The organism is Sphingopyxis sp. 550B, from assembly GCF_057401805.1.
Map to the genome: position 1 here is coordinate 1725165 of NZ_CM171610.1, position 225802 is coordinate 1950966.

At 66.8% G+C, this 225802-nt stretch carries 211 protein-coding genes and 2 riboswitches (2 of these 213 only partly in view); of the genes, 117 read left to right on the plus strand and 94 right to left on the minus strand.

Annotated elements, in window-relative coordinates; genetic code table 11:
• A protein-coding gene (locus AC2S9W_RS08005; protein ID WP_486571847.1) for a spinster family MFS transporter crosses the window boundary here: on the plus strand, positions 1-735 show its 3' portion. 579 nt of this gene lie to the left of the window's left edge; the window shows 735 of its 1314 coding nt (coding positions 580-1314); its start codon lies beyond the left edge, outside the window; it ends in the stop codon at positions 733-735.
• Here AC2S9W_RS08005 and AC2S9W_RS08010 read toward each other — a convergent pair.
• The gene (locus tag AC2S9W_RS08010) at positions 732-1322 is read right to left on the minus strand and encodes an NADPH-dependent FMN reductase (RefSeq protein ID WP_067113033.1); all 591 of its coding nucleotides are present in this window, start codon (positions 1320-1322) and stop codon (positions 732-734) included. The genes AC2S9W_RS08005 and AC2S9W_RS08010 overlap by 4 nt on opposite strands.
• A 96-nt stretch (positions 1323-1418) precedes the next feature.
• On the opposite strand from AC2S9W_RS08010, the gene AC2S9W_RS08015 reads away from it, so the two are divergent.
• Positions 1419-2303, plus strand: coding sequence for a haloalkane dehalogenase (locus tag AC2S9W_RS08015; protein ID WP_076074371.1), 885 nt, complete (start codon positions 1419-1421; stop codon positions 2301-2303).
• Here the strand turns inward: AC2S9W_RS08015 and AC2S9W_RS08020 are convergent.
• From AC2S9W_RS08020 to AC2S9W_RS08040, 5 genes are all read right to left on the minus strand, one after another.
• Positions 2300-2902: a ferric reductase-like transmembrane domain-containing protein gene (locus tag AC2S9W_RS08020; protein WP_067113037.1), complete on the minus strand. Its 603-nt coding sequence runs from the start codon at positions 2900-2902 to the stop codon at positions 2300-2302. The two genes, AC2S9W_RS08015 and AC2S9W_RS08020, sit on opposite strands and share 4 nt — an antisense overlap.
• A gap of 46 nt (positions 2903-2948) precedes the next feature.
• Entirely contained in the window at positions 2949-4238 is a 1290-nt protein-coding gene (locus AC2S9W_RS08025; protein WP_067113039.1) for an adenylosuccinate synthase, read from the minus strand.
• A gap of 247 nt (positions 4239-4485) precedes the next feature.
• The gene (locus AC2S9W_RS08030; RefSeq protein WP_076074374.1) at positions 4486-5601 is read right to left on the minus strand and encodes an ATP phosphoribosyltransferase regulatory subunit; all 1116 of its coding nucleotides are present in this window, start codon (positions 5599-5601) and stop codon (positions 4486-4488) included.
• Between the two features lie 147 nt (positions 5602-5748).
• Complete coding sequence (gene serA / locus AC2S9W_RS08035) at positions 5749-7335, minus strand: phosphoglycerate dehydrogenase (protein ID WP_486571848.1); 1587 nt, start codon at positions 7333-7335, stop codon at positions 5749-5751.
• 120 nt (positions 7336-7455) lie between these two features.
• The gene (locus AC2S9W_RS08040) at positions 7456-8583 is read right to left on the minus strand and encodes a phosphoserine transaminase (RefSeq protein ID WP_486571849.1); all 1128 of its coding nucleotides are present in this window, start codon (positions 8581-8583) and stop codon (positions 7456-7458) included.
• A 255-nt stretch (positions 8584-8838) separates the two neighbouring features.
• On the opposite strand from AC2S9W_RS08040, the gene AC2S9W_RS08045 reads away from it, so the two are divergent.
• Both AC2S9W_RS08045 and AC2S9W_RS08050 read left to right on the plus strand, forming a co-directional pair.
• Positions 8839-9510: an extensin family protein gene (locus AC2S9W_RS08045; protein WP_234002577.1), complete on the plus strand. Its 672-nt coding sequence runs from the start codon at positions 8839-8841 to the stop codon at positions 9508-9510.
• A 37-nt stretch (positions 9511-9547) separates the two neighbouring features.
• The gene (locus AC2S9W_RS08050; protein WP_212597543.1) at positions 9548-10420 is read left to right on the plus strand and encodes an LOG family protein; all 873 of its coding nucleotides are present in this window, start codon (positions 9548-9550) and stop codon (positions 10418-10420) included.
• Between the two features lie 69 nt (positions 10421-10489).
• Here AC2S9W_RS08050 and AC2S9W_RS08055 read toward each other — a convergent pair whose 3' ends face one another.
• Positions 10490-10939 carry a c-type cytochrome gene (locus AC2S9W_RS08055; RefSeq protein WP_076074381.1) on the minus strand — a complete coding sequence of 150 codons (450 nt, stop codon included), beginning with the start codon at positions 10937-10939 and terminating at the stop codon, positions 10490-10492.
• Positions 10939-11589: a c-type cytochrome gene (locus AC2S9W_RS08060; RefSeq protein WP_067181810.1), complete on the minus strand. Its 651-nt coding sequence runs from the start codon at positions 11587-11589 to the stop codon at positions 10939-10941. Before AC2S9W_RS08060 ends, AC2S9W_RS08055 begins: the two co-directional genes overlap by 1 nt.
• 168 nt (positions 11590-11757) lie before the next feature.
• Here AC2S9W_RS08060 and AC2S9W_RS08065 point away from each other — a divergent pair, with 168 nt between their 5' ends.
• Positions 11758-12648, plus strand: coding sequence for a prephenate dehydratase (locus tag AC2S9W_RS08065; protein WP_067110357.1), 891 nt, complete (start codon positions 11758-11760; stop codon positions 12646-12648).
• 24 nt (positions 12649-12672) lie between these two features.
• Here AC2S9W_RS08065 and AC2S9W_RS08070 read toward each other — a convergent pair whose 3' ends face one another.
• The 6 genes from AC2S9W_RS08070 to AC2S9W_RS08095 form a co-directional block, all read right to left on the minus strand.
• Positions 12673-13350: a CDP-alcohol phosphatidyltransferase family protein gene (locus AC2S9W_RS08070; protein WP_486571850.1), complete on the minus strand. Its 678-nt coding sequence runs from the start codon at positions 13348-13350 to the stop codon at positions 12673-12675.
• A 123-nt stretch (positions 13351-13473) separates the two neighbouring features.
• Positions 13474-13965, minus strand: a complete 492-nt coding sequence (locus AC2S9W_RS08075; RefSeq protein ID WP_486571851.1) for a hypothetical protein — start codon at positions 13963-13965, stop codon at positions 13474-13476.
• Entirely contained in the window at positions 13962-16769 is a 2808-nt protein-coding gene (gene polA / locus AC2S9W_RS08080; RefSeq protein WP_486571852.1) for a DNA polymerase I, read from the minus strand. The genes AC2S9W_RS08075 and polA overlap by 4 nt, the downstream gene beginning before the upstream one ends.
• Before the next feature lie 66 nt (positions 16770-16835).
• The gene (locus AC2S9W_RS08085; RefSeq protein WP_424538609.1) at positions 16836-17324 is read right to left on the minus strand and encodes a GFA family protein; all 489 of its coding nucleotides are present in this window, start codon (positions 17322-17324) and stop codon (positions 16836-16838) included.
• 142 nt (positions 17325-17466) lie between these two features.
• Positions 17467-17691, minus strand: a complete 225-nt coding sequence (locus tag AC2S9W_RS08090) for a hypothetical protein (protein ID WP_000743213.1) — start codon at positions 17689-17691, stop codon at positions 17467-17469.
• Complete coding sequence (locus AC2S9W_RS08095) at positions 17688-18425, minus strand: recombinase family protein (RefSeq protein WP_486571853.1); 738 nt, start codon at positions 18423-18425, stop codon at positions 17688-17690. The genes AC2S9W_RS08090 and AC2S9W_RS08095 overlap by 4 nt, the downstream gene beginning before the upstream one ends.
• 147 nt (positions 18426-18572) lie before the next feature.
• On the opposite strand from AC2S9W_RS08095, the gene AC2S9W_RS08100 reads away from it, so the two are divergent.
• The 6 genes from AC2S9W_RS08100 (at position 18573) to AC2S9W_RS08125 (ending at position 22938) form a co-directional block, all read left to right on the plus strand.
• Positions 18573-18905, plus strand: coding sequence for an ArsR/SmtB family transcription factor (locus tag AC2S9W_RS08100; RefSeq protein WP_000447876.1), 333 nt, complete (start codon positions 18573-18575; stop codon positions 18903-18905).
• Positions 18902-19669, plus strand: a complete 768-nt coding sequence (arsH, locus tag AC2S9W_RS08105) for an arsenical resistance protein ArsH (protein ID WP_001239389.1) — start codon at positions 18902-18904, stop codon at positions 19667-19669. Before AC2S9W_RS08100 ends, arsH begins: the two co-directional genes overlap by 4 nt.
• Positions 19666-20172, plus strand: coding sequence for an arsenate reductase ArsC (locus tag AC2S9W_RS08110; protein WP_000140066.1), 507 nt, complete (start codon positions 19666-19668; stop codon positions 20170-20172). Before arsH ends, AC2S9W_RS08110 begins: the two co-directional genes overlap by 4 nt.
• Entirely contained in the window at positions 20169-21236 is a 1068-nt protein-coding gene (gene arsB, locus AC2S9W_RS08115; protein WP_001272375.1) for an ACR3 family arsenite efflux transporter, read from the plus strand. Before AC2S9W_RS08110 ends, arsB begins: the two co-directional genes overlap by 4 nt.
• Before the next feature lie 121 nt (positions 21237-21357).
• On the plus strand, positions 21358-22635 hold the full coding sequence (locus tag AC2S9W_RS08120) for an IS256 family transposase (RefSeq protein ID WP_275162860.1): 1278 nt from the start codon (positions 21358-21360) through the stop codon (positions 22633-22635).
• A gap of 99 nt (positions 22636-22734) precedes the next feature.
• Positions 22735-22938: a hypothetical protein gene (locus tag AC2S9W_RS08125; RefSeq protein ID WP_000131871.1), complete on the plus strand. Its 204-nt coding sequence runs from the start codon at positions 22735-22737 to the stop codon at positions 22936-22938.
• A gap of 36 nt (positions 22939-22974) precedes the next feature.
• Here AC2S9W_RS08125 and AC2S9W_RS08130 read toward each other — a convergent pair whose 3' ends face one another.
• The 11 genes from AC2S9W_RS08130 to guaA form a co-directional block, all read right to left on the minus strand.
• Positions 22975-23199: a type I toxin-antitoxin system ptaRNA1 family toxin gene (locus tag AC2S9W_RS08130; protein ID WP_000211355.1), complete on the minus strand. Its 225-nt coding sequence runs from the start codon at positions 23197-23199 to the stop codon at positions 22975-22977.
• 63 nt (positions 23200-23262) lie between these two features.
• The gene (locus tag AC2S9W_RS08135) at positions 23263-23511 is read right to left on the minus strand and encodes a hypothetical protein (RefSeq protein WP_000213809.1); all 249 of its coding nucleotides are present in this window, start codon (positions 23509-23511) and stop codon (positions 23263-23265) included.
• A gap of 4 nt (positions 23512-23515) precedes the next feature.
• On the minus strand, positions 23516-24964 hold the full coding sequence (gene trbL / locus AC2S9W_RS08140; RefSeq protein WP_486571854.1) for a P-type conjugative transfer protein TrbL: 1449 nt from the start codon (positions 24962-24964) through the stop codon (positions 23516-23518).
• Positions 24954-25190: an entry exclusion lipoprotein TrbK gene (gene trbK / locus AC2S9W_RS08145; RefSeq protein ID WP_000718002.1), complete on the minus strand. Its 237-nt coding sequence runs from the start codon at positions 25188-25190 to the stop codon at positions 24954-24956. Before trbK ends, trbL begins: the two co-directional genes overlap by 11 nt.
• Positions 25191-25202: 12 nt before the next feature.
• A complete protein-coding gene (trbJ, locus tag AC2S9W_RS08150; RefSeq protein WP_000836966.1) occupies positions 25203-25982 on the minus strand; it encodes a P-type conjugative transfer protein TrbJ in 780 nt (259 codons plus the stop codon).
• A gap of 140 nt (positions 25983-26122) precedes the next feature.
• Positions 26123-26311: a FitA-like ribbon-helix-helix domain-containing protein gene (locus tag AC2S9W_RS08155; protein WP_000024442.1), complete on the minus strand. Its 189-nt coding sequence runs from the start codon at positions 26309-26311 to the stop codon at positions 26123-26125.
• A gap of 1032 nt (positions 26312-27343) precedes the next feature.
• Positions 27344-28225 (minus strand): replication protein C, IncQ-type, encoded by an 882-nt coding sequence (gene repC / locus AC2S9W_RS08160; protein WP_000743064.1) that lies wholly within the window; start codon positions 28223-28225, stop codon positions 27344-27346.
• The gene (locus AC2S9W_RS08165; protein ID WP_001162384.1) at positions 28212-29039 is read right to left on the minus strand and encodes a helicase RepA family protein; all 828 of its coding nucleotides are present in this window, start codon (positions 29037-29039) and stop codon (positions 28212-28214) included. Before AC2S9W_RS08165 ends, repC begins: the two co-directional genes overlap by 14 nt.
• A 4-nt stretch (positions 29040-29043) precedes the next feature.
• Positions 29044-29265 carry a helix-turn-helix transcriptional regulator gene (locus tag AC2S9W_RS08170; RefSeq protein WP_001179606.1) on the minus strand — a complete coding sequence of 74 codons (222 nt, stop codon included), beginning with the start codon at positions 29263-29265 and terminating at the stop codon, positions 29044-29046.
• Between the two features lie 147 nt (positions 29266-29412).
• Complete coding sequence (locus AC2S9W_RS08175; RefSeq protein WP_000954590.1) at positions 29413-30615, minus strand: tyrosine-type recombinase/integrase; 1203 nt, start codon at positions 30613-30615, stop codon at positions 29413-29415.
• A 304-nt stretch (positions 30616-30919) separates the two neighbouring features.
• A complete protein-coding gene (guaA, locus tag AC2S9W_RS08180) occupies positions 30920-32497 on the minus strand; it encodes a glutamine-hydrolyzing GMP synthase (RefSeq protein WP_076074394.1) in 1578 nt (525 codons plus the stop codon).
• A 225-nt stretch (positions 32498-32722) separates the two neighbouring features.
• Here guaA and AC2S9W_RS08185 point away from each other — a divergent pair, with 225 nt between their 5' ends.
• Positions 32723-34735: a TonB-dependent receptor plug domain-containing protein gene (locus AC2S9W_RS08185; RefSeq protein WP_486571855.1), complete on the plus strand. Its 2013-nt coding sequence runs from the start codon at positions 32723-32725 to the stop codon at positions 34733-34735.
• Positions 34729-35154, plus strand: coding sequence for a hypothetical protein (locus AC2S9W_RS08190; RefSeq protein WP_486571856.1), 426 nt, complete (start codon positions 34729-34731; stop codon positions 35152-35154). Before AC2S9W_RS08185 ends, AC2S9W_RS08190 begins: the two co-directional genes overlap by 7 nt.
• A gap of 20 nt (positions 35155-35174) precedes the next feature.
• Here the strand turns inward: AC2S9W_RS08190 and AC2S9W_RS08195 are convergent, their stop codons facing one another.
• The 5 genes from AC2S9W_RS08195 to AC2S9W_RS08215 all read right to left on the minus strand — a co-directional run bounded on the left by AC2S9W_RS08195 (position 35175) and on the right by AC2S9W_RS08215 (position 40711).
• Positions 35175-36224 (minus strand): glycosyltransferase family 4 protein, encoded by a 1050-nt coding sequence (locus AC2S9W_RS08195; protein WP_486571857.1) that lies wholly within the window; start codon positions 36222-36224, stop codon positions 35175-35177.
• Entirely contained in the window at positions 36221-37102 is an 882-nt protein-coding gene (locus AC2S9W_RS08200) for a UDP-2,3-diacylglucosamine diphosphatase (RefSeq protein ID WP_076074400.1), read from the minus strand. Before AC2S9W_RS08200 ends, AC2S9W_RS08195 begins: the two co-directional genes overlap by 4 nt.
• A 117-nt stretch (positions 37103-37219) precedes the next feature.
• On the minus strand, positions 37220-38659 hold the full coding sequence (locus AC2S9W_RS08205; protein WP_486571858.1) for an aldehyde dehydrogenase family protein: 1440 nt from the start codon (positions 38657-38659) through the stop codon (positions 37220-37222).
• A 68-nt stretch (positions 38660-38727) separates the two neighbouring features.
• Entirely contained in the window at positions 38728-39024 is a 297-nt protein-coding gene (locus AC2S9W_RS08210) for a GIY-YIG nuclease family protein (RefSeq protein ID WP_486571859.1), read from the minus strand.
• Positions 39025-39064: 40 nt separating this feature from the next.
• Positions 39065-40711: an acetolactate synthase large subunit gene (locus AC2S9W_RS08215; RefSeq protein ID WP_486571860.1), complete on the minus strand. Its 1647-nt coding sequence runs from the start codon at positions 40709-40711 to the stop codon at positions 39065-39067.
• A gap of 456 nt (positions 40712-41167) precedes the next feature.
• Between AC2S9W_RS08215 and AC2S9W_RS08220 the strand changes: the two genes are divergently transcribed.
• Positions 41168-42175: a hypothetical protein gene (locus tag AC2S9W_RS08220; RefSeq protein ID WP_486571861.1), complete on the plus strand. Its 1008-nt coding sequence runs from the start codon at positions 41168-41170 to the stop codon at positions 42173-42175.
• 41 nt (positions 42176-42216) lie between these two features.
• On the opposite strand, the gene cobT is transcribed toward AC2S9W_RS08220, so the two are convergent.
• Both cobT and AC2S9W_RS08230 read right to left on the minus strand, forming a co-directional pair.
• Entirely contained in the window at positions 42217-44046 is a 1830-nt protein-coding gene (gene cobT / locus AC2S9W_RS08225) for a cobaltochelatase subunit CobT (RefSeq protein WP_486571862.1), read from the minus strand.
• Positions 44043-45281, minus strand: coding sequence for an alpha/beta hydrolase (locus AC2S9W_RS08230; protein WP_424537885.1), 1239 nt, complete (start codon positions 45279-45281; stop codon positions 44043-44045). Before AC2S9W_RS08230 ends, cobT begins: the two co-directional genes overlap by 4 nt.
• Positions 45282-45400: 119 nt before the next feature.
• Here AC2S9W_RS08230 and AC2S9W_RS08235 point away from each other — a divergent pair, with 119 nt between their 5' ends.
• A complete protein-coding gene (locus tag AC2S9W_RS08235) occupies positions 45401-46465 on the plus strand; it encodes a DUF5694 domain-containing protein (RefSeq protein WP_486571863.1) in 1065 nt (354 codons plus the stop codon).
• Positions 46466-46483: 18 nt separating this feature from the next.
• On the opposite strand, the gene cobS is transcribed toward AC2S9W_RS08235, so the two are convergent.
• The 3 genes from cobS to AC2S9W_RS08250 form a co-directional block, all read right to left on the minus strand.
• Positions 46484-47473, minus strand: a complete 990-nt coding sequence (gene cobS, locus AC2S9W_RS08240; RefSeq protein WP_067111248.1) for a cobaltochelatase subunit CobS — start codon at positions 47471-47473, stop codon at positions 46484-46486.
• Positions 47474-47566: 93 nt separating this feature from the next.
• Entirely contained in the window at positions 47567-48004 is a 438-nt protein-coding gene (locus AC2S9W_RS08245; protein WP_486571864.1) for a nuclear transport factor 2 family protein, read from the minus strand.
• An 11-nt stretch (positions 48005-48015) separates the two neighbouring features.
• Positions 48016-48606 carry a DnaJ domain-containing protein gene (locus AC2S9W_RS08250; protein ID WP_486571865.1) on the minus strand — a complete coding sequence of 197 codons (591 nt, stop codon included), beginning with the start codon at positions 48604-48606 and terminating at the stop codon, positions 48016-48018.
• A 28-nt stretch (positions 48607-48634) separates the two neighbouring features.
• Between AC2S9W_RS08250 and AC2S9W_RS08255 the strand changes: the two genes are divergently transcribed.
• From AC2S9W_RS08255 to AC2S9W_RS08265, 3 genes are all read left to right on the plus strand, one after another.
• The gene (locus AC2S9W_RS08255) at positions 48635-48913 is read left to right on the plus strand and encodes a BolA family protein (RefSeq protein WP_486571866.1); all 279 of its coding nucleotides are present in this window, start codon (positions 48635-48637) and stop codon (positions 48911-48913) included.
• Entirely contained in the window at positions 48910-49797 is an 888-nt protein-coding gene (locus tag AC2S9W_RS08260) for a pirin family protein (protein ID WP_486571867.1), read from the plus strand. Before AC2S9W_RS08255 ends, AC2S9W_RS08260 begins: the two co-directional genes overlap by 4 nt.
• Positions 49798-49870: 73 nt before the next feature.
• Positions 49871-50794, plus strand: a complete 924-nt coding sequence (locus AC2S9W_RS08265) for an alpha/beta fold hydrolase (RefSeq protein ID WP_486571868.1) — start codon at positions 49871-49873, stop codon at positions 50792-50794.
• Here the strand turns inward: AC2S9W_RS08265 and AC2S9W_RS08270 are convergent.
• The gene (locus AC2S9W_RS08270; protein WP_324787705.1) at positions 50791-51228 is read right to left on the minus strand and encodes a hypothetical protein; all 438 of its coding nucleotides are present in this window, start codon (positions 51226-51228) and stop codon (positions 50791-50793) included. The genes AC2S9W_RS08265 and AC2S9W_RS08270 overlap by 4 nt on opposite strands.
• Positions 51229-51254: 26 nt before the next feature.
• On the opposite strand from AC2S9W_RS08270, the gene AC2S9W_RS08275 reads away from it, so the two are divergent.
• A complete protein-coding gene (locus tag AC2S9W_RS08275; RefSeq protein ID WP_486571869.1) occupies positions 51255-52394 on the plus strand; it encodes a serine hydrolase domain-containing protein in 1140 nt (379 codons plus the stop codon).
• Positions 52395-52418: 24 nt separating this feature from the next.
• On the opposite strand, the gene AC2S9W_RS08280 is transcribed toward AC2S9W_RS08275, so the two are convergent.
• Together AC2S9W_RS08280 and pdxH are read right to left on the minus strand one after the other, a co-directional pair.
• Positions 52419-53246 (minus strand): PhzF family phenazine biosynthesis protein, encoded by an 828-nt coding sequence (locus AC2S9W_RS08280; RefSeq protein ID WP_486571870.1) that lies wholly within the window; start codon positions 53244-53246, stop codon positions 52419-52421.
• A complete protein-coding gene (gene pdxH, locus AC2S9W_RS08285) occupies positions 53243-53821 on the minus strand; it encodes a pyridoxamine 5'-phosphate oxidase (RefSeq protein ID WP_486571871.1) in 579 nt (192 codons plus the stop codon). Before pdxH ends, AC2S9W_RS08280 begins: the two co-directional genes overlap by 4 nt.
• Positions 53822-54014: 193 nt before the next feature.
• Here pdxH and AC2S9W_RS08290 point away from each other — a divergent pair, with 193 nt between their 5' ends.
• The 12 genes from AC2S9W_RS08290 (at position 54015) to AC2S9W_RS08345 (ending at position 66837) form a co-directional block, all read left to right on the plus strand.
• A complete protein-coding gene (locus AC2S9W_RS08290) occupies positions 54015-54944 on the plus strand; it encodes a DnaJ C-terminal domain-containing protein (protein WP_067111274.1) in 930 nt (309 codons plus the stop codon).
• A 3-nt stretch (positions 54945-54947) separates the two neighbouring features.
• Entirely contained in the window at positions 54948-56030 is a 1083-nt protein-coding gene (locus AC2S9W_RS08295) for a YihY/virulence factor BrkB family protein (RefSeq protein ID WP_076074434.1), read from the plus strand.
• The gene (locus AC2S9W_RS08300) at positions 56027-56854 is read left to right on the plus strand and encodes an SDR family oxidoreductase (protein WP_067111277.1); all 828 of its coding nucleotides are present in this window, start codon (positions 56027-56029) and stop codon (positions 56852-56854) included. The genes AC2S9W_RS08295 and AC2S9W_RS08300 overlap by 4 nt, the downstream gene beginning before the upstream one ends.
• Positions 56847-57377, plus strand: coding sequence for a GNAT family N-acetyltransferase (locus AC2S9W_RS08305; protein ID WP_486571872.1), 531 nt, complete (start codon positions 56847-56849; stop codon positions 57375-57377). Before AC2S9W_RS08300 ends, AC2S9W_RS08305 begins: the two co-directional genes overlap by 8 nt.
• A gap of 65 nt (positions 57378-57442) precedes the next feature.
• Positions 57443-57871, plus strand: coding sequence for an endonuclease domain-containing protein (locus AC2S9W_RS08310; protein WP_424539209.1), 429 nt, complete (start codon positions 57443-57445; stop codon positions 57869-57871).
• A complete protein-coding gene (aroC, locus tag AC2S9W_RS08315) occupies positions 57868-58944 on the plus strand; it encodes a chorismate synthase (protein ID WP_486571873.1) in 1077 nt (358 codons plus the stop codon). The genes AC2S9W_RS08310 and aroC overlap by 4 nt, the downstream gene beginning before the upstream one ends.
• Before the next feature lie 7 nt (positions 58945-58951).
• Positions 58952-60721 carry an SLC13 family permease gene (locus AC2S9W_RS08320; RefSeq protein WP_486571874.1) on the plus strand — a complete coding sequence of 590 codons (1770 nt, stop codon included), beginning with the start codon at positions 58952-58954 and terminating at the stop codon, positions 60719-60721.
• Positions 60722-60820: 99 nt separating this feature from the next.
• Positions 60821-62167 carry a dicarboxylate/amino acid:cation symporter gene (locus AC2S9W_RS08325; protein ID WP_067181885.1) on the plus strand — a complete coding sequence of 449 codons (1347 nt, stop codon included), beginning with the start codon at positions 60821-60823 and terminating at the stop codon, positions 62165-62167.
• Between the two features lie 53 nt (positions 62168-62220).
• A complete protein-coding gene (locus AC2S9W_RS08330) occupies positions 62221-63546 on the plus strand; it encodes a dicarboxylate/amino acid:cation symporter (RefSeq protein ID WP_424539206.1) in 1326 nt (441 codons plus the stop codon).
• 457 nt (positions 63547-64003) lie between these two features.
• The gene (locus AC2S9W_RS08335; RefSeq protein WP_486571875.1) at positions 64004-64651 is read left to right on the plus strand and encodes a hypothetical protein; all 648 of its coding nucleotides are present in this window, start codon (positions 64004-64006) and stop codon (positions 64649-64651) included.
• Positions 64652-64712: 61 nt separating this feature from the next.
• A complete protein-coding gene (locus AC2S9W_RS08340; protein ID WP_067110507.1) occupies positions 64713-66083 on the plus strand; it encodes a cytochrome P450 in 1371 nt (456 codons plus the stop codon).
• Positions 66084-66120: 37 nt separating this feature from the next.
• Positions 66121-66837, plus strand: coding sequence for an extensin-like domain-containing protein (locus tag AC2S9W_RS08345; RefSeq protein WP_234002585.1), 717 nt, complete (start codon positions 66121-66123; stop codon positions 66835-66837).
• A 278-nt stretch (positions 66838-67115) separates the two neighbouring features.
• Here AC2S9W_RS08345 and AC2S9W_RS08350 read toward each other — a convergent pair whose 3' ends face one another.
• The 9 genes from AC2S9W_RS08350 to AC2S9W_RS08390 all read right to left on the minus strand — a co-directional run bounded on the left by AC2S9W_RS08350 (position 67116) and on the right by AC2S9W_RS08390 (position 76057).
• Complete coding sequence (locus AC2S9W_RS08350) at positions 67116-67478, minus strand: HesB/IscA family protein (RefSeq protein ID WP_486571876.1); 363 nt, start codon at positions 67476-67478, stop codon at positions 67116-67118.
• Positions 67479-67579: 101 nt separating this feature from the next.
• A complete protein-coding gene (locus tag AC2S9W_RS08355) occupies positions 67580-68062 on the minus strand; it encodes an SUF system Fe-S cluster assembly protein (RefSeq protein ID WP_486571877.1) in 483 nt (160 codons plus the stop codon).
• Complete coding sequence (locus AC2S9W_RS08360) at positions 68059-69261, minus strand: aminotransferase class V-fold PLP-dependent enzyme (protein WP_486572068.1); 1203 nt, start codon at positions 69259-69261, stop codon at positions 68059-68061. Before AC2S9W_RS08360 ends, AC2S9W_RS08355 begins: the two co-directional genes overlap by 4 nt.
• Before the next feature lie 38 nt (positions 69262-69299).
• The gene (locus AC2S9W_RS08365; protein ID WP_486571878.1) at positions 69300-70025 is read right to left on the minus strand and encodes a SufD family Fe-S cluster assembly protein; all 726 of its coding nucleotides are present in this window, start codon (positions 70023-70025) and stop codon (positions 69300-69302) included.
• Positions 70026-70137: 112 nt separating this feature from the next.
• Positions 70138-70899: a Fe-S cluster assembly ATPase SufC gene (sufC, locus tag AC2S9W_RS08370; RefSeq protein WP_486571879.1), complete on the minus strand. Its 762-nt coding sequence runs from the start codon at positions 70897-70899 to the stop codon at positions 70138-70140.
• Between the two features lie 81 nt (positions 70900-70980).
• Positions 70981-72468 carry a Fe-S cluster assembly protein SufB gene (gene sufB, locus AC2S9W_RS08375; RefSeq protein WP_486571880.1) on the minus strand — a complete coding sequence of 496 codons (1488 nt, stop codon included), beginning with the start codon at positions 72466-72468 and terminating at the stop codon, positions 70981-70983.
• 4 nt (positions 72469-72472) lie between these two features.
• Positions 72473-72976, minus strand: a complete 504-nt coding sequence (locus AC2S9W_RS08380) for an Rrf2 family transcriptional regulator (protein WP_486571881.1) — start codon at positions 72974-72976, stop codon at positions 72473-72475.
• A gap of 295 nt (positions 72977-73271) precedes the next feature.
• Positions 73272-74153, minus strand: coding sequence for a helix-turn-helix domain-containing protein (locus tag AC2S9W_RS08385; protein WP_486571882.1), 882 nt, complete (start codon positions 74151-74153; stop codon positions 73272-73274).
• A gap of 95 nt (positions 74154-74248) precedes the next feature.
• Entirely contained in the window at positions 74249-76057 is a 1809-nt protein-coding gene (locus tag AC2S9W_RS08390; protein WP_486571883.1) for a DUF885 domain-containing protein, read from the minus strand.
• Positions 76058-76140: 83 nt separating this feature from the next.
• Here AC2S9W_RS08390 and AC2S9W_RS08395 point away from each other — a divergent pair, with 83 nt between their 5' ends.
• The 3 genes from AC2S9W_RS08395 to AC2S9W_RS08405 all read left to right on the plus strand — a co-directional run bounded on the left by AC2S9W_RS08395 (position 76141) and on the right by AC2S9W_RS08405 (position 80864).
• Entirely contained in the window at positions 76141-77211 is a 1071-nt protein-coding gene (locus tag AC2S9W_RS08395) for a quinone-dependent dihydroorotate dehydrogenase (RefSeq protein WP_486571884.1), read from the plus strand.
• Between the two features lie 70 nt (positions 77212-77281).
• On the plus strand, positions 77282-78973 hold the full coding sequence (ggt, locus tag AC2S9W_RS08400; protein WP_486571885.1) for a gamma-glutamyltransferase: 1692 nt from the start codon (positions 77282-77284) through the stop codon (positions 78971-78973).
• 61 nt (positions 78974-79034) lie between these two features.
• Positions 79035-80864: an AMP-dependent synthetase/ligase gene (locus tag AC2S9W_RS08405; protein WP_486571886.1), complete on the plus strand. Its 1830-nt coding sequence runs from the start codon at positions 79035-79037 to the stop codon at positions 80862-80864.
• A gap of 396 nt (positions 80865-81260) precedes the next feature.
• On the opposite strand, the gene AC2S9W_RS08410 is transcribed toward AC2S9W_RS08405, so the two are convergent.
• From AC2S9W_RS08410 to AC2S9W_RS08440, 7 genes are all read right to left on the minus strand, one after another.
• On the minus strand, positions 81261-81707 hold the full coding sequence (locus AC2S9W_RS08410; protein ID WP_234002586.1) for a hypothetical protein: 447 nt from the start codon (positions 81705-81707) through the stop codon (positions 81261-81263).
• Positions 81708-81771: 64 nt separating this feature from the next.
• A complete protein-coding gene (gloB, locus tag AC2S9W_RS08415; RefSeq protein ID WP_067181927.1) occupies positions 81772-82500 on the minus strand; it encodes a hydroxyacylglutathione hydrolase in 729 nt (242 codons plus the stop codon).
• A 67-nt stretch (positions 82501-82567) separates the two neighbouring features.
• Positions 82568-83659, minus strand: a complete 1092-nt coding sequence (locus AC2S9W_RS08420; RefSeq protein ID WP_486571887.1) for an NAD(P)H-dependent flavin oxidoreductase — start codon at positions 83657-83659, stop codon at positions 82568-82570.
• 1 nt (position 83660) lies between these two features.
• Positions 83661-84098, minus strand: a complete 438-nt coding sequence (locus tag AC2S9W_RS08425) for a VOC family protein (protein ID WP_486571888.1) — start codon at positions 84096-84098, stop codon at positions 83661-83663.
• A 23-nt stretch (positions 84099-84121) separates the two neighbouring features.
• Positions 84122-84559: an acyl-CoA thioesterase gene (locus AC2S9W_RS08430; RefSeq protein ID WP_076074478.1), complete on the minus strand. Its 438-nt coding sequence runs from the start codon at positions 84557-84559 to the stop codon at positions 84122-84124.
• A gap of 9 nt (positions 84560-84568) precedes the next feature.
• Positions 84569-85369 carry an alpha/beta fold hydrolase gene (locus AC2S9W_RS08435; protein WP_486571889.1) on the minus strand — a complete coding sequence of 267 codons (801 nt, stop codon included), beginning with the start codon at positions 85367-85369 and terminating at the stop codon, positions 84569-84571.
• A gap of 116 nt (positions 85370-85485) precedes the next feature.
• Positions 85486-85890 carry a MerC family mercury resistance protein gene (locus tag AC2S9W_RS08440; protein ID WP_486571890.1) on the minus strand — a complete coding sequence of 135 codons (405 nt, stop codon included), beginning with the start codon at positions 85888-85890 and terminating at the stop codon, positions 85486-85488.
• Positions 85891-86039: 149 nt separating this feature from the next.
• Here AC2S9W_RS08440 and thrS point away from each other — a divergent pair, with 149 nt between their 5' ends.
• The 4 genes from thrS to AC2S9W_RS08460 all read left to right on the plus strand — a co-directional run bounded on the left by thrS (position 86040) and on the right by AC2S9W_RS08460 (position 89705).
• Positions 86040-88058, plus strand: a complete 2019-nt coding sequence (thrS, locus tag AC2S9W_RS08445) for a threonine--tRNA ligase (protein ID WP_486571891.1) — start codon at positions 86040-86042, stop codon at positions 88056-88058.
• Positions 88055-88816 (plus strand): sulfite exporter TauE/SafE family protein, encoded by a 762-nt coding sequence (locus tag AC2S9W_RS08450; protein ID WP_067110498.1) that lies wholly within the window; start codon positions 88055-88057, stop codon positions 88814-88816. The genes thrS and AC2S9W_RS08450 overlap by 4 nt, the downstream gene beginning before the upstream one ends.
• A gap of 77 nt (positions 88817-88893) precedes the next feature.
• Positions 88894-89343: a DUF7662 domain-containing protein gene (locus AC2S9W_RS08455; protein WP_424539174.1), complete on the plus strand. Its 450-nt coding sequence runs from the start codon at positions 88894-88896 to the stop codon at positions 89341-89343.
• Entirely contained in the window at positions 89340-89705 is a 366-nt protein-coding gene (locus AC2S9W_RS08460; RefSeq protein WP_486571892.1) for a type II toxin-antitoxin system VapC family toxin, read from the plus strand. The genes AC2S9W_RS08455 and AC2S9W_RS08460 overlap by 4 nt, the downstream gene beginning before the upstream one ends.
• A 9-nt stretch (positions 89706-89714) precedes the next feature.
• Here AC2S9W_RS08460 and AC2S9W_RS08465 read toward each other — a convergent pair whose 3' ends face one another.
• Complete coding sequence (locus AC2S9W_RS08465; RefSeq protein ID WP_486571893.1) at positions 89715-92219, minus strand: ABC transporter permease; 2505 nt, start codon at positions 92217-92219, stop codon at positions 89715-89717.
• Positions 92220-92247: 28 nt separating this feature from the next.
• On the minus strand, positions 92248-92949 hold the full coding sequence (locus AC2S9W_RS08470) for an ABC transporter ATP-binding protein (protein WP_486571894.1): 702 nt from the start codon (positions 92947-92949) through the stop codon (positions 92248-92250).
• Positions 92950-92966: 17 nt separating this feature from the next.
• Between AC2S9W_RS08470 and AC2S9W_RS08475 the strand changes: the two genes are divergently transcribed.
• Positions 92967-93683 carry an arylesterase gene (locus AC2S9W_RS08475; protein WP_486571895.1) on the plus strand — a complete coding sequence of 239 codons (717 nt, stop codon included), beginning with the start codon at positions 92967-92969 and terminating at the stop codon, positions 93681-93683.
• A 2-nt stretch (positions 93684-93685) separates the two neighbouring features.
• Here AC2S9W_RS08475 and AC2S9W_RS08480 read toward each other — a convergent pair whose 3' ends face one another.
• Positions 93686-94336, minus strand: a complete 651-nt coding sequence (locus AC2S9W_RS08480; RefSeq protein WP_486571896.1) for an MOSC domain-containing protein — start codon at positions 94334-94336, stop codon at positions 93686-93688.
• Entirely contained in the window at positions 94333-94884 is a 552-nt protein-coding gene (locus AC2S9W_RS08485; protein ID WP_424538384.1) for a MarR family winged helix-turn-helix transcriptional regulator, read from the minus strand. The genes AC2S9W_RS08480 and AC2S9W_RS08485 overlap by 4 nt, the downstream gene beginning before the upstream one ends.
• A 95-nt stretch (positions 94885-94979) precedes the next feature.
• Between AC2S9W_RS08485 and AC2S9W_RS08490 the strand changes: the two genes are divergently transcribed.
• Positions 94980-95219 carry a thioredoxin domain-containing protein gene (locus AC2S9W_RS08490; protein ID WP_067113722.1) on the plus strand — a complete coding sequence of 80 codons (240 nt, stop codon included), beginning with the start codon at positions 94980-94982 and terminating at the stop codon, positions 95217-95219.
• Positions 95220-95297: 78 nt separating this feature from the next.
• On the opposite strand, the gene AC2S9W_RS08495 is transcribed toward AC2S9W_RS08490, so the two are convergent.
• The 3 genes from AC2S9W_RS08495 to AC2S9W_RS08505 form a co-directional block, all read right to left on the minus strand.
• Positions 95298-95756 carry an outer membrane beta-barrel protein gene (locus AC2S9W_RS08495; protein WP_067113725.1) on the minus strand — a complete coding sequence of 153 codons (459 nt, stop codon included), beginning with the start codon at positions 95754-95756 and terminating at the stop codon, positions 95298-95300.
• A 409-nt stretch (positions 95757-96165) separates the two neighbouring features.
• A complete protein-coding gene (gene rlmN, locus AC2S9W_RS08500; protein ID WP_486571897.1) occupies positions 96166-97398 on the minus strand; it encodes a dual-specificity RNA methyltransferase RlmN in 1233 nt (410 codons plus the stop codon).
• A 61-nt stretch (positions 97399-97459) separates the two neighbouring features.
• Entirely contained in the window at positions 97460-97804 is a 345-nt protein-coding gene (locus AC2S9W_RS08505; protein ID WP_486571898.1) for a hypothetical protein, read from the minus strand.
• Between the two features lie 278 nt (positions 97805-98082).
• Here AC2S9W_RS08505 and AC2S9W_RS08510 point away from each other — a divergent pair, with 278 nt between their 5' ends.
• Entirely contained in the window at positions 98083-98766 is a 684-nt protein-coding gene (locus AC2S9W_RS08510; protein ID WP_486571899.1) for a hypothetical protein, read from the plus strand.
• Positions 98767-98785: 19 nt separating this feature from the next.
• Here AC2S9W_RS08510 and AC2S9W_RS08515 read toward each other — a convergent pair whose 3' ends face one another.
• On the minus strand, positions 98786-99280 hold the full coding sequence (locus tag AC2S9W_RS08515; protein ID WP_486571900.1) for a hypothetical protein: 495 nt from the start codon (positions 99278-99280) through the stop codon (positions 98786-98788).
• A 162-nt stretch (positions 99281-99442) separates the two neighbouring features.
• On the opposite strand from AC2S9W_RS08515, the gene dnaN reads away from it, so the two are divergent.
• Entirely contained in the window at positions 99443-100558 is a 1116-nt protein-coding gene (dnaN, locus tag AC2S9W_RS08520; RefSeq protein ID WP_067105679.1) for a DNA polymerase III subunit beta, read from the plus strand.
• A gap of 267 nt (positions 100559-100825) precedes the next feature.
• Here dnaN and AC2S9W_RS08525 read toward each other — a convergent pair whose 3' ends face one another.
• Complete coding sequence (locus tag AC2S9W_RS08525; protein WP_076074511.1) at positions 100826-102166, minus strand: PQQ-dependent sugar dehydrogenase; 1341 nt, start codon at positions 102164-102166, stop codon at positions 100826-100828.
• A 159-nt stretch (positions 102167-102325) separates the two neighbouring features.
• Here AC2S9W_RS08525 and AC2S9W_RS08530 point away from each other — a divergent pair, with 159 nt between their 5' ends.
• On the plus strand, positions 102326-102541 hold the full coding sequence (locus AC2S9W_RS08530) for a hypothetical protein (RefSeq protein WP_082796929.1): 216 nt from the start codon (positions 102326-102328) through the stop codon (positions 102539-102541).
• Positions 102542-102554: 13 nt separating this feature from the next.
• Here AC2S9W_RS08530 and argC read toward each other — a convergent pair whose 3' ends face one another.
• The 3 genes from argC to AC2S9W_RS08545 all read right to left on the minus strand — a co-directional run bounded on the left by argC (position 102555) and on the right by AC2S9W_RS08545 (position 105916).
• Positions 102555-103481, minus strand: a complete 927-nt coding sequence (gene argC / locus AC2S9W_RS08535) for an N-acetyl-gamma-glutamyl-phosphate reductase (RefSeq protein ID WP_486571901.1) — start codon at positions 103479-103481, stop codon at positions 102555-102557.
• The gene (locus AC2S9W_RS08540) at positions 103478-104428 is read right to left on the minus strand and encodes a C40 family peptidase (RefSeq protein ID WP_486571902.1); all 951 of its coding nucleotides are present in this window, start codon (positions 104426-104428) and stop codon (positions 103478-103480) included. Before AC2S9W_RS08540 ends, argC begins: the two co-directional genes overlap by 4 nt.
• An 84-nt stretch (positions 104429-104512) precedes the next feature.
• On the minus strand, positions 104513-105916 hold the full coding sequence (locus AC2S9W_RS08545) for a leucyl aminopeptidase family protein (protein ID WP_486571903.1): 1404 nt from the start codon (positions 105914-105916) through the stop codon (positions 104513-104515).
• Between the two features lie 54 nt (positions 105917-105970).
• On the opposite strand from AC2S9W_RS08545, the gene AC2S9W_RS08550 reads away from it, so the two are divergent.
• Genes AC2S9W_RS08550 through AC2S9W_RS08560 form a run of 3 tightly spaced genes read left to right on the plus strand, consistent with a single transcriptional unit; the run spans position 105971 to position 107977 of the window.
• Positions 105971-106813, plus strand: coding sequence for a DUF4163 domain-containing protein (locus tag AC2S9W_RS08550; protein WP_067105669.1), 843 nt, complete (start codon positions 105971-105973; stop codon positions 106811-106813).
• A gap of 5 nt (positions 106814-106818) precedes the next feature.
• A complete protein-coding gene (locus AC2S9W_RS08555) occupies positions 106819-107754 on the plus strand; it encodes a glucose 1-dehydrogenase (protein WP_082796928.1) in 936 nt (311 codons plus the stop codon).
• A 40-nt stretch (positions 107755-107794) separates the two neighbouring features.
• Positions 107795-107977, plus strand: a complete 183-nt coding sequence (locus AC2S9W_RS08560) for a DUF3008 family protein (RefSeq protein ID WP_067105667.1) — start codon at positions 107795-107797, stop codon at positions 107975-107977.
• A gap of 13 nt (positions 107978-107990) precedes the next feature.
• Here the strand turns inward: AC2S9W_RS08560 and AC2S9W_RS08565 are convergent, their stop codons facing one another.
• Entirely contained in the window at positions 107991-109547 is a 1557-nt protein-coding gene (locus AC2S9W_RS08565; protein WP_486572069.1) for a flavin-containing monooxygenase, read from the minus strand.
• 191 nt (positions 109548-109738) lie between these two features.
• On the opposite strand from AC2S9W_RS08565, the gene AC2S9W_RS08570 reads away from it, so the two are divergent.
• On the plus strand, positions 109739-110863 hold the full coding sequence (locus tag AC2S9W_RS08570) for a DUF47 family protein (RefSeq protein ID WP_169799626.1): 1125 nt from the start codon (positions 109739-109741) through the stop codon (positions 110861-110863).
• A gap of 173 nt (positions 110864-111036) precedes the next feature.
• Positions 111037-112050, plus strand: coding sequence for an inorganic phosphate transporter (locus tag AC2S9W_RS08575; RefSeq protein WP_067181996.1), 1014 nt, complete (start codon positions 111037-111039; stop codon positions 112048-112050).
• Positions 112051-112096: 46 nt separating this feature from the next.
• On the opposite strand, the gene AC2S9W_RS08580 is transcribed toward AC2S9W_RS08575, so the two are convergent.
• Positions 112097-112732, minus strand: coding sequence for a response regulator transcription factor (locus AC2S9W_RS08580; RefSeq protein ID WP_076074526.1), 636 nt, complete (start codon positions 112730-112732; stop codon positions 112097-112099).
• Positions 112733-113053: 321 nt separating this feature from the next.
• On the opposite strand from AC2S9W_RS08580, the gene AC2S9W_RS08585 reads away from it, so the two are divergent.
• From AC2S9W_RS08585 to AC2S9W_RS08610, 6 genes are all read left to right on the plus strand, one after another.
• Complete coding sequence (locus tag AC2S9W_RS08585; RefSeq protein WP_486571904.1) at positions 113054-113515, plus strand: curli assembly protein CsgF; 462 nt, start codon at positions 113054-113056, stop codon at positions 113513-113515.
• The gene (locus AC2S9W_RS08590; RefSeq protein ID WP_486571905.1) at positions 113512-114627 is read left to right on the plus strand and encodes a CsgG/HfaB family protein; all 1116 of its coding nucleotides are present in this window, start codon (positions 113512-113514) and stop codon (positions 114625-114627) included. The genes AC2S9W_RS08585 and AC2S9W_RS08590 overlap by 4 nt, the downstream gene beginning before the upstream one ends.
• Before the next feature lie 312 nt (positions 114628-114939).
• Positions 114940-116355, plus strand: coding sequence for a hypothetical protein (locus AC2S9W_RS08595; RefSeq protein ID WP_486571906.1), 1416 nt, complete (start codon positions 114940-114942; stop codon positions 116353-116355).
• 60 nt (positions 116356-116415) lie between these two features.
• Complete coding sequence (locus AC2S9W_RS08600) at positions 116416-117039, plus strand: hypothetical protein (protein ID WP_486571907.1); 624 nt, start codon at positions 116416-116418, stop codon at positions 117037-117039.
• A 71-nt stretch (positions 117040-117110) separates the two neighbouring features.
• Positions 117111-117506: a hypothetical protein gene (locus AC2S9W_RS08605; protein WP_486571908.1), complete on the plus strand. Its 396-nt coding sequence runs from the start codon at positions 117111-117113 to the stop codon at positions 117504-117506.
• Positions 117503-117868 carry a hypothetical protein gene (locus AC2S9W_RS08610; protein ID WP_486571909.1) on the plus strand — a complete coding sequence of 122 codons (366 nt, stop codon included), beginning with the start codon at positions 117503-117505 and terminating at the stop codon, positions 117866-117868. Before AC2S9W_RS08605 ends, AC2S9W_RS08610 begins: the two co-directional genes overlap by 4 nt.
• On the opposite strand, the gene AC2S9W_RS08615 is transcribed toward AC2S9W_RS08610, so the two are convergent.
• Together AC2S9W_RS08615 and rimO are read right to left on the minus strand one after the other, a co-directional pair.
• Positions 117869-119350, minus strand: a complete 1482-nt coding sequence (locus AC2S9W_RS08615; RefSeq protein ID WP_486571910.1) for a DUF4403 family protein — start codon at positions 119348-119350, stop codon at positions 117869-117871.
• A gap of 74 nt (positions 119351-119424) precedes the next feature.
• Complete coding sequence (rimO, locus tag AC2S9W_RS08620; protein ID WP_486571911.1) at positions 119425-120795, minus strand: 30S ribosomal protein S12 methylthiotransferase RimO; 1371 nt, start codon at positions 120793-120795, stop codon at positions 119425-119427.
• Positions 120796-120878: 83 nt separating this feature from the next.
• Between rimO and AC2S9W_RS08625 the strand changes: the two genes are divergently transcribed.
• From AC2S9W_RS08625 to AC2S9W_RS08635, 3 genes are all read left to right on the plus strand, one after another.
• Positions 120879-121205 (plus strand): DUF423 domain-containing protein, encoded by a 327-nt coding sequence (locus tag AC2S9W_RS08625; protein ID WP_486571912.1) that lies wholly within the window; start codon positions 120879-120881, stop codon positions 121203-121205.
• A gap of 107 nt (positions 121206-121312) precedes the next feature.
• A complete protein-coding gene (locus AC2S9W_RS08630) occupies positions 121313-122464 on the plus strand; it encodes an acyl-CoA dehydrogenase family protein (RefSeq protein ID WP_486571913.1) in 1152 nt (383 codons plus the stop codon).
• On the plus strand, positions 122461-123438 hold the full coding sequence (locus AC2S9W_RS08635; protein ID WP_486571914.1) for an acyl-CoA dehydrogenase family protein: 978 nt from the start codon (positions 122461-122463) through the stop codon (positions 123436-123438). The genes AC2S9W_RS08630 and AC2S9W_RS08635 overlap by 4 nt, the downstream gene beginning before the upstream one ends.
• Here AC2S9W_RS08635 and AC2S9W_RS08640 read toward each other — a convergent pair.
• Positions 123405-124199: an IclR family transcriptional regulator gene (locus tag AC2S9W_RS08640; protein ID WP_486571915.1), complete on the minus strand. Its 795-nt coding sequence runs from the start codon at positions 124197-124199 to the stop codon at positions 123405-123407. The two genes, AC2S9W_RS08635 and AC2S9W_RS08640, sit on opposite strands and share 34 nt — an antisense overlap.
• A gap of 101 nt (positions 124200-124300) precedes the next feature.
• Between AC2S9W_RS08640 and AC2S9W_RS08645 the strand changes: the two genes are divergently transcribed.
• From AC2S9W_RS08645 to dmpG, 3 genes are read left to right on the plus strand one after another with little or no spacing between them, the layout of a single operon-like run.
• Positions 124301-125080 (plus strand): 2-keto-4-pentenoate hydratase, encoded by a 780-nt coding sequence (locus tag AC2S9W_RS08645; RefSeq protein ID WP_486571916.1) that lies wholly within the window; start codon positions 124301-124303, stop codon positions 125078-125080.
• A gap of 4 nt (positions 125081-125084) precedes the next feature.
• Positions 125085-126014: an acetaldehyde dehydrogenase (acetylating) gene (locus tag AC2S9W_RS08650; protein ID WP_486571917.1), complete on the plus strand. Its 930-nt coding sequence runs from the start codon at positions 125085-125087 to the stop codon at positions 126012-126014.
• Entirely contained in the window at positions 126011-127048 is a 1038-nt protein-coding gene (dmpG, locus tag AC2S9W_RS08655) for a 4-hydroxy-2-oxovalerate aldolase (RefSeq protein WP_486571918.1), read from the plus strand. Before AC2S9W_RS08650 ends, dmpG begins: the two co-directional genes overlap by 4 nt.
• 229 nt (positions 127049-127277) lie before the next feature.
• Here dmpG and AC2S9W_RS08660 read toward each other — a convergent pair whose 3' ends face one another.
• A complete protein-coding gene (locus AC2S9W_RS08660; protein ID WP_486571919.1) occupies positions 127278-128051 on the minus strand; it encodes a hypothetical protein in 774 nt (257 codons plus the stop codon).
• An 81-nt stretch (positions 128052-128132) separates the two neighbouring features.
• Here AC2S9W_RS08660 and AC2S9W_RS08665 point away from each other — a divergent pair, with 81 nt between their 5' ends.
• The 6 genes from AC2S9W_RS08665 to AC2S9W_RS08690 all read left to right on the plus strand — a co-directional run bounded on the left by AC2S9W_RS08665 (position 128133) and on the right by AC2S9W_RS08690 (position 135973).
• Entirely contained in the window at positions 128133-129317 is a 1185-nt protein-coding gene (locus tag AC2S9W_RS08665; protein WP_486571920.1) for a CaiB/BaiF CoA transferase family protein, read from the plus strand.
• A 2-nt stretch (positions 129318-129319) separates the two neighbouring features.
• Positions 129320-130186 carry a crotonase/enoyl-CoA hydratase family protein gene (locus AC2S9W_RS08670; RefSeq protein WP_486571921.1) on the plus strand — a complete coding sequence of 289 codons (867 nt, stop codon included), beginning with the start codon at positions 129320-129322 and terminating at the stop codon, positions 130184-130186.
• Positions 130187-130197: 11 nt separating this feature from the next.
• Complete coding sequence (locus AC2S9W_RS08675; protein ID WP_486571922.1) at positions 130198-131820, plus strand: acyl-CoA dehydrogenase family protein; 1623 nt, start codon at positions 130198-130200, stop codon at positions 131818-131820.
• The gene (locus tag AC2S9W_RS08680; RefSeq protein WP_486571923.1) at positions 131817-132575 is read left to right on the plus strand and encodes a crotonase/enoyl-CoA hydratase family protein; all 759 of its coding nucleotides are present in this window, start codon (positions 131817-131819) and stop codon (positions 132573-132575) included. Before AC2S9W_RS08675 ends, AC2S9W_RS08680 begins: the two co-directional genes overlap by 4 nt.
• Before the next feature lie 111 nt (positions 132576-132686).
• Positions 132687-133289, plus strand: coding sequence for a Yip1 family protein (locus tag AC2S9W_RS08685; protein ID WP_067105622.1), 603 nt, complete (start codon positions 132687-132689; stop codon positions 133287-133289).
• A 170-nt stretch (positions 133290-133459) separates the two neighbouring features.
• Positions 133460-135973: a TonB-dependent receptor gene (locus AC2S9W_RS08690; RefSeq protein WP_486571924.1), complete on the plus strand. Its 2514-nt coding sequence runs from the start codon at positions 133460-133462 to the stop codon at positions 135971-135973.
• 101 nt (positions 135974-136074) lie between these two features.
• Here AC2S9W_RS08690 and AC2S9W_RS08695 read toward each other — a convergent pair whose 3' ends face one another.
• Positions 136075-139161, minus strand: a complete 3087-nt coding sequence (locus AC2S9W_RS08695) for a TonB-dependent receptor (RefSeq protein ID WP_104959443.1) — start codon at positions 139159-139161, stop codon at positions 136075-136077.
• Positions 139162-139595: 434 nt separating this feature from the next.
• On the opposite strand from AC2S9W_RS08695, the gene folE reads away from it, so the two are divergent.
• Positions 139596-140192, plus strand: a complete 597-nt coding sequence (gene folE, locus AC2S9W_RS08700; RefSeq protein ID WP_067105618.1) for a GTP cyclohydrolase I FolE — start codon at positions 139596-139598, stop codon at positions 140190-140192.
• A 105-nt stretch (positions 140193-140297) separates the two neighbouring features.
• Here folE and rplI read toward each other — a convergent pair whose 3' ends face one another.
• The 4 genes from rplI to AC2S9W_RS08720 form a co-directional block, all read right to left on the minus strand.
• Positions 140298-140927, minus strand: coding sequence for a 50S ribosomal protein L9 (gene rplI / locus AC2S9W_RS08705; protein ID WP_486571925.1), 630 nt, complete (start codon positions 140925-140927; stop codon positions 140298-140300).
• A gap of 13 nt (positions 140928-140940) precedes the next feature.
• Positions 140941-141165 carry a 30S ribosomal protein S18 gene (gene rpsR, locus AC2S9W_RS08710; RefSeq protein ID WP_033073748.1) on the minus strand — a complete coding sequence of 75 codons (225 nt, stop codon included), beginning with the start codon at positions 141163-141165 and terminating at the stop codon, positions 140941-140943.
• Positions 141166-141176: 11 nt separating this feature from the next.
• Positions 141177-141542, minus strand: a complete 366-nt coding sequence (gene rpsF, locus AC2S9W_RS08715; protein ID WP_067105615.1) for a 30S ribosomal protein S6 — start codon at positions 141540-141542, stop codon at positions 141177-141179.
• Positions 141543-142020: 478 nt separating this feature from the next.
• Entirely contained in the window at positions 142021-143400 is a 1380-nt protein-coding gene (locus tag AC2S9W_RS08720; RefSeq protein WP_486571926.1) for a Mur ligase family protein, read from the minus strand.
• A gap of 157 nt (positions 143401-143557) precedes the next feature.
• On the opposite strand from AC2S9W_RS08720, the gene AC2S9W_RS08725 reads away from it, so the two are divergent.
• From AC2S9W_RS08725 to fabG, 3 genes are all read left to right on the plus strand, one after another.
• Complete coding sequence (locus tag AC2S9W_RS08725) at positions 143558-144385, plus strand: LD-carboxypeptidase (protein WP_486571927.1); 828 nt, start codon at positions 143558-143560, stop codon at positions 144383-144385.
• Positions 144386-144429: 44 nt separating this feature from the next.
• On the plus strand, positions 144430-145380 hold the full coding sequence (fabD, locus tag AC2S9W_RS08730; protein ID WP_486571928.1) for an ACP S-malonyltransferase: 951 nt from the start codon (positions 144430-144432) through the stop codon (positions 145378-145380).
• A gap of 99 nt (positions 145381-145479) precedes the next feature.
• Positions 145480-146223, plus strand: a complete 744-nt coding sequence (gene fabG / locus AC2S9W_RS08735; protein ID WP_067182116.1) for a 3-oxoacyl-[acyl-carrier-protein] reductase — start codon at positions 145480-145482, stop codon at positions 146221-146223.
• A 103-nt stretch (positions 146224-146326) separates the two neighbouring features.
• Here the strand turns inward: fabG and AC2S9W_RS08740 are convergent, their stop codons facing one another.
• Positions 146327-148513, minus strand: a complete 2187-nt coding sequence (locus AC2S9W_RS08740; protein ID WP_486571929.1) for a TonB-dependent receptor — start codon at positions 148511-148513, stop codon at positions 146327-146329.
• Positions 148514-148843: 330 nt separating this feature from the next.
• Between AC2S9W_RS08740 and AC2S9W_RS08745 the strand changes: the two genes are divergently transcribed.
• Both AC2S9W_RS08745 and AC2S9W_RS08750 read left to right on the plus strand, forming a co-directional pair.
• A complete protein-coding gene (locus AC2S9W_RS08745) occupies positions 148844-150271 on the plus strand; it encodes an amidohydrolase (RefSeq protein ID WP_486571930.1) in 1428 nt (475 codons plus the stop codon).
• A gap of 59 nt (positions 150272-150330) precedes the next feature.
• Positions 150331-151140: an HpcH/HpaI aldolase/citrate lyase family protein gene (locus tag AC2S9W_RS08750; RefSeq protein WP_486571931.1), complete on the plus strand. Its 810-nt coding sequence runs from the start codon at positions 150331-150333 to the stop codon at positions 151138-151140.
• Here the strand turns inward: AC2S9W_RS08750 and AC2S9W_RS08755 are convergent.
• On the minus strand, positions 151123-151911 hold the full coding sequence (locus AC2S9W_RS08755) for a GntR family transcriptional regulator (RefSeq protein ID WP_486571932.1): 789 nt from the start codon (positions 151909-151911) through the stop codon (positions 151123-151125). The two genes, AC2S9W_RS08750 and AC2S9W_RS08755, sit on opposite strands and share 18 nt — an antisense overlap.
• Positions 151912-152345: 434 nt before the next feature.
• Here AC2S9W_RS08755 and AC2S9W_RS08760 point away from each other — a divergent pair, with 434 nt between their 5' ends.
• The 3 genes from AC2S9W_RS08760 to AC2S9W_RS08770 are packed head-to-tail and all read left to right on the plus strand — an operon-like array spanning position 152346 to position 154619.
• Positions 152346-153545 (plus strand): CaiB/BaiF CoA transferase family protein, encoded by a 1200-nt coding sequence (locus AC2S9W_RS08760; RefSeq protein WP_486571933.1) that lies wholly within the window; start codon positions 152346-152348, stop codon positions 153543-153545.
• Positions 153545-154087 carry a hotdog family protein gene (locus AC2S9W_RS08765; RefSeq protein ID WP_486571934.1) on the plus strand — a complete coding sequence of 181 codons (543 nt, stop codon included), beginning with the start codon at positions 153545-153547 and terminating at the stop codon, positions 154085-154087. The genes AC2S9W_RS08760 and AC2S9W_RS08765 overlap by 1 nt, the downstream gene beginning before the upstream one ends.
• A 13-nt stretch (positions 154088-154100) precedes the next feature.
• Positions 154101-154619 carry a MaoC family dehydratase gene (locus AC2S9W_RS08770; RefSeq protein ID WP_486571935.1) on the plus strand — a complete coding sequence of 173 codons (519 nt, stop codon included), beginning with the start codon at positions 154101-154103 and terminating at the stop codon, positions 154617-154619.
• A 58-nt stretch (positions 154620-154677) separates the two neighbouring features.
• Here AC2S9W_RS08770 and AC2S9W_RS08775 read toward each other — a convergent pair whose 3' ends face one another.
• On the minus strand, positions 154678-156153 hold the full coding sequence (locus AC2S9W_RS08775) for a M81 family metallopeptidase (RefSeq protein WP_486571936.1): 1476 nt from the start codon (positions 156151-156153) through the stop codon (positions 154678-154680).
• Between the two features lie 285 nt (positions 156154-156438).
• Here AC2S9W_RS08775 and AC2S9W_RS08780 point away from each other — a divergent pair, with 285 nt between their 5' ends.
• Positions 156439-157857: an MFS transporter gene (locus AC2S9W_RS08780; protein WP_067105589.1), complete on the plus strand. Its 1419-nt coding sequence runs from the start codon at positions 156439-156441 to the stop codon at positions 157855-157857.
• A gap of 42 nt (positions 157858-157899) precedes the next feature.
• Here the strand turns inward: AC2S9W_RS08780 and AC2S9W_RS08785 are convergent, their stop codons facing one another.
• Positions 157900-160038 carry a TonB-dependent receptor gene (locus AC2S9W_RS08785; RefSeq protein ID WP_486571937.1) on the minus strand — a complete coding sequence of 713 codons (2139 nt, stop codon included), beginning with the start codon at positions 160036-160038 and terminating at the stop codon, positions 157900-157902.
• A gap of 193 nt (positions 160039-160231) precedes the next feature.
• Between AC2S9W_RS08785 and AC2S9W_RS08790 the strand changes: the two genes are divergently transcribed.
• From AC2S9W_RS08790 to AC2S9W_RS08960, 35 genes are all read left to right on the plus strand, one after another.
• On the plus strand, positions 160232-161212 hold the full coding sequence (locus tag AC2S9W_RS08790; protein ID WP_067105585.1) for a cysteine synthase A: 981 nt from the start codon (positions 160232-160234) through the stop codon (positions 161210-161212).
• Positions 161209-161601 carry a hypothetical protein gene (locus AC2S9W_RS08795; protein ID WP_486571938.1) on the plus strand — a complete coding sequence of 131 codons (393 nt, stop codon included), beginning with the start codon at positions 161209-161211 and terminating at the stop codon, positions 161599-161601. The genes AC2S9W_RS08790 and AC2S9W_RS08795 overlap by 4 nt, the downstream gene beginning before the upstream one ends.
• Positions 161598-162755: a Gldg family protein gene (locus tag AC2S9W_RS08800; RefSeq protein WP_486571939.1), complete on the plus strand. Its 1158-nt coding sequence runs from the start codon at positions 161598-161600 to the stop codon at positions 162753-162755. Before AC2S9W_RS08795 ends, AC2S9W_RS08800 begins: the two co-directional genes overlap by 4 nt.
• Before the next feature lie 381 nt (positions 162756-163136).
• Entirely contained in the window at positions 163137-163637 is a 501-nt protein-coding gene (locus AC2S9W_RS08805; protein ID WP_067105580.1) for a division/cell wall cluster transcriptional repressor MraZ, read from the plus strand.
• Positions 163634-164611: a 16S rRNA (cytosine(1402)-N(4))-methyltransferase RsmH gene (rsmH, locus tag AC2S9W_RS08810; protein WP_486571940.1), complete on the plus strand. Its 978-nt coding sequence runs from the start codon at positions 163634-163636 to the stop codon at positions 164609-164611. Before AC2S9W_RS08805 ends, rsmH begins: the two co-directional genes overlap by 4 nt.
• The gene (locus tag AC2S9W_RS08815) at positions 164605-165198 is read left to right on the plus strand and encodes a hypothetical protein (RefSeq protein WP_067105575.1); all 594 of its coding nucleotides are present in this window, start codon (positions 164605-164607) and stop codon (positions 165196-165198) included. Before rsmH ends, AC2S9W_RS08815 begins: the two co-directional genes overlap by 7 nt.
• Positions 165195-166889, plus strand: a complete 1695-nt coding sequence (locus tag AC2S9W_RS08820) for a peptidoglycan D,D-transpeptidase FtsI family protein (RefSeq protein ID WP_486571941.1) — start codon at positions 165195-165197, stop codon at positions 166887-166889. The genes AC2S9W_RS08815 and AC2S9W_RS08820 overlap by 4 nt, the downstream gene beginning before the upstream one ends.
• Complete coding sequence (locus AC2S9W_RS08825) at positions 166889-168328, plus strand: UDP-N-acetylmuramoyl-L-alanyl-D-glutamate--2,6-diaminopimelate ligase (protein WP_486571942.1); 1440 nt, start codon at positions 166889-166891, stop codon at positions 168326-168328. Before AC2S9W_RS08820 ends, AC2S9W_RS08825 begins: the two co-directional genes overlap by 1 nt.
• Positions 168325-169701, plus strand: a complete 1377-nt coding sequence (locus AC2S9W_RS08830; protein WP_486571943.1) for a UDP-N-acetylmuramoyl-tripeptide--D-alanyl-D-alanine ligase — start codon at positions 168325-168327, stop codon at positions 169699-169701. The genes AC2S9W_RS08825 and AC2S9W_RS08830 overlap by 4 nt, the downstream gene beginning before the upstream one ends.
• A complete protein-coding gene (gene mraY, locus AC2S9W_RS08835; protein ID WP_104959450.1) occupies positions 169701-170771 on the plus strand; it encodes a phospho-N-acetylmuramoyl-pentapeptide-transferase in 1071 nt (356 codons plus the stop codon). Before AC2S9W_RS08830 ends, mraY begins: the two co-directional genes overlap by 1 nt.
• On the plus strand, positions 170768-172084 hold the full coding sequence (murD, locus tag AC2S9W_RS08840) for a UDP-N-acetylmuramoyl-L-alanine--D-glutamate ligase (protein ID WP_486571944.1): 1317 nt from the start codon (positions 170768-170770) through the stop codon (positions 172082-172084). The genes mraY and murD overlap by 4 nt, the downstream gene beginning before the upstream one ends.
• A 148-nt stretch (positions 172085-172232) precedes the next feature.
• Entirely contained in the window at positions 172233-173450 is a 1218-nt protein-coding gene (locus AC2S9W_RS08845) for an FtsW/RodA/SpoVE family cell cycle protein (RefSeq protein ID WP_104959451.1), read from the plus strand.
• A 10-nt stretch (positions 173451-173460) separates the two neighbouring features.
• Positions 173461-174639, plus strand: a complete 1179-nt coding sequence (gene murG / locus AC2S9W_RS08850; protein ID WP_067105564.1) for an undecaprenyldiphospho-muramoylpentapeptide beta-N-acetylglucosaminyltransferase — start codon at positions 173461-173463, stop codon at positions 174637-174639.
• Positions 174639-176072 carry a UDP-N-acetylmuramate--L-alanine ligase gene (gene murC, locus AC2S9W_RS08855; protein ID WP_486571945.1) on the plus strand — a complete coding sequence of 478 codons (1434 nt, stop codon included), beginning with the start codon at positions 174639-174641 and terminating at the stop codon, positions 176070-176072. Before murG ends, murC begins: the two co-directional genes overlap by 1 nt.
• Complete coding sequence (murB, locus tag AC2S9W_RS08860; protein WP_486571946.1) at positions 176069-177061, plus strand: UDP-N-acetylmuramate dehydrogenase; 993 nt, start codon at positions 176069-176071, stop codon at positions 177059-177061. The genes murC and murB overlap by 4 nt, the downstream gene beginning before the upstream one ends.
• Before the next feature lie 154 nt (positions 177062-177215).
• The gene (locus AC2S9W_RS08865) at positions 177216-178139 is read left to right on the plus strand and encodes a D-alanine--D-alanine ligase (protein WP_486571947.1); all 924 of its coding nucleotides are present in this window, start codon (positions 177216-177218) and stop codon (positions 178137-178139) included.
• On the plus strand, positions 178136-179074 hold the full coding sequence (locus AC2S9W_RS08870; RefSeq protein ID WP_486571948.1) for a cell division protein FtsQ/DivIB: 939 nt from the start codon (positions 178136-178138) through the stop codon (positions 179072-179074). Before AC2S9W_RS08865 ends, AC2S9W_RS08870 begins: the two co-directional genes overlap by 4 nt.
• A gap of 4 nt (positions 179075-179078) precedes the next feature.
• Positions 179079-180335, plus strand: coding sequence for a cell division protein FtsA (ftsA, locus tag AC2S9W_RS08875; protein WP_067113103.1), 1257 nt, complete (start codon positions 179079-179081; stop codon positions 180333-180335).
• Between the two features lie 208 nt (positions 180336-180543).
• The gene (gene ftsZ, locus AC2S9W_RS08880; protein ID WP_486571949.1) at positions 180544-182046 is read left to right on the plus strand and encodes a cell division protein FtsZ; all 1503 of its coding nucleotides are present in this window, start codon (positions 180544-180546) and stop codon (positions 182044-182046) included.
• Between the two features lie 79 nt (positions 182047-182125).
• Entirely contained in the window at positions 182126-183943 is a 1818-nt protein-coding gene (locus AC2S9W_RS08885) for an SPOR domain-containing protein (protein WP_486571950.1), read from the plus strand.
• Positions 183940-185112, plus strand: coding sequence for a deoxyguanosinetriphosphate triphosphohydrolase (locus AC2S9W_RS08890; RefSeq protein WP_486571951.1), 1173 nt, complete (start codon positions 183940-183942; stop codon positions 185110-185112). The genes AC2S9W_RS08885 and AC2S9W_RS08890 overlap by 4 nt, the downstream gene beginning before the upstream one ends.
• A gap of 383 nt (positions 185113-185495) precedes the next feature.
• Positions 185496-186143 carry a Rossmann-fold NAD(P)-binding domain-containing protein gene (locus AC2S9W_RS08895; RefSeq protein ID WP_486571952.1) on the plus strand — a complete coding sequence of 216 codons (648 nt, stop codon included), beginning with the start codon at positions 185496-185498 and terminating at the stop codon, positions 186141-186143.
• A 391-nt stretch (positions 186144-186534) separates the two neighbouring features.
• Positions 186535-186630: riboswitch (glycine riboswitch) on the plus strand.
• Positions 186631-186734: riboswitch (glycine riboswitch) on the plus strand.
• A gap of 54 nt (positions 186735-186788) precedes the next feature.
• Entirely contained in the window at positions 186789-187922 is a 1134-nt protein-coding gene (gene gcvT, locus AC2S9W_RS08900; RefSeq protein WP_486571953.1) for a glycine cleavage system aminomethyltransferase GcvT, read from the plus strand.
• A 3-nt stretch (positions 187923-187925) separates the two neighbouring features.
• On the plus strand, positions 187926-188297 hold the full coding sequence (gene gcvH / locus AC2S9W_RS08905; protein WP_067105834.1) for a glycine cleavage system protein GcvH: 372 nt from the start codon (positions 187926-187928) through the stop codon (positions 188295-188297).
• Positions 188298-188449: 152 nt separating this feature from the next.
• Positions 188450-189808 (plus strand): aminomethyl-transferring glycine dehydrogenase subunit GcvPA, encoded by a 1359-nt coding sequence (gene gcvPA, locus AC2S9W_RS08910; protein ID WP_486571954.1) that lies wholly within the window; start codon positions 188450-188452, stop codon positions 189806-189808.
• Positions 189809-189952: 144 nt separating this feature from the next.
• Positions 189953-191458, plus strand: coding sequence for an aminomethyl-transferring glycine dehydrogenase subunit GcvPB (gene gcvPB, locus AC2S9W_RS08915; RefSeq protein WP_486572070.1), 1506 nt, complete (start codon positions 189953-189955; stop codon positions 191456-191458).
• Between the two features lie 25 nt (positions 191459-191483).
• A complete protein-coding gene (locus AC2S9W_RS08920; protein ID WP_486571955.1) occupies positions 191484-191939 on the plus strand; it encodes an ABA4-like family protein in 456 nt (151 codons plus the stop codon).
• On the plus strand, positions 191936-192571 hold the full coding sequence (locus tag AC2S9W_RS08925; RefSeq protein ID WP_486571956.1) for a DUF938 domain-containing protein: 636 nt from the start codon (positions 191936-191938) through the stop codon (positions 192569-192571). The genes AC2S9W_RS08920 and AC2S9W_RS08925 overlap by 4 nt, the downstream gene beginning before the upstream one ends.
• 97 nt (positions 192572-192668) lie before the next feature.
• A complete protein-coding gene (locus AC2S9W_RS08930; protein WP_486571957.1) occupies positions 192669-194225 on the plus strand; it encodes a fatty acid--CoA ligase in 1557 nt (518 codons plus the stop codon).
• 433 nt (positions 194226-194658) lie between these two features.
• Complete coding sequence (locus AC2S9W_RS08935) at positions 194659-196722, plus strand: transglycosylase domain-containing protein (RefSeq protein ID WP_083675044.1); 2064 nt, start codon at positions 194659-194661, stop codon at positions 196720-196722.
• A gap of 100 nt (positions 196723-196822) precedes the next feature.
• A complete protein-coding gene (ybeY, locus tag AC2S9W_RS08940; RefSeq protein ID WP_067105844.1) occupies positions 196823-197329 on the plus strand; it encodes an rRNA maturation RNase YbeY in 507 nt (168 codons plus the stop codon).
• Between the two features lie 17 nt (positions 197330-197346).
• Positions 197347-198288 carry a hemolysin family protein gene (locus AC2S9W_RS08945; protein ID WP_067105846.1) on the plus strand — a complete coding sequence of 314 codons (942 nt, stop codon included), beginning with the start codon at positions 197347-197349 and terminating at the stop codon, positions 198286-198288.
• A 50-nt stretch (positions 198289-198338) separates the two neighbouring features.
• Complete coding sequence (locus AC2S9W_RS08950) at positions 198339-199496, plus strand: glycosyltransferase family 4 protein (RefSeq protein WP_067105848.1); 1158 nt, start codon at positions 198339-198341, stop codon at positions 199494-199496.
• A 7-nt stretch (positions 199497-199503) separates the two neighbouring features.
• A complete protein-coding gene (locus tag AC2S9W_RS08955; protein WP_076074634.1) occupies positions 199504-200823 on the plus strand; it encodes a replication-associated recombination protein A in 1320 nt (439 codons plus the stop codon).
• A gap of 59 nt (positions 200824-200882) precedes the next feature.
• On the plus strand, positions 200883-202250 hold the full coding sequence (locus tag AC2S9W_RS08960; protein ID WP_486571958.1) for a serine hydrolase domain-containing protein: 1368 nt from the start codon (positions 200883-200885) through the stop codon (positions 202248-202250).
• 69 nt (positions 202251-202319) lie between these two features.
• On the opposite strand, the gene AC2S9W_RS08965 is transcribed toward AC2S9W_RS08960, so the two are convergent.
• Positions 202320-202730 carry a GFA family protein gene (locus AC2S9W_RS08965; protein WP_104959457.1) on the minus strand — a complete coding sequence of 137 codons (411 nt, stop codon included), beginning with the start codon at positions 202728-202730 and terminating at the stop codon, positions 202320-202322.
• A gap of 40 nt (positions 202731-202770) precedes the next feature.
• On the opposite strand from AC2S9W_RS08965, the gene AC2S9W_RS08970 reads away from it, so the two are divergent.
• The gene (locus tag AC2S9W_RS08970) at positions 202771-204585 is read left to right on the plus strand and encodes a hypothetical protein (protein WP_212597513.1); all 1815 of its coding nucleotides are present in this window, start codon (positions 202771-202773) and stop codon (positions 204583-204585) included.
• Here the strand turns inward: AC2S9W_RS08970 and AC2S9W_RS08975 are convergent.
• Positions 204553-205758, minus strand: coding sequence for a glycosyltransferase family 4 protein (locus AC2S9W_RS08975; protein WP_104959459.1), 1206 nt, complete (start codon positions 205756-205758; stop codon positions 204553-204555). The two genes, AC2S9W_RS08970 and AC2S9W_RS08975, sit on opposite strands and share 33 nt — an antisense overlap.
• Between AC2S9W_RS08975 and AC2S9W_RS08980 the strand changes: the two genes are divergently transcribed.
• A complete protein-coding gene (locus AC2S9W_RS08980; protein ID WP_234002660.1) occupies positions 205733-206788 on the plus strand; it encodes a lysylphosphatidylglycerol synthase domain-containing protein in 1056 nt (351 codons plus the stop codon). The two genes, AC2S9W_RS08975 and AC2S9W_RS08980, sit on opposite strands and share 26 nt — an antisense overlap.
• 593 nt (positions 206789-207381) lie before the next feature.
• On the opposite strand, the gene AC2S9W_RS08985 is transcribed toward AC2S9W_RS08980, so the two are convergent.
• The 4 genes from AC2S9W_RS08985 to AC2S9W_RS09000 form a co-directional block, all read right to left on the minus strand.
• On the minus strand, positions 207382-208410 hold the full coding sequence (locus AC2S9W_RS08985) for a glycosyltransferase family 2 protein (RefSeq protein WP_486571959.1): 1029 nt from the start codon (positions 208408-208410) through the stop codon (positions 207382-207384).
• Positions 208411-208528: 118 nt separating this feature from the next.
• Positions 208529-210826, minus strand: a complete 2298-nt coding sequence (gene ptsP / locus AC2S9W_RS08990; RefSeq protein ID WP_076074642.1) for a phosphoenolpyruvate--protein phosphotransferase — start codon at positions 210824-210826, stop codon at positions 208529-208531.
• Positions 210827-210895: 69 nt separating this feature from the next.
• Positions 210896-211624, minus strand: a complete 729-nt coding sequence (locus AC2S9W_RS08995) for a hypothetical protein (protein ID WP_076074645.1) — start codon at positions 211622-211624, stop codon at positions 210896-210898.
• A 33-nt stretch (positions 211625-211657) separates the two neighbouring features.
• Positions 211658-212662 carry an NAD(P)H-dependent flavin oxidoreductase gene (locus AC2S9W_RS09000; RefSeq protein ID WP_076074647.1) on the minus strand — a complete coding sequence of 335 codons (1005 nt, stop codon included), beginning with the start codon at positions 212660-212662 and terminating at the stop codon, positions 211658-211660.
• Positions 212663-212715: 53 nt separating this feature from the next.
• Here AC2S9W_RS09000 and AC2S9W_RS09005 point away from each other — a divergent pair, with 53 nt between their 5' ends.
• From AC2S9W_RS09005 to AC2S9W_RS09015, 3 genes are all read left to right on the plus strand, one after another.
• A complete protein-coding gene (locus AC2S9W_RS09005) occupies positions 212716-212952 on the plus strand; it encodes a hypothetical protein (protein WP_486571960.1) in 237 nt (78 codons plus the stop codon).
• A gap of 251 nt (positions 212953-213203) precedes the next feature.
• Positions 213204-213374, plus strand: coding sequence for a YezD family protein (locus tag AC2S9W_RS09010; protein WP_082796943.1), 171 nt, complete (start codon positions 213204-213206; stop codon positions 213372-213374).
• A gap of 88 nt (positions 213375-213462) precedes the next feature.
• Positions 213463-215949 carry a TonB-dependent receptor gene (locus AC2S9W_RS09015; RefSeq protein WP_076074650.1) on the plus strand — a complete coding sequence of 829 codons (2487 nt, stop codon included), beginning with the start codon at positions 213463-213465 and terminating at the stop codon, positions 215947-215949.
• Between the two features lie 58 nt (positions 215950-216007).
• On the opposite strand, the gene AC2S9W_RS09020 is transcribed toward AC2S9W_RS09015, so the two are convergent.
• Positions 216008-216163, minus strand: a complete 156-nt coding sequence (locus AC2S9W_RS09020) for a hypothetical protein (RefSeq protein ID WP_199775064.1) — start codon at positions 216161-216163, stop codon at positions 216008-216010.
• A gap of 131 nt (positions 216164-216294) precedes the next feature.
• Positions 216295-217542 (minus strand): aspartate kinase, encoded by a 1248-nt coding sequence (locus AC2S9W_RS09025; protein ID WP_104959461.1) that lies wholly within the window; start codon positions 217540-217542, stop codon positions 216295-216297.
• A 222-nt stretch (positions 217543-217764) separates the two neighbouring features.
• On the opposite strand from AC2S9W_RS09025, the gene ubiG reads away from it, so the two are divergent.
• On the plus strand, positions 217765-218490 hold the full coding sequence (gene ubiG / locus AC2S9W_RS09030; protein ID WP_104959462.1) for a bifunctional 2-polyprenyl-6-hydroxyphenol methylase/3-demethylubiquinol 3-O-methyltransferase UbiG: 726 nt from the start codon (positions 217765-217767) through the stop codon (positions 218488-218490).
• Positions 218491-218518: 28 nt separating this feature from the next.
• Here ubiG and AC2S9W_RS09035 read toward each other — a convergent pair whose 3' ends face one another.
• The 5 genes from AC2S9W_RS09035 to AC2S9W_RS09055 all read right to left on the minus strand — a co-directional run.
• Positions 218519-219190 (minus strand): glutathione S-transferase family protein, encoded by a 672-nt coding sequence (locus tag AC2S9W_RS09035; RefSeq protein ID WP_067105932.1) that lies wholly within the window; start codon positions 219188-219190, stop codon positions 218519-218521.
• A gap of 44 nt (positions 219191-219234) precedes the next feature.
• On the minus strand, positions 219235-219672 hold the full coding sequence (locus AC2S9W_RS09040; protein WP_067105934.1) for a hypothetical protein: 438 nt from the start codon (positions 219670-219672) through the stop codon (positions 219235-219237).
• 96 nt (positions 219673-219768) lie between these two features.
• Positions 219769-224295: a glutamate synthase large subunit gene (gene gltB, locus AC2S9W_RS09045; protein WP_067105874.1), complete on the minus strand. Its 4527-nt coding sequence runs from the start codon at positions 224293-224295 to the stop codon at positions 219769-219771.
• A gap of 14 nt (positions 224296-224309) precedes the next feature.
• On the minus strand, positions 224310-225431 hold the full coding sequence (locus AC2S9W_RS09050) for a DUF2059 domain-containing protein (RefSeq protein ID WP_067105876.1): 1122 nt from the start codon (positions 225429-225431) through the stop codon (positions 224310-224312).
• A gap of 16 nt (positions 225432-225447) precedes the next feature.
• On the minus strand, positions 225448-225802 hold the 3' end of the coding sequence (locus AC2S9W_RS09055; protein WP_067105878.1) for an NAD(P)-dependent oxidoreductase. 1088 nt of this gene lie beyond the right edge of the window; the window shows 355 of its 1443 coding nt (coding positions 1089-1443); its start codon lies beyond the right edge, outside the window; it ends in the stop codon at positions 225448-225450.

The window sequence follows — 225802 nt, forward strand, 5'->3', positions numbered from 1 at the left end:
ATCCTCGCGCTCGTCGTGCTCTTCGTCATGCGCGAGCCGCGCCATCACCGCGTCGCGGAGGCGACCGCCGCTTCCGCGACCGCGGCGCTTCCCGCAAGCGCGGCGCTCAGGGAGGTCTTCGCCTCGCGCGCCTTCGTCTACATCCTGATCGCGGCGTCGGTGACGGCCTTCCTCGGCTATGGCAAGGCGTTGTGGACGATCAGCTTCTTCATCCGCAGCCACGGCCTGTCGACGACCGAAGCGGGGCTGTCGATGGCCGTGGTGCTGGGACTGGTGGCGGCGTTCGGCACCTGGCTGGGCGGCAAGGTGGCGGACGTCTTCGGCCGGCGCGACAAGCGGCATATCCTGACCTTTCCGGCCTATGGCATGGCGATCGTCGCGCCGCTGCTGTTCCTCGGCTATTATATGGAGGACTGGCGGGTCGCGATGGCGCTGCTGATCGTGCCCAGCATCGTCAATTCGGCCTATTACGGCCCCGCCTACGCCTGTGTGCAGGGACTGGTGCGGCCGCAGGCGCGCGCGGTCGCGGCGTCGATCATGCTGTTCGGGCAGAATCTGATCGGGCTCGGGTTCGGGCCCTTCCTGTTCGGCGTCCTGTCCGATGCATTGGTGCCGAGCGTCGGCGGGGAAAGCGTGCGCTATGTCCTGTACGGCGCCGCGTGGCTGGGGTTGATCCCCGCCTTCTTCTTCTGGCGCGCCAGCCTGCGCCTGACGGCGGAGCTCAAGACGGGTTAGAAGGGCGGACGCTCGGCGGCGCGCTGCGCTTTCGCCGCGTCGATCCACCAGCACAGATCGTCGGCGAAGCGCGGAAAGGCCTTGATCAGCCGGCCGCCGTCCTCGCCCGCGGGCAGGCCCGCGGTATCGAAGGCGCCGCCGATCCGCGCCAGGCTGAGCGGGGTCGAGGTGACGACCATGCCCATCGCGCCCAGCGTGGTGCGCCACGCCGTCGCGGCGCGGATGCCGGCGAAGGGGCCCGCCGAGTAGGACGCGACCGCGGCCGGACGCCACGCGAACTGCGGCAGATAATGATCGACGAGATTCTTGAGCCCCGGCTGCAGGCCGCCGTTATATTCGCCCGCCACGAAGACGAAGCCGTCGGCGGCCGCGATCCGGTCGGCCAGCGCGGCCATCGCCGCGGGCGCTTCGCCCTCGCGATAGTCGCTGTGCCGCCGGTCGAGCATCGGCAGGTCGACGGCCTTCGCATCGACCAGTTCGGCGCGGTCGCCGCGCGCGGCGAGGGCTTCGACGATCCAGCGGGCGAGCTTGATGCCCTGCCGGTCCTGGCGATAGCTGCCGTAGAAGACGAGGATGACGCGGCTCATGCGCCTCTCGTGCCACGTCTGCCGCCCGAACGGAAGCGGGTTGCGCCTGCCGGGCGCGTGTCTAAGCTGGATCGGGGAGAAGTGGGGGAGAAGGATATGCGCGTATACCGCACGCCGGACGACCGGTTCGCCGGGTTGCCGGACTGGCCCTTTGCGCCGCAATATGTCGAGATCGCGGACGGTCTGCGCGTCCATCATGTCGATGAAGGCGACGCCGCGGCGCAGCCGGTGCTGATGCTCCACGGCGAGCCGACCTGGGGGTATCTGTATCGCAAGATGATCGGTCCGGCGGTCGATGCCGGGTTTCGCGTCGTCGTGCCCGACCTGATCGGCTTTGGCCGGTCCGACAAGCCGCTTGAGGCATCGGCCTACAGCTATGCGCAGCAGGTCGCGTGGATGCGGCAGTGGATCGAGGCACTGGATCTGAAGGACATCATCCTCGCCTGTCAGGACTGGGGTTCGCTGATCGGCCTGCGGCTGGTGGCGGAAATGCCCGAGCGGTTCGCCGGCGTCGCGCTGTCGAACGGCGGCCTGCCGGAAGGGCAGCCGGCGCCGCGCGCCTTTGCCATCTGGCGCGCCTTTTCGCGATACAGCCCGGTCTTTCCGATCGGGCGCATCGTCAATGCCGGGGCGAAGCGGTCGCTGACACCAGAGGAAATCGCCGCCTATGACGCGCCCTTTCCGACGCGCGCGTCGAAGGTTGCGGCGCGTATCTTCCCGTCTTTCGTGCCGCTGGGCGACAATGTCGCGGTGCCCGACCAGAAACGGGCGTGGGCGGCGCTGGAGGCATTCGACAAGCCGTTCCTGTGCTGCTTTGCCGACGGCGATCCGATCACGCGCGGCGGCGATGCGCTGTTCGTCGAGCGCATCCCCGGCGCGCGCGGCATGGCGCACCGTACGCTGCACGGCGGGCATTTCATTCAGGAGAACGACCCGGCGGGCTTCGTCGCCGCGATCCGCGACGTGGCGGCGGCGCGCTAGGCAGTCGCCCTCTTTCGCGCCGGAACGAACCGGACCGCGGCGGCGGCGATCAGCAGTAGCGCCGGCGGGATATACATCGGGGCGATCGCCGCGCGGCCCCCATAGCTGACCATGAAGATCAGCCAGATGTACCAGACGCCGGCCTTGTGCAGCCGCTGCCAGTTCTTTGTGCCGAGCGTCCGCACGGCGCCGTCGAACGAGGTCGCCGCGAGCAGGGCGATGAAGACATAGGCGATTCCCCCGCCGACGAGCGTCGAGATCGGGGGCGGAGGTGTCCGGTCGCCATAGGCGCCGAACAGCCACAGGATGGCGAGCAGGTGGATGAGGTGCGAGAAGGCGAAACCGAGCCCGAGCCAGCGCCGGTTGCGGATCGTCCAGCGTGTTGCCGGCGTCGACCGCAGCCGGAAGAGCGCACCGGCGGTGAAGGCGGCGACGAACAGGAGAAGCGAGGAGCGCGCGCTCGCGCGGATCAGCATGCGCGTGCCGTCGATTCCGCTGCCCGCGATGGCGAGGACGATCGCGCTCATCACGAGCAGCATCGCCATCAGCAGGATCAGCAGCCGCCCGCCTTCGCTCCATCCATCGGTTCGCGTCGCCATAGGCCCCCTCCCGATGGCAGGGTTATAGCGCGTTCGCGCGCGCTTCCTAGTCGCTGAACGGATCGCGGATCAGGATAGTGTCCTCGCGCTCGGGACTGGTCGAGACGAGCGCGATCGGGGTTTCGATCAGTTCCTGCACGCGCTGGATATATTTGATCGCCTGCGCCGGCAGATCGGCGTAGCTGCGCGCGCCCGCGGTCGATTCGGCCCAGCCCTCCATCTCCTCGTAGATCGGTTCCACCGCGGCCTGATCGGCGGCGTGGCTCGGGAAATAGTCGAGGATCTTGCCGTGCAGACGGTATCCGGTGCAGATGCGCACCTTCTCGAACCCGTCGAGCACGTCGAGTTTGGTCAGCGCGATGCCGGTGACGCCCGACACCGCGCAGCTCTGCCGCACCAGCACCGCGTCGAACCAGCCGCAGCGGCGCTTGCGGCCGGTGACGGTGCCGAATTCATGCCCGCGCTCGCCGAGCTGCTGGCCGGTCTCGTCCTCCAGTTCGGTCGGAAAGGGGCCGCTGCCGACGCGCGTCGTATAGGCCTTGGCGATGCCGAGCACGAAACCCACCGCCGAGGGGCCGAGGCCCGAGCCCGCCGCCGCGGTGCCGCTGACGGTGTTCGAACTGGTGACGAAGGGGTAGGTGCCGTGGTCGATGTCGAGCAGCACGCCCTGCGCGCCCTCGAACAGGATGCGCGCGCCCGCCTTGCGCACCTTCTTCAGCCGCTTCCACACCGGCTGCGCATATTCGAGCACGAAGTCGGCGATCTCGGCGAGGTCGGCGAGCAGGCGCTCGCGGTCGATCGGCGGCTCACCGAAGCCCGCGCGCAGCGCGTCGTGGTGCGCGGTCAGGCGGTCGATCTGCGGTTCGAGATGGTCGAGGTGCGCAAGGTCGCAGACGCGGATCGCGCGGCGGCCGACCTTGTCTTCATAGGCGGGACCGATGCCGCGCCCGGTGGTGCCGATCTTCCCCGCGCCCGCCGCCGTCTCGCGCAGCGCGTCGAGGTCGCGGTGAAAGGGCAGGATCAGCGCGCAATTGTCGGCGATGGCGAAATTGTCGGGATTGATCTCGACCCCCTGTCCGCGCAGCTTTGCGATTTCGTCGCGCAGCGCCCACGGATCGAGCACGACGCCGTTGCCGATGATCGACAGCGTGCCGGTGACGATGCCCGAGGGCAGCAGCGACAGCTTGTAGGTCTGGTTGCCGACGACGAGCGTATGGCCGGCGTTATGCCCGCCCTGAAAGCGGACGACCGCGTCGGCCCGATTGGCGAGCCAGTCGACGATCTTGCCCTTGCCCTCGTCGCCCCATTGCGACCCGATGACGGTGACATTTGCCATGATGCTGTCCTGCTGAATGCGGCCCGGTCCGGCCCGGCGCGGGCTTAGCGGATTTGGCCGCAGAGGCAAGGGGCGGGGCGTGGAATATGCGGTGGGTCCGTGCCGGATCCCGGTCGTGCAGGGGAACACCCCCAAGGTCGTTTGTGCTGAGCTTGTCGAAGCACCGTCCTTCTTCTGCGGCGCCTGATAGAAAGAACGGCCCTTCGACAAGCTCAGGGCAAACGGTGCATATTTAAGGCATGATGCTCTATACCGCGACCGGCCCGTCGGGCCCCAGGCTCCACCCGCAACCGAGTCGTCCGGCCTCGTCGGCGTCGGTGAGCGCGGCGATCGTCCGCCAGCCATCGGCGCGCAGGCTGGCGGCGAGCGCCGCGTCGTGGCCCAGCGGCAGGAAGATGCGGCGCTCGGCCTCGTTCGCGGCGCCCAGGCCGTCGTCGATCAGCGGGTCGGGATAGAGCGAAAAGCCGACCGCCGGCTCCTCCTGTTCCTCGCCGAGCGGGATCGCATAGCCGCCGCCGCGGCCGATCGCGTCGCCATGGCCGGGAACGAAGATCTGGAAACCGAACCAGCTTTGATAGGCGAAGCCGTGGCGCTCGGTGGGATCGAGGGTCAGCGCGGCGCGCTGGCGGATCGGCGCGGCGATCGCCTCGAGCGCGTCGAGGCGGCTTGCCAGCGTGCCGTCGCGGTCGAAGGCGCGCAGGTCAGCGAGCGCGCGGTCGAACGGCCCGGTCGCGCGGAGCAGCGGCAGATAGGCCTGGGCGCCGAGACGGACGAGCGCGCCCGCATCCTTGGCGTCGAGCGCGTCGCGCAGATTTTCGCGGTCGGCGGCGACGGGCAACGGACCGCTGGCGAGCAGGTCGACGACGTCTGGGAGGGTGAAGTCGATCGTCGCCGATCCGATCCCCGCCGCGTCGAGCGCGTCGATCGCGACCGAGACGATCTCGCGCGCCGCCGCGACGCTGTCGCTGCCGATCAGTTCGGCGCCGACCTGCAGCATCTCGCGCGCCGGGCGAAGCTGACTCGCGCGCAGCTTCACCACCTGCCCCGCGTAGCAGAGGCGCAGGGGGCGCGGCGCGGCGGCGAGCAGGGAGGTGGCGATGCGCCCGACCTGCCGCGTGATGTCGGGGCGCAGCGCCAGCGTGCGCTGCGACACCGGGTCGGTGAAGCGCAGCAGGTCGCGCGCCGCGCGGGCGTCGTCTCCGCTCAGCGTCTCGCGGAACTCGGCGAGCGGCGGCGCGACGCGGCCGTAACCGTGCGCGCGCATCGCATCGACCAGCGCGCGCGTCACGCGCGACGCCGCCTCCGCCTGGCGCGGCAGGCGGTCGCGGAGGCCTTCGGGAAGCAGAGCGGGGGCCTTGGTCATGGGGCTGGCCTTAGGAGGGTGAAGGCAGGGATTCAACCGACCTCGAAATCCGTTCGTGTCGAGCGTAGTCGAGACACCCCGAAGGGAAGCGTTTCATCGATGGGCATCTCGACTTCGCTCGATGCGAACGGGATTTGAAAAGCTGGCTTAAAACGTCAGTCCCTTCACCGTCTTCACGCCGGGAAGCTGGCAGACCTGCCACAGCAGCGGTTCGGGCATCGGCGAATCGAGGCTGAGCAGCAGCACCGCTTCGCCCCCCGCGGCGCGGCGGCCGAGGTGGAAGGTGCCGATGTTGAGCCCCGCCTCGCCGAGCGCGGTGCCGATGCGGCCGATGAAGCCGGGCGCGTCCTCGTTGACGATATAGAGCATATGGCCGTCGAGGTCGGCCTCGACCTTGATCCCGAACATCTCGACGAGGCGCGGTTCGTTGTTGCCGAACAGCGTGCCCGCGACCGACCGATCGCCCGCCTCGGTCGCCACGGTGACGCGGACGAGCGTCTGGTAATCGCCCTCGCGGTCGTGGCGCACCTCGCGCACGTCCAGCCCGCGCTCGCGCGCGAGGTGGGGGGCGTTGACCATGTTCACGCTGTCCGAATAGCGCCGCATCAGGCCGGTGAGCACCGCGGCGGTGATCGGCTTCATGTTGAGCTCGGCCGCCGCGCCCTCGACCTCGACCGAGATCGTGGTCAGATTGTCGTGCGCGAGCTGGCCGACGAGGCTGCCGAGCTTTTCGGCAAGGCTCATATAGGGGCGCAGCTTGGGCGCTTCCTCGGCCGACAGGCTGGGGACGTTGAGCGCGTTGGTGATGCCGCCGGTCAGCAGATAGTCCGAAATCTGCTCGGCGACCTGGATCGCGACATTGACCTGCGCCTCGTCGGTCGAGGCGCCGAGGTGCGGCGTGCAGATGAAGTTCGGCGTACCGAGCAGCGGATTGTCCGCGGCCGGCGGTTCGGTCGCGAAGACGTCGAGCGCGGCGCCCGCGACATGACCCGAATCGAGCGCGTCCTTCAGCGCCGCCTCGTCGATCAGGCCGCCGCGCGCGCAGTTGATGATGCGCACGCCCTGCTTGGTCTTGGCCAAATTCTCCTTCGACAGGATGCCGCGGGTCTGATCGGTCAGCGGCGTGTGCAGCGTGATGAAGTCGGCCTTTGCCAGCAGCGTGTCGAGGTCGACCTTCTCGACGCCCAGTTCGATCGCGCGCTCGGGGGTCAGGAAGGGGTCGAAGGCGACGACCTTCATCCTCAGGCCCAGCGCGCGTTCGGCGACGATGCTGCCGATGTTGCCGCAGCCGATCAGGCCGAGCGTCTTCGACGTGAGTTCGACGCCCATGAAATCATTCTTCGGCCATTTACCCGCCTGTGTCAGCGCATTGGCTTCGGGGATCTGCCGTGCCAGCGCGAACATCATCGCGATCGCATGCTCGGCGGTGGTGATGCTGTTGCCGAAGGGGGTGTTCATCACGACGACGCCCTTCTTCGACGCTTCGGGGATGTCGACATTGTCGACGCCGATCCCGGCGCGGCCGACGACCTTCAGATTGGTCGCGGCGGCGAGGACGTCGGCGGTGACCTTGGTCGCCGAGCGGATCGCGAGGCCGTCGTAATCGCCGATGATCGCGATCAGCTCGTCCCTGGTCTTGCCGGTGATCTCGTCGATCTGGATGCCGCGCTCCTTGAAGATCTGCGCGGCCTTGGGGTCCATCTTATCGCTGATGAGGACTTTGGGTGTGGTCATTTCGGTGACTTTCAAAAATGCCGTTCGTCCTGAGCCTGTCGAAGGACAGTTCTTCTTTTGGACGTCGGAAGAAAAGGGCGGCCCTTCGACAAGCTCAGGGCCAGCGGAAAAGAGGGAGCGTCAGGCCGACAGTTCGGCGTAAGCCCAGTCGAGCCACGGCCCGAGCGCTTCGATGTCGGCGGTGTCGACGGTCGCGCCGCACCAGATGCGCAGGCCCGGCGGCGCATCGCGATAGCCTGCGATGTCATAGGCCGCGCCCTCGGCTTCGAGCAGGCCGGCGAATTTCTTGATGAAATCCGCGTCCGCGCCGGCGACCGACAGGCAGACCGAGGTTTTCGACCGGCTCGCCGGATCGGCTGCGAGGTGGCTCAGCCAGTCGCGGTCCGCGACGATCGCGTCGAGCGCCGCGGCGTTCGCATCGCTGCGCGCCTTCAGGCCGTCGAGCCCGCCGAGCGCCTTTGCCCATTCGAGCGCGAAGATCGCATCCTCGACCGCGAGCATCGACGGGGTGTTGATCGTCTCGCCCTTGAACACGCCCTCGGTCAGCTTGCCGCCCTTCGTCAGGCGGAACACCTTGGGCAGCGGCCATGCGGGGGTGTGGCTTTCGAGCCGTTCGACCGCGCGTGGGCCGAGGATCAGCACGCCGTGCGCGCCTTCGCCGCCCAGCACTTTCTGCCAGCTGAAGGTCGCGACGTCGATCTTGTCCCACGGCAGGTCATAGGCGAACACGGCGCTGGTCGCGTCGGCGAAGCACAGCCCCTGCCGGTCGTCGGCGATCCAGTCGCCGTCCGGCACGCGCACGCCGCTGGTGGTGCCGTTCCAGGTGAACAGCACGTCATTCGACCAGTCGACCTGGTTCAGGTCGGGAAGCTGGCCGTAATCGGCGCGGACGACCGTCGGGTCGAGCTTGAGCTGCTTGGCGGCATCGGTGATCCAACCTTCACCGAAGCTTTCCCAGGCCAGCGCCGTGACCGGCCGCGCGCCCAGCATCGTCCACATCGCCATTTCGAAGGCCCCGGTGTCCGATCCGGGGACGATGCCGATGCGGTGCGTGTCGGGCAGGCGCAGCATCTCGCGCATCAGCTCGATGCAAAGGGCGAGACGCGCCTTGCCGATCTTCGCACGATGCGAACGGCCTAGCGATTCGGTAGCGATCTTCTGGGGGGACCAGCCCGGCGGCTTGGCGCAGGGACCGGAAGAGAAAAAGGGACGCGCAGGCTTGGCCTGCGGTTTACGCACTTCAGTCATGTCAACTCTCCTTACAGAGAGCACGCGCGGCGTTGGGACCGCGTGGCCCGGCGCCGCGTTTAAGGAGGAGGGCGCAACTGTCAAATGATTTGTGCGGGCGGCGGCGATGCGGGGGCTTCCGCTCGCCGATCTCCATCGCCGAGAATAGAGGGGCATCGCATCATTTGCGACGAACCGCGAAGATGGTTTACGGGCTGTTAACCCTTTCGTCGATAATTTGACGGCATGGCGATCCCGACGGTCTTGAAGCCCCGAATGCTCGTTGCGGCCACCGCGGCCTTTGCGCTGTCGGCCTGCTTCGGCGCTCCCGACGTGATGAAGCGGTCCGATGCGAAGCGTCCCGGCGCGACGACGGTCCAGCGCCCGCAGGTCACCGGCGCGCCGTCCTTCACCAGCACCGACGCGCAGCAATGCGCCTTCGACCTCAAGCAGGCGGGGGTGCGCTTCACGCCGCTGCCGAACCAGGATCATGGCGGCGGGTGCAGTTCGATCGATTCGGTGAAACTGCTCGACATCGGCACCCCGGTGACGAACCTCGGGCCGATGACCTGTCCGCTCGCGCGCAATTTCGCGGCTTGGGCGCAATATGCGGTGCGCCCCGCGGCGCGGAAATATTTCGGGACCGAGGTCGTGAAGATCGAGACCTATGGCACCTACAGCTGCCGCAACATCTATGGCGGCCGGTCGGGGCGGCTGTCGCAGCACGCCTATTCGAACGCGATCGACGTCGCTGGCTTCGTGCTCGCCGACGGGCGGCGGATCATGCTCGACGGTGGGTGGAAGGGCGATAGGCCGTCGCAGGACTTCCTGCGCGCGCTGCACAAATCGGCGTGCCGGCGTTTCGGAACGGTGCTCAGCCCCGACTATAACGCCGCCCATTACAATCATTTCCACCTCGACATGAGCGGCAACGGTTTCTGCCGCTGACTTGGCAAGCGCGGCGCGGGCGGCTAGCTGCGGCGGCATGGCAAAAGACAAGCAACCCCATCGCTCGCGTTTCCACAAGGCCAAGGACGACGCGCAATTCGCCCAGCAGGCGACCACCACGCCGCAGACCGCCAGCGCCGCCTATCGGCTGGCCTTTCAGGACACCGATTTCCTGCTGCGCGAGGATCTGCGCCCGGTCCGTTTCCAGCTCGAACTGCTCAAGCCCGAACTGCTGCTCGACGAGGCGGGGATCGAGTCGACCCTCGTCATCTATGGTTCGGCGCGCATTCCCGAGCCCGGTCAGGCCGATGCGCTCGAAACCGCGGCGACCGACGACGTCCAGCGCAACATCGCGCGCCGGCTGAAGGCGAAGGCTAAATATTACGACGAGGCGCGCCAGCTTGCGCGGCTTGCGAGCCAGACGCCGTGCGACGACCGGGGATGCCGGCATTTCGTCGTCTGCTCGGGGGGAGGCCCCTCGATCATGGAGGCGGCGAACCGCGGCGCGGCGGACGAGGGGCGCGAGTCGATCGGGCTCAACATCGTGCTGCCGCACGAGCAGGCCCCCAACCGCTACGTCACCCCGTCGCTGAGCTTCCAGTTCCACTATTTCGCGCTGCGCAAGATGCACTTCCTGCTCCGCGCGCGCGCGGTCGCGGTGTTCCCCGGCGGCTTCGGCACCTTCGACGAGATGTTCGAACTGCTGACGCTGATCCAGACGGGCAAGATCAAGCCGATTCCCGTGCTGTTGTTCGGCAAGAGCTTCTGGAACCGGGTCGTCGATTTCGAGGCGCTGGTGGAGGAAGGCGTGATCAGCGCCCGCGACCTCGACCTCTTCGCCTTCGTCGAGACGGCGGACGAGGCGTGGGGCATCATCCAGAATTTCTACGCGAACGACGATCATCATTGACCGGACCGTCGCTTCGGCGAAAGCCGGAGCTGCGAGCAGCCCGGACAGATGGAAATCGCCCGGCCGGCGCTATTCCGACTGCGCCGCCAGATAGAGGATCAGCGCCTTGCGTTCGGCGGCGTCGGGGATGCCGGCAAAGGCCATGCGGGTGCCGGGGAGATTCTTCATCGGCGCGGCCAGATAGGCGTCGAGCGCGGCTTCGTCCCAGACGCCGCCTCTGGCCTTCATCGCGCCCGAATAGGAGAAGCCGGGGTGCGAGGCGACCGCGCGGCCGACGATGCCGTGCAGGTTCGGACCGACCCCGTTGCGCCCGTCCTTGTCGATCGTGTGGCAGGCGACGCAGCGCTTGAACAGCGGCTCGCCCATCGCCGCGGTCGGTTCCACCGCAGCCGCAGGCTCAGCCGGTTCTGCCGGTGTCGCGGATTCCGACGCCGGATCGTCCGTGGAGGCGGGCTGGTCCGGCTGTCCGCAGCTGGCGAGCGCGAAGGCGACCGCCAGCAAGGCGGGCGCGCGGCGCATCACTTTTTCGCTTCGGCCGGTGCAGGTGCGGCCGCATCGGCGGGCGCGGCAGCCGCGTCACCTGCCGCGGGCGCGGCGCCCTCTGCCGGGGCTTCGCCTTCGGCGGCGGCGTCTTCAGCCGGCGCGGCTTCGGGCGCGGGCAGCGGCAGGTTGGACCCCATGCTGTTCATATAGACGATCAGGTTGGCGCGATCCTCGGGGTTCGACAGGCCGGCGAACGACATCTTCGTGCCCGGGGCATATTTGCGCGGGCTCGTCACCCACTTGTCCATGCCTTCGAAATCCCAGTTGCCCGGGACGCTCTTCAGCGCATCCGAATAGGCGAAGCCGGGAACGTGGCCGTGCGGCTTGCCCAGCGCGCCCCACAGGTTCGGGCCGATGCCGTTGGCGCCGCCCGAGTTGATCGTGTGGCAGGCGGCGCACTTCGCGAACACCGCCTCGCCCTTTGCCGGATCGGCGGCGGCGAGCAGGTTGGCGAGCGGCACGGCCGATTCGGCGGCACCCCCGCCACCTTCGGCGTCCTCGATCGGATAGCCGGGCTTTTCGGGGTTGTGGCTCGCAAACAGCATCCCGGTCCCGATCGACAGGCCGAGAGCGCAAATACCGGCGAACAATACCCAGCCGGCAATAGTGTTGTTGCGATTGTCCATGCTTGCAGCCCCGTTCGCTGGCGCCCTTGATCAACAGGCGCATGATATGATTGGCCGCTCCCTTACTGGTGCGCGCGCGGCGGCGCAAGGGGATGAAATCGGCGACGCCGCCATTGCGCCGCCGCGGACGGCCCGCTATGCGCCGCGGCGCAGCTGGGGAAGGCAGATATGGGCAGCTATTCGGCGTCGGCGCAGCGACTGGTGGACGAGATGAAGGCGGCGGCGCTGGCCGAGCCCGCGCGCGGCCTGGCGTTTCAGGGCGCCCCCGGCGCGAACAGCGACCTTGCTGCGCGCGAATATGACCCCGACGCGCTGCCCTTGCCCTGCTATGCCTTCGAGGACGCGATCGACGCGGTGCGCGAAGGGCGCGTCGACCGTGCGATCATCCCGATCGAGAACAGCCTGCACGGCCGCGTCGCCGACATCCATTTCCTGCTGCCCGAATCCGGCCTGTCGATCGTCGGCGAGCATTTCCTGCGCATCCGCTACGGGCTGATGAGCCGCGACCTCGGCCCGGTGACGCGCGCGATGAGCCACGAGCAGGCGCTGGGTCAGTGCCGCAAATGGCTGCGCGCGAACCGGATCGACCCGGTGGCGCACAGCGACACCGCCGGGGCCGCCGCCTGGGTCGCCGACAGCGACGAGGTCGGGCTCGCCGCGCTCGCACCGCCGCATGCCGCCGACCTGTACGGCCTGACGCTTCACGCGACGGGACTCGAGGACGCCGATCACAATATGACGCGCTTCGTCGTCCTCGCGCGCACGCCGCGCGATACGCAGCCGCAGGGCGTGCCGCTGATGACGACCTTCGTCTTCGAGGTGAAGAATATCCCCGCCGCGCTCTACAAGGCGCTCGGCGGCTTCGCGACCAACGGCGTCAACATGACCAAGCTCGAAAGCTATCAACTCGGCGGCAGCTTCGCGGCGACCAAATTCTATGCCGACATCGTCGGGGCGCCGGGCGAGGAAGCCGTCGACCGCGCGCTGGAGGAACTCGATTTCCAGACCAAGTCGGTGAGCCTGCTCGGCACCTATCCGATGGCGCGCGTGCGCGGATAGCGTGGCACTGGAACCGGCCGGTGCCTAACTGCCGCGATGGCGGAGCATCCGTGCGGTCGTGAAGCTCTGGATGATGAACAGCGTCACCAGGATGCTCGCGACGAACAGGCCGAACAGGTCGAACGCCGAAAAACCGGTGCCCGCCACCATGTCGGGGCCGACGAGCGGCATCGCCGCGGTCATCGCCATCAGCATCAGCCGCAGCTCGGTAGGGCCGCCCGCGAGATAGGAGAGGCGGAATTCGCCGATGATCTTCGCCGCCAGAAAGGTGTGGATCGACAGCATGAAATAGCCGGTGACGGCGAGCAGCGCGACTTCGAAGCGCATGTGCGGACCGAGCCCCAAGGCGCCGATCATCAGGAAGGTCGCCATCGCGTCGACGCTGTGATCGACGAAATAGCCGTAGGCGGGACGCTCGATCCGCCGCCAGCGCGCGAGGCTGCCGTCGAGCGAGTCGCCGAACCAGTTGACGACATAGCCGGCGAGCGACAGGCCGAGCCATTCATTGTCGAGCCAGCTCAGCATGTAACCCGCGGCGACCATCAGCGCGCCGACGAAACCGAGCAGGGTGAGCTGATCGGGCGTTACCCAGGCGGGCAGGCGCGCGCACAGCCAGTTCAGAAGGCGGCGCTCGCTGCGCGCCAGAATATTGTGCTGGATACGCGTCGGGGCCTTCATCTCGGCGCTCGGGATACCGGACATGTCTGCCTTTCGTTTCTGGCTGTCACATCTGCGTCAGCCAGACGTCACCGAACCGCCATAGAGCGAAAGGCCGCGCGGCGAAAGGGCGCTGGAGCCGGCCGCCGCTTCAGTCGCGATGGGCCGTTAATCGCGCCAGGGGCCGATCTCCCCGACCTCGCCGATGGTGCGGAAACGCGCGGCGCCGTCGATCCACGCGACTTCCCACATCGGCGCGGGGCGTGCCCATTCGCCGATCACGAACAGCGGCAATCGGTTCGTCGTGACGAAGGCGAGGTCGTCGGGGGTTGGACCGGGAACGATGGTTTCGGGTCGCTGGTGCAGCCGCACGACCGCGAGCGTGCCCGCGGGCGGGGCGGGGAGCGACTGGCGCACCGAAAAGCCGAAGCTGCCCGCGACGGCGGGAAAGCCCTTGTCGTCGCGCGCGAGCAGCAGAATCTTGTCGCCGGTGCCGAGCGGGCCGCCGACCGTCCGGCCCACCGCCTTGCGGCCGACGACGGCCGCGAACTCGCGCAGGTCGCTTTCGGCGACGGGTGCCGGCGCAGCGGTTTCGGCGGGGGGAGGGGCCGCGAGCGGATCGAGGGCGAAGGCGGCGAGCAGAAGGGCGATGCCGGTCAATGCGCGTCGCCCCAGCTCTTGCCGACTCCGATCTCGACGTCGATCGGGACCGACAGCTTCAGTATCGGCTCGGCAGCGCCCATCATCACGCGGCGGATCACCGCGCCCGCGGCTTCGGCCTTGGCCTCGGGGGCTTCGAAGACCAGTTCGTCGTGGACCTGCAACAGCATCGTCACGTCGGACAGTCCGGCATCGGCGAGCGCCCCGGGCATGCGCGCCATCGCGCGCTTGATCAGGTCGGCGCTGGTGCCCTGGATCGGTGCGTTGATTGCAGCGCGCTCGCTGCCCTGCCGCTCGTTCTGGTTCGCGGCCTTGATGCGCGGGAACCAGGTTTTGCGGCCGAACAGCGTCTCGGTATAGCCATGTTCGCGCGCGCCCTCCAGCGTGGCCTGAATATAGTCGCTGATGCCGGGAAAGCGCTCGAAATAGCGGCTGATCAACGCTTGCGCCTCGTCGGGCGTGATTTCCAGCCGCCCCGCGAGGCCCCAGCGCGAAATGCCGTAGAGGATGGCGAAGTTGATCGTCTTGGCCTTGGCGCGCGTATCGCGGTTGACCTCGCCGAACAGCTCGATCGCGGTCGCGGCGTGAATGTCCTGCCCCTGCGCAAAGGCCTGTTTCAGTTCGGGCACATCGGCCATGTGCGCCGCGAGCCGCAGCTCGATCTGGCTATAGTCCGCCGCCATCAGGACATGGTCCGGCGCAGCGATGAAGGCGTCGCGGATCTGCCGACCGACCTCGGTACGGATCGGGATGTTCTGAAGGTTCGGGTCGGTCGACGACAGCCGCCCGGTCTGCGCGCCGACGAGGCTGTAGCTGGTGTGGACGCGGCCGGTCTTCGCGTTGATCTGTTGCTGCAGCGCGTCGGTATAGGTGGATTTCAGCTTGGCGAGCTGCCGCCACTCGAGGACCTTCCGCGCGATCGGCACGCCGTCGCGCTCGAGCCGTTCCAGTTCGTTCTGGTCGGTCGACCAGTCGCCCGACTTGCCCTTGCGCCCGCCCTTCAGGCCCAGCTTGTCGAACAATATCTCGCCGAGCTGCTTGGGGCTGCCGATCACGAACGGCTGGCCCGCGAGCGCATGAATCTCGCCTTCCGTGCGCAGCATGGCGTTCGCGAACTCGCCCGACAGCCGCGCCAGATAGTCGCGGTCGACCATGATCCCCGCGCGCTCCATCGCCTCGACGGTCGCGACGAGCGGGCGATCGACCATCTCGTAGACGCGCGTCCCGCCTTCGAGCGGCAGGCGCAGCTTGAGCAGCCTCCACAGCCGCCACGCGACCTCGGCATCCTCGGCCGCATATTCGGTCGCCCGCGCCAGCTGCACCTCGGCGAAGCTGATCTGCGACTTGCCGGTTCCGCACATCTCCTTGAAGGTCAGGCAGGTGTGATCGAGGTGAAGCTTGGCCAGTTCGTCGAGCCCGTGGCCGTGCTTGCCCGCGTCGAGCGCGAAGCTCATCACCAGCGTGTCGTCATAGGGCGCGATGCGCACGCCGTGCTGCGCGAGCACGCCGATGTCATATTTGAGGTTGTGGCCGACCTTGAGCACCGCCTCGTCGGTGAACAGCGAATGGAGGCGGCCGAGTGCATCGGCGACCGGCACCTGTTCGGGTTTTTCGGCGAACATGTCGGTGCCGCCGTGGCCGAGCGGGATGTAGCAGGCCTTGCCCGGACCGGTCGACAGGCTGACCCCGACGAGCGTCCCGGTGACGCTGTCGAGGCTCGCGGTCTCGGTATCGACCGCGACGACATGCGCGGCGCGCGCCGCCTCGATCCAGCGGTCGAGCGCCTCGATCGTCGTCACCGTCTCGTAGAGCGAGCGGTCGATCGGCAGCATCGGCGGCAGCGTCGGGGTCGAAGGCGCGGCGGCGGCAGCGCCCGCATCCACCGCGCGCGGCAGCGTCGGCGGACCGCCCGGCGTCGTCCCGGTGTCGAGCTTCGCCGACAGCGAACGGAAGCCATGCTCGTCGAGGAAAAGCTTCAACGGCTCGGGCGGGATGGCACCCAGCCGGAAATCCTCCATCGGCTCGGGCAGCGGGCAGTCGCGCTTGAGGTCGACCAGAATGCGCGACAGCCGCGCCATCTCCGCATGTTCGATCAGATTGTCGCGCAGCTTCGACGGCTTCATCGTCGCGGCGCCCGCCAGCGCCGCCTCCAGGTCGCCATATTCGACGATCAGCTTGGTCGCGGTCTTGGGTCCGACCCCGCGCACGCCGGGGACGTTGTCGACACTGTCGCCCATCAGCGCCAGCACGTCGCCGACCAGTTCGGGACCGACGCCGAATTTTTCCTGCACCGCGTCGAGACCGAGCCGGACGTTCTTCATCGTGTCGAGCATGTCGACCTCCGGCGCGCCATTGCCCTCGCGGACGAGCTGCATCAGGTCCTTGTCGCTGCTGACGATGGTGACGTCCCACCCCTCGCGCACCGCGGCCTCGGTATAGCTGGCGATCAGGTCGTCGGCCTCGAAACCCTCCATCTCGATGCACGGCAGCGAGAAGGCGCGCGTCGCGTCGCGGATCAGCGGGAATTGCGGAACCAGGTCGGCGGGCGGATCGGGCCGGTTCGCCTTGTACTGGTCATAGATTTCGTTGCGGAACGACTGGCTCGAATGGTCGAGGATGACGGCGAGGTGCGTCGGGCCGTCGGCGGCGTGCAGATCCTTCGCGAGCTTCCACAACATGGTGGTGTAGCCATAGACCGCGCCGACCGGCACGCCCCGGGGGTTCGTCAGCGGCGGCAGGCGGTGATAGGCGCGAAAGATGTAGCTGGAGCCATCGACCAGATAGAGGTGATTCTTCTCGGACATGGCGGCGGTGTAGCAGGGCGGACCCGGCCTAGCGATAGGCGATCCGGCTCCGCCACGCCGGCCTTGTCAGGGCCAGCTTTCGGTGTCGTGATCGGGATGCTGGCGGTTGCTCGCGGCGATGGATTCGGCGATACCCGACATCGTCTGCTCGGTGGTGCCTTCCTCGCGCAGCGTGACGAGCGTCTCGAACCAGGGCATCCGCGCCTCGATGCCGAACTGCATTTTTGGCGGAAAGCGCGCGGGCTCGTCGAGCGATCCGGTCGTGACGCTCAGATGCCGGCTTTCCGGATAGTCATAATAGAGCGGCGTCCCGCAGTCGCGGCAATAGCCGCGCTCGACCTGGTCGGAACTGTTGAAGATCGCGGGCGTGCCGCGCGTCCAGCGCAGCGCATCCTTCGGCACGCCGACCAGCGCCGCGAAGAAATGCCCCGTCGCCTTCTGGCACATGCGGCAATGGCAGATGTGCGATGTATCGAGCATCGCCGACGCATGATAGCGCACCGCGCCGCACTGGCAGCCACCGGATGCTTCGGTTTCGATACGGGTCGGGGTCATCCTCTTCGTCTCCTCATGCGGACGGGATGGTCCCCTTTCCGATCACTCCCCACTCGATTGTAAACAAGCACACAAAACCCTTTAGTGACAACAATTTGCAAGAACTATCAGGCTCAGTGCCATGAAAAATACCATGACCAGATCATGAGGTTGAACACGGCTTGCGCCGGCAGCGTTCACGCTCCTGGTCGGCGATCTCGCCCGGCTGCAATGCTAGCTCAGCATCGGTCATGCGCTCCAGCACGTCGCGTAGGCGGATGGTGCAAGGAATGGGCGGCAGCTCGAACTCATAGCCGCCGGCGATCATTTCGGCCGCAATCTCCTCGGTGATGAAAAACGGCTCGTCGTCTTGGTTCGGCTTCTTCATGCCCTTTCCTCCTGGCGCTCATCCTGGCCGACAGCGGCCAGGGCATCGGCTTCCGTCAATGCGTCCTCCACGAACGCGCCGTGCTGCTTCGCTTCGGCCTGGCTGACCTCGGCCCATATCCGTTTCACCTGGGCCGCACTGTACCCGGCCAGCTCGGCGGTCTTGTTGATGCTGTAGCCGGACTTGCGCAGCGCGACAACTTGGGCGCGGCGCTTCGGATCAGCACGGCGGCCCTTGTACCGCCCGGCCTGGCGGGCCAACTCAATGCCTTGGCGCTGGCGTTCGCGCCTGTCCTCGTAGTCGTCGCGGGTCATCTGCAAGGCCAGGCGAAAAAGCATGATCTGCACGGCTTCCAGCACGATCTTGGCGACGCCCTGGGCCTCGGCCGCCAGGTCGGATAGATCGACCACGCCAGGGACGGCCAGGCGTGCGCCTTTGGCCTGTATCGAGGCCACCAGGCGCTCGGCCTCGGGCAAAGGTAGGCGGCTGATGCGGTCGATCTTCTCGGCAATGACCACCTCGCCGGGCTGTAGGTCGCCGATCATGCGCAGCAGCTCAGGCCGGTCGGCGCGTGCGCCGGATGCCTTCTCACGGTAGATGCCGGCGACGTAGTAGCCGGCGGCCTTCGCGGCCGTAGTGATCGCCTCTTGGCGTTCCAAGTCCTGCGCGTCGGTGCTGACGCGCAGATAGACCCGCGCCACCATCGGCGCGGCTACTGGCTTCGTCCTGCGCATACTTGCGGGCTCCTTTGGGCATACTCAAATGCACCCATCTTAAACTGGCAGGCCAATTTATCACATATCGATCTAAATGCGCCTAGCTCATTTTTACAGCTTAAATGAGCTATTGAGCACACTCCATATTTCGACTATTATTGAAACATGGAAACGATAAATGCTGTAGCCGCCCTGGCGGCCATCGCTCAAGAATCGCGCCTCGCGGTGTTCCGGCTTCTCGTCCAGGCCGGCCCCGCCGGCATGGCCGCCGGAAAAATCAGCGAAGCGGCCGGCATCCCGCCGTCTTCGCTATCCTTCCACCTGAAAGAGCTGGCACACGCCGGCATGGTCACGTCGCGGCAAGAAGGCCGATTTGTGATCTACGAGGCGAACTTTTCGACGGCCACTAACCTGGTGGCCTTTCTCACGGAAAACTGCTGCGGCGGCCAGGTGTGCAACCTGTCTTGCACCACGGAAGCCGGGAAGGTGTTGGCATGAGACTTCGCCATCTTTCCGACCCCGATTCTTTGCCCGCTTTGGACAAATCCTTTGCCATCGAGCGCCCGGCGCTCGGGCTGGCACCCGACGCCCCGCCGGTGCGTATCCTGCTGCTGTATGGCTCGCTGCGCGCCCGCTCGTTCTCACGGCTGGCCGTCGAGGAAGCGGCCCGGCTGCTGCAATTCTTTGGCGCAGAAACACGCATCTTCGACCCGTCCGATTTGCCGTTGCCCGATCAAGTGCAAAGCGACGATCACCCGGCCGTCAAGGAGCTGCGCGCCCTGTCCGAGTGGTCAGAGGGACAAGTCTGGTGCAGCCCGGAACGCCACGGTCAGATTACCAGTGTCATGAAGGCGCAGATTGACCATCTGCCGCTTGAAATGGCCGGCATCCGGCCGACCCAAGGCCGCACCCTGGCCGTGATGCAGGTATCCGGCGGCTCGCAGAGCTTCAACGCCGTGAACACCTTGCGTCTGCTCGGCCGCTGGATGCGAATGTTCACCATTCCGAACCAGTCGAGTATCGCCAAAGCGTTCCAAGAGTTCGACGCGGCGGGCCGCATGAAGCCCTCGCCGTACTACGACCGAATAGCCGATGTGATGGAAGAACTGGTGCGCTTCACGGCGCTGGTACGGCCGCACCGTGAAGCACTGACAGACCGCTATTCCGAACGGAAAGCGGCCGGCCACGTCATCGACGAGGCCACCGATCTTTCATCCATCGCCATTGCTCCCCAGCCACTACCAGAAAGCGAAACATCATGACCGAAAGAATCTATAACGTCCTCATCCTCTGCACCGGCAATTCGGCGCGCAGCATCATGGCCGAAGCTCTCATCAACACGATGGGGCAAGGGCGCTTCCGCGCCTACAGCGCCGGCAGTCACCCAACCGGCAAGGTCAATCCCTTCGCCGTCGAAAAGGTGGAGTCGGTGAATTACCCGACCGAGAATCTGCGCAGCAAGAGCTGGGACGAGTACGCCACGCCCGACGCACCGAAGATGGACTTCATCATCACCGTCTGCGACAACGCCGCCGGCGAAATGTGTCCGGTGTGGCCTGGTCAGCCGATCTCGGCGCATTGGGGATTTGAAGACCCGGCCGCCGTCGAAGGCACTGACGCCGAGAAGCGCCGGGCCTTCGAACAAACCTTCCGGCACATGATGAACCGCGTCCGCCTGTTCGTGAATCTGCCTCTCAAAATGCTTGACCAGACGGCCATCAAGCGCGAGCTGGCGAACATCGGCAAGACCGAGCAGGAAGCATGAGCGCCGGCGCACAGGCCATCGCCGCGAAGCCGCGCCAGGCCCCGATGAGCGGCTTCGAGCGTTACCTGACGCTGTGGGTGGCCCTGTGCATCGTCGCCGGTGTTGCGCTCGGCCAGGGCCTTCCTGACGTGTTCCAGGCCATAGGCCGCATGGAAGTGGCCCAGGTCAATTTGCCGGTGGGCCTGCTGATTTGGGTAATGATCGTCCCGATGCTGGTCAAGATCGACTTCGGGGCGCTGCACCAGGTCAAAGAGCATTGGCGCGGCATCGGCGTCACGCTGTTCGTGAATTGGGCCGTCAAGCCATTCTCGATGGCCCTGCTGGGGTGGCTGTTCATCCGACAAGTGTTCGCTCCGTTCCTGCCGGCCGATCAACTGGACAGCTACATCGCGGGCTTGATCTTGCTGGCCGCCGCGCCCTGCACGGCAATGGTGTTCGTGTGGAGCCGCCTTACCAACGGCGACCCGCTTTTCACGCTCTCGCAAGTGGCTCTGAACGACGCCATCATGATCGTGGCCTTCGCGCCCATCGTCGGCCTGCTGCTGGGCATGTCCTCGATCTCGGTGCCTTGGGACACGCTGCTGATTTCGGTCGTGCTCTACATCATCGTGCCGGTGATCCTGGCGCAGCTCTTGCGGCGGCATCTGCTCAAGCAAGGACAGGCCGCCTTTGAACGGGCCATGCAGAAGATCGGGCCGTGGTCGATGGCCGCGCTGCTGCTGACGTTGGTTCTACTGTTCGCCTTCCAGGGCGAGGCCATCATCCGGCAGCCGTTAGTGATCGCCATGCTAGCCGTGCCGATCTTGATTCAAGTGTTCTTCAATTCCGGGTTAGCCTACTGGCTGAACAAGCGGGCGGGGGAAAAGCACTCTGTCGCCTGTCCTTCGGCCCTGATCGGTGCCAGCAACTTCTTCGAGCTGGCCGTGGCGGCCGCCATCAGCTTGTTCGGTCTGCACTCCGGCGCTGCATTGGCAACCGTGGTCGGCGTCCTGGTCGAAGTGCCGGTGATGCTGCTGGTCGTGCGCGTGGTGAATCGCTCGAAGAGCTGGTACGAACGAGGTTGAACATGAGTAGGAAAAAACTGAGGAAATGATTGCAGATTGCCGCGCCGGCCGCTTCCTGGCGCATTGAGAGTGTCCAGAATTTTGTGGGCGAGGCATAACATGAGAGAAAACGATCATGGATATGCCCGTGAAACACAAGAAGCCATCTATTGCGGCCCAGGCGGCCGCCCGTACGGCCCGATTTCCGAAGCTGCCGGAACATTTGCTGGACGGCCTGGTCGAAGGTCCGATGTCGGCCATGGAGGTCGAGGATCTGATTGATGCCTTTGGCAAGGCGGTGATCGAGCGGGCCATGGCTGGCGAGATGAACGCCCACCTTGGCTACCGTGCCGGCGAAGACAAGCCGGCCCAACAAGCCGACGAACGCAACGGCGTGAGCGCCAAGACGCTGTTGACCAAACACGGCTCGATGCGTGTTCAGTTGCCCCGCGACCGGGACGGTACCTTCGAGCCGGTCTTGATCCCCAAGCATGAGCGCCATTTCGCCGGGTTCGATGAACGCATCATCGCCCTGTACGCCCGAGGCATGAGCGTGCGCGAGATCCAGGCATTCCTGGCTGAGACCTATGGCACGGATGTCTCGCCCGAGCTCATCAGCGAGGTCACTGACGAGGTCATGACCGAGACGGTGGCCTGGCAGAATCGGCCCCTGGAGCGCATGTACCCGGTCGTGTTCTTCGATGCCCTGCGCGTGAAGATCCGCACCGACGGGCTGGTGGTCAACAAGGCGGTCTACCTGGCCCTGGGGATCGACGCTAACGGGGAGCGTGACGTGCTGGGGCTGTGGATTGAGCAGACCGAAGGTTCGAAGTTCTGGCTCAAGGTCTTCAACGAGCTCAAGAACCGGGGCTGCCAGGACATTCTGATTGCCGTGGTCGATGGTTTAAAGGGCCTGCCCGAGGCCATCAACGTGGTCTTCCCGAAAACGACGGTGCAGACCTGCATCGTGCATCTGATGCGCAACAGCCTGGATTACGCCGGCTGGAAGGACCGTAAGTTGGTCGCCGCCGCCCTCAAGCCCATCTATGCCGCCGCCAATGAGCAACAGGCCAGAGAGGCGCTGGCCGCCTTCGCGGCTGGCCCTTGGGGCACGAAATATCCGACGATCGTGGCCGCCTGGGAGCGGGCCTGGGAACATGTGGTGCCGTTCTTCATCTTCCCACCCGATATCCGGCGCGTGATCTATACCACGAACGCCATCGAGAACATGAATCGGCAGCTGCGTAAAATCATCAAGAACCGGGGCCAATTCCCCAGCGACGAGGCGGCCGTCAAACTCCTATGGCTGGCGCTGCGAAACGTGCTGGCCAAGCCGTCGCGATCGGTTCATACGTGGAAAGCAGCCATGAATCAGTTCGCCATCCTGTTCGGTGAACGGTTCACCGAGGCGAGGGATTAAACGATGCCAAACCGCCCCGCCCACAAAAAATCTGACACTCCCGGCGCATTCGATCACTGACCTGGAACACCTAGTATCCATGCTTGCTGAGGTCGCCCGATGACAGACCCAAAGAACCTAGAGAACAGGCTGCATGAGAAGGCCGACCCGGCCCGCGCCGTTTCCACTGGTCGGGTGCGCTACACACTGGCCGAACTACTGGCCGACGCGGAAGCATCCGGGGCTTACCCGCTGCCGCCGGAGGAACGCGAATGGATGGATGCGCCGTCTGTGGGTCGGGAATGGCCAAACAGTGAAGATTGAAAAAGGCGGCCAGTTCGAGTGGCCGCCCTTTCGTCATTAGCTGCACGCTTGGCGCAAGGCGTTCATTGCTTCTTGAAAATCAGCCTGTGTCGCCCGGCCCGTTTCAGCTTGGTAGTACACCACCATAAAAGCATTAGCGACGGCTTCGGCCAATGGCCCAAGGCTCCGCGCTTCCGCTTGGTTGATGTACTCCAAAGAAGAAAGAATAGCCGCTGCTTGATGCACTGCTTGCCCTGGTTCGATAATATGTTGTGTTGTCATAATTCACCTCTCCAGTAGGTGTTGATTGAAAGTGCCGGGCTGGTTGTGGCCAGCCCGGTGCGCCTACAGGTACAGCCCCGCCGCCTCCGCGAATGCTGACCGCTCATTCCTGCCGCCATTAACCTCAATACTTATCGGCTTAGTTTCGCTCTCTCTCATAGGGTCTGGCCGTGATACAAAAGCGGCTGTTTCTGTCTCTGCATCGACCTCGGTCGATTGATCACCCAGCGGCGAAATAAATACCTGGCTGACTTCTTCCCTTGGCGCTTCATCCAGGGCCGCCAATGCGGCCATGTATGTTGATGTCGTCATCGTGCTAACTCCTGACTTCGTTACTATCTGGGCCAGAATCGGCGCCCAAGCTATTGCCCTCGAACTGGCCAGATTGGCTTGCTTCTTTCGGCTCCATGCTTTCGCGTATCGAAGCAGCCAGTTTTCCGCCTGTGGTTTCGCTCACTCGCTCCTGGAATCCCTGCTTCACTTGAGAGCCGACACCCTTGGCTAACTCGGAGGCCGTGCCTGTGGCCAGCTTCGCGGCCTTGGCAAAGCCGCCACCGCTTGAGCTACTGCCGCTGTCACCAAAGCCAGCCGCTTGGGCGAATGGGCTACTGCCAGCAGTACCCGCTTCACCACCACCGTTTCCGCCACTGCTGACAACTGACCCCATGCTGGACATGTCACCGCCGGTTTCCATACTCGCTGATGCTTTCTGAAAAGCCGCTTGGAGTGCACTTGCACCTCCGGCTGCACCGGCTGCGGCACCCATAACCGCTTTACCTGCCAGGGCAGCGCCGCCAGTTGCCATACTGGCCGCCGTCACCGCCGCCCCAACTGCCGCACCCGCACCGAAGTTTCCAATTCCACCGGCTGCGCCAATACCACCACCAGACACAAGACCAGAAATCATCGGCGGAACTTTGTTGACCAAGAAAAGCAAGATGACCGATATAACCAACATCACGGCCAGTTCCTTGGATGCCATGTTCTCGCTGATTTGCGTGTAGTAGTGATTGATGAACTCTTTGCCAATCGCAACCAGAAGCACCATTGCCATAAGCTGTGCGGCCAGGCCCAGCACGGTCTTGTAGTAATTGATCGCCATGTCGGAAGTCCAACGACTTCCACCAAAGCCAAGGAAGAACACACCGGCATACAACAGAATCCAGGCTGATGCGAGCAACAGCAACAGGTTGACCGCAATCAACGCCAGGACAAACAAAACAGCCAGGGCCATTAGCTCCATGACCAGAGCAGTTGCCATCTGCCGCCATCCCAGCTCCGAGGTGGCCTGTACTGTGCGGTTGTATAACTCGAAACCAAGATCAAGGATGCTGGAGGGCCCAAGATTGCTATTGGAAAGTCCCCCCGCCTGCGCGCCCAGAGTTTGCAATGACTGAACAATCGTACCGGCGATATTCATGCCCTGGTTCGCATTCGTCAGCAACCACCAGAAAAAGCCGGTGAAGATCGTGAAGCGAACGAACTCCGCGAAGAACTCGCCAATGTCGGCCTTGCGCAAAGCCATCATGCCGAATGTCCAGACCATCGAAATCACAACCAGCGTCCAGAACAAACGCGATGCAGCGGACTCAATAGCTGGCCCCCATGTTGCGGCAGCATCATGAAAACGCTTGAGCACATCATTCATAACACCGCTGCTACTTAGCTCCTGCGCCATTGCAGGTTCAGCCAGCACCATTGTGGCGACCATCATCAAGCCACCTAGAGCAATTTTCTTTCTCATGGCGACCACCTCAATAATCATCTTTAGGGCTGGGCTTGAACTCCCACTGACGCATCTGCTTGGCCTTCTGGAATGCTCTGCATTCCTCGGTAAAGGCCTCTCGGTTCGCTTCGCTGCGCATTTCATTCAGTGCTGCCTGGAACGCATCGGGGGCACACGTCGCCGCATTTGGTTCGGGCATCCTTTCCTGTTCACATCCAGCCAACAACAGCAACGTAGCCGCGGTAGTAAAAAAGATTTTTTTCATCTCACCGCCTCCCTAGTAGTTGTCTGCCGGACTCGGGCGAAACGTCCAGGTACGCATTTGCTCGGCCCTGGCATCACCTCGCGCCTCGGCATCGAGTTCTGCTGCAATCCGGGCTGCCTCCGCGTTGTGTTGGGCGGTCAACATGGTGCGAATCTGCAAGAGCTGATTGGCCTGCTGGCTGGCGAGCTGGTTGGCGTAGCCGATGGCCTGTAGCTGGCCAGTTGCACCCTGGGCCGCGCCTTGCAGCCGCTCCAGGGTACGGGCGTCATCCTTCAAAGCCTTTTGCTGGTCGGCAACGGTCTGGAACAGGGCATCGTTGGCCTTCTTTTGCGACTCTGACGCCAGGCGGCGGTTCTCTTCCATCGCTGCCTTTTCGGCCGGCGTGCATCCGCCGCTGCCGTTGAAGCATGGCGAGCTGCGGTAATAGGCCACGTCCTGAAACTTGGCCAGGTAACGATCCAGGCTGCCTAGCTGGTTCTCGTAATAGGCCAGCGTGTTTTGCGCGGCAATCAGCCGGTTGATCGTAGTCTGCGCCTGATCCCAGATATACGCGGCTGGGGCCATCGTGTTCTGGAGCTGATTTTCGTACTGCTGCAACTGGGTCTGGTACTGCTCAATCTGCTTGAGCGTCTGCGCCACCGACTCGATGGCCGTCATGATGTTCTGGGCCAGGTTGCCGCCGTCGATGACGGGGATACCAGCTTGCACAGGGGCGGTGGTAGTGGTGATAAAGCCGGTTGCGAGTGCAACGGCTAGAGCGGTTTTTTTAGCCGCTAAAATTTTGGACTTCATGGTCGTACTCCGTCGATGAAAAGAAGGCATTGCCTTGACCAAGCGTTGTGCTTGTTCTCGGCAACGTTTCATCGAAGAGCTACGCCACTAGCTGATCGGTATTGCCCTTGGCGCTGAGGCCCGGACTTACAAACGTAAAACTACTCTGTTTTTTTATCGCTTTCGGACAAGCCAACTTCCCGGCCAATCTCTTCAAGCTCTAGCGGCTGTACTGCCGCCGTCAGTATTTCGCGTATTTCCGCGTCGGTGCTCCTATCGTTGAGCGCTGCTCGAACTTTCAACGCACGGTGCACCTCGGCGGGTAAATTCCTGATAAGCACATTTGCCATATCAATACCCTTTTGGTGTACCCGACAACCATGCTATCAAAGATATTAAAAATAGCAAGACCTATACTCTTGCAACCGGCGGTAGCCGATCAGCCCCGCAGGGCAGGATTCCCGTTGAGTGCCCCCGGCGCGAATAAGGGACAGTGAAGATAGATAACCGGCTTGCCGGTTAGCTAACTTCACCCATCCTGCCCGCATTTCACCCACTATTGAAAATCTAGCGCATATCGAACGTAAAGCGTTTTATCGTCAAACAAACACCGATTCTTGGCAACATAACCGTAATCGTCACCAAATCGGCCTGCAATCGACATAGTCGCTTCAAAATCGCTGCTCAATCGGCTTTAAATCGGAACCTAAAATGCCAACAATCGACACAAACCATTCGCCCCGATGGGGCGAGTTGGACGCCAAAAAAGAAGGGCATAACCCGCCCCTCAAGTGTCAATGAACACAAGAAATTTGCCTCCCCTCCCGTCATACCACTAAGGCGACGTATTGATACTTGAGGGGCAACCTTTCCTGATGTTGACACCTTCACGCAGGTTACTGGTTATGGGCGTCCAACACACACGGCTCATTCCTGCTTGGTAATAATAAGAATAATAATCTTCTTATTATTCTTACCGAACGAATGGGCACTGCTTAGCCATTTCACGTTTCGAGCCAAGGTTTCAGTACAGATAACTACAAGTGCACACAGCGGCCCTCCAGCACCGTTAGACGCAGATTCTGCTTCAGCTCATGGAATAAGGGACTCCGGGTTGTTTTCCCCTCTCACAAGGCGTTTCAGCGGCCACTGAAGCCGCCTTCTCTTCTTGGCGTTAAACCATCGGCCTATGGCCGATTGATAAAGCCCGCCAGGGCTTTATTGGCAAGGTCAGAACGCGCCCTCAAGGCGCGAGCTGCACCGCGCATGATGGATTATCTTTAGATAATCTTGGATGGATTTCCCAAACTGCCCGCAAAGCAGCGCACCGTCTGGGTTTTCCAAATTGGGACGGGGAACGTTACGACGGCAGAAGGGGAGCGTTACGACGGTAACAAGGGAACGTTACGACGGTAAACGGGTGCAGTTGCCGTGGGGCCAGGCCTCTTGATCTCCCATTTTCCCTTGGCGTATTCGTTCACTACCCAACCCACGGCGGCAAGTTCGGCCAGTGCCTTCCGGGCAGTCTGACGGCGTTTTTTCATAGCTTCGGCATTGGCTTCATCTGGCCAGACATAGCCGCAAAGCGTGTCCAGTTCCACGCGCCCGGATTTGCCGGGGTCGATCCAGCCGCATAGCCGTTGGTGCATCAGCCGTGCCGGATCAGTCTGTAGCACCCGCACTTCCGCCATGTCGATACGGGCATATGGACGATGCCCCAGGATCGCTTCGGCAATACGCGGATTCAGGGCAACCCATAGCCTGCCGTCCGTCTCGTCAAAAGCATGACTCATCAGGTGGAACGCGGCTTGCCGCCGTCCCTTCGTCACAAGGATGGTGACGTTCGACATGCGCAGCAGGCTGGCTTTGAGCGCCTTGATGTTGTCGCCGCTATCCGTCATGCCCGTTTCTGAGAGCAGTTTGGTCAGGCTCTCACGAACCACCAAGCCGTCTTGCTCAATGGCTTCGAAACGGGGTTCAAGGAATAGCCGTAGCTGTCGCCCCGTCTCACTGGTCGGTTCCGGGGTTAGCAAGATGCCGTTCGGGCCGCCAAGGGCCACGATGCCTTGCAAAAGACGCATATCATCGGCCCCGAGAGGTTCGAATCCGACGAAACGCATGGATTCGTCCTCGCCAAAGGTGTAGGTCACGTCCAGCTTGCAGCGTTTGCGATCGCCACGCTTGAGGCTGCGGAACAGGCCAGGTGCCAAACAGTGCGCGGGATCATGTCGGACGTGGGTCAGGTCATGCTTAGGCTTCTTCACGCTGTCTCCTTTTCACCTTGCACTGCCGCTCCAGTACAGCAGGCTTCAACACGCCGCCGTCGTGCCGTCTAAACCAGAGTTCTTGAAAAGGTGCGCCATAGTTGGCCTTGCTGACGCCAAAGCGGACAAAATACCCACGCTGACAATCATCGACCCCCAGTATCTCGGCCTCGCCTTGCGTCATGCCGGATAGGTACGATTGCCAACGGATGTTATCAACCAGTACGGACGATCCACGACTGGCCTGCTGTTGATCGCCCGACCCCATCATGGCTGCGCTTTTACTCGCGTGGTGCAGAAACACAATGGAGCAGCCTGTATCAGCGGCTATGGCCTCCATGTGCCCAACAACCTGCGCCATCGGCCCGCTAGCGTTCTCCTCCTCAATGTGGAAGCGCCGCAAAGTGTCCAAGATCATCAAGCGACGACCTTCAGCGGCTCGTTTGAGAGCATCGAACCAGCTAGCAGCCATGATGTTTGGGCATTTACCGATCAAGGGTTCAATGAGCAAACCATCAGCCACGGCTTGCCGTTCCGCTGCGCTGAGGTGTGCCCCAAGGGCGTGCAGACGATGGTGAATAGCGGCCGGTGGATCTTCAGCAGGCAGATAGACCACTTGCCCGGTGGGAAACTCGCCTATTTCAAGTAAATCAGGCCCGCCTGCAATCTGTGCAGCCAATTGAAGGGCCAACATGGATTTACCAGCCCCACCAGGCGACACAAGAGCACCAACAGTGCCAGCAACCATATTAGGCAGAACATAATCAATGGGTGGCGGCAATTCCGTGAAAGCCGCCATAAGATCAAGAGCCATATAACTAGCCCTCTATAGGGCCAGGTCGCGCAGCTTGATCACCCGATGATTTACGTGCCTCAATCCACTCTTCGACCTCTGACAAATCCCAGGCGACATTTCTACTGGTTAACGCGATACGGCGTGGAAAATCCCCTCGCTGCTCCAGGTTATAAATTGTTCGTGTCGAAAGCGGGATCATCTCCAGGAGCTTCTTCCTGTTGATGAGGGTCTTTATATTTTGCATGGGTCAATACCTCTCAAATGAATAGTTGCTATTCATCGAGTAGCTGCGCGAAGCAGCTAATCGGTAATTGACCTGCCCGATGCCAATGGCGGCCTTATTTATAAATTCACGGCATCAACTTCAATGCTATCAAAGATAGCAAAAACATCAACCCTTACTGCCTCCCGAAGTCCACTCATCAATCATATCGGCCCAATCCTGCAACATCGCCGCCCGCTGCTCGCGGTACTCAGCCTTGTTGTAGACAGCCCTCACGCCCTTCTGCTCGTGCGCCAGGCACTTCTCGATCCAGTCGGTGTTGTAGCCGGCCTCATGCAACAGCGTGCTGGCTGTGCGCCGCAAATCATGCGGTCCGAACTTGGTAAGTGACTTCCCATCTTTCTGCGCCGCCTTGTAAGTCAGCGTCAGCACCTGGTTAAGTGTGGCAGCGCTCATCGGCGCATCCGAGTCGTACCGTGATGGCAAAACGAAGTCGGAACCACCGGCAAAGGTTTTCATGGCAATGAAAATATCCAGAGCCTGCTGGGACAGAAATACCAGGTGCGGGTTACGGCGTTTCATCCGCTCCTTTGGAATCGTCCACAACGCTTCGCTGAAATTGATCTCGCTCCAGGTCGCATTGGTCAGCTCGCTCTTGCGCACCATCGTCAGCAATAACAGCTTGGCCGCCGCACGGTTTGTTGGGCTTGTGCCCACTCGCTCCATGTACTGGTACATCAGCCCAATTTCTTCTGGCGTCAACGCTCGGTCACGTGGCTCGAATCGAGCGATGCTTGTTGGGCGCACCAGTTCTGCCGGGTTTTCGACCTTCTGCCCACGCTCGATGGCCCAGCGAAATACCTGCAACACGATTTCACGCACATGAACGGCGGTGGCCGGTGCGCCTCGCTCAACAATGGCATCAGCCAGCGCCCGCAAGTCTTCGTGGGTGATCTCCACCAGCTTCTGATTGCTGAATTTCGGCTTCAGCTCACGCTCATAAACCGAGCGGCGCATATCGCGGGTGGAGTCGGCCATCTGGTAGCCACGCAGCCACTTCTCCGCCCAGGCACCGAACGTCTCTGCATCTTTCACCCGCGCCTTGTCTCGGGCTTTCTCCTTGGCCGGCGACTTGCCCGCCGCAACCATCTTCTTGGCGTCACCCAACAGCTCGCGGGCTTCGGCCAGGGTGATGCCACCGACACCATAACGCCCAAAGGTGATGGTCTCCTGCCGACCGTTGATTGAGTAGTTGTAACGGAACGAGATGGAGCCGGCTGGAGTCACTGCCACATAGAGACCTTCCCGGTCATTCACTTTGTAGAGTTTGTCCCTGGGCTTGAGATTGCGCAGCTTGGTATCGGTCAGCATGTACCTTGTCCTTCTTCGTCTCCGATACCATGCTGAAAAAATCTCGAATTTATCGTATTTTTTCTTACGAAACAGTAACTTATAGAATATTAATACCATGAACACACAAAAGAACGCAGCATGGTATCGGCATCAATCATGGCATCGCCAAACCATAATACCAGCTTTAATGCCATGCTCAAACGGTGCTTGGCGCTTCCTCCCGTTGCCAGATCGTGCCAAACACAAACAAAAAAAAGCCCGCAATTACGCGGGCTTAGCGGCATTTCATGCCATCAGGTGCCTGGCTGTGCCAGACGCGGAATCATTCCCACTCGATCGTTCCCGGCGGCTTCGAGGTATAGTCGTACACCACCCGGTTGATCCCCTCCACCTCGTTGATGATCCGCGTCGCGCAGCGCGACAGGAAACTTGCGTCGAAGGGATAGATATCGGCGGTCATGCCGTCGGTCGAGGTCACGGCGCGCAGCGCGCAGACATGGTCGTAGGTGCGCCCGTCGCCCATCACGCCGACCGTCTTGACCGGCAGCAGCACCGCGAACGCCTGCCAGATCGCATCGTAGAGGCCCGCGCCGCGAATCTCTTCCAGATAGACGGCGTCGGCCTTGCGCAGGATGTCGCAGCGCTCCTTCGACACCTCGCCGGGGATGCGGATCGCCAAGCCGGGGCCGGGGAAGGGGTGGCGGCCGACGAAGATGTCGGGCAGGCCGAGTTCCTTGCCGAGCAGGCGGACCTCGTCCTTGAACAGCTCGCGCAGCGGCTCGACCAGTTTCATGTTCATGCGTTCGGGCAGTCCGCCGACATTGTGGTGGCTCTTGATCGTCACGCTCGGCCCGCCGGTGAAGGACACCGATTCGATCACGTCGGGATAGAGCGTGCCCTGCGCCAGGAAGTCGGCACCTCCCAGCTTCTTCGCTTCTTCCTCGAAAACGTTGATGAACTCGCCGCCGATGAACTTGCGCTTCTTTTCGGGATCGGTGACGCCGGCGAGGCCGGCCATGAAGCGGGCCTCGGCATCCACCACCACCAGCGGGATGTTGTAATGGTCGCGGAACAGCGTTTCGACCTGCTCGCGCTCGTTGAGGCGGAGGAGGCCGTGGTCGACGAAGACGCAGGTCAGTTGCTCGCCGATCGCTTCGTGGATCAGCACCGCGGCGACGGCGCTGTCGACGCCGCCCGACAGGCCGCACAGCACGCGCTGGTCGCCGACCTGCGCGCGGATCTCGGCTATCTTGGTCGCGCGGAACTCGGCCATGGTCCAGTCGCCCGAGCAGCCGCAGACGTGGCGCACGAAATTGGCGATCAGCTTCGCGCCGTCGGGGGTGTGAACGACCTCGGGGTGGAACTGCGTGCCGTAATAGCGGCGCGCGTCGTCGGCGATCAGCGCGAAGGGCGCGCCGTCGCTGACAGCGACGATGCGGAAACCCGGCGCGAACTCGGTCACGCGGTCGCCGTGGCTCATCCATACCTGATGGCGCTCGCCGACCTCCCATAGCCCGTCGAACAGCACGCAGGGCTCGGTGACGGTCAGGAAGGCGCGGCCGAACTCGCCGTCGCGCGTCCCATCGCTGCCCCCCGGTTCGACCTGTCCGCCGAGCTGCTGGCTCATCACCTGCTGGCCGTAGCAGATGCCGAGGATCGGCAGGCCGCTGTCGAACACCGCCTGCGGCGCGCGCGGGCTGCCCGCCGCGGGCACCGAAGCGGGCGAGCCCGACAGGATCACGCCCTTCGGCTGCATGCGCTGGAGCGCGGCCTCGGCGCTGCCGAACGGCACGATCTCGCTATAGACGCCGGCCTCGCGGACGCGCCGCGCGATCAACTGCGTCACCTGGCTGCCGAAGTCGACGATCAGGATGGATTCGGAGGGAGCTGGAGTCTGCATGGCTGGCCGATAGAGAGGCGCGCCCTCGCTGTCCAGCCGTCGCCGTGCCATCGTGCCCGGGCCGGCCCACAAGCAAACCGCCCCCTTCGCATGCCCTGCCATATTGTTGCGACAAATTGTGACCAGATGAACGCGCGGTGCCAATCCTCGTCAGGGCGTGTTCAGTCGCCGCTGCTAGGAAAAAACCAAGACAAGATATACGGATAACGGAAAGCGCCTCTCCCGATGAAAAGCCCTTCTCTCTCTCTCCGCTCGGCCCTGCTTGCGGCGACGGCGCTAGCCGCGACGCCCGCGCTGGCGGTCGATGACCAGCCCGTCGATACCGTTTCGGTGCAGTCGGATTCCGATTTCGGCGACGACTATGAGGACGAGATCGTCGTCACCGCGCCGCGGCTGGCGGGGCAGCTCGACACCGATTTCGCGGCCGAGGTCGAACTCGATGAGGCCGATATCGCCAGCTATGGCGCGTCGTCGATCGCGGAACTGCTCGACGCGCTCGAACCGCAGACGCGGTCGGGCCGCGGGCGCGGCGGCGGGCGTCCGGTGATCCTGGTCAACGGGCGGCGCATCTCCGGCTTCGGCGCGGTCCGCAACATCCCGCCGGAGGCCATCGCCAAGGTCGAGGTGTTTCCCGAACAGGTCGCGCTGCAATATGGCTATGCCGCGACCGAGCGCGTCGTCAATTTCGTGCTCAAGTCCGATTTCCGCCAGATTTCGGCGGAAGCGGAGGCGGGTATCCCGACGCAGGGCGGGCAGTTCAAGAGCGAGCTCGAACCCGCCTTCATGGCGATCGGCAACAATGGCCGGCTCAACCTCAACGCGAGTTGGGAGCATCAGACGATGCTGCGCGAAAGCGACCGCGACCTGATCCCGGTCACCGGCAGCGCCGCTGACGCCGAGGCGCGCAGCCTGTCGCCCGCCAGCGACACCTATGTCATCGACGGCACGCTGGTGCGCGGCATCGACAAGGTGACCGAGGCGTCGGTCAGCCTGCGCTTCGACCAGACCGACAGCCTCAGCCTGCTCGGCCCCGGTGCCGGCGGTGCGGGCGATCCGCTGCGCCGCGACAGCCGCACCCAGAACTGGACGAGCTCGGCGAGTGTCAACGGCATGCTCGGCGACTGGCGCTGGTCGGCGACCGGCAATTATTCCGATGCCGACCAGCGCATCTTCACCGATCGCCTCGGCAGCACGAGCGACCGCTTCGACAGCAGCCAGCAGAGCTTCGGCGGCAACGCCAATATCTCGGGCAGCGTGATCGACGGCTGGGCCGGGCCGATCCGCGCCTCGATCACCGGCAGCTACACCGGATCGCGCTTCGACAGCCGTTCCGAACGGGGCGGCACGATCACCGTCACCGATCTGGCGCGCGATACCCCCAGCGTCTTCGGGTCGCTGACCGTGCCGCTGCTCGATCCCGATTACGAGGTCGGCAAGCTCGGCCGCCTGTCGCTGACCCTCAACGCCGAGGTCGAGCGGCCGAGCGACTTTTCCGCGCTCAAGAGCTGGGGCGCGACGCTCAACTGGGGCCTGACCGGCAACCTGTCGCTGCTCGCGAGCTTTGCGAGCGACGAGGCGGCGCCCAGTATGACGCAGCTCGGCGCGGCGCCGCTGGTGACGCCCGCGGTCACCTATTACGACTTCGCGACCGGCCAGACGGTGCAGATCACGACGACCACCGGCGGCAATCCGTTCCTGCTCGCCGAGCAGCGCCGCGACCTGAAGCTCGGGCTCAACTGGAATGTGCCGATGGTCGACGGGCTGCGCTTCTCGATCGACTATAACCGCAACCGCAGCCTCGACACCGCGAACAGTTTCCCGCTGCTGACGCCGGAGATCGAGGCGGCGTTCCCCGGCCGCGTGGTCCGCGACGGCAGCGGCACGCTGATCGCGCTCGACCAGCGGCCGGTCAATTTCGATCGCGCGACCAATTCGCAGATCCGCTGGGGGATCAACTATGGCGCGAGCTTCGGGCAGAAGGAAGCGGCCGCGAGCGAAGGCGGCGGCGGCCGGGCCGGCGGACGCCGCGGTGCGGACGGGGCCGATGCGCCGCCGCCGCCCGACGGCAGCGCGGCGTCCCGGGGCGAAGGCGGTCCGCCGCCGTCCGCGGGCGGGCGCGGCTTCGGCCGGCCCGGCGGCGGCGCGCGCGGACCGGGCGGCATGTTCGGGGGCGGCCGCAGGGCGGGCGCTGGAACATCTCGCTCTATCACACCGTCAAGCTCACCGACAAAGTGCTGATCGGGCCGGGCGTGCCCGAACTCGACCTGCTCGGCGGTTCGGCGACCGGCAACGGCGGCGGCAGCAACCGGCACCTGCTCGAACTCGACGGCGGCGTCTTCTACAAGGGCTTCGGCGCGCGGGTCAGCGCCAAATACGACAGCGGCAGCACCATCGTCGGCGGTGCGAACGGCAACCTCGATTTCCACGATCTGGCGACCTTCAACCTGCGCGTCTTCGCCGATTTCAACCAGATGCCGAAGCTGACCGGGAGTCTGCCTTTCCTCAAGAATTCGCGCGTGCGGTTGTCGGTCGACAATCTGTTCGACGCGCAGCGGCGGATCACCGATGGAAGCGGAGTGGTGCCGCTGAACTATCAGCCGGGCTACATCGACCCGCTCGGCCGCTATATCGAGCTGCAATGGCGCAAGGCATTCTAGGGGCCTGTCCCTAGGTGTTCCTAGGCCGCGAGGCCGGGCGCGGCGAGCGCGCCGGGCTCCGGATCTCGCGGAATGAAGGTCAAGGCTTTCAGGAACTGCGCCGTGCAGCTTGTCCAGCCATAGCGTGCGCCGAGGGCTGCGGCGTCTTCGCGGCGGCAGGTCAGCGCGCGCGAGATGGCGGCATTCAGGTCTTCGTCGAGGGCGCCCGCACCGTCGCGGACGATGTCGCCCGGTCCCGGCACCGGATAGGCCGCGACGGGCGTTCCGCACGCCAGCGCTTCGATAACGACGAGGCCGAACGTGTCCGTCCGGCTGGGGAAGACGAAGACGTCCGCGCCGGCATAGGCCGACGCCAGCGCTTCGCCGCTGAGCTTGCCGAGAAACACCGCTTCGGGGTGGCGCATCCGCAGGTCGGCGAACGCCGGACCGTCGCCGACGACGACCCTGGTCCCCGGCTGCGTGGTGGCGAGGAACGCCGCGATGTTCTTTTCGACCGCGACGCGGCCGACGTAAAGCTGGATCGGACGCGCGATGCCGGCGAAGAGGGGGTGGGGCGCGCGATCGGGGCGGAATAGGCGCGGGTCGACGCCGCGCTCCCACAGCATCGTCCGGTCGAGGCCGTGCGCGGCCAGTTCGCGCTGCAACGAGCGCGTCGCGACCATGATGTGCCGGGCGGGGCGGTGGAACCAGTAGATGAAGCGCCAGACACGGCCGGGCGACACGGGCAGGCGCGCCGCGACATACTCCGGAAAACGCGTGTGATAGGCGGTGGTGAAGGGAAAATCATGGTCGAGGCACCAGCGCCGCGCCGCGAGCCCGAGCGGGCCTTCGGTCGAGATATGGATCGCCTGGGGGGCGAGGGCGCGGATACGCCGCCCGACCGCGCGCTTGCCCGCAAGAGCGAGGCGGATTTCGCCATAGGTGGGGCAGGGAATCGAGCGGAACAGGTCGGGCGAGATCACCTCGACCGTATGCCCCTGCGCGCGCAATTCGGCGATCGTCGCCTGAAGCGTGCGGACGACGCCGTTGACCTGCGGTTCCCAGGCGTCGGTGACGATGACGATCCTCATGCAGCGCGTGCCGATGCGGGCTGTTCGAGCGGCGTCGGGGCTGAGCGCGCCGCAACTTCCTCGGCCCAGCGCACGATCTCCATGCGGCCGTCGGCATGTTCGACCAGCGCGGTGCAGCCTTCGACCCAGTCACCGTCGTTGTAGTAGTCGACGCCGTCGATCGCCCGCATCTCCGCGCTGTGGATATGGCCGCAGACGACGCCGTCGACGCCGCGCGAGCGGGCGGCGTGGGCGACGACTTCCTCGTAGCGGCCGATGAACTGGACGGCGTTCTTGACCTTGTGCTTGGCGACGAGCGACAGCGACCAATAGGGCAGGCCCATGCGGCTGCGGATGGCGTTGACCACCACATTCGCCTTCATCAGCGCGGTGTAGGCGGCATCGCCGACGAAGGCGAGCCAGCGGTGCGCGAGCATCACCGCGTCGAACTCGTCGCCGTGGACGACCAGCAGGCGGCGCCCGTCGGCGGTCTCGTGCACCGCCTCGCGCCGGATTTCGACCCCGCCGAAATCGAAGCCGTCGAAGGGCTTGACCATCTCGTCATGGTTGCCCGGGACATAGACGACGCGCGTGCCGCGCTTGGCGCGCTTGAGCACGCGCCAGACGACGTCGTTATGCTCGGGCGGCCAGAAATGGCGTTTCTTGAGCCGCCAGCCGTCGATGATGTCGCCGACGAGGTAGAGTGTCTCGCAATCGACATGGTCGAAGAAGTCGATCAGCAGCGCCGCATTGCACCCGCGGGTGCCGAGGTGGATGTCGCTGATCCACACGGTGCGGTAGCTGCGCCGTTCGCCGACGACGCATTCGGGCACGTGCGGTTCGGCGGCGAAGGGATCGGCGAAACGCGCCGGGATGGGCAGGGTCGAGATAGAAGCCATGTCGCACTCCGTAAGCAGCCTTGGCTGCCCACGGCCTAGACACGGCTTTTGTTACACCCTGCGAATCGAAGCGAAGACGGTTCGGTGACGGTCTGGCGACGGTCCGGTGACAAGCGCTCACGCGCGCCGGATCACCATGTTCCGGATTTCGGTCATATCTTCCATCGCGAATCTGATGCCTTCGCGGCCCAGCCCCGAATCCTTCACCCCGCCATAGGGCATGTTGTCGACGCGATAGCTCGACACGTCGTTGACGACGATGCCGCCGACATCGAGGTCGTCCCACGCCGCCAGCACCTTGTGCAGGTCGCGCGTGAAGAGGCCCGCCTGAAGGCCGAACTTGCTGTCGTTGACCTCTGCCAGCGCGTCGTCCCAGTCGGTGAATTTCGACAGGATGGCGAGCGGGCCGAACGCCTCCTCGCGATAGGCATCGGCCTTGCGGTCGACATTCTCCAGCAGGGTCGCCTCCAGCATCGCGCCGTCGCGCCGGCCGCCGGTCAGCAGCGTCGCGCCGCCCGCGACCGCATCCTCGATCCAGCCGCCGAGCCGCGCCGCTTCCTTTTCGGAGATCATCGGGCCGATGAACGTGTCGCGGTCCTTGGGGTCGCCGGAGACGAGCGTCTTCGTCTTTTCGACCAGCATCTCGCGGAAGCGGTCGTAGACGTCGGCGTGGATCAATATCCGCTGCACCCCGATGCACGACTGGCCCGACTGGTAGAAGGCGCCGAAGATGATCCGCGCGAGCGCATGGTCGAGGTCGGCGTCCTTGTCGACGATCACCGCGGCGTTGCCGCCGAGTTCGAGGATGACCTTCTTTTTCCCCGCCTTCGCCTTCAGGTCCCAGCCGACGCCGGGCGAGCCGGTGAAGGACAGCAGCTTCAGCCGGTCGTCGCTGGTGAACAGGTCGGCGCCGTCGCGGCTCGCGGGCAGGATGCTGAACGCGCCCTCGGGAAGGATGTCGCATTCGGCGAGCACCTCGCCGATGATGATCGCGCCGAGCGGGGTCATCGACGCGGGCTTCATCACGAAGGGACAGCCGACCGCGATCGCCGGCGCGATCTTGTGCGCGGCGAGGTTGAGCGGGAAGTTGAACGGCGAGATGAAGCTGCACGGGCCGATCGGCACGCGCCTCCACATCCCCATATAGCCCTTCGAGCGCGGCGAGATGTCGAGCGGCTGGATCTCGCCGTAATTGCGCACCGCTTCCTCGGCGGCGATGCGGAAGGTGTCGATCAGGCGGCCGACCTCGCCCTCGGCATCGGCGATCGGCTTGCCCGCCTCGACGCACAGCGCATAGGCGAGTTCGTCGAAGCGCTCGCGGAAGCGCGCCACGCAGTGATTGAGGACGTCCTGCTTCTCGAAACTCGCGAGCTTCGCCATCGGCGCCGCGGCGCGCACCGCACCGGCAATCGCCTCGTCGATCACGTCGGGGGTCGCGAGCGCGGTGCGGAAGGCGACCTCGCCGGTGAACTTGTCGGTAACGGCGAGGTCGGTGTTCGGCTGCGCCGCCTTGTTGTTGAGGTAGAGGGGGTAGACGTCCTTGAGTTTCACAATCATTCTCCAACACTCTCAACCTTCCCCAACGCCGTCATCCCCGCGAAAGCGGGGATCCAGGGGCCGGGCCATCAGCCGTTGAGCCTTTCATATAGGTCGAGCCATTGCGGATTGTCGCGCTCGATCAATTCCAGTTTCCACGCCCGACGCCATTTCTTGATCGCTTTTTCGCGGGCGATGGCTTCGTTTACATCGGCGAAGGCTTCCGCGTATACCAAACGCTCTACACCATATTTCGCCGTAAATTTCGAGCCTTCGCCGTTCCGATGCTGCCAGCATCGTTGGGCCAGATCCCCGGTCACGCCGATGTAAAGCGTGCCGTTCCGTCCGCTGGCAAGGATATAGACGTGATAAATCCGTTCCATCATGCCTCTGGGTCCCCGCTTTCGCGGGGATGACAGAAAGTAGTTACAACTCCTTCGACAGCCGCTTGATGTCGATGTTCAAAATCTGGTCGTTCTCCGAATAGTCGACGGGGCAGTCGATCAGGTGGACGCCCGGCGTATCGCGCGTATGCGCCAGCAGCTCCTTCAGATGCGCAGCACTTTCGACGCGATAGCCGTTCGCGCCATAGCTTTCGGCATATTGGACGAAATCGGGGTTGTTGTAGGTGAGGCCGAAGTCGGCGAACCCCATGTTCGCCTGTTTCCAGCGGATCATGCCATAGGCGCTGTCGTTGAGGATCAGCACGGTCAGGTTGAGGCCCAGCCGCACCGCGGTCTCCATCTCCTGGCTGTTCATCATGAAGCCGCCGTCGCCGCAGATCGCCATCACCTTGCGTTCGGGATAGAGCATCGCCGACATCATCGCGCTCGGCAGCCCCGCGCCCATCGAGGCGAGTGCGTTGTCGAGCAGCACCGTGTTGGGGCGATAGGCGGTATAGCCGCGCGCGAACCATATCTTGTAGACGCCGTTGTCGAGGCAGATGATGCCGTCGTCGGGCATCGCGTCGCGTACCTGCTGCACCAGATGCGGCGGAAAGATCGGGAAGCGCGCATCTGCGGCGAGCGACCGCGTATGCTCCAGATCGGCCTTCCGATAGGCGAGCATGTGGTCGAAGTTCCAGCCGCCGTTGGGGACGATGTCCTCCTTGATCTGCCAGATGGCGTTGGCGATGTCGCCGATCACCTCGATATCGGGGAAATAGACCGGATCGACCTCTGCGGTCCTGGTCGAGACGTGGATGACGCGCGGTCCGCCCTGCTGCATGAAGAAGGGCGGTTTTTCGATGACGTCGTGACCGATGTTGACGATGCAGTCCGACGCCTCGACCGCGCGGTGGACGAAGTCGCCCGCCGACAGCGCCGCGCAGCCCAGGAAACGCGGGTGCCGCTCGTCGATCACCCCCTTGCCGAGCTGCGTGGTCAGGAAGGGGATTCCGGTCTTTTCGACGAATTGCAGCAGCATGCGGCCGGTCATCGTGCGGTTGGCGCCTGCGCCGATCACCAGCACCGGCGCCCGCGCCGCCTCGAGCGCCTTCACCGCCTCGCGCACCGATTTGACGTCGGCGATGGGGCGGCGGACATGGCTGCGCTTCAGCGGCACCGACGCGGTTTCCTCTTCGGCGATATCCTCCGGAAACTCGATATGGGCGGCGCCGGGCTTTTCCTCCTCGGCCAGCCGGAAGGCCTCGCGCACCCGGCTCGGGATATTGTCGGCGCTGGCGAGCTGATGAGTGAATTTGGTGATCGGCTTCATCATCCCGACGACGTCGAGAATCTGGAAGCGACCCTGCTTCGATTTCTTGATCGGCTTCTGCCCCGTCACCATCAGCATCGGCATGCCGCCCAGTTGCGCATAGGCGGCGGCGGTGACGAAATTGGTCGCGCCGGGGCCGAGCGTCGCCATGCAGACGCCGGTCCGGCCGGTGTGGCGGCCATAGGTCGCCGCCATGAAGCCCGCGCCCTGTTCGTGACGGGTCAGGATCAGCCTGATCTGCTTCGATCGCGACAGGCTGTCGAGCATGTCGAGATTCTCCTCGCCCGGAACGCCGAAGATATATTCGACGCCCTCTTCCTCGAGGCACGCGATGAACAGGTCGGATGCTTTGGTCATGGTCGGTCGCCCCCTTATCGGGCCGCATACCGATCGTGCGGCCCCAAGCCTGCGCCGGCGACCTCGGCGCGGATCATGGCCCAGCGGCCCCGTCCTGCGATCGCGAGTCCGTGCTGTGCCGGAGGGGATGTGTAACGAGAGGGGGAAGGGTTGTCACGCGGGGCGCGAGGCAAAGCATCTAGGACAGCGGTTCTGTGTTCCCATCAAGATTAGGCAATCATCCCCTTCGGCAGGTCACCGTTCCCCGGCGAAAGCCGGGGTCCAGATGGCGTGGCGCTGCCCCGCGCGGTCCCCGGCTTTCGCCGGGGAACGGTGACCTTACGTGTCTGATGGATATACGCCTTGAGGTTATACCGGTCTCATAGATTTTTCATTTCCCCGCCTTGCCCTGTCCACGACTATCCGGTGGATGGCGCGATGGCGAAATCGCGTTTGCAAGGCAGTGAGGGGGAGCAGATGATCGATCGGGTTCGCAGGGCATGGGGCGTGCCGATCCGGATGGCCGTCGCGGGCGCCGCCGGCTTCGCGCTGGCCTGGGCCGCCGTCCCGTCCGCTTCGGCTTCGGAAGCTGCCGCGTTCGAGGTCGGCAAGTCCTACGGCCATTATATCGAATATCTGCCGGGCAATGCACCGGTGATCCTCGTCGCTCCGCACGGCGGCACGCTGCTGCCGGAGGATATTCCCGACCGGACGAAGGAGCGCTGTGGCGGCGCGCGCACCGTGGTCGGACCCGACCGGAACACCGCCGAGCTGGTGCAGGCGATGCGCCAGTCCTTTCACGACCGGTTCGGCACCTATCCGCACGTGATCATCAATCGGCTGGCGCGACAGAAGCTCGATGCCAACCGGTCGGCGGCGGAAGCCGCCTGCGGCAATGCCGACGCCGAGCAGGCGTACAAGGAATGGCACGCCTTCATCGATATCGCGAAGAAGGAAGTCCTGCGGACGAGCGAGCGCGGATGGTTCATGGACATCCACGGGCACGGGCACAAGGTGCAGCGGCTCGAACTCGGCTATCTGCTCACCGGGGGGCTGCTCGACCGCTCGGACGAGGCGATCGACGGCGACGCGAGCGCCCTCGAAAGGACGAGCATCCGCAGCCTTGCCAAAGGTGGGGAGACGCCGCTTTCTACCCTGCTTCGCGGACCGGCGAGCCTCGGCACTCTGTTCGCGGACGCGGGCTTTCCCGCGGTTCCGAGCGCGAGCGATCCCAGCCCCGGGGGCCAGTCCTATTTCAACGGCGGCCCCAATACCCGCCGCCACGCCTGCGGTTCGGGGAGCGATTCGCCCGAAGGCCGCATCTGCGGGCTGCAGATCGAGGCGCCTTTCAGGGGCGTTCGCGATACGGCGGAAAGCCGAAAGCGATTCGGCGACGCGGCCGCGAAAGTCCTCGAGCAATTCTTCGCCGCGCACTGGGATGTCGGGCTGGCCGGGAAGGCCAAGGCGGTAGGCGCGCGCGACTGATATGGGGCGACCGAACCCCTCATCGAGGGGAAGGGTGATGCTCAGTCGATGTCGAACAGCCCCGCCAGTTGCTCGACCATCGTGCCGCCGAGCTGTTCGGCGTCCATGATCGTCACCGCGCGGCTGTAATAGCGCGTCACATCGTGGCCGATGCCGATCGCGCAGAGTTCGACCGGCGAGCGGTTCTCGATCCATTCGATCACCTGCCGCAGATGCTGGTCGAGATAGGCGCCGTGGTTGACCGACAGGGTGCTGTCGTCGACCGGCGCGCCGTCGCTGATCACCATCAGGATGCGGCGTTCCTCGGGCCGGGCGACGATGCGGCTGTGCGCCCACATCAGCGCCTCGCCGTCGATATTCTCCTTGAGCAGCCCCTCGCGCATCATCAGGCCCAGCGACTTGCGTGCGCGGCGATAGGGCTCGTCGGCGGGCTTGTAGATGATGTGCCGCAGATCGTTGAGGCGGCCGGGGTGCGGCGGGCGGCCCGCGGCGAGCCAGTCCTCGCGGCTCTGCCCGCCCTTCCACGTTCGCGTGGTGAAGCCGAGGATCTCGGTCTTGACGCCGCAGCGTTCGAGCGTGCGCGCGAGGATGTCGGCGCTGATCGCCGCGATGCTGATCGGCCGTCCGCGCATCGAGCCGCTGTTGTCGATCAGCAGCGTGACGACGGTGTCGCGGAAATCGGTGTCGCGCTCGATCTTGTAGGACAAGGAATGGCCGGGCGAGACGATGACGCGGGCGAGGCGGGCGGCGTCGAGCTGGCCTTCCTCCTGGTCGAAATCCCACGCGCGGTTCTGCTGCGCCATCAGGCGGCGCTGGAGCCGGTTGGCGAGCTTGGTCACCGCACCCTGCAAATGCGTCATCTGCTGGTCGAGATAGGCGCGCAGCCGCGTCAGTTCGTCGGCGTCGCACAGTTCGGTCGCCGCGATGATCTCGTCATGCTTTTCGGTGAAGCGGATATAGTTGAAGTCGGGGACGTCGGTCGGCAGGCGGTTGGGGCGGACGGGCAGCATGCCCTCGTCGCCTTCGCCGCCCATTTCGGGATCGCCGTCGCCCTCCATCTCCTGCGCGTCGGGATCGCTGTCGCCGTCGTCGGCCTGGTCGCCGTCCATCTCGGCGCGCGCGTCGACCTGGCTTTCGCCGCTGCCGCCCTCTTCGCTGTCCTGCTGGTCCGGGCTTTCGTCGGCCTCGGACTCCGCCTCTTCCTGATCGCCGCCGTCCTCGCTGCCGTCCTCCAGCGGGTCGTCGCCGTGGATGAGGTCGAGGTTGCGGAGCGCCACCCGCGCGGTCTCGGCAAAGGCGGCCTGGTCGTCGAGCAGCATCGACAGCGCGGTCAGGTCGGCGCCGGCATCCTTGGCGATCCATTCGCGCACCAGCGACAGCCCGGTCTCGGTGCCGTGCGGGGCCTGCTCGCCGGTCAGCACCTCGCGCAGCATCAGTTCGAGCGCGCTCGACACCGGCACGTCGTCGCGGTTCTGCGCGCGGCTGATCGGATCGGAGCGCATCCGCATCGCGAGGCTGGCCGACAGGTTGGCGCGCATCCCCGCCATGGAGCGCGCGCCGAGCGCCTCGACCCGCGCGCGTTCCATCGCGTCGAAGGCGGCGGCGGCGATCGGCTCGGCCGGACGCGCCGCGGCGTGCGTCCGCTCGTTGTGGTGCTTCATCCGCAGCGCATAGGCGTCGGCGAAACCGCGCGCCTCCGCGACCTGGTCGCGCGGTAGCGTGCGCGACGGGGTCGGGACCTTGATCGCCTTGCCGACCTGTGCCGGCGCGTCGGCGGTGAAGCCGACCTCGACCTCCGGATCGCGCGTCACCGCGCGGGCGACGCTCGACAGCGCGGTCTTGAAATCGTCGAGGGGAGAGGATTGGCTCATGGTGCTTCGGGATCGGGGATTCGGTTGCAGATGCTGTCGTCGCCGTTCTTGGGCGCTGCCGGGTCGGGAAGCAAGCGGAAGACATGCGAAACATGCGTCGCGATGCGCTCCGGGCGCGTCCGCCGGCCCGCGACGACATCGACGAAATCGCGGCAGGCGGCCCCGCTGCGCAGGAAATTGCTGTGCCCGGTCGACCCGCGCGACACGTCGGTGGTGTCGACGACGGTGAGGCCGGGGATCGCGACGGGATAGCAGCGTTCGGGAAGCCCGCGAGCCTTCAGGTCGGCGGCCTCGAACGGATCGAAGCAATAGGGCGAGCCGAGCCGGGGATAGCCGTGCAGCGCGCGCGAGGCGGCGAGCGCCTTGTCGCGCAGCGAGACATAGATAGTGATATGCCGGTCGCGGGCGACCTTGGCTGGCGTGAGCGCGCCGTCGGCGATGTCACGTTCGAAGGTTTCGCGATCGATGTCGGGCGAGGCGAGGATGATGTTCGAGATGTTGCGGCTGTCGGCGCTCGGCGCGGCGCGGTCGACATAGGCGATGGCGGGAACGACCAGCCGCGCGCCGAGCGAGTGCGAGACGATCACGATCTCCTTCACCCATGGTTGCTCGGCGAGCGCCTTCAGAAAATCGCGAAAGTTGCGGACGTCGTGATACATGTTGGTCTCGTCGACCATGTAGCCGAACACGTCGTGCTGCGACGGCCAGCTATAGGCGACCGTCGGGCCGTCGAAGCCGGTCATGCGCGCGATCTGCGCCGCGTCCCTGGCGGTCGTCTCGAAACTTTCGCGGTAACCGTGAACATAGAGCAGCACGCGCCCCTGGCGCCGATCGGTCTCGGCCTGCAGCGCGCGCCACCAGTCGCCTTCCGCCTGCAGCGCGAGCGGAGTGCGGGTTCGCGTCTTGCCGTCGACCTTTTCCTCGCGCGGCGCCGCGAAGCGGCCGTGGCGCACCCGGTCGCCGCGATAAACGAGCAGCGCAAGGTCGCTCGTCCGGCAGTCGGGCAGGCGGCTGGTGACGACGAAGAGCGGCAGCGCCTCGCCATCGACCGGCGCGCCCGCCTTCGGATCGCAGCGCGGGTCGGCGACATAGGCGGCGTGGCGGATCTTGCCGTAATCGACCGGCGTGATGCAGCCGGCGAGCGCCAGCGCGGCGAACGCGGCGGCGGTGCCGGACAGGCGGCGCGCCGGCGCACGGCGGCGATGGAAAACGCGGATCGCACGAAGTCGGCGCATCGCGGGACGCTGGCAGAGGCGGCGCGGCTTGGAAAGCCGAAATCGGTCGGCGCAATGTGTATTGATTGAATAATACACTTCGTCTATCGAGGGGTAGTTCTGATGCAGGAGAGAAGCCGATGTCCGCAATGCTGGCCCTGTTGCTCGCCGCGGGGGCGGAGGTCCCCTATGTTCCGGCTTTCGATCCGGCCGCGCTCAAGAGCCAGGTCGCGGGGCCGCCGAACCTCGTCGTCGTGCTCGGTACGCCGCATCTTTCGGGCTTGCCCGCCGATTTCGATCCCGCGCATCTCGAACCGCTGCTGGCGCGGCTCGCGGCGTGGAAGCCCGATATCATCACCATCGAGGCGGTGTCGGGCCCCGAATGCGAGATGATGCTGCACTACAAGGCGCGCTATCCGGGAACCTACGACTCCTATTGCCGCGATCCGGGCCCGGCGCAGAAGGCGCTGGGGCTCGACATGGCCGCGGCGACGGCCGAGGCCGACCGGCGGCTCGCCGCCTGGCCCGCGCAGCCGCAGCCGGCCGACCGGCGCCATCTGGCGGCGCTGTTCCTCGCGGGCGGCGAGCCGGCGTCGGCGCTGGTCCAGTGGCTGCGCCTGCCGGCCGCCGAGCGGCGGGCCGGCGACGGGCTGGACGAAGCCCTGGCGTCCGAACTCACGGCGCTGACGACGCGGCGCAACGAGGATTATCTGATCGCGGCGGCGCTCGCGGCGCGGCTCGGGCTCGAGCGGGTCCATGCGGCGGACGATCACAGTTCCGACGCGATCAATGCGTCGCTCGACAATGATCCGGGTTTCGAGGCGGCGATGCGCCGCGCCTGGAACAATCCCGTGGCCGAGCGGCGCAAGGCGCGGGACGATGCGCTGACGGCCCGGCTCGACGACGAGGGCGTGCTGGCGCTCTATCGCGACTATAACCGACCGGAAACGGCGCAGGTCGCCTTCGACAGCGATTTCGGCGCCGCGCTCGCCGATCCCTCGCCGGAGGGCTATGGCCGGCGCTATGTCGGCTGGTGGGAGGCGCGCAACCTGCGCATGGTCGCCAACATCCGCGCGGCGATCGCGGCGCAGCCGGGGTCGCGGACGCTGTCGATCGTCGGCGCCTCGCACAAGGGCTATTTCGAGGCTTATCTCCACCGGATGCACGACGTCCGGCTGGTCGATGCCGAAACGGTGCTGCAATAGCGGGAGGTCGCTCCCGCTTTACTTGCCGACCACGCTCTCGGGCAGGTCCTCGCCGAACACGCGCTGATAATATTCGGCGACGATCATCCGCTCCGCCTCGTCGCACTTGTTGAGGAAGGAGAGGCGGAAGGCGAAGCCGAGGCTGTTGAAGATGGCGGTGTTCTGCGCCCAGCTGATCACCGTGCGCGGCGACATGACGGTCGAGATGTCGCCGGCCATGAAGCCCTGGCGCGTCAGGTCGGCGACCTTGACCATGTTGGCGACGGTCGCGTCGTCGGCGGTCGGCACCTTTGCGAGGATGATGGCGCTTTCGGTCGCGGCGGGCAGATAGTTGAGCGTGACGACGATGTTCCAGCGGTCCATCTGCCCCTGGTTGATCTGCTGCGTACCGTGATAGAGCCCGCTGGTGTCGCCGAGTCCGACTGTGTTCGCAGTCGAGAACAGGCGGAAGTGCGGGTTCGGGCGGATCACGCGATTCTGGTCGAGCAGCGTCAGCTTGCCCTCCGTCTCCAGCACGCGCTGGATCACGAACATCACGTCGGGGCGCCCGGCGTCATATTCGTCGAAGACCAGCGCGGTCGGCGTTTGCAGCGCCCAGGGCAGCAGCCCTTCGCGGAACTCGGTGACCTGCTGGCCGTCGCGCAGCACGATCGCGTCGCGGCCGACGAGGTCGATGCGGCTGATGTGCGCGTCGAGGTTGACGCGGATGCACGGCCATTTCAGCCGCGCCGCGATCTGCTCGATATGCGTCGACTTGCCGGTGCCGTGGTAGCCCTGCACCATCACGCGGCGGTTGTATTTGAAGCCCGCGAGAATCGCGAGGGTGGTGTCACCGTCGAAGACATAGGCGGGGTCGAGGTCGGGCACGCGCTCATCGGCCTCGCTGAACGCGGGCACCTTCATGTCGATATCCACGCCGAAGACCTCGCGCGCGTCGATCTCGGTATCGGGCGCCGCGAGAAGCGTCGAACCGTGATGATCGGGGAGGCTGTTCGGAATATCGGTCATGGCAAATGTCCAGCAGGGCAAAGAGGGAGAGTCGCCGCCGGCGGCGCTACGCCGTCGCGGTATCGCCATGGGTTGCGGCTTGCAACGCCTTATTCAGAACAGGTCGAGCGCCTTCATCACCGCGGATTGGTCGTAATAGGGCCGTTCGCAGACGATCCGGTCGCTGCCGGGCGCGAATTCGAAGCTTGCCGCCATGCGGATGCGGAACGCCTTGCCGGTCGGCTCGACGGTGCGCAGGCCGAGGCGCAGCGGGCCGAGATGGGTGTCGGTCAGCCAGAATTCGACGAGCACCGTGTCGGTCGCGGCGTCGGCGGCGATCGCGATGATCTCGTTCGCCTGGTCGGGGAAGGGTTCGCGGGACGAGGCGAAATAGGAGCGCACCGCCGCCTCGCCGTCGAAGACGGTGCCGGGGCCGAGCAGTTCGTAGCGCGGGTGGTCGAAGGTCGCGAGGACGCCGTCCCAATCCTGCGCGATCTCCAGCGCCATGTGGCGCTTCACGGTTTCGATCCGCCGTTCGTCGAGGTCGCTCATCCATCCTCTCCCTATGCGAAGGCCGCGTTCTTTCGCAGCAGCTGGTAGGCCGCGACCACTTCGCTGAGCCGCGTCTCGTGGCTGCGGTCGCCGCCGTTGCGGTCGGGGTGATAGCGGCGGACCAGTTCGCTGTAGCGGCGGCGGAGCGCGGCGCGCCCGGCGTCGGCGGGCAGGCCCATCATCGCCAGCGCGCGATGCTCGTCGCGGGTGAAGCGCGGGTCGGCGGCCTGCCGCCGCGCCTCGTCCATCCGCTGGCGGAAGCGCGCGCCTAACGCGTCGATCGGATCGCGGAAATCGGCCCAGCGCGGCGGCAGGTCGGCGCTGCCGGCGGCGCGGAAGGCGCGGCTCTCGGTCTCCCAGCCCGCGGTCGGCGACTGCGCGGCCAGGATCTGCTCGGCGTTCATTCCGTCGAAGAAATTATAGCCGGCGTTGAATTCGCGCACATGGTCGAGGCACAGCCAGCGCCACGGCGGCGGCCCGTCGGGCGAGCGGTGGCCGGTGACGGGGGCGCGGAACTCGCCGGGCTCGGTGCAGCCGGGCGCTTCGCATTGCGCCTCGCGGGGCACGCGGCCGTGGAATCGGTTGGGGCGGGGGCTTGTCATAGGGAACGTCCGCGCCCAACATGGGGGCATGACGCAAAAAGGTCCAGTCCAACGCGAAATCGAGGAGCGGCTACGCGCCGCTTTCCCCGACGCCGATTTCATCCTCAGCAACGACAGCGCGAAGCATCATGGTCATGTCGGCGACGATGGATCGGGCGAGTCGCATTTCAGCCTGAGCATCGAATGGGCGGGCTTTGCGGGCCAGAACCGCGTCGCGCGCCAGCGGACGGTCAACAAGGCGCTGGGCGACCTGCCGGGGCAGCGCGTCCATGCGCTGGCGATCAGGGCGACCGCGCCGGGAGAATGACGATGCAGGTGATCACGCCCTCGACGCACGACATCGGCGCCTTCGACGTGCGGCGGACCCTGCCCGACAAGGCGCGGACGATGGTCGGCCCTTTCATCTTCGTCGATCAGTTCGGCCCGGCGCATTTCGACATCGGCAAGGGAATGGACGTGCGGCCGCACCCGCACATCAACCTGGCGACCGTCACCTATCTGTTCGAGGGCGCGATCGATCATCGCGACAGCCTGGGCACCTATGCGACGATCCGTCCGGGCGCCTGCAACCTGATGACCGCCGGACGCGGCATCGTCCATTCGGAGCGCACCCCGGCGGCCGAGCGCGCGACCGGATCGGCGATCTCCGGCATGCAGACGTGGCTCGCGCTGCCCGACGGCAAGGAGGAGATCGACCCGGCGTTCGAGCATGCCGCGCAGGAAGATCTGCCGCTGATCGACGACGGGCAGGTATCGGCGCGCGTCATCATGGGCAGCCTGTGGGGCGCAAGCTCGCCGATCACCCAGCATGCCGCGACCATCTATGCCGACATCGCGATGAAGGCGGGGGCGGCGATCCCGATCGAGGCGGAGGCCGACGAGCGCGCGGTGGTCGTCGCGCTGGGCGATGCGAGCCTCGATGGCGAGACGCTCGATCGCTACAGCCTCTATATCCTGAAGCCCGGCGAGGCGATGACGCTGCGCGCGGCGAGCGATGCGCGGGTGATGCTGCTCGGCGGCGAGGCCTTCACGACGCCGCGGCACCTGTGGTGGAATTTCGTCAGCTCGTCGCGCGACCGGATCAACGAGGCCAAGCACGACTGGAAGGATCGCAAATTCCCGCTCGTCCCCGGCGACAACGAGGAATATATCCCGCTGCCCGGGATGCCGAAGACGCCCGCCTATCCCTGATCGAACTGACAGGCTTGTCAGCGGGAAATAATCCCGCCACCTTCGCGCCGACGGAAGATGGAAGGAGCGCGAGATGGTGGGCGATTTCGAACAGAAGCGGGTGGCGCTTTCGACCGGGGTAGACCTCGACGTCGTCGACATGGGGCCACGCGACGCGCCGGCGCTGGTCTTCCTCCACGGATTTCCCGAATCGCACCGCACCTGGCGCCACCAGCTGCCGCATTTCGCCGACCGCTTCCGCTGCATCGCGCCCGACCAGCGCGGCTATCGCGGCTCGTCGAAGCCGCAGGGCGCGGACTCCTATACGCCCGACAAGCTGATCGCCGACGTCTTCGCGCTCGCCGATGCGCTCGGCGTCGAGCGTTTCACCGTCGTCGGCCACGACTGGGGCGGGGCGATCGCGTGGGGCGTCGCGCTCGGCGGCCAGCCCGGCGGGCTGCACCCGCAATGGGCGGGGCGCGTGACGCGCGCGGTGATCGCCAATGCGCCGCACCCGGCCATTTTCCAGCGCCTGCTGCTCACCAATCCGGAGCAGCGCGCGGCGAGCCAGTATATCCGCACCTTCCGCGACCCGGCGAGCGACGCGCTGATCGAGGAGCAGGGCATCGCCGGGCTGCTCGCGCATGCCTTTGCCGGCCGCGTGCCGAGCGGCGGTATCCAGCCGCCCGAGGAGATCGCCCGGCTGATCGTCGATTGGGAGGATCGCGACGCGTGCCGCGCGATGATCAACTGGTATCGCGGCTCGCCGGCCGAGGTGCCGCCGATGGACGCGCCCTATGGCGAACCGCCCGCGACGCCTTTCCCGAAGCTGACGATCCCGACGCTGGTGATCTGGGCGCTCGACGATGTCGCGCTGCCGGCGTGCAATCTCGACGGGCTGGACGAGCTGGTTCCCGACGCGACGATCGTCGAGGTGCCGGGCTGCGGCCATTTCGTGCCGTGGGAAGCCCCCGACCGGGTCAATGCAGCGATGGACGCTTTCCTGGCGGCGGGTTAGCGCACCGGATCGAGCAGGCAGCCGTTGGCGCCCGCGTAGCGCGCGCTGCGCGAGGCGAGGAGGGGGACGCTGCCCGTCACCGTCTTGGTCGCCGGATCCTCGCTCAGCGATACCAGCTCCATTCCCGGCTCGAAATCGCTCTGGCAGCTTTCGAGGCTGCGGCCCTGAACGTAGCGGCACGAGCAGCCGACCCGCGCGGCATAGGCCGAGCCGAGTTCGGCCTGCGCCTTGAACGACGGGAATTTCCAGATCAGGAAGGCGAGCAGCAGGACGCCGACGATCGCCGCCCACGGCAGGCAGCCGCCCCAGCGGCTCGCGCCACGTTTGCGCCCGCGCAGATGCGCCGGCACCTCGGGCCTCGGCGGCGGCGGGGTGGGCGCGGCCGGTGGTGTCGGTTCGCCCGTTGCCGTCTGTGGCGGGTTGGTGTTACTCACGGGGTGCCATGATCACGAAAAAAGCCATGCTGGCAAGTGCCGTGCTCGCGATGCTGGGCGGCTGGTCGCTGACGCAGGCGGCGGGGCAGGGCGCGACCGCGGCGCCGGTGCCGGCTCCGCGGTTCGGCGCCGCGCCCGACCCGGCGATCGCAGCCGAGACGCTGCCGCCGCTTCCCGCGCTCGATCCGGCGGTGAAGGCGCGCGCCGACGCGCTGTTCGCCGACGCCGGTGCGGTCGGCGAGACGCGCGCGCTCTATGTGCTGCGCGACGGCAAGCCGATCTATGAACGCTATGGCGAGGGCTTCGGGCCCGACAGCAAGCTGATCAGCTGGTCGATGGCGAAGAGCATCACCGCCGTGCTCACCGGCTTCCTCGTCGCCGACGGGCAATTGTCGCTCGACGGTCCGGCGCCGGTCGCGGCGTGGCAGCGCAGCGGCGATCCGCGCGCCGCAATCGCGCTGCGCGACCTGCTCCACATGACCTCCGGCATCGAGCATGTCGAGGTGGGCGACCCGGTCTGGAAGGGCGACACGGTCGACATGCTCTTCGGCCCCGGCGCGCAGGACATGGCGGGTTTCGCCGAGGCGAAGCCGGCGGTCGCGCGGCCGGGCGAGCTGTTCAACTACAGCTCGGCGACCAGCGTCATCCTCGCCGATATCCTCGCCGACACGCTGACCCCGTCGCCCAGCCCCGAGGCGCGGCGCGAGGCGGTGCGCGACTTCATCCAGGGGCGGCTGATCGAACCGCTCGGCATGACCAGCCTGACCCCCGAGTTCGACGCGAAGGGAACGATGATCGGCGGATCGATCATGCATGCCACCGCGCGCGACTATGCGAAGTTCGGCGAATTCCTGCGCAATCACGGCGTGGTCGACGGCCAGCGGCTGCTGCCCGAAAGCTGGATGCGTTTCATGCTGTCGCCGTCGCCCGCCGACGCGGGCTATGGCGGGCATATCTGGCTGAACCGTCAGCGGCCGCGCGGCGCCGACATCGCGCTATGGCCCGACCGCGGGCCGAACGATCTATTCGCCTGCATCGGCCACCAGGGGCAATATATCATCGTTTCGCCGTCGCAGCGGGTGACGATCGTGCGGCTGGGAATCACCAGCGACGACCAGTTTCCGGCGCTGCGGCGGCATCTGGCGGATTTGCAGGAGGCGCTGTGACGACGGCGCCGGCAGGGCGTCCGGTCAGAGCAGGAAATCGCCCACCAGCGTCGTCACGCAGCATCCCGTGAGTTCGACCTGATCGCCGTCCATGCGGCAACCGACCGAGCCGCCGCGCCTGCTGGCCTGCCACGCCGAAAGGCGTTCGCGGCCGAGCCGCGCGGACCAGTAAGGCGTCAGCACGCAATGCGCCGATCCCGTCACGGGATCTTCGTCGACGCCCGCGCCGGGGACGAAAACCCGGCTGACGAAATCGGCGGCCGAGGGATCGTCGGCGCCGGGCGCCGTCGCGATCGCCAGCACTTCGCCTTGCGCGCGCAGGGCCGCCATGTCGGGCGCCAGCGCACGCACCTCGGCCGCGCTCGCATAGACCAGCAGGGCATAGCCGCCGCCATGCCACAGCGTCTCGACCGGCCGCCCGCCGACGGCCGCCGCGATGTCGGGCAAAGGCTTCGGTTCGGGACGATAGGCGGGAAGGGTCATGCGATAGACGTCGTCGCCGTCGTCGTCCCCGGCGCGCGCGACCGTCAATATTCCGGCCTTGCGCGTGCGGAAGGTCATCGCGTCGCGCCACGGCGCGGCCGACAGCAGGACATGGCCGCTCGCCAGCGTCGCATGGCCGCACAGCGCGATTTCGACGCCCGGCGTGAACCAGCGGAGCTCATAATCGGCGGCTTCGCTTTCGTCGGGGACCAGAAAGGCGGTTTCGGACAGGTTGTTCTCCGCCGCCATCGCCAGCAGCGTCGCGTCGTCGAGCCATTCGTCGAGCGGCATCACCGCGGCAGGGTTGCCTGTGAAGGCGCGGTCGGCAAAGGCGTCGACGCGCGTGACGGGAAAGCGGCGCCAGCTCATGGGAACAGCAGTCCTTTCGACCATGTATCGCCTTCGCGCACGAACAGCGTGCGCTCGTGCAGGCGGTGCGCGCGGTCCTGCCAGAACTCGATTCGTTCGGGCGTCACGCGCCAGCCCGACCAGCGCGGCGGGCGCGGCACGTCCTGCCCCTCGAAGCGCGCCTGCATCGCGGCGAAGCGCGCCTCGAAGGTCGCATAGCTGTCGAGCGGCCGCGACTGCTCGCTGGCCCAGGCACCGAGCTGCGAATCGCGGCCGCGGGTTGCGAAATAGGCATCGGCGACGCTCGCCTCGACCGGCGCCGCCGCCCCTTCGATGCGAATCTGGCGGCGCAGCGATTTCCAGTGGAACAGCAGCGCGACGTGACGGTTCGCGGCCAGTTCCTCGCCCTTGCGGCTGTCGAGGTTGGTGTAGAAGACGAAGCCGTCGGGGCCATGCTCCTTGAGCAGCACCATCCGCACCGACGGGCGGCCGTCGGGCGTCGCGGTGGCGAGCGCCATCGCATTGCTGTCGTTGGGTTCGCCGGCGCGCGCTTCGGCATACCAGGCATCGAACAGGGCGAAGGGGTCGGTGGTCATGCGGGCGCTTCTAATGCGCTGCCGGCCTGTGGTCGAGCAAAAGCCGTCCCCGACCGTGTCGTCACCCCGGAGCAAGTCGGGGGTGACGGAAGACGGAGCTGTTGTCGGGGAACTTGATCGCCCCGCGCGCCATTCCCACATCGCCGCGCAATGGGCCTTCACGGCCAGTCACTTATCGGGCTACAGAAGATATATGGCAGATCCCTATTCCACCCTCGGCGTGGCGAAAAACGCCAGCGAAGCGGAGATCAAGTCCGCTTATCGCAAGCTCGCCAAGCAGTTGCACCCCGACCGGAACAAGGACAATCCGAAGGCGGCGGAGAAATTCTCCGACGTCACCAAGGCCTATGACCTGCTGTCCGACAAGGAAAAGCGCGGGCAGTTCGACCGCGGCGAGATCGACGCCGACGGCAATCCCGCCATGCCCTTCGGCTATGGCGGCGGCGGCTTTCGCGGCGACCCACGCGGCGGGCCGCAGGGCGACTTCCGGGGGTTCGGCGGCGAGAGCGCCGATTTCGGCGATATCTTCGAGGGTCTGTTCGGCGGGCGCGGCGGCGGCGGGGGGCCGTTCGGCGGCTTCGGCGCGCGCAGCGCCCCGCCGCCGAAGGGCGCCAATGTCGCCTATCGCCTGTCGGTGTCCTTCATCGACGCCGCGACGCAGGCGATGCAGCGCATCACCCTGGCCGACGGCAAGACCATCGACCTCAAGCTGCCCGCGGGGGTCGAGACGGGGACGCAGATGCGGCTCGCCGGAAAGGGGCAGCCGGGACCGGGCGGCAATGGCGACGGCATCGTCACCATCACGGTCAAGGATCATCCCTTCTTCGTGCGCGACGGCAGCAACATCCGCCTCGACCTGCCGGTGACGCTGGCCGAGGCGGTAAAGGGCGCGAAGGTCAAGGTGCCGACGGTCGACGGACCGGTGATGCTGTCGATCCCGGCCGGGTCGACGTCGGGCAAGGTGATGCGGCTCAAGGGCAAGGGATTCAGCCAGAAGAGCGGCGGGCGCGGCGATCAGCTGGTGCGGCTGATGGTCGACCTGCCGAAGGACGACCCCGCGCTCCGCCGGATCGTGGACGAATGGACCGATACGCGCGCCGTCCGGGCCGAACTCGGCGTGTGATGCGTGGCTGATCGCAGCCAGAGGAAATCGTCCGCCGCGCTCGAGCGCGAAATCGCCGACGAGGTCGAGCGGGAGTTCCGCGCCGAGGGGCATTCACCGCACTCGCCCGAAGCGCGCGCCGAACGCGCCAAGCGTCTGCATCTGCGCGCGCGGGCGCAGGGGGTCATCGAACGCGGGCGCGAGACGCTGGGACCCGGAACGCGCGCCTTCGCGATCGTTCGCCGCGTGCTGGTCGGCACCTATACCGACGGCTTCATCCACGCGGGGAACCTTGCCTATCTCGCGCTGATCGCGCTCTTTCCCTTCTTCATCCTGCTCGCCGCCGCGCTGAGCCTGTTCGGCGGCAGCGCGGGCGGCGAGGAAGCGATCGCCGCGGTCTTTTCGCTGATGCCGCCGACGGTCGCCAAGGCGCTGGCCGGGCCGATCCGCGAGGTGATGGGGGCGCGCACCGGCCTGTTCCTGTGGCTCGGCGCGATCGTCGCGCTGTGGACGGTGGGCAGCCTGGTCGAAACGATCCGCGACATATTGCGCCGCGCCTACGGCACCCATTTCTCCAAGGGCTTCTTCCATTACCGGCTGCTGTCGATCGGCATCATCACCGGCGCGGTGGTGCTGATGCTGCTGTCGTTCAGCATGCAGGTGCTGATCGTCGGGATCGAACAGTTCGTCACGCGCGTGCTGCCCGAACAATATCAGGCGTGGGGCGTCGTGCTGATTTCGCGCGGGGTGTCGGGGGCGGGGCTGTTCCTGGCCATCTACATGCTCTTCTATTCGCTGACGCCGTCGAAATACCGCAAGCTCAAATGCCCGAAATGGCCGGGCGCGCTGTTCACGACCTCGTGGTGGATCGCGGTGACGCTGGCGCTGCCGCCGCTGCTCGCCAGCCTGCTCAGCTATGACGCGACCTATGGCAGCCTCGCGGGGGTGATGGTCGCGCTTTTCTTTTTCTACCTCGTCGGATTGGGTATGGTGATGGGTGCCGAGCTCAATGCCGCGCTGGTCGAGGTTGAGGATCTGGGTCACGACGCTATTGGGCGCGTGGACGACATCATAATCGAAGACGACAAGACCGGAGAAACGGAATGACGGGTCTGATGAAGGGCAAGCGCGGGTTGATCATGGGCCTCGCGAACGACAAGTCGCTCGCATGGGGGATCGCGAAAGCGCTGCACGGCGCGGGCGCCGAACTCGCGATCAGCTATCAGGGCGAGGTGATGCTCAAGCGGGTGAAGCCGCTGGCGGACGAACTGGGCTGCGACCTGCTGATCGACTGCGACGTGTCCGACATGGCAAATCTCGACCAGGCTTTCGCCACGCTCGCGGCGCGCTGGCCGACGATCGATTTCGTCGTCCACGCGATCGGCTATACCAACAAGGAGGCGCTACGCGGCCACTATGCCGACATCGGGCTCGAGGATTTCCTGATGACGATGAACATCAGCGTCTACAGCTTCACCGCGGTCGCCAGGCGTGCCGCGGCGATGATGCCGCCGAAGGATCCCGAGACGGGCGAGGGCGGGGGCGCGATGCTGACCTTGTCCTATTACGGCGCCGAAAAGGTGATCCCGCATTACAACGTCATGGGCGTCGCCAAGTCGGCGCTGGAAACCAGCGTCAAATATCTCGCCAACGACTACGGCCCGCAGGGGGTTCGCGTGAACGCCATTTCGGCGGGGCCGATCAAGACGCTGGCGGCGAGCGGCATCGGCGATTTCCGCCTGATTCTGAAATGGAACGAATATAATGCGCCGCTGCGCCGTAACGTCACCATCGACGATGTCGGCGGTTCGGCGCTCTATCTGCTCAGCGACCTTGCCTCGGGCGTCACCGGCGAGACGCATCATGTCGATGCAGGCTATCACACCATCGGCATGAAGCAGGAAGACGCGCCGGACATCGCGCTTGCCTGATGCGCCGGTGATCCGGCCCGCGCGCGCGGAGGATGCCGACGCGATCGACGCCGTCATCCGCGCCGCTTTCGCCGGGTCGGAGCATGGCCATCAGGGCGAGGCGGAACTGGTGCGGATGCTGGAGGCGGACGGCGACGCGCTGGTCTCGCTCGTCGCGGAAGCGGGCGGTGCGGTCGCGGGGCATGTGCTGTTCAGCCGCATGGACGTCGAGGCCGATGGCGCGGCGCTGTCCGCCGCCGGCCTCGCGCCCGTGTCGGTGGCGCCGGACCGGCAGGGGCAGGGCATCGGCGCCGCGCTGATCCGCGCCGGGCTCGACGCGCTGCGCGCGCAGGGTGTGGCAATCAGCTTCGTGCTCGGGAACGAGGCCTATTACCCGCGCTTCGGCTATTCGCCCGATCTCGCCGCGCGCTTCGCTTCGCCCTTCGCGGGGCCGCATTTCATGGCGATGATGCTGGACTCGCACACGCCCTGGCCGTTAGGCGGGCGCGCGGATTATGCGCCGGCGTTTGGCCGGATGGGGTAGGATAACCCCCTCTCCCCTCGGGGGAGAGGGAGGGGCCCGTCGTGAAGCGATGGGAGGGTGAGGGCGTGACGAAAAGCCGCTTCGAAATACGCGATGGCACCATCGATCGCGCCCGTGCGCTTCGGCGCGATTCCACGCCTGCCGAGAAAAAGCTGTGGCCGGTGCTGCGCGGCTCGGCACTTGGCGGCCATAAGTTCCGCCGCCAGCAGCGGCTTGGGCCCTTCATCGCCGACTTTGTCTGTCAATCCGCGCGACTGGTGATAGAGGTCGATGGCGATAGCCATGCGTTTCAGATCGACTATGACGCGCGGCGCACGGCGTTTTTGGCGAAAGAGGGATATCGGGTGCTACGCTTCACCAATCGGGATGTGATGGAGAATCCGGAGGGCGTCTGTCGGGCGATCGAGGCTGCTCTGGCTGGCGGCCCCTCACCCTCCCACGCGGCTGCGCCGCGCGGGCCCCTCCCTCTCCCCCAAGGGGAGAGGGATCGATGAGTTTCAACAGCTTCGGACGCGTGCTGCGCTTCACCACCTGGGGGGAAAGCCATGGACCGGCGCTCGGCGCGGTGGTCGATGGCTGCCCGCCGCGGCTTGCGCTGTCGGAGGGGGATATCCAGCCGTTCCTCGACAAGCGCCGTCCCGGCCAGTCGCGCCACACGACGCAGCGGCAGGAACCCGACCAGGTGCGCATCCTGTCGGGCACGTTCGAGGGCAGGACGACCGGCACGCCGATCAGCCTGATGATCGAGAACGTCGACCAGCGCTCGAAGGATTATGGCGAGATCGCGCAGGCCTACCGTCCCGGCCACGCCGATTATGCCTATGACGCCAAATACGGCATCCGCGACTATCGCGGCGGCGGCCGGTCGAGCGCGCGCGAGACGGCGGCGCGCGTCGCCGCGGGCGCGGTGGCGCGGCTGGTGATCCCCGAGGTGCAGATTCACGCCTGGGTGGCGGAGATCGGCGGCGATGCGATCGATCCCGCCAACTTCGACCTCGACGAAATCGACCGTAATCCCTTTTTCTGTCCCGATCCCGCCGCGGCGCAGCGCTGGGAAGCGCTGATGGACGGCGCGCGCAAGGCGGGCAGTTCGCTGGGCGCGGTGATCGAATGCGCGGCGAGCGGAGTGCCCGCGGGCTGGGGCGCCCCGATCTATGCCAAGCTCGACGCCGACCTCGCCGCCGCGATGATGGGGATCAACGCGGTAAAAGGGGTCGAGATTGGCGCGGGATTCCACGCGGCGCGCCTGCGCGGCGAAGAGAATGCCGATGCGATGCGCCCAGCCAGTGACGGCAGCAACCGTCCCGATTTCCTGTCGAATCATGCGGGCGGCATCGCCGGCGGCATCTCGACCGGGCAGCCGGTGGTCGTGCGGGTCGCCTTCAAGCCGACCAGTTCGATCCTCACGCCCGTCCCGACGATCAACCGCGCCGGCGAGGCGGCCGACATCGTCACCAAGGGACGCCACGATCCCTGCGTCGGCATCCGCGGCGCGCCGGTCGTCGAGGCGATGATGGCGCTCGTCCTCGCCGACCACAAGCTGCTCCACCGGGCGCAGTGCGGATAGGGGGCGGGTGGAGCTTCTCGCCGACTTCATCGCCGCGCACCGCGCCGTCATCGGCCTGGTCCTGCTGGCGGGCATCTTCATCGCCTTCCTGTGGGAACGCTTTCCGCCCTCGGTCGTCGCGGTCGGGGGCGCGGGGGTCATGCTCGCGCTCGGACTGCTCGACGAAAAGGCCGCCTACGGCGTCTTCTCCAACAGCGCGCCGCTGACCGTCGGGGCGATGTTCGTCCTCTCCGGCGCGCTGATCCGCACCGGGGTGATCGACCGCGTCGGCAATTATGTCGTCGACCTTGCCAGGCGGAGTCCGCGGCTCGCGGTGGTCGCGGTGTTCGGCGGCGGGCTGGTCGTGTCGGGCTTCATCAACAGCACGCCCTTCGTCGTCGTGATGATGCCCGTCTGCTTCCGGCTGGCCGAGGCGATGGGCGTGTCGCCGAAGCGGCTGCTGATGCCGCTGTCGATCGTCGCGGTGCTTGGCGGCTGCCTGACGCTGGTCGGCACCTCGACCAATCTCGTCGTCGCGGGCATCGCCGAGCAGGCGGGGCTCGAGCCCTTCGGCCTGTTCAGCATCACCCCCTATGGCCTTGCGATCGCCGGTGCGGGCATCCTCGGCCTGCTGGTCATGGCGCGTTTCCTGCCGTCGGATTCGCCGCGCATCACCGAAAAGGCCGACGGGTCCGAACAGCTTTATCTGACCGAGTTGACGCTGCGTGAGGACGATCCGGCGATCGGCAGCGCGCTGGGCGAGGCGAATCTGGATTTCGCGCCGATCGGCGTGATCAGCGGTGGACGCTTCATCACGGGTCCCGACGCGCGCGCGCATGTGCTGGCGGCGGGCAACCGCATCGTCGCGCGGATCGACGGCGCCAGCCTGATGACGCTGCGCGGCGGCGGCCGCTTCGGCATCGGCATCGGCGACAAGCTCGACAAGGAGGCAATGGTCGCCGAGGTGACGGTATCGCCCAGTCACCGCGAGATCGACCGTCGGCTGGGCGAAATCCCCTTTCTTCAGGGACAGCCCGTCCGCATTCTCGGCGTCTCGCGCTTTCGCCACAATCCCGGGCCGACGCTGTCCGAAAACCGCATCCGCGCCGCCGACCGGCTGCTGGTCGAGGCCGACGAGGCCGACATCAAAAGGCTGCGCGCCAATCCCGGTCTGATCGGCGTTGCGATGACTTCGATCACCGCCTTCCGACGTCGCAAGGCATGGATCGCGATCCTCGTCATGGCCGGCGCGGTGCTGCTGTCGGCGCTGGGGGCGATGTCGATCGGCATCGCAGCCTTCATCGGGGTCGGCATCGTGCTGCTGACGCGCTGCATCGACGCGTCGGAGGCGTGGGCGAGCATCGACGGCGACGTGCTGATCCTGATTTTCGCGATGCTCGCCGTCGGCGCCGCGCTCGAAGCGGCGGGATCGGTCGCGCTGGTCGTCGGCGCGCTCGAGCCGGTGCTGACCCACGCGCCGCCATGGGCGGTGATCGCGATCGTCTATTTCTCCGCGATGCTGCTTTCCGAACTGCTCAGCAACAATGCGGTGGCGGCGCTGATGGGGCCGCTGGTCATCGGCATCGCCGACGTGTCGGGGGTCGCGCCCTATCCGCTGCTGATCGCGCTGATGATGGGGGCGTCGGCCTGCTTCGCGACCCCGGTAGGTTATCAGACCAATACCCTGGTCTATGCGGCGGGCGACTATCGCTTCGTCGATTTCGTTCGCGTCGGCGTTCCGCTCAATATCCTGACCGGGATCGCGGGCTGCACGGCGCTGGCTTTCTGGTCGCCCTGACGGCCGTTCGCCGCATCGGTGATTGCCCGCGGTCCGCCGGGCTGTTACCCGAACCACGAAAACAGACCCGGACGATCCGGGAAAAGGGGAACATCTTTCATGGCTAAACGCCTTACGCTCTATATCCTGATCGGCATGATCCTCGGCATCGTTGCCGGGGCGATCTCCTATGCGCAGGTCGGCGCCGACAAGGAGGCGGCGACGCAGGTCGCCGGCTATTTCAAGCTGCTCGCCGACGTCTTCCTGCAGCTCATCAAGATGATCATCGCGCCGCTGGTGCTGGCGACGATCGTCGCCGGTATCGCCAACATGGGCGACAGCGCGGCGCTCGGCCGCATCGGCGGGCGCGCTCTGCTGTGGTTCATCACCGCCAGCCTCGTCTCGCTGTCGCTGGGGCTGCTGCTCGTCAACCTGCTCCAGCCCGGCGTCCGGCTTGACCTGACGCCGATGGCCGACATCGGTGAGGTCAAGACCGACGCGCTCAACCTGCGCGATTTCGTGATGCACATCTTCCCCAAGTCGATCTTCGACGCGATGGCGCAGAACGACATCCTCCAGATCCTCGTCTTCTCGCTCTTCGCCGGGGTCGGCCTGTCGGCGCTCGGCGAGCGCGGTGCGCCGCTGGTGCGCGCCGCCGACGCACTCGGCGAGCTGATGCTCCAGATCACCAACTATGTGATGCTGTTCGCCCCCTTTGCGGTGTTCGGCGCGCTCGCCGGCGTCATCACGGTCAACGGGCTGGGTATCCTGCTCGATTTCCTGCGGCTGATCGTCGAATTCTATTTCGGGCTGCTGCTGCTGTGGGTGGTGCTGCTCGCGCTCGGTGCGATCTTCCTGGGCAAGCGCATTCTGATGCTGGTGCGCTATATCATCGAGCCGCTGCTGCTCGCCTTCTCGACCGCCTCGTCGGAGGCGGCGCTGCCCAAGCTGTTCGAGCAGCTCGACCGCTTCGGCGTCCCGCGCCGCATCTCGGGCTTCGTGCTGCCGCTCGGCTACAGCTTCAACCTCGACGGGTCGATGATGTACATGAGCTTCGCGACGCTGTTCATCGCGCAGGCCTATGGCATCGACCTGTCGATCGGGACGCAGATATTGATCCTGCTGACGCTGATGATCACGTCGAAGGGAATCGCCGGCGTGCCGCGCGCCAGCCTGGTCGTGATCACCGCGACGCTGGCGCAGTTCGGCCTGCCGGTCGAGGGCGTCGCGCTGATCCTGGGCATCGACCAGTTCCTCGACATGGGCCGGTCGGCGACCAACGTCGTCGGCAACGCGGTCGCCACGTCGGTCATCACGCGGTGGGAAGGGATGCTGGAAACGGCCGATCCCGCGGACATGGATTACCCCCACGCGCCGAGCCGGACCGCGCACCGCGGCGCGCGCGGGCTTGAGCTGCAGGAGGATATGGTGGAGGATAGCGGCCCGCCCGCGGCCGGCCGCACCTGACGCCCAGCATTCCGGCCGCTCCCCCCGACACGGGCGCGCAAGGGAGCTGAATCATGGCCGACACGACGGCGAGCGCGAGCGCGCGCAGCGAGGAGGTGCGCGCCCGCCGCCTGCAATGGCGCATGCTGATCGGCTTCGCCGCGGGGCTGATCGCCGGCCTCGCGGTGCATTACGGCGCCGCCGACGCCGGCTGGGTCGATGCGCTCACCGCTTACGTCACGGGGCCTATCGGGCAGATTTTCCTGCGCCTGCTGTTCATGCTCGTCATCCCGCTGCTGGTATCGGCGCTGATCGTCGGGGTGGCCGAGATGGGCGAGATGCGCGCGCTGAAGTCGGTCGGCGTGCGCACGCTGGTCTACACGGTATGCGTCTCGGCCGTGGCGGTGGCGATCAGCCTGCTGCTCGTCAACCTGCTCCAGCCCGGCGCGGGGGTCGACCCTGCGCTGGCCCGGACGCTGATCGCGCAGGGCGCCGACGGGGCGAAGGCGATCACCAGCCAGGCGGGCGAGGCGAAGACGGGTATGGATGCGCTCGTCGCGATCATCCCCAGCAATTTCATAGGTGCGATGAGCCAGAACGACGTGCTGGCGGTGATGTTCTTCGCGCTGTTCTTCGGCATCGGCCTGATGATCGTGCAGACCCCGCAGACCGCGACGCTCAAGAGCGCGATCGAAGGGGTGTTCGAGGTTGCGATGACGCTGATCGGCATCGTCATCCAGCTCGCACCGGTCGCGATCTTCTGTTTCATGTTCAATCTGGCCGCCGAGTTCGGCTGGGACCTGATGGTCCGCCTGTCGGCCTATGTCGGCGTCGTGCTGCTTGCGCTCGGCCTCCAGATGTTCGTGGTCTTTCCCATCGTGCTGCGGCTGCTCGCGCGCAAGTCGCCGCTCGCCTTCTTCCGCGAGACGCAGGAGGCCTTCGTGATGGCCTTCGCCACCTCTTCGTCGAACGCGACGCTGCCGACCGCGCTGCGCGTCGCGCACGATGGGCTGCGCCTGCCCGACCGGGTGGCGCGCTTCGTCCTCACGCTCGGCGCCACCGCCAACCAGAACGGCACCGCGATGTTCGAGGGCGTGACGGTGATCTTCCTCGCGCAGTTCTTCGGCGTCGACCTGACGATGCAACAGCAGGTGATGGTGATGCTCGTCTGCATCCTCGGCGGCATCGGCACGGCGGGGGTGCCCGCGGGATCGCTGCCCGTGATCGCGCTGATCCTCGCCTCGATCGGCGTGCCGCCGGAAGGGATCGGGCTGGTGCTGGGGGTCGACCGCTTCCTCGACATGTGCCGCACGACGCTGAACGTCGTCGGCGACCTCGTCGCCGCGACGGTGGTGTCGGCGGGCGTCGGCGATGCGGAGGGCGCGGAGCCGGCCGCCTGACGCGGGCGTTCAGGCCCCTCTCCCGAAGGAGAGGGGCGAGAGCGGAGATTCTACTGTTCGCGAACCGGCCCGGTGGGCTCGATCCGGCTGCCGCGCACCGGACCACTCGGCCGTGCGGGCGGGGTGGCGCGGGGTGGCGGGGCCGGCCGCGAGGCGCGCGGGGGCGGCGCACCCGCTTCGGGCGCCGGGCGCGGGGGCGGACTGCCCCGTTGCCGCCGGGGCGGTTGCCCGCCGCCGGAGGCGTGCCACGGCCGGGGCGCGTGCCTTGCGATCGATCGCCATCGCGACCCTGCCAGCCACCGGGTCGAGTGCCCTGAGGTCGGTCGCTATCGCGACCCTGCCAGCCGCCGGGGCGGCGCGGGGGCTGGGCGGTGCCATTGTCGGGACGGGTGGGGTTATGGCCGGCCGCCGGGGGCGTCCCGCGGCCGGGCCGGGTGCCTTGCGGCCGGTCGCCGTCATGGCCTTGCCAGCCGCCGGGGCGTCCCGGGCGGACGGGCGGGTTGCCGGGGCGGGTGCCGCCCTGCCACTGACCGCCGCCGCGATCGCCGCGGTGCTTCCACCACGCGCGCCGACCGCCCCAATAGTTCAGATACTGGCCGCGCAGCGGATAGCGGTTGCGGTAATTGTCGTACATCCACATCCCGTAGCCGGGATAATAATAATCGTCGTACCAGCCGCCACCGAAGCCGATCTGGACGAAGCCGCCGCCGTAATCGGCCGGATCGTAGCAGCCATAGCCGTAACCGTCGTCATAGCTGTAGGGGTCGTAGTCGTAATAGGCGTCGGGGCAGGCCCCGGCGGAGGCATAGCTGCTGCCATAGACGTCGCCGTAATAGCAGCCGCCGAGCGCGGTCGTCGCGACCACGCCAAGCGCGAGGGAGAGGGGGCGACGGATCGTCTTGCGCATGATCTTGTCCTTTCCGGACCAGCGAGGCGGTCCGTTTTCCGTCGGACAAACTGCCCGAGTCGAGTTGAATTCGCGGTGAATGGAGAATGGATGCGCGACACGACGCCGGCTCTCGCTTCCTGCTTGCGGGAGGGGGAGGCCGACAGGTCGCATTGTCGCGTCCGGCACTTGCTTGCATCGGTGTCAATAGGGCGATAGCGTCGGTGCGATCGGGTGAATCAGCAAGGATGATGCGACAATGAATGCCCCCGCGAATAGCATGTGGTCCGAACGCCGCTTCGGTCCCGACACCGCGCACTGGTTGCCGCGCGGCCCCGAAAGCGCGCTCGATCATATCCCGGGCGACGACGGGATTCCTCTGCTCGGCACGACGCTGGCGCAGCTTCGCGATCCCGTCGGCTTCACCAACCGCATGGTCGACCGCCACGGCAAGGTCTATCGCGCCCGCAGCTTCGGCGGTCGCGGGGTATCGCTCGTCGGGCCGGAAGCGAACGAGCTGGTGCTGTTCGACCGCGACAAGCTGTTCTCGTCAGAACAGGGTTGGGGGCCGGTGCTCAACCTGCTGTTCCCGCGCGGGCTGATGCTGATGGATTTCGACAAGCATCGCGCCGACCGCCGTACGCTGTCGGTCGCCTTCAAGCCCGAGCCGATGCGCCTCTATGCCGATGCGCTCAACGAGGGGATCAGGGACCGTGTCGCGCGCTGGAGCGGGACGCGCTTCGCCTTCTATCCCGCGATCAAGCAGCTGACGCTCGACCTTGCGGCGACCAGCTTTCTGGGCATCCCCTGGGGTCCGGAGGCGGAACGGATCAACAAGGCGTTCGTCGACATGGTGCAGGCGTCGATCGGCGTTGTCCGCGTGCCCCTGCCGTTCACCGCGATGGGGCGCGGGGTCGCCGGGCGGAAATTCCTGGTCGAATATTTCACGAAGATGGTCCCCGAACGCCGCGCCTCGACCGGCGACGACATCTTCACCCAGATTTGCCAAGCGAAGGACGAAGAGGGCGAATATCTGTCGGTCGAGGCGATCGTCGACCATATGAATTTCCTGATGATGGCGGCGCACGACACGATCACCAGTTCGGTGACGTCGCTCGTCTGGCTGCTGGGGCAGCATCCCGAATGGCAGGACCGGCTGCGCGAGGAGATGCTGCGCGTCGCGCCCGCGGGCGAGGGTGTCGGGCACAACAGCCTGGGCGAACTCGAACTCACCGAATGGGCGTTCAAGGAGGCGCTGCGGATGATCCCGCCGGTTCCGGTGATCCCGCGCCGCGCGCTGCGCGATTTCGAATTCGGCGGCTATCGCATTCCCGCCGGCACCAACGTCGGCGTCAGCCCCAGCTATACGCACATGATGGACGAATATTGGCCCGATCCCGAACGGTTCGACCCGATGCGCTTTGCCCCCGACGCGGCGAAGGGGCGGCACAAATATGCATGGGTGCCCTTCGGCGGCGGCGCGCACATGTGCCTGGGGCTGCATTTCGCGCACATGCAGGCGAAGATCTTCTTTCACCACGTCCTGACGACGCATCGCATCGAGATCGCGGACGGCTATGCGCCCGATTGGCAGATGTGGCCGATCCCGCGGCCGAAGGACGGGCTGACGGTGACGCTGACGCCGCTCTGACCTTGCCGGGCGGGGCGCGATCCGCCACGTGGGGGCGGTGAAGAGTTTCCGGCCCTATCTGCTGTGGTTCGTCGCTGCCCTGCTGGTGACCGTCGCCGCGATCCGCGCGATGACATGGGTGCGCGATCATCCCGAACATTGGCCGGGCGCGCGGTTCGAGCTTGCGCATCCGCAGGGCTGGGCGACGCATCGCAAGCTGATCGGCCTCGTCGGCGACGATGCCGGCTGCTTCGCGGCGTTCGAGCGGGCGGGGGCGGGGTATCAGCGGCGGCCTGTCGTCGGCGAGGGCGCCTGCCGTGCCAGCCAGCGCATGGTGCTCACCGGCGACCGCCTCGTTCCCTCGCTCCGCCCGGCCAACGCCGCCCCCGGCTGCGCGGTGACCGCGGCAATGGCGCTGTGGACCCGCGACGTCGTGCAGCCGCTCGCGCAGCGATATTTCGGGCAGAAGGTCGTCGAGCTGGAAAATCTGGGCAGCTACAACTGCCGCACCATCGCCGGGCGCGCGGCGCAGAGCGAGCATTCGACCGCCAATGCAATCGACATTTCGGCCTTTGTCCTTGCCGACGGAACGCGCATCGCGCTGATCAACGACTGGGACGACGGCGACCGGCGAAGCGAGTTCCTGCACGCAGTGCGCGACGGCTCGTGCGGCCTGTTCAGCACCGTGCTGTCGCCCGACCACGACGCGGCGCACGCCAACCATTTCCACCTCGACATGGCGGCGCGCACCGCGGGCTGGTCGGTCTGCCGTTGAGGGGTGGGCGCGGATATTCTTGATCCGACCTTTCTTCCGGTTCGTGTCGAGCGAAATCGAGATACCGGCGTTTAACCATCAGACACGTAAGAATCCGTTCCCCGGCGAAAGCCGGGGTCCAGATGGCATATCGCTGCCCCGCGTGGACCCCGGCTTTCGCCGGGGAACGGAAAGGGATCGTTGCCGCGACACCCCTCGACCTTGCGCCGTGCCAATGGGCGTCTCGACTTCGCTCGACACGAACAGAGAATAGGAGATGCCGATCGAGCGCCCGTTCCTTAAACGGTGAAGCTCTCGCCGCAGCCGCAGCTTCCCTTGGCGTTGGGGTTCTGGAAGACGAAGCCCGCGGCGAAATCATCCTCGACCCAGTCCATGACGCTGCCGATCAGGTAGAGCACCGAGGCGCCGTCGATGTAGAAGGTGCCGCCGGGCGTCTCGATCTTTTCGTCGAACCGATCCTCTTCGGTCACATAGTCGACCGAGTAGGCGAGCCCCGAGCAGCCTCGGCGCGGCGTCGACAGCTTGACGCCGATCGCGCCCGTGGGGGCGTTTTCCATCAGCTTCGCGACGCGCGCCTCGGCACCGGGGGTCAGCGTTACCGCGGCGGGGCGGATTCTGGTTTTCGTGTCCGTCATCGTCATCTCCCCCCTCCCGCTTGGGGAGGGGCCGGGGGTGGTTCATTCTATATAGGGATGATTCGGCCCGCGGCCCACCCCCAACCCCCTCGCGCTTGCGAGAGGGGTCATAGCATCCCCAGTTCCAGCCTCGCCTCGTCGCTCATCGCCTCGGGCGACCAGGGCGGGTCCCAGACGAGGTTGACCGCGGCATCGCCGACACCGGGCACGGCACCGACGCGCAGTTCGACCTCGCCCGGCATCGATTCGGCGACCGGGCAATGCGGAGTCGTCAGCGTCATGGTGATCGCCACATGCCCCTCGTCGATCTCGACATTGTAGATCAGCCCGAGGTCGTAGATGTTCACCGGGATTTCCGGGTCGTAGATATCCTTGAGCGCGGCGACGACGGCTTCGTACAGGTCGCCGCCGACCGCATTCGGGTCGGTCGCGGCCGGCTTGGCGGACAGGAAGCCGTCCAGATAGTCGCGCTTGCGTTCCAGCTTCGCACCCATCGTTTCCGGCGCCGTTTCGGCATCGGCGACGCGCGCCCTGGGCGGCGCGTCGACGCTTTCGACTTCCTCGATACGGATCGTGCGTTCGTCGGTCATCCGAAAATCCTTTCGACGCGGGCGAGGCCGTCGATCAGCGCCGCCACATCGTCGTCGTTGCTGTAAAGCCCGAAACTCGCGCGGGCGGTCGCGGCCACGCCAAGATGCTCCATCAGCGGCTGGGCGCAATGATGCCCGGCGCGGATCGCGACCGAGCTTTCGTCGAGGATCGTGCCGATGTCGTGCGGATGGACACCCGCCATCGCGAAGCTGACGATCCCGGCGCTGGTGTCGGGACCGAACAGCGTGACGCTGTTCCGCCGTGCGAGCTGTTCGCGCAGCGACCCGACCAGCGCGCATTCGTGCGCATGGATCGCGTCGAGGCCGATCGCATCGACATAATCGACCGCCGCCGCGAGCCCCAGCGCCTCGACGATCGCCGGCGTTCCCGCCTCGAAGCGGGTGGGGGCGGGGGCGTAGCTCGTCTTCTCGAACGTCACGCGGTCGATCATCGACCCGCCGCCCTGCCACGGCGGCAGCGTGTCGAGCCTGTCGCTCCACAGCACGCCGATGCCGGTCGGGCCATAAAGCTTGTGGCCCGAGAAGACATAATAGTCGCAGCCCAATGCCGCGACGTCGACCGGCAGCCGCGGCACCGCCTGGCAGCCGTCGACCAGCAGTTCGGCGCCGACGCGGTGCGCCAGCTCTGCCGCGCGCGCGACGTCGAGCGGGCTGCCGAGCACGTTCGACACATGCGCAAAGGCGACCATGGTATGATCGGGCGTCAACATGCGTTCGGCCGCGTCGAGGTCGATCCGGCCGTCGGCGGTCAGCGGACAGACGTCGATCTGCCAGCCCGCGAGCTGCCACGGCACGATATTGCTGTGATGCTCGAGCAGCGACAGCAGCACGCGCCCCTTCTTCGGATGGGCATAGGCGACGAGGTTGATCGCCTCGGTCGCACCGCGCACGAAGGCGATCTGGTCCTTGGTCGCGCCGATGAACGCCGCGATCCGCCGCCGTGCCGCCTCGTAAGCGAGCGTCATGTCGGCCGAGCGCGCATAGACACCGCGGTGGACGGTCGCATAATCGCGCCCCATCGCCAGCGTGCAGGCGTCGATCACCGCCTGCGGCTTCTGCGCGGTGGCGGCGCTGTCGAGATAATGCCAGCCGGGGGTAAGGCCGGGAAACTGATCCCGAATGCCGTTCGTGTCGAGCGAAGTCGAGACACCGGGCGTGCGTGCGCTGCCGAGAGGCATCTCGACTTCGCTCGATGCGAACGGAGAAGAGAGATTGGTCACACCAATTCTCCCAGCTTCGCCAGCGCCAGTTCCTGCAGCCGCGCCTCGTCCTCGGCGCCGTCGAACACGCCGGCGACGAAGGCCTGGAGCAATATCTTCTTCGCGCCGGCGGGCGGAAGCCCGCGCGACTGGAGGTAGAAGAGCGCCTGCGCGTCGAGTTCGCCGATCGCGCAGCCGTGCGCGCATTGCACGTCGTCGGCGAAGATTTCGAGCTCGGGCTTGGCGTTGGCGGTGGCGCTGCGGTCGAGCAGCATCGCCTTCACGTCCTGTTCGCTGTCGGTCTGCTGCGCGCCGCGTGCGACCGCGACCTTGCCAAGATAGGTGCCCGTCGCGGTGCCGCCGAGCACCGACCGCACCATCTGCCGCGAGCGCGCGCCGGGTTCGGCATGGGTGACGGTAGTGACGATCTCCAGCGTCTGCTCACCGCCGCCGATCTGCGCCGCGCCGAGCGTGAAGTCGGCGCCCTCGTGCAGCGTGACGTTCAGTTCGATGCGGCCATAGGCGCCGCCGATGTTGAGGACGTGCAGCGACGCGGCCGCGCCCTTGCCGAGCTCCAACTCGATTTGCTGCACCCCGCCTTCATCCTGCACGATGGCGCGGGTGAAAATGGCGTCCGCGGGCACGACGATGCTCTCGGGCGCGGGCAGCGGCCACAGGCGCGTCAGCGCCTCCATATCGCTGTAGCGCCACGGTTCGTCCTTGCGCGTTGGGAGGGCGGTCATGCGGTCCTCCTCTCTGCGATCTCTGCGCCTCTGCGCGAATCAAATATAATGCGCGCAGAGGCGCAGAGATCGCAGAGGAGAGAAGGGAAGGCGCCTGCGGCGCGGAGTTGCGTCACGCCACCACCTCGGCATAGCCATGTTCTTCCAGCTCGCGCGCCAGTTCCGGCCCACCCGACTTGACGATGCGCCCGGCCGCGAGGACGTGGACGAAATCGGGCTGCACATAATCGAGCAGGCGCTGGTAATGGGTGATGAGCAGGACCGCCTTGTCGGGTTTGCGCATGATCGCGTTGATCCCCTCGCCGACGACGCGCAGCGCGTCGATGTCGAGGCCGCTGTCGGTCTCGTCGAGGATCGCGAGTGTCGGGTCGAGGATGCCCATCTGCACCATCTCGTTGCGCTTCTTCTCGCCCCCCGAAAAGCCGACGTTCACCGGCCGCTTGAGCATATCCATGTCGAGCCCCAGCAGCCCCGCCTTCTCGCGCGCGATCTTCAGGAACTCGCCGCCCGACAGCGGCTCCTGCCCGTGCGCCTTGCGCTGGGCGTTCAGGCTTTCGCGCAGGAACTGGACGTTCGACACGCCGGGGATTTCGACCGGATACTGGAAGCCGAGGAACAGCCCGGCGGCGGCGCGCTCGTGCGGGTCGAGGGCGAGCAGGTCGATCGCCCCCGCCTGAGGCGAAGGCGTGAAGGTCGCCGATCCCTCGGTGACCTCATACCCCGGCCGACCGCCGAGCACATAAGACAGCGTCGACTTGCCCGCGCCGTTCGGCCCCATGATCGCATGAATCTCGCCCGCGTTGATGGTGAGCGACAGCCCCTTCAGGATCGGCTTGTCTGCGACAGTGGCATGGAGGTTTTCAATTTTGAGCATATTCATCTTTCAAGCCTCTCCCCTTCAGGAGAGAGGTTGGGGTGGAAAGGCGTCTTGCCTGATCTATGAGCGTGGGGTTTATCACCCGACCGACCCCTCCAGCGAAATCCCCAGCAGCTTCTGCGCCTCCACCGCGAACTCCATCGGCAGCTGCTGCAGCACTTCTTTCGCGAAGCCGTTGACGATCAGCGCCACCGCCTCTTCCTGCGAAAGCCCGCGCTGCATCGCATAGAAAAGCTGGTCGTCGCTGATCTTGCTCGTCGTCGCTTCATGCTCGACCTGCGCGCTCGGGTTGCGGACCTCGATATAGGGCACGGTGTGCGCGCCGCACTGGTCGCCCAGCAGCAGGCTGTCGCACTGGGTGAAGTTGCGCACCCCCTCGGCGTTCGGCGCGACGCGGACGAGGCCGCGGTAGGTGCCGTTCGACTTGCCGGCGCTGATCCCCTTGCTGACGATGGTCGATCGGGTGCGCTTGCCGTTGTGGATCATCTTGGTACCGGTATCGGCCTGCTGATAATTGTTCGTCACCGCGACCGAATAGAATTCGCCGACGCTGTCGTCGCCGTTGAGGACGCAGCTCGGATATTTCCACGTGATCGCACTGCCGGTCTCGACCTGTGTCCACGACGTCTTAGACCGCGCGCCCTGGCACAGCGCGCGCTTGGTCACGAAATTATAGATACCGCCCTTGCCCTCGGCGTCGCCGGGGTACCAGTTCTGGACGGTCGAATATTTGATCTCGGCATCGTCGAGCGCGACCAGTTCGACCACCGCGGCGTGAAGCTGGTTCTCGTCGCGCATCGGCGCCGTGCAGCCTTCGAGATAGCTGACATAGGCGCCCTTGTCGGCGACGATCAGCGTCCGTTCGAACTGCCCGGTATTTTCGGCATTGATGCGGAAATAGGTCGACAGCTCCATCGGGCAGCGCACGCCTTCGGGCACATAGACGAAGGTGCCGTCCGAGAAGACCGCGCAGTTGAGCGCCGCGAAATAATTGTCGTGCATCGGCACGACGCGGCCGAGCCACTTCTTCACGAGGTCGGGATGCTCGCGGATCGCCTCGCTGATCGACAGGAAGATGACGCCGGCCTTCTTGAGCTCCTCGCGGAAGGTCGTCGCGACCGAAACGCTGTCGAACACGGCGTCGACCGCGACCTTGCGCGCGCCCTCGACCCCGGCGAGCACCTTCTGCTCCTCGATCGGGATGCCGAGCTTTTCGTAGACTTTCAGAATCTCGGGATCGACCTCGTCGAGGCTCGACACCTTCGGCTTCGCCTTGGGCGCCGCATAATAGTACGCGTCCTGATAGTCGATCGGCGGGACGTTGAGCTTCGCCCAGTCGGGCGGCGTCATCGTCAGCCAGTGGCGATAGGCCTTCAGGCGCCAGTCGAGCATCCATTGGGGCTCGCTCTTCTTGGCGCTGATGAAGCGCACCGTGTCTTCGCTCAGCCCCTTGGGCGCGAATTCCTGTTCGATCGGCGAGGACCAGCCATGCTCGTAATCGGCGACGCGCAGCGCGGCTTCGCGAGCGGCCTGGTCCTTGAGGGCGGTTTCGGGTGTGTCGGTCATGTCTCTAACTCGTCGCCCCGGCGAAGGCCGGGGTCGCTGTTGTCTTGTCCTGCGGCGTCGCAGCGGGCGCACCGGCGACCTCCGCCTTTGCAGGCGCAACGGTAAGGGTCGCGAGGCTGATGTCCGCGAGCGCCGCGCGCACCGCGCCGTTGACGATGCCGAGGTGCGGCTGAATCTGGCAACTGCCCTCGAAACCGCAGTCGTGGCGGCCTTCGTCGCAGCAGGCGGTCAGCGCGATCGGGCCTTCGACCGCCTCGATGATCTCGGCGATGTTGATCGCCGCGGCGGGCCGTGCCAGCCGCACGCCGCCGCCGCTGCCGCGCGAGGCGACCAGCAGTCCGGCGCGGGCGAGCAGGCTCACCAGCTTCTGCGCCGTCGGCCCCGGAATGCCCGTCTGCTCGGCCAGCCGCGCGGCGTGCAGCGGCCCGGAACCGACTTGCGACCCGCACTGACGCGCGGCGGCGCTCATCAGCACCACGGCATAATCGGCAAGGTTGGACAGGCGCACGGATTTCCTCGCTGGAATTGCGAATGATTCTTAACTGGAGTAAATTACTCCACTTATATAGGCGAGCCGGGCGCGGGGTGCAAGCAAGGCGATTTTGTGCGGCGCAAATAAAAAGGCACCCGTCCGGCCGAAGCCGAACGAGTGCCGAGATGAAGGTCTCAGTCCTCGTGAAAAGGAAGAGCTCTTCTGGGTCGCAATGTCCGATTATGCGCGCGCCGCGATTCGCGATTGTATGAAAACGCCAAATCGACGCGATCAAAAATTTTGATGGTAAATGCGGCCGTCGCCGACTTGCCTATGTGTCCGACACGATCGGGCTGACCTTGCCCGCGAGCTGCTTGCGTCCGCGCGTCGTCGCCTCGGTATAGAGCGTCGGCGTCGCCAGCTGTCCCGGCGTCGCGCCGGCGAAGCGCTTGATCTCGCGGATCAGGTGCGACTGATCGTAGAAGGCATCGCCGAGATGCGCCGATTCAAGATCCTCGCCGCGCGCCAGCGCCGCGGCGGCGCGAACGGCGCGATATTTGCGCGCCAGCATGCGCGGCGACAGGCCATAGAAATGCTTGGTCATCCGTTCGACCGAGCGGATCGACATGCCGGTGGCCGCGACCAGGTCGGGAACGTGGGGGGAGGCCGTGTCGGTCAGCCAGCGGTCGACGGTGCGGATGAACCACATCGGCGCCGGCTCGCCCCGCTTCAGCACCTCGCGCACGAAATTGTTGCCGATGACCAGCCGTTCGGCGTCGTTCGCCGCATCGTGGACGCGACTCGCGACCTCGTTCACCCAGTCGCCGAACAGGTCGGCGGCGTCGATCGCGCGATCGGTCAGCTTTTCGGCGTCGGCGCCCATCAGCGCCGCCCAGCCCGCCGGCAGCATGCCGAAGCCGAAGATCTGCGTCGGGCCATTGCTGATCGCGCGCACCCGGCCGCTTGTCGGCCCTATGATGTTGGCGCGGCACACCGATGCATGATGGCCGTCGGCAAAGACATATTCGCCGTCGGCCACGGTCAGGAAGCGGAATTGCGGCCGGTCGGCGCGTTCATATTCGTCGAAGCGCGGCATATTGATGCGCGCGCAGTAAAAGCTCGACACCAGCTCCGCCAGATCGGGATCGGGCGGAAAATAGTGAAGCTCGAACGGCGCGCTGCTCCCCGCGCCCGCGGACGCATTGTCTGACATGACGAACGACCCTCGGCGGCTTTATTGCCGCCTTGTTTCCAACATGTATAATTTTCCATAAGCGGCGGGGCGTCAAGCCGCAATGATCGGAGGCGTCAGGCGCTTTCGTGCGCGATCCACGCATCGACGCGTCGTTCCATGACGTCGAGCGGTACCGGTCCCGATTGCAGCACCACGTCGTGGAAGGCGCGGATGTCGAAACGCTCGCCCAGCGCCGCCTGCGCGCGGGTCCGCAATTCCATGATCTTGAGCTTGCCGATCAGATAGGCGGTCGCCTGACCCGGATAGACGATATAGCGCTCGATCGCCTTTTCGATGTCGCCGTCGGGGTTGGGGGTGTTGTCCTTGAGATAGCGGATCGCCTGCTCGCGGCTCCAGCGCTTGTCGTGGATGCCGGTATCGACGACGAGCCGGCACGCGCGCCACAATTCCATGCCGAGCCGGCCGAAGTCGCTGTAGGGGTCGGTATAGAAGCCCATGTCCTTCGCCAACTCCTCCGAATAGAGGCCCCAGCCCTCTGTATAGGCGGTGAAGCCGCCGAAGCGGCGGAAGGGGGGCAGGCCGGTGAGCTCGGTCTGCACCGCGCGCTGGAGGTGGTGGCCGGGAACCCCCTCGTGATAGGCGAGCGCCTCGAGTTCGGTCTTCGACATGTCGCGCAGGTCGTAGAGATTGACGTAATAGGTGCCCGGCCGCGACCCGTCGGGCGACGGCGACTGGTAAAAGGCCTTGCCCGCCGATTTCTCGCGGAACGCCTCGACCGCCTTCACCTGCAGATGCGCCTTGGGCAGCGTGTTGAAGAAAGCGGGCAGCCGCGCCTCCATCGCCGTGACCCGCGTCGCGACGTCGGCGAGATAGGCCTCGCGCGTCGTGTGATAATATTGCGGGCTGGTGCGCAGATGCTCGAAGAACTGCGGCAGCGTGCCCTTGAAGCCGACCTTCGCCATGATCGCCTTCATCTCGCCGTGGATGCGCGCGACCTCGCGCAGGCCAAGGTCGTGGATCTCGGCCGCGCTCATGTCGGTGGTCGTGTAATTGGCGAGCAGCGCCTGATAATAAGCGGCGCCGTCGGGCAGGCGCCAGATGCCGTCGGCGGTCGGCGCGTCCGCCTGCTGGCGCTTCATCTCGGCGAGCAGGCGGCCATAGGCCGGCCCGGCGCTTTCGGTCCACGCCGCCCGCGCGGCGTCGACCAGCCGCGCCTTCTCCGCATCGGGCGCATCGAGCTTGCCGACCTTCGCGGCGATGTCCTCGATCACCGCGTTGTCGGGCTTCATCAGATTCTCGATGTCGGAGATGACATAGGCATAGACCCATTTGGGCGGCTGGATGCCCTTTTGCGCGCGCGCGGCCGATTGGGCGCTCAGCGCGTCGAGAACGGGGCCGAGACCGCGGATGCGGTCGACATAGGCCTGCGCCTCCACGGCGTCGGAGACGCGGTGGATATTGATGAGGAAGGCGGGGAGCCGGCTCTGCGCGCCGTTCATCTGGTCGAAGATATAGGCATGGTCGCGAAAGGCGAACAGCCGGTCCGCCCGCTCCGCCTGCGCGTTGAACAGTTCGAACGACAGCGCATCGTCGGGCGAAAGCGTCCGCGGGTCGAAGCTGGCGCGCATCGCCTCCGCCGTCGCCTGCTGGAGCTTGTGGCTCGCGACCTCGGCTTCGTCGCCGACATCGTTCCAGCGGCCATAATCCTGGTCGCGGATGCCGCGATAGGCCTTGCTCTGCGGGCTCAGCGAGAGCTGCGCGGCGTCATATTGCTCGAAGAAATCGGCAAGCCCCGCGCCGGCGGGCGGGACGGGGATCGACGCGGCGGCGGGCGCCCGCTCGGCCGTCACGGGAGCGCAGCCCGCGACAACGAGCGCGATCAGGCAAGTCGACAGGCTGGCGGCGATGCGGCGGTGCGACACGATAATCTCCTGTTATGTCCGGCGGATTTGCCCGATCCGCTGTGGGGCTTGCCATAGTGGCCGGCGCGGCGCAATGGCGGGCCATGTCGCTCTTCGCCTCCGCCTGCGATGCCGCCTATGCGCTGGCCCGCCCGATCGTCCACGCCACCGATGGCGAGGCCGCGCACAATCTGACGCTCGCCGCGCTCCAGCCGTTGCCGCGCGCGCGGCGCGCGCTGACCAGCCCGGCGCTCGCGACCGAATTCGCGGGTCTGTCCTTCCCCAATCCGGTCGGGCTCGCACCCGGCTTCGACAAGGATGCGCGCGTCGCGCACGCGATGCCGCATTTCGGTTTCGGCTTCGTCGAGGTCGGGACGCTGACCCCGCTGCCGCAGGCGGGCAATCCGCGCCCGCGCCTGTTCCGGCTGGTCGAGGACGGCGCGATCATCAACCGCATGGGCTTCAACAACGGTGGGCAGGCGGCGGCGGCCGGGCGGATCGCCTGCCTGCGCCGCCATGGCCTGCCGGTGCCGCTCGGCATCAACATCGGCGCGAACAAGGATAGCGTCGATCGCATCGCCGACTATGCGAAGGGCACCGCGGCGATGGCGCCGCTCGCCGATTATCTGACCGTCAACATCAGCTCGCCGAACACGCCGGGGCTGCGCGCCCTGCAGGACAAGGGCGCGCTCGAGGCGCTGCTCGACGGCGTCGCCGCGGCGCAGCCCGCAGGGGCAGCGAAGCCCGTCTTCCTGAAGGTCGCGCCCGATCTGGAGCCCGCCGACATCGACGATATCGTCGCGGTGGCGCTCGACAAGCGGCTCGCTGCGGTGATCGTGTCGAACACGACGATCACGCGCCCGCCGCTCGCGTCGCGCCACGCGGGCGAGGCCGGTGGGCTGTCGGGCGCGCCGCTCGCCGAACTGGCGCTTCGGCGCGTCCGGGATTTCCGCACCGCAAGCGGCGGCAGGCTGCCGCTGATCGCCGCGGGCGGCATCGCGTCGCCCGAACAGGCGTGGGAGCGCATCCGCGCGGGCGCCAGCCTCGTCCAGCTCTATTCGGCGATGGTCTATGAAGGGCCGGGCCTTGCCGGCCGCATCGCACGCGGACTGGAAACGCTCGCCGCGCGCGACGGCTTCGTGCGGGTGGCCGACGCGGTGGGAGCGGGCGGCTAGGCGAAGACCCGTGCCAAGGAAGAAGAGGTCGGGGTTGCGCTGGCCCAAGGGCCGCGCCAATGTCGCGCGCATGATCAAACGACTCCTCGCCGCGCTCAGCCTCTTCGTCCTTGCCGTTCCCTCCCTCGCCGTCGCGCAGGGCGTGACCTCGTCCGCCGACCCGCGCGCGACCGAGGCGGGGCGCGCGATCCTCGCCGACGGCGGTTCGGCCGCCGATGCGGCGATGGCGATGATGCTCGTCCTGACCCTCGTCGAGCCGCAGTCGAGCGGGGTCGGCGGCGGCGGGCTGCTCGTCTATCACGACGCCGCGAGCGACAGCATCGCGACGATCGACGGCCGCGAAACCGCGCCCGCGGCGGCGAAGCCCGACCGCTTCCTGGGGCCCGACGGCAAGCCGCGCCCGTTCATGGAGGTGGTGCCGGGCGGCCTGTCGGTCGGCGTGCCCGGCAACGTCCGCCTGATGGAGATGGCGCACGGGAAATGGGGCAAGCTCGAATGGAAGGCGCTGTTCCAGCCCGCGATCAGGCTGGCGGAGGAGGGGTATCAGGTGACGCCGGTCCTCCACAACTGGCTGGTCCGGTTCGATGAGCTGTGGAAGGATTTCCCCGCCGCGCGCGCGATCTATTATATCGACGGCAAGCCCGCACCGGTCGGCGCGACGATCCGCAACCCCGCCTATGCCGCGCTGCTCCGCGACATGGCGGCGCGCGGTCCCGATGCCTTCTATACCGGCGCCAATGCCCGCGCGATCAGCGCGGCGGTCGCCGGATCGAAGCGTAACCCGGCGCAGATCTCCGCGAAGGACCTCGCCGCCTATCGGGCGAAGGACCGGCCGGCGGTGTGCACCACCTACCGCGTCTACAAGGTCTGCGGCATGGGGCCGCCCTCGTCGGGGGCGACCACCGTCTTCGGCATCCTCGGCCTGCTCGAAGGTTGGGACATGAAGGCGATGGGCAAGGACAACCCGATGAGCTGGCACCTGCTGGCGGAGGCGATGCAGCTTGCCTATGCCGATCGCGCCAAATATCTGGGCGACGGCGATTTCGTTTCGGTGCCCGTCGCCGGGCTGCTCGACAAGGCGTATCTGGCCGGGCGGCGCCAACTCATCTCGCCCTTCGGCGCGGCGGGCCGTTATGAAGCGGGCAACCCGCCGGGGGCCGAACCGCGCACCACTTCGGGGCCGGTCGCCGAACATGGCACGACGCATTTCGTCGTCGTCGACCGCGCCGGCGACGTCGCCTCGATGACCTCGACGGTAGAGAGCATTTTCGGCAGCCACCTCAACGTCAACGGCTATTTCCTCAACAACGAGCTGACCGATTTCGACCACAGCCCGGTGCAGGGTGGCGCGCCCGCAGCCAATCGGGTGCAGGCGGGCAAGCGGCCGCTGTCGTCGATGTCGCCGACGATCGTCTATGGTCCCGACGGCAAGGTCGTGCTCGCGGTCGGCTCGGCGGGGGGCAAGCGCATCATCATGCACGTGACCAAGACGCTGATCGGTGTGCTCGATTGGGGCCTGTCGGCCGAGGATGCGATCGCGCTGCCGAACCTGTTCTTCGGCCAGCAGGGCGTGCTGATCGAAGACGATGCGGCGGGCAAGGCGATCGCCGCGAAGATGCAGCCCTTCGGCTATGCCTTCACGCCGACCGAACTGGGGTCGAAACTCAACGCGGCGCAGCGCGTCGACGGCGTCTGGCACGGCGCCGCCGATCCGCGCGGCCCCGGATCGGCGTCGGTCGACGGCTCGCCGCCGCAGGGGTGATGCGCCGGCTTTCCGGTCGGCACGATGACGAACGATCCAACCTCTCTGGGAGAGTAGAGGAATGAAGCTGGAAAACCCCCATCTCGACCATTTCCCCAGTCTCGTCGCGATGTTCTTCGACCGCGCCGAGCGGGGCGGCGAGACGCCTTTCCTGTGGCGCAAGGCCGATCGCGCTTGGCAGCCGCTGTCGTGGCGGCAGGTCGCGAACCAGGTCGCCGCACTGGCATATAATCTGCGCCGGCTGGGGCTGCGCGACGGCGACCGCGTTGTGCTGGTCAGCGAGAATCGCCCCGAATTCTGCATCGCCGACCTCGCCATCATGGCGGCGGGGTGCATCACCGTGCCGACCTACACCACCAATACCGAGCGCGACCACCAGCATATCCTCGACAACAGCGGCGCCAGCGCGGTGATCGTCTCCACCGCCAAACTCGCGCGGACGCTGATGCCCGCGGTGCTGCGCTCGAACGTGCGGCTGGTCATCAGCATGGAAAGCCTGCGCGTCGGCCAGCAGGGCAATGTCGCGATCCACGACTGGGACCCGCTGGTCACGGGGGGCGAGGCGCATCTGGACGAGGCAAAGGCGCGGGGCCTGGCGATGACGCGCGACGACACCGCTTGCCTCATCTACACCAGCGGCACCGGCGGCGCGCCGCGCGGCGTGATGCAGCATCATGGCGCGATCCTGCACAATGCGGCGGGCGCGGCCGAAGTGCTGGTCAATGATTTCGGCATCGGCGACGAGGAGGTGTTCCTGTCCTTCCTGCCGCTCAGCCATGCCTATGAGCATTCGGGCGGACAGTTCCTGCCGATCATGGTCGGCGCGCAGATCTATTACAGCGAGGGGCTCGAAAAGCTCGTCTCGAACATCGAGGAGACGCGGCCGACGATCATGGTCGTCGTCCCGCGCCTGTTCGAGGTGATCCGCGCGCGGATGATCAAGGCGGTCGAAAAGCAGGGCAAGCTGGCGAACTGGATGCTGAGCCAGGCGCTGCGCGTCGGCGAAAAGGATTATGAGCGGCGCATGGGCGTGCTCGACCGTCCGGTCGACCTGCTGCTCAACAAGCTGTTCCGCCCGAAGATCCAGAAGCGTTTCGGCGGCCGGATGAAGGCACTGGTGTCGGGCGGCGCGCCGCTGAACCCCGAAATCGGCGTTTTCTTCCATTCGATCGGCCTGACCCTGCTGCAAGGCTATGGCCAGACCGAGGCGGGGCCGGTGATCAGCTGCAACCGCCCTGCGGCGGGGCTGAAGATGGATACGGTCGGCCCGCCGCTGATGAATACCGAGGTGCGGATCGCCGACGACGGCGAAATCTGCGTGCGCGGCGAACTGGTCATGAAGGGCTATTGGCGCAACCCGGCCGAGACCGAGCGCGTGCTGGTTCCCGATCCGGCCGAGCCCGACAAGGGGCCGTGGCTGCACACCGGCGACATCGGCCATATCGACGAGGCGGGCCGCATCGTCATCACCGACCGCAAGAAGGACCTGATCGTCAACGACAAGGGCGACAATGTGTCGCCGCAGCGCGTCGAGGGAATGCTGACGCTCCAGCCCGAGATATTGCAGGCGATGGTCTATGGCGACAAGCGCCCGCACCTGGTCGGCCTGCTGGTTCCCGATCCCGAATGGATGGATGAATGGGCCGAGGCGGAAGGGCTGCCGAAAGACCTGAAGCTGCTGCGCGAGCACGAGAAATTCCGCGCCGCGATCCGCGCCGCGGTCGACCGGGTCAACGCCCAGCTCTCGGTGATCGAGAAGGTGCGCAAGTTCGACTTCGCCGACGAACCCTTCACGATCGAGAATGAACAGATGACGCCGTCGATGAAGATCCGCCGCCACGTGCTGAAGCAAGTCTATGCCGACAAGATCGCGGCGCTGTATCGGGGGTGATGCCCGTGGCGTGACCGTCTTTGAACGAAGCAGGCCGTGTCCCCGCGCAGGCGGATCGGAAAGAGTCCATGGTCTGCGGGGATCCGGGTTCGGCTTCCTTCCGTTACCCTGAACTCGTTTGGCGTATATATCCTTCGGACGGAACGGGGCACATTATGGCACGGTGCTTCGGACTCTGATGACTTTGGATTGACCACGTCATTGCGAGCGGAGCGAAGCAATCCAGGGCGGTTTATGCATGCTCTGGATTGCCGCGCGGCTTCGCCGCTCGCAAGGACGAGTCCGTCTCATGTCGTCATGGTCTAACGAAAAGCATGGCTTTTCATCGGAGCAGGCGGGGCTGCGACCCGAGAGCTCGGCGCAAACCGAACCCCGCCTGCGGCCGGGCCTTTCGGCTCAGCCTTCGTCCCCCGCCGGTTTGCGATAGGGGATGAAATCGCCGAAGACGCACGTCGGTCCACGGATGCCGCTGCCGCGGTCGACCAGGTGGAAGAAATCGCCGCTGCACGTCTGGGTGCCGAACTGGCGCACCACCATTATGTCGCTGTCGCGCGCGAGGCCGGGGCAGCGGCCTTTCAGGTCGTTGCGATAGACGATGCGACTTCCCTGCCGATAGAGTAATATGTCGTCCGACACGCGGATCGTATCGGCGCTCGCATAGTGCGGCAGGCACCGGACCGGCTCGCCCGCGACCTTGCCGGCCAGATATTTGTCGAGCGTCCGGCTCTGTTTCGGGGTCAGCGCCGCGGCGCCGGCATCGGCACTGCCGGCGGGGGCGCAACTCGCGATCAGCGGCATCGCGCCGATCAGCGCCGCCGCATATACCGGATTCAGCCTGGCCATGATCGGACTCCTTGCGTTTGGCACGATGCGCCGGGGAGGATGAATGCGCGCTGAAGCCGCCGCATCACGCGGCATCCTTGAGCGCGCGGATGCGCCCGAGCTCGGCGGCGGTGGGCGCGCGCAGGAAGGGGTTTGTCGCGCGTTCCGCGCCGATGCTCGTCGGCACCGTCGGCTCGCCGGCGGCGCGCGCCGCCTCGACCGCGGCAAGGCGGTCCGCGAGCGCCCGGTTGTCGGGGTCGACCGTCACCGCGAAGCGCGCGTTCGACAGCGTATATTCGTGCGCGCAATAGACGCGCGTCGCGTCGTCGAGCGTCGCGAGCCGCTGCATGTTGGCGAACATCTGTTCGGCCGTTCCCTCGAACAGCCGGCCGCACCCCATCGCGAACAGCGTGTCGCCGACGAAGATCGCGGCGTCGTCGGCGAAATGATAGGCGATATGGCCCGCCGTATGCGCGGGCACGTCCCAGACGTCGGCAACATGCGATCCCAGCCGCACCCGGTCGCCGTCCTTCACCAGCCGGTCGGCGGTCGGGATGCGTTCGCGCTCGGCGGCGGGGGCGATGATCTCGCAGCCCGTCTTCGCCTTGATATCGGCGTTGCCGCCGGTGTGGTCGGGGTGCCAGTGGGTGTTCCAGATCGCGGTGATCGGCCAGCCGCGCCGGTCGGCTTCGGCCAGCACCGGATCGGCGACCGACGGGTCGACCACCATCGTCTCGAAGCTTTCGGGATCGTGGACCAACCAGACATAATTGTCGCTGAGGACGGGGATGCGGACGATGTCGAGCGCAGCCATGCTCTTTTCTCCTTCGCGGTCCGGCCTCTTGCCCTGATGACGGAGCGGGCGGCCGCCGGCCTTGGCGTCAGCGCGATTGTGGCGGGTGCGATCCGCTTCCGTCAAGCCGCGCGAGCGCTTCGCTGGCGAGCCGCTCGGTCAGGGCACGGGCGGTGCCGGCGCGGCCCAGCGGTGCCGCCTGTCCCGCCCACAGCGGCGAGAAATCGCCGCCGCCCTGCGCTTCGTTCGTCTTGCGCAGCGGTGCGAGCGCGGCGGACGCATGGGGGAAGGGCGGCGCGGCGTCGGCCATCGGCCCCAGTTCCGCGACCAGCCGGTTGCGCATGCCGCGCGCGACGCCGCCCGAAAACAGGTTGGTGAGCAGCGTCGCCTCGGCTTCCGGTCCGTTCAGCGCGCGGCGGTGCGCGGCGCCGATCGGCGCCTCTTCGGTGAACAGGTAGGCGGTGCCGATCTGCACCCCCGCGGCGCCGAGCATCAGCGCGGCGGCAACCCCGCGCGCGTCGGCGATGCCGCCCGCCGCGATGACCGGGCAGGCGACGGCGTCGACGACCTGCGGCACCAGCGCCATCGTCCCGATCTGACTGTCCGGTTCTTCGCCCAGGAACCAGCCGCGATGACCGCCCGCTTCATAACCCATGGCGATGATCGCGTCGCAGCCGCGCGCCGCGAGGTGCCACGCCTCGGCAACGGTGGTCGCGCTCGACACGATCGCGATGCCGGCGGCGCGCAGCGGCGCGAGCAGCGCCTCGTCGGGCAGGCCGTAATGGAAGCTGGCGACCGCGGGCTTCGCCGCGACCGCCGCTTCGCCCATCGCGGCGTCGAACGGCGCGCGCAGCGGCGGTGGGGGACCGGCGTCGGCGATGCCATATTCGGCATAATAGGGCGCCAGCGCTGCCTGCCATGCCGCGGTGTCGGGCGCGGGCGGCAGGCGGTGGCAGAAGAAGTTGAGGTTGAGCGGCGCGTCGCTCCGCTCGCGGATCGCCGCCACCGCCGCGGCGACGCCATCGGGGGTCAGCATGCCGCACGGCAGCGAGCCGAGCGCACCCCCGGCCATCGCGCCGATGATCATGTCGGTCGACGTCGCGCCCGCCATCGGCGCCTGGACGATCGGATGCCGCGTCCCGAACAGCCCGGTCAACCGGCGATCGGGCCAGCCGGGCATCCTACCAGCTTCCGACGTTCGGCGTCGACGCCCAGGGTTCCTGCGGCGGCAGATGGCCGTCCTGCAGCAGCTCGACCGAAATGCCGTCGGGCGAGCGCACGAACGCCATATGCCCGTCGCGCGGCGGACGGTTGATCGTCACTCCCGCGTCCATCAGCCGCTGGCACGTCGCATAGATGTCGTCGACGCGATAGGCGAGGTGGCCGAAGTTGCGGCCGCCCGTATAGGTTTCGGGGGCGCTGCCGTCCTCGGGCGGCCAGTTGTGCGTCAGCTCGACCTCGGCGATCCCCGCCTGTCCCGGCGCGGCGAGGAAGATCAGCGTGAAGCGACCCTGCTCGCTGTCGAAGCGGCGCACTTCCTCGAGCCCGATCAGCTTGAAGAAGGCGATGGTGGCGTCGGGGTCGGTGACCCGGATCATCGTGTGGAGATATTGAACCATGAAACCTGTCTAGGATCAGGACCCTAGGCGCGCAACGCCCGTCCTTCAAACGCTTCGAACAACGCCAGGAACGCCTCCGGCACCGGCGAAGCCGCCCCGCGCGCCTCGGCGACGTGGACGTTGACGATCCGCCCGGCGGCGCGCAGCTCGTCCTTGCCCTTGCCGTGCAGCTCGAACAGGAAGGTCAGCGAACTGCGCCCGGCGCGCTCGGCGCGGACGCAGATGTCGATCTCTTCGTCGAGCAGGATCGGCGCCTTGTAATCGACCTCCGCGCGCGCGACGTGGAATTCGGGGCTGCTGTGATCCGGCCAGCGGTCATAGACGCCCGCCGCGCGCCAATATTCGGTGACGCCGATGTCGAAATATTCGAGATAGCGGCTGTTGAACACCACCGCCTGCGCATCGATCTCCGCATAGCGGACGCGCTTGGTGACGTGAAAACGAAAGTCGCTGCGGGCCATGGTTGTCCTTCAGGCTGGATGGGCCGCGAATCGCGCGACCGTGTCGATGAGCAGGGTTATGTCGCCGTCGCGCGACAGCCGGTGGTCGCCGCCCTTGACGAGCGTCACCTGCACGTCGTCGCTCGCCAGCGCCGCGGCGAGGCGCAGGCTGATGTCGGGCGGGACGTCGCCGTCCTCCTGCCCGTGGAGCAGACGGACCGGGCAGGCGAGGGGGATCGTGCCATCCAGCAGCCGGTTCGCTTCGCCCGATTCGAAGAGGGCGCGCGTCGTTACATAGGGCTGGTCGCCGTAGGGCGTATCCTCGATCAGCGCGCCCTCTGTGCGGATGATCGCCTTTTCGGCGTCGCTGAAACCCCATTCAGTGAAATCGGGCGCCGCGGCGATGCCGACGAGGCCCGCGACGCGCTGCGGCCCGTCGCGCTGCGTCAGCGCGAGCGCGGTCAGCACCATCAGCCAGCCGCCCATCGACGATCCGACGAGCAGCACGCGTCCTTCGACCTTCGCGTCGATCAGGTCGAGCACGTCGCCGCGCCAGTCGAGCAGCGTCTGTTCGGCGAACTGACCTTCGGACAATCCGCATCCCGCATAATCGAGCAGCAGGCAGGCGCGCCCTTCCGCCGCCGCCCAGGCGAGCAGCGCCGTTGCCTTGCCGCCCGCCATGTCGGACATATAGCCGGGCAGGAAGACGATCGTCGGTCCCGCGCCAGCGACATGGCGATAGGCGAGGCGCGGTCGCCCCGGCCGATCGAGCCAGGCGGGCGCCGCGGCCGTGCCGGAAACGGGGAGGGGAGGGAGCTGTTGTCTCTCCATGGACGGGGCGGTTCCTGTTCTGGCAGCGGCGGATCGAATACCGAGACCCGCTGCCCCTAGCCCGCGTGCAGGGGGCCTGCAAGCTCTCCGCCCCGCTGCCCCCGGAAGCCGCCGATTTATCCGCGGCGATGGCGGAACCGCCAGTTGAGGCCGTGCGCGCTCGCGAGACTCAGCGCGCCGAGCGAGGTGAGCAGCCGGTCGGCGGTCTCGGGATCGCCAAGCGCGATCCATTGCTCGTGCGCCGCCAGCCCCAGCGCCAGCAGCAACAAGCCCGCCGCTGCCGGTATCGCGGGCAGCCATCGGCGATGGTGCCGCCAGCCGCCGGCCATCGCGACCCACGCCGCGGGCAGCGCCAGCAGCAGCACCGCGGCATGAAAGCCTTCGGGCAGGCCGAGCCACGGCGCGAGCGCCGGCGCCAGCAGCAAGAGCAGCGGCAGCAACAGGCAATGGACGAGGCAGCCGAACGAGAGGGTGATTCCCGCAAGGTCGGCGACGCGGGAACGGGGGACGGGAATGCGCATGGGGCGAATCCTTCGCGGTGGCGATGCGTGCCGCCTCCATAATGATACATTGTATCATTGCAACCCCGATTGCGAATCCGCCCCTTGCCGCCCCTATCGCATGCTGGCAAAGGGGCGCAGTTTCCCTCGCCAGAAAGGCCGATTTCCCAATGCCCGAGATGATCCGCGTCACCCTTCCCGATGGCTCTGCCCGAGAAGTCGCGCGCGGCACGACCCCGGCGCAGATCGCGGCGGACATCGGCCCCGGGCTCGCGAAGGCCGCACTTGCCGCGCGTGTCGACGGCGAGGTGCGCGACATCATGCGCCCGCTGGAGGCCGATAGCAGTCTCGCGCTCATCACCAGCCGCGACGAGGCCGACGCGCTCGAACTCGTACGCCACGACTATGCGCATATCCTGGCCGAGGCGGTGCAGGCGCTGTGGCCGGGGACGCAGATCACCTTCGGCCCCGCGACCGACGACGGCTTCTACTATGACGTGAAGGCGCCCGACAGCCGCGAACCCTTCTCGATGGACGACCTGCCCGCGATCGAGGAGAAGATGCGCGAGATCATCCGCGCCGACAAGCCGCTGCGCCGCGAGGTCTGGAGCCGCGACGCCCTGATCGCCAAGTGGGAAAAGGACGGCGAGGTCTTCAAGGCCGAATGGGCGAAAGAGCTGCCCGAGGGCGAGGATCTGACCGTCTATTGGTCGGGCCCCCCTCATCAACCCGGCTCCTGGCTCGACATGTGCCGCGGCCCGCACCTCGCGAGCACGGGCAAGGTCGATCCGCAGGCGTTCAAGCTGATGCGGGTGGCGGGCGCCTATTGGCGCGGCGATCAGCGCAATGCACAGCTGACGCGCATCTACGGCACCGGCTGGCTGAGCAAGAAGCAGCTCGACGCGCATCTCCACAAGCTGGAGGAAGCCGCGAAGCGCGACCATCGCCGGCTGGCGCAGGAGATGGACCTGTTCCACCTTCAGCAGGAAGCGCACGGCAGCGTCTTCTGGCACCCCAAGGGCTATATCGTCTGGCGCGAGCTCGAGGCCTATATGCGCCGCGCGATCGACGGCGCGGGCTACAAGGAGGTCAAGACCCCGCAGGTGATGGACGCGCGCCAGTGGGAGCAGTCGGGCCATTGGGGCAAGTATCGCGAGAATATGTTCGTCATCCCCGACGAGGTGCCGAACACCGAGGACGAGGGCCCGCTCGTCTCCGACGCCGCCGAATGGATGGCGCTCAAGCCGATGAACTGTCCGGCGCACGTCCTGATCTTTCGCCAGGGGATCAAGTCCTATCGCGACCTGCCGCTGCGCATCTACGAGAACGGCTGCTGCCACCGCAACGAGCCGCACGGCGCGCTCCACGGGCTGATGCGCGTGCGCCAGTTCACGCAGGACGACGCGCATATCTTCTGCCGCGAGGACCAGATCATCGACGAGGTGCAGAGCTTCTGCCAGCTCGCCGACCGCATCTACAAGGATTTCGGTTTCTCCTATGCGATCAAGCTCGCGCTGCGGCCCGACAATCGCTTCGGCAGCGATGAGATCTGGGACGTCGCAGAGGCCGAATTGCGCGACGCGGTGGTGCGCGCGGGGCTCGCGACCGACGACTATGGCTGGGGGGAACTGCCGGGCGAGGGGGCTTTCTATGCGCCCAAGCTCGAATGGCACCTGACCGACGCGATCGGGCGGACGTGGCAGGTCGGCACGATCCAGTCCGACCGCGTGCTGCCCGAGCGGCTCGACGCCAGCTATATTGGCGAGGACGGCGAGCGGCACCGGCCGATCATGCTGCACCGCGCGATCTTCGGCAGCTACGAGCGCTTCATCGGCATATTGATCGAACATTATGCCGGCCGCTTCCCGACCTGGCTCGCGCCCGTGCAGGCCGTGGTCGCGACGATCGTTAGCGACGCCGACGATTATGCCACGGGCGCCGCGGCGCAGCTTGCGGCCGCGGGCATCCGCGTCGAGACCGATCTGCGCAACGAGAAGATCAACTACAAGGTCCGCGAGCACAGCCTGGCGAAGGTTCCCTACCTCCTCGTCGTCGGCAAGCGCGAGGCCGAGGAAGGGACCGTCGCGATCCGCACCCTCGGCCAGGACGGCCAGCGCATCCTGCCGCTTGCAGAGGCGATCGCGATGCTGAAGGACGAGGCGACGCCGCCGGACCTGCGGCCCGCTTGACGGGCCTCGACGATCTGGTCGGCCTCGCGCCGCTGACGATCGCGGGGGCGGCGGCGATGACGTTCGGCGCCGCCTATGTGCGCGGACTCACCGGTTTCGGCATGGCGATCATCCTCGTGCCGCTGCTCGGCCTGATCATCGCGCCGGCACAGGCGGTGACGCTGGGCATCCTGCTGCAACTGCTGATCGGTCCGGTCGGGCTGGGGCCGATCATCCACGATTCGGACCGCGCAAGCGCGATTCCGATCGCGCTGATCGCGGTGGTCACGACGCCGCTGGGGATGCTGGCGCTGAAAGGCGTGACGCCCGATGTCGCGCGGCTGCTCATCACCAGTGTCGCGGTGGGCGCCTTCGTCGCGGTACTGCTGCCCAAACAGCCCGAGGGACACCAGCCGGGTCGGCTCGCAATCGGGGGCACCGGGTTCGCCGCTGGGATATTGACGGGTTTTGCGGCGATGCCGGGGCCTCCGGTCGTTCCTTTCTATTACCGTCGTCCCCTCGAACCGCGCGTGGCACGGGCGTCGATGCTGCTGATCTTCTTTGCGACCGCCATCGCCGGGACGCTCGCGTCGATGTGGGTCGGGCTGGCGACGTGGCGGCTGTTCCTGCTGGCCGTGCTGCTGTTCCTGCCGATGTGGCTGGGCAACCGCCTCGGCGGCCGCCACTTCGGCCGCGTGGCGCCGCATGTCTGGCAGGCGATGGTGGCGGTCGTGCTGGGCGTTGCCGCCGTTTCCGCCGTGGTGCGGCTGCTGAACTGACCGTTTCAGCGGGAGAATAGTTTTCTTGACATAAAAATAGTTTCGAACTATTCTGGCTACGAAATGGAGTGACGATCATGGGAAAATATCGGCCACTTGCCGATTTCCTGGCGACGGTTCCGGATGATAGCTGGGACGCGACCTTCGCCGAAATCGAAAGGATTCTTCGCTTCAAGCTTCCTCCGAGCGCGCACCAGCACCGTGCATGGTGGGCTAACCAGTTTCGCGGCCATCATAGCCAGGCGAAGGCGTGGATCGATGCCGGATGGGAAACGCGCGAAATCGACCAGCAACGCGGACGGGTCCGCTTCGAACGGGTGAGAAACCATAGCCGCGCTGGGCGCGCTGTCGCGGATGACGACCTGTGGGACCAAGCCGCGCGGATCAGTGGCATTCGCGACCGCAAGGCGCTCGAACGCGCGGCGGTGTCTGCGCTGCTTCAGCGCGAAGCCGGCCGGGCGCTGGCGCTGATGGGGGGAACGATGCCCGATGCGGCTGCGCCGCCGCGCGAACGACCCTCTGTATGATATTAGTCGATACGTCGGTCTGGATCGATCATCTGCGCCGCGCCAATGCAGCGCTTGCCCTTGCCCTGTCCGAGGGGGAGGTATGCCAGCATCCATTCGTCACCGCCGAATTGGCGCTGGGATCGCTTGCGGAGCGGGCGAGATTCATCGCGATGCTGGCCTACCTTCCTCCGATGCCCGTCGTCGATCATAGTCGCCTGCTCGCATTCATTTCCGATCACCGCCTGTTCGGTACCGGATTGGGCATGGTCGATGCTCATCTGCTGGCATCGGTTGCCGGCGAATCGGGCGTGCGGCTATGGACCCTCGACAAGCGGCTGTTCGACCACGCCAAGCGTCTTGGGTGCTCGTATCGCCCGTGAAGGGATCGGTCACAGACTCCGCAGCGCCTGCGCGGGGCGGGCCGAGAGCAGGGGCCAGCTTCCTGCGATGCCGATCAGGAAGGCGAGGCCGGCGCCGCCGAGCAGGGTCAGCCCGACGACCAGCGGATCGGGCGCGAAGGTGAAATCGAACAGCTCGACGACGACATAGGCGGCCGCGGCGAGCCCGAGCCCCAGCGCGAGCAAAGCGACGATGCCGGCCAGCGCCGCATATTCGAGCGCCTGCGCGCCCAGTATCTGTCCGCGCGTCGCGCCGAGCAGCTTCAGGATCACGCTGTCGTAGACGCGCCGCTCGCGACTGGCGGCGATCGCGCCGATCAGCACCGCGATGCCCGCGAGGATCGCGATGCTTGCCGCGACCGCGATCGCCTGGCTCATCTGGGTGAGGAGGGTCGTGACCTGGCTGACGACGTCGCGCACCGCGATCAGCGAGGCCGAGGGAAAGGCGCGCGGCACGCTCCGCGAAAGTTCGGTCTCTGCCGTCGGTCCCACGGCCACGGTCGCGACCATGTTGTGCGGCGCCGCGTCGAAGGTGCCGGGCGAGAAGACGAGGACGTAGTTGAGCCCGAAATTCTCCCAATCGACGGTGCGGAAGGAGGCGACCTTCGCCTGCACCTCGACCCCCAGCACGTTGACGCCGAGCGTGTCGCCGAGCCGCAGCCCCAGCGACGCCGCGACCTCCTGCTCGACGCTGACGAGCGGTGGGCCCCGATAGCCCGCGTCCCACCAACGCCCGGCAACGAGCGTGCTGCCCGCGGGTAACGTGGCGCTGTAGGTCAGGCCGCGGTCGCCGCGTAGCACCCATGCGCCCTCCGGCAGTTCGGCCAGTTCGTCGACGCGCTGGCCCCGGAACTCGGTGACGCTGCCGCGTAGCGCCGGGATCATGTTGATCGCGGCATCGGGATCGGCGCGCGTCACCAGCGATCGGAAATCGGCGGCGCGGTCGCGCGGAATATCGAGGATGAAGAAGCTCGGCGCGCGCTGCGGCACGGTGCGCGCGATCTCCGCCGTGATGCTCGTCTGAATCGCCGCGAGCGCGACGAACAGCGTGAGGCCGAGCCCGAGCGCGACGACGAGCGCGCCGGTCGCGGCGCCGGGGCGGTGGAGATTGGCGAGGGCGAGACGCGGCAGCGGGCGGCGCGGTCGCGGAAGGCGGCCCGCGACGCGCCGCACCAGCCAGCCGAGCCCGACCAGCACGACGAGGAGCGCGGCGGCCGCGGCGACGAAGCCCAGTGCGAACAGCGGCTCGCGCGCCGTCGCGACCGCGAGCGCGACGATGGCGGCGAAGGCGACGCCGACCGCCGCCAGCACGCGCGCCTCGATCCGTCCGGCGCCGCTCACCGTCGCGCGGTAGAGCCCGGCGGCGGGAACGCGGCGGGTCGCCGCGAGCGGCGGCAGCGCGAAGGCGATGGCGATCAGCAGGCCATAGGCGGCGCTGACCGCGAGCGGCAGCGGATAGAGCGCGAAACCGGGGCGCACCGGCAGCACGTCGCCCGCGATCGCGCCGATCGCCGCCGGCGCGACGGCACCGGCGGCGAGCCCGGCAACGATGGCGAGCGCCGCCACGGTCAGAATCTGCAAGCCATAGATGCGCGCGACGGTCGCGCTGTCGGCGCCCAGCACCTTCAGCGTGGCGAGGCCGGGCCGCTTTCCCGCGAGATAGCTGGCGACGCCGTTGCCGACGCCGATTCCGGCGATCACCAGCGCCGCGAGTCCGACGAGCGACAGGAACTGACCCATGCGCTCGATGAAGCGGCGCGTTCCCGGTGCGCCGTTGCTGCGGTCGGTGACGTCCCAGCCCGCATCGGGAAAGGCGGCGGTCAGGCTCTTGCCCACCGCGGCCGGATCGGCGTCCGCTGGCAGGCGGATGCGATACTTGCTTTCGTAGAGGCTGCCCGGCTGGATGAGCTGCGTCGCCGGCAGGTCGTCGATGCCGATGATCGCGACCGGCCCCAGCGTGAATCCCTCGCCCAGCCGGTCGGGCTCGTCGGCGATGATACCGTCGATTCGGAACGCTTTTTCGCCGAACTTCACACTCGATTGCGGTTCCAGCCCGAGCCGCGAGGCGAGGTCGGCGCCGATCCAGACCGTTCCCGGCGGCGGGGGACCGCGCCGCGCGCCGCCCGCCAGCCGCATCGTGCCATAAAGCGGATAGGCGTCGTCGACCGCCTTCAGTTCGGCGAGCAGGGCCTCGCCGTCCGGCGCATTCGCCATCGCGCGCATCCGTACCGTGGCAGAGGTTGCTCCCGCCAGGCGGAACGCCGCCATCTCTTCGGCGCTCGCCTGCCGCTGCGGCAACGCGAGCTGGAGGTCGCCGCCGAGGATCGTCTGGCCGCGCGCCTCGAGTTCGGCGGTGATGCCGCTGGTCAGGCTGCCGATCGCGGCGAGCGTCGCGACGCCGAGGAACAGGCAGACCGCGAGCAGCCGCAGACCGCGGATGCGCGCGGCGAGGTCGCGCCGCGCGATCCGCCAGAGCGTGGCGAGGGCGGGGGTCAATTCGCGCCCCTTCGAAGGATGGGCCAGTTCATGCAGCCCGCTCCTCGATCCGGCCGTCGTGCATCACGACGACGCGGTCGCAATGGTCGGCGAGCGCCGGGTCGTGGGTGATGATGAGCAGCGTCGCGCCCAGCGCGGCGCGGCGTGCGAAGATCAGGTCGATGATCGCGTGGCCGGTCGCGGTATCGAGGTTGCCGGTCGGCTCGTCGGCGAAGATGATCGCGGGCTCGCCCGCCATCGCGCGCGCGATGGCGACGCGCTGCTGCTCGCCGCCCGAAAGCTGTGCGGGATAATGCGTCAGGCGGTGGCCGAGCCCGACCGCCTCCAGCTCCGCCTGCGCGCGTCCGAACGGATCGGCGTGCCCGGCGAGTTCGAGCGGCACCGCGACATTTTCGAGCGCGGTCATCGTCGGGAGCAGGTGGAAAGCCTGGAGCACGATCCCGATCCGTCCGCGCCGCGCCCGTGCGAGCGCATCCTCGTCCATCGTGCCGAAATCGAGCCCGGCGACGCGGATCGTCCCGCCGCTTGCGCGTTCGAGCCCCGCAAGCACCGCCATCAGCGAGCTTTTGCCCGAGCCCGAGGGGCCGAGCAGCGCGACCGATGTGCCTGCGTCGACCGTCAGGTCGACCCCGCGTAAAATTTCGACCGGGGCCTTGCCGGTCCCCAGCGTCAGCGTCACATTATGGGCGGCGATCGCCGGTTCGGGCGATGCGGAGAGCGCGTCGGTCAAGAAAGGACCCTTTGGAGATGAAAACGGCCGGATGGCGTTCGATGCTGCTATATGGTTGCATGCTCGCGCTTTGCCAACCGCTCGCGGGTTGCGGGTCGGCGGATGCGCCCGCGGCCCCGAAAGACGACGGGGCGTCGCATGCGCAGGCCGCGCCCGCGATCCCCGCCGATGCGCCGTTGGTCATCGCATTCGGCGACAGCCTCTATGCGGGCTATCAGCTCGGACCGAAAGAGGGGCTGGCGCCACAGCTTCAGGCCGCGCTGACCGCCGATGGCGTCGTGGCGCGGGTGCAGAATGCCGGCGTGTCGGGCGATACCAGCGCGGCGGGACGCCAGCGGCTGGCCTATGTCCTCGACAATGCCCGACAGAAACCCGCGCTCGTGCTGCTGGGGCTCGGTGGCAACGACATGCTGCGCGGCATCGGTCCCGACCAGACGCGCGCCAACCTCGACGCGATGCTGGCGGAGCTCAAGCGGCGCGACATCCCGGTGCTGCTCACCGGGATGATGGCGGCACCCAATCTCGGCAGCGATTATGAGAAGAAATTCAACCCCATATATCCCGATCTTGCTGCGAAATATGGGGTCAGCTTCTATCCCTTCATCCTCGACGATGTCGTCACCGACCCGTCGCTGATGCTCGCCGACCATCTGCACCCCAATGCCAAGGGAGTGAAAATCGTCGTGCAGGGCCTTGCGCCGCTGGTCGAGGCGGCGCTGCCCGCCGCCGGGTAGCGTCAGGGCGCGATCAGCTTCTCGGCGCGCTTGCGCCAGTTTCCCGCCAGCGCGTCGAGCGCCGCCAGATCGCGGACCGCCGCCTGCTCGCGCTTTCCGGCGCCGCCGATCAGCAGCGCGAAGACGCGCGCGATCGTCCAGTCGGGCTGCGGCCGCGCAATCAGGTCGAGCGTGTCGCCCGCCGCGGCCGTCCCTTCCTCGATCACCCGGTAATACCAGCCGCTGCGGCCGGTCTTCACCACCGTCGCGGGCACGCTTGCGATGCCGAAGCGGTGGCCGAGCTTCCAGCACGGCTGGCGCCCCTGGCTGACCTCGATCAGCGCGGTGCCGAGCCGGTAGCGGTCGCCGATGCACACCGCATCCTCGACCATGTCGCGGGTCGACAGATTCTCTCCGAACGCACCGGGCGCGGCGAGCAGGGGATGGCCGCCCAGCCGCTCGATCCACCAGGGATAATGGTCGCGCGGATAATGATGGATCGCCTTGTCGGGACCGCCATGCACCGTCAGGTCGCCCTGCTCGTCGCCCGCGATGCCGAGGAAGCCGACATGCCGCGACCCGGCGACGGGCGTCTTGCCGATCGCGCTCGGTTCGCCCCGATCGCCGAAGGCGCGCGCCTTGCCGGTCAGAAGCGCGTCGATGGCGATGCTCATGCGGCCTCCTGCTCGATGCAGATCGCGCGCGAATCGCTTTCGTCGAGCGGCACGCCGAGCAAGGCGCAGCGATGCGGGTTCCCGCCTTCGGCATCGCGGCGGAAATGCCGGCAGTTGGCGCACAGGCCGAAGGGGCGGTGGCCGCGCGCGGCGAGAAAGCCGCCGAGCATGCGGGCGAGCAGCGCCTCCAGCGCCGCGCGGTCGGCCGGCGCCATCGGGGCGAGCATCGCCTCGGCAATGGTGTCGGGGGCGGAGGCGAGCAGCGCCTCCCCATGGGGTGTAAGGGCGAGCCGAACCAGCCGCCGGTCGCCCGCATCGCCCGTCCGCGCGACGAGCCCCTTGCGTTCGAGCGCCGCCACGGTCTGCGACACCGTTCCCTTGGTCTGCCCCAGCCATGCGGCGAGCGCCCCCGGCGTGCGCGAAAAGCGATTCGCGGCCGCCAGATAGCGCAGCGCCTGCCACTGCACGGGCTTGAGCCCCGCGGCGTGGCCGTCGCCCGCGATCAGGCGCGCGGTGCGCGTCAGCATGTCGGCCAGGTCCTGCGTCATCTCTTTTTAGTATCGACTAAAAACCATTTGCACAATCCCGGTGGGCATGACAGATGCATTGTATCGACTCGATACTTTTTAAAAGGAGACGAACCATGACCGAGAAGGCGATTTTCTATCATGCCGGATGCAGCGTCTGCCTCGACGCCGAGCAGGTGGTGGCCGACGCGATCGACCCCGCGCGCTACGACGTCGAACGCGTCCATCTGGGCGAAACACCGGGCCGCGTCCCGGAAGCCGAAAACGCCGGGGTCCGCTCGGTGCCGGCGCTGGTGCTCGGCGGGCAGGCCTATCATATCAATTTCGGCGCTCCGATCGACGCGCTAAGGGCATGACCGTCCCGGCGCCCTGACGTCAATGAAAAAGGGGCGCACCGCGGTGCGCCCCTTTCCTTTTCAGCTCTGGCGGTCGCCTTAGAAGGCGAGGCCGACGCCGACGCCGAAGGTGTCGTGGTCGCTGAAGTTGTTGATGAACTGATGGCGATATTCGATCTTGCCATAGACGTTCTGGCCCAGCTTGTGCTGATAGCCGGCGCCGACATAGGGGTCGTCGATCTGGCCGAAGGTGTAACCCGCGTTGACATAGGCCTTGCCGTTGGTGCCGACATTGGCGCCCGCGCGGCCACCGGCCGAGAACTGGACGTCGAAGCCCTTCTTGAGAACCTTGTCGCCGGCGATCTCGGCGCCGATGAAGGTCGTCTGGCCGGCGTTCAGGTCATAGCCGCCCGCGATGCCGAGCGTGGCGTCGTCGAGCCCGCCGCCCGAGATGTAGCCGCCGCGCACTTCGACGCGGGCTTCGCCGCCGTCGGCGGCAAGGGCGGGGGTGGCAACGACCGCGGTGAGGAGAGCGGCGGCAACTGCGAACTTTTTCATGTCATTTTCCTTTTTTCTTCAATCGGGACGCGCCCTATTGGGTCGCGACCCGGCCCCTAAATGGGGTTGCGGCCTGTCGCTGCCATGAATGGATCGTTCAGAATAAGACAATTTTCTTACCTGTGTTGTTTTTGCAACACGGTCAGAATGGAGCAGGCCTCGTCATCCCGCGAAAGCTGGAATCGCTTGCGGGTTTGGGTCGGGTCGACAGCGAGCCCGGCTTTCGCTGGGATGACGGCTGGGAGCTTGATTTCGGCGAAGCCGATTAGCGTTTAGACTCTGATGACTTTGGATTGGCCCACTTCGTCATTGCGAGCGGAGCGAAGCAATCCAGGGCGGTTTGCGCCACTCTGGATTGCCGCGCGGCTTCGCCGCTCGCAATGACGAGTCCTTCCAAAGTCATCATGCTTTAGCCCAGCGCGGCCTGCTTTTCCTCGGCGATGCGGTCGAGTTCGGCGCGGGTGGGCTTGGTCGCCGCGCTCTTGAGCTGGCCGCAGGCGGCCATGATGTCGCGCCCGCGCGGAGTACGGATCGGCGCCGAAATCCCCGCCTCGAAAATCAGGTTGCTGAACGCGCGCACCCGCTCGGGCGGCGAGCATTCATAGGGCGCGCCGGGCCACGGGTTGAACGGAATCAGGTTGACCTTCGCGGGCAGCCGATACTGCTTGAGCAGTCGCACCAGTTCGCGCGCGTCGGCGTCGCTGTCGTTCTTATCCTTCAGCATCACATATTCGAAGGTGATGCGCCGCGCATTGTTCGCACCCGGATAGGCGGCGCAGGCAGCGAGCAGTTCCTCGATGCCATATTTGCGATTGAGCGGCACGATCTCGTCGCGGATTTCCTTGCTGACCGCGTGGAGCGATACCGCGAGGTTGACGCCGATCTCCTCGCCCGCGCGCGCCATCATCGGCACGACACCGCTCGTCGACAGGGTGATGCGGCGTTTGGACAGCGCCAGCCCGTCGCCGTCCATGACGATCTTCAGCGCGCCTTTGACCTCGTCGAAATTGTAGAGCGGCTCGCCCATCCCCATCATCACGATGTTGGTGAGCATGCGGCCATCGGCGGTGTAGTGGCCGGCGTCGTCTTCCTCGTCTTCCGCGCCGCCTGCCATCGTTCCTTTCGGCCATTCGCCGAGTGCGTCGCGCGCGAGCAGTACCTGTCCGACGATCTCGCCGGCCTCCAGATTGCGGACGAGGCGCATGGTGCCGGTGTGGCAGAAGCGGCAGTTGAGGGTACAGCCGACCTGGCTCGACACGCACAGCGTTCCCCGATCCGCGTCGGGGATGAACACCATCTCATATTCCTGGCCGTCGGCGGCGGCGAGCAGCCATTTGCGGGTGCCGTCGTTCGACACCTGCGCGGTGACGACGGTGGGGCGGCCGACGATGAACCGCTCGGTCAGCCACGGACGCATCGTCTTGGCGATGTCGGTCATCGCATCGAATTCGGTGACGCCGCGGTGATAGATCCAGTGCCAGATCTGCTTGGCGCGCAGCTTGGCCGCCTTGGCGTCGAGCCCGGCTTCTTCCAGCGCGGCGCGAATCCCTTCGCGCGTCAACCCGACCAGGTCGATGCGGTTGCCGCCGCGCAACGGCACGGTGCCGGTCGTGACCGGGTCGATATGGCCGGGAATCTGCATGATGCGCGGCGATATAGGAGGGAAGGGGGGCTTGCGCAATCGCGCATCGCCCGCCTTCATCTCAGTGCGGCAGGCCTTCCTCGATCGCTTCCTCGAAATCGGTGAGCGGGCCGACCGGCTCCTCGGGCGGGCGGCCGGGCGCCTGCGGAAAGATCGCGTCGAGGCGGCGGCGCAGCGTGTCGTCGAAGTTCGACTGCCCTGAAATCCGGGCATTGCACACGGTCAGTTCCATGCGGATCGCATCCTTGATCCGCTGCAATCCCTCTGCGCTCAGCACGCCGGCGTTCATCAGCTCCTCGCAAAGCTGGATCAGCCCGACGGTCGTCGCATGGGCGCGCAAACCGATGAAATCGAGCGTCTTGTGCCGCTCGCGGGCGGTACCGTCACAGCGCAAGGGCGCGTTCATCTTGCTGTCTCCTCATCCCAATCGTTCGACCGGGCAGGGCGCGTCTTTCTGCTGGACGCGTCCCCGGCAGTCATCCGCGATCATGCGCAAAGAAGCGGGTGGGGGCAAGCGTCATCGCAACAATCTGTCGAATCCGTATCGGTCGGCGTAACGATCCATCCGCTCGGAAGAAAAGGGAGCGAATGCTTGACGGTTCTGGCCGCCACCGGGCAAGGATAAGGGCCCGCCGATCGGGTCGTTTCCATCGGTTCCTCCCCTCTTTTCTGCGAGATACCATCATGCCCCCGCGATATGCTCTTCCCTTGCTTCTCGCCGGATTCCTGGCCGCGGCGCCCGTGATCGCCCGGCCGGCGGCGCCTTCGATCGAGACGCTCGAGAAGATCATCGCCGATCGCGATCCCGCCGTGCGCGTCGAATCGGTCGATCACGAGCGCATTACCGCAAAGCGAATCGACATCGTTGGAGACGACGGAACGATCCGCATGACCCTGGCCGCCGACACGCCGGCGCCGATAATCGACGGCATCCAGTACAAACGGGTGTTCGACGTGTCGGGATTGATCCTCTACGATGCCAGGGGTAGCGAGCGGGGCGGGTTCGGCGTCGCCGACCTGCCGGACGGCAGCATGGCGGTGCTGGCGCTCGACCATCCGGCGCAGGATGCCATCGGCTGGCGTGTCGCGCCCGACGGCGCGGTGAGCTTCTCGATCAACCAGGCACCGCCGCTGCTTCGCGAGCCGGCGCTGGGAAATCGTCTGGTTCCCGGCGTGGCGACCTCGACCCGGATCAAGCTGGACGTTGCGGCGGACGGCACGCCATCGGTAGCGCTTGCCGATGCGGAGGACCGAGCGCGGGTGCGGCTGACGGTGACCCCCGAAGGCTATGGCGCGATCGAATTCCTCAACGCGGCGGGCGAGGTCGTCGAAACGCTGGCGCCGGAGGCGAAGGCGGCGCGGAAGTAGGCGCGGCGCAGCGAAGGCGCTATCCCGCCCGCGCGCATCCCAGCGCCGCCGCGTCGATCGCGGTCGCCGCGCCGCGCAGGCGGTAGGTGTCGGCGATCGCGCCGCCGCTTTCGGTGCCGCTCTCGACGCTCATGCTCGGGGCCGAACGCATCGCGGCGATGATCGCGGCGTCCATGCGGGCGTCGCTTGCCCAGCCATGGAGGCCGTTGCCGGTGAGGATGAAGCGGCGGCTGCCGACGGTCAGCCGCAATTCGCGGTTGGCGCCGCGCGGTTTCGACAGGCGGACATAGAATTGGCCGCGGATGCGCGCCTTGGGCCAATAGCCGACGCTGGCATAGGCCTTTGTGCGGGGCGTGCCGATCGTCGCCGCGGGCGCGGCGATGGCGTAGCAGCGCGGTGTAGCGGCCTCGCGGAAGGCGCCCCAGCCGTCGAAGACGCCGAGCGCGGTGCGCGGGGACGCCCAGGCGGCGGCCGGCAGCGCCGCAAGCAGGAGGAGGAAAAGCGCCGGGCGCATCCGGTCCGATTGCGCGAAACGCTCGGCTTTGCAAGCATTGGGTTGCGCGGCGCGATGCGTTCGGTAAGGAAGGTTGGCATTTTCGGGGGCAGGGAATCGGGGCGCCGAATCGCCCGCCCCCGCGAGGGACTTCTCCCGCAAGACACAGGATGGCGGACAAGAATGAAAGCGACGATCGAACGCGCAGTGCTTCTGAAGAGCCTCGGCCACGTCCAGTCGGTGGTCGAACGGCGCAATACCATTCCGATCCTGTCGAACGTCCTGATCGAAGCCGACGCCAGCGGACAGCTGAAACTCATGGCGACCGACCTCGACCTCCAGGTCGTCGAGACCGTCGCCGCGAAGGTCGAAACGCCCGGCACGACGACCGTGTCGGCGCACACGCTGTTCGAGATCGCACGCAAGCTGCCCGAGGGGGCTGAGGTCAGCCTCGCCGCCGCCGATGGCAAGATGCAGGTCAAGGCGGGCCGCTCGAACTTCAATCTGCCGACGCTGCCGCGCGATGATTTTCCGGTGATCGCCGAGGGCGACCTGCCGACCAGCTTCGAGCTGCCCGTCGCCGAGCTGATCCAGATCATCGACAAGACGCGCTTCGCCATCTCGACCGAGGAAACGCGCTATTATCTCAACGGCATCTTCCTGCACGTCGCGGAGGATGCGAGCGGGCCGGTGCTGAAGGCCGCGGCGACCGACGGCCACCGCCTCGCGCGCTATACGGTGACGCGGCCCGACGGTGCGAGCGCGATGCCCGACGTGATTGTGCCGCGCAAATGCGTCGGCGAGATCCGCAAGCTGCTCGACGAGGCCGAGGGCAATGTCGAGGTCAGCCTGTCGGCGACCAAGATCCGCTTCCAGCTCGGCCATGCGGTGCTGACGTCGAAGCTGATCGACGGCACTTTCCCCGACTATAGCCGCGTCATCCCGACCGCGAACGACAAGCTGCTGAAGGTCGATCCCAAGAGCCTGTTTCAGGGCGTCGACCGCGTGTCGACGATCGCGAGCGAAAAGACGCGCGCGGTGAAGGTCGGGCTCGACAAGGATCGCATCACCCTGTCGGTGACCAGCCCCGAAAACGGCACTGCGGCCGAGGAACTGCCCGCCGGATACGACAGCGAGCCGCTGGAGATCGGCTTCAACGCCCGCTACCTCAGCGACATATTGGGGCAGGTCGATGGCGACACGGTCGAACTGCATCTCGCCGATGCCAATGCGCCGACGCTGATCCGCGAAAGCGAGAAAAGCCCGGCGCTCTATGTGCTGATGCCGATGCGGGTGTGATGCCGCGGGGCGTGAAAACGCTGCCTTGAGCTTCGGCCGCAGGAGCATGGCGGCGATGATGTTGGCGCTGATCCATGGTATCGGCTGAATTCGATCCATCGTCCCGTTCGTGTCGAGCGTAGTCGAGACACCCGTAAGCATTGCACCAGGTTGATGGGTGTCTCGACTACGCTCGACACGAACGGACATGGAAGTCCGTCCAAGTCATCGCGTCATGGATGGCTTCGTCGTTACCGCTGAACCCTGCGAGTGACGCAGGACTTGTCGTCATCCCGCCTTCGCGATCCGCCAGATCACGCCGCCAGTGTCGTCGGCAACCAGCGCGCTGCCGTCTTTCGCGACTTTGACGTCGGCGGGGCGGCCGCGCGTCGTCTTGCCGTCGGCGGCGAGGAAGCGGTCGAGGAGGATGACGGGCAGCGCGTCGGCGGGGCGCTTGTTGGTGCCGAACCGGACGAAGACGACGTCATAGCCCGTCGCGGGTTCGCGGTTCCACGATCCGTGGCGCGCGACCAGCACGCCGTTCGCCCAGCGCTCGCCAAGGTCGAGTCCCTGGGTGAAGGTCATCCCCAGCGGCGCGACATGCGCGCCGAGGCCATAGGCGGGGCGCTTGGTATATTGGCGCTGATCCTCCTCGGGCGGCGCAACGCGCGGATCGATGTAGCCGCCCCAATAATACCAGGGCCAGCCATAGAAATCGCCTTCGTCGATCTCGGCCAGATAGTCGGGAACGAGGTCGCTGCCCAGCATGTCGCGTTCGTTGACCACGGTCCAGAGCTGGTCGCTGCCAGGATAGAAGGCGAGGCCGACGGGATTGCGGATGCCCGCGGCGAACGTCCGCACATAGCCGTTCTCCGGCCGCACCTCGAGCACCGAGGCACGCTTCACCTCGTTCGCCATGCCCTTTTCGCCGATGTTGCTGTCGGCGCCGACGCCGACATAGAGCCAGCCATTGGGCGCCGCGGCGAGGCTTTTCGTCCAGTGGCGGTTGGTGCCCTTTGCGGGCAGGTCGGCGATCTTCTTCGCCTGGCCCGCCATCTTGGTCGCGCCCTCGACATAGGGGAAGGCGAGAATGGCGTCGGTGTTGGCGACGTAGAGCGTATCCTTCACCAGCGCCATGCCGTAAGGCGAGTTGAGGCCGGTGATATAGGCGCTGCGCACTTCCGCCTTGCCGTCACCGTCGGCGTCGCGCAGCAGCGTGATGCGGTTTGCCGACACGCCGCCGGCACCCGCCTTGCCCATCAGCGATTTCATCACCTTGCCTTCGATCCCGCCATCCTCGCGCGGCGGGCTCTGCGCCTCGGCGACCAGCACGTCGCCATTGGGCAGCACCAGCATCGCGCGCGGGTGGTCGAGCCCGTCGGCGAAGCGCGCGACGGTCAGGCCTTCGGCAGCCCGCGGTGCTTCGCCGGCCGACCAGCTCGTCGCCTCGGGGACGTTCATCGTCGGAAAGCTCTCGGGATGCTGCGAGGCCATCACCGGCACCCGGCCGCTGAGTTCGGCGGTCGAGAAGCGCGCCACGTCGGGGCGCGACAGGATGTAGAGGACGATGCCGCCGGCGATCAGGATCAACAGCAGGACGAGGGCGGCATATTTGACGATCTTGCGCATGGCGCCTGTCTACACCGGCGCTTCGCCGCGGCAAAGCGCGAAACGCGGGCGGGACGGAACGTGCCCGTTAACCTTACCGGATCGTTCATCACGGTTGGGAACGGCGCGGTGATGCGGCCGCGCTAGACGGCGGGTTCGATGCAACGGATCGGGGTTTCCATGCAGCTGCCCGCACCTTTCCTGGCCGACCGCACGGCGGTCGACGAAGCCGATGCGCTGATCCGCGATCATGGCGAGGAAGCGGGCTTCGCCGCGGCGGCGCGCGCCGAGCAATATCGCGTGCTGGGCAACCACGTCCATTTCGCGCGCTGGCGGCAGATCGAGCGGCTGATCACCTATCTGTCGATCGAGGCTCCGCTCGATACCGTTCACTGAGCGCGGCGACGCTTTACAGGCGCAGCCCCGCAGTCTCGGGCAAACCCGCCATGATGTTGAGGTTCTGGATGCAGGCGCCGCTGGCGCCCTTGCCCAGATTGTCGAGGCGCGCGACGAGCCGGACCTGACCGGCATCGGCGTTGGCGAATACGAGCAGATCGAGTCGGTCGCTGCCGCCGTCCGAGGCGCGCAGCAGCATTTCACCGCTTTCGGGCGCCGTGCCCATCGCGACGACCGCGCTGCCCGCATAATGATCGGCGAGCGCGGCGCGCAGCGCGTCGGGCGAGGCGGCGCCGGGCATCGCCGCGAGCGGCAGCGGCACCTCGACCACCATGCCGCGATGCGCGGGGACGACGGCGGGCGAGAAGAGCGGGGCGACAGCCAGACCGCAGCGCGCCTGCATTTCCGGCACATGCTTGTGGCCGAGCGCCAGCGCATAGCCGCGCCATGCGATGTCGCGGTCTGCCTCGAACCGCTCAATCAGCGCTTTGCCGCCGCCCGAATAGCCGCTGACCGCATGACAGATATAGGGCCAGTCGGCGGGCAGCAGACCCGCGCGGACGAGCGGCGCGACGAGCGCGATGAAGCCGGTCGAATAGCAGCCGGGGTTGGAGACGCGCGCGGCCTGCGCGACCGCGTCATGGCCGCTGACCTCCGGAAAGCCGTAGATCCAGCCCGGGGCGACGCGGTGCGCGGTCGAGGCGTCGATCACGCGCGTGCGGTCGTTGTCGATCATCGCCACCGCCTGCCGCGCCGCGTCGTCGGGCAGACAGAGGATGACGAAATTGGCGGCGTTCAGCGCCTCGCGCCGTGCCGCCGCGTCCTTGCGCCGCGCATCGTCGAGCGTGAGCAGAGTGAATTCGGCCCGCCCCGCGAGCCGCTCGGCGATCTCGAGGCCGGTGGTTCCGGCGGCGCCGTCGATGAAGACCGTGTGTGTCATGCCTGCCCCGGCCGCCGGGCGCCGATGATCGGCGGATCCTTGCCTTCGGCCGCGACGCGCGCGACCAGCTCGGCGAGCGGCTCCGCCTTGACCGCGCCCCAATGCCGGCTTGCATGGACGATCGTTTCGGGGTCCGTCATGATGCCGACATGGCCGGGAAAGAAGACGAGGTCGCCGCGCGCGAGAGCGGCCGGATCGACCGCCCTGTCGGGGCCGAGCGCCGCGAACTGCAGGTCGCTGTCGCGCGGAAGCGGAACGCCCGCCGCGCTCCAGGCCAGTTGGACGAGCCCTGAGCAGTCGATGCCCTTTGCGGTGCGGCCGCCCCACAGATAGGGTGCGCCGACCAGCGCTTCGGCTATGCCGGCTGGATCGTCGCCGCGGCCGTCCGCTTCGACCAGCGCGGCGCGGGGCAGAAAGCCGTGCGGCGTCGCGAGCCATTCGCCCTGCTCCTCGCCCATGACCAGCGCGCCGCGCGGCAGGATGGCCGATCCGCCGCTGGCGGCGTCGGGCGCGCTGTGCAGGATCGCCTCGGCGGCCGTGACGCGGTGGGTCGGGGCGATCGGCGCGCCGAGCGCTTCGGCGGCGAGATAGCCGACATAATGATCGGCAAGGCTGTAGCCCCACGCCCAGCCGCCGGTGAGGTCGAGCAGCGCGAAGGCCTCGCCGAACAGCAACTCGCTCGTCTGCCGGGCGTCGGGCGCCGGGTCGGCGCGCAGCGCCGTCGCCGGAAGCACGCAGCTCCGCATCATCGGCGCGGCATAGTGCGGGGCGAAATAGTGGCCGGCGACCGCGATGTCGGCGAGGTCGGGGCGGATCGCGACGACGCGGGGGTCGAACGGCTGCGACGTTCCAGCGAGGGCGAAGCGGTCGCGGCCCGCACCGGCCGCGCCGGGGCGCCCCATGCGTACCCGGCTCGCCGCGGATTTATCGCCAATCTCTGCTTTCACTAGCCGTCCTGAAAATGGATGAGGTCCGCCGGGACGGACAATCGCGCGCCATTAGACCAGCGGGACGCGCTTTATCAAGGATGTTCAGGCCTTGCCGCGCCGGTCGTAGCGTCCTTGCAGCATCGCCCAGGCCGCGCGCAGCCCAAGCGCCGCGCCGCCCTTCGGCCGTCCGGGCTTCGCCGACGGGCGCCACGCGAAGGTGTCGAAATGCGCCCAGGCCGCACCTTCGGGAACGAAGCGCTTGAGGAACAGCGCGGCGGTGATCGACCCCGCGAACGCCGACGTCCCGGCATTGCCGAGGTCGGCGATGTCGGTTTCGAGAAGGTCTGCATAGCCGTCCCACAGCGGCATCCGCCACAGCGGATCGTCGCGCTCGACGCCGCCCTTTAGCAGTTCGTCGGCAAGCACGTCGTCATTCGCATAGAGCGCCGGAAGATCGGGACCGAGCGCGACGCGCGCGGCGCCGGTCAGCGTCGCGAAGTCGACGACCAGTTCGGGAGTGTCCTCGCCCGCTTTCGCCAGCGCATCGGCGAGCACGAGCCGCCCCTCGGCATCGGTGTTGCCGATCTCGATCGTCAGCCCCTTGCGGCTGCGCAGCACATCGCCGGGGCGAAAGGCGTCGGCCGATATGGCGTTCTCCGCCGCCGCGACGAGGCAATGCAGGCGGACGGGGAGGCCGGTCGCCATGACGAGCTCGGCGAGCGCGAGAACGTGCGCGGCACCGCCCATGTCCTTCTTCATCAGCCGCATCCCCGCCGCGGGCTTGATGTCGAGCCCGCCGCTGTCGAAGGCGATCCCCTTGCCGACCAGCGCGATGCGCGGATGATCTTCCTTGCCCCAGACGATCTCGATCAGGCGCGGCGCATGGTGGCGCGCGGCGGCGCGGCCGACCGCGTGGATCATCGGATAGCCCTGTTCGAGCGCTTCGCCCTTCGTCACCGTGAGCGTTCCGCCATGCGCCCTGGCGATGCGCTCGGCCGCCGCTTCGAGCGCGGCGGGACCCATGTCGGCGGCGGGGGTGTTGACGAGATCGCGGACCAGCGCGACGCCGCGCATCTCGGCGACGACCGGCGCGATCGCCGCGACGTCGGTGGTCAGCAGCACGCGGCCCCCGCGTGCTTCGGCCTTCGAACGATAGGTGTCGAAGCGATATTGTCCGCTCAGCCAGCCGAACAGCGCCTTGCCGGGCTGGCGGCCTTCGACGCGGTAGCGGCCTTCGGGCAGCGTTTGCGCCAGCTTGGCGAGGCACCAGGCCGACAGGCTGTCGACATTGGCGACCGCGGTCACCACCGACCAGCTTTCGGCATCGTCGCCGGGCAGAATGGCGTGGGCGTAGCCGTCGGGTTTGTAGCCGGCGGCGGCGAGGGCAGTGCGTTCGCGGGCGTTGCGCCCCTTCAGCCAATCGTCATAACTTGTCTTGTCGACCAGATGGATGGTGCGGGCGTCCTGCTCCTTGTCGGGCTGGATCAGATCGGAATAATCGAACATGCGGTCGTGCTAGGCCGATAGGGAAACTTTGTCGATTCCCGGCGTTGTTGGCGCATGACGAGGATATTCCCCCATCGCTCCGCGGCGCTCCTGTGCATGGGCGCGCTGCTTGTCGCCGGCTGTTCGGAAAAGGCCGCGCCGACCCGCGCCGAAAAGGAGGCCGCGGCGTCGGTCCCGGGCGCGCCGCTGAACGGTGCCGCCGATGTCGCGGCGAAGGAAGCGACAGCCTCCAAGGTCGAGGAAAAGACCGACCTCATCGAATTCGCGTACAGCTATCCGGTCGAGGCGGCGCGCATTGCGGGGCTTGCGGCATGGCTCGACAACGACCGCGCGGTCCAGCGCGCGGCGCTGGTCGCGGCGGCCGAGCGCGACCGGGCGGCGGCGGCCAAGGAGGGGTTTCCCTATCACGCGCACAGCCACCTCCAGAGCTGGCAGCGCGTCACCGATACGCCGCGCTTCCTGAGCCTGTCGGCCGAGATCGGGACCTATATGGGCGGCGCGCACGGGATGCAGAGCTTCGACACGCTGGTGTGGGACCGTAACAAGGCGACGCGGCTGAAGCCGCTCGACATGTTCACGAGCGGCGCGGCGTTCGACAAGGCGGCGAACGACGACCTGTGCGCCGGCGTCGAGCGCGCCAAGGCCGCGCGCGGCGTCGAATGGAACCGCGATACCGACAGCGTTTTCGGAAAATGCCCGGTGGCGTCGGCGCAGACGATCTGGCTCGGCTCGTCCGACGGGAAGAAGCTTGACCGGCTGACGATCGGGATCGGTCCCTATGAAGTAGGTCCCTATGTCGAGGGCAGCTACAGGATCGACCTGCCGATGTCGGCGGCGCTGATCCACGCGCTCAAGCCCGAATATCGCGGCGATTTCCGCCCGGCGACACGAGGATAGCGACGATGGCCAAGCAGCCCAAGGCCGGCAAGGTCGGCGAAATCCCCACCGAGAAGCGCGGCAAGAAGCGCGCGGCGGCGAAGCTCGAAAAGGCGGTCGGTAAGGCGAAGACGATCGCCGATCCGCCCAGCGACCGCGAATCCGACCTCGACCGCCCGCCCCGGTGGGAACCGCGCTATCCGGGATCGGGCCGGCTCGACGGCAAGGTCGCCATCGTCACCGGCGGCGACAGCGGCATCGGCCGCGCGGTCTGTGCGCTTTTCGCGCGCGAGGGCGCTGACATCGCGATCGTCTACAAGGACAACAAGGCGGACGCCGCGGACAGCGTCGCGATCGTCGAGGGCGAGGGGCGCCGCGCGATCGCGGTCAAGGCCGATGTCGGCAAGCCCGCGGCGGGCGCGAAGATCGTCGAGCGGACGATCGAGCGCTTCGGGCGGCTCGACATACTCGTCAACAATGCGGGGGAACAGCATCCGGCGGAGGACATCCGCGACATTGACCCCGACCAGCTTCAGCGCACCTTTGCGACCAACATCTTCGGCATGTTCTACCTCGTGCAGGCGGCGCTGCCGCATCTGCGCAAGGGCGCGGCGATCGTCAATTGCACCAGCGTGACGATGTACCAGGGTTCGCCGGGCTTGCTGGACTACAGCGCGACCAAGGGGGCGATCACCGCCTTCACGCGGTCGTTGAGCGAGAATCTGGTGGCGAAGGGAATTCGAGTCAACGCGGTGGCGCCGGGGCCGATCTGGACCCCGCTGAACCCGCGCGGCGGCGCCCCCGCCGACAAGGTCGCGCATTTTGGGGAGAGCACGCCGATGCAGCGGCCGGGCGAACCCAATGAGGTGGCGCCCTGCTTCCTGTTCCTTGCCTGCGACGACAGCAGCTATATGTCGGGCCAGGTGTTGCATCCCAACGGTGGGACGATCGTTAACGGATAGGGGGCGCTAACGGATAGCGGGGGCAGATAGGAGACAGGTCATGCCAGCCAGATCCAAGGCTCAGCAGAAAGCCGCCGGCGCCGCGCTCAGCGCCAAGCGCGGCGACACCCCTAAGTCCGACCTGAAGGGCGCTTCGCGCGAGATGGTCGACAGCATGAGCGAAAAGCAGCTCGAAGAGCTTGCCAAGGGCGCGCGCAAGGGCAAGCCCGAGCACATCGATTGACGGCGGTGGCCTATTACTCGGCCGCCTCCAGTTCCGCCGGCGGCGATGCCGCCGCCTTGCGCGCGTGGCCGAAGGTCAGGATGCCGTCGGCGATCGTGCCCGTACGCATGTCGACGCGGTCGCGCACATAATTCTGGCTGAGCCGCCAAGGCATGTCGACCGCGCTTTTCGGCATGATGTGTAGCGCGCGCTGGATATAGCCCGACGAGAAGTCGAAGATGTCGTCCTCGACCAGCGTCGACGGGTCTTCGAGCACCGGCGTCGCGACCGTGGTGTCGGTATCGCGCATATGGTTGAGGACGCGGCAGACATATTCGGAAACGAGGTCGGCGCGCAGCGTCCAGCTCGCGTTGAGATAGCCGAACACCGCCGCAAAGTTCGGCACGTTCGAGAACATGCACGCCTTGTAGTAGAAATGCTGGCTCCAATCGACGGTCTCGCCATCGACGCGCACCGGAATCTTGCCCGCGACCGCGAGCTTGAGGCCCGTCGCGGTGATGATGATGTCGGCGTCGAGGTGCCCGCCCGATTTGAGCTGGATGCCGGTCCGGTCGAAGCGCTCGATATGATCGGTGACGACCGATGCCTGTCCGGCCTTCATCGCCTCGAAGAAATCGGCGTCGGGGACGAGGCACAGGCGCTGGTCCCATGGATTGTAGGGCGGGGTGAAAGCGACCGGATCATATTTGTCGCCGAGCGCCTGCTTAAGCTTCTTGGTCAGGAAATCGGCGACCTTCTCGGGATTTTCGCGCGCGCGGCGGAACACGATGTCCTGCAGGCGGATATTCTTGAAGCGCGTGATGCTGTAGGCGAGCTTTTCGGGCAGGATCTTGCGCAGGAAATTGGCGATCCCGTCCTTCGCCGGACGGATCGCGTACCAGGTCGGCGTGCGCTGGAGCATCGTCACATGTGCCGCGCCCTTGCCGTCGCCTCTTTCGGTCATCGACGGAACAATGGTCACGGCGGTCGCGCCCGACCCGATCACCACCACCTTCTTGCCCGCATAGTCGAAATCCTTCGGCCAGAATTGCGGATGGACGATCTGGCCCGCGAAATCCTCGCGCCCCGGGAAATGCGCGTCATAGGGCTCGTCATAGTCGTAATAGCCGGAGCCGAGATAGAGCCAGCGCGCGGTCGTCGTCGTGGTCGCTCCCGCGTCATCCTCCAGCGTTACGGTCCAGCGCCCCTCGGCGCTGCTCCAGTCGGCGCCGACCACCTTGCGGTTGAAGCGGATATGGTCGCGGATATGGCGCTCGTCGACGATGCGGTTCAAATAGGCGAGGATCGACGGACCGTCGGCGATCGACTTTTCATGCTTCCACGGTTCGAAGATGAACCCCAGCGTGTGCATGTCGCTGTCCGAGCGGATGCCGGGATAGCGGAACAGATCCCAGGTGCCGCCCAGATTCGCGCGCCGCTCGACAAGCGCGAAGCTGCGGTCGGGACAGTTCATCTGAAGATGCACGGCCATGCCGATGCCGGAGATGCCCGCGCCGACGATCAGCACATCCTGATCGACGGGGGCGGCCGCCGTCCGTTCGCTGCGATCGAGGGTCGCGCTGCCAGCCATCATGTCGTCTCCCGTTCGTCTTTGGCAAACAGCTTACGCACAGCGTTGCATTTTGCAATCGAATTGACGGGTACGGAAACCGGGCTCGACACCATGCGCCATTGCCGCTGTCACAATATTGTCATAGGGGCGTCACCAATTCGCAATCACGGGTTCGCTTGCGCGGACCGCAAGGGGTAAACGCCGACGACATGCGGCAGATCGCTGTCCTTCCCTATCGATTCGGCGGGCCAGGCATGGACGGCCCGACCGAGATTCTGCTGATCACCTCACGCGGGACCGGGCGCTGGGTGATCCCGAAGGGCAATCCGCTGAACGGCATGGAACGGCACGCCTCCGCCGCGGTCGAGGCGGAGGAGGAGGCCGGGGTGGTCGGCGCAGTCTGTCCGACGCCGATCGGCAGCTTCCAATACCGCAAGCGCCGCCCGAACGGCGCGGCGATCATGTACGATGTCGAGGTGTTTCCGCTCGCGGTGACGCGCGAACTCGACGAATGGAAGGAAATGGACGAGCGCGAACGGCGCTGGTTCCCCTTCGACGCGGCGGCGGCGTCGGTCGACGAGCCCGACCTTCAGGCGCTGATCCGGTCGTTCGGGGACAGCGGCTTTCGCGCCGCGGCGCAGCGGTCGGGGTTCATGTTCCACGTGGCCGAAAAGACAGGGGTCAATCGCATGTTTGCCTGGTTCCAGCGCCTGCTGCCGAGGCAGGGCAATTTCTTCGACCTGTTCGAGGCGCATGCGGCGACATTGGCGGCGGGCGCCGAGGCGCTCGCGCGGCTGCTGCAGGGCGGCGAGGGGATGGCCGATCACGTCCAGGAGATTGTCGAGCGCGAGCATGACGCCGACGAGATTACGCGCGAGGTCCTGCAGACGGTGCGCCGCACCTTCCTGACCCCCTTCGACCGCAGCGCGATCACCGACCTCATCGCCTCGATGGACGATGCGATCGACGAGATGCAGAAGACCGCCGGCGCCATCGACCTCTACGACGTCAAGACGTTCGAGCCCGAGATGTGCGACATCGCCGCGATCATCGTCGATGCGGCGCGGCTTACGGTCGAGGCGCTGCCGCTGCTGCGCAACGTCGCCGCCAACGGCGCGCGCCTGCACGAACTGACCGAGCGGCTCGTCCGCATGGAGGGGCATGCCGACGAGATCCACGACGCGGGCCTCCGCCGCCTGTTCAAGGAACATGGCGCGACGAACACCATCCATTTCATGATCGCGCGCGAGCTTTACAGCCATCTCGAACGCGTCGTCGACCGCTTCGAGGACGTCGCGAACGAGATCGATGGCCTGGTCATCGATCACGCGTGAGCGGACGGAAGACATGCCCGGCATGAAAAATCGCGTTCGCATCGAGCCCTTCGGCTGCCTTGCAGGCGCTCAGGATAAACGATGTCGAGATGCCCATCGGGACCGTACGGGGTCGGGGGGTGTCCCGCCTTCGCTCGACACGAACGGCTCTCTGGCACTGGACGGATAGGCCCATGCACGAACTGGCCTTTCCCCTTCTCGCCGGGCTGATCCTGCTCGCTTTGGCGTTCGACTTCCTGAACGGGCTGCACGACGCCGCGAACAGCATTGCGACGGTGGTCGCCACGCGCCTGCTGCGGCCGGTGCAGGCGGTGATGTTCGCCGCCTTCTTCAACTTTGCGGCCTATTTCCTGTCGATCAGCTTCCCCGAACTGCACCGGGTCGCGGAGACGATCGGGGCCGGACTGATCGACAAGAATCTGGTGACGCCCGCGGTCGTGTTCGGCGCGCTGGTCGGTGCGATGTTCTGGAACATCGTCACCTGGATCAAAGGCATTCCTTCCTCGTCGAGCCACGCGCTGGTCGGCGGCATCGTCGGGGCGGGCGTCGCGCATGCGGGCTTCGAAGGCATCCAGTGGTCGGGGCTCAACAAGACCGTGATCGCCATCTTCCTGTCGCCGATGCTCGGCATGCTGCTGGCGATGCTGGTCATGCTCGCGAGCAGCTGGGCGCTGCGCCGCGCGACCGCGAAATTCGCCGAAAAGAGCTTTCGCCGCCTCCACCTCTTCTCCTCGGCCGCCTATTCGATCAGCCACGGGCTCAACGACGCCCAGAAGACGATGGGGATCATCGCGGTGCTGCTCTATTCGACCGGTTATCTGGACGGCGAATTCCACGTGCCGCACTGGGTCGCGATCAGCTGCTATATCGCGATCGCGCTCGGCACGCTGTCGGGCGGGTGGAAGATTATCGAGACGATGGGCGGGCGCATCACCAAGCTGTCGCACCACCAGGGTTTTGCCGCCTCGACCGGCGGGTCGATCATGGTGTTCGCGGCAAGCTGGTTCGGTATCCCGGTGTCGACGACGCACACCATCACCGGCAGCGTCATCGGCGCGGGCGTCGCCCGCCGCGCGAGCGCGGTGCGCTGGGGCGTCGCGAGCAACGTCGTCGTCGCCTGGTTCATCACCATTCCCGCGAGCGCGGTGGTCGCAGCGATCTTCTATTCGTTGACGCGGCTTTTCTGATCGCGGAGCCGCTATCGCCGGTCTCGCACGACCCGTGCCGCCACCATCAGGCGGCGCCCGCGATAACGTTGTCCTCCAGCAGTCCGGCGATGAAGGCGATCCTCAATATTCCGGCGAGGGTCCTGCAGTTCATCTTCTCCATGATGTTCGCGCGATAGACCTCCACCGTACGGGGGCTGATCCCCAGTTCTAGCGCAATGACCTTGTTCTGCTTGCCGCTGGCGACGCCATACAGCACCTCGAGCTCCCTCGGCGATAGCTTGCCGAGCTGGGCGATTGCGTCGCGGCGCCGCGCGTCCGCCGCCTGCCGATTGTGCAGCGAGCCGAGAACGTCGCGGATGCCGTTCAGCAGCAATTCGCTTTCGGCCGGCATCGCGATGAAATTGGCGGCGCCGCGTTGCAGGGCGGCGACGGCGGTTCGAACATCCGCCTGCTCCGAAAGGATGATCGTCGCGACCATCGTGCCGCGCCGGTTGATCGCTTCCAGAAGGTCGAGGTCCGCCGCGGTCGGCGCGCGCAGGTCGATCAGCACACAGGCCGGCTCGCTGTCGAAATCGTTCGCCAGCATCGCCTCGCCGCTGGACCATGGCCGCACCCGGTAGCCATTGGCGTGAAGCAGGAGGGAGAGCGTGTTGCGAACGGCCTCGTCGTCGTCAACGACATGGACCAGGTCGTGTTTCATCTCCCTAACTCCCAACCGTTGTTCGATGATTTGCTTTCGAAACTTCGTCGGGCGACCTCGTATGACGTCTTTGGCCTATTACTCCCTTAGCCATCTACCCGTAAAGCCACCATCCGTAGTGGTACGGGTAGGCGACTCGCCCAAGCTGGCATAGCGTCATCCACTTCGGCGGTTGCCAATCGGCTGCCGCGACAAATGTTTCGGCTCTCCACGTCGCGATAACGGGCGGTTGGCCGAAGCACCCCGAGCCTCAAACGCTTTCCGGGCGACCGGTAGGCGGGTCGCGAATTTGCGGCGGGGATAGCAGGCGGAGGACGTGCCATGATTTTCCGGGCGAAATGGGCCGCGCCAGCGGCGCTGGGGGCGTGTGCCGTGCTGATGCCGGCGGCGGGGCACGCGCAGGACATCGTCTACACGCCCGTCAATCCCTCGTTCGGCGGCAACCCCTTCAATTCCGCCCACCTTCTGGGCATCGCCTCCGCGCAGAACAAATATAAGGACCCGAACGCCGTCACCTCGACCGATCCGGCGCAGCAGTTCCTGCGCACGCTGCAAAGCCGCCTGCTGTCGTCTCTGGCCACCCAGATCACCGATATCATCTTTGGCGAGAACGCGCAGGACAGCGGCCTGATCCAGTTCGGGGACCAGGAGATTTCCTTCGTCCGCGGCCTTGATTCGGTCACGTTGACGATCACCAACAATGCCGACGGCAGCGTGACCGAGATCGTCATCCCGCTGCTGCAAGGCAGCGAGGACGGCGGCCTGACGGGACCGGGCGAATGACCTCTCCCCTGCGTCTTCGCACCGCCGTCGTAGCGGCGGCCACGACGCTGCTCTGCGCGTGCGCCGTGAACGACGGAGCGAGCTGGTCGGCGCCGCAGCCGGTGCTGCCGACCCCCGCGACCCACACCTTGCAGAGCCTGCCGGCACCCGGCGACAATATCTCGGTCGCGGTCTATAATTTCGCCGATCAGACGGGCCAGTTCAAACCCACCGAAGGGGTCCAGACGCTGTCGCGCGCGGTCACGCAGGGCGCGACCTCGATTCTGGTCAAGGCACTGCAGGAATCGGGGCGCGGGCGCTGGTTCACCGTCATCGAGCGCGAGCGCCTCGACAATCTGCTGCGCGAGCGCGCCGTGATCCGCGAGATGCGGGCGTCCTACCTGGGAGAGACGAAACTCAATCGCCAGGCGCTTCCCCCGCTGCTTTTCGCGGGCGTCATCCTGGAAGGTGGCATCATCGGATATGACACCAACACCAAGTCGGGTGGTATCGGCGCGCGGTTCCTGGGCATCGGCGGCAGCACCAAATATCGCGAGGATACGGTGACCGTCTATCTCCGTGCCGTCAGCGTGAAGACGGGCGAGGTGCTGCTGACCGTCAGCGTACGCAAGTCGATCGCGTCGATCGGGCTCGACGCCAATGCCTTCCGCTATGTCGCGTTCAAGGACCTGCTCGAACTGGAAGGCGGCGTTGCGACCAATGAGCCCGACGCCCTCGCGCTACAGCAGGCGATCGAATCCGCGGTCTACGGCCTGATCATCGAAGGCGCGGGGCGCGATCTGTGGTGCATGTCGACGCAGCCGGAGTTCAGCGAAAAGCTGCTCCGCCAATATTATGCGCGCCGCGACAATATCGAACCCGAGGCGGTCGAACTGGTGCGCCGCACCGACGGAAGCACGATCACCGGCGCGTGCACGCCCGGCTATGTCCAGGCCCGCGCGCCGGCGGCGCCGGTGCATCGCGGCGATGCGCCGCAGCTTTCGGTGCGGCCCGCGCAGCCGGCGGCACGCCCGAGCGGGCCGGCGCCGGGGCAACCCGCGCCGCCCATACCGACGCTCAACACGCTGGATACGACGAACGTCACGGTCCAGCCGAACAAGGGAGGGGAATAGAAGGAATCGCCCGGATCGTCCGGGCACGAAAGGCGGTCTCGTCGACACTCTGATTGGCATCGCGATGCCGACGAGACCGGACTTGGCAAGGTTTACGGGAAACCTCGCCAGACGCGAGCGTCCGTCCGGCTTCATATCGCAGCCGCGGCGGAATCGCAAGGTGCGGCGGCGCCGATCCCCCCGTGGCCGCCGCACCGACCGCGTTCTCTCTTCCCGTCGGCAACCAGCGGGGCCGGCGCTGGATGACGCAACGGATCCGGCCTTTGTATTGCGGCGGCGCATCGCTGGCCGCAAAAGCCAAGGAGCAGGAAGATGAAGAAGATGATGATGAGCGCGGCTTCGGTTCTCGCGCTAGCAATCGCCGGACCGGCGCTCGCCCAATCGGTCAGCACCGTCAACCAGTCGAACACCGGCAATACCGCCAATGTCGACCAGACGGGTTCGCTGGACGGCGGCGATTCGCTGGTCACCCAGAGCGGCGCCAACAACCTCGCCAACGTCACCCAGGCCGACGACGGATCGGGTTCGACCCCGATCAACGTGTCGGAGGTCGACCAGTCCGGCGACAATAATGTCGCCACGGTATCGCAGGACACGTCGACCATCGCGATCCAGACCGAGTCGTTCGTCAATCAGTCGGGCAACAACAATAATGCCGACGTGACGCAGGTCGACGACTGGCAGTCGTCGACGATCAACCAGACCAGCGACGGCAACAGCGCGACGGTGGTTCAGGGCGATGCGACGGCGGCGCTGACCGACGACAGCTACGGCAACAACAGCATGATCAACCAGGGCGGCACCGGCAGCCAGATCGCCGAGGTGACGCAGACCGGGCTGCGGAACGACAGCACGGTCGATCAGATCGGTGACGTCGGCGAGGCCTATGTCGTGCAGAGCGGGGCCGACAATTTCTCGACCGTCCTGCAAACCGGAACCGATGACGACGCCGACGTCAACCAGAGCGGCGACGGCAACAGCTCCGACATCGTCCAGGACGGCGAATCGGTGCTGGCGACCGTCGACCAGTCGGGCAACGGCAACAGCAGCCTTGTCGACCAGACGTCGCCGGGCGGCATCCGGCCGATCAATTCGTCGGTCTATGTCGACCAGTCCGGGGACGGCAACGACTCCGAAGTCTTCCAGCGGGCCAACGACGGTTATGCGGAGGTCCTGCAGTGGGGCACGAACAGCGTGTCGAGCGTGCTGAACCACGGCAACCGTTCGGTCGCCTATGTCTGGCAGCTTGCCGGCGACGACAATGACGCATCGATCGTCCAGCGGTCCGAGGACAGCGACGCCCTGGTCTATCAGGTCGGCAACCGCAATACGGGCAGCATCATCCAGCGCGAGGATAGCCCGCCGACGGAGAATTTCTCTGCGGCGATCTACCAGTATGGCAATGACGGCACGTCGTCGATCGACCAGGATGGCGACAACCATGTCGCGGTCAACGAGCAGACGGGCAATTTCGACAGCTCGTCGATCCTCCAGACCGGCAGCGGCAGCTATGCCGGCGTCGGCCAGTATGCCGACAACAACAGCTCGACCGTGACCCAGGCAGGCAACTCGCAATATGCGCTCGTCCTGCAATTTGGTTCGGGCAACACTTCGTCGGTCGATCAGAGCGGCAACAACAACACCGCGAATGTGACGCAACTCACCAACGGAAACGTCTCGACCGTTCTTCAGTCGGGATCGTTCAACGTGGCGAACGTCGCACAGTGACCCCGCGCCCCGGAGGACGCCCCAGGGCGCCCTCCGGGGACTTTTTATTGGAGAAGTCCGATGAAACGCCGTGATCTATGGCTTCTCGCCGCCGGGGCCTTGTCGGCCGGGCCGGGCGTCGCCATGGCCCAGTCCACCGCGACGATCGACCAGTCGGGGACCGGCCTTTCGGCCGCTGTTGCGCAGGGCCAGCATCCTGGCCAGAGCGTGACGATCGAGCAGATCGGCTCCGCCGGCGGCGTCGACGTGACGCAGGATGCCCCTCATGCGGCCGCCGACCTCACGCTGACCGGCGACGCGCTTCGGGCCGGCATCGACCAGCAGGGCGATGCGCTGGCCGCCGTCACGCTGGCGATGGAGGGGAGCGACGGCACCGTCGGCGTTCGCCAGTCCGGCGCGCCAGGGGGCAGCAATATCGTGAGCATATGGCAATCCGGCCAGGCGAACAGCGCGCTGGTGACCCAGCAGGCGGACGCCGGCGCGGCCAACCATATCGGCCTGCTTCAGGATGGGATCGGCAATATCGCCATGCTGACGCAGACCGGCGCGGGGAACGCGCTCGACCTGACCCAGCAGGGGAACGACAATCTGGCCGCCATCGATCAGATCGGCACGGGCCTGATCCTGCAGATCCTTCAGGAGGGCGGTGCCTCGATCGGCATCACCCAGACGGGAAGCCGTTGATCATCGCGCTTGCCTTGCTTCTGGCCGCTCCGGCCGCGGAACCGCCGCCGAGCGGAGGCGAGGCGACCACGGTGAGCCAGATCGGCCCGCCCCGCGAAAAGGGCGGCGATCGGGTCGAACAGGTCGACGCCCGCAAATCCACGAGCGTTGCCGTCGAGCAACTGCCGGACACGATCGACCTGCCGCGCGACGACAGCGGTCCCGAAGGCAGTCTGGAAAAGCTGACGGTGGAGCATCCGCGCGCGGAACTGTATCGGGAGGTCGCGACGGCTTGGGAAGTGATACGCCGCCGCGGCCAGCAGCCCACACCCGAATTGATCGCGCGCGAGATCGGCCCCGACATGCTGGCGCGGTTCCTGAATCAGTTTCCGGGGTCCGAAGGGATATTCGGCGCCGATTCCGACCAGCTGCCGATCGGGCCGCCCGATCCGCCGGTCCAGCCACCCAAGCCGGGCAATCGCCGGTGAAACCGCGGAGCGCCTGGGTGCGGGCGGCGCAATTTCTGGTGGCACCGCTTGCCGCTTTCCTCGCTTCGGGATCGACCGCCATGACATCTCGCGACGCCTCACCGATCCTGCTGCAGACCGAACGGCATGCGGGATATGTCGAACTGACCCTCGAAGGCCGGCCGGGGCATGGCGAGCGCTATGTCTATACGGTCGAGGTGACGGGCAAGTCGCGCTCGCGCAATTCGGCGAGCTATGTCGCCGGCGCGAAGCCCCATGTCCTCGGCCGGACGCGCTTCCCCGACGAGGTGCCGTGGCGCGTCACCTTCACGATCGCGGACGGCGCGGGCCGCATTCTCCACAAAGAGACGGTAGCAGGCTGACTATCGGGCGGGTCGATAGGCGATGCTGGCCGATCCGCGCATCCGGACCGGCAGATAGAGGCCCGCGCCATAGGCCTTGATCTCGCCGGTCTCGAAGCCCGTGACGGTCGTACGAATCTCGAAATCGCCCTCGCGCCGCTGATCGACCGCGCGGCGGATCTTGCCTTCCAGTTCTTCCACGTCGCGGGTGAAATTCTGCGTCAGCGCGGACGCGATCAGGGTCGAGAAGCCAGGGCTTTGCCCAAGCTTCAGCAGCAGATCGCCCCCGATCCCGTCGGTGTCGCCCAGAATTGTCAGATCGGCAAAGCGGACCTCGGCCGATCCCGGATCGTTCACCGGGACCGCGGTGGCCCAGATGCGGCCGTGCGTCGGCCCCTGCGGGATGCGCTGCGACTGCGCTTCGACCGAGACGCCGACCGCGACGCGGCCGCCCGGCGCGCCATAGACCGTCACCTTGTCGAACTTCGCGATCACAGGCCCGACCTTCGGAACCTCGAACGGCTGCGCCGACCGTTTGACCAGCGCGCGCAGGATCACGGGTTCCAGCTCCGCATAATCGGCGACGACGGGCACGAACACGTCGAGGTGCGGGCGCGGCGTTTCGTGCACCAGTCGCGGCAGCGCCGTCGGCGCGGGGTCGGCGGGGCGCTCACCGACGAAACTTTCGGTCATCGCCTCGAGCGCGAGGTTCAGCTTGATGCGCTGTCCGTCGACGCGATAGCCGCCATAGAGGAGGCGCTGCGGCGTCAAGCGCATCCACACCGGCGGATTCTCGCGATTGAGTTCGAGGGTGGTGAAACTGCGCCGCCAGATGTCGGCCGCCTGCCGCTTCACGTCGACCCGGGCGATCTCCCGGTTCACCTCGCGCTCGACATCGCGCACGACGGGCTTCAGCTTCGCGTCGGCCTGGTCGGTGAAGGTGATGCGCCGGCCGAGGAAGTCGACCCCCGGTGGTTTCGTCCAGCCATAGGCGATGCGCGCCTTGCCCTGCAGCCGCCAGTCGGGGGTCAGTTCGACGCGGATGCGCGCGTGCGCCATCGCCGATCCGGTCGCAGTCTCCCCTTTCAGGACGCCGCCGACGTCGCGTGCGCTGACCCGCGCGTTCAGCGGCACGTCGACGACGATCTCCTGCCCTTCGCCGCGCAGCCGCAGGGGGCCGCGCGTCACCTGCCCGACGATGGTGCAGGCGATCGGCGGCGTGACCTTCACCTTCTTGCCGAAAACCTTGACGCCCTGCGGCGGCACGCACTTCGGTTCGCGCCGGTCGATCGTCCACAGCGTGCGCGGCACCGCGCGTTCGAGCGCGGTGCGCAGCGCCGCGGCGTCGGCGTCGATCGGCACCGCGACCAGCGAGGTCTGCTTCGGCGTCGGCGCGGTGTCGGTGGCGCGGGGCGGCGCCATGTCCGCGACCGTCTGCGCCTTGCAGCCGGCAAGCGCCGCCGCGATGACGATCAGATATGGCAGTCGCTGTGCTATCCGCATGTGTCGGCCCCCGGTCGATATCTGTTCTACCACCGACCGGGCCGAAGCGTTCCCGTAAAAATGTCGCCCGGAAATCAGGCGGTCAAGACCCCGAACAGGTCATGCTCGTCGGCGTCCTCGACCAGCACGTCGACGATGTCGCCCGCCTTCAGCCCTGCGGCGACGTCGCGAAGGTAGACATGGCCATCGATCTCCGGCGCGTCGGCCTGGCTGCGGCCGGTGGCGCCGATGCTGCCGTCCTCGTCGGCCTCGCCCACCTCGTCGATGATGACGGGAAGGGTGCGACCGACCTTCGCCGCGAGCTTCGCGGCGCTGATCGCGGCGGTCTTTTCCATGATCCGCTGGTAGCGCTCTTCCTTGACCGCCTCCGGCACCGGATCGGGCAGCGCGTTCGCCTGCGCGCCAGCGACGGGCTCGAAGCGGAAGGCGCCGACGCGATCAAGCTGCGCCTCGTCGAGCCAGTCGAGCAGATAGCGGAAATCCTCCTCGGTCTCGCCGGGGAAGCCGACGACGAAGCTCGACCGCACCGCGATGTCGGGCGCGATCGCGCGCCACGCCGCGAGCCGTTCGAGCACCTTCGCTTCGTTCGCGGGGCGCTTCATCGCCTTCAGCACCTTCGGGCTCGCATGCTGGAAGGGAATGTCGAGATAGGGGGTGAGCAGCCCTTCCGCCATCAGCGGGATCACCGCATCGACGTGCGGATAGGGATAGACATAGTGCAGCCGCACCCACGGCGCGCGGCCTTCGCTCGTCCGAAGCTGGCCGAGTTCGCGCGCGAGATCGGTCATGTGCGCGCGCACCTCGCGCCCCTTCCACTCGCGCGGATCATGGCGGATATCGACGCCATAGGCCGAGGTGTCCTGGCTGATCACCAGTAGTTCCTTGGTCCCCGCCGCGACGAGCTTCTCCGCCTCGCGCAGCACCGCGTCGATGCGGCGACTGACCAGCCGGCCGCGCAGGTCGGGGATGATGCAGAAAGCGCAGCTATGGTTGCAGCCCTCGCTGATCTTCAGATAGCTGTAGTGGCGCGGGGTCAGCTTGAGCCCGCCCTCCGGCACCAGATCGACGAAGGGTCCCTGCGTCGGCGGCGCGGCGTCGTGGACCGCATCGACCACCTGCTCATATTGATGCGCGCCGGTGACCGCGAGCACCTTCGGGAAGCGCGCGCGGATCAGGTCGGCCTCGCTGCCCATGCAGCCGGTGACGATGACGCGGCCGTTCTCCGCCATCGCCTCGCCGATCGCCTCGAGGCTTTCCTCCTTCGCGCTGTCGAGGAAGCCGCAGGTGTTGACGAGCACCACGTCGGCCCCGGCGTAATCGGGCGACAGGCCATAGCCGTCGGCGCGCAATTTCGTCAGGATGCGTTCGCTGTCGACCAGCGCCTTCGGGCAGCCGAGCGAAACCATGCCGACTTTCGGCTGGGCGGGGAGGGTCTTGACTGGCATGATTGGCGGCGCCCTTATGCGATTTTTGTGGCTTTGTCACGCGCGGCGCTATCGGGCGGCCGCGCAAAGGAAGGAAAAGGACGATGATCGGATTGTTTGCGGCGATTTCCGCGGCCGTCGCGGTAGCGGCGGGCGCGTTCGGCGCCCATGGCGCGGCGGGGCAGCAAGAGGCCGAATGGCTGCGGACCGGCGGCCTCTATCAGTTGATCCACGCGGTCGGGGCGCTCGCCGTGATGGGCGTCGCGCGTGGGCCGGCGGCGATGCTGCTGGCCGGTTCGATCCTGTTCGCCGTCACCCTCTATGCGATGGCGCTGGGCGCGCCGCGGTGGCTGGGCGCGGTGACGCCGATCGGCGGCGCCCTGATGATTGCCGGCTGGCTGTGGGCGGCGTGGGCGATGTCGCGAGGGTGACCGAATCGGCCTTCGGGAAAGGGGCTGGCATCTCTATTGCTGCCGGGGCGGCGATGGGGCATGCGGCATCTGCCGCGGTGCGGCCGGCCACATAGGAGGGAGGACGGGTGTTCGACACATTGACCCTCGCGGCGCTGCCCGCCGAAGACGAAGCGCTGCGCCCGGCGATCCGCGCGCTTGCAGCCGAAGCCGTCGCGGCGCGCGGCGATGCGGCCCGCGCCCGGTCGTGGGCGGGGTTTGACGCGGCGTTCAGCCGCAGGCTGGGCGAAGCGGGCTTCCTCGGCCTGACGCTGCCCAGGCGCTATGGCGGCGGCGAACGCGGGCCGTTCGCGCGCTTCGTGGTCGTCGAGGAATTGCTCGCGGTGGGTACGCCGGTCGCGGCGCACTGGATCGCCGACCGCCAGAGCGCGCCGCTGATCCTGCGTTTCGGCACCGAGGCACAGCGCGATGACTATCTTCCGCGCATCTGCCGCGGCGAGATTTTCTTCTGCATCGGGATGAGCGAGCCGGGGTCGGGGTCCGACCTTGCCAGCGTGCGCACCCGCGCCGAGCGCACCGAAAGCGGCTGGCGCGTCAACGGCCAGAAGATCTGGACGAGCAACGCGATGCACAGCGACTACATGATCGCGCTGCTCCGCACCTCGGGCACCAGCGAGGATAGGCACGGCGGCCTGTCGCAGCTCATCATCGACCTCAAGGCGCCGGGCGTGACGGTGCGGCCGATCGCCGACCTGGCGGGCGACGCGCATTTCGCCGAGGTGTTCTTCGAAGATGTCGACCTGCCCGCCGACGCGCTGATCGGGCAGGAGGGCGAGGGCTGGAAGCAGGTCACGGCCGAACTCGCCTTCGAACGCAGCGGGCCCGAGCGCATCTATTCGAGCGTCGTGCTGCTCGACGCCTGGGTTCGGCATCTGCAGGCGATGGGGCGCGAGGATTCGGCGACGCTGGCGCTGGTCGGCGATTTCACCGCGCGGCTGGGGACGCTGCGGGCGATGTCGATCGCCTGCACCGCGCGGCTCGCGCTCGGCGAGAGCCCGGTGGTCGAGGCGTCGCTGGTCAAGGACCTCGGAACCAGCTTTGAACAGGAACTGCCGATCGCGATCGGCGACGACCTTGCAGCGCATCCGGACGAGCCGGTCGATGCGGAGCTGTATCGCACCTTGCTCTATGTGACGCATGTGGTGCCGAGCTTTTCGCTGCGCGGCGGCACGCGGGAAATATTGCGCGGGATCATCGCGCGCGGAATGGGACTGCGATGATGGATCACGACGCGCTTCTTTCGCCCTTCGAGCGGATGCTCGAAACCGTCGCCGCGCCCGCCGCGGTGCGTGCGGTCGAGGCGGGCGGCGATACCGATGCGATGTGGGACGCGGTCGCCGGATCGGGGTTCCTCGACGCGCTGGTGGCCGAAGCGGTGGGCGGCTTCGGCCTGCCGGTCGCGGCGGTGCAGCCGCTGTGGCAGGCGCTGGGGCGCCACGCGATACCGCTGCCGGTCGGCGAGACGATGATCGCGCGGGCGCTGCTGGCGGACGCCGGTGCGCCGCCGCCCGGCGGGGCGATCGTGCTCGCCGTGGCGGCGCCGGGACACACGGTGGTGGTGCCGCTGGGGCTCGTCGCGCGCCATGTGCTGGTCGAACAGGATGGGCGGCTCGCCCTCGTGGCGGCGGACGGGGCCGAAGCGACGGGAGTCGCCGGCAGCCTCGCGGCGCGGATGCGATGGGACCGGCTCGACGGGACGCTGCCGGCGCCGGCGGGGGGATTGCGCGCGCTTGCGGCGGTGCTGCGCGCGGCGCTGATCGCCGGCGCGGCGGATCGGCTCGTCGCGATGACCGCCGCCTATGCCAACGAGCGCGTCCAGTTCGGCAAGCCGATCGGCCGTCAGCAGGCGCTTCAGCAGAATCTGGCGGTGATGGCCGAAGAGGCGGTCGCGGCACGCATCGCGTCGCAACTCGGCTGCGCCGGGGCCTGGCCGCCTTCGCTGGCCGCCGCTGCGACCGCCAAATCGGTGGCGAGCAGGGCCGCGACGCGCGTCGCCGCAACCGCGCACGCGGTGCACGGCGCGATCGGGATCAGCGCCGAACACGACCTTCACCTCTTCACCCGCCGTCTGCACGAATGGCGGCTTGCCGACGGGTCTGAAAGCTGGTGGAACCGGCAGCTCGGCGCCCAGCGGCTGACGAGCGGCGCCGGGTCGGTCGACTATGTGCGGGCGGAACTGACGGCGCCCGCCTGACCGGCCTCTTCGGCGAGGCGGCGGGCCACCGCGCGCAGCCGCGCGATCGCCTTGCGCCGCACCGCCGCATCGGGTGTGCGCCCAAGGAAGGATAGCGAAATCGCGCCTTCGATGCGCCCATCCTCCGGCGGCAGCGGCACCGCGATGCAGAACAGGTCGTTGCGGATTTCATGGCGGTCATAGGCGATGCCGGTCCGGCGGATCGTCGCCAGCTCGTCTCGCAGCGCCGCCGCGCCGATGATTGTGTTCGGGGTCAGCGCGACCAGCGGGCCGCCGGCGAGATAGGCGGCCAGTTCGGGCTCGGGCAGCGCGGAGAGCAAAATCTTGCCGATCGCCGAGCAATAGGCTTCGAGCTGCATCCGTTCGGCGGTGAACAGCTCGGCGGCATCGCCGCGCTCCTTGACAATGTAGGTGACCATCGAATCCTCAAGAATTCCGGCATGGGCATAGGCGCCGAACTGTGCCGCCAGCCGCGCGAGCGGGCGACGCAGGCCGGCGGCAAGCGCGGGGCGCGGCTCGCTGGGCTGCGCGAGGGCGGCGAGGCGCGGCGCGGCGCGATAGACGCCCTTCGCGGTGCGGACCAGATAGCCTTCGGCCTCGAGCGTCAGCGCGAGGCGGTGCGCCGTCTGCGGCGGCAGCGCCAGCCGCGCCGCCACCGCCGACAGGGTCGAGCGCCCGCCGTCGCGAACCAGCGCTTCGAGCAGCCGCAGTCCCTTGATCAGCGTCTGCGACGTGTAAGCGGGGCGCGAGGGCGAATTCATGCCGCCTTGTGGCAGGCTTGCTCTCGAATATTAAGAGATAATCGCAATCGCGCAGTGGCGCCCGGCGCGATCCCTGATAGCAGGCGCGCATGGAGACCGAGATGACAGCGACATTCGAAGACCTCGCGCGGCGGCTGCGCGACGCCTATGCGGGCGGGACCGTGCCCCCGCTTCGCGACGGGCTGGACCCGACCGATGCCGACGGCGCCTATGCGGTGCAGACGATCAACACGCGCTTCTGGGAGGCGCAGGGGCGGCGCATCGTCGGACGCAAGGCGGGATTGACGGCGAAGGCGGTGCAGCAGCAGCTCGGTGTCGACCAGCCCGATTTCGGGGTGCTGTTCGACGATATGCGCATCGCCGACGGCGGCCGGCTCGACCCGGCGCGGACGATCCAGCCGAAGGCGGAGGCGGAGATCGCCTTCATCCTCGGCGCCGACCTGCCCGACCCGGCGACGACGGCGGAACAGGCGGCGGCGGCAGTCGCACGCGTCCATACGGCGATCGAGATCGTCGACAGCCGCATCGCCGACTGGAAGATCAGCTTTGCCGACACGGTCGCCGATAATGGATCGTCGGCCTTCTTCCTGCTCGCCGACGCTGGGCGGCCCCTCGCCGGGCTCGACCTCGAAGGCGCGGCGATGGAGATGACCGTCAATGGCGCGGTCGCCTCGACCGGGGTCGGCGCCGCGGCGCTCGGCAATCCGCTCAACGCCGCCGCATGGCTGGCGCGGACGCTGGCGGCGCGCGGCGAGCCGCTGAAGGCGGGCGACATCCTGCTCGCCGGCGCGCTGGGGCCGATGGTCGCGCTGACGCCCGGCGACGCGGTGGTCGCGCGCGTCGCGGGCATCGGCGAATGCCGCTTCACCTACGGGAACTGAGATCGTGACGAAAACCAAAGTGGCGATCATCGGTTCGGGCAATATCGGCACCGATCTGATGATCAAGATCATGCGCGTGTCGAAGGGACTGGAAATGGGAGCGTTCGTCGGCATCGATCCCGAATCCGACGGCCTGAAACGCGCTGAGCGGCTCGGCGTGCCGATTACTGCCGAGGGGCTCGACGGGCTCGTCGCGATGCCGGGCTTTGCCGACATCGGCATCGTCTTCGATGCGACCTCCGCAGGTGCGCACCAGCGGCATAGCGAGGTGCTGGTCGCCCACGGCAAGCGGGTGATCGACCTGACGCCGGCGGCGGTCGGGCCGTACACGATCCCGCCGGTGAACGGCGATGCGCATCTGGATGCGCCGAACGTCAACATGGTGACGTGCGGCGGGCAGGCGACGATCCCGATCGTCGCGGCGGTGAATCGGGTGGCGAAGGTGCATTATGGAGAAATCGTGGCGTCCATCGCGTCGAAGAGCGCCGGCCCCGGCACCCGCGCCAATATCGACGAGTTCACCGAGACGACGAGCCAGGCGATCGTCGAGGTCGGCGGTGCGGCGCGCGGCAAGGCGATCATCGTCCTCAACCCCGCCGAACCGCCGCTGATCATGCGCGACACCGTCTATTGCCTGTGCGACGACGGCGACCGCGACGCGATCCGCCGGTCGGTCGAGGCCATGGTGACCGAGGTGCAAAGCTACGTCCCCGGATACCGGCTGAAGCAGGCGGTGCAGTTCGAAAGCATCGGCGGCAACGCGCCGCTGACCATTCCGGAAATGGGCGGCAGTTTTACGGGCCTGAAGGTCAGCGTCTTTCTGGAGGTCGAGGGGGCGGCGCATTATCTGCCGGCTTACGCGGGCAATCTCGACATCATGACCTCGGCGGCGCTGAAGACCGCCGAGAAAATCGCCGAAAGGATGGCGGCATGAGCTTCGACCCCACCACCAGCAAGCTCTATATCCAGGACGTGACGCTGCGCGACGGGATGCATGCGATCCGCCACCAATACGGCCTCGACCATGTGCGCGCGATCGCGCGGGCGCTCGACGCTGCGAAGGTCGACGCGATCGAGGTGTCGCACGGCGATGGCCTGCAAGGATCGAGCTTCAACTACGGCTTCGGCGCGCATACCGACTGGGACTGGATCGGCGCAGTGGCCGAGGTGCTGGAGCATAGCGTGCTCACGACCTTGCTTCTCCCCGGCATCGGGACGATCCACGATCTGAAGCACGCCTATGAAATGGGCGTGCGATCGGTCCGCATCGCGACGCATTGCACCGAGGCCGACCTCGCAAAGCAGCATATCGAGTTCGCGCGCGGCATCGGTATGGACGTCGCGGGCTTTCTGATGATGAGCCATATGTCCGAGCCCGAAGCGCTGGCGGGCCAGGCGAAGCTGATGGAAAGCTATGGCGCGCATTGCGTCTATGTCACCGATTCGGGCGGTGCGCTGACAATGGACGGCTATGCGGCGCGGCTCGCCGCCTATGACCGCGTGCTGAAGCCCGAGACGCAGCGCGGCGTCCACGCGCACCACAATCTCAGCCTCGGCGTCGCGAACAGCATCGTCGCGGTGCAGAACGGTGCGATCCGCGTCGACGCCAGCCTTGCCGGCATGGGCGCGGGGGCGGGCAATGCGTCGCTGGAGGTCTTCATCGCCGCCGCCGACGTTTATGGCTGGAACCATGGCTGCGACCTTTTCGCGCTGATGGACGCCGCCGAGGAACTGGTGCGCCCATTGCAGGACCGCCCGGTGCGCGTCGATCGCGAGACGCTGACCCTCGGCTATGCCGGGGTCTATTCCTCCTTCCTGCGTCACGCCGAAAAGGCCGCCGCCGACCACGGACTCGACACGCGCGCGATCCTCGTCGAACTCGGCCGCCGCAAGATGGTCGGCGGTCAGGAGGACATGATCGTCGACGTCGCGCTCGACATGGTGCGCCGCCGCGAGGTCGCGGGCTGATGTGTCGAGTTTGGAGCGTGATCATGTTTGGATGAACCATGTCGTGTCCCCGCGCAGGCGGGGACCCAGAGCGATGTGGCGCCGCCCTTGGCTCTTCGAAGCTCTGGACTTCCGCATTCGCGGGAGCACGCGGCTTTGCGAGCCAAGACAACCATGCATTGGTATCCAAATTACCGTCCCAACGGATTTGGGATGATGCAGATAAAGGCGCGGCTGAAGGCGCCGCGCTTTATCCCCGCAGATAGGCTTGCCAGATCGCCTTGCCGACGCGGTCGTAGCGGTTCATCGCCTCGATCAGGCGCGACAGGCCGTCGGCCGGGCCGAACGCGTCGGGAAGCAGCGGATCGCGCATGATGGCGCGGATCGCCTGCCGTCCGAGCAGCAGCGTCTCCGCCGCCGCGGCGTGTAGCGGCATGGCGTCGATGCGCGCGCCGCTGCGGTCGAGCGCCCCGGCCAGTTCCAGATGGGCCGCGCGCCGGGCGTCGGCGGGCCACAGCGTCGGGAAGCGTTCCGCGCGCCCCGCGTCGAGCCCCGCCGCCTCGACGACGCACAGCGATGCGGCCGCGTCGAGCGTCGCCAGCCTTTGCCGCGCCCCCTCGGCGCCGCCTTCCAGATTGTCGGGGCGCGCCCAGACGTTCGTTTCGGCCTCGGCAAAGCCTTCGAGGTCCAGCGCGCGCAGCGTGCGGCGCCACGCCGTCCGGTCGGCGCGTTCCAGCGGCCCCGCGATCGCCAGCAGCCAGCCGCCGCCCCACGCCCGCCGCAGGTCGAGCCGCGTCCGCCAGCCCAGGATGAGCTGCTGGAGCGGTGCGCCGCCCGAACCGATCGTGTAACGGCCCCGCGCGATCGCGCGCACCCGGTCCTCGGCCTTGAGGCGCGTCAGCGCGGTGCGGATTCCCGGGGCCTCGATGCCGAAGGCGGCACCCGCCCGCACCAGTTCGCCGACCGAGAAGGCCGGCGGCTCGCCGGTGTCGAGCAGGTCGAGGATCAGCATCCGTGCGCTCATCGTGCCGCCGCCAGCGATTATTATGTTGCGTTCTGCGTCCATATCCGACTTATTGTGCAATAAATAATGAAGGAGAGGAAGATGCTGCCCCTCGAAGGCATCACGGTAATCGATCTGACCAGCGTTGTCGCGGGACCGCTCGCGACGCAGATCATGGCGCAGCAGGGTGCGCGCGTGTGGAAGATCGAACCGCCCGAGGGCGACCGGGCGCGCCTGCTGGGCGCGATCGCGGCGCCGGGGTTCAGTTCGGCGCACGTCGCGCTCAACGCAGGAAAACAATCGATCGCGCTCGACCTTGCCCGCACCGAGGGCCGCGCTCTGCTCTGCCGCCTCGTTCCGCATGCCGACCTGCTGATACACAATTTCCGGCCGGGGGTGATGGAACGGCTGGGGCTGGGCATCGCGGCACTGCACGCGCTCCGCCCCGATCTGGTGATCGCGCGGATCAGCGGTTTCGGGCAAGATGGGCCGATGTGCGGCACCCGCGCCTATGACCCGATCATCCAGGCCGAATCGGGGATGGTGAGCTGGGACGACAGCGGCGAGCCGACGCTGGCGCCGCAGTGGATCTGCGACAAGACGGCGGGTCTCTATGCCGCGCAAGCTGCGACCGCGGCGCTCGTCGCGCGCGGGCGCAGCGGCGAGGGGACGGTGGTCGATATCTCGATGCTCGAAGCGGCGGTCGCTTATGGCTGGATCGACCTGCACGGGGCCGAAGTCTTTCCCGACGCGCCGTCGCGGATGCCGAACATCGCCGCGGTCTATCGTCCCTGGGCGACGGCGGACGGATGGATCGTCGTCGTCATGCTGTCGCAATCGGAGTTCGAAGGCTGGGCGCGGGCGATCGGCGCACCCGAGCTGCTGTCCGATCCGCGCTATGCCGACATGGCGACGCGTTTCCTCAACTGGGACGATCTGCGCGCCTTTTCGGCCCCGCGCGTCGCGGCGATGACGACGGCCGAGGCGGTCGAGCGGTTGGCCGAGGCGGGGGTGCCGTGCGGCGTCGCCAACCGCTCGGCGGCGCTGCCGGGGCATGCGCAGCTCGCCCACGACGATTTCGTCGCGCTGACCGACCATCCGCAGGCGGGACCGGTGCGCCGCGCCCGCGCGGTCGCACGCTTCGACGGCGCGCGGGCGGGGACCGATGCCCATGCGCCGCGGGTCGGCGAACATGGCCACGCCATCCTCGCCGCCGCCGGCCTCGACCCCGCCGAAATCGCCGCTGCGCTCGCCATGGGCGCGATCCATGTTCCCCGGGAGATTTGACCATGCGTTTCGAAACCCTGTCCTATGCGACCGACAACCGGGTCGCGACGATCACGCTCGACCGTCCCGACCATTTCAACGCGATCGCGCACGGCATGCCGCGCGAGATCCGCGCCGCGGTCGAGAAGGCGGAGGCCGACCCCGACGTCCATGTCATCGTCGTGCGCGGCGCGGGGCCGGGCTTTTGCGGCGGCTATGATCTCAAGCATTATGCCGAGCGCAAGGGAGAAATCAGCGGGTCGCAGGACATGCCGTGGGATCCGACGCTCGATTTCCAGATGATGTGGCGCAACACGCAGGATTTCATGGCGCTGTGGCGCGCGACCAAGCCGACGATCGCCCGCGTCCACGGCGCCGCGGTCGCGGGCGGATCGGACATCGCGCTGTGCTGCGACTTCCTGATCATGGCGGAGGATGCGCGCATCGGCTATCCGCCCGCGCGCGTCTGGGGCGTGCCGACGCCTGCGATGTGGGTCTATCGGCTGGGGCCGCAGATGGCGAAGCGGATGATGATGACCGGCGACCTGATCGACGGACGCGAGGCGGCGCGCATCGGCCTGGCGCTGGAGGCGGTGCCCGAGGTGGAACTCGACGATGCGGTCGAGCGGCTGGTGGGGCGGCTGCGCGGCGTGCCCCGCAACCAGTTGATGATGACGAAGACGGTCGTCAATCAGGCCTATGACAATATGGGCCTCAACAACACGCAGATGTTCGCGACGCTGTTCGACGGCGTTTCGCGCCATTCGCCAGAGGGTATATGGTTCCGCGAGCGCGCGCAGGAAGTCGGCTTCAAGCAGGCGGTGGCCGAGCGCGACAGCGGCGATCCGATCGCGAGCCAGGTGTCGAAGCGCCTGCCGGCCGAAGATTGAGGAGACAGACGATGACCGCCATCCGCCCGATCGACCGGCTCGACACGCACGAGGTGTTCAACCAGCCGCCGCCGCTCGAAAACACGAACCTGTTCACCGGCGATCGGGCGCTCGTCGATGCGGTGACGCAGGCGGGGGCGGCGGGCCATGCCGAACGGCTGGCGGCGCTGGGGCAGCGCTGCGGCTCGGCCGAGGTGATCGAATGGGGCGTCGAGGCGAACCGGCAGGTGCCGGTGCTCGAAACGTTCGACCGCTATGGCCACCGCGTCGATGAAGTGCGTTTCCATCCCGCCTATCACGAACTGATGCGGCTGGGGCTCGACAGCGGCTTCGCGTCGGCCGCGTGGGACGGCAGCGCGCACGGACATGCGCTGCATTCGGCGATCCTCTTCCTGACCGGGCAGGCCGATTCGGGGACGAGCTGTCCGATGACGATGACCTATGCCGCGGTGCCCGCGCTGCGCGCCGAACCGGCGGTCGCCGATGTCTGGGTGCCGCGCATCGCCGCCGGTCGCTATGACCCGGCGGTCCGCCCCGCCGCCGAAAAGGCGGGGGTGACGATCGGCATGGCGATGACCGAGAAGCAGGGCGGCAGCGACGTGCGCGCCAACACGACGCGCGCCGAGCCGACGGGTGAGGAGGGCTGGTACAGCCTCACGGGGCACAAATGGTTCTGTTCGGCGCCGATGTGCGATGCCTTCCTGACGCTCGCCTATGCCGGGGGCGGGCTGACCTGCTTCCTCGTGCCGCGCTGGCTGCCCGACGGGACGCGCAACGCGGGTTTTCGCGTCATGCGGCTCAAGGACAAGATGGGCGACCGGTCGAACGCCTCGTCCGAAATCGAATATCATGGCGCGCTGGCGCAGCGGCTGGGGCCCGAAGGGCGCGGGGTGGCGACGATCATCCAGATGGTCCAGCACACGCGGCTCGACTGCGTCGTCGGATCGGCGCAGCAGATGCGCGGCGCGCTCGCGCAGGCGTTGTGGCACACCGCGAACCGCTCGGCCTTCCAGCGCCGCCTGATCGACCAGCCGGCGATGGCGGCGGTGCTTGCCGACCTGGCGGTCGAAAGCGAGGCGGCGACCGCGCTCGGCTTCCGGCTGGCGCAGGCTTTCGATGCGGACGATCCCCTCGCGCGGCTGCTGACCCCCGTCGCCAAATATTGGGTGTGCAAGCGCGCGCCCGGCCTCGTCTATGAAGCGATGGAGGCGCATGGCGGCGCCGGCTATATCGAGGCGGGGCCGATGCCGCGCCTGTTCCGCCAGTCGCCGCTCAACGCGATCTGGGAAGGGTCGGGCAACGTCATCGCGCTCGACCTGCTGCGCGCCATCGCGCGCGAACCCGACGGGGTCGAGGCATTGCACGCCTTTCTGGCGGCGCAGCGCGGGCACGACGGCGCCTATGATCGCTGGATCGACGCGATCGACCTGCGCGCCGCGCACGAAGGCACCGCGCGGCTGCTGATCGAGCGGCTCGCGCTCGCGGCGCAGGCGGCGGTGCTGATCGGCCAGGGCAACCCGCTCGCGGAGGCTTTCTGCCGCCTGCGGCTGATCCCGCGTGGCAGCGCCTATGGCGCCTTCGATGCCGCGATCGACACGCGTATGATCGTCGACCGCGCGATGCCCGCGACATGACGGTCCGCGTCACGAACGACGGCGCGGTGCGCACCGTCACCATCGACCGGCCCGCGTGCCGCAACGCGGTCGACCCGGCGACCGCCGACGCGTTGCGCGCCGCATTCGCCGATTTCGAGGCCGACGAAGGCAGCGCGGTCGCGGTGCTGACCGGGGCGGGCGGCCATTTCTGCGCCGGTTTCGACCTGAAGGCGGTGGGGCAGGGCGAACGCCGCTACGAGCCCGAGGGCGACGGGCCGATGGGGCCGACGCGGATGCTGCTGTCGAAGCCGGTGATTGCCGCGGTCGAGGGCTATGCGGTCGCGGGCGGGCTCGAACTCGCGCTGTGGTGCGATCTGCGCGTCGCCGCCGAAAGTGCGACCTTCGGCGTCTTCTGCCGCCGCTGGGGCGTGCCGCTGATCGATGGCGGCACGGTGCGCCTGCCGCGCGTCGTCGGGCAGGGGCGGGCGCTCGACATGATCCTGACCGGACGGCCGGTCGCAGCGGACGAGGCGCTGGCGATGGGGCTGGCCAGCCGCGTCGTGCCGGACGGCACCGCGCTGGCGGCCGCGCAGGCGCTGGCGGCGGAGATCGCGCGCTTTCCGGCGCTGTGCATGCGCACCGACCGGGCGTCGGCCTATCGCCAATGGGACTTCGACCTGGCCGAGGCGCTGCGGTTCGAGGGGCGCGAGGGCGAAAAGCCGCTGCGCGCCGAGGCGAAGGCCGGCGCCGGCCGCTTCGCCGATGGTGCCGGGCGCGGCGGCCGGTTCGAGTAGCCCCGGACGCGTCTTTCCCGTTTCCGCCGTCCCTGTGCTATGGAGCACAGCGGCGACGGGCCGGAATCCCGCATATGGCTCCGTCGAAAGCCGCGAAATGGGGAGAGGAAGATGACAGCGAATGATGGCAAGCCGGCGCTCGTCGCGCGCGTGAGGGGCATTCTTCTGCGTCCGGCGGAGGAATGGGCGAAGATCGATACGGAGGCGGACACGATCGGCGACATCTATCGCCGCCATGTCTTGCCGCTCGCGGCGATTCCCGCCGTCGCCCACTTCATCGGGTCGACCGTCTTCGGCTATTCGGCGATGGGCTTCACCTTTCGGCCGTCAGTCGGCGCGGCGCTCGGCACCGCGCTCGTCCAATATGGCGCGGCGCTGGTCGGCGTGTTCGTGCTGGCGCTGATCATCGACGCCCTCGCGCCGACCTTCGACGCGACGCCCAATCGCGTGCAGGCGTTCAAGGTCGCCGCCTATTCGGCAACCGCGAGTTGGGTGGCCGGAATCTTCGGCCTCGTCCCGGCGCTCGCCGTGCTGATGCTGCTCGGCCTCTACAGCCTGTATCTGCTCTACCTCGGGCTGCCAAAGCTGATGCGGGCGCCGGAAGCGAAGGCGCTGGGCTATACCGCCGTCGTCATCATCGCCGCGATCGTGGTCGCGCTGCTGCTCAGCCTCATCATGGCGCCGGTTTCCGGCCTGTTCAGCGGGCGGCTGTAGGGGGTCTCGCACGGGGACTGTTGCTTTTCGGCCACTATCGGACGGAAAAGCCAAGGTTTTTCTTTCTCCGCGTTGACGGTGTCCGGCGGCGCGCTAGGGCCACTGGCACCCCCGGAGCATCCCCTCCTCAGGCCCCTGTGGGCTGCGCTTCGCGGGTCGGAGAGAGAATCATGACCTTGCGCAACATGCTGCTGGGCGCCACGATGCTGTGCGCCGCAGCGACCCCCGCCATCGCCTTCGCCCAGAACACGGGTGCCAGCGATAATGATTACGGCAATGAGATCATCGTCACCGCGAGCAAGCGGTCGCAGACGCTGCAGGATACGCCGATCGCCGTGTCGGTGGCCTCGGCGGCCGACATCGAGAATTCGCAGATCCGCGACCTCATCGACCTGCAATCGGCGGTGCCCAGCCTGCGCGTGGCGCAGCTTCAGTCGAGCGCCAACACCAATTTCATCATCCGCGGTTTCGGCAACGGCGCCAACAACCCCGGCATCGAGCCGTCGGTCGGCGTCTTCATCGACGGTGTCTATCGCTCGCGTTCGGCGGCGCAGATCGGCGACCTGCCCAACCTCGAACGCGTTGAGGTGCTGCGCGGTCCGCAATCGACGCTGTTCGGCAAGAACGCCTCGGCGGGCGTCATCAGCATCGTCACGCAAAAGCCGCAATATGATTTCGGCGGCTCGGTCGAGGCGACCTACGGCAATTACGACGCGATCACGGTGAAGGGCAATGTCACCGGCCCGATCAGCGAAAATGTCGCCTTCTCGCTCGGCGGCAATTTCAACCGCCGCGACGGCTATGCGCAGGATCTGCGGCTGGGCAAGGACGTCAACGACCGCAACCGCTGGGGCGTGCGCGGGCAGTTGCTGTTCGAACCGACCGACGCGCTGTCGATCCGCCTGATCGGCGATTACGACAAGATCGACGAGAATTGCTGCATCGCGGCGAACGTCATCGCCGGGCCGACGGTCGCGATCACCGACCTGCTGGCGGGCGGGACGAGCGTCGATGCCGCCAATCCCTTTTCCTATCGCGTCTACAATAATTTCCTGTCGTCGAACGAGATCGAGAATTACGGCGGATCGGCGCAGATCGACTATGATCTCGGCGCGCTCGCACTGACCTCGATCACCGCCTATCGCGAGGTGCGCGCCGACACCAATCAGGATTCGGATTTCTCGGGCGCCGACCTGATCGGGCAGAAATCGGACGATACCGCGATCAACACGTTCACTCAGGAACTGCGGCTGACGTCGGACTTCGACGGGCCGGTCAACTTTCTGATCGGCGGCTATTATTTCCACGAGAAGATTCGGCAGCACAGTCAGATCTATTTCGGCGACGACTTCCGTCCCTATGGCAACGCGCTGATCCAGGCGGCCAGCGGCGGGCTGCTGGACGTTCCGACGCTCGAGGCCGCGCTGGGTGCGCCGAACGATTCCTTCTTCCACGCCGGCGACGGCATGGATGAACGTTACCGGATGAAGAACACCGCCTGGTCGATCTTCGGCACGCTCGATTTCGGGATCAGCGACCGGCTGACGCTGACGCTCGGCGGCAACTATACGAAGGACAAGAAGCGCTTCACGACCGACGTCACCAGCACCGACGTCTTTTCGGGGATCGACCTCGACGCGGCCGCCTATACGCCGTTCCGTGAATTCGTGCTCGTCAGCAGTGGGGTGGATCCGGCGACCGCCGCTTTCCTCGCGGCGAATCCGACGCTGACCCTGCCCGATGGCAGCAGCGCGAACCCCCTCGCAGGCCTCAAGGATTTCCAGTTCCTGCCGCCTTTCCTCGACGTTCCGAACAGCGTCGAGCCGGGCCGGGTCAGCGATGGCGATTTTTCGTGGAGCGCGCGTCTGTCCTATGAATTGACCGATACGGTCAACGTCTATGCGACCTATGCGACCGGCTTCAAGGCTGCCTCGGTCAACCTGTCGCGCGACAGCCGCCCGCTGGCGGCGGACCTGCCCGCGATCGTCGCGGGCGGCCTCGCGACGCCGAACCTGGTGGCGGGCACGCGCTTCGCGGCGCCCGAGGAATCGGAAGTCTATGAGGCGGGGCTGAAGGCCAACTGGTCGGTCGCGGCGCTGAACCTCGCGGTGTTCAAGCAGTCGATCAAGGGGTTCCAGTCGAACGTCTTCACCGGCACCGGCTTCGCGCTCGCCAACGCCGGCAAGCAGTCGACCTTCGGGATCGAGTTCGACGGATCGGTGCGGCCGGTTCGCGGACTCAACCTGAACCTCGCCGTCACCTATCTCGACGCCAAATACGACAGCTTCGTCGCCTCGGCGTTCGGCGACCTGTCGGGCATGAAGCCCGCGGGCATCCCCGACCTGTCGGTGTCGGCGGGCGGCACCTACACCCACGAATTCGCGGGCGGGACGCGGGCGATCGCGCATGTCGACTATCAGTATGAAAGCCCGACGCAGATCGTCGACGGCCTCGCCGCCCTGCCGGCGAGCGTCGCGCAGAATCTGAAGCGCGAGGTCAACCAGCTCAACGCGTCCTTCATCGTCGCGCTGACCAACGGCCTCGAACTCGGCGTGTGGGGCCGCAACCTGACCAATGCGCGCTATCTGACGACGATCTTCAACGCCGTCGCGCAGTCGGGCAGCGTCTCGGGCTATCCCAGCCAGCCGCGGACCTATGGCGTGACCGCGCGCTTCAAATTCTGACCGGAAGGCGGGCGTTCGCGTCCGCCCTTCGACGACGGACAAAAGAAACCCCGGCCTCTCGTTCGAGAGGCCGGGGCTTTTTGTTCGCCTATTCGGGCTGGTTAGAACCGCACGCCCGCCGCGATGCCGTAGCGCCGCGGTTCGAGGGTGAAGATGTTGGTGTAGTTGCCCGACGACTGATCGGTGATGTAGAGGCCGGTGACGCTATTCACGTCGAAGACGTTCTGGATGAACCCCTTCACGAACCATTTGTCCTCGGCTCCGTTCAGCTGAAGCTGCGCGTTGACCTGGGCATAGCCTTTGATCTTGTTGACGTTGCCGTTGAAGATGCTGCCATAGCTGTCGCCGGTGTAGGCGAGGTCGAAGCGCGGGACGAGCGTCATGTCGCTGTCGCCGAGGTGCGCGGTATATTGCACGCCAGCGCTGAACTTGTAGTTCGGCGCCTGCGGCAGCTTGTTGCCCTTCAGGTTCACATTGACGCCGGCCGAATGATATTCGATCCCGCCGAACGCCGCCGGGTCGAGACCGGCCCCCGCGAAGGCGCCGCTGGCAGCGGCGCCAAGCACGCCGCAAATGCCGAACGCACCGGTCGAAGCAATGCCGCCGTCTGCCGGGAAGGTGGTCGTTCCTTGCAAGCCAGCGCCGGCGGCGAGGCCGGGGACGAGGCCGGCGTTGATGACGTTGTTCACCGTGTTGACGAAGGCGTTGACACCGGTGACGTTGCCCGAAGTCGACGAAACCGCGCAGTTCGCACCGTTGGTGATGTCCTTGATGATGACGGCATCGGCCCGGCCGCCGCCGAAATCGCGCGGGTTGCTGGTGAGCTTGTCTTCGGTCACCTTCGTATGCAGGTAGCTGAAGCCGAGGTTGATCAGCCAGTTCGGGTCGGGCCGCACCATGCCTTCGATTTCGAAGCCGTAGATGTCGGCGCTGACGTTGTCGTTGACCGCGGTACGGGCGACGATCTTGCTGAGCTGGAGATCCTTGTACTTGTAGTAGAAGGCGGTGGCATTGAGCTGCAGTGCGCCGTTGCCGAAGCTGTTCTTCGACCCGATTTCGAACGCGTCGACCTGTTCGGGCTTGAACGATTCGGGCACCGCGAAGACCGGCTGCAGCGGCGGGTTGATGCCGCCCGATTTATAGCCCCGCGAATAGGAGGCATAGATCAGATTGTCCTCGGTGATCTTGAAGTCGATCACCGCGCGGCCAGTCAGCTTGTTATAGGAGACGCTGCGGCTCTGATAGGCTTCGCATCCCGGTTTCGATCCGACCGCGCCCACCGGAGTAGCGGGGGTGCCATCCATGAAAGCCGTGCTGCCATCGGGCAACGTCTGGGTACAGGGCGTCGCGCTGTCGCCATCGAAAAGGGCGCCATAGGGTGTGTCGAACAGATCGCCGGCAAAGCTGTGGGGTGCGAAGATATTGCCGTTCGAACTGGCGAGCAGCGACCGTGCGCGGACGCTCTTCTTGTCGTTGTTGTAGCGCAGGCCGAGGGTCAGTTTCAGCCGATCGCTGAACTCGACATAGGCTTCCCCGAAAAGACCGTAGGATTTGATCTTCAAATCATCCGTGTTGTTGCGGAAGAAGGGCTGACCCAGCACCGACGGCGGCAATCCCGCCTTAAAGGACGAGAACGCTCCCAGCACACCCGCGAGATAATCGATCGGGAAGGCGTTCACATAATAGCTGTTCTCGGTCAGGTGATAATCGGCATAGATGCCGCCGAGCAGGAAGTTGAACGGACCATCAAGGTCGCTGGACAGGATGGCTTCCCCCGACCAACTGCTGTTATACTGGTTCGATCGATCGAATTGCAGCGACTGATCGCTGCAGATGCCGTTGCCGCCAAACACGCCGCGTCCCGTATCGTCGGACTGCGAAGTGCAAAGAACGCCGTTTGGACCGTTCGGAATCAGGGCTGCGGCTACGGGCGCGAAATAGGCTGCAGAGCCAGGAACAAACGCCGGAGCAGGCGCCGGCAGGCCGGTCGGAATACCGTTGGCGGCAAAGAAAGCCAACGTGTTCAAGGCCCCCGCATAGAGTGAGCGGTCGCCGATATTGCTGTTGTAATCCTGCTGCGCCTCGAGCTTGACCTTCTGATACTGGCCGGACACCTGCAAGGCGACCGGGCCGAAATTATGTTCGATCTGGCCCTGGAGGATCAGTTCGCTGGTGAAATAGGACGGCGTGAAGGCCGTCTTTACCTCGCGCGGGTCGCTCGAAATCGACGTATTGCCATAGACGTTGGGGCCGTAAATGCTGCCAAGCGCGAAGGCGGCCGGAATGCCCTGCGTTGCCAGGAATTCCTTTGACGTCAGTGCGGCGGTGAAGGTCGCATTGCCGTTGAACGGCGACGCGTCGAGCCGGTTGTTCAGACAGCCGAGGATGCCCGTCGGGTCATATTGGCAAAGCTGCTTCTGGATGCGCGTGCGCTGGTCGCGCTCGTGGAAATACGACCCCATCAGGTCGATCGTGGTGTCGGACGACGGCTCCCAGCGCAGCGAGCCGCGGACAGAGTAGAGGTCGCGGTCGTCGATGCGGGTATTGAGGAAGGTGTTCTTGGTGTAGCCGTCGCGGTTGAGGTAGATGCCCGCGACGCGGATGCCCGCGGTGTCGCCAAGGGGGATGTTGACCATCGCCTTGCCCTTGATCGAGTCATAATTGCCATATTCGGCTTCGGCCGACGCCTGGAACACGCCGAGCTTCGGCTTGGCGGTGATCACGTTGACCACGCCCGATGTCGCGTTGCGGCCGAACAGCGTGCCCTGCGGCCCGCGCAGCACCTCGACGCGTTCGAGGTCGAAGAATTCGGTTTCGAACAGGCGGGTGGAAAACAGCGGGTCGCCGTTCAGGTGGATCGCGGTCGCGCTGTCGCAGGTCGTGCCGACGCACAGGTCGCCGATGCCGCGGATGGTGAAGCTTGCGCCGGTGAAGTTCGTCTTGGTGAAGGTGACGTTCGGCAGCGTGAGTTGAAGGTCCGACGGCGTCTTGATCTGCTGCGCCTCGAGCGCTTCCGACGAGAAGGCGCTGACCGCGATCGGCACGTCCTGCAGGCGTTCGGACTGGCGCTGCGCGGTGACGACGATCTCGCCGCCGAACGCGTCGGTCGTGGAACCGCTCTGCGCATAGGCCGGTGTCGCCACCGTCATGGCCAGGATGGACGTTCCGATCAGTGCGTTGAACTTCATTTATATCCTCCCATTTTCGATCCCGCGGTTGCGGGTCGCCCAAATCTGATTTGTGGTTGGGGAAGGGACGCCGATCAGGCATACGAACGGGCACCGGACCCGTCCGATCCGACGCCAGAGCAGTTGCTGCTCGCCAGCGATGCTGGTCATCGTCCTCTCCCACCGGCGTCGGGGAAAACGCCGGCCTCTCCGGATTACGGTCCGCTCAAGCGAACTCTGTAATGGTCCAAAGGTGCGCTTAGTTGACGAAAGCGTCAAGCCACTTGTGCGGGAGAAAAAATCGCAGGAAAGCGCGCTCCTCGGCTCCTTCCGAAAAGCCACGATTCCCCAACGTAAACTTGTCCCGGGGTGGGAATTTCTTCGCGCCATGGGCTTGCGCAAAGCCATTTGGGGGGCGACATGTGCGACATGATAGCAACAGTGAAAGAGGGGCGATGACCGAGGTGGAACTGGGGCCGGACGGCAAGATTCTCGTGCCCGGTCCCGTGCAGGACGCGATCCGCACGCTGATCGAATGGGCGGGCGACGACCCGTCGCGCGAGGGTTTGCTCGACACGCCGAAGCGCGTCGCGCGGGCGTGGAAGGAATATTGCCAGGGCTATGCCGAGGACCCGGGCCTCCACCTGTCGCGCACCTTCGAGGAGGTCGGCGGCTATGACGAGATCGTGCTGCTGCGCGATATTCCGTTTCAGTCGCACTGCGAGCATCATATGGCGCCGATCACCGGCAAGGCGTCGATCGCCTATCTGCCGAAGGATCGCGTCGTCGGCATCTCGAAACTGGCGCGCGTCTTGAACGGCTATGCCCGCCGGCTCCAGGTGCAGGAGCGGCTGACGGCCGAGGTCGCGCGGTGCATCTGGGACCATCTCCAGCCGCACGGCGTCGCGGTGGTCATCGATGCGCAGCACGGCTGCATGACCGGCCGCGGCGTGCGCACGCCGGGCGTCGGCATGGTGACGAGCCGCTTGCTCGGCTGCTTCCTCGACGACGAGCGTAGCCGCAAGGAAGTACTGAGCCTGATGGGCTATTAGCGAAAATATTGCCCTTGGCGAGAGCTGGAGCGACGTTAAGAAAAGAGCCCCGGAACATTGTGTTCCGGGGCTCTTTTGTTTCTCGCGAGAGGAATGGAGAAGCGTTTACGCCTCTTCGCCCTCGTCGGCCGCAGGCGCGTCTTCCGCAACCGCTTCCGACAGCGGGGTCGCGTCCTCGAACTCGTCCTCGCTGTCGGGTTCCAGCGCCGCGGCGACCGCTTCGGCATGTTCTTCCTCGAACATGGCCGCGATCACGTCGATGCCCTGGCTCTGCATTTCGGCCTCGTCGGGCGAGCGGGCGACGTTGACGCCGACGGTGACGCTCACCTCGGGATGCAGCCGGACCTTGACGTCGAACAGGCCGAGCGACTTGATCGGGCGTTCGAGCTCAACCATCGCCTTGGTGATGTTGGTCACGCCGTCCTCGACCAGCGCGTCGACGATGTCGCGCACCGACACCGAGCCGTAGAGCTGGCCGGTGTTCGACGCCTGGCGGATCAGCACGACCTGCTTGCCGTCGACATCCTTGGCGCGGCCTTCAGCGGCGCTGCGGCGTTCGGCGTTGTCAGCCTCGATCTTCGAGCGGTTCGCTTCGAACAGCTTGCGGTTGGTGTCGTTCGCGCGCAGCGCCTTGTGGTTGGGCAGCAGATAGTTGCGCGCAAAGCCGTTCTTGACGGTGACGACGTCGCCGATACCGCCCAGTTTCTCGATACGTTCGAGCAGGATGATTTCCATCGGTCCGCCCTCCTTACTTCACGATGTAGGGAAGCAGGCCGATGTGGCGGGCGCGCTTGATCGCGCGGGCCAGCTCACGCTGCTTCTTGGTGGACACCGCGGTGATCCGCGACGGGACGATCTTGCCGCGCTCCGACAGGTAACCCTGGAGCAGGCGGACGTCCTTGTAATCGATGACCGGTGCGTCCTTCTGGCTGAAGGGGCAGGTCTTGCGGCGACGGAAAAAGGGTCGTGCCATGGTGCTTCTCCTTATTCTTCGCCGTCGCGGTCACGGCCACGGCCGCCGCGGCGTTCCTGCTTGCGCATCATCACCGACGGACCCTTTTCGAGCTCGTCGACGCGGATCGTCATCCAGCGGATGATATCTTCGTTGATCGCCGCCTGGCGCTCGATCTCGGCGACGGCTTCGCCCGGCGCTTCGACCGACACCATTGCGTAATGACCCTTGCGGTTCTTCGCGATCTTGTAGGCGAGCTGCTTCAGGCCCCAGGTTTCGGTCTTGTGGATCGTGCCCTTGTGGTCGGTGACGATCGTGGCGACATTTTCCGCCAGCGCATCGACCTGAGCCTGGCTCAGGTCCTGACGCGCGATGAATACATGCTCGTAGAACGGCATGGTTGCGCTTCCTTCATTTGGCCGATCGCTGATTTCGCGCCGATCGCGAAACCCCTCCGGCTGTCGTCCGGCTTTGCCTGTTCGTGCAAAGCAAACGGGGCGACAGGCACAAGGCCTCGCCCCGAATGCGGGCGCCTATACAGATTTCGGCGGGATAAGCAAGGGATCGCGTTGTCCGGTAGCGCATCGGTTCGAATGTCCCCCCGCCCCGCTTCTTGCAGGGATCATGCGTTCCGGGGGCACGCGCCAGTCGTGGCGGGCATGCGGAGCGTCTTAATGGATCAGGCGTCGGGTTCTTGCGAGCGAGAGGAAAATGCAAGGACCAATGCCGTAATGACGCCGATGATTATCGCGATCCATGCACCCGTCATAGCCACATCTGCTGCTTTGCCGCCCGGTATACAAGGTTGACATAAAGGCTGGAGCGCCAAAATTCAAGCCGAGGTCGGCCTTTGTCCCTTGCCCATTTGCGCGGAGGTCAGGTCAACTTCGCAAGTATTTCGTACCCGAATTCGGTCAGCGTGTCGTCGCGCGCGCCGAAGATCAGGATGCGGTCACCGGGCTTCGCCGCGTCGAGCATCGCCGCGCCGCACGCCGCGCGCGTCGTCAGGTGGACCGCGTCGCCGCCGCCGGCGACGATGTCGGCGACCAGCGCCTCGCTACCGATGCTGCGGTCGACGGTGCCGCCGAAATAGACCGGATCGCAGACGAACAGCCGGTCGCCGTCGCGCATCCCGCCCGCAAAGCTCGCCGCCAGTTCCTGGCCCATCTGGCGGAGCGGACCATAGCCGTGCGGCTGGAAGAAGAGCAGCGCGCGGCCCGGCAGTTCGGCGACCGCCGCCAGCGTCGCGGCCACCTTGTCGGGATTGTGCGCGAAATCGTCGATGACGGTGACGCCGCCCGCCTGGCCGAGCACCTCGTAGCGGCGCGCGAGGCCCGCGAAATCGGCCAACGCCGCGACCGACTGCGCCACCGGGATATTGAGCGCGCGCGCCGCCGCGATCGCGGCGAGGGCGTTGGCGGCATTGTGGCGTCCCGGCATCAACAGGCGCGCGGCGTGGCTGTCGCCCGCGAATTGCACGGTGAAGCGGCAGCCGTCGGGCAGCGGCTCGAAATCGCTGCCGCGCACCGCCGCCGCGTCGGAAAAGCCGAAGCGCAGGACGTTGCCGCCGGCGAGCAGTGGCGCCGATTCGGCGTCGTCGGCGTTGATCACCGCGACACGTGCCTTGGCGGCGAAATTGCCGAAGAGTCGATGCAACTCGTCGAGGCTCTTGTGGTCGAGGCTGATGTTGGTGACGACCGCGACGTCGGGGCGATAGAGCGCGATCGACCCGTCGCTTTCGTCGACCTCGCTGACATAGGTCGCCGGATCGCCGACCAGCGCGCTGGCGAAGGGGGTGTCGGCGCCGGCGAAATTGCGCATCACCGCGCCGTTCATCACGGTCGGCCTGCGCCCGGCGCTCTCCAGGATCCAGCCGATCATCCCGGTGACGGTCGATTTTCCGCTCGTTCCGCCGACGCCGACCGCCGTGTCGGCGGCGTTGAACAGCGCGGCGTTGAGGTCGGCGCGCGCCAGCCGCGGCAGGCCGAGCGCGCGCGCGGCCGCGACGTCGGGCACGCTGTCCTCGACCGCGGCGGAGGCGACGAGTGTCTGGCCCGCTGCGACGCCGCTACCGTCCTGCGGGAACAGCGCGACGCCGCGGCCGGCGATCCAGTCGAACTTGTCGGGGGTGCGCCCCTGGTCGCGGCTGCGGTCCGACCCGGAAACCGCGGCTCCGCGCGCCGCGACGATCATCGCCAGCGGCAGCATCCCCGATCCGCCGATGCCGCAGAAGAAATAGGATTTGTTTTCGACCATGCCCGCGCGTTATGGCCTTGGAGACGGGTTTGCAACCGGCACTCAGCGCGAAATCCGTTCGTGTCGAGCGAAGTCGAGACACCCATCGGGACAGCGCAGAGCCGAGGGGCATCTCGACTTCGCTCGATGCGAACGGATTTGGGAGGTGCTTCTAGTCATGCGCATCGGAATCGTCGCCCCCTCGACCCCCATCTTGCCCGACGATGCAGAGGCGGTGCGGGCGATCGCGGCGCTCGGCTATCCCGAGGTCGAGCTGGTCTTCGACCCGCAATGCTTCGTCAGCCACGGCCATTTCGCGGGCGCCGACGCGGTGCGGCGCGAGGCGCTGGTCGCGATGGCGAACCGTCCCGATATCGACGCGGTCTGGTTTGCGCGCGGCGGCTACGGCGCATGCCGGATCGCCGAAGACGCCGTCGCCGCGATGGGGGAGGGCGCGCGGCACAAGGCGTTCCTCGGCTATTCGGATCAGGGCAATCTGCTCGCCTGCCTCTATCGCGAGGGGTTCGACCATGTCGCGCACGGCCCGATGGTCGCCGATGTCCGCCGCGCGGACGGCGAGGCGGCGGTGGCGCGTGCGCTCGACTGGCTGGTCGCGCGCGATCCCGCCGCATGCGAGCCGGGCCTCGCCCACGGTGCGCGCCATGCCGCCTTCAACCTGATGACGCTGTCGATGCTGCTCGGAACCCCGCTCGAACCCGATCTCGGCGGTCATGTGCTGCTCGTCGAGGAGGTGAGCGAATATCTCTATGCCTTCGACCGCGCCTTCTTCCATGTCGCAAGCTGCCTGGCGCCGCGCGAGCTGGCCGGGCTGCGCCTCGGCCGCGTCAGCGACGTGCCCGTGAACGACCGGCCGTTCGGGATGGAGGCGGAGGCGATCGCGCGGGACTGGTGTGCGCGCACCGGCATCGCCTGGCTCGGCCGCGCCGACATCGGGCACGACGCGGCGAACAAGGTCGTTCCCTTCGGCTTGCATCGCGCCGGGTGAGGCAATAGTCGCGGGTGCGACACATCACACCAAGGGGACGCCAGATGCGCGCATTCATCTTTCCGGGTCAGGGCAGCCAGTCGGTCGGCATGGGCAGGGCGCTCGCCGATGCATCGAGCCACGCGCGCGAGGTGTTTCAGGAGGTGGACGAGGCGCTCGGCCAGCATCTGTTCCGGCTGATGAGCGAGGGGCCGGAAGACGAGCTAACGCTGACCGAAAACGCGCAGCCGGCGATCATGGCGAACGCGATCGCGACGCTGCGGGTGCTCGAAAAGGAAGGCGGCGTGACGCTGACGGCGATCGCGGACTATGTAGCGGGCCACAGCCTCGGCGAATATACGGCGCTGTGCGCGGCGGGGGCGTTCGACCTCGCGACCGCGGCGCGGCTGCTGAAGACGCGCGGTCAGGCGATGCAGGCGGCGGTGCCGGTCGGCGTGGGCGCGATGGCGGCGCTGCTCGGCGCCGACATCGACACCGCGCAGAAACTCGCCGACGCGGCGGCCGAGGGCGAGGTCTGCACCGTCGCCAACGACAACGACCCGTCGCAGGTCGTGATCTCTGGCCACAAGGGCGCGGTCGAGCGCGCGGTCGCGCTGGTCAAGGAAGCCGGACAATCCTGGGGCATCAAACGCGGCGTGCTGCTGCCCGTCTCGGCTCCCTTTCATTGCCCGCTGATGCAGCCCGCGGCCGATGCGATGGCCGAGGCGCTCGGCGCGAATCCGCCCGCCGCGCCACTGGTCCCGGTGGTCGCCAACGTCACCGCGGCGCCGGTCAGCGACGCCGACACGATTCGCGACCTGCTTGTCAGCCAGGTGACGGACCGCGTCCGCTGGCGCGAGAGCGTCCGCGCGATGGAGGACATCGGCGTCGACCGCTTCGTCGAAATCGGCGGCAAGGTGCTGTCGCCGATGGTCAAGCGCAGCGCTGGCGGCGAGGTGGAGACGGTAAGCGTGATGTCGATGGACGATATTGAAGCGCTGCTGAAGGCTTTTTAGGATTCACGCGGAGACGCGGAGATTGCAGGGAAAATGGCTCGACCAGATCGCAGGAAGTCGATGTCCGGCCGCCCGGCCCAGGTATAAAGGAATGACACGATGTTCGATCTTACCGGCATGACCGCCCTCGTTACCGGCGCTTCGGGGGGCATCGGCTCCGCGATCGCGCAGGCGCTTGCCGCGCAGGGCGCGCGGCTTGCGGTTTCGGGTTCCAATGCCGACAAGCTGAATGGCTTCCGCGACAGCCTTGGCGGCGATGCGGTCGCCTTGCCGTGCAATCTCGGCGATGCCGCCGCGGTGGACGCGCTCGTGCCTTCGGCGGTCGAGGCGCTGGGCGGGACGCTCGATATTCTCGTCAACAATGCCGGCGTCACGCGCGACAATCTGATCCTGCGCATGAAGGACGAGGAATGGTCGGACGTCATCCGCATCAACCTTGAGGCCAATTTCCGCCTGTGCCGTGCCGCCGCCAAGCCGATGATGAAAGCGCGTTTCGGCCGCATCGTCTCGATCACCAGCGTCGTCGGCGCGACGGGCAATCCGGGGCAGGCCAATTATGCCGCGTCGAAGGCGGGCGTCACCGGCATGACCAAGGCGCTGGCGCAGGAACTGGCGAGCCGCGGTGTCACCGTGAACTGCGTCGCACCGGGCTTCATCGCCACCGCGATGACCGACGGCCTGCCCGACGCGCAGAAGGAAGCACTCAACCAGCGTATCCCGGCGGGCCGGATGGGCGAGGGAAGCGACATCGCCGCCGCCGTCGTCTACCTCGCGTCGCGCGAGGCGGGCTACGTCACCGGCCAGACGATCCACGTCAACGGCGGCATGGCGATGCTGTCCTGATTCATTTGCCGCCCCTGCCTTTGCAGGGGCGGCATATCACGGCATGTTGGCGATCGCTCTCGTCGCCCTCGTCATTCGACCATGCAGTCGATGAAGCGCGGCCCTAGAATTTATAGCCGACGGTTACGCCATAGGTGGCCGGATCCCCGAATCCCGAGAAAGCCCCATCCCCGACAGGAACGGTCTTCGTTCTGTAGAGCTTGTCGGTGATATTGCGGCCGAACAGCGTAAAGGACCAGTTGTTGAGCGTATAGGTGATACGCCCGTTCAAGATGCCGTAAGCCGGCTCTTCCGCGGTCGGGGTGTTCTCGATGAAGAAGAACATCGAGCTTTGGTAAACATAGTCGGCGTTGAAGGAGATCTCCGAATTCTCACCGACGCTTTTGACATAGGAGCCGGAGATCGTGAATGCATTCTTCGGCGCCTTGCCGAGCCGGTTTCCGGACAGGTCCGTCCCGTCGGTTCCGATGATGAATTTCTTCACCTCCGTATCGAGATACGCGTAATTCCCTGACAGCGTCAGCCCGGGGACCGGCTTGGCCAGCACCTCGAGCTCTATGCCCTTGACGACGGCGTCGGAGGCATTGGTCAGGATGCGAAGCGCCGAAGACTGGTCGCCGGGAATGGTCAGGATGCGATTGCTGACCTGAAGATCCTGATAGTCCATATAGAAGCCCGCCAGATTGATCTGCAGGCGATTGTCGAACCATCGCGTCTTGGTGCCGATTTCATAGTTCCAGGCGATTTCCGGAAAGAACGCGCGCGTGGCCGCGGCCGCAGTGGGAGCCAGCCCCTGGAAGCCCCCCGACTTGAACCCCTTCGACACCGTTGCGTAGATCAGGGCGTCCTCGCTTGGCGAGAAATCGATCGTGACCTTTGGCGTAAAGGCATTGAAGTTCTTCTGCACCGAAACGTCGAACGCCGAAATTCCGGGCGTGAGGCCGTTGGTCGCGGTCCCGCCCGACTCGTCGGTCAGGATGTTGTGCAGCCGCTTGTCGTCGTGCGTGTAGCGAACGCCCGCCGTCAGGTTCAACCGGTCGGTGAGCTTGTACGTGCCCTGCGCAAAGCCGGAAATGCTCGTGGTCCTTGCGTCCTGATTCCATAGCGGCCGGGATGTCTGCCCCTTGAAATCGCGATCATAGCCTTCGAGCCGGTGGACATCGTCCCTGAGGAAATAGAGGCCCACGACCCACGTCAGGGGCCCGCTGTCGGGAAGCGAGGCCATGCGGAGTTCCTGCGAGAAGAAATCCGATTTTTCCCGCGCCGACAGATAGGAAAGGAAATAGCCCGCCGGCAGACCGATCGAATCCTGCGCGCTGTCCGACAGCACGTGGCGATAGCCGGTGATCGAGGTCAGGATGCCCACGTCCGTCGTCAAATCGGCGCGTGCCGACAGGCCCCACAGATCAACCTCCGCATAACCCCGGCGCGACGTTTCGACGGTCCACGGGTCGGGAAGCGGGGTATAGCCGAGTGTATTCCTGGTGTAGTTCCCGACTTCGAACGGTTTCGCCGAAACGCCGTCCTGGCGAAAGCGTGAGACATCGCCCGACAGCAGGATTTCCAGATTGTCGCTGGCCGTGATCGCGATCTTGGAGCGCAGGTTGGTGGAATTTATCCCGTCGGTATCCTTGCCGGTCGGAGCATAGGTGTAGAATCCGTCGCGCGAGCGTGTCGTGAAGGAGAGGCTGGCAGCGACGCCTTCGGCAAGCTTTCCGTTCACGCGGGCTTTCGCCTGTCGCAGATCATAGTTGCCGAGGGTTACCTCGGCCGCCGCCGAGAATCGCTCGGTCGGTTTCTTGGTGACGATGTTGATCGCGCCGCCGACGACGTTGCGGCCGCTCAGCGTGCCTTGCGGTCCGCGCAGCATTTCGATGCGCTCGATATCGTAGAGTTCGAAAACGGTGCCCGAGCTGCGGCCGATATAGATGTCGTCGAGGAACACGACCACCGACCGGTCGCTCCCCGCCCCGCGCTCGTTCGACCCGATGCCGCGCATCGTAAACGTCGGATCCGCCGGACCCACGTTATCACTTTTGAAACTGGGGGCATAGGACGCCAGGTCATAGACGTCGTTCAGGCCGGCCTTGGCGATGGAATCGCCGCTCAGCGCATAGATGGAAATCGGGACGCTCTGCAGGTTTTCGCTGCGCTTCTGCGCGGTGACGACGATATCGTCGATCCCGCCATCCGTCGCGGCTTCCTGCTCCGCCGCCTGCGCGCCGGATGCGGCCAACAGAGTCGCCTGCAGGGCCAGGGCCGACAGTTCCACCTTATAATTCAACCGCATCGCTTCCTCCCTTTTGGAGGCCATTCCACGGCCTCTTCCACGCCGTGGATAGTGACAGCCGCTTTCTCCGTCAACAATTAATACCGGATTTATTTGTCGAGGTCGAATGTGGGTGCAAGGAGTGTGCGCTTCTTCATGCAGCGCTTATGCGGAGGATGCCTGCAGTAATGATGCATTGCAGCAATCCTTCCTTCCGTGCCCCAGAAGGTTCCGGCGCTGCTGCGCAATGATAATTGACTAATATTACCGGATATAATATCGAGGCAGGAGTGAATGATATCCGGGGAGGACGGGCAGATGATGCAATGGCGGAATTGGCGGGCGGGCCTCGTGACGATCGCGCTTCTGAGCGGCCATGCACCTGTCGCCGCTCAGCAACAACCCGGCTGGCGCGACGCGTTGATCGCCGATATCGAGGCCTTGCGATCAGTGGACGACGCGAACGCGCTGCAGATCGGGCGCTGGGCGGAAATCGGATATCAGGAGCACAGGAGCTCCGCGCTTCTTCAGGAGCGTCTGGCAAAAGCGGGCTTCAAGATCACCACGCCTGTTGCCGGGATGCCGACGGCCTTTGTCGCCTCATATGGCGAAGGCAAACCCGTCATCGGCATCTTGGCGGAATTCGATGCCTTGCCCGGACTGTCGCAGGCGGGCGTTCCCATCAAGCAGGCGATCGACGGGCAGGCCGCCGGTCACGCCTGCGGGCATAATCTGTTGGGAGCAGGTGCGGTCCTGGCCGCCGTTGCAGTTCGAAACTGGCTGGCGGCGAACAAGGGGCGGGGCACGATCCGCGTATACGGAACGCCCGCCGAGGAGGGCGGCGGCGGCAAGACATATCTGGTCCGCGACCGCGTGCTCGACGACGTGGATGTCATGATGAACTGGCATCCCGACAGCTACAATGCCGCCGTCACCAAATCGAATCTGGCGATGATCACCGGCAAATTCCGTTTTCACGGTTACGCGACACACGCGTCCGCTGCGCCCGAAAGGGGGCGGTCGGCGCTCGACGGGGTCGAGGCGATGAATGTGATGGCCAACATGATGCGCGAACATATCGGTGAAAAGTCGCGTATCCACTATGCCATAACCCGGACGAACCCGGCCCCGAATATCGTGCCCGATTTCGCGGAGGTCTATTATTTCGTGCGCGACCCCGACGCGCAGGAAGCGCAAAGGCTTTGGGATCGTATCGTCAAGGCGTCGGAGGGCGCCGCCCTCGGCACCGGCACGACCGTAGACCACGAAGTGCTGACGGGTCATTACGGCTATCTGCCCAACACCAGGCTGTCGCAGATTTCTCATGACAATCTGCAGCGGGTGGGCGGGGTGATCTATGATGCGCAGGAAATGGCCTTTGCCCAAACGCTGATCCAGAGTTTCCAGCAGCCTGTACCGCAGATCGATCGGGCGCGGGAGATCCAGCCCGTCGAGTTGAATCCCACCGACATCTGGACGGGATCGTCGGACGTCGGCGACGTGTCGTGGACTGTGCCGACCAACTGGATCAGAACTGCGACCTATGTGCCCGGCACGTCGGGCCATTCATGGCAGGCCACCGCGGCCAGCAACATGTCCATCGGCTTGAAGGGCATGCATGTCGCCGCCAAGACGATGGCGCTGACGACGGTCGACCTGATGCTGTCCCCCGAACTTGTGGCCGAAGTGAAGGCCGAGTTCGTCGAGCGTCGCGGGACTGGGTATCGATATGTCTCGCTTGTCGGGGATCGCAATCCGCCGCTCGACTATATGAAGTGAACGAAGGGAATCGGTCCGTGGAAAGCCCGACCCTTCCGGTCGCGCGAACGACGCTGTTCGTGCCCGCCGATCGCCCCGATCGCTATGCAAAAGCCCTCGGCAGCGGTGCCGACATCGTTTGCGTGGATCTGGAAGACGCCGTCGCATGCGTGAACAAGGCGGCGGCGCGCGACGCAGTCGCAGGGTTTTTCACCATCGCCGCCAAGCCGGAGGTTCGTCGCGCCTTGCGGATCAACAGCCTTTCGACCCTCGACGGGTCGAGGGATATTCTGCACCTGGCAACCCACGCCGTGCGGCCGGATGTCATATTGCTGCCCAAGACATGTTGTTCCAACGACATCCGCGCGCTCGCCGCACTGATGGACGAGATCGACCTGCATTGCCCGATCATCGCGATTGTCGAGACGGCGGAAGGCCTGGAAAACGCATCCGAAATCGCGATGGCGCCGCATGTTGCCGCAATCTGCTTCGGATCGGCCGACTATTCCGCCGAAACGGGCAGCGGGATGCACTGGGACGCCCTGCATTATGCTCGCGGCCGGATTGTTCAGGCCGCCGCGCGCGCAGGCATCCTCGCACTCGATGGCGCATGGCTCGCCATCGCGGACATGGACGGCCTCGCCGAGGAAAGCCGCCGGCTCCCGGGGATGGGGTTCGACGGCAGGGTCGTCATCCACCCATCTCAGGTCGCTGCCGTTCACGAAGCCTTCCGGCCCGACGACCGCGATGTCGAACGCGCGAGGAAAATCGTCCTTGCCGCGGAAGGTCAGGGCGGGGCGGCCGTCAGCGTCGATGGCCACATGGTCGACCGCCCGGTCATCGCATGGGCCCGACGCTTGTTGGCGCGCGCATCACCCGGCGTCGGATGATCCGGAAGCGTCGTTGATGGGGCGCGGATAGACGATATGCTGCGCGAAGTTCAGCTTATCCAGCGGGTGGATGTTGACCGTCACTTCCAGCTGCTCGCCCTTTGCGCTGTAGAAGCGCGTTATGTAGCGCATGCCGATCGTGCCTTCGGGAACCTTCAGAACCTTCGCCGCCTTATCGCGAATGACGATGGCGCGCATCTCCTGACGAACTTCGACGATGCTCTCGTCGTATATTTCCTGAAACATTTTGAAGATGATGAGCGTGTTTTTATTAACGCGCTCGTAAATCTTGGGAAAGGCGCGGTTGATGAAAACCTGGGTATAGCCGACGACTTCCTCCGACGTGTTGCTCGACCGATATCCTTCGATATGCAGCCACTCCTGCGCGGATGGACACTGCAGCATCTCCGCCACATCCTTTCGCGCCACGATCAGATTCTTGTCGGTGATCTTCAGCTTGGCCATGTTGGAGTATTGCGTGATGGAATCGAACGCCTGGACGACATAGGGACTGGTCGTCGCCAGGGTCGCTTCCACTCGCGTGCCGCCGCGGCGGCGGATCGATATCACGCCTCCGTTCTTCAACTGCTCCAATGCCTTGCCGACGGTATGCTTGCCGACGCCGAACGCTTTCGCGAGCTCGGGAACCGGCGGCAGGAGCGACCCGACCGGATACAGCTCGCTGTCGATATCTTCGCGCAGCCATGATGCGATCTGCTGGTAAAGCGGCACGCCCTTCTGTGCAATTCGCTGGTTCGGTTTCTGAGCCATGATTTTCCAAGGTTTTGAGGGGCGCTTCCGGCCCCGTTGCGACCGCCCCATATCACAGGATTTACCCGAAGTTGAGCGCCTATGCGGCGGCCTATGGACGCTGCTCTTGGTGCTTGACAATTAATAGAACCGGATTTAATTGAAAACATGATAAGGGACCGGCATGGTGAAGGGCCCAACCCCGGTGATTTTCAAAGGCTTACCCATCACAAGCCAAAGAAGGTCGCCTCTGCGCGCGGTGTGTCAGGATGCTTTGGCGAGGGTTTATGCGTGGTTCCATTCGACCTTGTTGCAACGGGAAGCGGATGATCGCCGCGTCTGCGCATGAAAGCGTCGCTCGTCGCCCTCCCGATTGATGACGCGGGCGCCATCGTCCCGTCTGCCTGTCCCATGAGGCCCCCGGCATCTCACGCTCATTCCTGGAGAATCTCATCATGCTTCCGTTAAACGGCGTCCGCATTCTGGCCGTAGAGCAATATGGCGCCGGGCCGATCGGCACCCAGTATCTCGTCGACATGGGCGCGGAAGTCATCAAGATCGAAAATCCGCGCGATGGCGGAGATATTTCGCGCTCGGTCGGCCCCTTCTTCCTGGACGACATGCCGGAATGCTCGGCGAGCATTTTCTATCAGGGGCTCAATCACAACAAGAAGAGCATGACCATCGACCTGACGCAGGATCGCGGCAGGCAGATTCTGCACCGCCTGGTGGAGAATGCGGACGCGATCGTCGGCAATCTGCGCGGCGACGTTCCGGAGAAACTCGGCCTTACCTACGATCATCTGAAGGCTTTCAATCCCAAGCTGGTCTGCGGGCATATCAGCGCCTACGGCCGCACCGGCGAGCGGGCGGGCTGGCCCGGATACGACTATATGATGCAGGCCGAGGCCGGCTTCTTCTCGCTGACGGGAGAGCCGGATACGCCGCCGACGCGGTTCGGGCTCTCGATCGTCGATTTCATGTCGGGGCTGGCGCTCGCCTGCGCCACGGTGGCCGCCCTGCTGGAAGCCAGGCAGACGGGAAGGGGCCGCGACGTCGACATCAACCTGTTCGACGTGGCGCTCTACAACCTCAACTACATCGCGCATTGGCAATTGAATTCCGGCCACAATCAACAGCGATTGCCGCGGTCGGCCCATGCCTCGCTGACGCCCTGCCAATTGTACAGGACGAAGGACGGATGGATTTATGTCATGTGCAACAAGGAGAAATTCTGGAGGATATTGTGCGAGAAGATCGGGCGAAGCGATCTTGCGGACGATCCGCGTTACGAGACATTCTCGAAACGATATGATGTTCGGGACGAGCTGACCGCTGTTCTGGACGACGTCTTCAGCCGGAAAACGACGTTCGAATGGATATCCGTTTTTGATGGAAAAGTCCCGGTCGCGCCCGTTTACGACGTAAGGCAGGCGATGGAGAATCTCTTCGTCACCGAAACCGGCCGGATACGGACCATAGCTCGAGACGGGGGCAGGGATTTCAAGATCCTGGGCAGCCCGATGAATTTCGGGGCCGACCGCCTCGACCTGAAAATGTCGCCGGCGCTGGGAGAGCATACCAGCAGCCTTCTTCGCGACATCGGCTTTGACGAGAACGCCATACGCGACCTCGAACTGTCGGGGGTGATCTGATGACGAGAGAAAGCGAGACGGGGGACATGATGTTCCCGGCCTATGTTCCGGTCGGAAAAGACCGGTACCGGGAACGCTTCGGCCTCGATTTCGAAGACTTCCGGGCAGGCCAGCATTTTCGGCATCGTCCGGGTTATACGATTACCCAGCAGGACAATATCGACGACTGCATGGATACGTTGAACCAGGCCATGCTGCATTATGACGCGCGATATGCCGCGCAAACCGAGTTTTCTTCGCCGCTGATGGTCACGACCGCCATGATCCAGCGGTTGATCGGGATGACGTGGAAAACTTTCAACAGGCGCAAGGCGATCGTCCGCTGGGATCATATCACGATGAAAGCACCGATCTTCGCCGGCGATACCTTGTACAGTGAAAGCCGGATCATGGACACTTCGCAATATGATGATGCCCAATGCGGAAAAGTGACCGTCATGACATATGGAATCAATCAGGAGGACATTGTCTTCTGCGAAATGCAATATGATAGCCTAATATACAGGAAGGAATCTCTCCCGTTTTCGGAAAACAACTATTAGAAAGTTGGAAAGGATGAAGGAATCATTCAATTTCCTGCGCCGACAGGCCAAGGATACATATATCGAATGTTATGGCGTCGACTTCGAGGATTTTGACGTCGGCCAGGTTTTCGAACATCGGCCGGGCCGGACGTTCGAAGAGGGCGATTGCCACAAGCATGCGCTGCAATCGCTGGACCTTACCCCGCACCTCGTCGATCGCAACTATGCCCGCGCGGTGCGCGGGGAAAAAATGCAGGTCGCCGAAACCTACCTGCTGAGCATGATGGCGATGACGACCAAGACCTTCGGCAAGGTCGTCGCCAATCTGAGCCTGACCGATGTCGTTCTCCAGCCGGTCTATGCCGGGGACACGATCCTTCTGGAATCCGAAATTCTGGGCAAGCGCGAATCGGCGTCGCGCCCGGACCAGGGAATCCTGCATGTCCGGACCCGCGCCCACAACCAGCACGGCGACGAGGTCTGCCGCTTCGAGCGCAAGTTTCTGGTCTATCGCAAGGGCCACGGCCCCTATCGCGCGGCGGGATACTGACCAGCCAGGCCGCATCGCCTTTCATCAGCTTGGCCGCAGGCACTGATAGCGTTCGACGTCACCCGCACGGACGCAGGCGCACCGTCTTGCGCAGGCGTTCGTAGGGATAATCTTCAGGATCGTCGGCAAAGGCGCCCGGTGCCTTGATGAGGAGCACCTGTTCGGCGATCGGGCCGAACTCCGCCTGGAAATGGACCGCGCTCTTCACCACGACGATATCCCGTTCGGCCGGCTCGACCCCCAGATGGCGAAACGGTTCGAGGTCCATCGCCTGCATCCGCTTCGACGAGACCACGATCTCCGTACCGCCGACCGTCAGCAGGGCCATCGGTCCCAGATCGACATCGAGCCCGCCAGCCACGGCACCACTGGTGCGAAACCGGCCGGTGCCCAAGGTTTTCACCTTGTAGCGGGCGTAAACCGGTTCCACGCCGTCCACCGTGACACACCCGCCAAGCCCTGTTTCGATCTCGCATCCCTCTCCGGCCGCATGCGCCGCCGCTGCGGCGTCGGCGTCACAGAGGATTCCGACCACCGCGTTGCTCGCCCCGGCCTCTAGCAGCGCACGAAGAATTCCCGTCGTGTCGGCGCTGCCTCCGCCTCCCGGATTGTCCTGCACGTCGGCCAGTACAACGGGTCGGGGGGCCGTCCGGGATATCGCGATCGCACGCGCCACGCCTTCGGCGGGCGTCAGCAATGTCGCATCGAAATCCGCCTCGCGCGACACGATCAGTTCCGTCAGGGCGTCGGCAACGCGATCGGCTTCGGTCTGGCTGTCAGCATAGGCCACCACGGTCGGGCCGCACCAGAACAGGTCCGCAGGCGGAAATCCGGCGGCATAGCAAAGGCTCAGCACATCGCCGTCGAGCAATCGCGATTCCGCGACAATGCTGCGCGAGGGTTCGACCAGCGTGCATTGCGCGGTCGTTGGAATGAGAAAAGGCATATGCCGGATGGCGCGCCCCGCCGGACGCGGCTTGCCCAGCAGGCTCGAAAGCAGTTTTGCCGCGCGCTCCCCCGTTTCCCGGCGATCGACGTGCGGATAGGTCAGGAACACGACCATGCCGTCGCAATGCTCGACCATCTCCGGCGTGATATTGGCATGGTAGTCGAGGCTGACGACGATCGGTCTGTCGCCGACGACGGTCCGAACGCGCCGCAATAATTCCCCTTCGGCATCCTCGAAGGGAATGGATGCCATGGCGCCATGGAGGTCGAGATAGACGGCATCGATCGGCATGGCTTCGGAGAGGCGTCCGACCAGTTCGCCGGCGATGCGTTCGAACGCGTCATCGGTGACCGGTCCCCCCGCGCCGCCATGCGCCCATGCGAGCGGTATCAGGACATGCTCGTCGCGTATGGCCTCGATGAAGGCGGTGATGGGGAACACGCCATCGCGCAGCCAGTCGAAGATGGCGCTGCCCCGGACCAGCGGGGGACGGTCGCGATGGTCCGCGAAATACGCATAGTCCGCGCGATGCGAAACGAAGCTGTTCGTTTCGTGACCAAAGCCTCCGATGGCGATTCGTGGCATGCGCCGTCCCCGTCCAGATTGTCGATGCTGTCCGGATAAACCGAACTTGACAGAAATAAAACCGTATCTATAAAATTTTCATGCTTCAACCAAAGGGGAGCGAAGCCGGTCGAATCCCGCACTGATACCGAACGGCTGCAAACCCGGTCCGCGCGGCCTTGCGGCGCAGCGAAGCGGCTCGCCGTGTCCGGATGAACCCGGGATTTTCGTCAATTCGACGCCTCGAACAAGCAAATCAAACGGGTACGCCCTCAGGATCGCGGCCCACATGGGAGTGGCAGCCATATGAAAAACAAGCATGAGAACCCCGATCATCATGGCGTCGGCCATCTTGCCCGGCCCGACCGGCCGACTGCATATTCGCTGTCGGAGCGTTTCGAGCGCCTGCCATTTACCGGCTATCAACGGTGGCTCGCGGTCATTCTCGCGACATGCTTTGCCGCCGACGCCGTCGATCTCGTCATGCTGTCCTACCTGCTCTCGGCTATCACGCTCGATCTTGGTCTGACGGTCCAGCAGGCGGGTATTGCCGGCGGGTCTGTTTTCGCGGGCGTCGGCGTCGGCGCCACGGCCGCCGGATATCTGTCCGACCGTTTCGGGCGCAGGAAAATCCTGATCCACAGCATGTTGATCTGGGGGACGGCGAGCCTGCTGACAGCCTTTTCCTGGGATATCTGGTCCTTCAGCTTCTTCCGGTTCGTCACGGGTCTGGGGCTCGGCGCCGAACTGCCCGCGGTGTTCGCGCTGGTCGCCGAGATCATGCCCGCCAATCGTCGCGCCAGCATCAGCGGATGGATGCACGTCGCGTCGCAAAGTTCGGTCGTTCTCTTCACGCTGGCATCATTTGGCGTGATTTCGCTCATCGGCACTTCGCTGGGGTGGCGGGCGATGTTCGTCGTCATGTTCGTCGTCGCGCTGGCCGCGCTGTATATCCGCCGGAACTTGCCGGAATCCCCGCGCTGGTACGAGGCTTCGGGCCGCCACGACGAGGCGGAGCACGCCATGCGGCGCTTCGAAGCTGCCGTTGCGGATGCATATGGAAAGCCGCTTCCATCGCCGAAATCGGACGGAAAAGTCGCGAGTGCCACAACCGGACACGGCGGATTCCGCACCCTGTTCGCGCCCGGCTATGCGCAACGAACCTTGTTTGCCTGGTCGCTCTGGTTCCTGTTCCTGCTGGCCTATTATGGGATCAGCGTCTGGGTCGGAAAATTCCTCGTCGACCGCGGGATGAGCATTACCGCATCCATCGGGACAGGAGTTCTCATCACGATGGCGGGCATACCGGCGGGCTGGATAACGGGACAGGCGATGGAGCGGTTCGGGCGCAAGATCGTCATCATCATCGCGCTGTTGTGCGTCGCGGTGGCCGCGTTCCTCTATGGACAGGCGTCCACATATGTCCTCGTCGTCGCGGCCGGCGCGGCGATGCACTTCTTCCTCGTTTCGGTCGCCACGGCGATCTACGCCTATACGCCCGAACTGTTTCCGACCCGCGCGCGCTCCACCGGGCTGGGAACCGCCTCGACCGTGGGGCGCATCGCGGCCGTTTCGGGCCCCTTGCTCATCTCGGCCCTGATCCTGAAATGGGACTATACCGGCGCGTTCATCGCTTGCGCCCTGTGCTTCTCCGCCGCGGCCCTGCTCGTCTGGTGGTTCGGGCCGGAAACGCAGGACCGGTCGATCGAGGATATTTCCTCCTAGGCTCCGTTCCCGGGCTCCGTTTCGATCGGATCGAAGCGGGCCCTAGAAACTCGCCCGTGCGGTGAGGCGGATGTCGCGACCGGCGAGGGGCACGAAATCCTTGGTGAAGCTCGCGTGGCGCCGCGCGTCGACGTCGAAGATATTGTTCGCCGCCAGCGACAGCGTCAGATGCCGCGCCTCGGGGAGCGGGCGCCAGCTGATCGACGCGTTGACCAGCGTGAAGCCCTTGGTCGGCGTCTCGAAGGCCGCGATGCGGGTCTGGTCGTCGGTCCATTCGACCTCGGCGCGCGCATCGACGCGGTCGCCCTGCGCCTCGATCCCGCCCAGGATGCGCAGCGGCGGGATGCGCGGCACATATGGGCCGCCCTTGATCTTCGCGCGCGTCATGTCGGCGGTGACGTCGCCGACGATGGCGAAGCCGCCGATCTGCGCCAGCCGCGCGCTCGCCTCCGCCTCGAAACCCCAGACGCGCGCGTCGCGCTGGAAATAGCGGAAAACGGGAAGGCCATCCTCCTCGGCGCCGGTCGCATCCGAATAGATGAAATCGTCGAACCAGTTCGAATAGACCGAAAGGCTGAAATTCACCGGGTCGCTGCGCAGCTTGAGCGAGGCTTCGGCGCCCCAGCTCGCCTCGCGCTTGAGGTTGACGTCGCCGAGCTCGAACGACTGGGTGGCGATGTGCGGACCGTTCGAGAACAGCTCTTCCGCCGACGGCGCGCGCACCGCGCGGGCCACCGACACGCCCAGCTTCACCGCGTCGGTCAGGTCGTAATTGGCGCCGAGCGCGCCCGAGAAGGTGTCGAAGGCGCGCGTGATGCCCAGCGCCGGCGCGCGGACGCTGGTGCTTTCGAAGCGCGCCGCCGCCTCGAGGCCGAGCGGCCCCGCCGTCCATTCCTGAAGCGTGAACAGCGCATATTGGTCGGTCAGGTTGCGCGGGACGAAGGCTTCGGCGCCCACCGCGTCGAAATCGCGGTGGCTGAACTGCACCCCGCTCGCTCCGCGCCAGCCGCCGCGATCGTTCTGCGCCAGTTCGAGCCGCCCCTCGACCCCCTTGTTGTAAAAGACCGTGCCGACCTCGTCGCCTTCATATTCGGTATGCTGGTAATCGGCATAGCCGCCGCGCAGGCGCAGCTTGTCGAAGAAGCCGTCGCCCAGCTCGACCTCGCCGCGCAGGTCGGCGCGCCATTGCTTCATGCCGATCGTCACCGGGCCTTCGCCATGTTCGTGCCCGTGATCGTCGTCGTCATGATCGTGGTCGTCGTGGTCCCCGTGGTCGTGCGCGGTATCGGGCCGTTCGGGGACGCCATAGCCGGTGTCGAAATAGCTGACCGAGATGCCGAGCTGCCCGCCGTCGTTGATCAGCGACAGGCCGCCCGCCGCCGTCCACGTCTCGCTCGCGGTGTTGGCGATCCGTCCGCGCCGGTTCGCCTGCGCGGTCAGCTCCGCCGCCTCGTCGGCGTGGCCGTCCTCGACCGCATGCTCGGCGAGGTGGAGCAGCTGGCCGCGCAGCCCCGGTGCGTTGACATAGCCGCCGACGCGCATGTCGTCGGTCTTGCGCCAGCTTCCGTCGAGGTGCGCGACGACCTGCGGGCTCAGCGCGACGTCGATCGAGCCGCCGAGGTTGCGGTCGTCGGCCGCGGTCGCATAGCCGCCGATCGCATCGATATGGACATGGTCCGCCGGAACCTTGCGCGGGATGCGGCGGTCGAACAGGTTGACCGCGCCGCCGATCGCCTGGCTGCCGAACAGCAGCACTGCGGGGCCGCGCAATATCTCGATGCGCTCGACGGTCAGCGGGTCGATCGTCACCGCATGGTCGGCCGAGGTGTTCGACACGTCGATCGAGCCGATGCCGTCGGTCAGCACGCGCACGCGCTCGCCCGAAAAGCCGCGCAGCACCGGCCGCGAGGCGCCGGGGGAGAAGCTGGTGGCCGACACCCCGGGCTGGCGGGTCAGGCTGTCGCCGATCTGTCCGCGGATGTCGCGGGCCAGCTCGTCGCCTTCGAGCACCGAGACGTTGCCGAGGATGTCGAGGCTGCGGACATAGGGAGCGGTCACGACGATCGGCTGGTCGGTGTGCAGGTCGTCGCCAACGCCTCTCGCGGTGCGGTCCTGCGCGAAGGCCGGAGCCGAAAGGACGAGCGCGAGGGTGAGGCCGGCGGCGGAGGATGACAGACGCATGGAGGATTCCCGTTGCTGTTTCGAAGCGATAGCGTCGCCGCAGTAATGATATAATATCACCAAGGCAAGTCTTCGGACGGCTGCGCACTGTCGTTGGTCGGACCCGATGCCCCGTTGGTCGACAAAGCCAGCCGATGGGCCGGCCAAGCGAAGCTGTCTTGCGGCGCATGGGCCGTCGTCCTAGATCGGGGGCATGACCATCGCTGAAAATAGCCTGGACCTGATCGGCAACACCCCGCTGGTGCTGCTGAAGGGGCCCAGCGAGGAAACGGGCTGCGAAATCTGGGGCAAGTGCGAATATGCGAACCCCGGCGGATCGGTGAAGGACCGCGCGGCGCTCTATATCATCCGCGACGCCGAGGCGAACGGCAGCCTGAAGCCCGGCGGCACGATCGTCGAGGGGACCGCGGGCAACACCGGCATCGGCCTCGCGCTCGTCGGCAACGCGCTCGGCTACAAGACGATCATCGTCATGCCCGACAACCAGAGCGCCGAGAAGATGGCGACGATCCGCGCGCTCGGCGCCGAACTGGTGCTCGTGCCGCCGGCGCCCTTCGCCAATCCCGGCCATTTCGTCCACACCTCGCGCCGTATCGCCGAAGAGACCGACAATGCGATCTGGGCCAACCAGTTCGACAATATCGCCAACCGCAAGGCGCATATCTTCGGCACGGCGGAGGAGATCTGGCGGCAGATGGACGGCCGCGTCGACGGTTTCACCTGCGCCGCGGGGACCGGCGGGACGATCGCCGGAACGGGGCTGGGACTGAAGGCCAAGGACGCGGCGATCACCATCGCGCTGACCGATCCGCACGGCGCCGGACTCTATAATTACTACAAGTGCGGCGAACTGAAGCCCGAGGGGTCGAGCGTCGCCGAAGGGATCGGCCAGAACCGCATCACCGGCAACCTCGACGGCGCGCCGATCGACACGCAGTTCCGCATTTCCGATGCGGAGGGGCTGGCGGTGGTGCGCCGCCTGCTCGCCGAAGAGGGGCTATGCCTCGGCCTTTCGTCGGGGATCAACGTCGCGGGCGCGATGGCGCTGGCGCGCGAACTGGGCCCCGGCAAGCGGATCGCGACGATCCTGTGCGACAGCGGCTTTCGCTATCTCTCGACGCTCTACAACCCCGAATGGCTCGCGAGCAAAGGGCTCGCGGAGGCGGCGGCGTGACCCGGCTCGAGATCAGGTCCCCGGCCGCGAGCGGACAGGCGTCGGCGCCCGCCGACGCGGTGCCGGTCCATGACACGATGCGCCGGCTGCAGATCGGGATCGCGGGGGTCGTCACCGTGCTGCTGCTCGTCGGGCTGGCGGGCGTGATCGGCGACCGGGCGCGTGAGAATGCGGCCAAGGACGTCGCGACCGCCACCGCGGTCCGCCTGCCCGGCGCAGAGGCTGGCAGCGGCAGCGCGCCGCTCGAGGACCTGGGGGTCCAGCCGGTGTCGAAGGAGGATAATGCGGGGGCCGCGATCAAGGTGCCGCAGGCACCGCCGTCGGTGGCGACCGTGCCCGACCTCGAACCCGATCCCGAACTCGCCCGCGCTCGCCAGTCGAAGCGGTGACGGCATCGGCCCGCGGGTCGCTGTGGCCGGCGCTCGCGGTCGCGGCGCTTGCCGCGGCGCTCGCCTGGTTCGCCGGCGGGCAGGCCATGCTCGGCCGGATCGACGCCGCGCTCGCGCTGCCGCTGCTCGTGCCGCCGCTGGCGCTGCTAGCTTGGTGGCGCCGTGACGATGCGGCCCCCGCGCGACGGCGCGGCGTCCTGATTGCGCTGCTGTCGCTTGCGGCGATCCAGTGTCTGCTCACCCTTCTGCTGGCGCACGCGCTCGATGGGGGAGGGGTCGCGCTGGTCGCCGTCGCGGGCGCCGCCACCGCGTGGCTGTGCGACGCAATCGTTCGCTGGCGCCGGCATGCCGGCCTTCGGGTCGCCGCGCTGCTCCTGCTCGCTGTCGGCTGGTTCGCCGCCGGCCACGCCGCGCTTGCACCGCTCTATCGCCCGGCCTTCCGCGCGGCAGCGCCCGCGACGATGCTGACCGGGCTGCCGTTGCGCTGGGCCGGTGGCGGCGGCATCGCGGCGATGATCGCCGACGGGTCGCAGGACGATCCGGCGCTCCGTGCGATCGAGGCGGCGCTGCCGGTCCGCCTCGTCGACAGCCTTGTCGACCATCCGCCGCCGCCGGGCGGCGCGCTGCTGCTCGCGCACCCGCGCGCGCTCGCGCCGCGCGAGCTGGTGGCGATCGACACCTTCGTGCGCGGCGGAGGCCGGGCGGTCGTGCTCGCCGACGCGCTGTCGGGATGGCCGCCCGCGCATCCGCTCGGCGACCCGCGCAATCCGCCGGTCACGAGCCTGCTCACGCCGCTGCTCGATCATTGGGGCGTGACGCTGGATGCTGCGCCGCCGGGCGACCGCGCGGCGCGGCCGGTCGATGTCGACGGCGCGCGACTGCGCCTGTTCAGCGCCGGGCGCTTCGCGCGTCTGCCGCCCGGATGCCGCAGCTTTGCCGACGCGCGCGTCGCCGCCTGTCCGATCGGACGGGGGCAGGCATGGCTGGTCGGCGACGCCGACCTGCTGTTCGCGCCGCTGTGGCAGCCGGTCCCGCCCTGGGCCGCGCATCTGCGCAAGGCCGACACGATCGAATGGATCGCGGCGCGGCTTGCCGGACGGGACGACGCGCAAGGCTGGCTCCGCCCGCTGTGGATACGGCCGGCGGTCGGTTAGGGCGTTGAATCCCGATACGGTTCCCCGGCGAAAGCCGGGGTCCAGATTGCGAAGCGCTGCCCCGCGTGGACCGGGCTTTCGCCGGGAGCAATTGGTTGCCGAACAGGGATAATGGCCAATCCGTTTCGATCCATGATCTGTCGCCGGAAGCGCTTTAGGGCGTCCGCATGCCCGTTTTGGCGCTCGATTCACCTCGGAATCGCCAATTTGGGGCGTAAATACCCGGTTTCACCCTAAAATACCCCTTTCCACCCCGAACGACTCTTGATAGGCAGGAATCGGAGAGGGGCAATCTCCGCCTGAGTCATTTGACCCGGAATCCGTGCGATTTCGGGATCAGGGAAGTTTTGCCCGGAGGCGCGAGAAATAGGGGCTGCAGCGATGGCGGTTGTAACGCCCGGACGATACTCGGGCACCAACTTCGCCGCGATCGATGGCAAGGGGCGGATCGCCGTCCCTTCGCAGTTCCGCAACAATGTGCCCCTCAATGCGGACGGTCAGCGCGTGCTCTGGGTCGGCTTCCATGAAAAGCTGCCCTGCCTGGTCGCCTATGGGCAGGACCAGTACGACCGCCTCTCCGACGAGATCGAGCGCGATCGCGACACCGCGCTCGCCCGCAATCTCGACTTCGACGAGGACGAGGCGTTCAAGAAGCGCTTCAGCTATACCGAGGCCTATACGCTCGACGACAGCGGGCGCTTCCTCCCCAACTTCACCGCGCGCGACCGCGTCGGAGAGGCGGGGGCGACCGCCTTCGTCGGATCGGGTCGCCGCTTCGAAATCTGGTGGCTGCCGACGCTTGCCGAATGCGCCGAGGCCGATCCGGTGCTCAAGCGGCTCGCGGCCGCCTGGGCCGAAACGAAGGGGAGGGCGCGCAAGTGACCGGGCTTCCCCGCGATCCTCGCCACGATCCGGTGCTGCGCGACGAGGTCGTCGCCGCGCTCGTCATCGGTCCGGGCGAGCGGCACGTCGATGCGACCTTCGGCGCCGGCGGCTATACCCGCGCGATGCTCGCGGCGGGGGCGGAAGTGATCGCCTGCGACCGCGACCCCGACGCGATCGCGGAGGGGCAGGCGCTGGTCGACGAGGCCGGCGGCCGGCTGACGCTGATCCACGGCCGTTTCGGCGAGATCGACCGCCTGCTCGCGGCGCGCGGGATCGATGCGATCGACGGCATCGCCTTCGACATCGGCGTGTCGTCGATGCAGCTCGACCGCGAAACGCGCGGCTTTTCCTTTCAAGCCGATGGCCCGCTCGACATGCGCATGGCGCAGGAGGGCGAAAGCGCCGCCGAGTGGCTGAACCGCGCCGACGAGAGCGAGATCGCCGACGTCCTCTATCATTATGGCGACGAGCGCCAGTCGCGCCGCGTCGCGCGCGCGATCGTCGCCGCGCGGCCGCTGTCGCGCACCGGCGAACTCGCGGCGGTGATCCGCAAGGCGCTGCGGCATCCGCCGGGCGCGCCGAAGGACCCGGCGACGAAAAGCTTTCAGGCGATCCGCATCCACATCAACGGCGAACTCGACGAACTGGTCGCGGGGCTGGAGGCGGCGGAACGCGTGCTGCGTCCCGGCGGCCGTCTTGCGGTGGTCAGCTTTCACAGCACCGAGGATCGCATCGTGAAGAATTTCCTGCGCGAACGCAGCGGCGGCGACGCCGGCGGTTCGCGCCACCGGCCCGCGCTTCTTCCTTCGGCGCGGGCCGCCACTTTCCACCCGCCCGCGCGCAAGCTGCGCCCGGGCAAGGCCGAAGAGGCGCGCAATCCGCGCGCGCGTTCGGCGACGCTGCGCAGCGCGGTGCGGACGGCGGCGCCCGCCTGGCCCGCGACGATGACGAAGGAGGCGATGTCATGCTGATGGCGGCCCGCAAGCTTCAGGGGATCGGCCTGGTCCTGCTGGTGCTGGTCTTCGCGATGATGCTCTACCCGGTGTCGCTCAAGGTCGCGGCGACGCGCAGCGAACTGTCGCGCATCGAAAAGCAGATCGACCGGACGCGCGACAATATCCGCTATCTCGAATCCGAACTGGCGGTGCGCGCGTCGATGCGCCAGCTCGAACAGTGGAACGCCGACACCTTCGGCTATTCGGCGCCCTCGGCGTCGCAATATCTGTCGAGCGAGACGCAGCTCGCCTCGATCGACCGCCTGCCGCGCGCACGCGGCGCGAACGAGGTCGCGCCGGTGCTGATGGCGATGGTCAGCCCGGTCGGCACGCCCGAAGCCGCGCCCGCCCCGCCCGCCGCCGCGCGGCCCGCCGCCGAAAAGCCCGTCGTGCTCGCGCAGGCGGACAGCGCGGTGCGCAGCGATGCGCTGCCGCACATGGCGCCGACGCGGCGGCGCGAACAGCTCAAGATGATCGAGGATCAGCTCCTCACCGAATCGACGCTCGCTGACCTCAAGCGTCAGGCGGCCCGCGAAGCGGCGGGAGGCAAGACGCCGCAATGAACACGCTGGTCGTCCGACCGACCCGGGTACGGACCGCGGGGGTGCGGCAGCAGATATTGCTGACCGCGCAGCAGCGTCTGATGATGCTGATGCTGCTGTTCATGGCGGCCTTTTTCCTCGTGTCGGTGCGGCTCGTCTATTTCGCGCTGTTCGACACTTCCGCCGGGCACCGCAACGGATCGGCGGCCTTCGTGCCCGCGCGCGCCGACATCGTCGACCGCAACGGCGTGCCGCTGGCGCGGACGATCGACGGCTATTCGATCCGTGTCGTGCCGTCGAAGCTGCTCAACAGCCGGCCCTATCTGGCCGACGAACTGCACCGGATATTTCCCGACATGCCGCGCGAGGAACTGCTCGCAAAGCTGAACGGGCCGCGTCCCACCTATATCCGCCGCCGCGCGCTGCCCGATCAGGTCGCCGCGGTCAACGCGATCGGCGATGTCGGGTTCGACTTCCCGCGCGAGAAGGAGCGGCTCTATCCGCAGCTTTCGCTCGCCGCGCACGTGCTGGGCTTCACCAACGCCGACGGGCAGGGCGTCACCGGGGTCGAGGGCGCGTTCGAGGAACGGCTGACCGACAAGGCGACGCGCGGCGATCCGCTGGCGCTGTCGATCGACGCACGCGTGCAGGGCGTGCTCGAAAGCGAGCTGTCGAACGCCGTCGCCAATCTGGAGGCGATCGGCGGCGCCGGGCTGATCCTCGACGTCCACACGGGCGAAGTGCTGGCCATGACCTCGCTGCCCACCTATAATCCGAACAAGCTGGTGCCCGACAATGGCGGCGCGCGGCGCAACGCGGTGACCTATAACCTCTACGAGCTCGGTTCCACCTTCAAGCCGCTGTCGATCGGGGCGGCGATCGACAATGGCGTGGTGACCAGCATGGCGAAGCGCTACGACGCGACCCGGCCGCTCGCGATCGCCGGTTTCCGCATCCGCGATTCGCACAGCATGGGCCGCTGGCTCAACGTGCCCGAAACGCTGATCCACAGCTCGAACGTCGTCACCGCGCAGATCGCCGACCAGCTCGGCCGCGAGAAGATGGAGGAGCTGTTCCGCAATCTCGAGTTCGACAAGCGGCCGGGGATCGACATCAAGGAACGGGCGTTCCCGCTGTGGCCGCGCGACTGGGGCCGGCTGACGACGATGACGACCAGCTACGGCCACGGCATCGCGGTGACCCCGCTGCACCTCGCCAGCGCCTATGCGGCGCTCGTCAACGGTGGCATCTGGCGCCCGGCGACGATCCTCAGGCTGGGCGACAAGGCGCCGCCGCAGGGGCGCCGCGTGTTCAAGGCGTCGACCAGCGCACGGATGCGCCAGCTTCTCCGCCTGATCGTGTCCGACGGCACCGGGCGCCAGGCCGACGCGCCGGGCTTCCGCGTCGGCGGCAAGACGGGCAGCGCCGAAAAGCCGGGCGCGGGCGGGTATCGCCGCCATTCGCTCGTCTCGACCTTCGCCGCCGCCTTCCCGATGGACAATCCGCGCTACGTCGTCCTCGCGATGATCGACGAGCCGAAGGGCAACGCCTTCAGCTCGGGGCAGCGCACCGCCGGCTGGACCGCCGCGCCGGTGGTTCGGAAAGTGGTGATGCGCGCGGGGCCGATGCTCGGCGTCTTCCCCGACGAAAGCCGCGACGTCGACGTGTCCGAACTGACGCCGCTGCTCTGGAAGGGCGGGAAGGCGGACTGATGCGTCTCTCGGCGCTCCTCGACCCGCCGGGCCCCTCGGGTGCCGACCCGGTCGTCACCGGGCTCGCCATCGACCACCGCAAGGTCGCGCCGGGCACGATCTTCGGCGCCTTCGCCGGCGAACGGTTCAACGGTGAGGATTTCATCCCCGCCGCCATCGCGGCCGGCGCGATCGCCGTGGTCGCGCGGCCGGGGGCGACGGTGGCGGGCGCGGTGCACATCGCCGACCCCAACCCAAGGCGCGCCTTCGCGCACATCGCGGCGCGCTTCTTCCACCGCTTTCCGGCGACCTGCGTCGCGGTCACCGGCACCAACGGCAAGACCTCGACGGTCGAGATGACGCGCCAGCTCTGGCGCATGGCGGGCTTTCACGCCGCCTCGATCGGCACGCTGGGCATCACCACCTCGAACGACAGCGCCTCGACCGGGCTGACGACGCCCGATATCGTGACCTTCCTGTCGAACATGGCGGGGCTCGCCGCGGAAGGCGTGACGCACGCCGCATTCGAAGCGTCGAGCCACGGCCTCGACCAGTATCGCACCGAAGGGGTGCCGGTGAAGGCGGCCGCCTTCACCAACCTCAGCCACGACCATCTCGACTATCATGGCGACATGGACGCCTATCTGGCGGCGAAGATGCGGCTGTTCCGCGAAGTGGTCGATCCGGACGGCGTCGCGGTGATCTGGGCCGACGATCTGTGGTCGGCGGCGGCCGAATATGAAGCGAAGCAGCGCGGCCTGCGGATCATGACGGTCGGGCGCGAGGGCGAGGCGCTGCGGCTCGTCGCGCGCGAGCCGACCCAGCTCGGCCAGTCGCTGACGATCGCCGCGGGGCCGCTCGCGCAGAAGGTCACGCTGCCGCTGATCGGCGCCTATCAGGCCGCCAATGCGCTGGTCGCGGCGGGGCTCGTCATCGCGACCGGCGGCGATGTCCAGCAGACGCTGGCCAATCTCGCCCGTCTCCAGCCGGTGCGCGGCCGCCTCGAACGCGCGGCGATCACCCGCGCGGGCGCACCGGTCTATGTCGATTATGCCCACACGCCCGACGCGATCGCCGCGGCGCTCGACGCGCTGCGCCCGCATGCGAGCGGGCGGCTGATCCTCGTCTTCGGCGCCGGCGGCGACCGCGACCGCGACAAGCGGCCCGAGATGGGCCGGGTGGCGGCCGCCGGGGCCGATGTGCTGATCGTCACCGACGACAATCCGCGCGGCGAGGATCCCGCCGCCATCCGCGCCGCGATTGCCGGGGGCGCGCCCGATGCGCGCGTGATCGGCGACCGCCGCGCCGCGATCGCCGCCGCGATCGCCGAGGCGCGCGCCGACGACATCGTCTGCATCGCGGGAAAGGGGCACGAGCAGGGGCAGATCGTCGGCAGCGGCGCCGCGGCGCGCGTCATCCCCTTCGACGACGTCGCCGTCGCGCGGGAGGCGGCGGCATGACCCCGCTGTGGACAGCGCGCGCCATCGCCGCAGCCACCGGCGGCACCGCCAGCGCCGACTTCACCGTGCACGGCGTCGCCTTCGATTCGCGCGAGGTGACAAAGGGCGACCTGTTCATCGCGATGAAGGGCGAGGCGACCGACGGCCACAAGTTCATCGACAAGGCGATCGTCGCCGGCGCCGCGGGCATCGTCTGCGAAACCGCCATCGACCATCCGCACGTCCGCGTCGCCGACAGCGCGGCGGCGCTGAACGCGCTGGGCATCGCGGCGCGTGCGCGCAGCCATGCCCGGATCGTCGGCGTCACCGGATCGGCGGGCAAGACGGGGACGAAGGAGGCGCTGTTCGCGGCGCTCGACCGCTTCCGCCCCGGCAAGGCGCATCGCTCGGTCAAAAGCTACAACAACCATGTCGGCGTGCCGCTCAGCCTCGCGCGCATGCCGGGGGCCGCCGATTTCGGCGTGTTCGAGATGGGCATGAACCATGAAAGCGAACTCGCGGCGCTGACCCGCATGGTCCGCCCCCACGTCGCGATCGTCACCACCATCGCCCCTGCGCATATGGAATATTTCGGCAGCGAAGCGGCGATCGCCGACGCCAAGGGCGAGATTTTCGAAGGGCTCGAACCCGGCGGCACCGCGATCATCCCCTTCGACAGCCCGCATCATGCGCGGCTGCGCGCGAAGGCGGAGCAGCATGCCGCGCACATCGTCAGCTTCGGTTTCGGCGAGGGCGCGGACGTGCGCGCGGTCGACTGGCTGCCCGACGGACAGGGCGGCTCGCTGGTCACGGCGCAGGTGCAGGACGCACTGCTCTGCTTCACCATCGCGCAGGCGGGCGCGCATTGGGTGTCGAACGCGCTGGCGGTGCTCGCGGCGGTCAAGGCGGTCGGCGGCGACCTGCCCGCGGCGGGACTCGCCTTTGCCGAGATGGGCGGGCTCGCGGGACGCGGCGCGCGCCACCGGGTCGCGGTGCCCGGCGGCGAGATTCGGGTCATCGACGAAAGCTATAACGCCAACCCCGCTTCGATGGCGGCGACCATCGGCCTGCTCGGCGACGAATCCGCCGGGCGGAAGGTGGCGATATTGGGGAGCATGAAGGAACTCGGCCCCGATGGCGCCGCCTATCACGAAGCGCTGGCCGCTCCGCTCGTCGCGGCGGGAGTGCAGTTCGCCCTGCTCGTCGGCGAAGAGATGGCGCCGCTCGCCAAAGCGCTTGAGGGGCGCGTCGATTTCGAGCATGTGCCCGCCCACGCGGCCGCGACCGCGCGGCTGAAGGACGTGATCCGCGCCGGCGACGTCGTGCTGGTCAAGGGATCGAACAGCGTCGGTCTGTCGCATGTCGTCACGGCGCTGACCAACGGGGACTATTGATGTTATATTGGCTGGCGGAATGGCTTGGCTTTCCCGGGGCTCTCAACCTCATCCGCTACCTGAGCTTCCGCTCGGGCGCCGCGGTCGCGACCGCGCTGATCATCGGGCTGTGGATCGGGCCGCGCTTCATCCTGATGCTGCGCATGCGGCAGGGGAAGGGGCAGCCGATCCGCGACGACGGCCCGCAAAGCCATCTGGCGAAACGCGGCACGCCGACGATGGGCGGGCTGATGATCCTGATTTCGCTGATGGTTTCGGCGCTCTTGTGGATGGACCTGTCGAACCGCTTCGTCTGGGCCTGCCTGTTCGTCACCGGCGGTTTCGCGCTCGTCGGCTTCCTCGACGATCTCGACAAGGTGACCAAGTCGAGCCATCGCGGCATTCCGGGGCGCGTGCGGCTGGCGATCGAATTCGGCATCGCGGCGGTCGCGGTGCTGCTGATCGTGTCGCGCACCGGCACCGACCTTTATCTGCCCTTCTTCAGCGACGTCACCATCCCGCTCGGGCCCTTCTTCTATGTCTTCGCGATGGTGCTGATCGTCGGCTTCGGCAATGCGGTGAACCTGACCGACGGGCTCGACGGGCTCGCGACCTTTCCGGTGATGATCGCCAGCCTGACCTTCCTCGTCATCGTCTATCTGTCGGGCAATGCGAAGTTCGCGGGCTACCTCGGCATCCCGCACGTGCCGGGGGCGGGCGAGCTCGCGATCTTCGCCGCGGCGATCATCGGCGCCTGCCTGGCCTTCCTGTGGTTCAACGCGCCGCCGGCGGCGGTGTTCATGGGCGACACCGGCAGCCTCGCGCTGGGCGGGGCGCTCGCGACGATGGCCGTCACCGCGCAGCACGAACTGGTGCTGGTCCTCGTCGGCGGGCTGTTCGTGGCCGAGGCGCTGTCGGTGATCATCCAGGTCTTCTGGTACAAACGCACCGGGCGGCGCGTCTTCCGCATGGCGCCGATCCATCATCATTTCGAGCAACTGGGATGGCCCGAATCGACCGTGGTCATCCGCTTCTGGATCGTCTCGATCGTCCTCGCGCTCGCGGGGCTCGCGACGCTCAAGCTGCGATGATCGGCGCGCGCGCCTTCGCCGGCCGCCGCTATGCGGTGCTCGGGCTGGCGCGCTCGGGCCTCGCCACGGTCGAGGCGCTGATCGCCGGCGGCGCGGGTGTCACCGCGTGGGACGACCGCGCGGAGGCGCGCGACGCGGCGATGGCGCTCGGCGCCGATATCGGCGACCCGCTGGCGATCGACCTCGCCGGTTTCGCGGGCGTCGTGGTCTCGCCGGGGGTGCCGCTCAACCGCCATCCGATCGCCGACCATGCGCGCGCGGCGCACGTGCCGGTCATCGGCGACGTCGAACTGTTCGCGGAGGCGCGCGCCGATCTGCCCCCGCACAAGGTCGTCGGCATCACCGGCACCAACGGCAAGTCGACCGTCACCGCGCTGATCACCCATATGCTCCAGACGGCGGGGATCCCGGCGCTGATGGGCGGCAACATCGGCCTGCCGATCCTGACGCGCGATCCGTTGTCGCCAAATGAAAACGGCGTCGGCGTCTATGTGCTGGAATTGTCGAGCTATCAGATCGACCTGACGAGCAGCCTCGCCTGCGACGTGGCCGTGCTGTCCAACATCACGCCCGACCATCTCGACCGCTACGACGGTTTCGAAAGCTATGCCGCCTCGAAGGCGCGCCTCTTCGCGCTCCAGACCCCCGATCAGGTCGCGGTGATCGCGGTCGACGACGATCCGTCGCGGATGATCGCGGGGCGCGTCGCGCATCGGCTCCACCGCGTGTCGGCAAAGGATATCGACCCCGCCGACCAGGCGCGCTGGCCCGCGCTGCAGGGACCGCACAACGCACAGAACGCCGTTTGCGCGATCGCGGTGTGCCGCGTGCTGGGGCTGAACGACGAACAGATCGAGCGTGGGCTCGCGACCTACACCGCGCTCCCGCATCGCATGGAATGGGTCGGCGAAGCCCGTGGCGCCCGCTGGTACAACGACAGCAAGGCGACCAACGCGGCTTCCGCTGCACCGGCGCTGGCGGCCTTTCCGCCGGCGCCGGACCAGCGTCTGCACTGGATCGCCGGGGGGCGGGCGAAGGGCGACGGGCTCGCCGCCTGCCGCCCGTGGTTCGGCAACGTCAGGCGCGCCTATCTGATCGGTGAGGCGATGGACCCGTTCGCGGCCGAGATCGGCGACGCCATCGCGGTCGAACGGTCGGGCGACCTCGCGACCGCCGTCGCGCAGGCCGCCGCCGCCGTCCGGCCGGGCGACGTCGTGCTGCTGTCGCCCGCCTGCGCCTCCTTCGACCAGTTCGCGGATTATGAGCAGCGCGGCGACGCGTTCCGCGCGGCCGTTTTGGCGCTTGGCGAATGACGGCCTTTCATCTCCGTTCGTGTCGAGCGAAGTCGAGACGCCGCGAAGTCGTGCACGGCCGATGGACGTCTCGACTTCGCTCGACGCGAACGGACGGGGCAGGTGCCCGCCCGGTGTTGGCCAGGGCATGAGTGGGGAGCCGGACAGCATGAACGCCACCGAACGACCCGTCATCGCGGCGACGACCCGGACGGCGAAGCGCCGCGGGCCGCGGCTCAGCCGCGCCGACCGCACGCCGCTCGGCCTGTGGTTCTGGGAAATCGACCGGGTGCTGCTGCTCCTCGTCTCGATGCTGGTCGCGGTCGGGCTGGTCGCGGTCGCCGCCGCTTCGCCGGTCGCGGCGCAGAAACTGTCGACGACGACCGCCAGCCTCGATCCGCTCTATTATTTCTACCGCCAGCTGATGTGGGTGATCGTCGGCGTGCCGGTGATGCTCGCGGTGTCGATGCTGCCCAAGCCGCAGGCGCGGCGCTTCGCCATCTACGGCACGCTGACCTTCCTGATCCTGCTGTTCCTGGTGCCGCTGATCGGCGCCTCGGTGAACGGCGCGCAGCGCTGGCTCGGCAGCGGCATGTTCCGGCTGCAACCATCGGAATTCCTCAAGCCCTTCTTCGCGGTGTCGCTCGCGTGGATCCTGTCGCTGCGGCTCCACGACCAAAGCCTGCCGGTCGTGCCGCTCTCCTTCGTCCTGACCGGCATCATCGGGGTGCTGCTGATGGGACAGCCCGACCTGGGGCAGACGATCATCTTCATCGGTACCTGGCTGGTGCTGGTGATGGTCGCGGGGCTTTCGATGCGGATCATCGTGCTGCTCGCCACCGGCGGGCTCGCAGGGCTGGTCGTCGCCTATTTCACCTATTCGGTCGCGACCCAGCGCATCAACAGCTGGCTGTTCGGCGAAGGCGACAGCTTTCAGGAGGACAAGGCGCATGCGACGATCACCGCCGGCGGGCTGATCGGCACCGGCCCCGGCGCCGGGCTCGCCAAGTTCAAGCTGCCAGAGGCGCACACCGACTATATCTTCTCGGTGATCGGCGAGGAATTCGGGCTGATCGCGTGCCTTGCCATCGTCGTCCTCTATCTCGCGATCATCGTCCGCGTTCTCGTCCGCCTGCTCGACGAAGAGGACAGTTTCCTGATCCTTGCCGTCGCCGGACTGATCGCGCAGTTCGGGGGGCAGGCGACGATCAACATGGCGGTGAACACCCAGCTTTTCCCGTCGAAGGGGATGACGCTGCCCTTCATCAGCTATGGCGGCTCCTCCTTCATCGCGCTGTCGATCGGCATGGGTTTGCTCTTGTCGCTGACCCGGCGGAACCCCTATGCCGCGCGGGTGTCCCTGACCCGCAACTGGAACAAGAAATGATCGCCCGCCGATGACCGCGACCCGCCACTTCCTCCTCGCCGCCGGCGGCACCGGCGGCCATATGCTGCCCGCCTATGCGCTGGCGGGCGAACTGATCGCGCGCGGGCACCGCGTGGCGCTGGTCAGCGACGACCGCGGCCTCAGGATTCCGGGCGCGCCCGCCGAACTCGAAACGCATGTGCTGCCCGCCGGCCGCGTCCACGGCGGCCCCGTCGGCTGGGTCAAGGCGGCGCTGGCGATCCGCAAGGGGCGCCGGCAGGCGATCGAACTGATCGGCGAATTCGACCCGGCCGTCGTCGTCGGCTTCGGCGGCTATCCCTCGCTGCCCAGCCTGCTCGCCGCGGGGGCGACGCGGCGGCCGCGCGTGATCCACGAACAGAATGCGGTGCTCGGCCGCGTCAACCGGCTGATGGCGCCGCGCGTCGATGCGGTGGCCGTCGCCTACCGCAACATCCATCGCTTCCCCGAAAAGCAGGCGATGAAGCGCCACCTCACCGGCAATCCGGTGCGCGAGGAGATCGTCGCGATCCGCGAGGAAGGCTTCCCGCCGCTGCCCGAGGACGGCATCGTCCGCCTGCTCGTCGTCGGCGGCAGCCTCGGCGCCACGGTGCTGAGCGAGGTGGTGCCCGCCGCGATCGCGATGCTGCCGCCCGCGCTGCTCGAACGGCTGCAGGTCGTGCAGCAGGCGCGCGAGGCGGATATCGAGGGCGTGCGTGCCCGCTATGCCGAACTCGGCGTCGCGGCCGAATGCGCGCCCTATATCGCCGACCTGCCCGAACGGCTGCGCTGGGCGCATCTGTTCATCGGCCGCGCCGGCGCCTCGACCGTCGCCGAACTGGCCTGCGCGGGCCGCCCGGCGATCTTCGTCCCCTATCCGCACGCGATGGACGATCACCAGCGCTGGAACGTCGTCGACCTGGTCGAGGCGGGGGGCGCCATCGCCTTCGCGCAGGCGGATTTCACCCCCGCCGCGGTCGCCAAGCATATCCAGCGCATGGCGCTCGAACCCGGCGCGCTCGAGGCGGCGGCCGGGCATGCGGCGGGCTGCGGCCTACCGCAAGCGACGCGCGATCTGGCCGACCTCGTCGAATCCTTCGCGCCGCCGCCGCTGATGGACGTGATCCGCGTCGGCGCCAGCGCCCAGCGCGCGCCGGCAAGCGGCGTCGCCGCGGCGCGGGAGGCGAACTGATGCGCGGCGTCGCGACCGATATCGGCATCATCCACTTCATCGGCATCGGCGGCATCGGCATGTCGGGGATCGCCGAGGTGATGCACAACCTCGGCTATCAGGTGCAGGGCAGCGACATCGCCGAATCCTATGTCGTCGAGGGGCTGCGCAAGCGCGGGATCAAGGTGGCGATCGGCCACGCCCCCGAAAATGTCGAGGGCGTCGCGGTCGTCGTCACCTCGACCGCGGTCCAGCGCGGCAATCCGGAGGTCGAGGCGGCGCTCGCGCAGCGCGTGCCGATCGTCCGCCGCGCCGAGATGCTCGCCGAACTGATGCGGCTCAAGTCGACCGTCGCCATCGCCGGGACGCACGGCAAGACGACGACGACCAGTCTCGTCGCCGCGCTGCTCGATGCGGGCGGGATCGACCCGACGGTCATCAACGGCGGCATCATCAACAGCTATGGCTCGAACGCACGGCTCGGCGCGTCCGACTGGATGGTGGTCGAGGCCGACGAGAGCGACGGCAGCTTCCTGCGCCTCGACGGGACGATCGCGGTCGTCACCAACATCGATCCCGAACATCTCAACCATTACGGCAGCTTCGACGCGATCAAGGCCGCCTTCGTCGAGTTCATCGAGAATGTGCCCTTCTACGGCGCCGCGATGCTCTGCCTCGACCATCCGGAGGTGCAGGCGATCATCCCGCGCATCCGCGACCGCCGCATCGTCACCTACGGCTTCTCCGCGCAGGCCGACGTGCGCGGCACCAACGTCACGCCGGGACCCGACGGCAACCGCTTCGACGTCGTGGTGCGGGACCGCGACGGGGGCAGCCGGACGATCGAGGGCATCCATCTGCCGATGGCGGGCCGCCACAATGTCCAGAACGCGCTCGCGGCGGTCGCGGTGGCGCTGCACATGGGCGTGCCCGACGCGCGCATCGTGTCGGGCTTCGAGGGGTTCGCGGGGGTCAAGCGCCGCTTCACCAAGGTCGGCGAGATCGCGGCGGCTGAAGGTGTCGTGACAGTCATCGACGATTACGGCCACCACCCGGTCGAGATCCGCGCCGTGCTCGCCGCCGCGCGCGAGGGCGTGGGGATGGGGCGCGTCGTCGCGGTGGTCCAGCCGCACCGATTTACACGTCTTCGCGACCATATGGACGAGTTCCAGCAGGCGTTCAACGACGCCGACATCGTCTATGCGCTGCCGGTCTACGCGGCGGGCGAAGCGCCGATCGAGGGGGTGACGTCGGCGGCGCTCGTCGAGGGGCTGCGCGACCGCGGCCACCGCGACGTCGCCTTCGTCCCCGACGCCGCGGCGCTCGCCGCGACGGTCGCCGGGGCGATCGCGGCGGGGCAGATCGGCGCCGGCGACCGGATCATCTGCCTCGGCGCGGGCGACATCACGAAGATCGCGGCAGGACTGGCGGCGGCGGTGGAGGGGCAGGCATGACGTCCGATCCCAAAGCCGTTCGTCCTGAGCCTGTCGAAGGACAGTCCTTTTCTCGTGCGGAGGAAAAAGGGAAGATCGGCCCTTCGACAGGCTCAGGGCAAACGGCATTTGGGAATGTCCGCGGCAAGCTCACCCCCGATGCCCCGCTGGCGCCGCTCGTCTGGTTCAAGGCGGGCGGTCCCGCCGGCTGGCTGTTCGAGCCGAAGGATGCCGACGACCTGTCCGCCTTCCTGCGGGATCTCGACCCCGCGATCCCCGTCATGGCGCTCGGACTCGGCTCGAACCTGATCGTCCGCGACGGCGGCTTCCCCGGCGTCGTCGTGCGGCTGGGCAAGGCGTTCGCGACGGTCGCGGCGGTCGATGCGACGACGCTGCGCTGCGGCGGCGGCGCGTCGGGCATCCTCGTCTCCTCGACCGCGCGCGACGCCGGCATCGCGGGGCTCGAATTCCTGCGCTCGATCCCCGGCACTGTCGGCGGCTTCGTGCGCATGAACGGCGGCGCCTATGGCAGCGAGGTCAAGGACATATTGGTCGAGGCCGAGGTCGTGCTGCGCTCGGGCGAGCGCCGCACGCTGCCGCTTGCCGACCTCGGCTACAGCTATCGCCACAGCGCCTTGCCCGCGGGCGCGGTGGTGACCGGCGCGACCTTTCGCGGCCGCCCCGGCGACCCGCAGGCGATCCAGGCCGAGATGGACCGCATATCGGCGAGCCGCGAGGCGTCGCAGCCGCTGCGCTCGCGCACCGGCGGCTCGACCTTCAAGAATCCCGAGGGGCACAAGGCGTGGCAGCTCGTCGACGCGGCCGGCTGCCGCGGGCTCACGGTCGGCGGCGCGCAGGTCAGCGAGAAGCACACCAATTTCCTCATCAACACCGGCACCGCGACCAGCGCCGACATCGAGGCGCTGGGCGAAGAGGTGCGCCGCCGGGTGAAGGCGAACAGCGGCATAGACCTGCAATGGGAGATTCAGCGCGTGGGAGTGGAGACGTGAGCGTGGCAATCAAAATCCTCCCCGCTTGCGGGGAGGGGGACCGCGAAGCGGTGGAGGGGGCTGGCGTCCTCAAACAGCGTCGGCGGGCCGCGATCGCCCCCTCCGTCAGCCGCTTCGCGCCTGCCACCTCCCCGCAAGCGGGGAGGACTTTCCGATGACCCGCGGCCCCTGGCATGTCGCCGTGCTGATGGGCGGCTGGTCCGCCGAGCGCGAGGTGTCGCTGATGAGCGGCAAGGGCATCGCCGACGCGCTCGAATCGCGCGGGCACCGCGTGACGCGCATCGACATGGGCCGCGACGTCGCGCAGCGGCTGGCAGAGGCGAATCCCGACGTCGTGTTCAACGCGCTCCACGGCGTGCCGGGCGAGGACGGGACGGTGCAGGGCATGCTCGACCTGATGGGCCTGAAATATACCCACAGCGGCCTCGTCACCTCGGTGATCGCGATCGACAAGGAATTGACGAAACAGGCGCTGGTGCCGCATGGCGTTCCGATGCCGGCGGGGACCATGGTCGACAGCGAAAGCCTCTTTTCCATCGACCCGCTGCCGCGTCCCTATGTGCTGAAGCCCGTCAACGAAGGCTCGTCGGTCGGGGTCGCCATCGTCAGGGACGACAGCAATTACGGCAACCCGATCGCGCGCGACGCCGTGGGGCCGTGGCAGGCGTTCGACCGGCTGCTGGCCGAACCCTTCATCAAGGGGCGCGAACTGACCGTCGCGGTGCTGCGCGACGAACCGCTCGGCGTCACCGAATTGCGCGTCAAGTCGGGCTTCTACGATTATGACGCCAAATATACCGACGGCCTGACCCAGCATGTCTGCCCCGCCGACGTGCCCGAAGAGGTGGCGCGGCGGATGAAGGACCTGGCACTCCAGGCGCATCGCATCCTCGGCTGCAAGGGGGCGTCGCGCTCGGATTTCCGCTGGGACGACGAACATGGCCTGGCGGGCATCTATCTGCTCGAGGTCAACACCCAGCCCGGCATGACGCCGCTCAGTCTCGTGCCCGAACAGGCGCGCGCGATCGGCATCGACTATGCCGAGCTGGTCGAGCGCATCGTGGAGGATGCCCTGTGAGCAGCACGCGGATCAAGCGCGCCAAGGCCCCGCCGCGCCGCCCGGTCCGGGCGCCGCGCAAGCGCAGGCGGGTCCAGACCTCGCGCCTCGACGCGATCATCAACGCGCTGCCGGTGCGGCCCGCGACGCTTCAGCGGATCGCCAACTGGACGATCGGCCTCAGCCTGTTCGCGGTCGCCGGACTTGCCGCCCATGCGACGGGGGTGACGGCAAAGGTGCAGGAGGAATGGGCGCAGGCCGTCGGCCGCGCGGGGTTCCAGGTGCGCAAGGTCGAGGTCGTCGGCGCCGACCGCATCGACCGGCTGAAAGTCTATGACATCGCGCTCGCGCAGAAGGATCGCTCGATGGCGGCGGTCGATCTGGAGGGCGTGCGCCACGACCTGATGCAATATGGCTGGATCAAGGATGCGCGCGTGTCGCGGCGGCTGCCCGATACGCTGGTCGTCGATATCGTCGAGCGCTCCCCCGCCGCGATCTGGCAGAATGCGGGCCGCCTGTCGCTGATCGACGAAAAGGGCGTCGTCCTCGAACCCGTTTCGGTCGCGACCATGCCCGACCTGCCGCTGGTCATTGGCCCCAGCGCCAACCGCCGCGCGCAGGACCTCGACCGGCTGTTGGCAGAGGCGAGCAGCCTCAAGGAACTGCTGGCGGGCGCGACCTGGGTCGGCAACCGCCGCTGGGACCTGCGGTTCCGCAGCGGCGAGACGCTGTCGCTGCCCGAAGGCGAGACGGAGGCGAAGCGTGCGCTCGCCAAATTCGCGCATATGGACGGCGCCAACCGGCTGCTCGGCCGCGGCATCCTGCGCTTCGACATGCGCGATCCCAGCCGTTTCGTGCTACGCCTGCCGCACGAGGGGCAGGTGGCGCCCGCGAAGCTCGACGCCGCGCGCGCGACCGCCGATGCCGTCGCGGCGAGCACCGCGAACGAGGGGTAGGACGATGGCGCCGCCGCGCATCGAAAAGATCATCACCGCGCTCGATGTCGGGTCGTGGAAGGTCTGCGCGCTGATCGCGGGACAGACCGCCGACGGCCAGCTGCACGTCCTCGGCACCGGACAGCGCGAGAGTCGCGGCGTCCAGCGCGGCTATGTCGCCGACATGGAGCAGACCGAGCATGTCGTGCGCGAGGCGATCGAGCAGGCCGAGCGCATCGCGGGACTCAACATCGACGATGTGTGGGTATCCTTCTCCGCCGGCTGCCTGATCAGCGACGTCGCGCCGATCGAGAGCGAACTCGGCGGCCACCGCATCGAACAGGAGGATGTCGACGACCTGCTCGCCGCGGGCCGCGCCGGCATCGACCCGGAAGGGCGGATGATCCTGCACGCGCAGCCCGCGCTCTACACGCTCGACGGGCTTGCCGGGGTCAAGAACCCGATCGGGCTTCACGCCGACCGGCTGGGGGTCGACATCCACATCATCATGGCCGACGGCGCGCCGGTGCGGAATCTGGAGGTCGCGGTGCGGCAGGCGCATCTCGACGTCAACGCCGTGGTCGCCGCGCCGATTGCGGCCGGGCTCGCCTGCCTGTCGGACGAGGAACGCGACCTCGGCGTCGCGCTCGTCGAACTCGGCGCGTCGGTGACGACCGTGTCGCTCTATGCCGGGGGGATGCTCGTCGAGATGGCGTCGCTGCCCTTCGGTGCCAGCGACATCACCGACGACATCGCCTCCGCCTTCGGCATCCGCCGCAGCCAGGCGCAGCGGCTCCAGAGCTTCTACGGCTCCGCGTCCGCCAGCCCGCGCGACAATAACGAAGTGATCGAACTCGATCCCGGCGCCCCCGCGGGGGGCGAATCGCCGCGCATCACCCGTGCGCAGCTCGTCGCGGTGATCCGCCAGCGGCTCGACACGATGATGGGGGAGATCGGCCGGACGCTCAAGGACCTGCATTTCGTCGGCCCGGTGGGCCGGCAGGTCGTGCTGGTCGGCGGCGGCGCCGACCTCAAGGGCATCGCCGACTATACCCAGAGCGCGCTCGGCCGCGCCGCGCGCATCGGACGACCGCGCGGCTTGCACGGCTTGCCCGATGCCCACTCGGGACCGGCTTTCGCGACGCTGGCGGGTCTGGTTCTCTATGCCGCGTCGGACCCCGTCGACCTGCGCGACCTGCCGATGATGGCGCAGGATATCTATCGCCCGAAGGGCGCCGGCATCCTCCAGCGGTTGATGGCTGCGCTCAAAAGCAGCTTTTGATCGCAGCGAACGTGAAAGGTTAATTTTTTGGGTGATTCCGGCGTCACAATAGTGCAATGCGGGGACTTAAGTGCGGCCCTGTCTGTGGTAAACCTCGAACATGGCATAGACGGGTCCGCATCCTTGAATCCGGGCGGCGGGACCACCGCCCGTTGGGTCGCATGGTGAGGCTGGCGGCAGGGGTTCGCCGCTGCAGGGAGATTATTTGATGAGCATCGATATTGGCCCGCCGCAGGTCGACGAGCTGAAGCCGCGGATCGCCGTGATCGGCGTCGGCGGCGCAGGGGGCAATGCCATCGCCAACATGATCGCCGCCCACGTCGAGGGGGTCGATTTCATCGTCGCCAACACCGACGCGCAGGCGCTCAACGCCTCGCCGGCCGAACGGCGCATCCAGCTCGGCACCCAGATCACGCAGGGACTGGGCGCGGGCTCGCGGCCCGAGGTCGGCCGCGCGGCGGCAGAGGAAAGCATCAGCCAGGTCGAAGAGGCGCTGAACGGCGCGCACATGTGCTTCGTCGCGGCGGGCATGGGCGGCGGCACCGGCACCGGCGCGGCGCCGGTGATCGCGAAGGCGGCGCGCGACCGCGGCATCCTGACCGTCGGCGTCGTCACCAAACCCTTCACCTTCGAAGGTCAGCGCCGCATGCGGTCGGCAGAGGCGGGCATCGCCGAGCTGCAGGAACATGTCGACACGCTGATCGTCATCCCCAACCAGAATCTCTTCCTAGTCGCGAACCCCAACACGACCTTCAAGGAAGCCTTCTCGATGGCGGACGAGGTGCTGCAGCAGGGCGTGCGCGGCATCACCGACCTGATGGTCATGCCCGGCCTGATCAACCTCGACTTCGCCGACGTGCGCAGCGTGATGCGCGAAATGGGCAAGGCGATGATGGGCACCGGTGAGGCCGAAGGCGACGGTCGCGCGCTGGAGGCGGCGCAGAAGGCGATCGCCAACCCGCTGCTCGACGGCGTGTCGATGGCGGGCGCGAAGGGCGTGATCGTGTCGATCGTCGGCGGCGAGGACATGCGCCTGATGGAAGTCGACGAGGCCGCGAACCACATCCGCGAGCTGGTCGATCCCGACGCCAACATCATCTGGGGCAGCGCCTTCAACGAAGCGCTCGAAGGCAAGATCCGCGTGTCGGTCGTCGCGACCGGCATCGACGGGACCGGCGACAGTGCGGCGGCGCCCGCGCCCGCGGCGCGCAGCTTCTCCTTCCAGCCGGGCCGCGCCGCGGCGCCGGCGCCGGTGGCGGAGGAAGCGATCGAGCCGCTGGTCGAGGAACGCCCCGTCGAGGAAACACCCGCTGCCGAACCGGCGGTCGAGGCCGACAGCGATCCGCAGCCCGGCTTTTCGATCAGCGATGCTCCGGCGGCCGAAACCGCGCCGGCCCCCGCGCCCGCGCCGGCCGAGGAAGAGCCGATGGAGCTTTCGCAGGTTGCCGCGACCTATGACGACACCACCGGCGAACTGGTGCTCGGCGAACCCGCCGCGGCGCCCGAGGCGGAGTATCGGCCCGCTCCGGCGGCGCCCGCACCCGACGCCGCACCGGCGGGCGAAAGCCCGGCGCGTCCGATCGGCGGCGGAACGCTGTTCGAGCGCATGTCGCGCCTGTCGCGCGGCGTGGCATCGTCCGATGCCGATGCCGCGAAGAAGGAGGACGGGGTCGATATCCCGCGCTTCCTGGGGCGGCAGAATAACCAGTAACGGGGTTTATCGAGCGGCCGCTGCGACGGGCAGGGGCGGACCGTAGATCGGGATGACTTTGCCCATGTGGCGATCGAAATTGACGGCTGGAGCACCTTCCGGGTCGGGACGTGCACGCCGCCGCGCCACGGCTTTCGCCACGCTGCTGCTGTTGGGAACGGCGGCGGCGGGGCCGGCCATGGCGTTGCAGGCGAGCCAGCCCGACGCGGCGACCAAAGCGGCGATGGAGAAGCGGACCGCGGCGCGCACCCTTCTGTCGTCGGCGATCCCCCGCATCGCGGCGAACGGGTCCGATCCCGGCGCGCTGCTCGATGCCGGCCGCGCCTCGATCGATCTCGAGGATTATCGCGCCGCGCTCGGCTTTCTCGTCCGCGCGGAAAAGGCGAATCCGCGCGACGGGGCGGTGAAGGCGGCGCTCGGATCGACGATGGTCCGCATGGAGAATCCGACCCGCGCGCTCGACTATTTCGGGGAGGCGCAGTTGCTGGGCGCGCCCGAACGCCTGTTCCTCGCCGACCGCGGGCTCGCGCGCGACCTGCTCGGGCAGCAGGACGCGGCGCAGCGCGACTATCAACTCGCGCTGTCGCTCGGCCCGAATGAAGAGGTCACGCGCCGCTATGCGCTGTCGCTGGGGATCAGCGGCGATCCCGACCGGGCGGTGGAGATGCTGACCCCGCAGCTGCGCGCGCAGGACCGCGGCGCCTGGCGGGTCCGCGCGATGATCCTCGCGATGAACGGCCGCGACAAGGAAGCGACCGACATCGTCAACGCGACGATGCCGCCACAACTCGCGCAAAACATCCTCCCCTACCTAACCCAACTCGACCGGCTCAACCCGGCGCAGCAGGCGGCGGCGGCGCATTTCGGCCGCTTCCCTTCGGGCGAACTCGGTCCGCGTCGCAAGCCGGTGCAGATGGCGGCGGCGACCCCCGCGCCGACGCCTGCGCCCGTTTCGGCGCCTGTCGATGCGCGGCGCCCGGCCAGCGGCCAGCGGCCCGAGCGCGGGCGTGCCAGTGCTGCCGCCCCTTCGCCCGCGCGGCGGGTTCCGGCGCTCGCCACGACGTCTCCCGACACCCGGCCGCAGCCGCGAGCCACGCCGCCGGCTACCTCCGCGGCATCGACCCCGACCCCAGCGGAACGCAAGCCCGTGCTCTCGCCCACCCAGCAGGCCCCGTCGCCCGCTCCCGTGCAGTCCGTTCCGCCGTCCACGAACAGCACGGCGCCGATCGGCGTCGCGGTCAACCATGCGTCGGGGCCGGTCGGTCCGGGCTTCTCGGTCGGTGGCAGCGGTGCGCCGTCGCCGGGCGCCGCCGTTCCGCCTTCGCCATCTGCCGCGCCGGCCATCGCCGCCGCGCCGCCGCCCGATCCCGCCGCGGCCGTGGCGAAGCCGACCGCCGCGGCGCCGCTCGCATCGCTTGCCGCCATCATCGGTTCGATCGAGATTCCGCCCGAGGAACTGACGCGGCCCGACAATGCGATCGGTGCCGACACGCTCGCGATGCTCCAGGCGGAGAAACGCAAGGCCGAGGCCGCCGAGGCCGCGAAGCGCGAAAAGGAAGAGGCGGCCGCCAAGGCAAAGGCCGAAGCCGACGCCAAGGCGAAGGAGGAAGCGGCGAAGAAAAAGGCGAACCCCGCACGCCTGTGGGTCCAGATCGCCACCGGCGCCAACGAAAAGGCGCTGGCCTTCGACTACAACCGTTTCGCGAAGAAGAACGCCGATCTCTTCAAGGGCAAGGCGGGCGCCACCGCCGAATGGGGCCGGACGCGCCGCCTGCTCGTCGGCCCCTTCGCCAGCAAGAAGGCGGCGCAGGACTGGCTCGCCGACTACAAGAAGGCGGGCGGCGACGGCTTCCTGTTCAACAGCGAGGCGGGCGAGACCGTCGATCCCGTGAAATGACGCTCGCGATGTGCGCGAGCGACCCCGCGCGCACGCGCGGCCGCCTCCACGCGGAGCCGGGGCACGGCGTGCGCGGCCCGCGCGACGCCTTTCAGCGCGACCGCGACCGCGTCATCCACTCGATCGCCTTCCGCCGCCTGCGCCACAAGACGCAGGTGTTCGTCGCCCCCGACGGCGACCATTATCGCGTCCGCCTGACCCACAGCATAGAGGTGGCGCAGATCGGTCGCGGCATCGCGCGCGCGCTCGGCCTCAACGAGGATCTGACCGAGGCGCTGTGCCTCGCGCACGATATCGGACATCCGCCTTTCGGCCATGCGGGGGAGGCCGCGCTGAAGGATGCGATGCAGGCGCATGGCGGGTTCGACCACAACGGCCACACGCTGCGTACGCTGGCGCGGATCGAATGTCCCTATCCGCGCTTCGACGGGCTCAACCTGACGTGGGAAACGCTTGAGGGACTGGCCAAGCACAACGGCCCGGTGCGCCATCCGGGATGGGCGCTGGCACAGATCGATGCCGAATTCCCGCTCGACCTGTCCAGCCATGCCAGCCTTGAGGCGCAGGTCGCCGCGGTGGCCGACGACATCGCCTATGACAATCACGACATCGACGACGGGCTGCGCGCCGGGCTGCTGACGCTCGACCAGTTGATGGCGCAGCCCTTCGTGGCCGCCAATTACCGCGCGGTCGAGAAGCGCTTTCCCGGCGCGCCGCGCGACCGGCTGCTGCGTGAGCTGGTGCGCGACCAGATCGGGGTGATGGTCAACGACGTGATCGCCGCGACCGGGGCCAATGTCGCTGCCTCCGGTGTCGCGAGCGTCGCCGAGGTCCGCGCCGCGGGCCGGACCCTCGGCGATTTCTCGGACGAGCTGGCGCGGCAGGAACGCGACCTCAAGCGCTTCATGTATGCGAACCTCTACCATCATCCCTCGCAACTCGCGGCGGCAGCGGGAGCGAAGGAGGTCGTGTCGCGGCTGTTCGAAGCCTATGTCGCCGATCCGCGCCTGATGGGGGAGGATTGGGGATCGCGCCTGCCCGAAGGCGACGGTGCGACGGTGCGTCATATCGGTGACTATATCGCCGGGATGACCGACCGCTTCGCCATCGACCGCTTTGCGGAGATTTTCGGCCGGAACGCGGTGCCCGAGGCGCTGGCGCACGCCTGACCGGCGCGGCGTTGGAATGAGATCCGCGCAGAGGCGCGGAGCGCGCAGAGTTCTGGCGCATGCGAAGGCGCGGAAAGAGGAGAGAGCGCGCAAACGCATCTTCCGGTTTCTCATCCTCGCTCGGTACCACTCCCATGTCATTCCCGCAAAAGCGGGAATCCAGCGAAAAGAATAATCGGCGCGGCAGCGCTGGATCGCCAGCGTCGCAACTGGATTCCCGCTTTTGCGGGAACGACATGGGGAGGGGGAGGGCGCAAAATCTCTCCACGCCTCCGCGCCTCCGCGTGAATCCTCTTCCACCTCATCTCTGCGGCCTCTGCGCCTCTGCGCGAAACATACACCCGCCGCATTGCCAACCGCGCCCGCGCCGCTAAGCTTCGGCCATGGCATCCCCTGACATCTTGCTGATCGGTGCGACCGGTCTCGTCGGACGTGGGGTTGTCGCGGCGATGGACGACCGCCCGCTGACCATCCTCGCGCGGCGCGCGGTCGGTGGGGCGCCGGATGGGCACACGCTCGTCGCGCCGCCGGAACGCTGGGCCGATATCATCGCCGCCGAACGGCCGGCGACCCTGATCTGCTGCCTCGGCACGACGATCCGGCAGGCGGGATCGCAGACGGCGTTTCGCGCGGTCGATCACGACTTGGTGCTCGCCGCCGCCCGCGGTGCGCGGCTGGGCGGCGCCCGCCAGATGATCGTCGTCAGCTCGGTCGGCGCCTCGGCGAAGAGTCGCAATTTCTACCTGCGCACCAAGGGCGAGATGGAGGCGGGCTTGCGCGCGCTCGATTTCGCGCGTCTCGATATTCTTCGCCCCGGCCTGCTGACGGGCACACGCGAAGGGGCGCCACGGCTCGGCGAGGGGATCGCTATGATGGCCGCGCCTTTCACCAACGCGCTGCTCCATGGCACGCTGCGCCGCTATCGCTCGATCCCGGCAGCGACTGTCGCGCGGGCGATCGTGCGGCTCGCGGGGCAGGAGGATTCCGGCGTGCATGTCCATGAAAACGACGCGATCCGAGCTTTGATCTGACGCGCTTCTCTTCTTCGTCACCCCTTTTCGAACAAGCCGTTCCCCGGCGAAAGCCGGGGTCCACGCGGGGCCGCGCAACCTCATCTGACCCCGGCTTCGACAGGGGCACGAGCCTTGCTTGCCGGGAAGGGCATAGGCAATCATCCCCTTCCGACAGGTGAGCGTTCCCCGGCGAAAGCCGGGGTCCAGCTACATGCGCCTGCCTCGCATGGACCCCGGCTTTCGCCGGGGATCACCAGCGTCCCTGTCTCAGAGGTATAAACGCCAAGGGCATATGGGCCGATTCGATCCGGGGTGACGAGGGTACGGAATCATGCGTCGTTCTTCGATTGACTCCGCGCGGGCGCGCAGCCAAGGCTCGCGCGTCTGTCGGCTCCCCGCAGGGGATTCGACCGGCCGCGCGGGAGAGCGCGGGGCAGGCGACTGCACCGCCACCGAAGGAGCAACCGCCCCGGAAACTCTCAGGTCAAGGGACCGCGCAGCCGGACTGGACACTCTGGAAAGCGTCGTGGCTCGCGCCCGACCACCGAAGGGGTAACTCCATGATCGCATGGAGGAAAACTCTCAGGTTCCCGTGACAGAGGGGGCATGGCGGAAACCGCGGCACCGGGCCGTGCGTTCGCCATGTCAACGCGGGAGATTGTTATGACCGACACCGAATTGCCGGCCGAGGAAGCGGTGGAAACCGCGACGCTGCCGCTCGACGCCTGGCACCGCGCGAAGGGTGCGCGTATGGTCGAATTCGCGGGCTACTGGATGCCGATCCAGTATGAAGGCATCATGGCCGAACATCTGTGGACGCGCGAGCACGCCGGCCTGTTCGACGTCAGCCACATGGGCCAGATCAGTCTGGAGGGCGAGGGCGCCATCGCCGCGCTCGAAGCGCTCGTCCCCGGCGACATCGCGGGGCTCAAGCCCGGCCGCATGCGCTATTCGCTGCTGCTGGCGGAGGATGGCGGCATCCTCGACGACCTGATGATCACCAACGAGGGCGACCGGCTGGGCATCGTCGTCAACGGCGCGGTCAAGTGGGACGACATTGCCTATCTGCGCGAGAATCTCCCCGACGCCGTGACGCTCAACCACAACGAGGATTATGGCCTGCTCGCCTTGCAGGGACCAAAGGCCGCGACGGCGCTCGCGCGGCTGGTGCCGGAAGCGACGGAGCTCGTCTTCATGCAGACGGCGCGGGCGACGTGGCAGGGGCACGCGATCGCGCTCAGCCGTTCGGGCTATACCGGCGAAGACGGCTTCGAAATCGCGCTGCCGAACGAGGCGCTTGCGCCCTTCGCCGACGCGCTGTGCGCGATACAGGAAGTGAAGCCGATCGGCCTCGGCGCGCGCGATTCGCTGCGGCTGGAGGCGGGGCTGCCGCTCTATGGTCACGATCTCGATCCGGCGACCGACCCGATCGAGGGCGATCTGGCCTTCGCGATCAGCAAACGCCGCCGCGAGGAGGCCAATTTCCCCGGTGCCGCGCGCATCCTCGGCCATCTGGCCGATGGCGCGCCGCGCAAGCGCGTCGGCCTGACGGTCGATGGAAAGCTGCCGGTGCGCGAAGGCGCGAAGCTGTTCGACGGCAATGTCGAGGTCGGCATCGTGACCTCGGGCGGCTTTGCCCCCAGCGTCGGCGCGCCGATCGCGATGGGCTATGTCCCGACAGGCCTCGCCGAACCCGGTACCGCGCTCGCGGCGGAGGTGCGCGGAAAGCGCGTGCCCGTCGTCGTCGCCGCCACCCCCTTCGTTCCGCATAACTATGTCCGCAAGCAGGGAGCCTGATCGATGCCGCGTTATTTCACCGAGGAACATGAATGGATCGACGTCGACGGCGATGTCGCGACGGTCGGCATCACCGATTTCGCGCAGGGTCAGCTCGGCGATATCGTCTTCGTCGAGGTGCCCGATGCGGGCGCCGAACTGACCAAGGGCGGCGACGCCGCGGTCGTCGAATCGGTGAAGGCGGCAAGCGACGTCTATGCCCCCGTCGACGGCACCGTCACCGAAGGCAATGGCCAGCTCGAGGAGGACCCGGCACTGGTCAATACCGACCCCGAGGGCGAAGGCTGGTTCTTCCGCATGACGCTCGGCGACAAGAGCCAGCTCGACGGGTTGATGGACGCCAAGGAATACAAGACCTTCTGCGATAGTCTTTAGATCGGAATCGCCCCCTCCCGCTTGCGGGAGGGGCAGCGAGACTTGCGAGCTTGCTCGCTAGTCGCAGCGGGGTGGGCCCGAACGATGGGATCACCTCTGCGGCTATGCCCACCCCCAGCCCCTCCTGCTTGCAGGAGGGGGGAGACAGTGAAATGCGTTACCTTCCGCTCACTCCCGACGACCGCAAGGAAATGCTTGCCGCAGTCGGCGCCGCGTCGATCGATGATCTGTTCGCCGACGTACCCGCCGAGGCGCGGCTTTCCGGTCCGATCCCCGGCCTGCCGATGCATGCGAGCGAACTGGCGGTCGAGCGCCATATGGCCGCGCTGTCGCGCCAGAGCCGCGTCGCGGGCGATGGACCCTTCTTCCTCGGTGCCGGCGCCTATCGCCACCACGTCCCGGCAAGCGTCGACCATCTGATCCAGCGCGGCGAGTTCCTGACCGCCTATACGCCCTATCAGCCCGAGATCGCGCAGGGCACGCTGCAGATGCTGTTCGAATTCCAGAGCCAGGTCGCGCGGCTGTTCGGCACCGATGTTGCCAATGCATCGATGTACGACGGCTCGACCGCCTGCTGGGAAGCGATCGTGATGGCGCGGCGGATCACGCGGCGGGGCAAGGCGTTGCTCTCGACCGGCCTGCACCCCCATTACCGCAGCGTCGCGCGCACCATGGCGACCTATACGGGCGACACGCTCGTCGATGGTGACCCGACCCTCGAACCCGGAACCGACTGGGCGGCACTTTCGCGCGCGATCGACAAGGATACGAGCTGCGTCGTCGTCCAATATCCCGATATCCTCGGCCGCATCGACGACATGAGCGCGCTGGCGGAGGCGTGTCAGGCTGCGGGCGCGCTGCTGATCGCCGTCGTGACCGAACCCGTCGCGCTGGGGCTGATCAAGGCGCCGGGCGAGATGGGCGCCGACATCGTCGTCGGCGAGGGGCAGGCGATCGGTGTCGGGCTCCAGTTCGGCGGGCCCTATGTCGGCCTGTTCGCCTGCAAGAGCAAATATGTCCGCCAGATGCCGGGACGCCTGTGCGGCGAGACGGTCGATGCGAACGGCAAGCGCGGCTTCGTGCTGACGCTCTCGACGCGCGAGCAGCATATCCGCCGCGAAAAGGCGACGAGCAATATCTGCACCAATTCCGGTCTTTGCGCGCTGGCGTTCAGCATCCACATGACCCTGCTCGGCGAGGCCGGATTGCGCCGCCTCGCGGCGATCAACCACCAGCGCGCGAAGGCGGCCGCGACCGAACTGGCGAAGGTGCCGGGGGTGTCGCTGCTCAACGCGGCCTTCTTCAACGAATTCACCCTCGTCCTGCCGACCGAGGCGCGGCCCGTGATCCATCGGCTTGCCGAAAAGGGCATCCTCGGCGGCGTGTCGCTCGGCCGCCTCTATCCCGACAATGATGCGCTGGCGAACGGGCTTGCGGTCGCCGTGACCGAAACCGTGACCGAGGACGATATTGCCGCCTTTGCCGCGGCGCTGAAGGAGGTGCTGGCATGACTTTCCCGCTCTCCGTTTGCCCTGAGCTTGTCGAAGGGCCGTCCTTTTTCCTGACCGCCGCAAGAAAAGAGCAGGGCTTCGACAAGCTCAGCCTGAACGGGATTTAAGATCATGGCTTTGAATCAGAGCGGCTGGCGCCCCGAAATGAACGCGGGCGGCGCCGACGACAGCACGACCTTCACCGGCAACCGCGCGCTGATGCTCGAAGAACCGCTGCTGTTCGAAATCGGTTCGACCGAAACGACCGGCGTCGACTTCGACGAAGATACCGGCGCGGCCGACCTCGGCCCGCTCGCGCGTTCGGCGCCGATCGGCCTGCCGGGGCTCAGCGAATCCGAGACGGTGCGCCATTATACGCGCCTGTCGCGCCAGAATTACGCGATCGACCTCGGCCTCTTCCCGCTCGGAAGCTGCACGATGAAGCACAATCCGCGCCTCAATGAAAAGGTCGCGCGGATGCCCGGCTTCGCCGACGTCCACCCGCTCCAGCCGCAGGAAACGGTGCAGGGCGCCTATGCGGTGATCCACGAACTCGCCGAATGGCTGGTGACGCTGACCGGCATGCACGCGGTCGCCATGTCGCCCAAGGCGGGCGCGCACGGCGAACTGTGCGGTGTCCTGTGCATCAAGGCGGCGCTCGCGGCGCGCGGCGAGGACCGGCGCGTGCTGCTCGTCCCCGAAAGCGCGCACGGCACCAATCCTGCCACCGCTGCCTTCGCGGGCTTCACGGTCGAGGATATTCCGGCGAACGCGGAGGGTCGCGTCGATCTGGCGGCGCTCGAGGCGCGGCTGGGGCCCGACGTCGCCGGGGTGATGATCACCAATCCGAACACCTGCGGGCTGTTCGAGCGCGACCTGAAGGCCATTTCCGACGCGGTTCACGCCGCCGGGGGCTATGTCTATTGCGACGGCGCGAATTTCAACGCGATCGTCGGTCGCGTGCGGCCCGGCGACCTGGGGGTCGATGCGATGCACATCAACCTCCACAAGACCTTCTCGACCCCGCACGGCGGCGGCGGGCCGGGGTCGGGGCCGGTGGTGCTGTCGGCGGCGCTGGCGCCCTTCGCCCCGCTGCCCTTCGTGACGAAGGACGGCGACCGCTTTCGCCTGATCGAGGAGGAAAATGCGGGCGAGGCGCATCCCGACAGCTTCGGCCGCATGACCGCCTTCCACGGCCAGATGGGCATGTTTACCCGCGCCCTCGCCTATATCCTCAGCCACGGCGCCGATGGGCTCAAGCAGGTGTCCGAAGATGCGGTGATCAACGCAAACTACGTCCTGCGCAGCCTCGAAGACGTCCTCGAAGCGCCTTTCGCGGCGTCGGGCCCGTGCATGCACGAGGCGCTGTTCAGCGACAAGGGACTGGCCGAAGGCTTCTCGACGCTCGATATCGCCAAGGGGCTGATCGACGAGGGCTATCATCCGATGACGGTCTATTTCCCGCTCGTCGTTCACGGCGCGATGCTGATCGAGCCGACCGAGACCGAGAGCAAGGCGGTGCTCGACCAGTTCATCGGCGCGCTGCGCAGCATTGCGCTGCGCGCGAAGAACGGCGACCCGGCGCTCAAGTCGGCCCCGCATTTCGCCCCGCGCGCCCGGCTCGACGAGACGCTCGCGGCGCGCAAGCCGGTGCTGCGCTGGGAGAGTTGATGGCCGAAGCGGAAGGAAGATCGCGATGAGCTGGGACAGCCTGTTTCTGCTGACCAATTACTGGGCGGTCGCCGGGTGGCTGGTGTTGGCCTTCGCGCCGCGCAGCCCTTGGGTCCTGTCGCTGATCCTCTATGCGGGGGTGGCGCTGCTCTGCCTGCTTTACCTTGTGCTGATCGTCGGGTTCCTGAGCGGCGGCATCGATCCGGGCGGCGCGAGCCGCGGTGATTTTACCTCGCTTGCCGGGGTGATGAAGCTGTTCGATACGCCGGGCGGAGCAACGCTGGGGTGGGTGCATTATCTGGCATTCGACCTGTTCGCCGGGCTGTGGATCGCGCGCGATGCCGACGGCAAGGGCGTCGGCCGCATCGTCCAGTTTCCCTTCCTGCTGCTGACGCTGCTCGCGGGGCCGGTCGGGCTGTTCCTGTGGCTGGTCTGGCGCGAACGCCGCGCGCGGGCCAGGGCGCGGATTCGGTCGAGGTGACGCCGAAACCCTGGCTGTCGGCCGACGGAGGCAGCGGCGAGAAACGCCACGCCCCCGCGACGCTGCGCAACCGCGACGCGATCGCCGCGGTGCTCGCCGACTGGCTGCCCGCAGCGGGCACTGTGCTCGAAATCGCGAGCGGATCGGGCGAGCATGCCGTCCATTTCGCCGCCGCCTTTCCGGCGCTGACATGGCAGCCGAGTGACACCGATTCCGCCGCGCTGACCTCGATCGCCGCGTGGAGCAGGGAGGCGGTGGCCGCGAACATTCTGCCGCCACTGCAACTCGATGCCGCCGCGCCTGATTGGCCGGTCCCTCGCGCTGACGCGATCCTGTGCATCAACATGGTGCATATCAGCCCGTGGGAGGCGACGCTGGGCCTGTTCGCGGGCGCGGCGCGGCTGCTGCCGCCGGGCGCGCCCCTGATCCTCTATGGTCCCTATGTGGAGGCCGACGTGCCGACGGCCGAGAGCAACCGCGCGTTCGATGCCAGCCTTCGCATCCGTAACCCCGCCTGGGGCCTGCGCGACACAGCGGTGGTCGCGGCGGCGGCGGAGCAGGCGGGCTTCAGCCTGGCTGCGCGCCGCGCGATGCCGGCGAACAACCTGATGCTGCTGTTTCGCCGCCGCTGACTCACCCTGTCACATCTGCGCGCTTTTCCCTTGCGCGCGGAGCCGCTAGCCTTGCCCTCGATTGCAAAAAGCAACGCGATTCGAGGAGAGAGGACCGATGGTCGATATTACGGACCTGGTGACGTTCGACGAATTCATCACGCATTGGGCCGCCGACCGGCCTGACCGGATCGCGATGCGCGAGGAGGATCGCGTCTTCACCTATGCCGAACTGGAAGAGCGTACCGAGCGGGTCGCGACGGCGCTCGCGGAGGCGGGGCTGGAAAAGGGCGACCGCATCGCGTGGATCGGCAAGAACAGCGATCTGTATTTTACCCTCTTTTTCGGCGCGGCGCGCGCCGGCATCGTGATGGCGCCGATCGGCTGGCGTCTGTCGCCCGCCGAATGGGCGTTCATCGTCAATGATACGAAGGCGAAGATCGTTTTCACCGGTCCGGGGTTCGACGCGGTGGCCGACCAACTCGCCGGCAAGCTTGACCATGGCCCGCGGATCGTCGGCGCCGACGCGACTCGCGCGCTGATCGACGCGACGCCGCGTGCGGCCTTCATGCCGTCGGGTCCCGACGATGCGGTGCTGCAACTCTATACCTCGGGCACCACCGGCCATCCCAAGGGCGCGGTGCTGTCGAACCGCAACCTCTTTGCACTGCGCAAGAATTCGGCCGATCTCGACCTTCCCTACACCAAGTGGGAGGATGACGAGGCGGTGCTCGTCGCCATGCCGTGCGCGCATATCGGCGGCACCGGGCTCGGCATCATGGCGCTCGCCGCAGGGCTGCCCGGCGTGATCCTTGCCGAATTCAACCCCGAAGGCGTGTTCGACGCGGTCGAGCAGCACGGCGTGACGCGCTTCTTCATCGTGCCCGCCGCGTTGCAGATGCTGCTGATGCATCCGCGGTGCGCTAGCGTCGATTACAGCCGGCTCAAATATATCCTGTACGGCGCCGCGCCGATCCCGCTCGAACTGCTGCGCCAATGCATCCGGATGTTCGGCGCCGAGTTCATCCAGGCCTATGGTATGACCGAGACGACCGGGACAATCTGCATGCTGCCACCGGAGGATCACGATCCCGAAGGCAATGAACGGATGCGATCGGCGGGCAAGCCGCTGCCCGGGGTCGAAATCCGCATCGTCGGCGCCGACGGCCGCGACGTGCCGACCGGCGAGGTGGGAGAGGTCGTCACCCGATCTTCGAACAACATGCTCGGCTACTGGAACCTGCCCGAGGCGACCGCGAAGACGATGACCGACGATGGCTGGATCCACACTGGCGACGCCGGATATATGGACGCGGACGGCTATCTCTATATCCACGACCGGGTGAAGGATATGATCATCTCGGGCGGCGAAAACGTCTATCCGGCCGAAGTGGAAAGCGCGATCTACGGCCATCCCGCGGTGCAGGAGGTCGCGGTGATCGGCGTGCCCGACGCCAAATGGGGAGAAACGGTCAAGGCAGTCTGCGTGCCGAAGCCTGGAATGACGATCGACGAGGCCGACGTCATAGCCTGGGCGCGCGAGCGCATCGCCGCGTTCAAGGCCCCGCGCAGCATCGACGTGATCGAGGCGCTGCCGCGCAACGCCAGTGGCAAGATCCTGCGCAAGGACCTGCGCGCGCCCTATTGGGAAGGTTATGAGCGGATGGTGAATTAGGGGGAGTCGACGGATTCCGCGCTCGTCGAAATGGTCAGATTGCCCGCGACATTTTATTTCAAAGTGTATGAAAGTCACACTACGCCCCCCTCTTTTTGACCGTCTGGGCGGGAAAGATCGCGTTGCGGAAGGGAGGAGAGGAGGCGATCGACGCGGCGCATCGCAAACGGGCTATCATAGCCGGATATTGTAGGAATGCGCGGCGGCTTCGGGATGGATTCCAGATATTCCTATCTTGTCATCCCCGCGAAAGCGGGGATCCAGAGCGTGTGTCAGTTGACCTTTCACTGGGTTCCCGCCTTCGCGGGAATGACGAAGGGAAAAGACGTGGGATCGGCCTGAAGCCATCCCGATCCTTCCCGATCACGGGCCGGAATCGCGGCGGAACGCGTTTGCCTCTCCTGTGTTGTCAGTGTAATACGCAGGCGAAAGCATGCTCTGGTCCCGTAAACCCGTCGCCATCGAAGCCGCCGCCGTGCCCGCGGCGGGCGCGTCGTTTCCCGATCCGAATGCCGCCTTTCCGCCGCCCGCCGAGACGCGGGCGCGCAAATGGCTGCGGCGGTCAGGACGGGCCTTTGCGGTGCTGTGCGCCGCTTTCATCCTGCTGATCGGGTGGCTCGCATTGACCGCGCCGCTGTCGAAATCGCTCGAGCCGATTGCGCCGCCCGAAATCACGCTGCTCGCCGCCGATGGCACGCCGATCGCGCGCATGGGGGCGGTGGTCGACACGCCGGTCGAGGTCGCGAAACTGCCGGCGCATGTTCCCGCCGCCTTCCTGGCGATCGAGGATCGGCGCTTTTACAGCCATTGGGGCGTCGATCCGCGCAGCATCGCGCGCGCCGTCTGGGCCAATGTTTCGGGCGGGCGGCGGCAGGGCGGCAGCACCATCACACAGCAGCTCGCCAAATTCACCTTCCTGACCCCGAAGCGCACGCTGGGACGCAAAGCGCGCGAGGCGCTGATCGCCTTCTGGCTCGAAGCGTGGCTGACCAAGGACGAAATTCTCGAACGCTATCTGTCGAACGCCTATTTCGGCGACAATCGCTATGGACTGCGTGCTGCCTCGCTCCACTATTTCTCCCGTCAGCCCGAGAAGCTGACCCCGGCGCAGGCGGCGATGCTGGCGGGGCTGGTGCAGGCGCCGTCGCGGCTCGCGCCGACGAAGAACCCCGATCTCGCCGAAAAACGGATGCGGTTGGTCGTCGGTGCGATGGTCCATACCGGCGCGCTGTCCACCGTCGAGGCGCGGGCGATCCGCACCCCGCGCATCGACGTGCGGACACGCGACGACCTGCCGACCGGCACCTATTTCGCCGACTGGGCCTTGCCCGAGGCGCGCAAGCTGTCCGACGTCGGCTATGCGCGGCGCACGATCCGCACCACGCTCGACGCGCGGCTCCAGGCGGTGGCGCGCCGCGTCGCCGGCCGTGCGGTACCCGGCAAGGCGCAGGTCGCGCTGGTCGCGATGCGGCCGAACGGCGAAGTCGTCGCGATGGTCGGCGGGCGCGACTATGCTGCGTCGCCCTTCAACCGCGTGACGCAGGCGCGGCGCCAGCCGGGATCAACCTTCAAGCTGTTCGTCTATCTGGCCGCGCTGAAGGATGGCTGGCGGCCCGACGACACCATCGCCAATTCGCCGATCGCCACCGGCGCCTATCAGCCGAAGAATGCCGGCGGCGCCTATTCGGACAAGATCACGCTCGAAGAGGCATTCGCGCGGTCGAGCAACGTCGCCGCGGTGCGACTGCTGCAACAGGTCGGCGACGACAAGGTGATCCGCATGGCGCGCGACCTAGGCGTCACCGCGCCGCTCGCGAAGGGCGATCCCAGTCTGGCGCTCGGCACGTCGAGCATGACGCTGCTCGAACTCACCGCCGCCTATGCCGCGGTCGCGGCGGACAGCTATCCGGTCGTTCCGCACGCCTTTAAGGAAGCGGAGCCCGGCTGGTTCGAATCGCTTTTCTTGGGGCCGCATCATTTCGGCCGGCGCGTCCACGGCGATATCGAACGGATGCTGCGCGCCGCGGTCAACCGCGGCACCGGGCGCGCGGCGCGACTGCCGCAGGCCAATTACGGCAAGACCGGCACGACGCAGGACAGCCGCGATGCGCTGTTCGTCGGCTATGCGAACGGGCTGGTGGTCGGCGTGTGGATCGGCAACGACGACAATTCGCCGCTTAGCGGGGTGACTGGCGGGGGGCTGCCCGCGCGCATCTGGCACGACTTCATGGTGCGGGCGCGCGGACACAATGCGCCGCGGTCCGCGCCTCCCGCCCGTGCGACCGATCCCGGCGGCCCCGTCCAGCCGCTCGACGTGCCGGAGATTCCCGCGATTCCGGTGTCCGACCGGACCAGCGTCGGGCTCGAAAAGGGAAATGCCGTGATCAGCACGGAGATCAACGGCACGCGCATCGACCTCAAGCTGCCCATCGGCGGCGACCGGCCCGCCGAGGTGCAGGCCCAGCCGGCCCAGCCGCCGCCGCAGGGGCCGCAATGAGGGGCGGCGAGGGATTTTTTCGCTGTCCCGCGAGGCGCCGCGGCGATAGCGTGGCGGGCATGATCGCCTTCTTTCCTTCCGCCGCGTTCCGGCGCCTGTCATGCTGAGCGTTGAGACTCACCAGGCCACGCCCTGGCCCGATCCGCTCGACTGGGACGCCCGCGCGGCGGAAGCGGTCGCGGCGGCGCTGGCGCTGACGCCCTGGGCGGGGCTTGCCGACGCCGCGCCGCTCGTCGAGGTCGCGGTGCGGCTGACCGACGATGCCGAGGTGCAGGCGCTCAACCGCGATTTTCGCGGCAAGGATCGGCCGACCAACGTGCTGTCCTTTCCGCAGGTACAGGCCGACCTGCTCGACACGCTCAGCAACAGCGACGACGGCGAGATACTGCTCGGCGACATCGTGCTGGCGCGCGAGACCTGCGTGCGCGAGGCGGTGGAAAAGGCGGTGCCGATCGCCGATCATGCGACGCACCTGATTGTCCACGGCACGCTCCATCTCGTCGGATACGACCATCTCGATGACCCCGCTGCCGACGCGATGGAGGCGCTGGAGGTGAAAGCCCTTGCATCGCTGGGCATCGCCAATCCATATGCGGTGCAGGATTAACGGAAAAAGCGAGCGACATGCCCGACGAGCCTGGGGCTTCCAACCGATCGGACGAGGACAGTAGATCCGGCCTGTGGGCCGGAATCCGCACATTGCTGTTCGGCGGCAACAGCGAACCTTCGCTGCGCGAACAGATCGAAGAGGCGATCGACGAGGCCGAGGAGGAAAGCGCCGAACGCCGCGGCAGCAGCATCGTCGGCGATCTGTCGCCGATCGAGCGCAAGATGCTGCGCAACCTGCTGCATTTCGGCGAGCAGACCGTCGACGACGTCGCGGTGCCGCGCGCCGACATCATCGCGATCGACGAGAGCGCGGGCTTCGACGAGGTCGTCGCGCTGTTCGTCGATGCGGGGCACAGTCGTCTGCCGGTCTATCGCGGCAACCTCGACGAGGTGGTCGGGATGATCCACGTCAAGGACGTGTTCGCGGTGCTCGCCGAGGGACGCGACCCGCCGCCGCTGCTCGACCTGATCCGCCAGCCGCTCTATGTCCCGCAGTCGATGGGGGTGCTCGACCTGCTCGCCGACATGCGCGCGCAGCGCACCCACCTCGCGATCGTCATCGACGAATATTCGGGAACCGAGGGTCTCGTCACCATCGAGGATCTGGTCGAGGAGATCGTCGGCGAGATCGAGGACGAATATGACGACGAGCCAATGGCGCTCTTCGCGCCGGGCGAGGACGGCTGTTGGGAAGCCGACGCGCGCGCCGAACTCGACGACATCGGCGAGGCGATCGACCCACGGCTGGCCGATGTCGAGGAGGATGTCGACACGCTCGGCGGCCTGTCCGCAGTGCTCGCGGGGCATGTGCCCGGTGTCGGCGAGGTGCTGCTGCATCCTAGCGGCTGGCGGATTGAGGTGACCGAGGCCGACGAGAAGCGCGTCCACCACCTGCGCCTGCATCCGCCGGTCGAGGTCGACCTAGAAGCGCCGGGAGACCGCGGCGACGAGTTCTGACGCCGCGCGTCCGATTGCCTTTGCGCGGCGATGCTATTAGCGCAGGGGCGATGGACGTTTCCGACCTTCGCATCGCGCTGTTCAGCGGCAACTACAATATGACGGTCGATGGCGCCAACAAGGCGCTCAACCGCCTCGTCGGCTATCTGCTGGGGCAGGGCGCGGCGGTCCGTGTCTATTCGCCGACCGTCGACGACCCCGACTTTGCGCCGACCGGCGACCTCGTCAGCGTGCCGTCGATGGCGATCCCCGGCCGCAGCGAATATCGCATTCCGCTGTCCTTCTCCGCGCGCGTTCGCGAGGATATCGCCAAATTCGCGCCCAATATCCTGCACATCTCCAGCCCAGATCGCGTCTCGCGGCAGGCGGCGGCGTGGGCGCGGAGGCGCAATATTCCGGTCGCCTGTTCGGTCCACACGCGGTTCGAGACCTATTTCCGCTATTACAACCTGTCCTTCCTCGAACCGCTGGTCGTCGCATGGCTGCGGCGGCTCTATCGCCGCTGCGACGCGCTGATCGCGCCGTCGGAAAGCTTTGCGCAGGTGCTGCGCGAGCAGCGGATGAACTACGACATCGGCATCTGGACGCGCGGGGTCGAGCGCAACATCTTCCGGCCCGACCGCCGCGACGCAGCGTGGCGCCGTTCGTGGGGCATCGCCGACGATGTGCCGGTCGTCGCCTTCCTCGGCCGGCTGGTGATGGAAAAGGGGCTCGATGTCTTCGCTGACACGATCGACCTGCTCCAGCGCCGCGGCGTTCCGCACCATGTGGTGGTGATCGGCGAGGGACCGGCGGGCGACTGGTTCGAATCGCGCCTGCCGCACGCCAGCTTCGTCGGCTTTCAGGGCGGCGAGAATCTCGCGCGCGCCGTCGCATCGTGCGACATGCTGTTCAATCCTTCGGTCACCGAGACCTTTGGCAATGTGACGCTGGAAGCGATGGCGTGCGGGTTGCCGGTCGTCGCGGCGCGCGCGACCGGCAGCGCGAGCATCGTCAAGCACGGCCAGACCGGCTATCTCGTCTCGCCGGGCGCGATCACCGGCTTTGCCGACGATCTCGAGCGCTATTGCCGCGACCCCGCGCTGCGCGCGCGACACGGCGCGGCTGGACTAGCGGAAAGCGCCGCCTATCAATGGGATGCGATCAACCAGGCGGTGGCCGACACCTATCTGCGGCTGATCCGGCAAAAGCAGCGGCAACGGGGCTGAGCGCGCCATGGACCTGTTCGGCGACGATGCGGAGCAGCAGCGCGACCCGGGCGCTGCCGGCCCGATTCCGCTCGCCGAGCGGCTGCGTCCCCGCAGCCTGTCCGATGTCGTCGGGCAGGAGCATCTGACGGGTCCCGAGGGTGCGATCGGGCGGATGGTCGCGGCGGGGCAACTGGCGTCGATCATCCTCTGGGGACCGCCCGGCACCGGCAAGACGACGATCGCGCGGCTGCTCGCCGAGGCGGTAGGGATGCGCTTCGCGCCGCTTTCGGCGGTGTTCTCCGGCGTCGCCGACCTCAAGAAAGCCTTTGCCGATGCCGAGAAGATGGCGACGGCGGGCAAGCGGACGCTGTTGTTCGTGGACGAAATCCATCGCTTCAACCGCGCCCAGCAGGACGGTTTCCTGCCCTATGTCGAGCGCGGCACGGTGGTGCTCGTCGGCGCGACGACCGAAAATCCAAGTTTCGCGCTCAACGCCGCCTTGCTCAGCCGCGCGCAGGTGCTGGTGCTGCACCGGCTCGACGAGGCGGCGCTGGCGACACTGGTCGCGCGCGCCGAGGCCGAGGTGGGGCGCCGCCTTCCCGTCACCGACGAGGCGCGCGCCGCGCTGATCGCGAGCGCCGATGGCGACGGCCGCTTTCTGCTCAACCAGGTCGAGACGCTGTTCGCCGCGGCCATCGAGACGCCGCTCGACGCGGGCGAGGTCGGGCAGTTCCTGCACCGCCGCATGCCGGTCTACGACCGTGATCGCGACGGCCACTACAATCTGATCTCCGCGCTGCACAAGGCGGTGCGCGGGTCGGACCCGCAGGCGGCGCTCTATTGGCTGGCGCGGATGCTCGTTGCGGGCGAGGAACCGCTCTATCTGCTCCGCCGCCTCACGCGCATGGCGAGCGAGGACATCGGGCTCGCCGATCCGCAGGCGCTGGTGCAATGCCTTGCCGCCAAGGACGCCTTCCAGTTTCTCGGTTCGCCCGAGGGCGAACTCGCGATCGTGCAGGCATGCCTCTATCTCGCCACCGCGCCCAAGTCGAACGCCGCCTATACCGCGCAGAAGGCCGCGTGGACGGCAGCGCGCGACACCGGTAGTCTGGCGCCGCCCGCGAACATCCTCAACGCGTCGACGAAGCTGATGAAGGATTTGGGCTATGGCGCGGGCTACAGCTACGACCATGACGCGCCCGAGGGTTTCTCAGGCGACAATTATTGGCCCGACGACATGGAAGCCGCGACCTTCTATCGCCCCGTCGACCGCGGTTTCGAAAAACGTATCGCCGAACGGCTCGCCTGGTGGGATGAGCGGCGGCGCGAACGGAAAGGCGAATGACGATGGTTTTCGGTGGACAGCGCATAGGGAAGGTCGGTCCGAATCGTTCGTCCGCTTCGGTGCGCGGCCCTGACGCGATGCGTCGTGTGCTGCTCGCGCTGGCTGTCGCGGCGCTGCCGCTTCCCACGCAGGCAGCCGAGACGAACGCCGAGTTGAATCGCGCCTGGGCGGCGGGCTATCGCGCCGCTTTCACCTGCTCGTCCCTGTGGAACGGAGCGGGCAAGGCGCTCGCCGATATCGAGCGCGATGAATTGACGCATATCTATCCGGAGATCGAAGCCGATGTCCGCGCGACCCGCGCCGAGATCGATATGAAGGCGAAACGCGTCACGGTGCGCTATCGCGACGACATGCCGCCGCGGGTCGCCGAATGGACGGGGCGCGACGGTTGCGTGACGCTGCCGATCGGCGCCGAACCGGGTGCGGTGGGAGCGCTTTCGCACGACACGCGACCGAATCTCGACGCGCAGCCGTGGCCGCTCGGCGACCGTGATGCGCGTGTCGCCGATGGAGAGGCGCGCTTCTCGGCAGTCGCGGCGGACAGGGCGCGCTTCGGCGGCCGGACGAGTTCGCTGCTGATCGTCAAGGACGGCCGGATTGCCCTCGAATGGTATCAGCCGGGGCATGGGGTGCACACCGCGCAGCGCACCTTCTCGGTCGCCAAGTCGATCGCCGCGACGCTGATCGGCCACGCCGTCGAGCGCGGGCGGTTCGACGTGAAGGCGCCGGCGCGCATCGCCGAATGGCGGACGGCGGGCGACCCGCGCGCGACGATCACCACCGAACAGCTCATGCGTATGGCGAGCGGGCTGACCAGCGACAGCGCGGGCAACCGCACCGACGCCATCTATATGGGTGGTGCGTCGGTGCGGCAGTGGACGACGCAATGGCCGCTGCTGAACCCGCCGGGGACGCGCTATCGCTACGCCAACAACGATACGCTGCTCGCCGTCCTGTCGCTGAAGGCGGCGCTGGAAAGGGCAGGGGAGCCCTTCGATCCTGCCGCCTTTCTCGATCGGATCGGGATGACGCGGACTTTCATCGAGCGCGACAAGGACGGCGATGCGATCCTGTCGAGTCAGGTTTCGACCACAGCGCGCGACCTGGCCCGGCTGGGGCTGCTCTATCAAGACGACGGCGTGTGGCGGGGCGAACGGCTGCTGCCCGCCGACTGGCGCCGCTTCGTGACGGCGCGCGCAGGACCGCAGCCCGATGGGTCATTCGGCTATGGCGCGGGCTTCTGGCTGCTCGATGCGTCGGAGGGCATCCCGGCCGATGCCTTCGGCGCCTTCGGGAACCGCGGCCAATATATGGTCGTCATCCCATCGCGCCGACTGGTGATCGTCCGCCAGGGTTATGACGATGCCGCCGAGCGGCTCGACATCGCCGCGCTTGTCCGTGCGGTCGTCGCAGCCGATGGATCGTAACGCGTTTCGCGCAAAGCCGACCTATTGTTTCTTTCGCGTCGGTCCCTCGCTGGCCGGCGTGAAACCACGCTACCCCGGATAGCGCTCGAAAGCCGGAATCGCGTCGAGCCGAGCCATCCAGCCGATGCGCTCGGCGGTCTGGATCTGCACCTGCGCGGGGATCAGGTCGGGGTCGTCGAGCGTCGCGGTCTGGACGTCGATCTGACCGGGAAAGACGGCATCGTTGGTATAGAAGAGCCCGGTGCCGCAGTCGCCGCAGAAATGGCGCCGGCCATGCTCCGATGACGCATAGATTTTAGGCGTGCCGCTGACCTCCAGCGCGTCCTGTCCGACGAGCGCCCAGCCGACCAGCGGCGCCCCCGCGTGGCGGCGACAGTCGCTGCAGTGACACAAGGCATGATGCTCGACCGCAGTCGGCATCGAATAACGGATTGCGCCGCAATGGCATCCGCCGTTGGCGCGAGTGGGTGAATCGGTCATGGCTGTCTCCCTAAGTTGGCGGGGAACATATCATAAACATATGGTGGCTGCAAAGCCGCCCGGTACAGGTGCGAAGCCCAAGGTTAACATAAAATTAGGCATGATCGTGCACTGTCAGGCGATGCGGACAGTGCGGCGCAGCATGGGTGACCCGAGTGGCGATACGGCCGCAGGGAAAGACCCTTTCCGCCGGGCGTTCGTGTGGCTGGCGGCCGTTACACTCCTGGCCTTCATACTCTCCGCCTTATATGAACCCCATGCCGACCTCAGCCTGTTCTTCCTTCACCGGCAGGATCGATGGCTCCTGTTCGGTGCTAGCCTCCTGCTCATAATTTGCTTCTGGCAACTTCCTGCGCGGCACGAGCCCATGGTAGGATCATTGCGTGTCGCCATAGCCGCCGCCGGCTGCATGGCGCTGATCGCCTTCGCCGGCCACTACTGGATATTGTCGGGCTACGACATGAGCCGCGACGAGCAGATGGCGACGTTCGATGCCGTGGTGTTTGGGCGGGGAGGGGTGGCAGCTCTTTTGCCTGAATTGTGGCGCGCGCATTCCGATGTGCTGAATACCGTCTTCATGTACCGGGCGGATCCCCGGGCAGCCTGGGTTTCCGACTATCTGCCCCTGAATGCGGCCCTTCGCGCGATCGTCGGGGCATTCGCGACCCCGGCGCTGACCGGCCCGCTGATGACGCTGATCGGCGGGCTGGCGCTCTGGAGTTGCGCGCGGCGGATATGGCCGGAGGATCGCGAGCCGGCGGTGGTCGGCCTGCTGCTCTACATCGGCTCGGCGCAGATCCTCGCCAACGGGATGACGGCCTACGCCATGCCGGGGCATCTTGCGCTCAACCTCGTCTGGCTGCGGCTGTTCCTGCAGCGCCGGACATGGTCGGACGCAACGGCGCTCGTCGTCGCTTTCGTCGCCGTCGGGCTCCACCAGCCGATCATGCATCCGCTTTTCGCGGCCCCCGTCCTGTCGTTGCTGTTGCTCGAAAGAAGCTGGCGGCGCGCGGCGCTCTATTTCGCCGGCTATCTGGCGATCGGCTATTTCTGGTATCTTTGGCCGACATGGATAGCGTCCATCGTGCAGATGGCGCCCCCGGCAGGGGGAGGCGGCACCGCGGACTATCTGAATCGGCTGACGGCGGCGCTGGCGAAGGATAATAACCTCCGGGTAGCGGATATGGCGTCCAATCTGCTGCGCTTCGTCGCCTGGGGGCCTGTGCTGCTGCTTCCGCTTGCGATGGCCGGGCTGGGAGCCGTGCGCCGGGACCGGCTGGCGGCGGCACTGGCCGGCAGCATCGCGCTGACCGTCGTCGTCATGACGGTCATCCTTCCCTATCAGGGACATGGTTTCGGCTATCGTTATCTTCACGGGCTCATCGGCAATGCCATCCTGCTCGCGCTGTTCGGCTGGAAGTCGATGCCTGCCCACCTGCCGCGCTGGCGTCCGTTGCTGATCCGCACCACATTGGCCGGCATCGCGGTCCTACTGCCTGTGCAGATGTGGATGGCGCACGCCTTTTATGCCCCTTCGGCGCGCATTTCGAAGCAGATCGACCGGATGGACGCCGACTATGTCGTCATCGGCGGAAACGACGCGCCCTTTGCCACCGATCTCATCGTCAATCCGCCCTATCTGGACCGGCGCCCGCTGCGCCTGTGGCGTGAAAAAATCGACTCCGCGGCGGCGCTGGCGATCTGTGCCGAGCGGCCCTCGGTCACGTTCATCGACGGCAAGGCGCTCGAACCGATTCTTGCCTATTACGGCCTTCGTAGCGCAACGGGAGACGACAGCGCCGATCGGGCTGTGGAGCAAAAATTACGAAGCGCCGGATGCGATATCGTCGATTGAATCCTCCGGACGCGCGCTCCGCCGCTCCGGAAGGGCATACGGCACGCCGACAACCTCCTCGATCAATGCGGCATAGCGTCCGGCCGTGGCAATCAGGCTGAAATGGTCGGTCACCGCCTTGTGAAGGCGATGGGGATCGGCCTTTTCGGCCAGGGCGGCGGCGATCGCCGCCTTCCATTGCCGGACGACGGCGTCCGGCCAGTCGAGGTCGATCGGCAAAATGGCTGCGAGGGGCAGCGCTGGATGGGCTGCTTGCCTGCTTGCGATGACCGGGGTGCCGCAGGCCAGGCTTTCGGGAACGACGAGGGGCGTGCCTTCGCTGTGGGCCGGGACGACGACGACCCGTGCGCGTGCATAGAGGCGCGCGATCTCGGCCGGGTCCGGCCGGTCCACGACAAGGATATTGGCGCGCGTGCGTTGTGGCGCTGCCGGGCCGAAACCCGCGCATAGGAAGCGACATTCGGGCATCTGTGCGGCGAGGCGTTCGACCAGTCCGATCCCCTTCTTGACCACGAAGCGGCCGACGAAGAGGACGTCGATGTCCCGCTCCACCTCCTGAATGGAAAAGAGAGAGGTGTCGATGCCATTCTCGATGACGTCGATATTCCGCCCTCTCGCCAGATGCGACAGGCTGTCGCGCTTGGCTGCCGTGACTGCGACGCAGCGGGTCGCCGAGCGCAGCGATGGCCCGAGGACCAGCCGGTTCGCGATGGATTGGGCGGTCCGCATGACGGCCGATGGGCTGTGAACCCAGCCGCTGTGCTTGATCAGGATGGTCGGTATCGCGCGCCGCTGCGCAACCCACTGGGCGATCAGATTTGCCAGATAGAGATTGTCGTGAAGGACGACGACATCGGCCTTCCGCACCGCCTTCGCCAGTGCGAACAGGTCCGCCGGATGAGGGAACAGGAGGGGCAGGCCGGTCAGGCGCTCGACGATGCTGCTCGCGCGCAATGCCAGCGTTCGGTAAGCGAGCCCCGATGGAGCGGGGCCGTGCGCGGCCAGCGTCACGGCAAAACGACCATCCTCTGCCAATCGCCTTGCAAGGTCGTCCGCAACCCGCTCGAGACCGCCGCCATGGTCGATGAAATGGCTGGAGATCATCAGCAATTCGGGCATATGCCCTCTATTGGCACTGTTGCCGAAAATGGGAAGCGATTGTTGTGAAGGCATCCGGGCTTTGCAAATAACGCCGCCGTGGCAACCGGGAGGATCGCGGGCGCGGCGCTGGGGGGCGAGCGCGGCGACTGTTCTGCTGGCGATTCTTCTCGTTGGTCTCGCGGTGCGTTTCGGTGACTTGCGCTGGCATGACGTCGCCAGGCCGGTTCGCGAGCACGGCGCGATATTGTTCCTTGTCTGTGTCGTCTCGATCGGAGGGCAGTCGATCGTCGGCGCGCTGAAATGGCGTTTGCTGCAAAGGCATTTCGCGAACGGCGAAAGCGGTGCCTTTCCGCTTCCCATGCTCGTCTTCTATTCCGCCCTGACCGCTCTTGTCGGACAGGTGGTTCCCACGTTCCTGGCGAGCGGAGCGATCCGCGGCGCGGTTACCCGCCTCCATCTCGAAGGAAGTTTTCTTCAGGGTGCCAGCGTCACCGTTTACGACCAGCTGTTCGATGTGGCGGTTCTGGTCCTTTGCGCCGCTGGCTGTCTGGCCCTGTTTCTGCTGGGCGTGCCGCCGGCCATGGCCATCGCATGCGTCGCGCTTGCATTGGCCTTCACCGTGCTGATTTCCCCCTGGATGTTCCGGTCGATACCGCCCTTATCGGCCGCGCTCCGATTCATTCCCGCCGGTGCGCCGGGGGCGGGCCGGGTCCGGCAGACTTTGCAGTTCGCCCGCGACAAGGGGCTGGATGCGCCCGAAACGACGACGCGCCTCCTGTCGCTCAGCATCGTGCGATATCTGTTCATCGGCCTCCGCTCCGTTGCAGCGGTGCTGTTGATCGGGACCGGCCTGTCGGTGACATCGGCCGTCTGGGGTTTCGCGGTGGTTCAGGGGTCGGCGCTTGCGGCCCTGACTCCCGGCAATCTCGGCATCACGGAATGGGGCTGGGCGGCCGTCGCGGAACTGCTCGATGGTCCCGCCGGACCGATGATTCTGGCGATCCTCGTCCTGCGTATCGTCAACATTCCCGCCACTCTGGCGGTCATGCTGCTCAGCGCTTTCGGCCTGTTCGGCCGTTCCGCTACCGCCGACAGGCGTTAGAGCATCGAGCCTTAAATCTGACCCATCGTCCCGTTCGTGTCGAGCGCAGTCGAGACAATCATCGGCCTTGCGCCACGCCGATGGGTGTCTCGACTGCGCTCGACACGAACGGATGAGGGGCGTTGCAGGTTTATGGCACGCCGCTCTATGGTCTGTGGGGCTTCAGAGTCTATCGCCGCGATATTGTATAAAGCCGTGTTCCCCCGCGAAGGCGGGGGTCCATCTTCGGCCGGTTCCATCTCGGAACCACCGCAGATGGGTCCCCGCCTTCGCGGGGACACACGATAAAGGACAGTCGCAAGATGAATCCCCACACGCCTTAGAAGGACTCGTCATTGCGAGCGGCGAAGCCGCGCGGCAACCCAGAGCAGGCGTAAAGCGCCCTGGATTGCTTCCCCCGGATCAGGTCGGCGTTTATACCCTTGAGACAAGGACGCTGGTGATCCCCGGCGAAAGCCGGGGTCCATGCGAGGCAGGCGCACGTAGCTGGACCCCGGCTTTCGCCGGGGAACGCTTACCTGTCGGAAGGGGATAATTGCCGATCAGGTCCGGGGTCGCAATGACGAAGGGGGTCAATCCAAAGTCATCGGAGTCTAGCTTCCCTTGTCCCGGTGTCGGTCGGCGGCCTTTCCGCGACGCAAGTCCCCCATCGTGTGCGTGCCCGGAATCTGGAGATAGCGTAGCAGCTTCGCTTCCTTGCGTCCGCGCGTGACCGTGTCGAGTATCAGCCCGCTGAACAGGCTGAGGAAAGCCAGGATCATCATCCCGGTGGCCAGAACGGCGGTGGGAAGGCGAGGCACCGTCCCGCTGCGCAGATACTCCGCAATGACCGGGTAGCCGAGCAACAGGGACAAGGCGGCGAGACCCAGGCATGCGACGCCGAACAGCAGGAACGGCCTTTCCTGCTTGAGCAATGTTCCGATCGTCCACAGGATGCGAACGCCGTCGGAAATGGTGCGCAACTTGCTCTCCGATCCGCTCGGGCGATCCTTGAAGCGCGTCGGCATTTCGCCGGTCGGCATGCCGAGTTGCAGGGCGTGGATCGTCAGCTCGGTTTCGATCTCGAACCCCTGCGACATCTGTGGGAAGGATTTGACGAAGCGGCGGGAAAAGATGCGATAGCCGCTCAGCATGTCGCTGAAGCCGCCGCCGAACATCGTGCGCACGAGCGACGTCAGCATCCAGTTGCCGAACCGATGCGCCGGGCGATAGGCGGTCCCGCTGACGTCGACGCGCGTTCCCACGATCATGTCGAGGCCATGTTCGACCAGCCGGTCGACAAGATCGCCGGCGACGGCCGCGTCATAGGTTTCGTCGGCGTCGCACATCACATAGATGTCGGCATCGATATCCGCGAACATGCGGCGGACCACGAAACCCTTGCCTTGCCGGGGTTCGCTGCGCACGACAGCCCCGGCGGCCCGTGCGATGTCCGCCGACCCGTCGCTGCTGTTATTATCGTAGACATAGATTTTCGCGGTCGGCAGCGCGGCGCGGAAGCGTTCGACCACCGTCCGGATCGCGAGCCCTTCGTTGTAGCACGGCAGCAGGACGGCGATGGTCGGCGCGGCGTCGTCATCCAGCGCAAGCGCCGCATCGAATTGGCCGGCACGCATGAACATGTTTCGGACAACTCCCACTTCCGGACCGCTTCAGATGCTTTCCGGAAGCTAGAGGCAATTGGTTAACGGGCTGTTAGAATCCGGATTCCGACTGTCCGGGTCCGGTGAAATTGCGCGGCTATTCCCCCAGATCCACCCCATGCGCCTTCGCCCAGTCGAGATATTGCGCGCGCGGGGTGGAGGAGGGGTGCGCCAGTATCGCCGGAATGTCGGCGCGCAGCGCGCCGAGGTCGAGCGAGCGGATCATCGCCTTGACCCGGCCGACGCCCGCCGGGGTGATCGACAGCCGCTCGATCCCGACGCCGAGCAGTGCCATCGCCTCCAGCGGGCGGCCGCCCATCTCTCCGCACACGCCGAGCTGGACCTTGCTGTCCGCGACGATCCTCACCACGCGCGCGATGTAGCGCATCACCGTCGGCGACAGCCAGTCGTAGCGCTCGGCAAGGCGCGGGTGGGCGCGGTCGGCGGCGAACAGGAACTGGGTGAGGTCGTTGGTGCCGATCGACAGGAAGTCGAGATGCGGCAGCATCAGGTCGAGCGTTTCGATCAGCCCCGGCACCTCCAGCATCGCGCCATAGCGGATCGCGGCGGGCAGCTTCTTGTCATGCTGTTTCAGCCAGGCGCGCTGGCGAACGAACAGATCGCGCGCGGCTTCATATTCCCACGGTTCGGACACCATCGGGAACATGACGTTCAGCGTCCGCCCGGCGGCCGCCTCCATCAGCGCGCGCGCCTGGACCTTGAGCAGGCCTTCGCGGTCGAGCGCGAGGCGCAGCGCGCGCCAGCCCATCGCCGGATTCTCCTCCAGCGCATTCTCGTCGACATTCATGTAGGGCAGCGACTTGTCGCCGCCGATGTCGACGGTGCGGAAGACCACCGGGCGGTCGCCCGCCGCGTCGAGCACGTCGCGATAGAGCCGCTGCTGCCGCTCGCGCTGGGGCAGGGTGGCGGAAACGAGGAACTGGAACTCGGTGCGGAACAGCCCGATCCCGCCGGCGCCGGTCAGGTCGAGCGCGGCAATGTCCTCGCGCAATCCGGCGTTGATCATCAGCTCGATCGGCACGCCGTCGCGGGTGACCGCGGGCAGGTCGCGCAGCGCCGCGAGGCTCGCGCGGCGCTTCTGCGACAGTTCGAGCTTGGCGTCGAACGCGTCCTGCACCGCCTGCGTCGGGCGGACGTGCAGCGTTCCGGCGCCCGCGTCGAGCAGCAGCAGGTCGCCTTCGCGGACCGCGGTGCGCACCGCGCGGGCGCGGCCGAGCACCGGCACCCCCATCGCGCGCGCGACGATGATGACATGCGCGGTCAGCGAGCCTTCCTCGAGCACCACGCCCTTGAGCCGCCGCCGGTCATATTCGAGCAGTTCGGCGGGCCCCAGGTTGCGCGCGATCAGGATCGAATCGTGCCGCAGGCCCATCTGCGCCGCGGTGCCCATCTGTCCCGACACGATGCGGATCAGCCGGTTCGACAGATCCTCCAGATCGTGCATGCGGTCGCGCAGCAGCGGGTCGTCGATCTGGCGCATCCGCATCCGGGTGCGCTGCTGGACGCGCTCGATCGCCGCCTCGGCGGTCAGGCCGCTGTCGATCGCCTCGTTGATCCGCCGCGACCAGCCCTCGTCATAGGCGAACATCTTGTAGGTTTCGAGAACCTCCTCATGCTCGTCGCCGATGCCGAACTCGGCCTGGCTGGCCATGCGGTCGATCTGCTCGCGCATCTTGTCGAAGGCGGCGTAAACGCGGTGGCGCTCGGCCTCTATGTCATCGGCGACCGTGTGTTCGATGGTGATGCGCGGCTGGTGGAACACCGCGATGCCGGCCCCCATGCCGTCGACGAGCTTCTGGCCGGTCAGCCGCTGCGCCGACTGATCGGCGGCCGCGGCGTCGATCCGCGCGGTGGTGTCGACGAGGTCGGCGTTGGCGATCAGTTCGGACAGCACCATCGCGACGGTCTGCAGCGTCTCGATCTCGATCTCTTCATAGCGGCGCGGGTCGCTCTGCTGGACGCAAAGCACCCCGACCGCCTGCTCGCGGCGGATGATCGGGACGCCGGCGAAGCTGTGGAACAGTTCCTCGCCGGTTTCCGGGCGATAGGAAAAGTCCGGGTGCGCGGCCGCCTCGTCGAGGTTCAGCGTCTCGATCTGCTGCGCGATCGTGCCGACCAGCCCCTCGCCGAGCGCGAGGCGGGTGACGTGCACCGCATCCTGGTTGAGGCCGCGCGTCGCATAGAGTTCGAGCGTGCCGCCGCGCAGCAGATAGATCGAGCAGACCTCGCTGTGGAGGCATTCGCCGATGATGCCGACGACCTGGTTGAGCTTGCCCTGCGCATTGGTGCGCGACGCCATCACCTCGTGCAGCCGCGTCAGGATCGTGCGGGCCGACTGCGCGGCGGTCGAGGGCGGGGGAGGGGCATTGGTCATCGCCAGCCCTGCTATCAGAAGCCCGGCGGCAACGCCATCGCTGCCGCGCGCATCCCCCTGCGAAAAGGCTCAGCCGTCGACCGGCGCCGTGACCGTGCCGGTCGCCGGCTGCACCGCGGTGTCGATCGCCGGCGTCGTCATGATCGCCGGCGCCGGGGCATATTTGGCGTCCCACGCCGCGACGTCGGCCTGATACCGGGCATAGGCCTCATAGAAATCGACGAAGGGCTGGTCGAGCCGCGCGAGCAGCGTCCCCGCCTGTTCGACGACCTGCGCGCTGGGGGAGGTCGAGACGAGCTGCGCGACCTCGTTGGCGCGCGGGCAGAAATCGCGCTGCGCCGGGGGCTGCGCGAAATAGTTGAAAAGCTGCGTCGACAGCTTGTCGCGCGCCGAGATGCCGTTGGTCTTCGTTTCCTTGCCGAGCTCGCTGATCACCGTCTTTTCGGTCGAACGGATCACCTTGGCATGCGTCTTGATGATGTTGTTGTAGGCCGAGACCAGCGTCGCTTCCTCGAGCCCGCGGCACCCGATCGCGGCGACGTTGAGCCCGATCTTGAGCTGCCAGAAGGCGCGGTCGCCGCTGAGGTTGCTGTTCGCGGTGACGAAGCGGCCGTCGAGCGCGCGGCCCGGCAGGATCTGGGTCAGCGAGGCGCTGCCCGGCGGCAGCGGACGCGGCGGCACCACGATCACCACCGGCGGCGGTGGCGGCGGCGGGGGCGGTGGCGGCGGCGGCTTCGGGGCGCAGGCGGCGACGCTCGCCAGCAGCCCGGCTACGATGATCTTGCGCGACAATTTCATGACCTTCTCCCCAACCGCACCTGCGATGCGGCGTCAACCCCGAGTTTGCAAGGCCGCTTCGGCCTGCCGTGCCAGCGACGCGATAATCTCTGCGACGCTCTCTTCGCCTGTTACCATGCCGACAGATTGCCCTGCCATTAACGAGCCGTTTTCGACGTCGCCGTCGATCACCGCGCGGCGCAGCGCGCCCGCCCAGTAATGCTCGATCTCGAGCTGGGCGGCGGCCATGTCGACCGTCCCGGCGTCGAGCAGGTTCGCGACCTCGCGCTGCTTGGCGGTGAAGGCTTCGGTCCCGGCGTTCTTGAGCGCGCGGACCGGGATCACCGGCAGGCGCGGGTCGATCTGCACGCTGGCGATCGCGTCGCGCGCCGAGGCGCGGATGAAGGCCTTCTTGAAGGCCGGGTGCGCGATGCTTTCGGTCGCGCAGACGAAGCGCGTGCCGAGCTGGACGCCCGAAGCCCCCATTTCCAGATAGCCGGCGATCGCCTCGCCGCGGCCGATGCCGCCCGCGACGAAGATCGGCACCTCGCCCGCCAGTTCGGGCAATATCTCCTGCGCGAGGACGCTGGTCGAGACGGGGCCGATATGGCCGCCCGCCTCCATCCCCTCGATCACCAGCGCATCGACGCCCGAGCGGACCAGCTTCTTTCCCAGCGCCAGCGTCGGCGTGAAGCAGATGACCTTCGCGCCCGATGCCTTGATCGCCTCGAGGCTGCCCTTCGGCGGCAGGCCCCCCGCCAGCACGACATGCCCGACGCCGTGGCTGGTGCACACGGCGATCAGATCGAAAAGCTGCGGGTGCATGGTGATCAGGTTGACGCCGAAGCCGCGCTTCGCGAGCGCCTTGGTCGCCGCGATCTCCGCATCGAGCAGTTCGGGAGTCATCGCGCCGCAGGCGATGACGCCGAAACCGCCGGCATTGCTGATCGCGCTGACCAGGTGACGCTCCGAAACCCAGCTCATCGCGCCGCAGAGGATGGCGTAATCGCTGCCGAGAAGTTCGGTGCCGCGTGCCATCAGTTCGTTCAATTTGCTCATCGCAAGCGCCTTTGCCAGCAGCGGGGCCCGCGTGCAATTGGATTGCGCCCGCGATGGCGGCATTTGCCTGCGGATATCAATCATGGCCGGTCCGTCGTCAGGCGCTGTGCGGTTCTGTTTCACGCAAAGGCGCAAAGGCGCGAAAAAAATCTTACACAAAGACACCAAGAGGGCGTGTCTGCCGCAAATGGCGACTGCCGCAGCAGGCGGTGTTTCTAAAAGGAGAAAACCGCTTCGCGGTGGGAACGCGACGGGGCAGAGCAAGCCGCCCTCTTGGTGTCTTTTTGTGAGATTTTTCTCCCTTCACACCCATAAACCCACGTCTTCGCGCCTTTGCGTGAAATCAACCGGCACCGCCCTTTCAGGCGAGCGCCGGGCCATGGATGCAGCATGACGAGACGAGAGGGTGGGGGTGCCGTCAGGCGCCGGGATCCGTTCGGCGTGGCAATTCGTCCTTTCGCCGCAGAAAGCAAATCAATCATTGTCAACCAAAACAGTTGGCATATGCTTGGCCTCGAATCAGATCAGGGAAAGGGAAATTATGTCTGCTTCATCCGACAAGGCCCCGGGCCAGCGCGAACCGGTGCCCCGCGCGATCCAGACGGTGCTCGACGCGCTCGAAAAGCTGCGCTTCGGCGCGATCCAGCTCACCGTCCACGAAGGGCGGCTGGTGCAGGTCGATGTGACCGAACGGCACCGCTACCCCAACTGATCCAAGCTCCCGACCGGGGGATATTCTCCCACGACTGCCGCAGACCGGACCACCGGATGTGGCAATTTTCTTGCAACAGGAAATTGCCATGACTGCCCGATATTCTTCCGTCCGCCGGACCTTTCCGGCATCCTATTGGACCCTTGCCCTTGCCCTGCTGTTCGCGGCAGAGCCCGCCGCCGCACAGGAGGCCGGCGATGCGCCCCGGCCCGATGCGGCCCTCGATGCGGCCCCCAATGCCCAAGGCAGCGGCAGCTATGGCGGCGACATCGTCGTCACCGCGCGCCGCCGCGCCGAAACCGCGCAGGACGTGCCGATCGCCATTTCGGTCGTCGGCGGCGACCAGATCGACAACACCGGCAGCTTCAACGTCGGGCGGCTCCAGCAACTGGCGCCGACGCTGCAATTCTATTCGTCGAACCCGCGCAATACCGCGGTCAACATCCGCGGCATCGGCGCGCCTTTCGGCCTGACCAACGACGGGATCGAGCAGGGGGTCGGCATCTATGTCGACGACGTCTATTATTCGCGCGTCGCTTCCGCGACCTTCGACTTCCTCGACGTCGCGCAGATCGAGGTGCTGCGCGGGCCGCAAGGCACGCTCTATGGCAAGAACACCACCGCCGGCGCGATCAACATCACGACCAACCAGCCGACCTTCGATTTCGAGGGCAAGGCCGAGATCAGCATCGGCAATCTGAATTTCAAGCAGGCGAAGGCCGCCATCTCGGGCCCGCTCACCGACCATCTCGCGGCGCGCATCGCGCTTTCTTCGACCAGCCGCCGCGGTACCATCTATAACGTCACCACCGACCGCTGGGTCCAGAGCCAGGACAATATCGGCATTCGCGGCCAATTGCTGTGGCAGCCGAATGATGATCTCAGCGTCACCCTGTCGGGCGACTGGAGCAAGCAGGATGCGGTATGCTGCGCCTCGGTATTCGTCCGCACCGGCGCGACGCAGCGCCCACTGAACCGCCAATATGCCGCGCTGGCCGCGGCGCAGGGCTATACCGTGCCGAGCACCAATCCCTATGACCGGCTGACCGACCTCGACGCCAGCCTCAACGCCGGGAACGAGATCGGCGGTGTCGCGCTGCGCGTCAAATGGGACGTGGGCCCCGGCACGCTGACCTCGGTCACCGCGTGGCGCTATTGGGATTGGCAGCCCGAGAACGATCGCGACTTCACCGGCCTGCCGATCGTCACCAAGTCGCAGAACCCGTCGCAGCAGAACCAGTATACGCAGGAATTGCGCTATAATTATACCGGCGACCGCTTCGACTTCGTGCTCGGCGGCTTCTACTATTACCAGCGCATCGACACGCAGGGGACCGAACAGCACGGCCCGGCGTCGAGCCGCTGGACGCTCAATCCAGGAAGCGATTCGACGCTCTTCGATCCGCTGGTGACCGGTTGCGGCCCGAGTGCGTCGAACCAGCTTGCTTGCACCCCGTCGGTGCTCGACGGGCTGACCGCGATCAATACCCAGTTCCTGAAAAATACCAGCGCCGCGCTGTTCGTGAAGGCGAGCTGGAAGATCAGCGACCAGTTCACGATCCAGCCCGGCGTCCGGCTGAACTACGACAAGAAGGAGGGCTTTTATCAGCGGCGCGTCTTCGCGGGCGACGGGACGCCGGTCGTTTTCGGGCCGACCGACGCGGTCACGCTCGCGCGGCTCGGCGTGTTCGCGCCGCAGGAATATGCGCCCGAGTTCAGCGACTGGAACTTCAGCTATGACCTGACCGCGACATACAAGGCGACGCGCGACCTGCTCTTCTATGCGACCTATGCCAAGACGTTCAAATCGGGCGGGATCAACCAGAATGGCGTGCCGAACGATGCGAACAACAATCCGCTGCTCGGCGCCGCGACGGTGAAGCCGGAGTCGGTCAATCACTATGAGGTCGGCATCAAGACGGAGTTCTGGGATCGCCGCGCGACCTTCAACCTCACCGCCTTCCGCACCGACATCAAGAATTTTCAGGCCAATGTGAACAACGGCCAGTTCGGCGTGCTGCGCGGCTATCTTGCCAATGCGGGGAAGGTGCGGACGCAGGGCGTCGAGGGCGATTTCTCGATCCGTCCGAGCGAACGCTTCCGGGCCTATGTCAACGGCGCCTATACGGACGCCAAATATGTGAAATTCGTCGATGCGCCGTGCGCGCCTGAACAGTCGGGTGGGACGACCAGTCCGCCGAACTGCGATGTTTCGGGCCAGCGGCTGCCGGGGGTTTCGAAATGGGCCTTTTCCTTCGGGGCCGAGGTCAATGCGGAGTCGAAGCTCGTCGACCAGGATGGGCAGTTCTATTTCGGCTATGACGGCAGCTATCGGTCGGACTGGTCGTCGAACCCGACGCCGTCGGCCTATACCTGGGTCAAGGGCTATTCGCTGTCGAACTTCCGCGCCGGGTTCCGGACGGAGAGCGGCTTCGACCTCTTCGCCTGGGTCCGCAACGCCTTCGATCAGAATTATATCGACCAGCTCAGCGTCGGGCCGGGCAATACGGGCCTGATTACCGGCCTGCCCGGCGACCCGCGCACATGGGGCGGAACGATCAAGGCGCGTTTCTGACCGGCGCAGCAAAAAGGGGCCGTCCCGGCTGGGGCGGCCCCTTTTTCATGCAGTCTTGTCAGCGCTGCTGCGGTTCGCGATTCTGCTGATCGCGGCGCGGCTGTTCGCCCTGCTGGCGGTTCTGACCGCCCTGCTGCTGCTGCTGTTGCTGCTCGCGACCCTGATCGCGGCCTCCCTTCTGGGGGTTCTGACCCTGCTGGTTCGGGTTGGCCATTTTCAGTCTCCTGCAAAATGCCGCAGGCATACCGTCATGCTGCGGCGAACAGGAAACTCGCGGGACCGGTCCAATGTTCCCCGTCTGCGACGGACCGATGGGGATGCGTCGACAGGTCGCGGGAGAGACTGTTATTCGGCATCGAGCCCGTAGGCGGTGTGCAGCACGCGTACCGCGAGTTCGGTCTCGTCCTCGTCGATCAGCACGCTGACCTTGATCTCGCTGGTCGAGATGGCCTGGATGTTGATGCCACGGTCCGCGAGCGCGCGGAACATCGTGCTCGCGACGCCGGCATGGCTCTTCATCCCGACGCCAACGACGCTGATCTTCGCGACCTTGTCGTCCGACAGGATACGATTGAAGCCGATCTTGTCCTTCGCGGCCTCCAGCAGGTCGATCGAGCGGATGAGGTCGGTTTCGGGCACGGTGAAGGTCACGTCGGTCTCGCCCTTGTCGCGGCCGACATTCTGGATGATCATGTCGACGTTGATCCCCGCCGCGGCCAGCGGGCCGAAGATGCTGGCGACCGCGCCCGGGCGGTCGGGCACGCGGGTGACGATGATCTTCGCCTCATTCTTGGCCAGAGCGATGCCGGTGATGAGCTGCCGTTCCATGTGGAGTTCCTCTATTTCCTGATCGCTGACGATCATCGTGCCCCGCTTCGGCGCCTCGTCGCCCTCGACGAAGCTGGAGAGCACCTGCACGCGCACGCCTTCCTTCATCGCGAGCCCGACCGAGCGGGTCTGGAGCACCTTGGCGCCGACGCTCGCCAGTTCGAGCATTTCCTCATAGGTCACATAATCGAGCTTGCGGGCGCGCGCGACGATGCGCGGATCGGTGGTGTAGACGCCGTCGACGTCGGTATAGATGTCGCAGCGGTCCGCCTTTACTGCCGCCGCGACCGCGACCGCGCTGGTGTCCGACCCGCCGCGGCCGAGCGTCGCGATGCGGCCGTCCTCCATCAGGCCCTGAAAGCCCGGGATCACCGCCACTTCGCCGCGCGCCATCGCCGCAGACAGCGCGCCGGTCTCGATCTCGTGGATGCGGGCGCGGGCGTGGACCTCTTCGGTGCGGATCGGCAATTGCCAGCCGAGCCAGCTTCGCGCCGGCGTGCCCATCGCCTGCAGGGTCAGCGCGAGCAGGCCCGACGTCACCTGTTCGCCCGATGCGACGACGACGTCATATTCGGCGGGGTCGTAGCGCGGGTTCGCCTCGCGGCAGAAATTGACGAGCCGATCGGTCTCGCCCGCCATCGCGGAGACGACCACGGCGACCTCGTTGCCCTGGGCCACTTCGCGCGCGACGAGTTTCGCGACGGTGCGAATCCGCTCGGTGCCCGCCATCGACGTGCCTCCGAATTTCATCACGATCCGCGCCATCTCGTCCTGCCTTCCGCAACTGGTATCGCCTGCAACTTTTCCGTGGAATCCTGCGGGCGCGCCGCTGTTAGGCAAGGGGAGGGGCTATGGCAAGGCGGCGAGCGGGCGGCGGGGATATATTTTCTTGGCCGCGGGCAATCGCAGGCGTTCCGATGCCGCGTCGACCGTGGCCGGACGGCAATTTTCTTGCGTCGCCGGGGCAGGAGTGCCACATCGCTGGGCATGAACGCCGCGACGATCGATCCGCAGGAAGCCGCCCATTTCGGGGCGCTCGCCGCCGACTGGTGGGACCCGCGCGGGTCCTCGGCGATGCTCCATCGCCTGAACCCGGTACGCCTCGCCTATATCCGGGAGCAGATCGACGCGCACTGGCACGCCGACAGCCGCGAGCGCCGTCCGCTTGCCGGCAGGTCCGCGCTCGACGTCGGCTGCGGCGCCGGGCTACTCGCCGAGCCGCTGGCGCGCATGGGCGCGGCGGTGACGGGCGTCGACGCGGCGCCCGAGAATATCGGCGCGGCGCGCGCGCATGCGGCGGGGCAGGGGCTGGCGATCGCCTATCACGCGGGCGAACTGGCCGCGCTGCCGCCCGCGACCTTCGACCTCGTCACCTCGATGGAGGTGGTCGAGCATGTCGCCGACCCGGCCGCCTTCGTCGCCGAACTGGCGGCGCGGCTCGCGCCGGGCGGGCTGATGATCCTGTCGACGCCGAACCGCACGACGCTGTCGAAGCTGCTGCTCGTCGAGGCGGCCGAGCGGGTCGGCGCGGTGCCGCGCGGCACCCACGACTGGGATCGCTTCCTGCGGCCCGACGAGCTGACCGGCCTGATCGAGGGGGCGGGGCTGGAGGTGGTCGACCGCACTGGCCTGTCGCCGTCGCCGGCGCGGGGGTTCAAGCTCGGCGGCAGCGAGGCGCTCAACTATCTGCTGACGGCGCGGCGCCGGGGGTAGATGGGACGGGCCCGCATTCCGTGGCGCGTCAAAAGTCCACGTCTTCGTAGTATTTCGGCGGGGTAACGATCTCCATCCGCTCGGCGAGCAGCGGGCGGAAGCTGGGGCGCGACTTGAGCCCCGAATACCAGCCCTTGGTCTGCTCGTGCCCGGTCCAATCGATACCGCCCAGATAGTCGGCGACCGAGATGTGCGCGGCGGCGGCGAGGTCGGCGAGGCTCATCGTCGCGCCGGCGAGCCAGGTGCGGTGGTCGATCAGATAATCGACATAGTCGAGGTGGTTGTTCGCCGCCTTCATCGCCTCGCGCAGCGCGCCGCCGTCGGGGGGCTGGCGGTGGACGATGCGCTTCTGCATCCGCTCGAACAGTAGCGGGCCCGTCACCTCGTAGAAGAAATCCTGGTCGAACCACGCGACCAGGCGGCGGATCTCGGCACGCTGCGCGGCGGTGCCGTTGATCATCGCCTTGCCCTCGACCGTCTCCTCGAAATATTCGGCGATCGCGTTGCTGTCGATCAGCACCTGCCCGCGACCCTCGTCGACCATCACCGGGGTGCGGCCGGCGGGATTGAGGTCGATGAACTCGTCGCGCCGCTCCCACGGCGACTCGCGCAGCAATTCATAGCCGACCCCTTTTTCGCCCAGCAAAAGCCTGATCTTGCGGGAGAAGGGACAAAGCGGGAATTGATAGAGCTGCCACATGGCTTCGACATAGCGGCTGCGGGGCGCAACGGCTATGGCGGTTTTCAGCGTCGCGCGGCGTCGCGTTCGCGTTCCCATTGGGCGGCAAGGTCGCGCGCCATGTCCTTGAGGACCGGGGCATAGGCCGCCAGCGCCGAGGCCGCGTGGCCGGCCATGCGCGCGCCGGCGCGAACGTCGTCGCCCATCCGCTCGGCATAATAGGGATCGTCCTTGCCCGCGACCTCGCCCAGCGTCGCGTCGGGCGGGATGTAGGCGGCGTCGGATTCGGGGTCGATCTGCGCCACGGCCTGCGCGAGCGGGCCGACGTTGAGCTGCATCAGCGCCCCGATCAGCGCCGTCACCGTGTCGGCCATGCGATCCTGGAGCAGGGGGTCGTTCAGCGCCGCGACGGCGCCGCGCGTATCATGTTCGCCCGCCGCCGCAGGCAGCGGCGCCGCGAGCGCGAGCGCGAGCAGGGGGAGGGCAGCGATGGTCCAGCGCATGGCGTCGTCCTTTCGACCGGAAATCGAAGCGCGGATCATAGGCGCGAGTCGCTTTCGCTGCGCTGAACGCGGCATGCCGTCCATGCCGCGTCCGCGTCATTCCGCCGCTTCGACCGCGATATCGGAGTCGCTCAGCGGGTGGGCGAGGCGGGCGACCATCTCCTTCGGACAGACCTGCCAGAACTGCGCGCGGCGGCGGTCCCAGTCGGACAGGATTTCGGCCGACCAGCGGCTGCCCGTCGCCGCGGCATGCTCGGCGATCAGCGTCTTCAGCACGCCTTCCCAATGCGCGCTGTCGAGCCGCTGCCACTGGATCGATTCGCCGTTCGCATGGCGTTCGAAGCTGCCGTCCTCGTCGAGGACGAAAGCCATGCCGCCGGTCATGCCGGCGCCGAAGTTCGAGCCGACGGGGCCGAGGATCACCGCGGTGCCGCCGGTCATATATTCGCAGCCGTTCGCGCCGCAGCCCTCGATCACGACGCGCGCGCCCGAGTTGCGCACCGCGAAGCGCTCGCCCGCCTGCCCCGCGGCGAGCAGCGTGCCCGCGGTCGCGCCATAGAGGACGGTGTTGCCGACGATGCTGTTGTGCTGGCTGACCAGCGGGCTCGACACGGTCGGGCGCACGACGATGCGGCCGCCCGACAAGCCCTTGCCGACATAGTCGTTGGCGTCGCCGAACACCTCGAGCGTGATGCCGCTGCACAGAAAGGCGCCGAGCGACTGGCCCGCGGTGCCGCGCAGACGCACCTGGACATGGTCGTCGGCCAGCCCGTTCATCCCGAACCGCGCGGTGATCTCCGCCGACAGCCGGGTGCCGACGGCGCGGTGCGTGTTGCGGACATTGTAGGTGAGCTGCATCCGCTCGCCGCGCTCGAACAGCGGCTTCGCGTCGCTCAGTATCTGCGCGTCGAGGCTGTCGGGCACCGGGTTGCGGAAGTTCGGACCCTGCGACCGGCGTTCCTCGTCGGGCGCGTCGACCTTGGCCAGCAGCGGGTTGAGGTCGAGATCGTCGAGATGCTCGGCGCCGCGGCTGACCTGACGCAGCAGTTCGGTGCGCCCGATCACCTCGTCGAGGCTGCGGCAGCCGAGTCTGGCGAGGATCTCGCGCACCTCCTCGGCGATGAAGGTCATCAGATTGATGACCTTTTCGGGGCTGCCGCCGAATTTGGCGCGCAGCTTTTCGTCCTGGGTGCAGATGCCGACCGGGCAGGTGTTCGAATGGCACTGGCGCACCATGATGCAGCCCATCGCGACGAGGCTGAGCGTCCCGATGCCGAACTCCTCGGCGCCGAGGATCGCCGCGATCACGATGTCGCGGCCGGTCTTGAGCCCGCCGTCGGTGCGCAGGCGGATACGATGGCGCAGCCCGTTGAGGGTCAGCACCTGATTGACCTCCGACAGCCCCATTTCCCACGGGGTGCCGGCATATTTGATGCTGGTCTGCGGACTGGCGCCGGTACCGCCGGTGTTGCCCGAGACGAGAATGACGTCGGCGTGCGCCTTGGCGACGCCCGCCGCGACGGTGCCGATGCCCGCGGAGCTGACGAGCTTCACGCAGACGCGCGCGCGCGGGTTGATCTGCTTGAGGTCGTAGATGAGCTGCGCGAGGTCCTCGATCGAATAGATGTCGTGGTGCGGCGGCGGGGATATGAGCATCACGCCCGGTGTCGAATGGCGCAGCCGCGCGATGAACTCGGTGACCTTGAAGCCCGGAAGCTGTCCGCCCTCGCCGGGCTTGGCGCCCTGCGCGACCTTGATCTCTATCTCGTCGCAGGCGCCCAGATATTCGGCGGTGACGCCGAAACGGCCGCTGGCGATCTGCTTGATGTTGCTGTTGGCATTGTCGCCGTTCGGATAGGGATGATAGCGCGCGCTGTCCTCGCCGCCTTCGCCCGACACCGCCTTCGCGCCGATGCGGTTCATCGCGATCGCCAGCGTCTCGTGCGCCTCCGGCGACAGCGCGCCGAGCGACATGCCGGGGGTGACGAAGCGCTTGCGAATCTCGGTGATCGCCTCGACGCTGTCGAGCGGGACGCCCTGCTGCGGAAAGTTGAATTCGAGCAGGTCGCGCAGATAGACGGGCGGCAGATCGTCGACCCCGCGCGAGAATTGCAGATAGGTCGAATAGCTGTCGGTCGCGACCGCGGTCTGGAGCAGGTGCATGAGCTGCGCCGAATAGGCGTGCGCCTCGCCCCCCGCGCGCTGGCGGTAGAAACCGCCGACGGGCAGCGCGATGACACGATTGTCGAACGCCGCCTCGTGCTTGTCGGTCGCGTTGATGAACAGCGACTGATAGCCTTCGCCCGAAATCTTTGCCGGCATGCCGGGGAAGAGATCGTTGACGAGCGCGCGCGACAGGCCGACCGCCTCGAAATTATAGCCGCCGCGATAGCTGGAGATCACCGCGATCCCCATCTTCGCCATGATCTTGAGCAGCCCGTCGTTGATCGCCTTGCGGAAGCGGGCGCGGCAGTCGTCGAGCGACAGGTCGCCGAACAGGCCGCGCGCGTGGCGGTCGGCGATGCTCGCCTCGGCCAGATAGGCGTGGACGGTGGTTGCGCCGACGCCGACCAGCACCGCGAAGGCGTGGGTGTCGAGCACCTCGGCCGAGCGGATGTTGATCGAGGCATAGCTGCGCAGCCCCTTGCGGACCAGGTGAGTGTGGACCGCGGCGGCGGCGAGCACCATCGCGACGCCGACGCGGTCGGGGCCGATGGCCTGGTCGGTCAGGAACAGCTCGCTGCGCCCGGCGCGCACCGCGTCCTCCGCCTCGCGGCGGATGCGCGCGATCGCGTCGCGCAGCGCCGAGGCGTCGTCGCCGGCGGCGAAGGTGCAGTCGATGTCGGCGACCGCGTCGCCGAAATAGGCGCGCAGCCGATCCCAGTCGTCGCCGACGAGCACCGGTGAATCGATGACGAGGACGTGCGCGCTCTGCCCCTTTTCGTCGAGGATGTTGCCGAGGTTGGAGAAGCGGGTGTTGAGGCTCATCACATGCCGTTCGCGCAGGGAGTCGATCGGCGGGTTGGTGACCTGGCTGAAATTCTGGCGAAAGAATTGCGCGACGTGGCGCGGCTTGTCCGAGATGACCGCGAGCGGCGTGTCGTCGCCCATCGATCCGATCGCTTCCTTGGCATCCTCGACCATCGGCGACAGGATCAGTTCCATGTCCTCCATCGTCAGGCCCGCCGCGACCTGGCGGCGCAGCAGTTCGGCGCGGTCCCACGCGGGAAGGCTGGCCTTGCCGCCCTTCGGCAGGTCGGCCATGGTACGGAAGCCCTTGACGCGCGAGGCATAGTCCTGCGCGCCGGCGATGCGGTCCTTGATCGCGCGATCCTCGTAAAGCGTTCCTTCGTCGAGGTCGACCGCGATCATCTGGCCGGGGCCGAGGCGGCCCTTCTTGCGGATGCTCGCCTCCGGCAGCAGCACCATGCCGCTTTCCGATCCGACGACGAGCAGATTGTCGGCGGTCAGCGTGTAGCGCAGCGGGCGCAGCGCGTTGCGGTCCATCCCCGCCACCGCCCAGCGGCCGTCGGTCATCGCCAGCGCGGCGGGGCCGTCCCACGGCTCGGTGACGCTGGCGAGATAGGCGTACATCGCCTTGTGCGCGTCGGGGATATCGTCGTCGTGCCCCCATGCCTCGGGAACGAGGATCAGCTTCGCGGTCGGCGCGTCGCGGCCGGCGCGGCACAGCGTCTCGAACACCGCGTCGAGCGCCGCGGTGTCGCTGGCGCCCGCGGGGATCACCGGCTTGATGTCCTCCGAATGCTCGCCGAAGGCGAGGCTCGCCATCTTGATCTCGTGGCTCTTCATCCAGTTGCGGTTGCCGCGGATCGTGTTGATCTCGCCGTTATGGGCGAGGCAGCGGAAGGGCTGGGCCAGCCACCATTGCGGGAAGGTGTTGGTCGAATAGCGCTGGTGGAAGATCGCGACCCGGCTTTCGAACAGGCGGTTGGTCAGGTCGGGATAGAAATCGGCCAGGCTCTCGGCCAGGAACAGCCCCTTGTAGATGATCGAGCGACCCGACAGGGAGCAGATATAGAAATCGTGGATCTGCGCCGCGATCACCTTCTTCTCGATCCGGCGGCGGACGAGATAGAGCTGCTTTTCGAATTCGGCGAGCGACTGTTCCTCGGGCAGCGGACCGGCGATCATGATCTGCTCGATCTCCGGGCGCGTGCGCTGCGCCTTGTCGCCGATCACCGACACGTCGACGGGCACCTGCCGCCAGCCGTAGATGGTGTAGCCCGCATCGATGATCTCCGCCTCGACGATCGTCCGGCACGCTTCCTGCGCGCCCAGGTCGGTGCGCGGCAGGAAGACCATGCCGACGGCGAGGCGGTTCGGGCGCACCTTGTGCCCCGACGCCGCGATCGCATCGTCGAAGAAGCGTTCGGGCAGGTCGACATGGATGCCCGCCCCGTCCCCCGTCTTGCCGTCGGCATCGACCGCGCCGCGGTGCCACACCGCGCGCAGCGCCTCGATCGCCGCATCGACGACGCGGCGCGACGGCTTGCCGTCGGTCGCGGCGACCAGCCCGACGCCGCAGGCATCGGATTCGAGGTCGGGGCGATACATGCCGGTTTCGGCGAGCCGCGCATGGTCGGGGGTGGGGTAATGGGTCATGTCTTCGTTCCTGACTATGAGGTCGGATCGGTCATGCCGAGCCGCTTGCGCGCGTTGGCGGCGGCACTCTGTTCGGCTTCGTAGGTTGCCGCTTCCAGTTCCTCGACCGCCTTGCGGTCGGCCTCGGACCAGTTGGAGCGGTCGTGGCCCGCGTCGTAATCGTCCGCGGCTGCGGCCGCCGCATCGGCGGCCGCGTCGACGGCATCGTCGGTATAGCTCCATTCGTCGCTGGCCGCGGCTTCGGTGGTCTCGACCGGCGCATTCCACGAATCGCGCGTTTCCTTGAGCGTCTTGACGTCGACCTTGAGCAGTTTGGCGAGCTTGCGCAGTTCGGCGTCGCTCAGGTCGGCCAGCGCGCGTTCCTTCGGCAGCTCCTTGAGCTGACCCTCGACCTGCGGCGCGCGGTCGATGACCTTGTCCGCCAGCGGCGGAACGGCCTTGATCATCGCCAGCATCACCTCCGGATCGGCCTGCAGTGCCATCCATTCGCGGGCATAGGCCTGGCCGGCGGGGGTGGCGAAGAAGGCGTTGAACTGGCCGAGCTGGTCGGCGGCGAAGGTGCGGGCATAGGCGCGCGCAAGCCCCGCGCGCATCGGCGGTTCGAGGTCGGCGAGCACCTCGCTGATCACCGGCTTGATGACGGCGGTCACCTGCTCTTCGCGCTGCTTGCGATGGGGGTCGAACAGGTCGGCGATCGCCTGCTTGCTCGGCGCGTCGAGCGCGGCGATCGTGTCGCTGTCGACGCCGGTCTTGATGCCGATCATCAGGTCCGACGCGCCGTCGACCTGCGCCATGATCGACTTGAAGACCTTGCCGTAGAGATTGTCGAGCATCCGCTCGAGGCTGCCCGCGGGAATCAGCGCGGCCGTCGTCTGCTGCGCGAGCGCGAGCTGCGCGGGGTCGATCGGCGGCAGCGTGTCGGTTGCGAATATCCTTTCGACGAGCGCGATGGCTTCGTCCATTTCCTTGCGCATCCGCGCCTTGGCATCGGCAAGGCTGCTTTCGCTCAGCATCGAATCGTCGGCGACGACCTCTGCCGCCGGCGCTTCCTCGGGTTCGGCCCAGGCGGGCGCGGCGGGGGACAGCAGCGCGACGGTGCCGGCGAGCGCCAGCGATTTCCAGCTCGACATGGTCATGATTCCTTCCTGTTGATCATGCCGCCTTCTTTTCGGTTTTTGCCTTGACCTTCAACCACTTTGCCATCTGTTCGCTGACGTCGCGGCCGTCGCGGATGCCCCAGACGACCAGGCTGGCGCCGCGCACGATGTCGCCCGCGGCGAACACGCCGGGCAGGCTGGTCATCATCGTCTGGTGATCGACGCGCAGCGTGCCCCAGCGCGTGACGCTGAGGTCGGGGGCGCCGAACAGGTGCGGCAGTTCCTCCGGGTCGAAACCGAGCGCCTTGATCACCATGTCGGCGGGTAGGTCGAAGCTGCGGCCCGGATCGGGCTCGGGGTTGCGGCGGCCGCTCGCGTCGGGCGCGCCGAGGCGCATGCCCTGCGCCGCG

Bases quoted from the DNA above. Each gene is read 5' to 3' on its own strand.
- AC2S9W_RS08060 (WP_067181810.1), bottom strand. From the start codon at position 11,589: ATGGACAATCGCAACAACACTATTGCCGGCTGGGTATTGTTCGCCGGT.
- AC2S9W_RS08435 (WP_486571889.1), bottom strand. From the start codon at position 85,369: ATGGAGAGACAACAGCTCCCTCCCCTCCCCGTTTCCGGCACGGCCGCG.
- AC2S9W_RS08355 (WP_486571877.1), bottom strand. From the start codon at position 68,062: ATGACCGACGAACGCACGATCCGTATCGAGGAAGTCGAAAGCGTCGAC.
- AC2S9W_RS08125 (WP_000131871.1), top strand. From the start codon at position 22,735: ATGACAGACCCAAAGAACCTAGAGAACAGGCTGCATGAGAAGGCCGAC.
- cobS (WP_067111248.1), bottom strand. From the start codon at position 47,473: ATGACCGATATTCCGAACAGCCTCCCCGATCATCACGGTTCGACGCTT.
- AC2S9W_RS08215 (WP_486571860.1), bottom strand. From the start codon at position 40,711: ATGACCAAAGCATCCGACCTGTTCATCGCGTGCCTCGAGGAAGAGGGC.
- AC2S9W_RS08325 (WP_067181885.1), top strand. From the start codon at position 60,821: ATGGCTAAACGCCTTACGCTCTATATCCTGATCGGCATGATCCTCGGC.
- rlmN (WP_486571897.1), bottom strand. From the start codon at position 97,398: ATGCAGATTCCCGGCCATATCGACCCGGTCACGACCGGCACCGTGCCG.
- AC2S9W_RS09005 (WP_486571960.1), top strand. From the start codon at position 212,716: ATGGCGGCATTTGCCTGCGGATATCAATCATGGCCGGTCCGTCGTCAG.
- AC2S9W_RS08955 (WP_076074634.1), top strand. From the start codon at position 199,504: ATGGACCTGTTCGGCGACGATGCGGAGCAGCAGCGCGACCCGGGCGCT.
- AC2S9W_RS09020 (WP_199775064.1), bottom strand. From the start codon at position 216,163: ATGGCCAACCCGAACCAGCAGGGTCAGAACCCCCAGAAGGGAGGCCGC.
- AC2S9W_RS08975 (WP_104959459.1), bottom strand. From the start codon at position 205,758: ATGCCTTCACAACAATCGCTTCCCATTTTCGGCAACAGTGCCAATAGA.
- trbL (WP_486571854.1), bottom strand. From the start codon at position 24,964: ATGATTATTGAGGTGGTCGCCATGAGAAAGAAAATTGCTCTAGGTGGC.
- fabD (WP_486571928.1), top strand. From the start codon at position 144,430: ATGCGCGCATTCATCTTTCCGGGTCAGGGCAGCCAGTCGGTCGGCATG.
- AC2S9W_RS08615 (WP_486571910.1), bottom strand. From the start codon at position 119,350: ATGCGGATAGCACAGCGACTGCCATATCTGATCGTCATCGCGGCGGCG.
- serA (WP_486571848.1), bottom strand. From the start codon at position 7,335: ATGACCACACCCAAAGTCCTCATCAGCGATAAGATGGACCCCAAGGCC.
- ubiG (WP_104959462.1), top strand. From the start codon at position 217,765: ATGAACGCCGCGACGATCGATCCGCAGGAAGCCGCCCATTTCGGGGCG.
- AC2S9W_RS08510 (WP_486571899.1), top strand. From the start codon at position 98,083: ATGCCCCCGCGATATGCTCTTCCCTTGCTTCTCGCCGGATTCCTGGCC.
- AC2S9W_RS08460 (WP_486571892.1), top strand. From the start codon at position 89,340: ATGATATTAGTCGATACGTCGGTCTGGATCGATCATCTGCGCCGCGCC.
- trbK (WP_000718002.1), bottom strand. From the start codon at position 25,190: ATGAAAAAAATCTTTTTTACTACCGCGGCTACGTTGCTGTTGTTGGCT.
- AC2S9W_RS08475 (WP_486571895.1), top strand. From the start codon at position 92,967: ATGAAAACGGCCGGATGGCGTTCGATGCTGCTATATGGTTGCATGCTC.
- AC2S9W_RS08280 (WP_486571870.1), bottom strand. From the start codon at position 53,246: ATGAGCTGGCGCCGCTTTCCCGTCACGCGCGTCGACGCCTTTGCCGAC.
- AC2S9W_RS08985 (WP_486571959.1), bottom strand. From the start codon at position 208,410: ATGTTCATGCGTGCCGGCCAATTCGATGCGGCGCTTGCGCTGGATGAC.
- AC2S9W_RS08235 (WP_486571863.1), top strand. From the start codon at position 45,401: ATGTCCGCAATGCTGGCCCTGTTGCTCGCCGCGGGGGCGGAGGTCCCC.
- gltB (WP_067105874.1), bottom strand. From the start codon at position 224,295: ATGACCCATTACCCCACCCCCGACCATGCGCGGCTCGCCGAAACCGGC.
- AC2S9W_RS08290 (WP_067111274.1), top strand. From the start codon at position 54,015: ATGGCAGATCCCTATTCCACCCTCGGCGTGGCGAAAAACGCCAGCGAA.
- AC2S9W_RS08895 (WP_486571952.1), top strand. From the start codon at position 185,496: ATGGCATCCCCTGACATCTTGCTGATCGGTGCGACCGGTCTCGTCGGA.
- AC2S9W_RS08340 (WP_067110507.1), top strand. From the start codon at position 64,713: ATGTGGTCCGAACGCCGCTTCGGTCCCGACACCGCGCACTGGTTGCCG.
- AC2S9W_RS08330 (WP_424539206.1), top strand. From the start codon at position 62,221: ATGGCCGACACGACGGCGAGCGCGAGCGCGCGCAGCGAGGAGGTGCGC.
- ftsZ (WP_486571949.1), top strand. From the start codon at position 180,544: ATGAGCATCGATATTGGCCCGCCGCAGGTCGACGAGCTGAAGCCGCGG.
- AC2S9W_RS08055 (WP_076074381.1), bottom strand. From the start codon at position 10,939: ATGCGCCGCGCGCCCGCCTTGCTGGCGGTCGCCTTCGCGCTCGCCAGC.
- AC2S9W_RS08670 (WP_486571921.1), top strand. From the start codon at position 129,320: ATGCGTTTCGAAACCCTGTCCTATGCGACCGACAACCGGGTCGCGACG.
- AC2S9W_RS09035 (WP_067105932.1), bottom strand. From the start codon at position 219,190: ATGTGGCAGCTCTATCAATTCCCGCTTTGTCCCTTCTCCCGCAAGATC.
- AC2S9W_RS08690 (WP_486571924.1), top strand. From the start codon at position 133,460: ATGACCTTGCGCAACATGCTGCTGGGCGCCACGATGCTGTGCGCCGCA.
- AC2S9W_RS09000 (WP_076074647.1), bottom strand. From the start codon at position 212,662: ATGAGCAAATTGAACGAACTGATGGCACGCGGCACCGAACTTCTCGGC.
- AC2S9W_RS08640 (WP_486571915.1), bottom strand. From the start codon at position 124,199: ATGAATTCGCCCTCGCGCCCCGCTTACACGTCGCAGACGCTGATCAAG.
- AC2S9W_RS08930 (WP_486571957.1), top strand. From the start codon at position 192,669: ATGGTCGATATTACGGACCTGGTGACGTTCGACGAATTCATCACGCAT.
- AC2S9W_RS08550 (WP_067105669.1), top strand. From the start codon at position 105,971: ATGACGAGGATATTCCCCCATCGCTCCGCGGCGCTCCTGTGCATGGGC.
- AC2S9W_RS08660 (WP_486571919.1), bottom strand. From the start codon at position 128,051: ATGAGCGCACGGATGCTGATCCTCGACCTGCTCGACACCGGCGAGCCG.
- gcvPA (WP_486571954.1), top strand. From the start codon at position 188,450: ATGCGTTACCTTCCGCTCACTCCCGACGACCGCAAGGAAATGCTTGCC.
- AC2S9W_RS08405 (WP_486571886.1), top strand. From the start codon at position 79,035: ATGAAGCTGGAAAACCCCCATCTCGACCATTTCCCCAGTCTCGTCGCG.
- AC2S9W_RS08555 (WP_082796928.1), top strand. From the start codon at position 106,819: ATGGCCAAGCAGCCCAAGGCCGGCAAGGTCGGCGAAATCCCCACCGAG.
- AC2S9W_RS08065 (WP_067110357.1), top strand. From the start codon at position 11,758: ATGGGCAGCTATTCGGCGTCGGCGCAGCGACTGGTGGACGAGATGAAG.
- AC2S9W_RS08725 (WP_486571927.1), top strand. From the start codon at position 143,558: ATGCGCATCGGAATCGTCGCCCCCTCGACCCCCATCTTGCCCGACGAT.
- AC2S9W_RS08025 (WP_067113039.1), bottom strand. From the start codon at position 4,238: ATGGCAAATGTCACCGTCATCGGGTCGCAATGGGGCGACGAGGGCAAG.
- AC2S9W_RS09050 (WP_067105876.1), bottom strand. From the start codon at position 225,431: ATGACCATGTCGAGCTGGAAATCGCTGGCGCTCGCCGGCACCGTCGCG.
- AC2S9W_RS08275 (WP_486571869.1), top strand. From the start codon at position 51,255: ATGCTGGCAAGTGCCGTGCTCGCGATGCTGGGCGGCTGGTCGCTGACG.
- AC2S9W_RS08665 (WP_486571920.1), top strand. From the start codon at position 128,133: ATGCTGCCCCTCGAAGGCATCACGGTAATCGATCTGACCAGCGTTGTC.
- AC2S9W_RS08420 (WP_486571887.1), bottom strand. From the start codon at position 83,659: ATGCCCGGCTGGCCCGATCGCCGGTTGACCGGGCTGTTCGGGACGCGG.
- AC2S9W_RS08350 (WP_486571876.1), bottom strand. From the start codon at position 67,478: ATGACGATGACGGACACGAAAACCAGAATCCGCCCCGCCGCGGTAACG.
- AC2S9W_RS08560 (WP_067105667.1), top strand. From the start codon at position 107,795: ATGCCAGCCAGATCCAAGGCTCAGCAGAAAGCCGCCGGCGCCGCGCTC.
- AC2S9W_RS08720 (WP_486571926.1), bottom strand. From the start codon at position 143,400: ATGGTCGAAAACAAATCCTATTTCTTCTGCGGCATCGGCGGATCGGGG.
- AC2S9W_RS08970 (WP_212597513.1), top strand. From the start codon at position 202,771: ATGGTGGCTGCAAAGCCGCCCGGTACAGGTGCGAAGCCCAAGGTTAAC.
- AC2S9W_RS08255 (WP_486571866.1), top strand. From the start codon at position 48,635: ATGACGCAAAAAGGTCCAGTCCAACGCGAAATCGAGGAGCGGCTACGC.
- AC2S9W_RS08200 (WP_076074400.1), bottom strand. From the start codon at position 37,102: ATGGCTTCTATCTCGACCCTGCCCATCCCGGCGCGTTTCGCCGATCCC.
- polA (WP_486571852.1), bottom strand. From the start codon at position 16,769: ATGTCCGAGAAGAATCACCTCTATCTGGTCGATGGCTCCAGCTACATC.
- AC2S9W_RS08790 (WP_067105585.1), top strand. From the start codon at position 160,232: ATGACCATCGCTGAAAATAGCCTGGACCTGATCGGCAACACCCCGCTG.
- AC2S9W_RS08965 (WP_104959457.1), bottom strand. From the start codon at position 202,730: ATGACCGATTCACCCACTCGCGCCAACGGCGGATGCCATTGCGGCGCA.
- ftsA (WP_067113103.1), top strand. From the start codon at position 179,079: ATGGCGCCGCCGCGCATCGAAAAGATCATCACCGCGCTCGATGTCGGG.
- AC2S9W_RS08845 (WP_104959451.1), top strand. From the start codon at position 172,233: ATGAACGCCACCGAACGACCCGTCATCGCGGCGACGACCCGGACGGCG.
- murC (WP_486571945.1), top strand. From the start codon at position 174,639: ATGCGCGGCGTCGCGACCGATATCGGCATCATCCACTTCATCGGCATC.
- AC2S9W_RS08505 (WP_486571898.1), bottom strand. From the start codon at position 97,804: ATGAACGCGCCCTTGCGCTGTGACGGTACCGCCCGCGAGCGGCACAAG.
- AC2S9W_RS08020 (WP_067113037.1), bottom strand. From the start codon at position 2,902: ATGGCGACGCGAACCGATGGATGGAGCGAAGGCGGGCGGCTGCTGATC.
- AC2S9W_RS08945 (WP_067105846.1), top strand. From the start codon at position 197,347: ATGCCCGACGAGCCTGGGGCTTCCAACCGATCGGACGAGGACAGTAGA.
- AC2S9W_RS08155 (WP_000024442.1), bottom strand. From the start codon at position 26,311: ATGGCAAATGTGCTTATCAGGAATTTACCCGCCGAGGTGCACCGTGCG.
- AC2S9W_RS08250 (WP_486571865.1), bottom strand. From the start codon at position 48,606: ATGACAAGCCCCCGCCCCAACCGATTCCACGGCCGCGTGCCCCGCGAG.
- AC2S9W_RS08815 (WP_067105575.1), top strand. From the start codon at position 164,605: ATGCTGATGGCGGCCCGCAAGCTTCAGGGGATCGGCCTGGTCCTGCTG.
- gcvT (WP_486571953.1), top strand. From the start codon at position 186,789: ATGACCGACACCGAATTGCCGGCCGAGGAAGCGGTGGAAACCGCGACG.
- AC2S9W_RS08775 (WP_486571936.1), bottom strand. From the start codon at position 156,153: ATGCCACGAATCGCCATCGGAGGCTTTGGTCACGAAACGAACAGCTTC.
- AC2S9W_RS08920 (WP_486571955.1), top strand. From the start codon at position 191,484: ATGAGCTGGGACAGCCTGTTTCTGCTGACCAATTACTGGGCGGTCGCC.
- AC2S9W_RS08360 (WP_486572068.1), bottom strand. From the start codon at position 69,261: ATGCCTCTCGGCAGCGCACGCACGCCCGGTGTCTCGACTTCGCTCGAC.
- murD (WP_486571944.1), top strand. From the start codon at position 170,768: ATGATCGGCGCGCGCGCCTTCGCCGGCCGCCGCTATGCGGTGCTCGGG.
- ptsP (WP_076074642.1), bottom strand. From the start codon at position 210,826: ATGACCAATGCCCCTCCCCCGCCCTCGACCGCCGCGCAGTCGGCCCGC.
- AC2S9W_RS08545 (WP_486571903.1), bottom strand. From the start codon at position 105,916: ATGTTCGATTATTCCGATCTGATCCAGCCCGACAAGGAGCAGGACGCC.
- AC2S9W_RS08385 (WP_486571882.1), bottom strand. From the start codon at position 74,153: ATGTCAGACAATGCGTCCGCGGGCGCGGGGAGCAGCGCGCCGTTCGAG.
- AC2S9W_RS08440 (WP_486571890.1), bottom strand. From the start codon at position 85,890: ATGCGCATTCCCGTCCCCCGTTCCCGCGTCGCCGACCTTGCGGGAATC.
- AC2S9W_RS08995 (WP_076074645.1), bottom strand. From the start codon at position 211,624: ATGAAATTGTCGCGCAAGATCATCGTAGCCGGGCTGCTGGCGAGCGTC.
- gcvPB (WP_486572070.1), top strand. From the start codon at position 189,953: ATGAACGCGGGCGGCGCCGACGACAGCACGACCTTCACCGGCAACCGC.
- ggt (WP_486571885.1), top strand. From the start codon at position 77,282: ATGATCAAACGACTCCTCGCCGCGCTCAGCCTCTTCGTCCTTGCCGTT.
- AC2S9W_RS09025 (WP_104959461.1), bottom strand. From the start codon at position 217,542: ATGGCGCGGATCGTGATGAAATTCGGAGGCACGTCGATGGCGGGCACC.
- sufC (WP_486571879.1), bottom strand. From the start codon at position 70,899: ATGCTCAAAATTGAAAACCTCCATGCCACTGTCGCAGACAAGCCGATC.
- AC2S9W_RS08090 (WP_000743213.1), bottom strand. From the start codon at position 17,691: ATGAAGAAGCCGAACCAAGACGACGAGCCGTTTTTCATCACCGAGGAG.
- AC2S9W_RS08830 (WP_486571943.1), top strand. From the start codon at position 168,325: ATGACCCCGCTGTGGACAGCGCGCGCCATCGCCGCAGCCACCGGCGGC.
- AC2S9W_RS08495 (WP_067113725.1), bottom strand. From the start codon at position 95,756: ATGAAAAAGTTCGCAGTTGCCGCCGCTCTCCTCACCGCGGTCGTTGCC.
- AC2S9W_RS08220 (WP_486571861.1), top strand. From the start codon at position 41,168: ATGATCGATCGGGTTCGCAGGGCATGGGGCGTGCCGATCCGGATGGCC.
- AC2S9W_RS08490 (WP_067113722.1), top strand. From the start codon at position 94,980: ATGACCGAGAAGGCGATTTTCTATCATGCCGGATGCAGCGTCTGCCTC.
- AC2S9W_RS08890 (WP_486571951.1), top strand. From the start codon at position 183,940: ATGACGCTCGCGATGTGCGCGAGCGACCCCGCGCGCACGCGCGGCCGC.
- AC2S9W_RS08300 (WP_067111277.1), top strand. From the start codon at position 56,027: ATGACGGGTCTGATGAAGGGCAAGCGCGGGTTGATCATGGGCCTCGCG.
- AC2S9W_RS08085 (WP_424538609.1), bottom strand. From the start codon at position 17,324: ATGACCCCGACCCGTATCGAAACCGAAGCATCCGGTGGCTGCCAGTGC.
- AC2S9W_RS08095 (WP_486571853.1), bottom strand. From the start codon at position 18,425: ATGCGCAGGACGAAGCCAGTAGCCGCGCCGATGGTGGCGCGGGTCTAT.
- AC2S9W_RS08210 (WP_486571859.1), bottom strand. From the start codon at position 39,024: ATGATGGAACGGATTTATCACGTCTATATCCTTGCCAGCGGACGGAAC.
- AC2S9W_RS08430 (WP_076074478.1), bottom strand. From the start codon at position 84,559: ATGGCCCGCAGCGACTTTCGTTTTCACGTCACCAAGCGCGTCCGCTAT.
- AC2S9W_RS08130 (WP_000211355.1), bottom strand. From the start codon at position 23,199: ATGACAACACAACATATTATCGAACCAGGGCAAGCAGTGCATCAAGCA.
- murB (WP_486571946.1), top strand. From the start codon at position 176,069: ATGACGTCCGATCCCAAAGCCGTTCGTCCTGAGCCTGTCGAAGGACAG.
- AC2S9W_RS08695 (WP_104959443.1), bottom strand. From the start codon at position 139,161: ATGAAGTTCAACGCACTGATCGGAACGTCCATCCTGGCCATGACGGTG.
- AC2S9W_RS08195 (WP_486571857.1), bottom strand. From the start codon at position 36,224: ATGAGGATCGTCATCGTCACCGACGCCTGGGAACCGCAGGTCAACGGC.
- AC2S9W_RS08045 (WP_234002577.1), top strand. From the start codon at position 8,839: ATGCTCGTTGCGGCCACCGCGGCCTTTGCGCTGTCGGCCTGCTTCGGC.
- AC2S9W_RS08755 (WP_486571932.1), bottom strand. From the start codon at position 151,911: ATGGCTCAGAAACCGAACCAGCGAATTGCACAGAAGGGCGTGCCGCTT.
- AC2S9W_RS08335 (WP_486571875.1), top strand. From the start codon at position 64,004: ATGGCCTTGCCAGCCGCCGGGGCGTCCCGGGCGGACGGGCGGGTTGCC.
- AC2S9W_RS08865 (WP_486571947.1), top strand. From the start codon at position 177,216: ATGACCCGCGGCCCCTGGCATGTCGCCGTGCTGATGGGCGGCTGGTCC.
- AC2S9W_RS08395 (WP_486571884.1), top strand. From the start codon at position 76,141: ATGTCGCTCTTCGCCTCCGCCTGCGATGCCGCCTATGCGCTGGCCCGC.
- AC2S9W_RS08530 (WP_082796929.1), top strand. From the start codon at position 102,326: ATGCAGCTGCCCGCACCTTTCCTGGCCGACCGCACGGCGGTCGACGAA.
- cobT (WP_486571862.1), bottom strand. From the start codon at position 44,046: ATGAGCCAATCCTCTCCCCTCGACGATTTCAAGACCGCGCTGTCGAGC.
- fabG (WP_067182116.1), top strand. From the start codon at position 145,480: ATGTTCGATCTTACCGGCATGACCGCCCTCGTTACCGGCGCTTCGGGG.
- AC2S9W_RS08765 (WP_486571934.1), top strand. From the start codon at position 153,545: ATGACGAGAGAAAGCGAGACGGGGGACATGATGTTCCCGGCCTATGTT.
- pdxH (WP_486571871.1), bottom strand. From the start codon at position 53,821: ATGACCACCGACCCCTTCGCCCTGTTCGATGCCTGGTATGCCGAAGCG.
- AC2S9W_RS08805 (WP_067105580.1), top strand. From the start codon at position 163,137: ATGGCGGTTGTAACGCCCGGACGATACTCGGGCACCAACTTCGCCGCG.
- AC2S9W_RS08170 (WP_001179606.1), bottom strand. From the start codon at position 29,265: ATGCAAAATATAAAGACCCTCATCAACAGGAAGAAGCTCCTGGAGATG.
- AC2S9W_RS08680 (WP_486571923.1), top strand. From the start codon at position 131,817: ATGACGGTCCGCGTCACGAACGACGGCGCGGTGCGCACCGTCACCATC.
- AC2S9W_RS08820 (WP_486571941.1), top strand. From the start codon at position 165,195: ATGAACACGCTGGTCGTCCGACCGACCCGGGTACGGACCGCGGGGGTG.
- gloB (WP_067181927.1), bottom strand. From the start codon at position 82,500: ATGGCTGCGCTCGACATCGTCCGCATCCCCGTCCTCAGCGACAATTAT.
- arsB (WP_001272375.1), top strand. From the start codon at position 20,169: ATGAGCGCCGGCGCACAGGCCATCGCCGCGAAGCCGCGCCAGGCCCCG.
- AC2S9W_RS08230 (WP_424537885.1), bottom strand. From the start codon at position 45,281: ATGCGCCGACTTCGTGCGATCCGCGTTTTCCATCGCCGCCGTGCGCCG.
- sufB (WP_486571880.1), bottom strand. From the start codon at position 72,468: ATGACCGACACACCCGAAACCGCCCTCAAGGACCAGGCCGCTCGCGAA.
- folE (WP_067105618.1), top strand. From the start codon at position 139,596: ATGACCGAGGTGGAACTGGGGCCGGACGGCAAGATTCTCGTGCCCGGT.
- AC2S9W_RS08625 (WP_486571912.1), top strand. From the start codon at position 120,879: ATGATCGGATTGTTTGCGGCGATTTCCGCGGCCGTCGCGGTAGCGGCG.
- AC2S9W_RS08015 (WP_076074371.1), top strand. From the start codon at position 1,419: ATGCGCGTATACCGCACGCCGGACGACCGGTTCGCCGGGTTGCCGGAC.
- AC2S9W_RS08410 (WP_234002586.1), bottom strand. From the start codon at position 81,707: ATGGCCAGGCTGAATCCGGTATATGCGGCGGCGCTGATCGGCGCGATG.
- AC2S9W_RS08770 (WP_486571935.1), top strand. From the start codon at position 154,101: ATGAAGGAATCATTCAATTTCCTGCGCCGACAGGCCAAGGATACATAT.
- AC2S9W_RS08825 (WP_486571942.1), top strand. From the start codon at position 166,889: ATGCGTCTCTCGGCGCTCCTCGACCCGCCGGGCCCCTCGGGTGCCGAC.
- argC (WP_486571901.1), bottom strand. From the start codon at position 103,481: ATGACACACACGGTCTTCATCGACGGCGCCGCCGGAACCACCGGCCTC.
- AC2S9W_RS08590 (WP_486571905.1), top strand. From the start codon at position 113,512: ATGACCTCTCCCCTGCGTCTTCGCACCGCCGTCGTAGCGGCGGCCACG.
- AC2S9W_RS08455 (WP_424539174.1), top strand. From the start codon at position 88,894: ATGGGAAAATATCGGCCACTTGCCGATTTCCTGGCGACGGTTCCGGAT.
- AC2S9W_RS08740 (WP_486571929.1), bottom strand. From the start codon at position 148,513: ATGCGGTTGAATTATAAGGTGGAACTGTCGGCCCTGGCCCTGCAGGCG.
- AC2S9W_RS08675 (WP_486571922.1), top strand. From the start codon at position 130,198: ATGACCGCCATCCGCCCGATCGACCGGCTCGACACGCACGAGGTGTTC.
- AC2S9W_RS08585 (WP_486571904.1), top strand. From the start codon at position 113,054: ATGATTTTCCGGGCGAAATGGGCCGCGCCAGCGGCGCTGGGGGCGTGT.
- AC2S9W_RS08485 (WP_424538384.1), bottom strand. From the start codon at position 94,884: ATGACGCAGGACCTGGCCGACATGCTGACGCGCACCGCGCGCCTGATC.
- rpsF (WP_067105615.1), bottom strand. From the start codon at position 141,542: ATGCCGTTCTACGAGCATGTATTCATCGCGCGTCAGGACCTGAGCCAG.
- AC2S9W_RS08070 (WP_486571850.1), bottom strand. From the start codon at position 13,350: ATGTCCGGTATCCCGAGCGCCGAGATGAAGGCCCCGACGCGTATCCAG.
- AC2S9W_RS09010 (WP_082796943.1), top strand. From the start codon at position 213,204: ATGTCTGCTTCATCCGACAAGGCCCCGGGCCAGCGCGAACCGGTGCCC.
- rpsR (WP_033073748.1), bottom strand. From the start codon at position 141,165: ATGGCACGACCCTTTTTCCGTCGCCGCAAGACCTGCCCCTTCAGCCAG.
- rplI (WP_486571925.1), bottom strand. From the start codon at position 140,927: ATGGAAATCATCCTGCTCGAACGTATCGAGAAACTGGGCGGTATCGGC.
- dnaN (WP_067105679.1), top strand. From the start codon at position 99,443: ATGAAAGCGACGATCGAACGCGCAGTGCTTCTGAAGAGCCTCGGCCAC.
- trbJ (WP_000836966.1), bottom strand. From the start codon at position 25,982: ATGAAGTCCAAAATTTTAGCGGCTAAAAAAACCGCTCTAGCCGTTGCA.
- AC2S9W_RS08265 (WP_486571868.1), top strand. From the start codon at position 49,871: ATGGTGGGCGATTTCGAACAGAAGCGGGTGGCGCTTTCGACCGGGGTA.
- AC2S9W_RS08595 (WP_486571906.1), top strand. From the start codon at position 114,940: ATGAAGAAGATGATGATGAGCGCGGCTTCGGTTCTCGCGCTAGCAATC.
- AC2S9W_RS08575 (WP_067181996.1), top strand. From the start codon at position 111,037: ATGCACGAACTGGCCTTTCCCCTTCTCGCCGGGCTGATCCTGCTCGCT.
- AC2S9W_RS08565 (WP_486572069.1), bottom strand. From the start codon at position 109,547: ATGGCTGGCAGCGCGACCCTCGATCGCAGCGAACGGACGGCGGCCGCC.
- AC2S9W_RS09040 (WP_067105934.1), bottom strand. From the start codon at position 219,672: ATGCGCTGGACCATCGCTGCCCTCCCCCTGCTCGCGCTCGCGCTCGCG.
- AC2S9W_RS08950 (WP_067105848.1), top strand. From the start codon at position 198,339: ATGGACGTTTCCGACCTTCGCATCGCGCTGTTCAGCGGCAACTACAAT.
- AC2S9W_RS08785 (WP_486571937.1), bottom strand. From the start codon at position 160,038: ATGCGTCTGTCATCCTCCGCCGCCGGCCTCACCCTCGCGCTCGTCCTT.
- aroC (WP_486571873.1), top strand. From the start codon at position 57,868: ATGAGTTTCAACAGCTTCGGACGCGTGCTGCGCTTCACCACCTGGGGG.
- ybeY (WP_067105844.1), top strand. From the start codon at position 196,823: ATGCTGAGCGTTGAGACTCACCAGGCCACGCCCTGGCCCGATCCGCTC.
- AC2S9W_RS08120 (WP_275162860.1), top strand. From the start codon at position 21,358: ATGCCCGTGAAACACAAGAAGCCATCTATTGCGGCCCAGGCGGCCGCC.
- dmpG (WP_486571918.1), top strand. From the start codon at position 126,011: ATGAGCTTCGACCCCACCACCAGCAAGCTCTATATCCAGGACGTGACG.
- AC2S9W_RS08100 (WP_000447876.1), top strand. From the start codon at position 18,573: ATGGAAACGATAAATGCTGTAGCCGCCCTGGCGGCCATCGCTCAAGAA.
- AC2S9W_RS08780 (WP_067105589.1), top strand. From the start codon at position 156,439: ATGAAAAACAAGCATGAGAACCCCGATCATCATGGCGTCGGCCATCTT.
- AC2S9W_RS08935 (WP_083675044.1), top strand. From the start codon at position 194,659: ATGCTCTGGTCCCGTAAACCCGTCGCCATCGAAGCCGCCGCCGTGCCC.
- AC2S9W_RS08260 (WP_486571867.1), top strand. From the start codon at position 48,910: ATGACGATGCAGGTGATCACGCCCTCGACGCACGACATCGGCGCCTTC.
- AC2S9W_RS08110 (WP_000140066.1), top strand. From the start codon at position 19,666: ATGACCGAAAGAATCTATAACGTCCTCATCCTCTGCACCGGCAATTCG.
- AC2S9W_RS08635 (WP_486571914.1), top strand. From the start codon at position 122,461: ATGATGGATCACGACGCGCTTCTTTCGCCCTTCGAGCGGATGCTCGAA.
- AC2S9W_RS08010 (WP_067113033.1), bottom strand. From the start codon at position 1,322: ATGAGCCGCGTCATCCTCGTCTTCTACGGCAGCTATCGCCAGGACCGG.
- AC2S9W_RS09015 (WP_076074650.1), top strand. From the start codon at position 213,463: ATGACTGCCCGATATTCTTCCGTCCGCCGGACCTTTCCGGCATCCTAT.
- AC2S9W_RS08525 (WP_076074511.1), bottom strand. From the start codon at position 102,166: ATGCGCAAGATCGTCAAATATGCCGCCCTCGTCCTGCTGTTGATCCTG.
- AC2S9W_RS08515 (WP_486571900.1), bottom strand. From the start codon at position 99,280: ATGCGCCCGGCGCTTTTCCTCCTCCTGCTTGCGGCGCTGCCGGCCGCC.
- AC2S9W_RS08425 (WP_486571888.1), bottom strand. From the start codon at position 84,098: ATGGTTCAATATCTCCACACGATGATCCGGGTCACCGACCCCGACGCC.
- AC2S9W_RS08030 (WP_076074374.1), bottom strand. From the start codon at position 5,601: ATGACCAAGGCCCCCGCTCTGCTTCCCGAAGGCCTCCGCGACCGCCTG.
- AC2S9W_RS08580 (WP_076074526.1), bottom strand. From the start codon at position 112,732: ATGAAACACGACCTGGTCCATGTCGTTGACGACGACGAGGCCGTTCGC.
- AC2S9W_RS08480 (WP_486571896.1), bottom strand. From the start codon at position 94,336: ATGAGCATCGCCATCGACGCGCTTCTGACCGGCAAGGCGCGCGCCTTC.
- AC2S9W_RS08365 (WP_486571878.1), bottom strand. From the start codon at position 70,025: ATGACCGCCCTCCCAACGCGCAAGGACGAACCGTGGCGCTACAGCGAT.
- AC2S9W_RS08040 (WP_486571849.1), bottom strand. From the start codon at position 8,583: ATGACTGAAGTGCGTAAACCGCAGGCCAAGCCTGCGCGTCCCTTTTTC.
- gcvH (WP_067105834.1), top strand. From the start codon at position 187,926: ATGCCGCGTTATTTCACCGAGGAACATGAATGGATCGACGTCGACGGC.
- AC2S9W_RS08570 (WP_169799626.1), top strand. From the start codon at position 109,739: ATGCGGCAGATCGCTGTCCTTCCCTATCGATTCGGCGGGCCAGGCATG.
- AC2S9W_RS08980 (WP_234002660.1), top strand. From the start codon at position 205,733: ATGGGAAGCGATTGTTGTGAAGGCATCCGGGCTTTGCAAATAACGCCG.
- AC2S9W_RS08050 (WP_212597543.1), top strand. From the start codon at position 9,548: ATGGCAAAAGACAAGCAACCCCATCGCTCGCGTTTCCACAAGGCCAAG.
- murG (WP_067105564.1), top strand. From the start codon at position 173,461: ATGACCGCGACCCGCCACTTCCTCCTCGCCGCCGGCGGCACCGGCGGC.
- AC2S9W_RS08245 (WP_486571864.1), bottom strand. From the start codon at position 48,004: ATGAGCGACCTCGACGAACGGCGGATCGAAACCGTGAAGCGCCACATG.
- rimO (WP_486571911.1), bottom strand. From the start codon at position 120,795: ATGCCAGTCAAGACCCTCCCCGCCCAGCCGAAAGTCGGCATGGTTTCG.
- arsH (WP_001239389.1), top strand. From the start codon at position 18,902: ATGAGACTTCGCCATCTTTCCGACCCCGATTCTTTGCCCGCTTTGGAC.
- AC2S9W_RS08600 (WP_486571907.1), top strand. From the start codon at position 116,416: ATGAAACGCCGTGATCTATGGCTTCTCGCCGCCGGGGCCTTGTCGGCC.
- AC2S9W_RS08175 (WP_000954590.1), bottom strand. From the start codon at position 30,615: ATGCTGACCGATACCAAGCTGCGCAATCTCAAGCCCAGGGACAAACTC.
- AC2S9W_RS08185 (WP_486571855.1), top strand. From the start codon at position 32,723: ATGAAAAGCCCTTCTCTCTCTCTCCGCTCGGCCCTGCTTGCGGCGACG.
- AC2S9W_RS08685 (WP_067105622.1), top strand. From the start codon at position 132,687: ATGACAGCGAATGATGGCAAGCCGGCGCTCGTCGCGCGCGTGAGGGGC.
- thrS (WP_486571891.1), top strand. From the start codon at position 86,040: ATGCCCGAGATGATCCGCGTCACCCTTCCCGATGGCTCTGCCCGAGAA.
- AC2S9W_RS08205 (WP_486571858.1), bottom strand. From the start codon at position 38,659: ATGATTGTGAAACTCAAGGACGTCTACCCCCTCTACCTCAACAACAAG.
- mraY (WP_104959450.1), top strand. From the start codon at position 169,701: ATGTTATATTGGCTGGCGGAATGGCTTGGCTTTCCCGGGGCTCTCAAC.
- AC2S9W_RS08165 (WP_001162384.1), bottom strand. From the start codon at position 29,039: ATGGCTCTTGATCTTATGGCGGCTTTCACGGAATTGCCGCCACCCATT.
- AC2S9W_RS08135 (WP_000213809.1), bottom strand. From the start codon at position 23,511: ATGACGACATCAACATACATGGCCGCATTGGCGGCCCTGGATGAAGCG.
- AC2S9W_RS08645 (WP_486571916.1), top strand. From the start codon at position 124,301: ATGACAGCGACATTCGAAGACCTCGCGCGGCGGCTGCGCGACGCCTAT.
- guaA (WP_076074394.1), bottom strand. From the start codon at position 32,497: ATGCAGACTCCAGCTCCCTCCGAATCCATCCTGATCGTCGACTTCGGC.
- AC2S9W_RS08760 (WP_486571933.1), top strand. From the start codon at position 152,346: ATGCTTCCGTTAAACGGCGTCCGCATTCTGGCCGTAGAGCAATATGGC.